The organism is Modestobacter sp. VKM Ac-2985 (assembly GCF_026967925.1).
Taxonomy (GTDB): Bacteria; Actinomycetota; Actinomycetes; order Mycobacteriales; family Geodermatophilaceae; genus Modestobacter.
In genome coordinates, this window is sequence record NZ_JAPVBI010000003.1 from 584,897 (window position 1) to 811,946 (window position 227,050).

Here is a 227,050-nt window from a genome sequence, read left to right on the forward strand (position 1 = left end):
CGTCCGGATCTCCGCCCGGGTCTCCTCGGGGTCGCCGTCCTCGGCCAGGGTCAACGAGAACGTCGCCGTGGGCGTGCCACCGCCCCCGCTGAACGCGGCGAACCCGCCGGCCGAGCCCACCGTGGTCTGCACGGTCTCCACCCCGGCCAGCTCCCCGAGCGCCTCCTCCAGCACGCGGGCCCGCTCGTCCTGCGCGGCCAGGCTGGTGCCGGCCGGGTAGGCGGCGGTCACGGTGACGGTGTCCTCGCCGGCGTCACCGATGAAGTTCGTCTGCAGCAGCGGGGTGAGCGCCAGCGTGCCGACGAAGACGGCGAGCGCGCCGGCGACGGTCCAGCGGCGGTGCGCCAGCACGCCGCGCAGCGCGGGGACGTACAGCCGCTGCAGCCAGGTGCGCCGTTCCGCCGCCTCGGCCTCCTCCCGCTCCCGGGCCAGCTCGGCGGTCTCCTCGCGGTCGGTCTCCGGCGCCTTCAGGAACGCCGAGGCGATGACCGGGACGATGGTCAGCGAGACGACCAGGGAGGCGAGGAGGGCGATCGCGACGGTGAGCGCGAAGGGGCGGAACAGCTCGCCGACCAATCCTCCGACCAGCGCGATCGGCAGGAACACCGCGGCGGTGGCGATGGTGGAGGAGGTGATCGCCCCGGCCACCTCGCGGACGCCGCCGAGGATCGCCCTGGTGCGCCCCTCGCCGTAGGACAGGTGCCGCTTGATGTTCTCGATGACCACGATCGAGTCGTCGACCACCCGGCCGATCGAGACGGTCAGCGCGCCCAGGGTGAGGATGTTCAGCGAGAAGCCGGCCACCTGCAGGCCGATGAAGGTGACGCACAGCGACACCGGGATCGAGATCGCCGAGATCAGCGTGGAGCGCACGGAGCCCAGGAAGACCAGGATCACGACCAGGGCGAACAGCAGCCCCAGCCCGCCCTCGGTGGCCAGGCCCTCGATCGACTCCTCGATGAACGGCGCCTGGTCGAACACCACGGCGACCGTGCTGCCCTCGCCCAGCAGCTCGCGCACCTGCGGCACCAGGTCGGCCACGGCGTTGGAGATGTCGACGGTGTTGCCGTCCGGCGTCTGGGTGAGCCCGACGGAGAGCGCGGGCTGCCCGTCGACCCGCGAGTAGGACGTCGCCGGCGCCTCGCCCAGCTCGACCGTGGCGACCTCGCCCAGCGGGACGACGGCACCGTCGGCGCCGGTCAGCGGGACGGCGCGGAGCTCCTCGACCGAGGTCAGCCGGTCACCGGCCTGCACCGAGAGGGTCTGCTCCCCCTCGGTCACCGTGCCGGCGGGCAGCACCACCCCGTTCTCCTCCAGCACCGTGGTCACCGCGGCGGCCGGGATGCCGGCGGCCGCGAGCGCGGCCGGGTCGAGCGTGATCTGCACCCGGGGCTCGCTGGCCCCGGTGACCGTCACGTCGCGGACGCCCTCGACCTGCTCGAACAGCGGGACGACGACTGCCTCGATGCGGTCGGACAGGGCGGCGGCGTCACCCGGCGCGGCGATCGCCAGCTGCAGGACCGGGAGGTCGGCCAGTGACCCGGCGAGCACCTGCGGCTCGACGTCGGCGGGGAGCTGGGCCTGCACCCGGCTGACCGCGGTCTGCAGCGCGGCGGTGGCCCGGTCCAGGTCGGACCCGTACTCCAGCTCGACGGTGACCGTGCCCAGCCCGGTGCTGGCCGTGGAGGTGGTGGCGACCACGCCGTCCACGGTGCTGATCGCCTGCTCGATCGGCTGCACGACCTGGCGCTCCACCACGTCGGGGGATGCGCCGGGCTGGGCAGCGACGACGGCCGCTGCGGGGATCTCCAGGCTGGGGATCAGCTCCTGCTTCAGCGAGCCGGCCGAGATCAGCCCGAACACGAGCACCGCGATGGTGGCCAGCGCCACCAGGGCTCGGTTGCGCAGGGACAGGACGGCGAGACGGGACACGCGTTCCTCCACGGCCGGGGCCGGTGTCGGGAGTGGACTTCCCGGCCAGCTTGCCCCGAGTAGTTAGCTCCGAGCAAACTACTCTCCACGCCGACGACCCTCTTGGAGGAGGCGACGATGACCACCGAGCCCGCTCTGCCCGATCCCGAGGACGTGCCCGACGACTGGCCCGAGGGCTGGCGTGACCTCCCCAGCGAGGTGCTGGCGGTGCTGTGCCTCGGCGCGCAGGTCGGCGACTACAGCATGCGCCGCCGCCTCGGGCCGCTGCTGGACACCCCGCTCACCCTCCAGCAGCTGCGGGGGCTGACCTTCCTGGTGATCGAGGAGTCGATGACCCCGCAGCACCTCAGCGAGCTGCTGGAGGTGAGCCCGGCGACCATCACCGGCCTGGTCGACCGGCTGGTCCGCGCCGGCATGGTCGACCGGACACCGGACAGCCGGGACGGCCGGGGCCGGGTGCTCACCCCCACCCGGGCCGGAGCCCGGGTGGTCCGGCAGCTGATGGCCTCGGACGTGGAGACCGACGCCGCCGTGCTGCAGGCGCTGCGCCCGGCCGAGCTCGCCGCGCTCCAGGAGGGGCTCGCCGGCGTCCTGCGGGTCCTGCGCGCCCAGGACGACGAGGGCTGATCCGACCCCGCCCCTCGCGACCGGTCAGGCGGTGCGCGCCTCCAGCAGCGCGGTCATCTCCGGCAGGTCGAAGAACTGCGCCGTCGCCCGGGCACTGGGCTGGCCGTGGTCCGGGTCGGCCCCAGCGGCCAGCAGGTGGCGCACCGTCTCGGCCGACTGCTTGAAGACGGCGGCGGCCAGCGCCGTCTGCCCCCGGTCGTTCACCCGGGCGTGGTCCGCCCCGCGCTCCAGCAGGGCCGCCACCGTCGACGCCCGGCCCTGGTAGGCGGAGAGGATGAGCAGCGTGTCGCCCTTGTCGTTCGTGAGGTTGGCCGGCACCCCGGCGTCGAGGTAGTCCACCAGCTGCTCGGTGTCGCCCTCCCGCGCCAGGTCGAAGACCTTCGCGGCGAGCGCGATGACGCCCGGGTCGATGGGCTGCTGAGGAGGCTGCGGCTCGGTCACGCCACCGAGCGTAGGGGCCCGGCGGCGTGACCCGGCCGTCAGTTCAGGAGCGGCTCACCCGGTCGGCCAGGGCGAGCACGTGCCGCCAGGCGTCCTGGCAGGCCTCGGTCCACTCGGCGGAGGACCGGTCGAAGAACGAGTGCGGCGCCCCCTCGTAGACGACCTCGTCGACGTCGGCCCCGGCCGCGCGCATCCGGGCGGCCAGCTCCCGCTGCTCGGCCACCGGGGTGGCGCTGTCCGCCCCGGCGATGATCATGACGACCGGCTTCTGGGCGCCGTCCGCAGCGTCGCCCACCAGGCTCGGCCGGCCGTAGAACCCCGCACTGCCGGCCAGGTCCAGGTCGCCGGCCGACTGGCGCCAGGCGTGGCTGCCACCGAAGCAGAACCCCACGGTCACCACCGGCAGCGCCGGGTCGGTGCGGCTGCGCAGGTACTCGATCCCGGCGGTGGTGTCCGCGTCCACGCCGGCCGGCGTGGTCTGCGGGATGTGCGCCTGCCAGTCGAAGTCCTCCTCGCGGGTGCCGTTCTCGGCGATCCCCGCCGTGCGGCCGAACCAGTCGACGGCAACCGCGGCCAGCCCCGCCTCGGCGAACCGCTCGGCCAGGGCGACGTAGTAGGGGTGGAGGCCCCGGATGTCGGGGAGGAGGACCACCCCGGCGCGCGGGGCGGTGGCCGGCGCGGCGTAGGCGGCGGAGAACCGGGTGCCGTCGGCGGCGGTCAGCGTGAGGGTGCCCCGTTCCGCGACGGGCCCGACGGTGGGCGGCGCGGGCGGGCGGCTGTCGTGGTCGTGGCACATGCCGACGTGTCTACCGCCGCCCTGTGCAGCGCGCAGCGGGAGTGTCCCTGCGGCGCGCAGCGGGAGCTCAGCCCCGGTCGTCCTTGCCGCCGGTGTCGCCGCCCCCGCCGTCCCCGTTGCCGTTGTCGGCGGCGTGGTCCGGTGCGCTCGGGTCGCCACCGAAGACGCTCGCCGCGACGTCCCGGCGCACCTCGGTGGCCCAGTCGTGCTGGCGGTTGGCCTGCTGGATCAGCCGGTCGAGCAGGGCGGCGTCGATCCGGCTGTCCACGGTGGCGGCGATCCGCAACGTCTCCAGGCCGCTGCGCTTGCCCCGCACCGCGGAGGCGAGGAACTCGAACTCGACCAGGTCGCTGGACGGGGACCGGCTGAGCAGGTGCCCGTTCAGCTTCGCCCGGCTCGCCTTCTCCGCGATCCAGGTGGCCACCTGCTTGTACTGGCGCACCGGGAAGCCCAGCGCCTGCGCGACCCCGGTGATCGCGGCCTTCTCCTCACGGAGCTCGTCGAGCAGCTGGCGGAGGGGCTGCTCGCGCTCCGTCCCGCGGTGCACCCCGATCATCCGGGAGACCAGCTCGATGCCACCGGCGGCCGCAGCGAGGTGGTCGTTGACGTAGACGGCCAGCAGCTCTGGGTGGGACACGGAACTGGTCGGTGCCGGGGTCTGGGTCACGGGTTCTCCTCGCAGGCAGGGCCGGTTTCCGGCCTCCCCATCATGTCCGGTGACCATCGGTTCGACACCCGGCCCCCTCGGGCGGGGGGTCAGCGGCGGTTCCGCCGGTTCCAGCTGGTCCACGAGTTGTCCCGGATGAAGGGGTTGACGACCTCGGCGTCCCGCCGGCCCTCCCGGACCTCGCGCCAGACGTCGGAGTGGTGCAGCGAGCGGGACCCGCGCCGGCGGGCCGAGTGGTCCATCCACCAGGCAGCCCCGAGCAGGAGGGTCACCGCGACGCCGACCGTCACCCAGAAGACCATGGCCCATCCTGACCGATCGGGGGGCTCCGTACCTCGATCGTCCGGATCTCATCTGTGAGATAGCGTGGCCCGCGATGACGCTGACCGAGGAGACGACGACCCAGTCCCTGCGCCAGATCGGTGCGCTCGTCCGGGACGCCCGGCGCCACCACGGACTCACCCAGCAGCAGCTGGGCGAGCGCCTGGGCACCAGCCAGAGCGCGATCGCCCGGATCGAGCAGGGCAACCAGAACCTCACCCTGGAGCTGCTCGGCCGGCTGTCGGCCGCGCTGGACAGCGAGCTGATCACCGTCGGCCGCAGCGGCCCCACCCACCTGCGGGTCAGCGGCGGCAGACCCCTGTCGGGCAGCGTCACGGTGAAGTCGTCGAAGAACGCAGCAGTGGCGCTGCTGTGCGCCGCGCTGCTCAACCGCGGCCGGACGACGCTGCGCAACGTCTCCCGCATCGTCGAGGTCGACCGGATCCTGGACGTGCTGACCTCGATCGGTGTCTCCGCCACCTGGGACGCCGCCGGCCGGGACCTCACCCTCGTCGTCCCCGAACAGCTCGACCTCTCCGCCATCGACGCCGACGCGGCCCGTCGCACGCGCAGCATCATCATGTTCCTGGGGCCACTGCTGCACCGGGCCGAGGACTTCCGGCTCCCCTACGCCGGCGGCTGCGACCTGGGCACCCGCACCGTCGAGCCGCACATGATCGCGCTGCGCCCCTTCGGCCTGGAGGTCGAGGCGCACGCCGGGGAGTACCGGGCGACGGTGGCCCCGCCCGTGGCGCGGGACCGGACGATCGTGCTGACCGAGCGCGGGGACACGGTGACGGAGAACGCGCTGCTGGCCGCCGCCCGGCACGACGGGACGACCACGATCCGCAACGCCAGCCCGAACTACATGGTCCAGGACCTCTGCCTGTACCTGGAGCTGCTCGGCGTGCAGATCGAGGGCTTCGGGACCACGACCCTGGTGGTCACCGGCAAGCCCGTGCTCGACGCCGACGTCGACTACCCGCTCTCGGAGGACCCGGTGGAGGCGATGAGCCTGCTGACCGCCGGGATCGTCACCGGCTCGGAGCTCACCGTGCGCCGGGCGCCGATCGAGTTCCTGGAGATCGAGCTGGCGATCCTCGGCGAGATGGGGCTGCAGTTCGACCTGTCCCCGGAGTACCCGGCCGACAACGGGCGCACCCGGCTCGTCGACATCACCCTGCACCCCTCCCAGCTGCGGGCGCCCATCGACAAGGTGCACCCGATGCCCTTCCCGGGGCTCAACATCGACAACCTGCCCTTCTTCGCGGTGATCGCCGCGACGGCCACGGGCAGCACGCTGATCCACGACTGGGTCTACGACAACCGGGCGATCCACCTCTCCGACCTGACCCGGCTGGGCGCCGACGTGCGGCTGCTCGACCCGCACCGGGTGCTGGTGGAGGGGCCGACGCGCTGGTCGGCAGCGGAGATCGTCTGCCCGCCCGCGCTGCGCCCGGCGGTCTGCATCCTGCTGGCGATGCTGGCGGCCAAGGGCGACTCGGTGCTGCGCAACGTGGACATCATCGCCCGCGGCTACGAGCAGCTCTACGAGCGACTGGTCGAGATGGGCGCCCAGATCGAGGTCTTCACCGACTGAGAACGGACCACCAGAATGGCCATTCTGGTGGCCCGCTCTCAGTCGCGGAGGAGGACCGCGACGCCGACGCAGCCGAGGGCCCAGAGGCCGCTGGCCAGCGTGCCGATGATGAACCGCTCGGACGCGACCGGTGCCTTCAGCTCGTTGAACCGGCCGAGCCCCTTCACCGCGATCAGCACGGCGAGCCCCTCGGCGAACCCGGCCAGCACGGTGACCGCGATGGCGGTGCGCTCCAGCACGCCGATCCAGGCGCCACCCCGGAGCACCTCCGGGTCCGAGGCGCGCCGCCGCCCCGGCACCCGGTCGGGGTCGGCGGCCCGGAGGACGGCGGTGGCCACCGGACCCCCGCCCAGCGCGGCCGAGGCGACCGCCAGCAACTGACCGCCGATCGCCACCCCGTCCCCGACCCGGCCCGCCCGCCAGGCGAGCGCGGCTGCGGTGCCCAGCAGCAGCACCAGCAGCACCCCGCCGAAGCGGCTGTCCCGCCGGTCGCTCTGCGGGGTCAGCGCTCCTCCGGCCAGGACCAGGACACCGAGGACCACGAGGGCGGCGATGCCCATCCCACCGCCCACTTCGCTCATCCCGCCGCCCGGGCCAGCAGACGGGCCGCCGTCGGGTGCAGGTCCCGCTCGACGTCCCACAGGCCGGCGCCCAGCCGCTGACCCACCGCCTGCCGGGTCACCCCGAGCTCGGTGGCCGCCTGGGCCTGGGTGCGCCCGGCCTCGACCAGCTCGATCGCCTCCCACGCCTGGTCGCTGCGCCGCTCGACCAGGACGGCCAGCGCGCTCAGCACCGCCTGCGCGTCGGCGGCCGACTCGGGTGCCGCCCCCCGCACGGCCAGCCGGACGGGACGGCGCTTGGCCGCCTCGACAGCGGCCCGGGCTGCCACGAACGCCGGGCCCGCCCCCGCCCGGGTGCTGCCCGGCAGCGGCGTGTGCACCGGGCCGGCCCCGATCCCGACACTCCACCCCCCGTCCCGCAGCAGCCTGCGGACGACGCCGACCACCACCACCGGGTCGTCGAGCAGGCCCTGGAACTCGTCACCGGCGGTGCGCTCGAAGCGCAGCACGGTGGGCACGTCGGCGAGTGCGCTCAGCACCCCGGGCACCCGGTCCGGGTTGCTGCGGCTGTCCCGCTGGTCGACCGTGAGCACGAAGGGCATGGCGCAAGCCCATCAGCTTGCACGAGTGAAAGCAAGCTCTTGACCTTGTCGGCGTGGCGGGCTGATCCGCAGCTTCTGGTCAGGACCCGGCCGGAGCCGGCGGGAAGCCACCGGTGGCGACCGGCCCCCACCGCTCGATCGTCACCCGGAGCAGCGCCTTGCCCTGGCGCTGCATCGCCGCCCGGTACTCGTCCCAGTCGGGGTGCTCACCGCTGATCGACCGGAAGTAGTCGACCAGCGGGTCGAGCGCCGCGGGCAGGTCCAACACCTCGGCCTGGCCGTCGACCTGCACCCAGGGGCCGTCGAAGTCGTCGGATAGCACGCAGAGCGAGACCCGGGGGTCGCGCCGGGCGTTGACCGCCTTGGCCCGCTGCGGGTAGGTGGAGACCACCACCCGCCCCTGGTCGTCGACGCCACAGGTCACCGGGGACAGCTGCGGGTTCCCGTCGCTGCGGCGGGTGAGCAGCAGTGCCTTGTGCCGGGGGCGCAGGAAGGCGAGCAGTTCGTCGCGGTCGACGCGGTCAGCGGTGGCGGTCTTCGGCATGCCGGGAACCTACGACGTGCCTCCGACCGTCCGCGCTCCGACGTCGGCCCGCACTCCGCACAGGATCACGTCCAGCCGATCGGTGGGACCCGGCCGGGTGTGCTGGGATCACACCATGCCCGACGAACGCCACGCCGCCCCCGCCGCCGAGACCCCCGAGGACGAGCACGGCAGGGACACCGGCGCGAGCCGGGCCACCACCGACAGCGCACAGGAGACCGGCCCCGAGACCGACGAGAACGAGGTCGGCACCACCCGGGCGCCGATCCCCGGCCCGGAAAGGGCCCGGCGCCTGCAGGCCGCGAGCCGCCGGGTGGCGATCGTCTCGGGCGAGCTGATCCTCATCGTCATCGCCCTGCTCATCGTCGGGCGGGTCATCGGCGAGCTGTGGGTGGTCCTGCTCCCCGTCGTCCTCGCGCTGCTGTTCACCACCGTGCTGTGGCCGGTCACCCGCTTCCTGCGCGACCACGCCTGGCCTGCGGCGCTGGCCTCGCTGGTCGTCCTGCTGCTCTTCCTCGGCGCGTTCGGCGGGATCATCGCCGTCATCGCGCCCCAGGTGGTCGGCCAGGTCGAGGACGTCGCCGACGGCGTGACCGAGGGCCTGGAGCAGGTGCAGGACTACCTCGCCGGCCCGCCGTTCAACATCGACGACGAGCAGATCGGCAACGCCGTCAACTCCATCATCGACTCGGTGCAGAGCAACGCGCAGAACATCGCCGGCTACGCCGTCACGACCGCGACCACGATCGGCGGCCTGCTGATCAACCTGGTGCTGGCCCTCGTGCTGACCTTCTTCTTCCTCAAGGACGGCCCGAGGTGGGTCCCGTGGCTGGCGGCGCAGACCGGCCCGCAGGCCGCCCCGCACGTCGCGGCGCTGTCGATGAAGACCTGGCGCACGCTGTCGGAGTTCATCCGCCAGCAGGCCATCGTCGGTTTCGTGGACGCCTTCTTCATCGGCGTCGGGCTGCTCGTGCTCGGCGTGCCGTTGGTGGTGCCGCTGGCCGTGCTGACCTTCTTCGGTGCGTTCATCCCGATCATCGGTGCCTTCGTCGCCGGGGGCTTCGCCGTCCTCATCGCGCTGGTCGACAGCGGCCTGACCACGGCGCTGATCGTCCTGGGGCTGATCATCGTGGTGCAGCAGATCGAGGGGAACGTGCTGCAGCCGATCCTGCAGGGCCGCGGACTGAACCTGCACGCCGCCGTGGTGATCCTGGCGGTGACCGCCGGGGCCAGCCTGGCCGGGATCATCGGGGCGTTCCTGGCGGTGCCGGTGGCCGCGCTGATCGCGGTCGCCTACCGCTACGGCCGCGACGTGCTGGACGGCAACAACCCCGAGGTCGACGACGACGGCATGCGAGGGCAGCTGACCCGCGACTCCTCCGGGACCCACCTGGTGCGTGAGCCGGCCGACTCGGCCGCCGACAGCTGACCACGCTCCCCCGGCCGGGGGACGATGGGAATGCACCGGCCGTCCGCGGGGCTGGTGACCACGTGCAGCCCGACCAGCCGTCAGGAGGACGCCCCGTGCCGCAGCGACCGGAGGACCTCGTCGAGGTGCTCCCCGAGGCCCAGCCCTTCCTCGCCCGTGAGGCAGCGGTGTCCGCGCCCGAGCAGCGCTCGGCCCTGGTGCTCGTCCACGACCTGGCCGGTGAGTTCGACGCCGCGCACGCGGGTGCGCTCACCGGAGCCCACCTGCTCGACGCGCTGCCGAACCGGCTCATCGCCCGTTTCGACGTCGACGCGCTGGTCGACTACCGGGGCCACCGGCCGCGGATGACGTTCTCCGGTGACCGGTACGTGTCGATCTCCTCCCCCGAGATCGGGCTGTACGCGCTGGAGGACGACGGCGGGACCCCCTTCCTGCTGCTGCACGGCGCCGAGCCCGACCACGCCTGGGAGCGGTTCATCGCTGCCGTGCTGCAGCTGGTCGACCGGTTGGGCGTGACCTCCGCCGTCGCGCTGCACGCCATCCCGATGCCGGTGCCGCACACCCGCCCGGTGACCGTGACCGCGCACGCGACGCGGCGGCAGCTGATCGAGTCCTATCCGCTGTACTGGGGGGAGATGCGGATCCCCGCGAGCGTCGGTGCGTTGCTGGAGCTGCGGCTCGGCGAGGCCGGCGTCGACGCACTGGGCATCGCTGCGCACGTCCCGCACTACCTGACCCAGGCCACCTACCCGGCGGCCTCGCTCACCCTGCTGGAGCACCTGACGCGGCTCACCGGCCTGCACGTGCCGGTGGAGACGCTGCGCGAGGCGGCCGAGGCGCACCGCACCGAGGTCGACGAACAGATCGCGCGCTCGAGCGAGAACACCGCGGTGGTCAACGCCCTGGAGGAGCAGTTCGACTCCTTCGCGGCCTCCCGCGAGGAGACCGGGCTGCTCGGGTTCAGTGGCGAGATGCCCACCGGCGACGAGCTCGGCGCGCAGATCGAGCGGTTCCTCGCCGAGCAGGACAACGACCGCCCCACCGACTGACGCCCCGGGTCAGCCGGCGACCACCCGGGCCACCGCCAGCAACCCGCCCACCGTCTCCCTGACGCTCAGGCCGGGAGCTTCGCCACCGTCAGCAGGACGACGGAGTCCTCGAGGGCCTCTAGGGCGTGCCGCTCGACCGGGACGGCGAGCAGCTGGCCCTTCCCGAGCTCCTGCGGGGCGGCGGTGGAGGTCAGCCGGACCCGCCCCTCCAGCACCAGCAGGGTCGCCTCGCCGGGGTTCTCGTGCTCGGCGAGCCCCGCACCCCCGCGCAGTGCGATCACGGTCTGCCGCAGCGTCGCCTCGTGGCCGCCGTGGACCGTGTGCGCCGCCCGGCCGCTGTGCGCGCCGGCCGCCGCAGCGGCCAGGTCACGGGTCATCTCCGACACGTCCTGTGGTTCGCCGTTCATGCGCGTCCTCTCCACCGTCCGGGACCTCGGACGCCGGCAGGGCCCACGCCCGGTGCGGGGACCGGGTCCGGCACCGCACCGGACCATGCCCGCTGCCTGCCGGTCGTGGCAACCCGTTCGGTCGGCGCCGGACCTCACCGCGGGTCCCGACCGGAGCCCCCACCGCCGGTGATGACCAAAGACCTGCTGCGGAACCGCGCGGCCCCCACCAGACTCGGGGTGCCCCCGCCCACCGGGACCCGGTGGCGGGAAGAGGACGACCCCGACGCAAGGAGCTCATGTTGCTGTCCGATCGATCACGTCCGGTCATCGAGGCGACCCTGCCGGTCGTCGCCGAGAACATCGAGGAGATCGCCCGGCGCTTCTACGCGCACCTGTTCGGCGCCCACCCGGAGCTGCTCGACGGGACGTTCAACCGCGGCAACCAGGCCGAGGGCACCCAGCAGGTCGCCCTGGCCGGCTCGGTCGCCGTCTTCGCCAGCGCACTCGTCCAGGACCCGGAGCAGGTCCCCGAGCACCTGCTGGCCCGGATCGCGCACAAGCACGCATCCCTGGGCATCACCCCGGCGCAGTACGACGTCGTCCACGACAACCTGTTCTGGGCGATCGTCGACGTGCTCGGTGAGGCCGTCACCCCGGAGGTGGCCGCAGCCTGGGACGAGGTCTACTGGCTGATGGCCTACGCGCTGATCAACATGGAGCGCGGCCTCTACAGCTCCCGCGGGGTGCGGCCGGAGACGGTCTGGCGCGAGTGGGAGGTCGCGGAGAAGACCGCGGAGACCGCCGACGTCGTCACCTTCCGGGTGAAGCGGATCGACGACCGGCTGGTGAAGACCTCCCTGCCCGGCCAGTACGTGTCGGTGAAGATGCTGATGCCCGACGGCGTCCACCAGCCCCGGCAGTACAGCCTGACCCGGGCCGACGACGGCGAGCACCGCCAGTTCTCGGTCAAGCGGGTGCGCGGCGGCGACAAGCCCGACGGCGAGGTCTCGAACCTGCTGTGCGACCAGGTCCAGGTCGGCGACGTGCTGACGATGTCGCTGCCGTTCGGGGACGTCGTCCTCGACGACTCCGGCCGCCCGGTGGTCTTCGCCAGCGCCGGCATCGGGATCACCCCGATGGCCGGGATGATCTCGCACCTGACCACCGCCGGGTCACGGCTGCCGATCACCCTGCTGCACGCCGATCTCGACGAGAGCTCCTTCGCCCTCCGCGAGCAGGTCAGCGCCGATGTCCAGCAGCTGCCCAACGCGTCCATGCACGTCTGGTACGAGCAGGGTGCGGACAGCTCGCTGCCCGTCACCGGCGTGCACGCCGGGATGATGGACCTCGACGCCCTCGACCTGCCGGAGGGCGCCGCGTACTACCTGTGCGGTGCGCTGCCGTTCATGCGGGCCGTGCGCAGCGCGCTCATCGACCGCGGCGTGCCGGGCCGGGACATCCAGTACGAGGTGTTCGGCCCCGACCTGTGGCAGGCCGACCTGGCCGCCGAGCCGACGCCGGACGCCACCGCCCACCCGGTCGCCGCGCAGGCCTGACCAGCCCCGGCACAGCACTGCGGGCCGCGTCCGGGAACTCCCGGACGCGGCCCGCAGGTGGTGCGGTGGGGCGGTCAGCCCCGGTGGGTCATCGAGCCCAGGTCACGTCGCCAGGACGACGTGCTCGTTGGGCACGCAGTGCGTCATCGTCAGATCCGAGACGTCGCGCGGGCCGTTCTTGCCCAGGTTGGCCGCACGCTGCAGCTCCGCCTCGGTGAGCGTCTGGGTCTGCAGCGGCGGCATCCCCCGGACGTCGTCCGCGCTGATGCCCAGGCCCTCGCCGACCCGCTGGCCCAGCTCGTCCTCGACCATGAACAGGTGCCACATCATCCGCTCCTGGATCGGCCGGTCGCACTGCGACAGGTTGGCGATCAGGTTGGCGACGAGGTCGTCCTGCTCCCACTGCTCGGACAGCAGGTAGCGCTGGCCGGCCTGGGTGTAGTCGTCGGTGCGCTCGATCCGCTTGCGGGTCAGCCGGCCGGTGATCTCCGGGCCCTGCTCGTCGTGCGCGGGGGCCTGGCCCTCACGCAGGCCGCCCAGGATCGACGGCTCGTAGTTGACGTGCGGGTTCTGCCCCGGACCCAGGTCCACGCCGTAGGCCATCGCCCCGTCGCGCTGGTTGGTGGCGACCTTCGCGCCCTTGGGCTGGTTCACCGGCAGCTGCAGGTAGTTCGGGCCCACCCGGTAGCGCTGGGTGTCGGAGTAGGAGAACGTCCGGCCGACCAGCATCTTGTCGTCGGAGAAGTCCAGCCCGTCGACGAGCACCCCGGTGCCGAAGGCGATCTGCTCGCTCTCGGTGAAGAAGTCCTGCGGCGTGCGGTTCAGCGTCAGGGTGCCGACCTTGCGCAGCGGGAACTCGTTCTCCGGCCACACCTTGGTGTCGTCCAGCGGGTCGAAGTCCAGCTCCGGGTGGTCGTGGTCGTCCATCAGCTGGACGTGCAGGTCCCAGGACGGGAACTCGCCGCGCTCGATGGCCTCGTAGAGGTCCTTCGTGTGCACGCCGAGCTCACGACCCTGCGCGACCGCGGCGTCGGCCTCGGTCCAGGACTTGACGCCCTGCTTGGGCAGCCAGTGGTACTTGACCAGCGTGGTCTCACCGGCGGCGTTGACCCACTTGTAGGTGTTCACGCCGAAGCCCTGCATGGTGCGGTAGCTCGCCGGCAGGCCGCGGGGGCTCAGGACCAGCGTCATCATGTGCAGCGCCTCGGGCGACTGCGACCAGAAGTCGAAGACCCGGTTGGCGACCTGGCGCTCGAAGGTGACCGGGTCGGGCTTCTGCGAGTGGATGAAGTCGGGGAACTTGATGGCGTCCCGGATGAAGAAGACACCCAGGTTGTTGCCGACGAGGTCCCAGTTGCCGTCCTCGGTGTAGAACTTCACCGCGAAGCCGCGCGGGTCGCGGGCCGCCTCCGAGGAGTCCCGGCCACCGGCGACGGTGGAGAAGCGCAGCGCGACCTCGGTCTCCTTGCCCTTCTCCTGGAAGAGCTTGGCCCGGGTGTACCTGCTGATCGGCTCGTCGCCGACGGTGCCGTCGGCCACGAAGACGCCGAAGGCGGTGGCACCACGGGCGTGCACGACGCGCTCCGGGATGCGCTCCCGGTCGAAGTGGCTGATCTTCTCCAGGAACTGGTAGTTCTCCAGCGTGGCCGGGCCACGCGAGCCCACCGTGCGCTGGTTCTGGTTGTCGTAGACCGGGTGTCCCTGACGGTTGGTCAGGACGGCCCGGTCTGCCTCAGTGGCCGCAGGGCCCTGCGATGCGACGTCGGTCATGCGCTCACTCCTTCTTCGATGGCACTGCTCGTTCCGTACCCGTTCGTTCCGCGTGACACCTGGCAGTCCGCGCAGAGTCCCCAGAAGACGACCTCGGCCTCGTCCACGGCGAAGCCCGCCGCGTCCGAGGGCGCCAGGCAGGGCGCCTGGCCCACGACGCAGTCGACGTCGGCGATCAGGCCACACCCCCGGCAGACCAGGTGGTGGTGGTTGTCGCCGACCCGCAGCTCGTACAGCGCCGGCCCACCGGCCGGCTCGATGCGGCGGGCGAGCCCGCTCCCCACCAGGGCCTTGAGCACCCCGTAGACCGCCTGGGGCGAGATCGAGGGGTGGACCGTGCGCGCGGCGGTGGCGATGGTCTCGGCGTCGACGTGCGGGTGCTCGGCGAGTACCCCGAGCACGGACAGTCGCGGCCGCGTGACACGCAGCCCCGCCGTCCGCAGCTGCTCTGCCCAGGTCGTCTCCATCAGCAACCAGTCAACCCCGCTTCCTTGACCAGGTCAAGAAAACAGACCCGTGCCCCCGCTCACGGGCAGGCTCGCGGCGGGGCCGCCCGGTGCTACGCGAAGACGATCGTGCGGTCGCCCTCGACGACGACGCGGTCCTCCACGTGCCAGGTGACCGCCTGGGCCAGCACCTGGCGCTCCACGTAGCGACCGATCCGGCGCATGTCCTCGACCGTGGCGCGGTGGTCGACCCGGGCCACCTCCTGCTCGATGATCGGGCCGGCGTCCAGCTCCGCGGTCACGTAGTGCGCGGTCGCCCCGATCAGCTTCACGCCGCGGTCGTGGGCGGCCCGGTACGGGTTCGCGCCGACGAAGGCCGGCAGGAAGCTGTGGTGGATGTTGATCAGCCGCTCCGGGAAGCGGCTGCAGAAGTCGGCCGAGACGATCTGCATGTACCGGGCCAGCACGACCAGGTCGACGTCCCCGATCAGCTCCAGGGCGCGGGCCTCGGCGGCGTCCTTGGTGTCGGGGGTGACCGGCACGTGGTGGAACGGCACCCCGTGGGCCCGGGCCACCGGCTCCAGGTCGGGGTGGTTGGAGACGACGGCGGCGATCTCGGCCCGCAGGTCACCGGCGTCGACCCGGTAGAGCAGCTCCTGCAGCACGTGGTCGGCCTTGGAGACGAAGACCGCCAGTCGCGGGGTGTGCGCGGCCTCGGTCAGCCGCCAGGTGAACTGCCACTCCCCCGCCAGGTCGGCGAGGGCCGCCTCCAGCTCGGTGCGGCGGGTCGCCAGGTCGGCGAGGACGAACTCCAGCCGCAGGGTGAACGTGCCGCCCTGCGGGTCCGAGGAGTGCTGCTGGGACTCGGTGATGTTGGCGCCGGCCTCGGCCATCAGCCCGGAGAGCACCGCGACGATGCCCGGCCGGTCGGGGCAGCGGACGACCAGCCGCCCGAGGTCGGTGGTGTGGGGCTCCTGTGGCGCTGGCATGCGCCAGATGATCTCAACGTCCACGCGCCGCACCGCTGGGTGGGTCGGTCAGGGCAGGACGGCGCGGGTGCGGGCGGCGACGTCGAACAGGTCGCCGTGCTCGGCGACCCGGGCCAGGACGTCGTCGGTCCGGAAGCGGACCGACTCCGGGTCACCGCCCTCGCGCACCGCGTCGACCTCGGCCCAGCGCAGCGGGGTGGAGACCGTGGCCAACGGCCGGGCCCGCAGCGAGTAGGGCGCGACCGTCGTCTTCGCGGTGTTGTTCTGACTCCAGTCGACCAGCACCTTCCCGGGCCGCAGCGCCTTCTCCATCCGCCAGACGACCTCCTCGGGCGTCTGGCGGCTGAGCTCCTGGGCCAGGGCCTTGGCGTACCGGCTGGGGTGCTCCTTGTCGGCGCACTCGATCGGGGCGTAGACCTGCATGCCCTTGGAACCCGAGGTCTTGACCACCGGGTCCAGCCCGTCGGCGACGAGCCGCTCCCGCAGCCGGTGGGCCACCTGCGCGCACTCCACCACCCCGGTGCCCGGGCCGGGGTCCAGGTCGAGCACCAGCAGGTCGGGCAGCTGCGCCACGCCGGCGTCGTCGACGCGCCACTGCGGCACGTGCACCTCCAGCGCGGCCAGGTTGGCCGACCACGCCAGGTCGGGGACTGCGGAGAGCAGCACCATGTCCAGCGTCTCCCGTCCGCGGGACGAGCCGGGCGAGGGCACCGTCACCGAGCGGACCCACTCGGGGGCGTGCCGGGCGCTGTTCTTCTCGAAGAACGCCGTGCCCTCGACGCCGGACGGCCAGCGGGTGAAGGTGACCGGTCGGTGCGCCACGTGCGGGAGCAGCACCGGCGCGATCCGCACGTAGTAGTCGATGACCTGGGCCTTGGTGAACCCCACCTCCGGGAACAGCACCTTCTCCAGGTTGGAGACCTCCAGCTGGCGGCCCTCGATCTGCACCCGCTGCCGGCTCACCCGGGCTCCACCACGACGTCGGCCGGGGCCAGGTCCTCGCGCAGCCCGCGCCAGGCCGGGTGCCGCAGCTTGCCCTCACGGGTCCACTCGGTGAACACGACCTCGCCGACCAGCGCCGGCTCGACCCAGTGCGCGTCCCGGGTCACCTCGCGCGGCAACGCCCCGTCGAAGGGGGCGGACACCCGTGGGGTGAGCAGCGGCTCGAGGTCGGCCAGCGCCTTCGCGGTGAAGCCGGTGCCCACGTGCCCGGCGAAGACCAGCCGGCCCTCCTCGTCGTGCACCCCGAGCAGCAGGGAGCCGATGCCGCCGGCCCGCCGCCCTGCCCCGGGGCGCCAGCCGCCGACGACGACCGACTGGGTGCGGAGGTTCTTGGCCTTGCGCCAGTCCGGTCCGCGACCACCGGGCCGGTAGACGGAGTCCAGCCGCTTGGCGACGACGCCCTCCAGCCCGTTCTCCCGGCTGGCCGCCTGCACCTGCCGCCCCACGCCGGCGGTGTCACCGCGGAACCAGGGAGTGGTCACCCAGCGGCCACCGGTCAGGCCGAGCGCGTCCAGCCGGGCCCGCCGCTCGGTGTAGGGCAGGCCGAGCAGCGCCTCCCCGTCCCAGGCCAGCAGGTCGAAGACCAGGTAGCTGACCGGGGCGGCCGCCGCCAGCCGGGTCACCTCGGGCCCGCTGCGGTGCATCCGGCCCTGCAGCAGCCCGAAGTCCGGCCGACCCTGCGCGTCCATCGCCACGACCTCGCCGTCGAGCACGGCGTCGTGCGCCGCGAGCACCGCCGGCAGCGCCCCGAGCTCGGGGTAGGTCGCCGTCACGTCGTTGCCGCTGCGCGCCCGCAGCCGCAGCCGCCCGCCGCGCGCGTGTGCCAGCGCCCGGACGCCGTCCCACTTGAACTCGTAGCCCCAGCGCAGGTCGTCGTCGCGAGGCAGCTCGCCGATCGCGGCGAGCATCGGGGGGAGGTCCTCGGGCACCCCGTCGGCCACCGGGCCAGCGGTCACCGGGTCGGGGTCCAGCCTGCGCAGGGCCCAGCTGCCGTCGGGCAGCCGGAACAGCACGTACCGGCCGGTCAGCCGCTGCCCGTCGAACGCCACGGTGACGTGGTCGTCGGTCCAGGTCTCGGTGGCGTAGCGGCCGGCGTCCCAGATGGTCGAGATCCCGCCGCCGTACTCGCCGGCGGCGATGGTGCCGGAGAAGGACGCGTACTCCAGCGGGTGGTCCTCGGTCGGGACGGCGAGCCGGTTCACGCCCGGCTCGGTCGGCGGGCCCTTCGGCACCGCCCAGCTCTTCAGCACGCCCCCACGTTCCAGCCGCAGGTCCCAGTGCACGCGCTCGCCCGTGCGGCCGCGCGGCGTGCGGTGCTCGTGGACGACGAAGGTGTCGTCGTCGCCCACCGGCAACGGCTGCCCGGCCGGCGGGACCGGCTCGGCCGTGCGGGTCGGGTCGCGCTTGGCCCGGTAGGAGGCCAGCGGATCGGCGGCGGCCACCGCGGGTCAGGCGGTCTTGCGGGGGCGGGTCGCGCGCTTGGCCGGCTTGGCCGGCGCGTCGTCCTCTGCCGCGGCGGCCTTCTTCGGCGCCGCCTTCCGGGCCGGGGCCTTCTTCGCCGGGGCCTTCTCCCCGGCGGCCGCCTTCTTCGCCGGTGCCTTGCGCGCCGTCGTCTTCCTCGCCGGGGCCTGGTCGTCCGCGTCGTCCCCGTTGCTGTCGTCCGACCCGGCTGCGGGGGTGCTGCCGCCGGCGCGTTCGACGCTGCGCCGCAGCGCGCTCATCAGGTCGACCACCGCGCCGCCGCCGTCGTCGGCGGTCTCGGGCGCGGGCTGGACCTCACCGCCGGACTGCTTGGCCTCCAGCAGCGCGGTCATCGCCTCGCGGTAGTCGTCGGTGAACTGGGTGGCGTCGAAGTCCCCGGCCATCGTGGAGATCAGCGACTCGGCCATCGCCAGCTCCTGCGGCCGGACCGGCACCTCCTCGTCGAGGAAGGTGAAGGCGGGCCGGCGGATCTCGTCGGGCCAGCGCATGGTGTGCAGCACCAGCACGCCCTCGCGGACCCGCAGCGCGGCCAGCGACTCCCGCTGCCGGATGGCGATCTTGGTGATCGCCACCTGGCCGGCGTTCTCCAGTGCGGTGCGCAGCAGCACGTAGGGGCGGGTCGCGACGCCGTCGGGCTCCAGGTAGTACGTCTTCTCGAAGTGGATCGGGTCGATCTGCTCCTGGTCGACGAACTGGAGCACCTCGATCTCGTGCGTGGTGCCCAGCGGGAGCTGGTCGAAGTCCTCGTCGGTCAGCACGACCAGCTGGCCGTCGGGCAGCTCGTAGCCCTTGGCGATGTCGCCGTACTCCAGCTCCTCGCCGTCGACCGAGCAGACCCGCCGGTACTTGACCCGGCCGCCGTCGGCCTTGTGCACCTGGTGGAACCGGATGTCGTGGTCCTCGGTGGCCGAGTACAGCTTGACCGCGATGCTGACCAGACCGAAGGAGACCGCGCCGCGCCAGATCGACCGCATGACCGCCTCCTGTCCGCGGGGTCCGGTGACGCCCGCCGCCTCGACAAGATCACAGGATAGGTGCCCGGATGCCTGCGCGGCAGCCCGAGACGGTCACGCACCGCAGCGCCTCACCCGGTCGGGGAACCCGGCCACGACGTCACGCCGCGGATCACCGACGGACGGCGGCCACGCAGCGTGACGCCTGACCCGGGGTCAGACCTCCTGGCCGGTGATGCTCCCGGCGTCCTCGTCCTCGCCGGGACGCAGCCCGCCGTTCTGGATGGCGTCGTAGACGAACTGCAGGACGTCGGAGCCGGCCACCATCGTCATGGTCAGGGCCGCCAGCCGGGTCGCCCGCGGTGCGGTGACGTAGCTGAGCACGAAACCGGTGCCGACCCACTGGGCCATGCAGAACGGGCAGGTCAGCAGCTCCCCCACCGCGTGCTTGACGCCCCCGTGCTCGCGCACCTCCTCGGCGACCTCGGCCTCGCCCGACGTCCCCTGGTAGCTGACGAACGGCGCGCGCACCGGGGCGGTGACCGGGTCCTTGGCGATCCGCCGGGCCAGCCGGAAGGTGCCGACGGTCAACAGGACGGCGTCCCCCAGGGGGATCCGGCTGGGCAGCTCGCGCCCCGACACCCGGATCGCCGTCGCCGCCGCGCCCACCAGGCCCATGTAGACGCTCATCGCACCCAGGTCCGCGGCCAGCGGCCGGGCCTCTCCCTGCGTGTACTCCTCCTGCTGGGTGCGGGCCCAGCGGCGGACCGGTCGCCCGATCCGCTGCACCTCGTCTGTGATCGCCATGCCGCGCCGGTACCCGCACCCCCCGGTGCCATGCGGCGGGGGGATCGGGATCACGCATGCCCGGCAGGGCCTCGGGTAGGGGCCGACCACGACGCCGGTCACCCGACCGGCTCCCCCGTCCCCCGGACGGACGAGCGCGCCCGCCCCTGCGGCGCGCAGAACGGAGGCACTCCCATGACCGACCCGGACCGCGCCGCCCGCGACTCAGCACTCAACGACGCCGAGTTCCCCGACGACGAGCGTGGGCTCACCGGCACGGCGGACGGCCCCCGCGGCGATGTCGGCCCCGAGGGTCAGACCGCTCGCGACGTCTTCCCCGAGGACAACGGCATCCCCGAGGTCTCCCAGGACGACAGCCCGACCATGGCCCGCGCCGAGGACCCGGAGTTCGCACCCGAGCCCGGCGACCGCCAGCACCAGGCCGTCGACTTCGGGACGACGGCACGCGAGGAGTCCGAGGGCGAGCCGCTGAGCGGCCGGCTGGAGCGGGAGGTCCCGGACGACGCACCCGACGTGCGCCCCGCCGAGGACCCGGACCGGGCCGTCGCCCAGCTCGACCAGGACGAGGACACCGACCGGCTCAGCGACTCCGGGACCAACCGCACCGGCGACGACGTCGAGGCGTTCGCCGACGCGCCGGTCGGTGGCGAGGGCCCCGAGGAGAGCGCGGTCCACGTCGTCGAGGGCACCTGAGCCCTTCCGTCGCCCGCGACCGGCCGGGCCTGGCCGGCCCGCGAGCGGTTGAGCACTGGATTGGTGCCGCGATCATGACGCGGCTAGGTTGGGCGCCACGGTTGAGCAGCCAGCCGTGGCCTGCCCGAGAGCTCCTCGGGGGGCGTTCACGAACCTCGGTGTCCCGGGCCGCGTCTGGACCGGACGGTGTACCGCGTACATTGTCCGGGCATCCGCGTGCCCGCCAGGCATCGCCGCTGAGAGGAGCTGCAGTCCGTGACCTCATCCGACTCACCCGCCGAGGGCTCGCGCGACGTGTCAGCCCCGGCTGACTCGAACGACGCGCCCTTCGACGACGTGATCACGCTGTCGACGTCCACCGACGACGACGGCACGGTCACCGTGACGGTCGTCGGCGAGGTCGACACCTTCACCGCACCCGTCCTGCGGGCGTCCCTGGACACCCAGCTCGAGCAGCAGCCGACCGCACTGGTCATCGACCTGTGCGGTGTCCAGTTCCTCGGCTCGGCCGGTCTGGCCGTGCTCGTGGAGACCCAGAAGTCGGCGCGCTCCCGCGACGTCGGCCTGCGACTGGTGGCCAACACCCGCGCCGTGACCCGGCCGCTCGAGGTCACCGGCCTCATCGACCTGTTCACGATCGCCGAGAAGGCCTGACCTCAGGGCCTCGCCCGGTACGACGACGGCGCTCCACCTCCGGGGTGGGGCGCCGTCGTCGTGTCCGGGGTCGTTCCTCAGGCGCTGAGCAGCTGGCAGACCGCCGCCTCGATCTTCCGCTGCGCGGTCCGGTCGTCCGGGGCCTGCGCGGCGTCCGACAGTGCCTCGGCGACCGTCTCGCCGTGCTCGTAGCGGTCGACCACGCGAGGGTCGACGTAGCTGTTCTTGCAGACCGTCGGAGTGTTGCCCAACTGCTCGGAGACCTTGACGTAGGCCTCGCGTACCGCCCGCTTGCGCGCCGTCCGGCTGTTCGGCGTGGGTGTCTCGGCCAGTGTGGCGGCCATCATCACCGTCGCGGTCCAGGTGCGGAAGTCCTTGGCGGTGATCTCGGCCCCGCTGACCTCCTTGAGGAAGGCGTTCACCTCGTCGCTGGTCACGTCGTGCCAGCTCCCGTCCGCCAACCGGTAGCCCAGGAGCTCCTCGCCCTCGTCCGCCGGCCGGTCCAGCAGCTGCCGGACGACGGTCGCGGTCGGCCGGTCGAGCAGCTCGACCTCCCGGTCGATGCCGCCCTTGGCGGTGTAGTGGAAGAAGACCCGCTCCCCGCGCACCTCGACGTGCTCGCGGCGCAGCGTGGCCAGTCCGTAGGTGCCGTTGTCCTCCGCGTACTGCTCGCTGCCCACCCGGAAGGCGCCGAGGTCCAGCAGCCGGACGGCGCAGGCCAGCACCCGCTCGCGGTTGAGCCCGCGGGTGCGCAGCGCGGTCGCCACCTCGTCCCGGACGTCGGGCAGCTGGTGGGAGATCTCCAGCACCCGCTCGTGCTTGGCGGCGTCCCGCTTGACCCGCCACTCCTCGTGGTAGCGGTACTGCCGTCGCCCGGCGGCGTCGGTGCCGACGGCCTGGATGTGACCGTTGGGCCACGGACAGATCCAGACGTCCTTCCAGGCCGGGGGGATCGCCAGCGCCCGCAACCGGTCCAGCCGGTCGTCCCTGATCGGGACACCGGCCTCGTCGAGGTAGGAGAAGCCCTTCCCGGCGCGTCGCCGGGTCCAGCCCGGGGCGTGCACGTCACTGCGCCGGAGTCTCACGCCGAAGGGATGTGCACCACCGGGTGCGCTCAAACACGACCGGTCACCACCTCCCACCGCGGCCCGCCCCCGATCGGCGAACCGGGTTTGACAGCGCGCCCCAACGGGCAACGCAGCCAGGCGGTCGGTCTACCGTCAAGGGAGCCGGGTTCGGCCCGGGCACCCGTCGCGGAGCGGCCGTTCGTCGCTCGCGCTCCGTCCTGGAGCCGCGGGCGGGTGCGCGAAGATGGACAGCCGCGCTCCCGTCCGGGAGCGCGGGGACGACGAAGGAGCGAACGACGCATGGTCGACACGACGGGCGCCGCCACCGGCGAGCGGCGCACCGAGCGGCTGGAGCTGCGGGTCCCCACCTCGCCCACCCAGCTGCCCGCGGTGCGGGCGATGACCGGTGACCTGGCGATGCGGATGGACTTCGACCTCGATGCGGTGGAGGACCTCCGCCTCGCCGTCGACGAGGCCTGCGCCACGCTGTCCTCCGTCGCCCTCGGCGACGCACCGCTGACGGTCGTGTTCGAGGCGGCCCGCGACGGCCTGCGGATCGATGCCTGGGTGCCCACGGCTCCCGGCGTGGACGTGCCGCGGGACGGTTTCGGCTGGGCGGTGCTGCACACGCTGGTCGACACGGTCGAGGCCGGACCGAGCAACCAGTCGGTCGTGGTTGCCGGCAACGGCCAGGCCACGCCGGTCGCCTGCATCAGCCTGGTCAAGCAGCTGCGGCGCTACAGCGCGATCGACGCCCTGACCGAGCAGTCCGACCCCGACGTGTCGGTCGCACGGTGACCCGGTCGGCTGCTCCGGACTCCCCGGCTGCCGACGACGCCGTCCTCGGCCCGGGCGAGCCCACCGGGTCCCCGAACCCGGCCACCGAGACCCCTGCGGGCGCCGGCGCTGCCCCGGAGACCGAGATGACGACGGAACCCACGGAGACGACCCCGGCGGACTCCTCCGCCGACACCCCCGCGGTCGCCCCGGAGGCGGCCGCCGAGCCGGTGCCGATGTCGGACAACCGGAAGCGGGCTGAACGCACCGCGCCGCTGTTCGCCGAGCTCGCGACCCTGGACAAGGGCGACCCTCGCCGGGAGCGGCTGCGGGAGATCCTGGTCGAGGAGCACCTGCCGCTGGTCCGGCACTTCGCCCGCCGGTTCAGCAACCGCGGCGAGCCGTTCGACGACCTGCTCCAGGTCGGCACCCTCGGCCTCATCGCGGCGATCGACCGGTTCGACCCGGGTCGCGGGGTGGAGTTCCTCTCCTTCGCCGTGCCGACGATCACCGGGGAGATCAAGCGGCACTTCCGCGACCAGGGCTGGTCGGTGCGGGTGCCGCGGCGACTGCAGGAGCTGCACCTCTCGCTGAACGCGGCGGTCAGTGAGCTGTCCCAGAAGAACGGGCACGCACCCACGCCGTCCGAGCTCGCCGAGCACCTCGGCATCCCCCGGGCGGAGGTCCTCGAGGGCCTCGCGGTGGCCAACGCCTACCGCAGCAGCTCGTTGGACGAGCGCCTCTCCGGTGAGGAGGACTCCCCCACCCTGGCGGCGACGCTCGGCGAGGAGGACGCCGCCCTGGAGGGCGTGGAGTACCGCGAGTCGCTGCAGCCGCTGCTGGCCACCATCCCGCCGCGTGAGCGCCGCATCCTGATCCTGCGGTTCTTCGGCAACATGACCCAGTCGCAGATCGCCGCGGACATCGGCATCTCCCAGATGCACGTGTCCCGGCTGCTCAGCCAGACCCTGGCCAAGCTCCGCGAGGGCCTGCTCAAGGACTAGGGCCCTGGACGACACCGGCCGGCACCCCCACGGGGTGCCGGCCGGTGTGCTGTCCGGTGCGACTCAGCGCTGCTGGTCGCCGGGCGGTCCGTCCATCGGCGGTTCCAGCTCCGCCGGGCGGTTGCGCGGGTCGGCGGCCGGGCCGCTCTCCTGCACGTCCTGCTTGACCTGGGACAGCGGCGGTGGCTTGGGGATCTGCGGCGCCGTCTCCCCGGCCTGGTCGGCGATGCTGGACAGCGAGATCTTCGCCTCGGGCTGCTCGGCGGCCGGCGGCAGGTTCGAGTCGAACCAGTTGCTGGTGTCCAGCGAGGACGCCGGCGGCTGGGTCGCACCGGCGGCCTGTCCGCCGGAGGGTGCGTCGACGTCCAGCCAGCTGCGCTGCCCCTCGCCGTCGTCCCCGCCGCCCAGCTTGGACAGCCCCTCCAGCGCCTTGCTGAACTCGCTGGGCACGATCCACATCTTGTTGGCGTCGCCCTGGGCGATCTTCGGCAGCGTCTGCAGGTACTGGTAGGCCAGCAGCCCCTGGTCGGGCTTGCCGTCGTGGATGGCCTGGAACACCGTCTCGATGCTCTTCGCCTGACCCTGCGCCTGCAGGAAGAGCGCGGCGCGCTCACCCTCGGCGCGCAGGATCCGGCTCTGCCGCTCGGCCTCGGCGTCCAGGATCGCGGCCTGCTTCTTGCCCTCGGCGGAGAGGATCGAGGCGGCCTTCTGGCCCTCGGCGGTGGTGATCGCCGACTGCCGCTGACCCTCGGCGGTGAGGATGACCGCGCGCTTGTCGCGGTCGGCCCGCATCTGCTTCTCCATCGAGTCCTGGATGGACGGCGGCGGGTCGATCGCCTTGATCTCGACCCGGGCCACCCGCAGGCCCCACGGGCCGGTCGTGCCGTCGAGCACGGTGCGCAGCTGGGAGTTGATGCCGTCCCGGCCGGTCAGCGCGCCCTCCAGGTTCAGCCCACCGACGACGTTGCGCAGCGTCGTGGTGGTCAGCTGCTCCATGCCGGTGATGTAGTTCGCGATCCCGTAGACCGCCAGGCGCGGGTCGGTGACCTGGAAGTAGACGACGGTGTCGATGCCGACCTGCAGGTTGTCGGCGGTGATCACCGGCTGCGGCGGGAAGGAGATGACCTGCTCGCGCAGGTCGATCGTCGCGCGCACCCGGTCGACGAACGGCACGAGCAGCGCCAGACCGGGCGAGAGGGTGCGGCTGTACCGGCCCAGGCGCTCGACCACCTTCGCCTGCGCCTGGGGGACGATCGTCACGCTCTTGGCCAGGATGAAGGCCACGAGCACGGCGATCACGATCAGAGCGATCAGGGCGGGTTCCACGAGGGCGGTGCTCCGTTCCTAGGAGTGGTGCGGCGAACCGATCCTCCCCCGTCCGGCTTCCCTCTGGCACCCCTGGGGCCCCGGGTCACCCGATCGCGGGCTCAGAGGTGGCTGACGTAGGCGATCGGGCCCTCGATCTGCACGATGCGGACCTCGGCGCCGACCTCGTAGGCCTCGTCGTCGAGCAGGGTCCGGGCGGTCCACTCGTCGTCGCCGAGGCGGATGCGCCCCTCGGTGTTGTCCACACGCCGGCTGACCACGGCCTCGCGGCCGACGTAGGTCGCGACGCCGTCGATCTGCTCGGGGGTGCGGTCGACCAGATGCCGCTTGGCGACCGGCCGGACGAACACGAGCAGCCCGGCCGAGACGACGATGAACGCGACCAGCTGGAGCCACACCGCTCCGCCCAGCAGTGCGACGGCCACCCCGCCCAGTGCGCCACCGGCGAACATCAGCAGGACCAGGTCGAGGCTGGCGACCTCACCGGCCGCGAACAGGCCTGAGGCGATCAACCAGAGCAACCAGGCGGGCACACTCCGAGTCTGGCACGACGAGGCGCCATCCCGCCGCCGTCCCACGCGCGGCGGCGGCACCGGGATGACCGGTCTGTGCCGCACGGTGGCGGAACCGTCGTAGCCTCGTTCACCGTGCACGACATCGCCGCCGGCCGGTTCGCCGTCTGGGCCACCGCCTGGCTCACCGGCCGCAGTTCCTACGACGAGGCGCTCGACGTCCTGCTGGGCGAGACCGCCCACCGGGTCGTCGGGCTGCCCGGCACCGACGAGGCGGTACCGCTGGGCTGGGCGCTGAGCGCGCTGCGCGGGCTGGGTGAGCAACGGCTGCGGCTGGTGCTGCCGGTCCCCGGCGACACCCGCGGCCTGCCCGCGGTGCCGGACCTGGTCGCGCTCGGCCTGGAGTCCGGGCAGGCCGCCGTGGGCTCCCGGCTCGCCCTGGTCCCGGAGGCGCTGGGGCCCGAGGCCGTCTCCTGGACAGCGGTCCCTCTCGACGGTGCCCCGCCCCTGGCGCCGCCGGTGGAGGGCAACCTGCGGGCGGTCTCCGGCGCGCTGGACCTCACCGTCGGCGATGCGGCCCGCACGCTCGCCTCGCTGGACCTGGCGCGCTGGAACCCCGAGGTCCCCGGCCTGCTGGCCGGGCTGGCCCGCACGGTCCACGCCCCGGGTCTGCCGGCCGACCACGACCCGGTGGCGCTGTCGGTGCTGGGCCGGGCGCAGCGGTTGGCGCAGGTGCTGGACCTGGCGATGGCCGACGCACCGGGGGCCGCGGTCACCCACGCCCAGGCAGCGGCCCGCGACGAGGCGCTGCGTCCGCTGGCCACCGCCGTCCGCGAGGCGACGGTGGCGGCCTACAACTGGGTCCCGAGGAGCTGAGCTGCGGCGCTCTCGCGCCGTTCCACCCGCTCTGACGCCGCTGCAAGGGCGGCAGAGCGGGTGGGGGTGCGCGAGAGCGGGCTCAGGCCGCCGGGCGGGTGGGGCGCTGCACGAAGCAGCAGCTGGCCGGGCAGTTGGTGCCCAGCCGGGGCTCCCCGCCGGACCGTCGCTCGGCCAGCAGCTCCCGCAGCGACGCCACGAACGCCGGGTGAGTGCCCGCGGTCGCCGCCCGGGCGAAGGTCAGGCCCAGCTCGCCGGCGGTCTCCTCGGCCTCGTTGTCCAGGTCCCAGATGACCTCGAGGTGGTCGGAGATGAAGCCGACCGGGAAGAGGACGACGGCGGTCTCCCCCGACTCGGCCAGCGCCCGCAGGTGGTCGTTCACGTCCGGCTCCAGCCACGGCACCGACGGCGGCCCGCTGCGGCTCTGCCACACCAGGTCGAAGCCCCGCCCCGGTGCCGCCGCCTCGACGACCAGCTCGGCGGCCCGCTGCAGCTCGGCTTCGTAGGCCCCGCCGTCCGGCCCGGCCACCGCGGCCATCGCGTCCGGGATGCTGTGCGCGGTCGCCACCAGCCGGGCGGTACCGCGGACCTCCTCGGGCAGCGAGGCGATCGCGGCGGCCAGCGCCTCGGCGTTGGCCTGGACGAAGCCCGGCGCGTCGAAGTAGTGCGGCAGCTTCTCGGCGGTGGGGCCGGTCGGCGCGGTGGGGTCGAGCTCCAGCGCGACGCGAGCCCGGGCGACGTCCTCGTGGTACTGCCGGCAGCCGGAGAACGAGGCGTAGGCCGAGGTGGCGAGCACGTAGGCGTGCTCGATGCCGTCGGTGGCCATCTGCCGCCAGGCGTCCTCGACGTAGGGCGCCCAGTTGCGGTTGCCCCAGTACACCGGCAGGTCGATGCCCGCGCCGGCGAGCTCGGCCTCCAGCGCGGCGACCAGCGCCTTGTTCTGGTCGTTGATCGGGCTCACGCCGCCGAAGTGGTGGTAGTGCTCGGCGACGGCCTCCAGCCGCTCGGGCGGGATGCCCCGGCCGCGGGTGACGTTGAGCAGGAACGGCATCACGTCGTCGTGGCCCTCGGGGCCACCGAAGCCGAGCACCAGCAGCGCCTCGCGGCGCCCGGCCGGGGCCGGCTCGGCCGAGGGGGCCACGCCGCCGTTGTTGCGCACGGCCAGCGACGGTTCCTGGTCGGGCTCCTGGCCGGGAGGGGTGAGGGAGGCACCTGCCGGGAGGGGGTGCCGGGGGCTTGCGAGGTCGGTCACGAGACCGTCATACCCCCACGGCGTGGAACCCGCCGTCGACGTGCACGATCTCACCCGTCGTGGCCGGGAACCAGTCCGAGAGCAGCGCCGTGACGGCCTTGCCGGCCGGCTCGGTGTCGGTGACCGACCAGCCCAGCGGCGCGCGACCCTCCCAGGCCTCCTCGAACTGGGCGCTGCCCGGGATCGACTTCATCGCCATGGTGCGCAGCGGGCCGGCGGCGACCAGGTTGACCCGGACGCCCTCGGGGCCCAGCTCACGGGCCAGGTAGCGGGAGGTCGACTCCAGGGCCGCCTTGGCCGCGCCCATCCAGCCGTAGACCGGCCACGCGACGGTGGCGTCGAAGGTCAGGCCGACCACCGAGGCGGTGTCGCCGAACAGCGGGCGGCAGGCCTGGGTGAGCGAGGCCAACGACCAGGACGAGACCTGGAACGCCGTCGCCGCGTGCTCCCACGCCACCTCCGGGAAGCCGTCGCCCATCGCCTCCTGTGGCGCGAAGCCGATGGAGTGGACGACGCCGTCCAGACCGTCGACGTGCTCGCGCAGCCGGTCGGCCAGCGTGGCCAGGTGCTCGGTGTCCGTCACGTCCAGCTCGACCACCGCCGCCTCCTGCGGCAGCCGCTTGGCGATCCGCTGGCACAGCGACAGCGCCCGGCCGAAGTTGGACAGGACGACGGTGGCGCCCTGCTCCTGCGCGAGGCGCGCGACCGAGAACGCGATCGACTGCTCGGTCAGCACGCCGGCGACCAGGATCTTCTTGCCGTCCAGAATGCCCATCAGTGCCCCATCCCCAGTCCACCGTCGACCGGGACGACCGCCCCGGTGATGTACCCCGCCTGCTCGCCCGCCAGGAAGCGGACGACGCCAGCGATCTCGTCTGCCTCGGCGAGCCGCCCCAGCGGCACCTGCCCGAGGATCTCCTGCTGCCGCTTCTCGGGGAGCTCCGCGGTCATGTCGGTCGACACGAACCCCGGCGCCACCACGTTGGCGGTGATGTTGCGCCCGCCCAGTTCACGGGCGATCGAGCGGGCCAGCCCGACCAGGCCGGACTTGCTCGCCGCGTAGTTGACCTGCCCGGCCGAACCGAGCAGCCCGACGACGGAGGAGATGAAGATCATCCGTCCTGCGCGGGCGCGCACCATCTTCGGCGCCGCCCGCTTGGCGACCCGATAGGCGGCGGTCAGGTTGGCGTCGATGACGTCGGTGAAGGCGTCCTCGCCCATCCGCAGCAGCAGCCCGTCGCGGGTGATCCCGGCGTTGCTGACCAGCACCTCGACCGGGCCCTGGTGCTCCTCGACCTCGGTGAAGGCGCGGTCGACGGCGGCGGCGTCCGTGACGTCGCACTGCACCCCGAACAGGCCGTCGGGGGCGCCGCTGCCGCGGTGGGTCACCGCCACGGAGTCACCCGCCTCGGCGAACGAGCGGGCGATGGCCAGCCCGATCCCCCGGTTCCCACCGGTCACCAACACCGACCTGCCCATTGCGCCCACCTCATCGAGCCGACCGTGCGTTTCGTCCTGGTGAACCTAGTCGGTGGGCCCACGTCACACCGGACGAGCCCCGGAGCCGATCGCGTCGCAGACTGGCCGGGTGACGTCGTCCCCGACCGGCCCGCGGGGCCTCGTCCGGCTGCTGAACACCGCCGACGGGCGGGCGCTGTGCCTGGCCGGCGCGGTGGACGCCGACGTCGTCCTGGCGTTCCAGCATCGCTACGGCCGCGAGCCGGTACGGGTCGACGTGATCGACGCCGGGTCGGTGACCTCGCTGTCCGGCGCCGCGCTGGAGCTCGTCCGCGACCACCTGGACGTCGCCGCCCTGGGCGGGCGGACGGTCACGCTCCGGCGGTCCCCTGCCTTCGGCCGGCTGCTCCAGCAGACCTGACCCGGCGCGGGCGGGGGGCCGGCGCGACACAGGCCCCGCCCCGGCCGATCAGGTCAGTACGCCGCCACCGCCGTCGGCCGGGCCAGTCGGACGCCGACCGCGGCAACCACGGACAGCGCGCCGAGCACCGTGAGCGCGGACCCGAGACCGTCCAGCGCGCCGCTGAGCGCCAGCACCACCAGCGGGCAGACGAACTGGCCGAGGAACAGCGCCGACGTCCAGACCCCGGTGGCCCGGCCACGCTGCTCGAAGCCCAACGAGCCGAGCGCCCAGCTGAGCAGCGCCGGGAGCAGCAGCCCGTTGCCCAGCCCGGTGACGACCGCGCAGACCGCCACCACCGACACCGAGGACGCCATCGCCAGACCGAGCAGGCCCAGCCCCGAGAGGAGGAAGGCCACCGGGATGGTGACGACCGGCCCCAGCCGGGTGAGCCGGCCGAAGGCGAACGCGCCCGCCGCGGTGCCCAGCGAGCCGATCGCGCTGACCGCGCCGATCGTGCCGGTGGACTCGACGCCCAGGTCGTCGAGCTTGAACGACAGCTCCACGATCAGCACGTAGAAGACCAGGCCACCGAAGAGGGTCACGCCCACCGGTGCAGCCAGCTGGTGCCAGGGCAGCGCGGGGAGCTTCCCGATGCGCGCAGCTGAGCCGGCCGCCGGCTGCCAGATGTGCCGGGCAGCCAGGACGGCGAGCGGCAGGCTCACCGCGTACAGCCAGAACGGGGCCCGCCAGCTGCTCTCCCCCAGTGCGCCGCCCAGCCCGAAGAAGAGCGTCGCCGCGAGGGTGGTGCACACGACCTGGTAGCCGAAGTAGCGCTCCCGCTCCGGGCCGGAGAAGTAGTCGGCCAGCAGGGTGGTGCAGCAGGTCATGATCGCCGCCTCGGTCAGCCCGACGAGCACCCGGCTGGCCACGATGAGCTCCAGCGAGTCCAGCCAGAGCGGCGCCGTGCCCACCACGGCGTAGGCGACCAGGGCACCGACGAGCAGGCGCTTGCGGCCCACCCGGTCGACGATGCGGCCGGCGATCATCGCGGTCAGCCCGATCACCAGGGCGGGCGCGGTGAGCACGATCGGTGCCAGCGCCTGCACCCCCGGCGTACCGGCGAAGGCGTCCTCGATCGCGGGCAGCACCGGCGCCAGCAGGACCGAGCCGAGCACGGCCAGGCAGCTGGACAGCAGGAGCACCGCGACCTGCGGGCGCCCGGCGGGGCGACCGGTGACGGGGTCGACGGCCCGGCCCGCGCCGGGCGGTTCGGACAGCCGTAGGCGGCTCGGTGCGGACTCGGACACGGGCGTCTCCTCGGGTTCAGCGCCGGTCGGCGGTGACCGGCATCACTGACCGAGGAGTGTCAGGACCGCGCCGGGCGAGCGGAAATCACTTCTCCTGGGGTCGGCCATCAGCCGTGTCGATTCCCAGTGGACCGTCGACAGCCTGTCGGGCGGCCCGGGCGATGACGTCGCGCAGGTAGCGGTGCTCGGGGTCGTCGTCCAGCGCCGGGTGCCACCACATGGCCTCCACCAGCGGGCCGGCCTCGAACGGGCAGGACAGGGCGCGGATCCCGACGCCGAGCGGGAGCATGTCCACCAGCCGCCGTTGCAGCAACGCGATCCGATTGCTGCCGGCGACCAGGGTCGGCACGGTGATGAAGTCCTCGGTCACCACCTGCACCCGCGGTTCGATCCCGAGCATCCGCATCTGCCGCGCGGCCGGGGTGGAGGCGGTCTGCCCGTGGTAGGTCACCACCCACGGCAGCGTCCGCAGGTGCTCCACGGTGAGCCCCTCCTCGGCCACGGGGTTGTCCGAGGACACCACGCACACCCACTCGTCGCGGTAGAGGTCCTGGTGGGACAGGTCGCTGACGAAGCCGTGCGGCAGCAGCATCACGTCGGCGCCCAGCAGCGTCTGCTCCGCCCGCTCGACCAGGGCCGGTGAGTGCGGGGTGAGGCGCAGCCGGGTGTGCGGCGCCTCCTCACCCAGCAGCCCGGCGAGGGTGTCGCCCAGGACGATCACCACGTAGTCGCTGACCAGCACGGTGAACTCCCGCGTCGAGGACGACGGGTCGAACTCCGGCTGTGCGGTGAACACCCGCTCCGCCCCGGCCAGCGCCAACCGGGACAGCTCCCGCAGTTGGACGGCGAGCGGGGTCAGCCGGTACTCGTTCCCCGTCCGGGTCAGCAGCTCGTCGTCGAAGTGCCGGCGGAGCCGGGCCAGCGACGCCGACAGCGCCGGCTGGCTCAGGCCCATCCGCGCCGCGGCCCGGGTCACGCTCCGCTCCTGCAGGAGGGCGTCGAGGGAGACCAGCAGGTTGAGGTCCAGCCGGGCCAGGTTCATGGACAGGGAGTATCCACGCCGTCTATGCCGCCCATCAGCACTCTCGTCTTCCCTGATCGCTCGCCGTCGCCGAACGTCACGTGGGTCGCTTCAAGGAGGAAACCGACGTGACCCACGACGCACCGACCGAGCTCGACCGCTCCGACCCGGAGTCCGCCATCGCCGTGGCTGCGAAGCGCTGCTCCAACTGGGGCCGCTGGGGCGCCGACGACGTCCTCGGCACGCTGAACTTCCTCGACGAGGCCAAGCGCCTGGAGGGCGCCCGCCTGGTCCGGCGCGGGGCGAGCTTCTCCCTCGCCCAGTCCTTCGACATGAACGGCCCGCAGAAGGGCTGGCGGCGACGCACGAACCCGGTGCACACGATGCTGGACACCGGCACCGACGCCGAGCGCGGTGTGCAGGGCTTCCCGCACGGCATCGGCGGAGCCGATGACGTCATCTCGATGCCGCTGCAGGCCTCCACCCAGTGGGACGGGCTCGGCCACATCTTCGACCACGGCATGGCCTGGAACGGCCGCCGCGCGGGCGACGTGGTCACCAGCGCGGGCGACGCGGTCACCGGCATCGAGACCGCCGCCTCGCTCCTCGCCGGCCGCGGCGTCCTGCTGGACGTCGGCCGGGCGCTGGGCACCGACGGCGAGCTGCCCGACGGCTTCGCCATCACCACCGCGCACCTCGCCGCCACGATCGCGGCGCAGGGCGAGACCGCCCGGGTCGGCCGTGGCGACCTGCTGCTGGTGCGCACCGGCCGGCTGGCCCGTGCCCGGCGCGACATCGCCGAGGGCCGCGGCTGGGGCGACTACGCCGGCGGCGACGCCCCCGGCCTGTCGTTCACCACAGCCGACTGGCTTCACGGCACCGAGATCGCCGGCATCGCCACGGACACCTGGGGTCTCGAGGTGCGGCCCAACGAGTTCGACGTGGCCTTCCAACCCCTGCACCAGGTCTGCATCCCGAACATCGGGCTGTTCCTCGGCGAGATGTGGGACCTCGACGCGCTCGCCGCCGACTGCGCGGCCGACGGCGTCTGGGAGTTCTTCCTCACCGCCGCGCCCCTGCCCGTGACCGGCGCCGTCGGTGCACCGGTCAACCCCATCGCGGTCAAGTGACGAAGGAGTCCCCGTGCCCGCAGTGAACAACGTCCTGGTGGTCGGCAGCGGCCTGGCCGGGGCAGCAACCGCCGTCCACCTGGCCGGCCGCGGTGTCGCCGTCGACCTGATCGAGATCACGCCGGACGTCGCCGCCGTCGGCTCCGGCATCACCCTCCAGGGCAACGCGCTGCGGGAGCTGCGCGCCCTCGGCGTCTGGGAGCAGGTCGAGGCGGCCGGCTACGCCTTCGACGTCACCGGGATCCGGGCCCCCGACCCGCACGGTTCCGTGGTCGCGGAGATCCCGGACGCGAAGACCGGCGGCCCCGACCTGCCCGCGGCGATGGGCATGCCCCGTCCGGAGCTCGCCCGGATCCTGTGCGACCGGGCCACCGAGGTCGGGGTGGAGGTGCGCTTCGGGACGACGTTCACCGACCTCGCCCAGGACGAGGCCGGCGTCGACGTCACCTTCTCCGACCACTCGACCCACCGCTACGACCTGGTGGTCGGCGCCGACGGCCTCCGGTCCTGGACCCGCCGAGCCCTGGGGATCAACCTGGAGACCCGGTCGATCGGGATGGGCATCTGGCGGGCGTTCGGCCCGCGTCCGGCCAGCGTCACGCGTACGGACCTGTACTACGGCGGGCCGTCGTTCATCGCCGGCTACTGCCCCACCAGCGACGACTCGCTCTACGCCTACATCGTCGAGCCCGCCCAGGACCGCAGCGGCCTCACCCCGGACGAGCAGCTGGCCACCATGCGGGAGCTGTCGGAGGCCTACCACGGCCCGTGGGACGAGATCCGCGAGACGCTCACCGACCCCTCGCGGGTCAACTACACCTGGTTCGAGACCCACGTGCTCGACGAGCCGTGGAACCGCGGCCGCGTCGTGCTGATCGGCGACGCCGCGCACACCTGCCCGCCGACCATCGCGCAGGGCGGCGCGATGGCCCTGGAGGACGCCGTCGTCCTGGCCGAGCTGCTCACCGAGCGGACCGCGCTGGACCAGGACCTCTGGGACGCCTTCCACGCCCGGCGGTACGAGCGCGCGAAGACCGTCGTCGACGCCTCCAACACCCTCGCCCAGTGGCAGCTCGACCACGTGCAGGGCGACGCGCCGGCGCTCTTCCGCCGGATCGCCGTGCTCACCAGCCAGCCCGCCTGAGACAAGCGGAAGGACCCACCCATGACACAGCAGCGCCTGATCACCCACCTCCGGCACGTCGACCTGGCCGTGCCCGACTTCGACACGCAGCTCGACTTCTACTCCGGCACCTGGGGCCTGAGCACCGAGCACACCGACTCGGGTCTGGCCTTCCTCGCCGCTGAGGGCTCCCCGGAGCAGTACATCGTGCGGCTGCGGCAGTCGGCCGACAAGCGGGTCGACCTGATCTCCTTCGGCACAGCCACCGCCGCCGACGTCGACACGCTCGCCGGGCAGCTCGCGGCCGACGGGGTGCACCTGATCGGGGAGCCGGACACGCTGCAGACCCCCGGCGGTGGCTACGGCTTCCGGTTCTTCGACAACGAGGGCCGGACCGTCGAGATCAGCTCCGACGTCGCCGTGCGGCAGCACCGGACGGTCGAGGAGGGCGAGTCGATCCCGGTGCGGCTGAGCCACGTCGTCCTCAACTCCGCCGACCCGGAGGGCACCGTCGCCTTCTACGGGAAGCACCTGGCCTTCGCCCTGTCCGACACCCTGGTGCATCCACGGATGGGCAGCATGATGTGGTTCCTGCGCACCAACGCCTGGCACCACAGCATGGCGGTCGCCCGCGGTCCGCACCCCTCTCTGCACCACGCCTCCTTCGAGCTTCGCGGCATCGACGAGTACATGCGCGGCACCGGCCGGCTGCTGCGGCAGGGCGTGGAGAAGATCTGGGGCCCGGGTCGGCACCTGGCCGGCAACAACACCTTCAGCTACTTCCTCGACCCGCACGGCAACACCGTCGAGTACACGACGGAGCTCGAGGTGCTGGACGAGGACACCTGGCACCCGCACGTCTACGACTTCAGCAACCCCGAGGTGTCCGACCAGTGGGGCACCGCCAACGCGATGAACGAGTTCGTCGCCCAGCGCTCGTTCAACGACCCGGACCGGGGCCTGTTCGTGGCCCCGCCGGTCTGATGCGGTTCGCCACCTGGGCACACGCCGGGTCGGTCCAGGCGGGCGTCGTGTCCGACGCCGGCGTCCACGCCTTCCCTTCCGGGATCTCCGTGCTGGACCTGGTGCGGGCCGGGTTGCCCGCCGCGTTGGAGGCCGGCGCCGCCGCGCTGGACGGCCCGTCGGTCGCGCTGGCCGACGTCCGGCTGCTCCCCCCGCTCGAGGCACCGACGGTGCGTGACTTCGTCGCGTTCGAGGAGCACGTCGAGGGCGTGGTCGCGGGGATGGGACAGGGCGGCGGCGTGGTGCCCGAGTGGTACGAGGCGCCCACCTTCTACTTCACCAACCCGTACGCCCTCATCGGCGCGCACGACGACGTCGCCGTCCCGCCCGGTTCGCAGCGGTTCGACTTCGAGCTCGAGGTCGCCGTCGTGGTGGGACGGGACGGCGCCTCGCTGACGCCGGAGCAGGCCCGCGAGCACGTCTTCGGCTACACCGTCCTCAACGACTGGTCGGCCCGGGACCTGCAGGCCCGGGAGATGCGGGTGAACCTCGGCCCGGCCAAGGGCAAGGACTCGGCCACGACCCTCGGCCCCTGGCTGGTCACCGCCGACGAACTGGAGCCGTACCGGGACGACGACGGCTTCCTCGCCCTGGACATGCGGGTGCGCGTGAACGACGTCGAGATCGGCCAGGACCTGCTGTCCAACATGGGCTGGCCGTTCGAGGAGCTCATCGCCTACGCCGCCCGCGGCACCGTCGTCCGCGCCGGCGACGTGCTCGGCTCGGGCACCTGCGGCAACGGCGGCTGCCTGGCCGAGCTGTGGGGCCGCCGCGGTGACCAGGCCCCGCCGCCGCTGCGACCCGGCGACGTCGTGGAGATGACCGTCGAGGGCATCGGCACCATCCGAAACCGCGTCGTCCCCGGGGTGCAGCTGCCGCCGGCGGCCCCGGCCCGCCCGCGCACCCGCCAGCGCACCACCTGACCGGAAGAGAGACACCGTGTTCGAGTACTTCCCCACCGGCCCCTACACCTGGAACCTCGGCGTCGTCGCGACGCTGAACTCCGGCGGCCTGATCGACGAGGTGGACCGGGCCTGCCGGCCGATCAAGGACGCCGCGAACGCCGGCGAGGACACCGGGACCCCGGACTTCCTCCGCGCCTGGCGGGCGCTGACCGACCAGCTCGCCGGCCAGGCCGAGGAGGCGGAGAAGGCCGGGCACACCCGCACCGCCGGCCAGCTGTGGTCCCGGGCCAGCAACTACCTGGCCCAGGCCGAGCGGATGCTCTCCCACGCCGACCCGAACCGGGTGCCCACCTACCGGCGGATGCTGGAGATCGCGCAGAAGGCGTTCGAGCTGCACAGCCCGCGGGTCAGCCGGGTGGAGATCCCGTACGAGGACACCACGCTGCCGGCGTACTTCAGCGCCGCCCCCGCCACCGACGACGGGCCGGCCCCGGTCGTCGTCCTGGTCAACGGGCTGGACTCCACCAAGGAGCACATGTACGCCTCGGACCACTGGGCGGAGCTGGCCGCCCGCGGCATCTCCTGCCTGATGCTCGACCAGCCCGGCACCGGTGAGGCGCTGCGCCTGCAGGGGCTCACCGCCCGGATCGACACCGAGGTGTGGGCGGGCGCTGCCGTCGACTGGCTGGAGTCCCGCACCGACGTCGACGCGGCCCGCATCGGCATCGTCGGCTGGTCGCTGGGCGGCTACTACGCCCCGCGCGCGGCGGCCTTCGAGAAGCGCTTCGCCCTCTGTGTGGCCTGGGGCGCCAACCACGACTGGGGTGCGGTGCAGCGCCGCCGGCGGGAGCGTGAGGGCGAGCGCCCTGTCCCCCACTACTGGGAGCACGTGCTGTGGGTCTGGGGTCACGACGGCGACGAGGACCACCTCGACGCCTTCCTCGACTTCGCCGACGCGGTGAACCTCGACGGCGTGGTCGAGCAGATCACCGTGCCGTTCCTCGTCGCCCACGGCGCCGACGACCGGCAGATCCCGGTGGCCATGGCGCACCGCTCCTACGAGCAGGCGGTCAACTCCCCCAAGCGGGAGCTGCGCGTCTTCACCGCCGAGGAGGGGGCCACCGAGCACATCGGCCTGGACCACCTCTCCCACGTCAGCACCTACATCGCCGACTGGGTCGCCGACACCTTCGCCGAGCACCAGGGCGCCCGCGGCTGAGAGCGGCTGGGGGCCGTACGCCCGCGAGCGGAACGGCCCCGCACCGGCGACCGCGGGCGCACACTGGTCACACGCGCCGAGACGGGATCCTGCGCAGGACGGGTGCAGCGCCGGCGGCGCGACGATCCCGGCGGACCGCTGGAGCTGGCCGTGCACGATCAGAGCGGGAACGGGCAGGCGGGGTTGCTCGACGCCATCCGCGCGAGGCGCCAGGGCGTCCACGCCTACGTCGACGAGAAGGCCCCCGCCAGCTCGCGGCTGTCGACGATCAGCATCGTCAGCAGCGCGGTCGCGGCGGCGCTGACGGCCGGACCGGCGCTGGGCGGGACGAGCTTCGCCGAGACGGTGCAGGACGGCCTGTCCCTGGACCGGTCGCAGACGGTGTGGCGGGTGCTGTGCTTCGCCGCACTGGCGGTGTCCCTGACGGCCGCGATCTCGGCCAACCTGAACAAGGCCAACGACCTGACCGCCCGGCTGGCCGCGGCGGAGACGGCCGGCGCGTTGCTGGACGGCCTGGACGCCCGGCTGCGGTTCGGCGGGCTGGCGGTCGCCGACGCCGCCGCGGAGTACCGGGAGATCGTGGCCACGATCCCCTTCGTCCGAGAGGTGTGGCAGGACCGGGGAACGGGGTCACCCGCGGGGGGCGGTGGCGCGCGGGCCGGCCGGCGGTGGACGGACTCCGCGGCGCGCCTGGCGGTCGTCCCGATCGTGGCCGCCGTCCTGCTGCTCGCCGTGCTCGTCGGGCTCGCCCGAGGCCTGTCCGGGGCGGCGGCGGAGCCCGGTCCGGCAGCGCCTCCGGCACCGACCGCCCCGCCGGCGCCGACGGCCGGGCCGGCTCCCTCCCCCACGGCTGCCGTGGGCGAAGCCGTGTTCGGCGGGCGGACGGCGGAGGCGGGGATCAGCCTGGCCATCGTGACCGGGGACGGGGAGGCGGCCGCGTACCTGTGCGACGGCCGGGCGATCGAGGCCTGGCTGACGGGCACGGTCGTCGGTGACCGCCTGGCGCTGACCGGGCGGGACGGCGCCACCCTGACCGGCACCGTCAGCGGCGAGCTGGTCTCGGGGGAGGTCAGCACGCCGGACGTGACGACCCCGTTCGTGGCGCGGGCGGCGGAGGAGCCGGCCGGGGTCTACCGGGCGGACGTCCAGGTGGACGGGGCCGACACCCGGGTCGGCTGGGCCGTGCTCCCGGACGGCAGCCAGGTCGGGATCGTGAGCCTCGGCGGCGCGCAGGCCCCCGCACCGCCCCTCGACCTGGACGACCGCACCTTCCGGCTGGACGGAGAGCTGTACGAGGCTCAGCGCCTGCTCCCCTGAGGCCGGGGTCGCCGGCCCTGGCACCGCTGCCGGCCCGGTGCGTCCGCTCAGGGGACCGGCAGCTGGTGGGCCAGCCGGTCGGCGAGGGTCAGCCCGGTCAGCACCGGGTTGGCCGAGCCGACGGTCGGGAAGGCGGCCTGGTCGCAGCTGTAGGCGTTGGCGAGATGGTGGAACCGGCCCAGTGGGTCGGTCACCGACGTCGCGGGGTCCTCGCCCATCCACAGCGTCCCGGACTCGTGGTGGGTCGTGCCCAGCCCGCGGTGCCACTCCGGGAACGGCCGCTCCAGCGGGAAGGGCTGGCCCTGCCAGCCGCCGTCGTACCGGTACTGGATGCGACCGGGCCCGTCCGCCAGGTGCTGAGCCAGCGCGAGCGCGGCCACGTCCATCTCCCGCCAGGTCTGCTGGTCGGCGCCGGAGGCCACCAGGTGCACGAACGCGCGGGGGACGCCGAACTCGTCGTGCTCGAACGGGCTGAGGTCGATCCAGCTGCGGTCCGGGTGCGGCACGGGCGTCCCGGCGTCACCGGTCATCTCCGCCACGCCGCGCAGGGTCAGCGGCACCCACTGCGGGTCGGGGTCGGCCAGGTGCGCCTCGAGCTCCTCCACGTCGGGCACCATCGTGAAGAGCAGGTCGTCGGAGTCGCCACGGCTGGTCGAGGCGGTCAGCTGCAGGTGGAACGCCCCGGTCTGCGCCTGCCCGCGGACCAGCAGGGCAGCGGTCTGGACCCGGTCGCCCACCGGTCCGAGGGCGTCCCGGTGGACCCGCACGGCGAAGTCACTGCGCAGGTGGGCCATGAGGTTGCGCCCCATCAGCGGCGTCGGGAACGAGTGCAGAGCCAGCCGGGTGCTCTCGATCGCACCGGCGGCCAGCACCACCGAGCAGTCCGCCCCGAGGTCGAGCAGCTGCCGGTCCCCGGCCACCTCCACCTCGACGGTGTGCACCCGGCCGCCGCCGGCGTGCAGCGCGACGACGTGCGCCCGCGGGACCACGAACAGGCGGCGCGCGGCGTCGGAGCCGCCCGACGAGCGCACGTCCCGGCGCACCATGTCGATCAGCAGCGGGAGGCTGCTGAACTTGTCGAAGCCGAACAGCCCGGAGACCGGGGAGCTCCCCTGGACGGCCAGCGGCGCCGGCTCCGCCGCGGTCAGCCCGTCGACCGCGGCCACTCCGGCGGCGACCGCCGGGGAGAGCGCGTCGTGCAACTCCCCGAAGACGAAGTCCGTCCCCGGGACGACGCCGGTCTCGCTCTCCAACCGGGTGTAGCGCGAGCGCAGGTCCGCCGCTGTCGCGGCCGGCCAGCGGGCCAGGTCGCCGTCCAGCAGCCGGGGGCACCACCCACCCCAGTACAGCGACTTCCCGCCCAGGCAGTAGGCCTGCCCCGGGAAGGCCACGTTCCCCCGCCACGGCAGGCCCCACACCAGGTCGCGCGCCGTTCCGGGGTCGACCTCGACCGGTGCCGGGACGTCCAGGCCGAGGCGGCCGAGGTTCTGCACGTGCTCGGCCACCAGCAGGCTGCCCGCGTCGAGCAGCAGCACCCGCGCGGTGGGCCGAGCCCGGTACAGCGCGGCCGCGAGGTGGGCGCCGTAGGCACCCCCGCCGACGACCACGGTGGTGAACGGCGCTCCCCCGTTGCCGATCGCCTCGGCCCACGTGCTGCACACGAAGCGGCCGAGCGCGTCGGTGCTGAACGCGGTCTCCTGGACGGCGACCTGCCCGCCCGTCGGTTGCAGCTGTGGCAGCGGCATGGCCGGAGTGTCCGCGTCCGGTCGAACCGGCGCCAGACCCGTGCCCGCGCCGACCAGGGACCTGCCGGACGCCACGCCGGGCCCTCCGGCGGCCGTGACGGATCGGTGACGGCCGGGACCGAGCATGGGCAGCAGCCGGTGTGCGTGCGCGTCACGGTGCCCGACCGGCTCGGTGTGGAGCCCGGTCGACGGGAGGTGCGCGGTGCCCGGAACGCTGCCGATCGTCTACGTCCGTGGCTTCGCCGGCGACACGTCCGGCATCGACAAGGCGGTCGACGACCCGCTCTACGGTTTCAACCTCGGCTCCACCCACGTCCGGGTCGGCGGCGAGGGTGACCCGATCTTCTACCAGTTCGAGGGGCCGTTGCTGCGGCTGCTCGGCGAGCGGGGCTACCGGCTGCACGTCGACGGCGGCCAGGTGGCGTTCCTGGAGAGCCAGCCGGACGGGTCGCTGGCGCCCGCCACCCTGTGGGTCCACCGCTTCTACGACCGCTCCGCCACGACCTGGCGCGTACCCCGCCCGCAGCCCTTCTCCATCGAGGAGGCGGCCGAGGACCTGCTCGACCTGGTGCAGCAGGTCCGGGCGAAGACCGGGGCGCCGCGCGTGCACCTGGTCGCGCACTCCATGGGCGGGCTGATCTGCCGCTCGATGATCCAGCGGGTGGTACCCGACCGTCGGGACGGCGTCCGGGCCCGGGACCTGGTGGACCGGCTGTTCACCTACGGCACCCCGCACGGCGGCATCGAGTTCGAGGTGGGGTTCGGGCTGCTCGAGGCGCTGCGGGACGAGTTCGGCATCGGCGGCGGCGACATCTTCGGCCGGGAGCGGATGTACGAGTACCTCACCCCCACCGCCCGGCGGCAGGCGCGGGTGCCCGACGGCTGGGACCCGCGGACCAACCCCGACGAGGACAACTTCCCGGCCGAGCGGATCTTCTGCCTGATCGGCACCAACGCCACCGACTACGCCGCAGCCCACGGGCTGTCCGCCCGGGTCGTCGGCGTGAAGAGCGACGGCCTGGTGCAGGTGGAGAACGCGCTGGTGACCGGGGCCAACCACGCCCACGTGCACCGCAGCCACAGCGGCCGGTTCGGCCTGGTGAACTCCGAGGAGGGCTACCAGAACCTGGTGCGCTTCCTGTTCGGGGACGTGCGCGTGACCGCCGACCTGGTGGGCCTGCGGCTGCCCTGCGACGAGGAGCTGACCTGGCAGGCCGAGGCCTGGGTCTCGGTGCGTGGCCTCCCGGTCCTGCTGCACGCGCAGAAGGCGGCGCACCACTGCCCGATCCTCATCGAGCAGCCCGCACCCGAGGATCCCGCGGACCGCCCGGTGCCGCTGATCACCACCTACCTGTGGAGCGGGGCCGCCCGCCCCGTCGCGCGCATGCGCTACACGATCTCGCTGCGGCTGCTGTCCCTGCGCGAGGACCACCGGGTCTTCTCCTGGACCGACCACACCGAGGGCAGCCTGGACTTCGAGGACCACCTCGTCGTCGACGTGGAGCAGCGGCCCGGGGGCGGCCTGACCGCCTGGGCCGAGTGGGGCTCCCGGATCGAGGTCCCGTTGCGGGCCTACCAGGCGGCCGGGGCACCACTGACCGACGTCGACCCGGCCGCCGGGTCCTGGCGGGCCGAGGTGCCGCTGCCCGCGAGTGGCGCGTTCCTCGGCCCCCGGGCGGCCGTGGCGCTCACCGTGCGACCCGCGGGTTGACGGCCAGGTGACGCGGCCGACGGACCCTGGTCCCCACACAGGAGGTGCCCGATGGTGCGTCTGATCGAGGTACGGCAACCCCGGGAGCACGACGTCGTCGCCGCCCGGTTCGCCCTGGCCGGCTTCGGCTCCGGCTTCGAGGCCACCGTCACCTGGCGGCTGCTCGGCGCCGGCGGTGCGCCGCTGGGCGAGGGGCTGGTCCCCGGGGTGGGGTCGATGGGCGTGGTGGACGACTTCGGCCTCGAGGTCGCGCTGCCGGCCGGGGTGGACGCCCGGGGCGAGCACGCGCTCCTCCAGGTGTTCGGCGACGACGCGTCCGGGGAGAACCCGCCGGGCACCGACCTGAACCAGGTCCGGGTCACGCTCTTCACCGGCATGCACGGCTGGCGGCTGCACGAGGTCGTGCCCGGCGACACCCTCTCGCGGATCGCCCGGGACCAGGGACAGGGCACCAGCGTCGGCGACGTCTTCGAGGCCAACCGGGACAGCCTGATGGACCCGGACCTCATCTTCCCGGGACAGGTCCTCCGGGTCCCGCTCTTCTGACCACCGGCCGGCCGCCACGTCGGCCACCTGGAGCGATCGCCATGGGCTCCCCGGCTCCCACGGAGACCACCTGCGCCGCCTTCCGGCGGCTGCCGCCCGAGGCGCTGCGGCCCGGCGCCGTGCACCGCTTCGTCGTGGGCGAGGACGACGCCGTCCGGGTCCTGACCGGCGAGGAGGCCGCGGCCGAGCTGGCGGACCCCTTCGCCACGCTGCTGCTGCTCCGCGGCGTGTTCCCGCGGACGGCCGGCGAGGTGCTCGACGAGCTCGACCGGGGCACCCCGGCCGGTGACCCGTTGCGGCAGGGGTTCTTCTTCCTGGTCGGTGAGGGCAGCCAGATCCCGATGAGCGCGGCCACCGCGTCGGTCGACCGCCGGCTGCGCTTCCTGGCCACCCGCGGTGCCGGGCCCGACGGGGCAGAGGTCCTGATCAGCGCCTTCCACCCCGACGAGGGCGACGTCGAGCTGATGGCCTGGGACCAGCGGACCGGCGGCTTCAACTACTTCCAGACGGTGGGCGCGACGTCGGCCTGGGTGTTCGCGGGCAACTCCCGGCACGCGCTGCGCGCACCGACGCAGGGGAAGGGCCCGTTCGAGAGCCACCTCAGCGGGAACTTCGTCATGAAGGAGCTGCGCTTCCCGTGGCTGCACTGGCACTCGCAGGCGGCCAACGTCCTCCCCTCGGTGCTGCCCCGCGACCCACCGCTCGCCGACCACCCCTGGGTCACCGGCCGGGACCCGCGGGGCGCGCTCACCTGCGAGGTGGCCGTCGCCAAGCCCGGCATCCTGCGGTGGACCAGGACCCGGTTCCAGCAGCTGCTGGCCGACGGCGGCGTCGTCGAGGACCCGGCCCGGGTCATGGTGCAGGTGCTCGGGACCCCGAGCGTGAACATCATCAGCAGCCAGACGGAAGGCCGGGCCGCCGTCGCCGCGGACGTCGTCGACCTGCCGCAGACCTTCTTCGTCGACTCCGAGGGGCTGACCGAGGTGCTCGGACTGCAGGAACCGCCGCCGTTCACCGTCTCCGGCGCGGTCTACACGGCCAACCTGACCTCCACCCGGATGCGGCTGACCGACGGGCGGGGCTTCGAGCGCGCCGGCGACACGCACTTCGCCTTCGCCGTCCCGGAGCGGGCCTTCGAGGACCGCGCCGTGCTGGAGGAGGCGCTGAGCACCGGTCTGCTGACCCGCCGGCTGGCCGCCTGCCTGCTGATGACCGACTTCCCGAACCCCGTCTTCTCCGCCCGCCGGGAGGCCCTGCTGGCGCACGTGCCGGCGCGTGCGGTGGTGACCGAGGGGGCGAGCAGCTTCTCCCAGGAGATGGGCGACGCGGTGGCCGCAGCCGCGGAGGGCACGCCGGCCGGCAGCCCGGAGCGGGAGTTCGCGGCCCGGTGGGCGCTCGGTGAGGACTTCCAGGCGCCCTTCGACGCCGAGCTGCAGGACTACTACGGAGCGGTGACGGCGCGGCTGGCGACCCAGGAAGGCTACGACGACGTCGTCCGGCTGGCGGAGTCGCGACGGGCCCGGGTGCGCACGATGCCGATCTCCGAGACCCCGTTGCTGTTCGCCCGCACCGACGTCCCACCCGGGGACCGGACGATGCGGGCCGACGCCACCGTCGTGGAGGGCTGAGCGGTGCCGGTGCTGGACAGGTTCGACACCCCGGCGCGGCTGCCCGAGCCGGACGACGCGGGGCGGGACGCGTGGAGCGCACGCGTCGCGGGGCTCGTGGCCCCGCTGGCGGCCCGGTTCACGCAGTTCTTCGACCCCACGGCCACCGACGTGTCGGCCGATGCCGTGGCGCCGCCGATCGTCTGGAACGCGTTCCCCGCCACACTGCTCCAGTCCGCCACCTCGCAGGAGCAGCGCTGGCGGACCGCCGACGCCAGCCGGCAACGTCAGGACGAGTACTGCGAGTGGAGCGTCGAGCGCGACGGCGCGGGCACCGTCACCCGGGTCACCTTCACCACCGAGGTGCCGGAGTACTACGAGCACCTGGCCACCCAGGACCCCGACCGCCTGCTCGCGCTGTACCGGGAGCTCGTCGGCCCGCACGTGCAGCCGGACGAGCTGATCGTGGGCGGCCGGTACGTCCGGGAGAACGTGCACAACCGCTCCACCGACGGCCGGCTGGTCCACCTGGTCCAGCGGAACAACACCCTGGGCGCGGCGCTGGTGCTCGCGGCGGAGGCCACCGTGCTGCGGCACGACGCCGCCGGCGAGCCGGTCACCACCGCCCAGGCCCTGGTCCGGTGCGGCGGCCTCGGCGAGCCGCTGCGCAACAGCGACCCCCAGATCGCCGCGGCGACCAACGACGCCGCGGCCACCGGCGCCGAGGTGTCGCTGCTGGACCCGATGGGCCTCTACCTCGACGGCCTGCTCACCGCCGGCATGCGCACCCCCGACGGGGTGGACCCGGCCACCTTCTGGACGATCGAGCGCGGCGACGCCGAGCACGCCCTGCGGGCCGGCTACGCCGTCCCCCCCGGAACGCGGGTACGCGGTCGGGGACATCACGCTCGACGGTCGGCCGATCCGCTTCGGCGCTCAGCTGGCCGACCGGGTCGGTGTCCGCCTCACCGCGCTGGTGGACCCCGCCGGGCACCGCCCGGTGCGGCTGCCGTGCGTGGCCTGACGGCGGGCCGGACGCGGTCGGGCAACGGGTCGGGGTCCGGCCGGTGGGCCGGGACCAGTCCGGGAAGAGGGCGTAGCGCTCGTCGAGCCGGGCCACGTCGGCGCGGAACCAGTCCGCGAGCCAGCGCCGGTACCCGTCGAGCACCGCCTCCTCCGGCGCACCGGTGCGGTCCAGGTCCAGCCCGCCCGAGGAGCTCGGCCGGCGACGGTGGGCGCACGCCGACGTCCAGGCCGTGGGCGGCCAGCAGGTCCGCCCAGCCGTGCGGGGCCAGCCGGTCGCAGACGGCCCGGACGTCGTCCAGCAGAGCCACCGTGGCTCCGGCTCAGGGCTGCTGGGCGAAGCGGATCAGCTGCGGCATGTCGAACGAGCCGTCGTCCCGGGCCAGCGGCGGCTGCGGGCGCCAGGCCGGTTCGACGCTCAGGTAGGACAGCGGGTCGTGCGCCAGCAGCCCGAGGAGCACCTCGGCCACGATCCGCCCGCCCACCGGCCCGAGCGCCCGGCCGCCCTCCAGCAGCTCGGCCTCCTTGAGCACGTAGAACCACAGCGGCGGGTGCATCGCCAGCTCGCCGTCCAGGTCGTCCAGGCCCAGCTCCGTCGCGGTGAGCGGGGTGATGCCCATCGCCCGGGCGACCGTGGTGCCGGCCGGCAGCCCGAGGCGCAGGCCTCGCTGCAGGTTCCGCTCGGCCAGCGAGTGCGGCGGGTCCGCGGCGACCGATGCAGGCAGCGAGGCGAGCGGCCCGGCCAGCGACGTGTCGATCGCCAGGCTCGGCTGCGCCTCGACCTGCGATCCCGGCATGTCGAACAGCAGGTCCCACTCCACCGCCCACTGGGGCGGGAGACGGCGGAAGCCGTTGAGGTTGGACAGCTCGTCCGGTGGCAGCTCCGGCCCGAAGACCGGGATGGGTCCCTGGTCACCGCGCGCGCCCTTGACGAACTGGTTGATGTCGTACCGGCCGCGGATCATCGAGTGCCCGAACCGGTAGGCCGCGACCGAGAACTCGACCGGGACGTACGCGGTCTCCTGCGGTGCGTAGAACTGGAAGTGCGGGCGGGGCACGGTCACCTGCTCCCCCCGGGTGCCGACGACGAGGGTCTCCGGGCGCAGCACGTCGTCGACCACCACCCGGCCCACGATGCGCGTCAGGAAGTCGTGCACCACGACCCACTGGTAGTGCCAGCGCACCAGCCGCTGGGTCTCCTTGAACGCGTTGTCACCGGTCAACGGCGTCGTCGCCGCCACCAGCTCGGCCACCTGGTTGTGGAACCGCAGCATCGTGCAGTGCAGCTGGGAGACCAGCGTGTTCTCGTCGTTGCGCGGGTCGCCGATCAGCGCGCGGCCGAAGAAGACCTCCTCCTCACCCCGCCGGCGCGGCTCGTTGCGCGGCAGGTCGGGTCCGGCGCCGCTCGGCTCGTCGGGCACCACCCCGACGTCCTCCCCGAGCGTGAACCGCATCAGCCCGCCGGAGTCGTCGTACAGGTAGGGCTGGTCGGCCGGGCCCCGGCCGTAGAGCGAGTCCAGGTCGAAGCGGGGTGTCCGGAAGTTGTGCAGCGCGTCGGGGTCGTTCTGCCGCTGCAGGCTGGAGACCGGGTCGAAGGTGATGTCGTGGTCGATGAACTGGCCCAGGTAGGTGTAGCCGGACGGGATGCCCGGGTTCTCCACCGGACGCCCACCGGGGTCCATCCGGGCCGCGAGCGCGGCGAGCGCCTGCGGCTGGTGCTCGAACACCGGCAGGTGTCGGAACATCCGCCCGAACGGCCCGCTCGCGTGGGACGACGAGGGCAGCACGTCCACCCCCCGCAGGGGGCGGGCGTGGTGCTTCGGCTCCGTGGGCGTGGTGATCGACGGGAAGATCGTGTCGGGTCGTTCGACGTCGTCGGCGTCACGGGCCATGACGTGCCCCCTCCGGTTGCTGGCAGACGGGTGTCCGTGGCACAGCATCGGCCTGGACCGCCACGCTCCCGTCACCGCGGCGTGAGCACCGCGTCACGCCGCCGTCTGCACCAGGACGGCGTCCCGACGGGCGCTCAGACCGCGGGTGCCCGCACCCGCCGGAGGGCGCCGACCAGCTGGTCCATCTGCGGGGTGGGTGCGACGCCGAGCTCGGCGGCGAGCAACACCCGGAACGAGTCGTAGGCGCGCACCGCCTCCACCACGTTGCCCTCGGCCAGGTGCACCCGGACGACGGCGCGGTGCGCGCTCTCCCGCAACGGCTCGGCCTGGGCCGCGGCGTAGGCAGCCTGGGACGCCTCGCCGAAGCGGCCCGCGGTGATCAGCCGGTCGGCCAGCGCCTCCAGGGCGTGGATCCGCAGCTGGCGCAGCCGCTCGCGCTCCAGCAGGACCCAGTCGTCGTACCAGCCGGGGAGCAGCTCGCCGCGGAGCCCCACGTCCGGCACGGCGGCGACGCCGTCCACGGGAGCCTGCCGGCGGAGCACCCCCTGCGCCCACTCGGTCAGCTCCCGGACGTCGACGCGGACGCCGTCCGCCAGGCTGAGGACACCCCCGGAGGCGACCACCAGGCCGGGGGCGACCTTGTGCAGGCGCCAGAGCGCCGAGCGCAGGCTCCCCAGCGCGTGCTCCTCCGGGACGTCGGGCCACAGCTGGCCGGCGGCGGCGGTCCGCGCCAGCCGGCCGACCAGGCCGAGCCGGGCCACCACCCGCTGGACCCCGTGCGGGAGCTCACCCACGGCGGTGTCGGGTCCCGGCTTGCCCCGGTGCAGGCCGAACCCGTCGAGCAGTGCCACGTGTGTGGTCCAGGAGGCGTCCACGAGTCACTCTCCTCGGCACCCCTCGGAGCCGCTGGAGGGACGTGCGCTGGGGTGCCGCAGGACTGCGATCGTCGGCACGTCACCCATCGCTGTCAATCGGCTCGGCCCCGTGACACCGGGACTCACCGAGCCAGTCACCCACCGCAGTCGGCAACTCACCCCAGGGCGGGGCGGAGGCCCCGGCAGGCGCCGGCTACGCCAGCTGTACCGCCATCGGCAGGCTGTCCCATGCGCGCAGGGTGTTGTTGTGGTGGCGCCGCGTCGGGCCGGCCAGCTCGATGCGGGCGACCCGCCGGGCCAGCGCGGTGAGCACCGACTCCGCTTCCAGCCGGGCGACGTGCTGCCCGACGCACTGGTGCAGCCCCATCCCGAAGCCGACGTGGCCCGAGGGGTCGCGTCCGAGGTCGAAGGCGTCGGGGTCGGTCCAGCGCCGCGGGTCCCGGTTCGCCGCCGCGAGGAACATCAGGATCTTGTGGCCCTCCGGGACGACCGTGTCCCCGATCCGCACGGCGGTGGTCGTCGTCCGGAAGAAGGTCTGCACCGGCGACTCCCAGCGGATCGCCTCGTCGAAGGCGACCCGGGCCAGCGAGGGGTCGGCGCGCAGCCGGGCCCACTGGGCCGGGTTCGTGGCGAAGGCGTACAGGACGGCGGAGATGCCGTGCACCGTGGTGTCCACGCCGGCGGTCAGCAGCGACCGGACGACCAGCGGCGCCTGCTGCGGAGTGAGGTCACCGCGGTCGGCGGCGGCCCAGATCGCGGCACCGAAGCCCCCCTCGGCCAGCGACTCCCGCCGGCACTGCTCCCCCACCCAGCCCGACAGCTCCGCCACCCGCGGCGCGCCCCTGGCCACCAGGTCGTTGGACGGGCCGAAGGCGTTGAACGCGTGGTCGCCGTAAGGCAGCAGGTTCTCCCGGCCGTCCGGGCCGAGGCCCACCGCGTCGGGGAACACCCGCAGCGGGAATGCCTGGGACAGCGCCGGCACGGCGTCGAACTCGGTGCCCTCGGCGAGCACCTGGTCGACCAGCTCCTCGGCGTCGGCCGCCCAGCGCTCCCGCAGCTGCCGGAGGGCCCGCGGCCCCAGCACGGAGGTGAGGACCCGCCGCGGCGCGTCGTGCCGGGGCGGGTCGGCCTCCAGCAGCAGGCTCGGCGGTCGCCACGGCTCCTCCGTGCGGAAGTTGCTCAGGCTCACCCCGGCCGCGGACTGGAACTGCTGCCAGTCGACGAGCGCGGCGTGCACCTCCTCGTACCGGGCGAGCGCGTGGACGTCGTAGCGGCTCAGCCAGGTCACCGGCCCGGCCTCGCGCAGCTGCTCGTGCAGCGGCAGCGGGTCCTCGAGGACCTCGTGGCCGAACGGGTCGGCGTCGCTGACCGGCAGCCCTGCCGTCGGGCTCGTGGTGCGGGTCATGCGGAGCTCCTCGTCGGGGCGGGGTCGGTGCTCACAGGTCGAGGACGAGCCGGTCGCTGCACGAGCGGGAGACGCACGGGTACATGCAGTCGGCCGCGGCCCGCTCCTCGTCGTCCAGCAGTGCGTCCCGGTGGTCGGGCTGCCCGGCGAGCACGGTGGTCTCGCAGGTGCCGCAGGTGCCCTGCCGGCAGGAGGAGAGGACCTCGACCCCGGCGCCGGCGATCGCGTCCAGCACCGAGGTCCCGGGAGCGACGGTGACGGTCCGCCCGGACCGGTGGAGCTCCACCTCGAAGGGCGTGGTGCGCACGGGCGCGCCTCGTTCGGCGGCGACGAACCGCTCGGTGTGCAGCGTGCGCGGCGGCCAGCCGGCACACGCCCCTTCGAGCGCGGTGAGCAGGGGCGCGGGGCCGCAGCCGTAGACCCGGGTCCCCGGCCGGGGCTCGCCCAGGAAGCCGGTCAGGTCCAGCAGACCGTGCTCGTCCTGCGGGCGGACCTGGACCCGGTCACCGTGGGCCGCGAGCTCGTCGAGGAAGGCCATCGAGCTGCGCTGGCGGCCGCCGTAGAGCAGCCGCCAGTCCAGCCGCAGCAGCTCGGCCTGCACGACCATCGGCAGGACCGGGGTGATGCCGATGCCCCCGGCCACGAACAGGTAGGAGTCCGCGGGCACGAGCGGGAAGTCGTTCCGCGGGCCGCCCAGGCCGACCACGTGGCCGGGCTCCAACTGCTGGTGCACGTAGGCGGACCCGCCCCGGCCGGCCGGCTCGAGCAGCACGCCCACCCGGTAGGAGCGGGCGTCCCAGCGGTCCCCGCACAGCGAGTACTGGCGGGTCAGGCCGTTGTCCAGGGTCAGGTCGACGTGCGCGCCCGGCGTCCAGTCCGGGAGCCGCCCGCCGTCCGGCGCGGCCAGGGTGAGGGTGACCACGCCGTCGGCGACCGGTGTCTTCTCCGCCACCCGGACCACCGCACGGTCCACGCCCGCGCGCCCAGCTCGCCGTTGCTGCACTCCGAGCACACCGACCTCCTCGTCGTCGTGGCGACGAGCGTGCGACACAGGTCACGCGCCGACCCAGCCGCTTCTCAATGGACGAGAGACCGGTGTCACACTCGCCGGGTGGCCCGCACCCCGACCGGAGAGTCGGTGCTCGCCCGCGCGGTGCGGGTGCTCGACGCGTTCACCGCCGAGGAACCCACGCTGGCCGTCGGGGAGATCGCCCGGCGGAGCGGCCTGCACGTCGCCACGGCGTCCCGCCTGGTCGCCGAACTGGTCGCCCACGGGCTGCTGGAACGCGGCCCGGGGCGTCAGGTGCGGATCGGGGTCCGGCTCTGGGAGCTCGGCGCCCGAGCCTCCCCCACGGTGTCACTGCGGGACGCGGCGATGCCCATCCTCGAGGACGTGCACGCGGTCGTCGGCCACCACGCGCAGCTGGGCATCATCGACGCCGACGACGTGCTGTTCGTCGAGCGGCTGAGCGCCCGCGACTCGGTCATCAACTTCTCGCGGATCGCCGGCCGGCTCCCGCTGGCCACCTCGTCGTCCGGCCTGGTGCTGCTGGCCCACGCGCCGCCCCCGGTGCAGGAACGGGTCCTGGCCGGCCCACTGCGGCCGGTCACCCCGGCCGGCCTGCACACCCCCGCCCAGCTGCGGGCTCAGCTCGCCGAGGTGCGGCGGACCCAGTCCGCGGTGCTGGCCGGGCACCAGCACCCCGACGCGACGGGCGTCGCGGTCCCGGTCCGGGACGCCCGGAACGAGGTGGTGGCCGCCCTGTCGGTCGTCGTGCCCAACGACGGCCGGGGCGCCGACCTGGTCCCGCTGCTGCTGTCCGCGGCGCGCGGCATCACCCGCGCGCTGCGCACCCCGGCCCCCAGCTGACGACGAGCGCCGGACACACCAGCGGCCGGTGACCTCTCGGGTCACCGGCCGCTGCGGCGTGCTGGACCCCGTGCGGGGGCCGGTCCTGCTAGTCCAGGTAGTCGCGCAGCACCTGGGAGCGGCTGGGGTGGCGCAGCTTGGACATCGTCTTGGACTCGATCTGCCGGATCCGCTCCCGGGTGACCCCGTAGACCTGGCCGATCTCGTCCAGCGTGCGGGGCTGGCCGTCGGTGAGCCCGAACCGCAGCCGCACCACGCCGGCCTCACGCTCCGACAGCGTCTGCAGCACCGACGTCAGCTGGTCCTGCATCAGGGTGAAGCTGACCGCGTCGACGGCCACGACCGCCTCGGAGTCCTCGATGAAGTCACCGAGCTGGCTGTCGCCCTCGTCACCGATGGTCTGGTCCAGGCTGATCGGCTCCCGGGCGTACTGCTGGATCTCCACCACCTTCTCCGGGGTGATGTCCATCTCCTTGGCCAGCTCCTCCGGGGTGGGCTCGCGGCCCAGCTCCTGGAGCATCTCCCGCTGCATGCGGCCGAGCTTGTTGATGACCTCGACCATGTGCACCGGGATGCGGATGGTGCGGGCCTGATCGGCCATCGCCCGGGTGATCGCCTGCCGGATCCACCAGGTCGCGTAGGTCGAGAACTTGAAGCCCTTGGTGTAGTCGAACTTCTCCACCGCGCGGATCAGCCCGAGGTTGCCCTCCTGGATCAGGTCCAGGAACGCCATCCCGCGACCGGTGTAGCGCTTGGCCAGGGAGACCACCAGGCGCAGGTTGGCCTCCAGCAGGTGGTCCTTGGCGCGCTCACCGTCCCGGACGATCCAGGTCAGGTCACGCCGCAGCTGGGTGGCGAGCTTCCCGCCGCCCTCGACCGCCTCGTGCAGCTTGTGGCCGGCGTAGAGACCTGCCTCGATCCGGCGGGCGAGGTCGACCTCCTCCTCGGCGGTGAGGAGCTTCACGCGGCCGATGAGCTTGAGGTACGCGCGGACGGAGTCGGTGGACGCGGTCAGCTCGGCGTCCTTGCGCGCCTGGCGGAGCGCGAGGGTGTCCTCTTCGTCGTCCCACTCGGACGCGGCCGCGGCGGCACCGCCGTCGGTGTCCTCCGTCGCCTCCTCCTCGGCCGGCGCGGCCGTGGTGATCACGTCGGCAGCCGTCATGGGCGGCGGGGCGTCGGCAGCGGGGGCCTGGTCGGTGGCGGCGGTGGGGGCCTGGTCCTTGATGGCCGGGTCCTTCATGTCGGTGATGCTCATGTTCGCCTTTCCTGACGATGCCAGTCGGCATCGCACACCGGGGACGGGTGGCGGAGAGGCCGGAGGGTGAGGTGCAGGGCAGCACCGGCACCTGTCGGCGGCCCGGGCGACTGCCTGGCTCAGCAGTCGGTCGCCCGGGCCGCCAACGGATCAACGCCATGGTAGGCGCCGCCACGAGGGGAGCAACCCTCGCCCGAGGGAGGAAGGCGCTCCGCGGGTGTGCTGCGCCCGGTGCAGCCGGGGCCGCGGCGACCCCCGCCGTCCACCAGCGACGGGGGCGACACGACGGTCGGCGCCGGCCGATCCGCCCACGCGGGCCCGGTGGGAAGTGGTGCACGGAGCCCTCGCACGCCGAACACACCCGTCCTCGAGGAGTCCCGCCGTGCTGTCCCCCAGCGGCGAGCCGATCGCCCGCGCGTCCCTGCTCGGGCTCGCCACGGCCCTCCTGCTCGGCCTGTCCGGTTGCGGCGAGGAGGAGCTCGTGGTGGGCGGGACGGACGTCCCCGACGTCCGCGGCGAGGACGACCTCACCGATCCCTACACCGGTGAGTACGACGAGGAGTTCCGCGCGGACGTCGACGTGTACGCCGGCACCGAGGTGACCGTGAGCGCCCAGGTCGAGGACGTGCTCGGCCCCCACTCCTTCAGCATCGTCGGCCCCGACGACTCCTCCGTCGAACCGCTCCTGGTCGTGGTCCCCGACGAGGTGCCGGGGCTCGAGCCCGGCCTGCTGGTCACCGTGGCCGCCACCGCCGCCAACGAGTTCGACCTCGCCGAGATCGAGACCCAGCTCGGGATCGACCTGGAGGACGCGCAGTACGAGGAGTGGGAGGACCAGCCCTTCCTGCTGGCCACGATCGTCGAGGAGTCGGCCGCCGAGCAGTCCGCCCCGGATCGGCGGATCAGGACGAGGGTCAACGCCAGCAGCGCCACCAGCAGGCCAGGGCCGCCGAGCGCGGCGATGGCGGCTCCGGCCGAGCGGACGGCGGCGAGGTCCCCCGCCTGCGCAGCGGCTCGTGGACGGCGCGGCACCTGCGGCGGGACACCCCCAGGACGACCACGGCCGCGAGCACACCCAGCACGACCACCCCCAGGCAGACGGCGCCGAGCGAGGGGACGGTCCGCCGCCCGGCCACGGGGGCACCGACCGCCATGGCCGGCGCCGTCCTTCGCCTGCCGCATCACCCGTTCGGTCGGCGCCCAGCCGAGCCACGCCTGCGCGGGGGCGAACAGCCCGAGGCCACCCAGAGGTTGTGTCCCATGCCACAGGGCCTCTACGCTGAGCCGGTAAGAGAACGCATCGCTCGATATACGAGCGAGCATCCACCGTGCACGGGAGCTCTCATGGCCGCGAAGCCCTTCGCCTCATCCGCAGACCTCGGCGTCAAGGAGCAGACCCTCGAGGTGCTCGCCGACGGCGTGTACGCGCTCACCGCCGAGGGCGACCCGAACCTCGGCGCCATCGAGGGCGAGGACTTCCTCGTCTGCTTCGAGGCGCTGGCCACCCCGGTCGCCGCCCGCCGCTGGCTGGCCAAGCTGCGCGAGCACACCGACAAGCCGGTCCGCTACCTGGTGCTCAGCCACTACCACGCCGTCCGGGTGCTCGGCGCCAGCGCGTTCGACGCCGAGGTCATCGTCAGCTCCGAGCAGACCAAGGGGCTGATCGCCGAGCGCGGCCAGCAGGACTGGGAGAGCGAGTACGGCCGGATGCCGCGGCTGTTCGAGGAGCCCGAGTCCATCCCCGGGCTCACCTGGCCGACGATGACGTTCCGCGACAAGCTCACCATCGAGCTGGGTGGCGACCGCGGCGAACTGGTGCTGGAGCACCTGGGCCGCGGGCACACCGAGGGCGACATCGTGGCCTGGCTGCCGAAGACGAAGGTGCTCTTCGCCGGCGACCTCGTGGAGTCCCAGGCCGCGCTCTACACCGGCGACGCGTTCCACTTCGACTGGGCCACCGGCACCCTCGACCGGATCAAGGCCCTCGGCGCCGAGCAGCTCATCGGCGGCCGGGGGGCCATCGCCCGCGGCCGTGACGAGGTGGACGCCGCTGTCGAGCAGACCCGCGCCTTCCTCACCACCATGCACGAGACGGTCGGCACCGCGCACCGCGCCGGCGGGACGCTCAAGGAGGCGTTCGAGGCCACCCACGCGGCCCTGGCGCCCAAGTTCGGGCACTGGCCGATCTTCGAGCACTGCCTGCCCTTCGACGTGCAGCGCCTGTGGGACGAGTTCAGCGGCATCGAGCGCCCGGTCATCTGGACCGCCGAGCGCGACCGCCAGGTGTGGGACGAGCTGCAGGGCTGATCCGGAGATGACCATCCCCGAGAACCCCGGGACGGCGCCGGTCGTCGTCATCGGGTGCGGCCCGGTCGGCCAGACCACGGCCCTGCTGCTCGCCCGCTGGGGCCTGTCGGTCGTCGTGCTCGACGGCCGCCCCGAACGTGACCTGGTCGGCAGCAAGGCGATCTGCCAGCAGCGCGACGTCCTCGACGTCTGGGACTCCGTCGGCGTCGGGACGGAGCTCGCCCGCCGCGGCGTCACCTGGACCACCGCCCGGACCTTCCACCGCGACCACGAGCTGTTCAGCTTCGAGTTCGTCGACCGCGGGCGGTCCCCGTTCCCGCCGTTCGTCAACGTCTCGCAGACCCTCACCGAGGAGCTGCTCGACGCAGCGATCGCCGCCCAGCCGCTGATCGAGGTGCGCTGGGACCACGAGGTCACCGGCATCGCGCAGGACGACGCCGGGGTGTCCGTCTCCTGCGCCGACGGGTCGACCGTCACCGGCAGCCACGCGGTCGCCTGCGCCGGCCCGCGCGCCGACGTCGTCCGCTCGGCCCTGGGGCTGACCTTCGAGGGGCAGACCTTCGGCGACCAGTTCCTGATCTGCGACATCCGCACCGACCTGCCCGGCTGGGAGACCGAGCGGCGCTTCTACTTCGACCCGGAGTGGAACCCCGGCCGCCAGGTGCTCATCCACCCCTGCCCGGACTCCACCTTCCGGATCGACTGGCAGGTGCCGCCGGAGTTCGACCTGGCCACCGAGGAGGCCTCCGGCGGGCTGGACCGGCGGATCCGTCAGGTCATCGGCGACCGGCCCTACGAGATCGTCTGGAAGTCGGTCTACCGGTTCCACTCCCGGGTCGTGGACCGGATGCGGGTCGGGCGCGTGCTCGTGGCCGGGGACGCCGCCCACCTGGTCTCCCCCTTCGGCGCCCGCGGCCTGAACTCCGGGGTCCTGGACGCCGAGAACGCCGCCTGGAAGCTCGCCTTCGTGCTGCGCGGCTGGGCGCCGGAGAGCCTGCTGGACAGCTACCACGACGAGCGCCACGCCGCGGCCGTGGAGAACCTGGACGTCACCGGGGCCACCATGCGGTTCCTGGTGCCGGGCACCCCGGCGGAGGCCGAACACCGGCTCACGGTGCTCGAGCGGGCCACCACCGATCCCGCGGCCCGGGCCGAGGTCGACTCCGGCCGCCTGGCGGAGCCGTTCTGGTACGTCGACTCCCCGCTCACCACCCCCGACGACCGGCGCCCGTTCCCCGGCCGGCCGGCGCGCGGCGACGTCCCGGTGCCTGCGCCGGGGGTGCTGGCACCCGACGCCCCGGTCACCGTCCCCGGCCGGCCGGACCTCGTCCGGCTCCGGCAGCTGGCCCGGGCCGGGGTGACCGTCCTCGTCGGGGACGACGCCGCCCTGCCCGACGTGCTCCCCGGTGACCTGCCGGTCGCGGTGCACCGGGTGAGCGACCTGGACCCCGACTCCACCCTGCGCGAGGCGCTGGGCGTCCGCCCCGACGAGACCTGGGTGCTCCGGCCCGACGCCCACGTCGCCGCCGTCCTCACCCGACCCGCCGACGTCGCCCCCGCGGTGGCCCGGCTGCTCGCCCGCCCCGCCCTCTCCCCCGTCCCTGCCTGACCCGACCCCAGCCCTCCCCGAGGGCAGAAATGGCCATTTCTGCCCTCGGGGGCGCACCCAGGAGGAACCACGATGGCGTTCTACCGACAGGTGGGCAGCGTCCCGCCCAAGCGGCACACCCAGCACCGTCGGCCCGACGGCGGCCTGTACTCCGAGGAGCTCGTCGGCGAGGAGGGGTTCTCCTCGGACTCCTCGCTGCTCTACCACTCCGGCATCCCGTCGGCGCTGGTCGACGCCCGGCCGTGGGAGCTGCCCGACCAGACGCTGACCCCCAACGCCCCGCTGGTGCCCCGGCACCTGAAGCTGCACGACCTGTTCCCCGGCGAGGAGCACAAGGCGACCGACGCGGTGACCGGGCGCCGGCTGGTGCTGGGCAACGCCGACGTCCGGATCTCCTACGCCGTCAGCTCGCTGACCAGCCCGTACTACCGCAACGCCACCGGTGACGAGTGCGTCTACGTGGAGCGCGGGTCGGCGGTCCTGGAGACCTCCTTCGGCGCGCTGGAGGTCGGTCAGGGCGACTACGTGGTCATCCCGCGCACCGTCACCCACCGCTGGGTCCCCACCGGCACGTCGGCATCCGGCACAGACCCGCTGCGCACCTACGCCATCGAGGCCAACAGCCACATCGCCCCACCCAAGCGCTACCTCTCCAAGTACGGGCAGTTCCTGGAGCACGCGCCGTTCTGCGAGCGCGACCTCCGCGGCCCCACCGAGCCGCTGGTGGCCGAGGGCACCGACGTCGAGGTCTACGTCAAGCACCGCGGCAACGGCCCCGGCGGGCTGGCCGGCACGGTGCACGTGACCCCGGAGCACCCCTTCGACGTGGTGGGCTGGGACGGCTGCCTCTACCCGTACGCCTTCAACATCGCCGACTACGAGCCGATCACCGGCCGGGTGCACCAGCCGCCGCCGGTGCACCAGGTCTTCGAGGGCGCCAACTTCGTGATCTGCAACTTCGTGCCCCGCAAGGTCGACTACCACCCGCTCGCGGTGCCGGTGCCCTACTACCACTCCAACGTCGACTCCGACGAGATCATGTTCTACGTCGACGGCGACTACGAGGCCCGCAAGGGCTCCGGGATCGGCAAGGGCTCGATCTCCGTGCACCCCGGTGGGCACAGCCACGGCCCGCAGCCGGGCGCGGTCGAGCGCTCGCTGGGTGCGGAGTACTTCGACGAGACCGCCGTCATGGTCGACACCTTCCGGCCGCTGGACCTCGGCGAGGCCGGCGTCGCCTCCGACGACGGGAAGTACGCCTGGTCCTGGTCCGGCCGCGGGCCCTCGGCGTGACGGGCAGCTGGCTCGAGCTCCCCGCGGACACCGGCTACGGGCTGGGCAACCTGCCCCTCGGCGTCTTCTCCACCGCGGGCGCGGCACCCCGGACAGGTGTCGCGATCGGCGACCAGGTGCTGGACCTCGCCGCGGCCACCGGCGACGACGTGCACGCCACCGGCACGCTCAACGCCTTCCTGGCGCAGGGGCCGGCGGCCTGGGCGGCGCTGCGCGCCCAGCTCGTCGACTGGCTCACCGACCCCGCGCACCGCGGGGACGTGGAGCCGCACCTCCTGCCGCGGGCCGACGTGCGGATGCACCTGCCGATCGAGGTCGCCGACTACGTCGACTTCTACAGCTCCCAGCACCACGCGGAGAACCTCGGGGCGATGTTCCGCCCGGACTCCGCGGCGCTCACCCCGAACTGGAAGCACCTGCCCATCGGCTACCACGGCCGGGCCGGCACGGTGGCCGTCTCCGGCACCCCCGTCGTCCGGCCCTGCGGTCAGCGCAAGGCCCCGGCCGACGACGCACCGACCTTCGGGCCCTCCCAGCGGCTGGACATCGAGGCCGAGGTCGGGTTCGTGGTGGGCGCGGGCTCGGAGCTCGGCACCGCGGTGCCGGTCGGCCGGTTCGCCGACCACGTGTTCGGGGTCTGCCTGGTCAACGACTGGTCCTCCCGCGACCTGCAGGCCTGGGAGTACGTGCCGCTGGGCCCGTTCCTCGGCAAGTCCTTCCTCACCTCGATCTCCCCCTGGGTCGTGCCGCTGGCCGCCCTGGAGGCGGCCCGCGTCGACCCGCCGACCCGCGACCCGCAGCCGCTGCCCTACCTGCGGGACGACGGCGAGCGCTGGGGGCTGGACATCAGCCTGGAGGTGCGGCTCAACGGCGAGGTGCTCAGCCGGCCGCCGTTCGACCTCATGTACTGGACCCCGGCGCAGCAGCTGGCGCACATGACCGTCAACGGGGCGTCGCTGCGCACCGGCGACCTGTTCGCCTCCGGCACGGTGTCCGGCCCCCGCGCGGACCAGCGCGGCTCGTTCATCGAGCTGTCCTGGGGCGGCAAGGAGCCGCTGACCCTGGCCGACGGCTCCACCCGCACCTTCCTCGAGGACGGCGACGAGGTGGTCATCACCGCCACCGCGCCCGGCCCCGACGGCACCCGCATCGCCTTCGGCGAGGTCACCGGCCGGGTCGAACCGGCCCGCTGACCACACCGTCCCCTGCCCGCACTGCACCACCCAACCCGAGAGGCCGACGATGACCACTCCCACCGTTGCCACGCCCGTCGACACCGACGCGGACACCCCGACGTACGAGCGCCTGCTGGCCGCCGTCACCGACCCCGACGGCCGCGAGGTCCTCGACCCGGCCACCGGCGAGGTCGTCGGCCGGGTCGCCTTCGGCTCCACCGAGGACGTGGACCGCGCCGTGGCCACCGCCCGCGCCGCCCAGCCGGCCTGGGCGGCCCGCGCCGACTCCGAGCGCATCGACCTGCTGCTGCGCGCTGCCGACGCGATCGACGCCGCGGCCGAGCCGCTGGCCGAGCTGCTGTCCCGCGAGCAGGGCAAGCCGCTCAACGGCCCGAACGCCCGGTTCGAGGTCGGTGCCTGCTCGGCGTGGCTGCGGGCCACCGCCGCCACCGAGCTGCCCGTGGAGACCGTCGTCGACGACGGGGACACCCACGCCGAGCTGCACTACCGCCCGGTCGGCGTCGTCGGCGCCATCGGGCCGTGGAACTGGCCGATGATGATCACGATCTGGCAGGTCGCCCCCGCCCTCCGGATGGGCAACACCGTGGTGGTCAAGCCCTCCGAGCACACCCCGCTGAGCGTGCTGGCGCTGCTGGAGGTCCTCAACGGCGTCCTCCCCGCCGACGTCCTCACCGGCGTGGCCGGCGAGGGTGACGTCGGTGCGCGGCTGTCCGGCCACCCGGACGTGGACAAGGTGATGTTCACCGGCTCCACCGCCACCGGCCAGGCGATCATCAAGAGCTCGGCGGACACCGTGAAGCGGCTGACCCTCGAGCTGGGCGGCAACGACGCCGGGATCGTGCTGCCCGACGTCGACCCGAAGGCGATCGCGGAGGGCCTGTTCTGGGGCGCCTTCATCAACACCGGCCAGACCTGCGCGGCGCTCAAGCGGCTGTACGTGCACACCGACGTCTACGACCAGGTCTGCGCGGCCCTGGTCGAGGTGGCGAAGGCGATGCCGATGGGCCGGGGCCTGGACGAGCAGAACGTGCTCGGCCCGCTGCAGAACCGGGCCCAGTACGACATCGTGACCCGGCTGGTCGACGCCGCCCGCGACTCCGGCGCCACGATCCTGACCGGTGGTGACCCCGACGCCGACGCCCCCGGCCACTTCTACCCGACCACCCTGGTCGCCGACATCGACGATGAGAACCCGCTGGTCGCCGAGGAGCAGTTCGGGCCGGCGCTGCCGATCGTGCGCTACGACGACCTCGAGGACGCCGTCGCCATGGCCAACCGGCTCGACGTCGGCCTGGGCGCCTCGGTCTGGAGCAACGACCGGGACGCGGCCCGCGCCGTCGCCGCCCGCCTGGAGGCCGGGACCGTCTGGATCAACGCGCACGGCGGCGTGCACCCGATGATCCCCTTCGGCGGCCACAAGAGGTCCGGGTACGGACTCGAGTTCGGCGCCGAGGGTCTCAAGGCCGTGGCGGTCCCCCAGGTGATCAACGGCTGAGGCCGCGGCGGTGCCCGCGGCCTAGGGTGGACCACCACGCTCACAGCGGACGGCGACCACAGGGGGACGGCGATGCCAGCGAACGACAGCGGGGGTGCTCCGCAGTCGCAGACGCTGGACCGCGGCATCCGGGTCCTCGAGCACCTGGCCAGTGCGGGCACCCCGCAGCCGGTGACCGAGATCGGCCGCGCCCTGGACCTGCACCGGTCGATCACCTACCGGCTGCTGCGCACCCTGGAGGACCACCAGCTCGTCGAACGCGACCCGCTGGGCCACTACGGCCTGGGGCTCGGGATCGCCGCGCTGGCCCGCGGGGTGCGCACGGACCTCAACGCCGCTGCGCTCCCCCGGCTCAACCAGCTGTCCACCGAGCTGGGCATGACGGCGTTCCTGGTGGTGCGGGCCGGCGACGAGGCCGTGACGGTGACCAGCGTCGAGCCCCAGGACACCCGGGCGCACGTCACCTACCGGCCCGGCACCCGGCACCCGGTCGGCCGCGGCGCCCCGGGGCTGGCCCTGCTGATGCCGGAGCCACCGGCAGCCGGCGACCGGGCGACGCTCCAGGAGGCGCGACGCGCCGGCTGGGCCAGCTCGCACGGTGAGGTGATCCCCGGCATCCGGTCGATCGCCGCGCCGGTCCTCGGCCCCGACGGCGGGGCCCGCGCGGCGCTCGCCGTGGTCTTCGTGGACGAGAACACCGACGTCGAGCAGATCGGCCGGTCCGTGGCCGCCGCCGCCGGGAAGGTCGCCGCCGTCCTGCGCTGAGCCCCCAGCGGTCAGCCGCCGACGTAGGCCGCGAGGTGCTCCCCGGTGACGGTGGCGCGGCCGGCGACGAGGTCGGCCGGGGTGCCCTCGAAGACGATCCGGCCGCCGTCGTGCCCCGCGCCGGGGCCGAGGTCGATGATCCAGTCGGCGTGCGCCATCACCGCCTGGTGGTGCTCGATCACGATGACCGACTTGCCGGAGTCGACGAGCCGGTCGAGCAGCCCGAGGAGGTTCTCCACGTCGGCGAGGTGCAGGCCGGTGGTCGGCTCGTCGAGGACGTAGACGCCCCCCTTCTCGGCCATCCGGGTGGCCAGCTTGAGCCGCTGCCGCTCGCCGCCGGACAGCGTGGTGAGCGGCTGGCCGAGCGTGAGGTAGCCGAGCCCGACGTCGGCCAGCCGGTCCAGGATCGTGTGGGCGGTCGGGGTGCGCGCCTCGCCGTCGCCGAAGAACTGCTCGGCCTCGGTCACCGACATGGCGAGCACCTCGGCGATGTCGCGGCCGCCGAGCGTGTGCTCCAGGACCGAGGCCTGGAACCGCTTCCCCTCGCACTCCTCGCAGGGGGACTCCACGGTGGCCATGACGCCGAGCTCGGTGTAGATGACGCCGGCGCCGTTGCACGTCGGGCAGGCACCCTCGGAGTTGGAGCTGAAGAGCGCCGGCTTCACCCCGTTGGCCTTGGCGAAGGCCTTGCGGATGGGGTCGAGCAGGCCGGTGTACGTCGCGGGGTTGCTCCGCCGGGAGCCGCGGATCGCACCCTGGTCGACGACCACCACGCCGTCCCGGTCCGCGACGGAGCCGTGGACCAGCGAGCTCTTCCCCGACCCGGCCACGCCGGTGAGCACCACCAGCACGCCGAGCGGGATGTCGACGTCGACGCCCTGCAGGTTGTGGGCGTCCGCGCCGCGCACCTCGAGGGCCCCGGCGGAGGCGCGCACCGCGGGCTTGAGACCGACGCGCTCGTCGAGGTGCCGGCCGGTCAGCGTGCCGCTGGTCCGCAGCCCGTCGACGGTGCCCTCGAACACCACCTCCCCGCCGCCGGTCCCGGCACCGGGGCCCAGGTCGACGACGTGGTCGGCGATCGCGATCGTCTCGGGCTTGTGCTCGACGACGAGCACGGTGTTGCCCTTGTCGCGGAGCTGCAGGAGCAGGTCGTTCATCCGCTCGATGTCGTGCGGGTGCAGGCCGATGGTCGGCTCGTCGAAGACGTAGGTGACGTCGGTGAGCGCGGACCCCAGGTGGCGGATCATCTTCGTCCGCTGCGCCTCACCGCCGGACAGCGTCCCGGCCGGCCGGTCGAGGGAGAGGTAGCCCAGCCCGATTCCGGTGAACGAGTCGAGGAGGTGCCGCAGCCCGGTGAGCAGCGGGGCGACCGATGCGTCGTCGAGTTCGCGGACCCAGGCGGCGAGGTCGCTGATCTGCATCGCGCAGAGGTCGGCGATGTTCCTGCCCTCGATCATCGAGGACCGGGCCTCCGGGGTCAGGCGCGTCCCGTCGCACTCCGGGCAGGTCTGGAAGGTGATCACGCGCTCCACGAAGGCGCGGACGTGCGGCTGCATCGCCTCGACGTCCTTGGACAGCATGGACTTCTGGATCTTCGGGATGACGCCCTCGTAGGTGAGGTTGATGCCCTCGACCTTGATCTTCGTCGGCTCCTTGTACAGGAGGTCGTGCAGCTCCTTCTTCGTGAACCGCTTGATCGGCTTGTCCATGTCGAAGCCGGCGCCGGCGAAGATCCGCCCGTACCAGCCGTCCATGCTGTAGCCGGGGACGGTCAGCGCGCCCTCGGCCAGCGACTTGCCCGCGTCGTACAGCGCCGTGAGGTCGAAGTCGGAGACCGAGCCCATGCCCTCGCAGCGCGGGCACATGCCGCCCAGGTAGACGGCGTCCTTCACCACGGCCTTCTCGACCCGGCCGCCGGACTTCTCCGTGCTCATCACCCCGCTCGCCCTGCGGGTCGGGACGTTGAACGAGAACGCCGTGGGCGGCCCGATGTACGGCGTGCCGAGCCGGCTGAAGAGGATCCGCAGCATCGCGTTGGCGTCGGTGGCCGTACCGACGGTGGAGCGGGGGTTGGCGCCCATCCGCTCCTGGTCGACCAGGATCGCCGTCGTCAGCCCCTCCAGCAGGTCGACCTCCGGCCGGGCCAGCGACGGCATGAAGCCCTGCACGAAGGCGCTGTAGGTCTCGTTGATCAGCCGCTGGGACTCCGCGGCGATCGTGTCGAACACCAGCGAGCTCTTGCCCGAGCCGGAGACGCCGGTGAACACCGTCAGCCGGCGCTTCGGGATCTCGACGCTGACGTCCTTGAGGTTGTTCACCCGCGCGCCGAGCACCCGGATCAGGTCGTGGGTGTCGGCAGCGTGCTCCGGTGCGGTGCTCACGTGTCTCCTCGGGGCGGGTCCGGTGCTCACGGATGCGGCTTCCTGGTGCGACGGCGGGGTCAGCGTGCCGCAGATCGGCGTGCAGTGGGGAGCTCGCGCCCGGCCGGCGGTGCTCCCCGGGCCCTCACGCCAGTCACGTCCCCACCGCCTGCGCTCCTCCGTTCCTGACCGGTCGGGCCCCTTGTCCCGCGGCGACCACCGGGGCTACGGTGCGGCTGTGGCTGGGCAGCGGATTCCGTGCGGGCCCGTCGGCGACTGACCCTCGCACCGGCGGGTCCGTGGGCACGTCCATCGAGGTCGCTCCCCCGCTGACCAGGGCCACCCGGCCCGGAGGCTCCCCATGTCCCCCCGCCACAGCTCCGCCCACGACGAGGCCAAGGTGCGCGTCGTCGTCACCGACGCACTCGGCCTGCAGCGCGTCCTCACCATGCTGACCGGGCGCCACCACGCCTTCACCCGGCTGTCGGCCGAGGAGGCCGGCACCGACCGCTGGACGATCGACGTCGACCTCATCGCCACCCCCGGGGAGGTCGACCTGGTGGCCGCCCGCCTGCACCGGCTCCCCTGCGTGCTGACGGTCGACGTCAGCCTGGCCGGGCGGCTCGCGTCGACCGCCTGACCCCGCTGCCGGTCAGGCCCCGCGCCGCACCCGGGAGGCCTCGGCCAGCTCCGCCAGCAGCTCCTCGGTGGTGCTGAGGTCGACGCAGGCGTCGGTGACGCTCTTGCCGTGCTCCAGGCGCTCGGGGTGCCGCTGGTCCAGGTCCTGCCGTCCCGCCACCAGGTTGCTCTCGATCATCACCCCGCGGATCGCCTGCTCGCCGCCGGAGACCTGCCCGGCCAGGTCGTGCACGACCTCGACCTGACGGCGGTGGTCCTTCTGGCTGTTGCCGTGCGAGGCGTCGACGACCAGGACCTCCGGCAGGCCGCGGGCAGCCAGCGCCCGCTTGGTGGCGGCGATGTGCGTGGCCGAGTAGTTGGGGCCGTCCTTGGCGCCGCGCAGGATGACGTGGCCGGTGTCGTTGCCACTGGTGGACAGCTGGGCGCTCACGCCGTGGTGGTCGACGCCCAGGAACTCGTGCGGCGCCCGCGCGGTGAGCACGGCCTGGATCGCCACGTCGATGCTGCCCTCCGGGGAGTTCTTGAAGCCGACGACGGAGGAGAAGCCGGACACCCGCTCCCGGGCGGTCTGGTCGGTGACGTTGCGGGCCCCGACGCCGTTGTAGGTGACCAGCCCGTCGACGTACTGCGGGGTGAGCGCGTTCAGCGGCTCGGCGGCAACCGGGACCCCCAGCGCGGTGATCGCGCCCATCAGCATCCGGGTGGCGACGAGGCCGACGCTGATCCGGCTGGAGCCGTCCAGGAACGGGTCGTAGGCGAACCCCTTCCAGTCCACCTCGGTCCGCGGCTTCTCGGTGTAGGTCCGCATCAGGATCTCCAGGTCCGCGCCGTGCCGCGCGCGCATCCGGGCGAGGAAGGCGGCGTACTCCAGGGCGGCGGCCGGGTCGTGGATCGAGCAGGGGCCGGCGATGACGGCCAGCCGGTCGTCGGCGCCGCCGACGATGGCGGCCGTGACCCGACGCGCGTCCCGGGTCGTGGCGGCCGACTCCGCCGACAGCGGGACGACGGTCGCCACCGCGGCCGGGGTGACGACGACGCTCAGGCCGGTGATCCGGGCGTTCCCCAGGTCGCTCACGTCGACGTCCGGCGCCGGCGCGGCACCGAGTCGCTGCTGCACCCCGGGCAGCAGCTCGGTCAGCGCGGCGTCGATCTGGGCGTTCACCCGGGTCTGGACGTCCAGCAGCGCCTCGGCGATCCGCGTGGCCTCGTCCAGCAGCTGGCCAGCCGGCATGGGGGTCTCCTCCGTCGTTCCGATCAGCCAGCACCCCGGGCGGGGCCGCGCCCGCACCCGGCGGGACTGACGGGCACAGCATCCCGGAGCGGGGGACGCCGGCCTCCTCTCGGGGTGCCGGGGCCGACCAGCGGGAACCCCGGACCGGGGTTCCTGCACTCGCCCGGGAGCGCAGCCGGAACGGCACGGGCCCGGGGCCCGCGCCGACCCGTCCGGCGTGGAAGGCTCGCCCCATGACCCCACGGGCGTGCGACGGGCCCGCCGTGCGGTCGCTGTTCCAGCCGATCGTCGACCTGTCCGACGGTGCACTGGTGGCGGTGGAGGCGCTGTCCCGGGGCGGGGCCGGGTCGCCGGAGTCGCCGACCGAGCTGTTCGCGGCCGCCGCCGCAGCCGGGACGACCACCGCGCTGGACACCACCTGCCTGCACGCCGCCCTGCGCGGCGTGGCGACCGTGGCCCAGCCGACGACGCTGTTCGTGAACATCGAGCCGGCGACGCTGTCCACCCTGTCCCCCGCCGACCTGGCCGAGCTCGCCGAGCTGACCCCGGCCGGGGTGCAGGTGGTCCTGGAGGTCACCGAGCGGGACCTCCTGGAGCGCCCCGCCGATCTCGTCCGCGGCGTGCGGGGCGCCCGCGCGATCGGCTGGCGGGTGGCGCTGGACGACGTGGGTGCCGAGCCGGCCGGGCTGGCGCTGGTGTCGTTCCTGCGGCCGGACGTGATCAAGCTGGACCTGGCGTTGGTGCGCGGCCACACCAGCCTGCAGGCGGCCGCGGTGGTCAACGCCGTGCGCGCCGACGCCGAGCGCTCCGGGGCACTCGTCCTGGCCGAGGGGATCGAGACCGAGGAACACCTGGACCGGGCCCTGGCGATGGGCGCGCGCCTCGGGCAGGGCTGGATGTTCGGTCGTCCCGGGGAGCTGCCGAGGACCGGCATGCGCGCCCTGCCCCTGCGGCCGGTCCCCGCTGCGCACGGTGCCGGGGTCCCCGGTCCGGTGACCCCCTTCGCCGTCCTCGCCGCGGCCTCGGCCCCGCAGCGGGCCGGGATCCCGCTGCTGGCCTCGATGACCCGCCAGGTCGAGCGCCAGGCGTTGCTGCTGGACGAGCAGACCGTCGTCCTCGCGAACTTCCAGCACGCCGAGCTGATGAGCGCGCGCACCCGCCGTCGGTACGAGACGCTCGGCCGGCTCACCGCCCTGACCGCGGTGACCGGGGCGGGGATGCCCGACGAGCCCGCGCCGGGCGTGGTCGGCACCGCGCTGGACGCGGACGACCCGCTGACGGACGAGTGGGTCGTGACGGTGGTCAGCCCGCACTTCGCGGCCGCGCTCGCCGCGCGCGAGGTCCCGGAGGGCGGTCGCGGGGACCGGACCGCGCCGGGTGCCGCCGATCGCCGGCTGGACTACGTGCTCACCTACGACCGGCCGCGGGTGCTCGAGGCGGCCGGGCTGCTCTTGGAGAAGACCCGGCCGGCGATCACCGGGACGGCCCCGTTGCCCCGGCCCGCCCCGGCCGCCGGCGACCCCGTCCTGCGGGTCACCGAGGCCGAGCTGCCGGACCTGATGCTGCGAGCCGTCTCGGTCGCGAGCAACGGCATCGTCATCGCCGACGCCCGCCGCCCCGACCAGCCCCTGGTCTACGCGAACGCCGCGTTCCTGCGGCTGACCGGCTACCGGGAGGCGGAGGTGCTCGGCCGCAACTGCCGCTTCCTCCAGGGGCAGGACACCGACCAGAACCAGGTGCACCCGATCGGACGGCGACTGGTCGCCGGCCGGGACGTCGACGCGGTCCTGCTGAACTACCGGCGGGACGGATCGGCGTTCTGGAACGAGATGCACATCAGCGCCGTCCGGGACGGCCACGGCGAGGTCACGCACCTGATCGGCAGCCAGTTCGACGTGACCGCCCGGGTCGACCGGGAGCGCCGGACGGCGTACCTGGCCCACCACGACGAGCTCACCGGGCTCCCCAACCGGGCGCACGTCCTGGAGCACCTGGACCTGGAGCTGCGCCGGGCCCGCCGCAGCGGCGGCAGCGTGGCGGTGGTGCTGCTGGACCTCGACGACTTCAAGGCGGTCAACGACCGCTTCGGCCACGCCGTCGGCGATGCCGCACTCGTCGGGGCGGCCGGTCGCATGCGCTCGGCCGTCCGCGCCGGCGACCTGCTGGGCCGGCTGGGCGGCGACGAGTTCCTGGTCGTCCTCGCCGGGCTCCCCGGCGGGGCACAGCCGGACGACGCCGGCCGCCCCACCGCGGCGGAGCTGGTCCGGCGGGTCCAGGAGCACCTGCGGGCCGCCCTCGCCACCCCGCTCCAGCTGCCCGGGACGGTCCTGCGGATCGGCGCCAGCTCCGGCGCCGCGGTCTTCCCCGCCGACGCCGACGAAACGGCCTCGCTCCTCGCCTGCGCGGACGCCGCCATGTACCGGACCAAGCGCGGACCGGCGCACCGCCAGGACTGAGGACCGCGCCGCCGAGGTGGGTGCGGGCTCGGGACTGCGCCGCCGGGACGGGGACCAGGCCCGGCCGTCAGCCGAGCGAGCGGTAGAGCACCTGGTGCGCCGCCGCGGCCGCGTCCCAGGTGTGCCGGGCGGCCAGCACCCGTCCGGCGGCCCGCCGGGTGGCGTCGGGTCGTTCGGCGGCGCCGAGCAGGGCGACGGCGAGCTCCCCTGCGTCCCCGGCGAAGGCCGCGGCGTCGCCGAACACCTCCCGCAGCACCGGGAGGTCCCGCGTCACCACGGGGACGCCCGCGGCCAGCGCCTCCATCGCGGCCAGCCCGAACCCCTCCTTGGTGGAGGGGAAGGCGAAGACGTCGGCGGCGGCGACCAGGGCGGGCAGCTCCGGGTCGGGGACCGCGCCCAGCACGACCGGGTGCACGCCCAGCTCCGCGGCACGCTCCTCGACGCGGGCGCGGTAGTCCCGGTAGTCGAACAACGTCTCCCCGCCGGCGACCACCAGGGACAGGTCCGGTCGCCGGGCCCGGACGGCGGCCATCGCCTCGACCAGGTCCAGGGTCCCCTTGCGCGGCTCGATGCCGCCGACGGCGAGCACGTAGCGGCCCAGCCGGTCCCGCCAGCCCTGCCGGCCGGCCTCGCCCGCCGGCCCGGCCGCCGCGGCGAACCGGGCCGCGTCGACGCCGTTCGGGATCACCGTCGGCACCCTTCCCCAGCCGGTGGCAACCTCGGCGGCGACCGCGGCGGAGACGCACACCAGCGCCCGGGGCTGCACGACGGCCCGCTCGTGGCAAGCGGCCAGCGCCGGGGTGGTGAAGGTGTCCAGGTGGTGCACGGTGCGCACGCAGCCCGGGACGGCGTTGGCGCTGATGCAGTCCTGGGCGTGCACCACGTCGTAGGACTCGTCCCGGAAGGCGGTGCCCAGCACCTCGATCGACCGCAGGATGCGGGCGCCGACATCCTCCCCGGCGACGTCGGGGAACGGCACCAGCCGCAGGGTCACCGCGGGGTCGACGTGCCGGAAGAACGCGGCGTCGCCGCCGCGGCCGAGCGACCACACGGTCACCTCCTCCCCGGCCCGGGCCAGCGCCTCGGCCAGCGCCAGCGTGTGCACCACCCCGCCGCGCGGCTTCGTCGAGTAGGTGAGCAGCGCGACCCTCACCGGTAGGCCTCCGGGCGGCGCTCGGTCAGGTGGGACAGCACCGCACGGGCCCGACCGACCTCGGTGCCGACGTCCAGGTCGGCCACCGCCAGGCCCGCCTTGGCCCAGGTGCGGGCCAGCACGTCACCGCCCGGGCCGACCACCTTGGCCTGGCCGAGGAAGCGCAGCCGGCCCATCGACCCGGTCTGGTTGGCCGACACCCAGACCACCTGGTTCTCCGCGGCCCGGGCGCAGTCGTAGAGGTCGAAGAGCCGGGACTGCCGGTCCTGCACCAGCCGCGGGGCCCGGTTGGTCAGGCTGGCCGGCCATGCGGACAGGCAGGCGACCAGCTGCGCCCCGTCGCCGGCCAGGGTGCGCGCGGCCTCCGGGAAGGTCTTGTCGTAGTCGATGAGCATGCCCATCCGGCCCACCGGGGTGTCGAAGGCGGCGAAGGAGCTCCCGGCCCGGTAGGCGCGGCCCTCCCCGACCGGCTGGTGCACCTTGCGGTGCCTGCCCAGCACGCCGTCGCCGGTGAGGCAGACCGCGGAGTTGTAGTGGCCCTCGCCGTCCGCCTCCCGGTAGCCCAGGCAGACGACCATGTTCCCGGCCGTCGCCGCGAGCCGGGCCAGCTCCGGGTCGTCGGCCGGCAGCGCCGGGGGCAGCCCGGTGCGGTCGGCGTCGGCGAAGGTGCCCAGGTAGCCGCCGATGGTGGCGTCGGGGAAGACCAGGACGTCGACCTCCCGGGACCGCGCGGCCTCGATGATCGACCCGATCCTGGTCAGGCACTGCGCCAGGTCCCGGCCGAAGTGCGCGGCGACGGCGGCCACCCTCACGCCGCACCCGGGGCGGTCACGCCATCCGCGCGGCCGACGAGGCGGCGGCCAGCGCGAGCGTGCGGTCCAGCCCGGTGGCCGCCCCGCTCGCCGCCAGCTCGGTGACCCGGTCGGCGAGGAACTCGGCGTCCCGGGCGATCCCGGCGAACCGACCCGAGCCCCAGGTGTGCAGCCAGGGCAGGCCCAGCACGTACAGCCCGGGGGCGGCGGTGACGCCACGGACGTGCGTGGGGTAGCCGGCGCCGTCGAACACCGGCACCCGCACCCAGCTCCAGTCGGCGCGGAAGCCGATCGCCCAGACCACCGCGGCGATCCGGTCGGCGGCCAGGGAGGCGGGTTCGGTCTCCGGTGCCCACACCGGCGTGTAGCGGGGCTCCGTCGGGGCGTCGAGGCCGGCGCGCTCGATGTGCGCGTCGACCAGGTCCTTGGCGTTGTCGTCGACCCGGTCGGCCCGGTCGAGGTGGGCGGCCAGCTGGGGGGCGAAGGTGAGCTCGCCGTCCCGGACGCCGGTGAGCGGGCCGTAGAGCTGCATGCCCTCCCGGGCGAACTGCCGCAGGTCGATGTCGCGCCCGCCGTCCCGGCCGGTGACGTAGTGGTTGGTGCCCATCCGGGCCGCCTCGCCGTCCCGGTGCCGCTCGACGGGGAGGTCGTAGTGGCCCATGTCGTGCAGCCAGTCGACCATGTCCCGGCCCCGGTAGCGGCGGGCGATCCGCGGGGCGCTGCCCACCGCCAGGTGCACCCGCCGGCCGGCCAGGTGCAGGTCCTCGGCGATCTGGGCGCCGGACTGCCCGGTCCCCACCACCAGCACGTCGCCGTCCGGCAGCCGGCTCGGGCTGCGGTACTGCTGGGAGTGGAGCTGGACGACGTGCGGGGGCAGCGCCGCGGCGTAGGGCGGGACGACCGGGACGTGGTAGCCACCCACCGCCAGCACGACCTGGTCGGCGGTGAGCTCACCGGCGCTGGTGCCGAGCGTGTAGCCGCCCTCGGCCGCCGGCGCGAGCCGGGTGACGGCGACGCCCTCGTGCACCGGCGGGGAGAAGGAGGCGGCGTAGTCGCGGACGAAGGCGACGACCTCCTCCCTGACCATGAAGCCGTCGGGGTCGTCGCCGCGGTAGGGCCAGCCGGGCAGCTGGCACTGCCAGTTCGGGGTGACCAGGCAGAAGGTGTCCCAGCGGGCGTCCGCCCACTCGTGCGCGATCGTGTCCCGCTCGAGCACGACGTGCTCGATGCCGCGCTGGACCAGGTGCCAGGACAGGGAGAGCCCGGCCTGCCCGCCGCCGACGACGGCGACCGGCACGTGGGCGGGCAGGGCACGGCTCGGCGAGGCGACTGCATCGGTGAGGGTCACGGCTCAGACCCCCGCCGGCACGCCGTAGGCGTCGGGACGCCGGTCGCGCAGGTGCGCCATCGACCGCCGGGCTCCGTCGAGCAGGCCCCGGACGTCGACGTCGGCGACGGCCAGGCCCGGTGCCACCCCGGTCGTGGCCAGCACGTCCCCGCCCGGGCCGACGATCTTGGCGCTGCACACGAAGCGCAGCGCACCGAACGTGCCGGCCTGGTTGGCCGACACCCACACCACCTGGTTCTCCAGCGCGCGGGCCTGGTCGAACAGGTCGAACCGGCGGGTCCACCGGTCCTCGGCGAGGTCGGCGGCGGCGGCGGTGCGCGAACCGGGCCAGGCGGACATGCAGACGATCACCTCGGCGCCGTCCATCGCCAGCGTGCGGGCCGCCTCGGGGAACGCCTTGTCGTAGCAGATGAGCATGCCCAGCCGACCGATCGGTGAGTCGAAGGCGCGGAACCCGTCGCCCGCGGCGTAGGCGTTGTCCTCCCCCAGCGGCTGGTGGACCTTGCGGTGCACGCCCAGCACGCCGTCCCCGGTGACGGCGACCGCGGTGTTGTAGCGCTGGGCGCCGTCGGACTCGCAGAAGCCCGCGGTCACCACCATGTCGCCGGCCAGCCGGGCCAGCCGGGCGACCTCCGGGCCGTCGACGTCCAGCGCGGGTGGCAGGGCGTGCTGCGGCGGCACCTGCTCGACCCCGTGCTCACCGAGGTCGGCGAGGTAGCCGCCGAGCGCGGCCTCCGGGAGCGCCAGCAGCGAGGCGCCCCGGGCGCGGGCCTGCGCCACCAGGTCCCCGATCAGCGCGAAGGAGGTGTCGAGGTCGCGGCCGAACGGTGCGGCGGCCGCGGCGAAGGTGCGGGTCACGGGTGTCCTCCTGTGGACGGGCCCAGGCCGGTGACGGCACCGGGGAGGGCAGTGGTGAGGGAGCCGTCGGGCCAGCGCAGCCGGACGCCGGAGCCCGGCACGAGCTCCCCGCAACCGGCGGTGGTGGCGGGACCGGCCTCGGCGGCCGGGCGACCCGGGACGTCGGTGGTGAGGAAGGCGGTGCCGGGGAAGCAGCTGAACCAGTCCCCGACGGTCGTCCCGTCCGGGCGCGGGACGGCGGCGACGTCCAGCACGGCGCCGCAGCCGCTGGCCTCCGCGAGCATGCCCAGGGTGCCGACCAGGCCGGCCATGCTCACGTCCTTGGCGGCGGCCGGGGCGGTCCGGGCGACGAAGGAGCCCATCAGATGCAGCTCCGCCGTCGTCCGGGCGCTGGTGGAGTCCCACTGCCGGCCGGTGTGCCCCCGCCGCCAGCTCCCCGCCAGGTCGGCGGTCAGCGACACGACGTGGCCGGGGCGGCCACCGCCGGCGGGGACCGGCCGGTCGGTGCGGCCCAGCGCGGTCACGCTCAACGCCGCCGGGACACCCAGCTGGGTGTGGCCGCCGAGGACCGGCACGGCCCACGCCCGGCTGGCCTCCCGCAGCCCGGCGAGCACCCGGGCGGCGAAGGAGGCGTCCCGGGCACCGACCGCGTCGAGCAGCCCCAGTGGTGCAGCGCCCATCGCGGACAGGTCGTTGACGTTGACCAGGACGCCGCACCAGCCGGCCCACTCGGGGTCGCGCTCGACCATCGACGGCAGGATCGCGTCGCACGCGGCGATGACGTCGGTGCCGGGCACCGGGGCGCCGTCGTCCCCGACCCAGCCGGCACCCCCCAGGGAGAACCCGGCCAGCAGACCGCCGAGCGGGGACTTGGTGGCCCGGGCCAGCGCCGCGATCCGGCCGATCGGCCAGGTCATCGCGGTGTGCCCGCGCCCGGCGATCTCGGTGACCCCGGTCGGCTGCCAGCCGAGCCGGGCGAACAGCCGGGCGTAGCGGTCCTGCACGGTGGCGTCGAAGCGCAGCACGCCGGCGGCCTCCGCCCGGGCGCAGGCGGCGGTCACCAGGGCCGGGCCGAGCCCCGGCGGTGCACCCGGGACGGTCACCAGCCGGGAGCCGGTCCACCACCCGACGTCCGCGGTGCCCGGGTCGGCCGGGCCGAGCCGGACCCCACCGAGCACCTCGCCGGTCGCCGCGCGGGCGACGAGGACGACGGTGCGCGGGTCGTCGTCGACGCCGTCGACGTCACTGCCGGCGAACAGCCCCTGGTCCTCGACGAAGGCGCGACGGCGCAGGTCCCGGTGGCCGGCCACCCCGGCGGCGTCGGCCTCCTCGACCTGCCAGCCGGGGGGCGTCGGCGGCGTCCGGAAGTCGACCAGCAGCACGTTCCGGTCCAGGCTCGCCCGCTCGTCCCGGGCCGAGACGGCCGTCTCCTCCCCGATGCGTCCTGCCCTCACGCGCCGGCCGCCTGGAGGGCGCTGCACGCACCGCAGGCTGCGCAGCCGGCGCCCTGGTCGGCGCCGCGCATGTCCAGCGCGCGGAGGCCGGCGGCGACCCGCTCGGTCACGTCCTGCAGCACCGCCGGGTCCGGCGCTCCCACGCCGTCGGCCACGGCGAGGGTGCCGGCCAGCGGGCGGTAGGGGACGACGAAGGGGTAGACGCCCCGCTCGGCGAGCCGGAGCGCGCCGTCGACCAGCTCGTCCGGGTCCTCCCCCAGCCCGACCAGCAGGTAGGTGGAGACCCGGTTCCGGCCGAACACCCGCACCGCCTCGTCCCACGCGGCGTCGTACTGGCTCATCGGCACGGTGGCCTTGCCCGGCATCCAGCGGGCCCGGACGGCGTCGTCCAGCGACTCCACGTGGATGCCGATCGCGGTGGCCCCGGCCTGCCGGAGATCGCCCAGCACCCCCAGGTCCTCCGGGCTCGGCGGCTCGCACTGCACCTGGACGGGCAGCCCCGGCACGGCGGCGGTGACCGCGCGGACGCAGCGGGCGAGGTGCCGGGCGCCGCGGTCCCGGCCGTTCGTCGTCCCGGTGGTCATGACCATCTGCCGGACGCCGTCCAGCCGCACCGCCGCCTCGGCGACCTCGGCCAGCTGCGCCGGGGTCTTCACCGCCGTGGTCGCACCGGCGGTCAGCGAGGCCTCGATGGCGCAGAACCGGCACCGGTCGGCCTCGTCGTAGCGGATGCAGGTCTGCACGACGGTGGTGGCCAGCACGTCCCGGCCGTGCAGCCGGGCGAGCTGCTCGTAGGGGACGCCGTCGGCGGTGCGCAGGTCGTAGAAGCGCGGCCGCGCGATCGTCTCCGCCTCGAGGCCCAGGTCGGCGCCGTCGAGCAGCAGCCGACCGCCGCTGATCGAGTAGGGCGAGTCGGGGTTCAGCGGCAGGGCGGCCCCGTGTCCGCCGAGCAGCACGTGCCCGTCGTCGCTGGGGCCCGCCCCGGCCCGCCGGGAGACCGGGGCGTCGACCCGGACCCCGAGGATCGCGACGTCCACCCGGGTCGAGGTGCTGCGCCCGACCGTCGGAGTCCGGTTCACGGCCGGGCGGTCAGAGGTTGTAGGTGCTGTTGATGATGGCGCCCTTGCGGGCGTAGTGGATCAACGCGTCCTGCACGTCCAGCGGGTGGCACGGGATGGTGCCGGCGATCAGGTCCTCCTCGCGGAGGCCGTGCAGGCTCAGCCCGAACCGGCAGACGTAGACCGTGCCACCCTCCTCGACGAACTTCTCGATCTGGGCGTTGATGTTCTGCTCGCCCGGGAAGGCCGAGTCGCCGGTGGTCGGGAAGCCGCGGGTGGCCATCGCGTTCATCGCGCCCGGGCCGTAGAAGTAGAGGACCGACTCGTAGCCCTTGCGCAGTGCCCGGAGGGCCTGCAGGCAGGCGACGAAGGCGACCGAGGACTCGTGCGCGATGCCGTGCACCAGGGTGAAGTAGGACTCGCCCTCGCCGGCCTGGTAGTCCGGGAAGATCTTGGTGGAGCCGTACAGGTTGCTGCCCTTGGCGAGCGAGGGGTGGGCGATCTCGCTCCTGCTGGTGTCCTGGGCGGCCTTGAGGTCCGCATCGCTGATCAGCGGGGTACCGGTGGTGGCGGGCAGGGTCTGGGTCATGGTGGCGCTCCTTCTCTCGGGACGGTGGTGGTGCTCAGTCGAGGCCGTGCAGCGCCTCGAAGTTGCGGCGGAAGACCAGGTCGGTGAGCTCGGTGCCGGCGGTGGCCGCCAGCAGGCGGGCGTGCTCGCCCTCGAAGTCGCCCCAGGGCTGGTCGGAGGCGAAGAGCACGCGGTCGTGGCCGGCGCCGTGCCGCTCGATCTCGGCGGCGAGCCAGCGCGGGGCGAAGCCGATGGCCCAGCTGGTGTCGGTGTAGACGCGCTTGCCGGCGGCGATCCAGTCGAAGAAGCGGGAGCCGATGAGCTTGATGTGCCCGCTCATCCCCCCGCCCAGGTGCACCAGGTGCACGGCGACGTCGTCGGCGTACCGGTCGACCAGCTGGCCGATCTGGTCGATGTCGCTGGCGGCACCGGGGCTGGTGTGCACGTGCACGACCAGGCCGTGCTCCCGGGCGGTGGCGAAGACGGCGTCCAGCTGGGGGCGGCAGTCGGCGGCGTCGACCCGGCCGCCCAGCAGGAAGGAGAGCTTCAGCGCGGTGACGCCGTGCTCACCGGCGAGGGCGAGCGCCTTCTCCGTCGCGACGGCGTCCTGGGGTCGGGGGCTGGTCCAGAGCCCGGCCCGGATCCGGTCGTCCCGCTGGGCCGCCTCGACCACCAGCTCGTTGAGCGCGAAGGACGCGGTCACGTCGGGTACGCCGTAGTTGGGGATCACCAGCGCGCGCTCGGTGCCCTCCCGGTCGAGGTCGGCGATCAGCTCGGCGATGGTGGCGCGGGCACTGGTGTCCGGGTGGACGGCGGGCCCGCCGTAGAAGGGGTGGGCGGGCAGGACGCCGAGGTGCCGGTGCGCGTCGTGCACCCGAGCCGGTGCCCACCTCGTCATGGGAGAAGGCTGGTCGGCGGGCGTGTCCGGGTGGTGACGTCCGGAAACAGATCCTGTTGCCGACCGCGGCGTCCCGGCGACCCTGATGTCGGCGCGGTTGCCCCGCGTGGCGTGGGTCACCGGGGCGCGGCCGAGGGCGTGGTCCCGGGTGGGGACCGGGCCGCCGCGTCGGCCACACTCCCCGGGTGCCCGAGGTGCAGATGGACGTCGAGTGGCCCGACGGGACCCGCGAGTGGCTGTACTCGCCGTCCACGATCGTGGAGGAGGTGTTCTCCCCCGGCGGCGTCCACCCCCTCGGGGAGTTCGTCGAGCTGACCCGGCAGGCCATGACCGAGGCCAGTGACCGGGTGCGGGCCCGCTACGGGTTCCCGTGCACGCGGGCGGCGGCCACGCTCGCCGCCGTCGAGGCGACCGCCACCCGGCTCAGCGGCCGGGCGGGCGAGGGCGACGTGCGGGTGGCCGGCTTCCGCCGCTGAGCGCCGGCCCCGGCCGTCAGGCCGGGCGGGAGGTCCTCGCCAGGTGCAGCCAGGTGTCGACGACGGTGTCCGGGTTGAGCGACATCGACTCGATCCCCTGGGCCACCAGCCACTCGGCCAGGTCGGGGTGGTCACTGGGGCCCTGACCGCAGATGCCGACGTACTTGCCGCGCTCCAGGCAGGCCCTGATCGCCATCTCCAGCACGGCGAGGACGGCGGGGTTGCGCTCGTCGAAGCTGCCGGCCACCAGGCTGGAGTCGCGGTCCAGGCCGAGCACCAGCTGGGTCATGTCGTTGGAGCCGATGGAGAAGCCGTCGACGTGGTCGAGGAACTGGTGGGCCAGCAGCGCGTTGGACGGCAGCTCGCACATCATCACCACCGACAGGCCGTTCTCCCCGCGGCGCAGGCCGTGCTCGCCGAGCAGGCGCACCACGCCCTCGATCTCCGCCACGGTCCGGACGAACGGGATCATGATCTTGACGTTGGTCAGCCCCATCTCGTCCCGGACGTACCGCAGCGCCTCACACTCCATCGCGAAGCAGTCGGCGAAGTCGGCCGACAGGTACCGCGAGGCCCCGCGGTAGCCCAGCATCGGGTTCTCCTCGTGCGGCTCGTAGGCCTCGCCGCCGAGCAGGTTGGCGTACTCGTTGGACTTGAAGTCGCTCATCCGCACGATCACCGGCTCGGGCGCGAACGCCGCGGCGATCATCGAGATGCCCTCGGCCACCCGCTGCACGAAGAAGTCCCGCGCCGAGGGGTAGGCGACGATCCGCTCTTCGATCTGGGCCTTCAGCGGGGCGTCCAGGGTGTCCAGCTCCAGCAGTGCCCGGGGGTGGATGCCGATCTGCCGGTTGATGATGAACTCCAGCCGGGCCAGCCCGACCCCGGCGTGCGGCAGCCGGGAGAAGGCGAAGGCCTGCTCCGGCGTCCCGACGTTCATCATGATCTTGGTGGGGATCGCCGGCATGGCGTCCAGCTCGGTCTCGGCCACCTCGAAGCCCACCTCGCCGGCGTAGACCAGGCCGGTGTCGCCCTCGGCGCAGGAGACGGTGACCGGGTCGCCGTCGTGCAGTGCGCGGGTCGCGGTGCCGGTGCCGACGACGGCGGGGATGCCGAGCTCGCGGGCGATGATCGCCGCGTGGCAGGTCCGCCCGCCGCGGTTGGTCACGATCGCCGAGGCCCGCTTCATGATCGGTTCCCAGTCCGGGTCGGTCATGTCGGCGACGAGCACGTCACCGGGGGTGAAGGAGTCCATCTCGTCGATGTCGGTGAGCACCCGGACCGCGCCCGCGCCGATCTTCTGCCCGATCGCCCGCCCCTCGACCACGACGTCCCCGGTGCCGGTGAGCCGGTAGCGCGCGGAGGTGGTGCCGGCGCGCGACTGCACCGTCTCCGGCCGCGCCTGCAGGATCATCAGCTGCCCGGTCAGGCCGTCCTTGCCCCACTCGATGTCCATCGGCCGGCCGTAGTGCTCCTCGATCTTCAGCGCCTGGCGGGCCAGTTCGAGGACCTCGTCGTCGGTGAGGGACAGCTTCCGGCGGTCGGCGGGGTCGACGTCGACGAACTCCGTCGTCCGGCCGACCTCGTCGTGCGCGGTGTAGACCATCTTGGTGGCCTTCTCCCCCACCCCGCGCTTGAGGACGGCGGGGCGCCCGGCGCGCAGGGCGGGCTTGTAGACGTAGAACTCGTCCGGGTTGACCGCGCCCTGCACCACGCCCTCCCCCAGCCCGTAGGCGGACGTGATGAAGACGGCGTCGGAGAAGCCGGACTCGGTGTCCATGGTGAAGAGCACGCCCGAGGCCCCGACGTCGGAGCGGACCATCCGCTGCACGCCGGCGGACAGCGACACCGACTCGTGGTCGAAGCCGTGGTGCACCCGGTAGGCGATCGCCCGGTCGTTGTAGAGGGAGGCGTAGACCTCCCGGACCGCCTGCAGCACCGCGTCGATGCCGCGCACGTTGAGGAAGGTCTCCTGCTGGCCGGCGAAGGAGGCGTCGGGCAGGTCCTCGGCGGTGGCGCTGGAGCGCACCGCGAAGGAGGCCTCGGCGTCGTCCCCGGCGAGCTCCTCGTAGGCGGCGCGGATGTCGGCCTCCAGCGCCGGCGGGAACGGCTGCTCGACCACCTCCCGGCGGATCTCCGTGCCGGCGGCGGACAGCGCCCGGACGTCGTCGGTGTCCAGCGTGCGCAGCCGCTCGGCGATCCGGGCCGCCAGCCCGGTGTCGCCGAGGAAGCGCTGGTAGGCCGCGGCGGTGGTGGCGAAGCCGTCGGGGACGCTGACCCCGGCGTCGGCGAGGTTGGAGATCATCTCGCCCAGCGAGGCGTTCTTCCCGCCGACGACCTCCAGGTCGCCGAGGCCGAGCTGGGCGAACCAGCGGACGTTGTCGCCGTCGTCCCTGCTCGCTGCTGCGGTGCTGCCGGGCGGGGCCTCGGGTGTGGTGTCGGTGCTCATGGTCGGGGGGTCCTTCCTCGCCGGAGGTCGTGGCCGGACTGTGGGCGGTCGGAGCCGCGCCGCTGCCGGGCCAGGGTCTGGATCACCACGGCGGCGATCTCCTCGACGGAGGCCGCCGAGGTGTCGACCGTGGGCAGGGAGTGGGTCTCGTACATCGCCGTCGCCCGGCGCAGCTCGTAGCGGCACTGCTCCTCCGAGGAGTACCGGGAGTCCGGGCGCCGTTCCTGGCGGACCCGGCTGAGCCGGGAGACCGTGGTGGTCAGCCCGAAGCACCGGTCCCGGAGGTCCTTCACCGGGCGGGGCAGGTCGGTGGTCTCCAGGTCCTCGTCGACCAGCGGGTAGTTGGCGACGAACAGGCCGTGCTGCAGCGCCAGGTACATCGCGGTCGGCGTCTTCCCGCAGCGGGACGGCGCCAGCAGGACGACGTCGGCCCGGTCCAGTCCGCGCGGGCTCAGGCCGTCGTCGTGCTCGATGGCGAACTCGATCGCCGCCATCCGGCTGTTGTAGCGCCGGACGTCGCCGACCCCGTGCAGCCTCCGGGCCTCCCGCAACCCACGGGTGCCCAGCTGCTCCTCGACCCGGTCCATGTGGATGCCGAAGAAGTCGATGATCGGGGCCTTGGTCCTCAGCAGCTCCTCGCGCACCTCGTCGACCGCGGCGGTGGTGAACACCAGCGGGGTGACCGGCCCCTCCATCGCCTCGTCGAGCTGGGCGACCACCTCGCGGGCCTCCTCGACCGAGGAGATGAACGGGATGAGAGTGCGCTCGAAGTGCACGTCGGGGAACTGGATGAGCAGCGCGTTGCCCATCGTCTCGGCGCTGATCCCGGTGCTGTCGGACAGGAAGAACACCGGGACGACGGCGTCCGGGTCGTGCTCCGGCAGGTCAGCCGTCATGCAGCACCTCTGGTCTTCCGCGTCGTTGCAGAGAGAAGCGAGCTCTTCGGTGAGCATCCTCCGTCGGCGGCCTCCCGCGCACCTGCGCGGCTGCGCCGACCGGGACGGCGCCGGTCGCCGCCCGGTCAGATCCTGTCGCCGCGCCAGCGCAGCACCTCCAGCGCCGCGGCGACGGCGATCGTGTTCTCGGCCAGCGGCCGCGGCAGGAGCTCCTCGGCCCGGGCCAGCCGGCGGAGCACCGTGTTGCGGTGGGTGAACGACAGCGCCGCCGTCCGGGTGGCGTTGCCCAGCTCGCGGACGTAGACCAGGACCGTGTCCCGGGTGACCGCATCCGCGGCGAGCAGGCCGCCGAGGGTGTCGGTGAGGAACTCCTCGACCCGGTCCGGAGCGCTGGTGAGCAGCGCCACCAGCTGCACGTCCTCGTAGCGGGCGACCTGCTGGGGTGAGGTGAGCCGGTCGAGCATCTGCTGGGTGGTCACCGCGTCCAGGTGGCTGCGCCGGAAGCCCTCGACGTCGGCCCCCGGTCGGCCCACGGCCACCCGGACGTCGGGGGCCGCGGCCAGCCCGGCGGCCACCGCGTCCGCCTCGGGCGCACGGCCGATCGGCAGCCACACCCAGAGTGCGGCCGCGCCGGCGACCACGGTCAACCGCCGGGCCGCACCGCCGGCCCGCATCGCCGCCTCGGCTGCGGCCTCCAGCTGGTCGGAACCAGCGCCGGCAGCGTCGCTCCAGACGACGACGGCGGTGTGCGGTCCGGTGAGGCCGTAGCCCAGCTGCGCCTCGGCCCGGGCCCGGGACAGCGGCGCACCCTCCAGCAGCAGCGACACCGTGGCGCGGCGCTCGGCGTGCGCACCACGGGTCAGCTCGGCGCGCTCGGCGGCCATCCGGGCGGAGACCGAGGCCACGGTGTCGTCGATGAACGTGCTGATCGACCGCGCCGACACGTCCAGCAGCTCACGCAGCTCGGCGGTGTCCGCGGTGAGCTGGAAGCAGATGTCCATCCACCGACGCCAGGCGACCGCCTGGGCGGTGCGGTAGGCGTCCAAACCCCGGTGGTCCAGCCCGCGTCGGACCAGGTCCCGGGCCCCCTCCAGCACCTCGGGCCCCAGGTCGACCGTCACCCGCTCCCCGGGGCGCTGCACGTTGGCCGCCGCCCAGCGCAGCAGGTTGGCACGGTTGGCCCGACGGGCCCCCTCGGCGAGCACCGGGTCCTCGGCGACCGGGCGCATCCCGGACCCGCTCAACGCCGCGGTGTGCAGCTCCGCGACCCACTCGGCCCGGGGGTCCAGGGCGAGCTCCGCGCCGCGCCGGAACAGCTCCCGGACGGCCGGCGAGGGGGTGGGCCACTCGGCGGTCACCGGTTCATCGTGCACCCTCACGGGCCGAGGACGGTGCGGATCGTGCTGGCAGAACGCCGTCCCGGCACGGAGAGTCGAGACAGCGCCGTCCCTGCTGACCTGGAGCGAACATGAGCACCCCGACCCCCGTCGAGCACCTCGACGTCCTGATCGTGGGCGCCGGCCTCTCCGGCATCGGCGCCGCGTACTACCTGCAGCGCGACCACCCGCAGCGCTCCTTCGCGCTGCTGGAGGCCCGCGGCGCCACCGGCGGCACCTGGGACCTGTTCCGGTACCCGGGCATCCGTTCGGACTCCGACCTGCACACCTTCGGCTACGAGTTCGCGCCGTGGCGCGACCCGCAGTCCATCGCCGGCGCCGACCGGATCCTCGACTACCTGCGCGGCACCGCCGCCGAGCACGGGATCGATCGCCACGTGCGCTTCCACTCCCGGGTCGTCGCCGCCGCGTGGTCGTCGGAGCAGGCGCGGTGGACCGTCGAGGTGGAGCGCACCGACACCGGCGAGCGGACGGCGCTGACCTGCGGCTGGCTGTTCGTCGCCGGCGGCTACTACCGCTACGACGAGGGGTTCACCCCGCACTTCGAGGGGCGCGAGCGGTTCGGCGGCCAGATCGTGCACCCGCAGCACTGGCCCGAGGAGCTGGACACCGCGGGCAAGCGGGTCGTCGTCATCGGCAGCGGGGCCACCGCGGTCACCCTCGTCCCGGCGCTGGCCGAGACGGCGGCGTCCGTCACCATGCTGCAGCGCACGCCCAGCTACGTCATGCCGGTGCCGGCCGAGGACAAGCTGGCCAACCGGCTGCGTCGGGTGCTGGGCGAGGAGCGTGCCCACCCGCTGATCCGCCGCAAGAACATCGCCACGGGCCGGCTGGTCTGGCAGTTCTGCCAGCGGCACCCGGAGCGGGCCCGGAAGCTCATCCGCTGGGTCAACGCCAAGCAGCTCCCCGCGGGCTATCCGGTCGACGAGCACTTCAACCCGCCGTACGGCCCGTGGGACCAGCGGCTGTGCGCCGTGCCGGACGGCGACCTGTTCCGCGCGATCCGTGAGGACCGGGCCGAGGTCGTCACCGACCGGATCGTCACCTTCACCGAGACCGGGGTGCTGCTGGCGTCCGGTCGAGAGCTGCCGGCCGACGTGATCGTCACCGCCACCGGGCTGAACCTGCAGGCGTTCGGCGGGATCCGGTTCACCGTCGAGGGCCGGCAGGTGCGGCTGCCGGAGACCATCGCCTACAAGGGGATGATGTTGTCCGGCGTGCCCAACCTCGCCTTCGCGGTCGGCTACACCAACAGCTCCTGGACGCTGAAGATCGGGCTGCTCTGCGAGCACTTCACCCGGCTGCTCAGCCACCTGGACGCGCACGGGTACGACAGCGTCCGCCCCGAGCCCCGGGACCCGGACATGCCCACCCGACCGTTCCTCGACTTCGCCGCCGGCTACGTCCAGCGGGCCGTCCACCAGCTGCCGCGACAAGGCGACCGGATGCCCTGGCTGACGTCGATGGACTACCGGTCGGACGTCAAGCTGCTCCGGGCCGACAGCGTCGTCGACCCGGAGCTCGTCTTCACCCGCAGCGGCGCGGCCGAGCAGGTGGCCGCGTGAGCGCCGCGGACCTGGACCGGTTCGTCGACCTGCCCGCCGGCCCGCGGCTCTGCTACCGGACCGACGGCCCGGACGACGGCGTCCCACTGCTGCTCATCGCCGGCCTCGGCCTGGACCTCACCTCCTGGCCGCAGCGGATGGTCGACGGGTTCACCGGCTCCGGCTTCCGCGTCGTCCGCCTCGACAACCGCGACATCGGCCGCTCCAGCGTGATCGGCACCCGGTCCCCGGGGCGGCTGCGCCAGCTGCTGGCCCGGCCACGGCCGGACGCCTACGACCTCGCGGACATGGCGGCGGACACCCACGGGCTGCTCGAGCACCTGGACGTCGACCGCGCCCACCTGGTCGGCATGTCGATGGGCGGCATGATCGCCCAGACGCTCGCCGCGCGACACCCGGACCGGGTCGCCAGCCTGACGTCGATCTTCTCCACCACCGGGAACCGGCGGATCGGGCAGCCGGCCCGCTCCACGCTGGCGCGGCTGGCCCAGGCGCCGGCGCGCACGGTCGAGGAGTCGGTCGAGCGCCACCTCGCCCTGCTGCGGCACATCGGCTCCCCGACCGCCCTGCCCGACGACGACCTGGAGCGGACCTGGGCGCTGGGGCTGTGGGAGCGGGGCGGCGGGGCGCGGGCCCGGGCCGGTGTGCCACGGCAGATCAGCGCGATCCAGGCCTCCGGCGACCGGACGGCGGAGCTGCGGCGGATCACCGCACCCACCCTCGTGGTGCACGGGTCGGCCGACCGGATGGTCCACCCGAGCGGCGGCCGGGCGACCGCGGCCGCCGTCCCCGGCGCCCGGTTCGTCGAGCTCCCCGACCTGGGGCACCACCTGGCCCCCGGCGTCGTCGACCAGCTCGTCGACCTCACCACCGACCTCGCCCGCAGCACCGGCGCCCCGCTCGCGCCGCTGGCACCGACAGGAGACCCCCGATGAGCAGCGTGCAGGGCAAGGTCGCCGTCATCACCGGCGCCGGGTCGGGCATCGGCCGGCAGCTGGCCCTCGAACTGGTGCGGCGCGGTGCCCGCGTTGCGGTGTCCGACGTGGACGCGGACCGGTCGGCCGCGACCGCCGCCCGCGCCCGGGCACTCGGTGCCGAGGTGCACAGCGCCGTCCTCGACGTCGCCGACCGCGCCGCCGTCCTGGCGTACGCCACCACGGTGGCCGACCACTTCGGCGTGGTGCACCAGGTCTACAACAACGCCGGGGTCGCGGGCGGCGGCACGGTGCTGGACAGCGAGTGGGCGGACTACGACCGGATCCTGGGCATCAACCTCTTCGGCGTCCTGCACGGCACCAAGGCGTTCCTCCCCCACCTGATCGCCTCCGGGGACGGGCACGTCGTCAACGTGTCCAGCCTCAACGGGGTCATGGGCCAGGCGTCGCTGAACGCCTACAGCGCGAGCAAGTTCGCCGTCCGCGGGTTCACCGAGGCGCTCCGCAGCGAGATGCTGGTGGCCGGGCACCCGGTGCAGGTGACCGTGGTCCACCCCGGTGGCGTCCGCACCGACATCTCGGCCGCGGCGCTGGCGCACTCCCGGCAGCACGGCACGGTCACGGCCGACGACGAGGCCCGGGCGCGGATGTACGAGGAGAAGCTGCTGCGGATGCCCGCCGAGCAGGCGGCCCGGGTCATCGTGGACGGCGTGGAGGCCGGCCGCTCCCGGGTGCTGGTCGGCACCGACGCGAAGGTCGTCGACCTGCTGGTGCGGCTGCTCCCCGCCACCTACCCGCGGCTGGCGGCCCTGGTCCAGCGGCGGGCGCTCCGCGACTGATCCGGGTCGGCTGCCCCAGCGGCGGGACGGTCACGGCACCCTGGCGGGAACTCGACGGCCGGACACCGGCGCGACGTGCTCCTCCCCCACCGCCGGCGCGGACACGCGCGCGACCGCGGCCAGCGCGGCCAGGCCGGCGACGACCCACCACGGGTGCGCGACCAGTGCCTCCTCCACCCCGGCCAGCGGGTCGGCCAGCCAGCCGAGCCGGTCCAGCGCCCAGGTGGCGGCGGCCACCAGGGCGATCAGCGCGCCGGTGGTGCGGACGGCGGGGTACCAACGGGTGCGCGAGAGCAGGTACAGCGAGGGGAAGACCAGCGCGACGGTGAGCAGCTGGGCGAGTTCGACGCCGACGTTGAACGCCAGCAGCGCGGGCACCGAGGTCGCCCCGCCCAGTCCCAGGTCGGTGAGGATGCCGGCGAACGCCAGCCCGTGCACCAGACCGAACCCCCCGGCCACCAGCACCTCGCCGCGGCGGGCGAGCGGGCGCAGCGCGTGCACGGCGGCGACGCCCACCGACACCGCGATCAGCACCTCGACCGGCGCGCTGGGCGCGGTCACCCAGCCCAGCGCGGAGGCGAGCAGGGTCAGCGAGTGCCCGACGGTGAAGGCGGTGACCACCGCCAGCACCGAGCGCAGCGTGGGCCGCACGCCGTCCCCGCGCCGCCACCGGCCGGCGACGGCGACCACCGGTGCGACCAGCAGCAGGGTGAGCAGGAACAGCAGGTGGTCCGCGCCCTCCAGCACGTGGTGCAGGCCGTACCCGACCATGTCGGTCAGCCCGGTGCCCAGGCTCCCGGCGTCGCCGATGGTGAGGCTGTCGTCGGTGGCGGTGAGCACGCCGGCGGTGGAGACGTCCCCGGCGGCGTCGGTCAGCACGACCACCGCCTCGTGCGAGGCATCGACCTCCAGGACGCCGTCGTAGGCGAGGGTGAACACCGACGGGTCGCCGCCGCCGGGGTCCAGCACGACGTCGACGCGGTAGGAGTCGATGCCCTCCACCGTCTCGCGCACCACCGGCGACCAGGTCTCGGTCCAGGTGCTGTCGTCGGTGCCGGTGACGGTCAGGTGCTCGGCGAGGTAGCTGCTCACCAGGGCGTCGGTCGGCGAGCCGCCGAGCACCGCGTCCAGGGTGTCGGCGGCGACGGAGACGGTCGCCTCGACCTGCTCCTCGCCGACCCGGACGGCGAGCGTGCTGCTGGTGAGGCTGTGCGCCTGGGCGGCGCCGGCGGTGAGCAGTGTCAGGCCCCCGGCCAGCACGCCGGTCAGGGCGGTCACGGCCAGGGCACGGGTGGGACGCGTCGTCATGCCGTCGACCGTGTCCGGCTCGGCTGTGCCCGGGCTGAGGACGGCGTGTGGGTCGTCCAGGAAGGACTCAGCGAGCACACAGGCGGCACAGGTCGAGCGCAGAGCCGGCCCGTCCAGCGTGGTCGGCACACCACCCGGTCGTCCCACGACGACCCCGACCGACAGGACTCCCCCGTGAAGATCCGCACCACCGTGGCCGCCCTGGCTCTCTCCCTCGCCCTCCCCCTGGCCGCCTGCGGGACCACCGACGACGCGGCCACCGCCAGCACGTCGACCACCTCCACCGAGTCGACCAGCTCCACCGACTCGACGCCCGAGGAGGCCGGCTTCGGCGGCGGGATGCCCGGCGGCGGCCAGGGCGGCCCCGGCGGGTCGGTCGACGTCTCCTCGGTCACCACCGAGGAGGAGCTGGTCGAGCTGGTCCAGGACGCCTACGGCGACCCCAGCCTGGACCTGCACCGCGGCCACCAGCCGGTGGAGGACGTCCTCGACGAGGTCCTCGGCATCACCCACGAGGAGCTGCACGTCCGGATGGACGCCGGGCAGGGCTTGGACGAGGTCGCCGAGGACCTGGGCATCGACCCGCAGGAGCTCATCGACGGCATGGTCGACAAGTACGCCGTGGCGATCGACACGCTGCTGGCCGACGGCACGATCACCGAGGCGGAGGCCGACCAGTACCGTGCCGACCTGGAGACGGCCTTCGAGTTCCGGGTCACCTGGGACGGCGAGGAGGCGACGCCGACCTACACCGGCCTGTCCGCCTGACCCCGGACCGGGGCCCCTGCACCCGGCCGGCGTGCAGGGGCCGGTGGAGGGCGGAACGTGCCACGATGCCGTTCGTGGAGCCCAGCGGAGTCGAGCAGGTACGCCAGCGGATCGCCGCGACCTCGGCCGAGGCGGTGGTCGCGGAGAGCAGGCAGCGCGCCGAGGAGATCGCCGAGCTCGGCGCCTTCCTCGCCCTCGCCGACCGCCCGGAGTGGCGTGAGGGGCTGCTGGCCGGTGTCCCGCTCGCGGTCAAGGACAACCTGGACACCCGGGACCTCCCGACCACCGGGGGGACGCCGGCCCTCCGGGACTCCCGGCCGGGTCGCGACCACCCCGCCGTGGCACGGCTGCGCGCGGCCGGCGCCGCCGTGATCGGCAAGACGAACCTGCACGAACTGGCCCTCGGGATCACCAGCAACAACGCCGCCTTCGGACCGGTGCGCAACCCGCACGACCCGACCCGCTCGCCCGGGGGCTCCTCGGGCGGGTCGGCCGTGGCGGTCGCGACCGGGGTCGTGCCGATCGCGCTCGGCACCGACACCGGGGGGTCGCTGCGGGTGCCGGCCGCGCACTGCGGCGTCGTCGGGTGGCGCCCCACGACCGGCCGCTGGGGCACCGGCCGGCTCGTGCCCATCTCGCGCACCCGGGACACCGCCGGGGTGCTCGCCACCTCCGTCGCCGACGTCGCGCTCGTCGACGAGATCGTCACCGGGGAGTCCGCCGCGGCGCCGTCCGGCCGCCCGCTGCGGCTGGGCGTCCCCCGCGCGGGCTTCTACGACGACCTGCACCCCGAGGTCGCCCGCTGCACCGAGCAGGCGCTCGAGCGCCTGGCCGCCGCCGGTGTCGAGCTCGTCGAGGTGGAGGTCGTCGGCGGTCACACGCTGGACGAGGAGTGCGGCTTCCCCATCGTGTTCTTCGAGATCGCGCAGGACCTGCCGGCCTACCTGGCGACGCTGCCCGGACCCGAGAGCGGGCTCACCCTGGCCGACGTGCTGGCGCAGGTGGCGTCGCCGGACGTCCGGGGTGCGCTCGAGGCCGCCACGAGCGGGGCCTTCACCGAGGAGGTCTACCGCCAGGCGATGACCACCCGCGACCGCCTGCGCGCCGCCTACGCCGCGGCCCTGCAGCCCGCCGGCACCCAGCGGCTCGATGCCCTCGTCTACCCGACGGTGCCCCTGCCCCCGCCGCCGCTCGGGGACGACGAGACGACCGAGCTCAACGGGCGCGAGGTGCCCGTCTTCCTGACCACGATCCGCAACACCGGTCCCGGCTCGACGGCGGGCATGCCCGCCGTCTCCCTGCCGGCGGGGACGACGCAGGCCGGGCTGCCGATCGGCATCTCGCTGGAGGCCCTGCCGGGCGAGGACGCCGCCCTGCTGGCGAGCGCCCGACGGGTCGAGGCCGCGCTGGCAGGCGATTGAGCACTGCTCGGCGGGTCGGCCGCACGCCACCGGTCAGTTGCGCGATGGGATGGTGCGACCCGGCCGCCGGTCGACCCAGGAGATCATCGCGGCGACCACCAGGAGGAGCGCGGGCACCAGGAGCCCGAAGCCGACGCCGAGGGCCGTGACCAGCGACCACACCAGGGACGCCACTGCGAGGACCGAGACCACCGCCGGGGCCAGCATCGTCCGACTGGCGCACTCGAACCACAGCGCCACGGCCGCGAACGCCGTCGGCACCCCGAACAGGAGGAGTGCGACCGAGCCACCGTCCGCCCACACGGCCGGGCCCTGCCAGGCCGCGTAGCCGAGGACGCCCACGAGCGAGACAGCGGTCAGCCCGCACGCTCCCGGTGAAGAGGGGGCCATGGCCAGTCCTCCCTCGACGTCTGTGCGAACCGTCCTCGTGCACACGCTCGGGACCACTCTCCTCCCATCTGCAGACGAGGCCAACGCGCAAGGCCATGCGCAGTGGAGGGCGGCGGTGCGGTCGGGGACAGCGTCCGGATGGACCGTTCCCATGCCGTGCTCAGCGCGCGCCACCGGCTCCCCCGGCGCCACTTCCTGCGTACCGCCCGGCTGAACGCCGTCGGGTTCAGCGCGCTCGGTGGCGTCTGCCTGGTCGCGGCGACCACCGGTGCGCTGGCGCTGCGGTGGACGGGCCGGCCACCGGTGATCGGGGCCGCACTCGGGCCGGCCGTCGTCCTGACCGGCCTGGTCGCCCTCGACCGACGGAAGTGGGCCGGCACGACCACGGGCTTCTCGTTCACCGACGACGCCGCGGCGACCCGGGCGGTGGCCGACCAGCTGGCCGCCCGCGGCCTGCCGGTGGACGTCGAGGAGCACCCGCCGGGGAGCCCCGCCCTGCGCTACGCCCACCGGCATGCCCGGCAGATGCAGGCCGCCCTCGAGGACCTCGGCATCCCCGCGCCCTTCACCTGATCCGGTCGGCGGGTCGTCCGGCCGGCTCGCCCGGTGGCGACGGCCTCCCGGGTCCGGCCGCGACCGCCCACGACGAGGACCTCCGGGGGATGTCGTGGGCGTGTGCGCAGGCGGAGACGCCGGGACGACTCCCGCTCCCGTGCACTGGCATCGGTCCAGCAGTCCCCGATGCCGCCTCGGCCCCGCCGAGCGGGAGGAGTCCCACGATGACGCCCACCCACCACCCGTCCGCCGTCCGGGCGAGCGGGACACCCGCTGCCCCCGCCCCGGGCTCGCCGCGGTCCCGGCGAGCAGGGCTGCTCCTGGTGTCCGCGGTCGCCGTGCTGTGCGCGGTCGGCTGGATCACGCTCGGTCCGGCCGGGTTCGTCGCCGATGCCCGTCGCACGGTGATGGCCGGGGTCGAGGCGCTCGCCGCGCCCTGGCCGGGCAGCGTGCACCGGGCCGAGGTCGAGGCGGTGGCGAACGGGCTGCTCTTCGTGCCGGTGGGCGCGCTGGCCGCCCTTGCCCTGCGGCGCCGCGGTCCGGTGCGGCCCGTGGCCCTCGGCGCGGCGACGTCGGTGGTGGTCGAGCTGGCGCAGACCGCCCTGCCCGGGCGGGTGCCCGACCTCGCCGACGTGGCCGCCAACACCACCGGCACGGTCGTGGGCGTCGCGGTCACCACCGTGCTCCTGACCGCCGCGCGTCGTTCCCGGCGGGCTGTCGCCCGCCGCCCCGCGCGGGGGCTGGTCGCCGCACTGCTCGCCGCGCCCCTGCTCCTCGCCGCGACGGCCGGGTGCTCGTCCGCAGCTGCGCCGGCCGGTGCCGCCGGACCACCGGTGCAGGGTGTGTCGCGGGGGGACGTCATGACCGCCGAGAACGGCCACGTCGTCGACGGGGAGGAGCTCTCGGCGTTCGCCGACGTCCCGGCCCTCACCCACCTCGACAGCGCACTGCGCGCGGCGGTCCAGGACGCGGCCCGGGACGCGACGGCCGACGGGATCCGCTTCCACGTGTCCAGCGGGTGGCGCAGCGCCGCCTACCAGCAGGCGCTGTTCGACGCCGCGGTGCAGCGGTACGGCAGCCCCGAGGCAGCGCGGGAGTGGGTGCTCCGCCCCGACGAGTCCTCCCACGTCACCGGCGACGCGGTCGACGTCGGACCGACGGACGCGATGAGCTGGCTCTCCCAGCACGGGTCGGACCACGGCCTGTGCCAGACCTACGCCAACGAGATGTGGCACTTCGAGCTGGCCGTCGACCGCGGTGGGCAGTGCCCGGCGCCGGCCACCGACCCCACCGCCGGTTGAGCGCGTGGTCCCCGCCCGCGAACCGGCCAGCGTCGTCGCGGCCCGGCAGCTGGCCACCGAGGCACACGAGCGCCGTCGTCCTGTCCCGCCCCGGCGCACCGCGCGGCGATACGCCGGCCACATCCCCGCCTTCCTACCCTCGCCCCATGCGCGTGTTGATCGCTGAGGACGAGCCCTACCTGGCCGACGCCATCCGGGACGGTCTCCGGCTGGAGGCGATCGCCGCCGACGTGGTGCACGACGGGGACAGCGCCCTGGAGAACCTCGCCGTGAACAGCTACGACGTCCTCGTGCTCGACCGGGACCTGCCCGGCACCTCCGGGGACGACGTCGCCCGGCGGGTCGTCGCCCAGGGCCTGCCCTGCCGGATCCTGATGCTGACCGCGGCCGACCGGCTGGAGGAGAAGGTGCGCGGTTTCGAGCTCGGCGCCGACGACTACCTGACGAAGCCCTTCCAGATGCGCGAGCTGGTGGTGCGGCTGCGGGCCCTGGGCCGCCGGCCGGTCGACGGCACCCCGCCCGTGGTGGAGTTCGCCGGGCTCACCCTGGACCCGTTCCGGCGCGAGGTGTACCGGGACGGCCGGTACGTCGGGCTCACCCGCAAGCAGTTCGCGGTGCTGGAGGTGCTGCTGGGCGCCCGGGGCGGGGTGGTCAGCGCCGAGTCGCTGCTGGAGCGGGCCTGGGACGAGAACGCGGACCCGTTCACCAACGCGGTCCGGATCACCATCTCCTCGCTGCGCAAGCGCCTGGGCGACCCCTGGCTCATCCACACCCTCCCCGGTGCCGGCTACCGGGTGGGGCCGCCGGCGCCGGACCCGGTGCCGGACCCGCGGTGAGCGCCCGGCTGCGGCTGACCCTCAGCTACGCCGGCTTCCTGGTCATCGCCTCCGCCGCCCTGGTGGCCCTGCTGGTGTACGTCCTCCGGTTCGTGCCGGAAGGCAACCTGAGCGCGCCCGGCGCCCCGTTCCTGCCCGACCGCGGCGACCTGCTGGCCGCTCTCTGGCCGCGGGTCTGGCAGGTGCTGGCCGTGCTGCTGGTGGTCGGGACGGGCGGGGGCTGGCTGCTGGCCGGCTGGATGCTCCGCCCGCTGCACCAGGTCCACGCCGTCGCCCGGCACGTCGCCGCCGGGTCGCTGGACCGCCGGGTCCGGCTGACCGGCCGGGACGACGAGTTCCGCGAGCTCGCGGACACCTTCGACACGATGCTCGACCGGTTGCAGACCACGTTCGACGAGCAACGCCGGTTCGCCGCCAACGCGTCGCACGAACTGCGCACCCCCTACGCCGTGGAGCGCGCGATGCTCGACGTCGCGCTGGCCGACCCGGCCGCCGTGGACGTCCCCCGGCTGCTCGCCCGCCTGGACGAGACCAACCGCCGGGGCACCGAGACCGTCGAGGCGCTGCTCGCCCTGGCCGCGCTGGACCAGGGCCGCACGCCCCCGCGCACCCCGGTCGACCTCGCTGAGGTCACCGGGGACGTCGTCCGGGACCTGGCCCCGCTGGCCGACCGGGCGGGCGTCAGCGTGCGCACCGAGCTGGGCGAGGGCGACCTGGACGGCGTCGAGCCGCTGGTCCGGCACCTCGTGGCGAACCTGGTGCTCAACGGGGTGCGGCACAACACCGGCCCGGGCGGGACGGTGTCCGTCACGACGGGCAGCACCGAGGACGGCCGGGCGGAGCTGACGGTGTCCAACACCGGGCCGCACGTGCCCCCGGTGCTGCTCGGCACCCTCACCGAGCCCTTCGTCCGCGGCACCGGCCGGGTCTCGACCCGGGACACCACCGCTCCCGGCAGCGGCCTGGGCCTGGCCATCGTCGCCCGGGTGGCCGAGGTGCACGGCGCCGACCTGCAGCTGTCCGCTCCCCCGGCCGGCGGGCTGCTCGTCACCGTGCTGTTCCCCGCACCGGGACCGTGACGGCGGCTGCGGAGGACGGCCGCTCCAGGGCGCGGAAGAGCTCGCCGTCGCCGGACTGCCCCTCCAGCGCACCTCATCCCCTGACGGGTCCGGGGGGTGTGGTGCGCCGGGACGGGAGTCGGGGCAGAGCGGTACGGACGGCGGTGGTGAGGAGGACGCGCCGGGCCGGCGGTGGGAGGGCCCGGGCGACCCGCAGCATCGTGGCCGCGATGGACGTCGGGGCGGACCCGGTGTCGAGGTAGGCGACCCACGCCGACTCCGGCAGGCTGAAGAAGGACTGGAAGAAGGCGTCGGTCTGTGCCTCGTCCAGTCCGAGCAGGACCTCACGCCCCAGACCGAGCAGGCCGAGGGTCGCGCGCTGCCGGGCACTGCGGACCAGCGACCGCACCGCAGCCGCATCGGCCCCGGCCGACACGGCATCGGCGATCGTGCTGCCCGCCCGCAGTGACGCGGCGACGCTGTACCCGGTCGCCGGGTGGACCAGCCCGGCCGCGGCCCCGACGGGAACGCCGACGGATCGTCGGACGGCGGCGTCCAGGGGGATGGCCACCCGTTCCGGGCGGTCGGCGATGCGCAGACCGGCGTGGGCGATGACGCGGTGCAGGCGGTCGCGCAGGTGGGGCAGCGCCACCGGCGGGCGGGCAGCCAGGGAGGTGGCCTCCAGCAGGGTCGCGCCGTCGTCCAGCCCCATCCCGTACAGGAAGGCGGGCGGCTGCGCGACGCCGTCCTCGCGCAGCACCGCCCAGTCCATGAGCAGTGCAGCCCCGTCCGGGACCAGGTCACCGAGGTCCCCGGTGACCCGTTCCCCCCAGGCCCGCTGGTGGGCGCTTCCGGGACCGCCGCCGCGGGCGTCGACGACGATGCCGCCGGTGACGGTGGTGCCGTCGGTGAGCGTCACGACCTGACCGAACGGGTCCTGGTGGACGGCGGCGACCGACCCGGTACGGGTCGCACCGCCACCGGCGCGCAGCCGACCGAGCAGGAGACCGTGCACGACGTCGTTGTGCAGCCGGGCGTAGGCGCGACCGACGTCCTGGGTCCTGGCGGTGGTGCGCACCACGGTCACCGGGTACCGCCGACCCAGCGGCGGAGTTCCCTCCGTCCGGGCCGTGTCGCCGAGCAGCGCCGTGGACACGGCATCGAGCTCGTCGGCCCACATGCCGTAGGTCTGGTGCCAGGGCCGCAGGTGCGGGGCGACCACCACCACGCTCAGGCCCCGCGCGGCGCACGCGGCAGCGACCGACAGCCCGGCCGGTCCGGCGCCGGCGACGACCACGTCCCAGCGCTGTTCCGGTGCGTCGGAGTTCACGAGCGCGCGACGTGCACGGGCGAGGAGGTGCGCAGGTGGGGCAGCGCATGCGTGTCCCGTCGAGAACGACGGTGGGCGGCGCGGCGGGGCAGCCAGCAGTTCACGGGTGCTCTGGTCTCCTCGGTCGGAGGACACGCTAGCCGCACCGCACGGGTCCGGTGGACAGGACCATCCGACCCCGGGATGCCCCCGCCCCGTCGTCGCACCCCGACGTCGGCTCATCGTCTTCCGACCGCGATGCAGCCCCCGCGGCCGCTCCCTACGCTGACGTGATGTTCTTCCTGTTCGGTCTCGGCACCAAGCGTCAGCACCTCGGCCCCGGCGAGACCCGCACCTGCCCGAACTGCAACAACACCTCGCAGTGGGCTCGGGTGGAGCAGTACAAGCAGTTCTCGCTGTTCTTCGTGCCGGTCGCCCGGTGGAAGCGCCGACAGGTCGAGGTCTGTGGCATCTGCGGCACCACCATCGCGGGCTGAGCCACTCCCCGGGCGCTCGTGACCGGCCGCGCCGGGTCCGCCGCGACGACCACCCGTCCACCGGAGTCCTGCTCCGGCCGCGTCCGCATCCGGTCGAGACAGCTCGGGTCGGGTGACCCGATGCCGGGTGGCGGAGCGGCCCGCCCGCCGGCCGCGCCGGGCATCCTGGTCCCGCGCCCGACCGCCACACGGACCCGGAGGCCCTGTGACCCCGACCCACTGGACCGAGGACCTGCGCAGCAGCCTCGACGAGCGGCTCGACGCCCACCGCTCCGCGCTGCACGACAGCCTGGACGGGCTGACCGAGCAGGAGGCCCGGGCCCGGCTGGTGCCCTCCAAGACCACGCTGCTGGGTCTGCTGCAGCACGTCACCTACGTGGAGGCGATCTGGTTCGGCCAGGCGGTCACCGGGGCCTCGACCCGGGAGCTCGGCGTGGCCAGCAGTCCCGACCGTTCGTTCGTGCTCCGGAGGGACGCCACGATCGACTCGGTACGGGCGGCTCATGCGCAGCGGTGCACCGAGTCCCGGCAGACCATGGCCGGTCTCGCCCTCGACGACGAGGTGAGCGGTCGGGGCGCCCGCCCGGTCTGGGCGCTGTACCTGCAGGTGCTCGGTGAACTCGCCCAGCACGCCGGGCATGCGGACGTGCTCCGCGAGCAGCTGCTGGCCGCCCGGGAGCGCCTGCCGGCCTGACCGGAGACGGCGGGTCGATCGGCCGGTCAGGTGCGCCGGATGTCCGTCCAGCCGGTGTAGCCCCGCTGTTCCAGGAGCCGCAGCAGTCGCGGCGCCCACGGGAAGGACTGCACGAACGCCGCGTCCAGCAGCGCGACCAGGTCCGCGCTGATCGGCTGCTCCTCCGCCCCGGCGGACGCGGCGGCCGCCCCCTCGAGGAAGGCCTCCACGCGGTCGGCGAGCTCGGGCAGCCGCGGGTCGTCGGCCGTGCAGTCGGCGAGCTCCCCGAGGTCGAGGTAGAGCCGGCGCAGCGTCGGGTGCTCGAGCTGCGCGTGCTTGACCGCCATCATGGCCGGCACCTGCTCCGGCGCCTGGGCCGCGATCAGGATCCAGCTGTCCCGCTCGATCTCGACCAGGTGCTCCGGGAAGCCGAGCTCGCGCATCCGCTCCAGGTAGGCGACCGCCACCGGCGGCAGCACGAGGCTCTCCCCCGCCGTGAGCTGCGCGATCCGGGTCCGGTGCCGCTGGCGGTCGCGGATCTCGGCGCGGAGGCGACGGTCGACCTCCTCGACCGCCGCCGCGAACTCCTCCTCGCCGGCCGCCAGCAGCTCCCGCACCCGGGACAGCGGCACGCCGGCCTCGGCCAGGGTGCGGATCCGGATGAGCTCCACGACGGCCACCGCGTCGTAGCGCCGGTACCCGGAGGAGTCCCGTTCCGGCTCGGGCAGCAGCTCCTTGGCGTGGTAGTGCCGGACGGCACGCACCGTCACGCCCGCGTAGGACGCGAGCTGGCTGATGGTCAGCACGGGCGTGTCCTCTCCTCGGTGGCGTGCTCAGCCGATCTTCCGCCGGTAGGTGGCCATCGCGAACAGGTACGCCACCAGCAGGAGGCCGACGCACCAGGCGAGGGCCGTCCAGCCGTCGTCGCCGACCGGCTGCTCGGCGTAGAGGCTGCGCAGGGTGTTCACGATCGGCGTGACGGGCTGGTGCTCGGCGAACCAGCGCACCGGGCCCGGCATCCCCGAGGTGGGCACGAACGCCGAGCTGATGAACGGCAGGAAGACCAGCGGGTAGGAGAACCCGCTCACCCCGTCCAGGGAGGTCGCCGTCAGCCCGGGGACGACGGCCAGCCAGGTCAGCGCCAGGGTGAAGAGCACCAGGATCCCCGTGACCGCCAGCCAGGCGAGCACCCCGGCGCCGGAGCGGAAGCCCATCGCCACGGCGACGAGCACGACCAGCACCAACGAGACGAGGTTCGCCACCAGCGAGGTCAGCACGTGGGCCCACAGCACGGACTGCCGGGCGATCGGCATCGACTGGAACCGCTCGAAGATCCCGCTGGAGACGTCGGTGAACAGCCGGAAGGCGGTGTAGGCGATCCCGGAGGCGATGGTGATGAGCAGGATCCCGGGCAGCAGGTAGTCGACGTACGCCCCGCCCCCGACCTCGATCGCGCTGCCGAAGACGTACACGAACAGCAGCAGCATGGCGATCGGCGTGATCGCGGTGGTGATGATCGTGTCCGGGCTGCGCAGCACGTGCCGCAGCGACCGCTTCAGCAGGGTCGTGGTGTCGCGGAGGACGTGCGTGGTGGTCATCGGTCCGTCTCCTGCTGGCCGGAGCCGACGATCGCGAGGAAGACGTCCTCGAGGGACGGCCGCTTCTCGACGTGCTCGACCGTGGCCGGGGGGAGCAGTTGCCGGAGCTCGGCGAGGCTGCCCTCGGCGATCACCCGGCCCTGGTGCAGGACGGCGATCCGGTCGGCGAGCTGTTCGGCCTCGTCGAGGTACTGGGTCGTGAGCAGCACCGTCGTGCCCCGGCCGGCGAGCTCCCGGACCGTCGCCCACACCTCGAGCCGCGACTGCGGGTCCAGGCCCGTCGTCGGCTCGTCCAGGAAGAGCACCGGCGGATCACCGATGAGGCTCATCGCGATGTCGAGGCGACGGCGCATCCCGCCCGACCAGGTCGACACCCGGCGGCCGGCGGCGTCGGTCAGCTTGAAGCGGGCGAGCAGGTCGTCGGCGATCCGGCCGGCCCCGTCGAGGTGCCGCAGCTGGGCGACGAGCACGAGGTTCTCCCGCCCGGTGAGGAGCTCGTCGACCGCGGCGAACTGCCCGGTGAGGCTGATCGCCCCGCGCACCTCGGCGGGCTGGGTCGCGACGTCGAACCCGTGGACGGACGCCGTCCCGCTGTCGGCTCGCAGGAGGGTGCACAGGATGCGCACCGTCGTGGTCTTGCCGGCGCCGTTGCTGCCCAGGAGGGCGAAGACGGTCCCCGCGGGGACGCTCAGGTCGACGCCCGCGAGCACCGCATGGTCGCCGTAGGACTTGGCCAGCCCGGTGGTCTCGATGGCTGCTGTCGTGGTCATGGCAGGAGCGTCCAGCCCTGACCCTGCGTCAAGGTCAAGTCCGGGTCCACCGTCCCGTGCGACCGGGAGGGGCCCGGGTGGTCAGGCCCCGTGCCGCCCAGCGCTCAGCAGTTGACCGACCACCGGTGGCCGCAGCTCAGGCAGACCAGGACCGCCACCCAGTCCTGCGGGTCGAACTCGCCGGGGTGGTCACCGACGTCCTGCCCGCCGCACGCGACGCAGCAGGACATCCGGGCCAGTGCGCTGGCCGGCACGACGACCGAGTGGTCCAGGAGCTCGGACACGGGAACACCTCCACGATGAACGGCAGCTGCGCTGCTGCCTCGACGGGTGGAGATTGGCCCAGCGACCGTCGTCGCCGACGGGTGACACGAGGCCGGTCGCGGGATCGCAAGGAGCTCGTCGCGCGACCGCAATGGAGCAGTGCGGTGCTCAGCTGCCACCGGTGGCGCGGAGCACCAGCACGGCGAGGTCGTCGGCGCGGCGCCCCCGCTGGAACTCCATGACCGAGGTCTCCACCGCAGCGGCGACGTCCACCGCACTGCCACCGCGAGCCCCGGCGAGCACCGACCGCAGGTGCTCCTCACCGAACTGGTGGACGACTCCCGCGCCGTCCCGGTAGCGCGCCTCGGTGACCCCGTCGGTGTAGAGGACGAGCACGTCGCCGCTCTGCAGCGTCGTGGTCGCCACCCGGAGGTCGATCTCGGGGAGGATCCCCAGCAGGCTCCCCGGCGCGCCCAGCTCCGCCACCGCACCGATGTCGTGCCGCAGGACCAGCGGCAGGGGGTGGCCGGCGGACACCGCCCGCAGTTCGACCCGGTCGTCGATGCGCTCGGCCAGCACGCAGGCGATGGTGCACGTGCCCGTGGGGGCGCCCTGCCGCAGCAGCACCTCGTTGACCGTGCGCAGCACGTCCACCAGGTCGGTGGTGCGCACCACGGCTGCCCGGATCGCGTAGCGGGCGGCGGCGGTACGCGCTGCGGCGACCGGTCCGGTGCCCTCCACGTCGCCGATCACCATCAGCCACGAGGAGCCGTCGAGCTCGACCAGGTCGTAGAAGTCGCCGCCGACGGTGGCCCGGGCCGAACTGGGTTGGTAGACCGCGGCCACGTCGGCCCCCGCCAGGTACGGCAGGTGCGGCGGGAGCAGGCTGCTCTGCAGGTCCTCGGCGAGACGGCGGTACCGCTCCTCGGAGGCGGCGAGCGCCTGGGCGAGTTCGCGCTCGGCGGTCACGTCGGCCACCAGGACGCACAGGCCGATCACCTCGTCCGCGTGCCGGACGGGGAAGAAGCTCGCGTTCCAGTGGCGGAGCTCGTCGGGCCGGCTCCCCACCGCGCCGGTCAGCGGGACGTCCCGCCGCGGCCGGCCGGAGCCCAGCACTTCCCGGTAGAGCGCTTCGGCCTCGCCGCCCACCGCCGGGTGCAGCTCGGCGGGCGTGCGACCCAGCAGCTGCTCCACCGGCAACCCGTTCATCTCCGCGAGCACCGGGTTGACCCGGACGTGGCGCAACTGCAGGTCGAACAGACCGATGCCCAGGGGGGCGCTCTCGATGACGGCGTCGAACTGCGCCGCGATCACCTCGAGCCGGCCCGGTCCCGTTCCAGCAGACCCAGGCACACGAGGACACTAGGTCGTCCCGGCGTCACGTGCTCGTCGACCTCGCGGCCGTGACCGTGGGTCAGGACCCCTGCGGACCTGCCTGCACACACACCGCTGCGGCCCGCACCCAGGAGGGTGCGGGCCGCACGGACTGACCGGGCCCGGCCCGGCCTATGCCGCAGGCGTCCTCGCGAACCGGGCCCGGTGGGTGAACTCGATCTCTGCCACGGAGCCGCGGGCGCCGGTGGCGACCTCGATGGTCCCGGTGGACCCGTCCGGCGCGATCCGCGGGACGTCGCCGGTCGTGAGGCTGATGCGCACCCGGTGCCCCTCGGCGAAGCGCCAGTGCGCTGGCTGCGTCGCGATGACGAACGTGGTCTCCTCCCCCCGCGTCACGGGGATGCTCTGTCCGTGCCCGAACCGGTGGCTGGCCCGCAGCCAGCCGGCGGCGACCTCGGTGACCCGGCCGTCGGGGGCGACGTCCATCACCTTGGCCACGAGGTTGCCGTCGCTGTTGGGCAGCGTCGCCTCCAGGGTGACCTCGGCCTGCCCGGCCATGACGGCGTCGTGCGCCAGCGGGTCCGACGTGAACGTCAGTCGCCCCTCGTCCGCCACGGCGTTGTCCGCTGCCGGGTCCGTCGGCCGCGGACAGCCGACCAGGCAGGTGGTGGCCGGACCGTCGTCCGGGTCGATCGCGAGGTCCAGGGTGCCCGGCTTGCCGGGCCGTCGGTCCAGCTCACGATCGGTGCCGAGGGCCAGGACCTGGCTGTTCCCGTCCGCCGGCCAGTCGGCCAGCTCCACCCAGCGGCCGCCGGCGCCCTCGACCTCGTAGCTGGTCACCGGCGCCGCCGGCAGTGGCGCGTCGGGCTCGGCGCGCAGCCAGTGGTCGAACCAGGCGAGGGTCGCGCCGATCGGCAGCGGCTCGGTCTCCTGCTCCCACGGGTCCGCGTGGGTCCAGGGCCCCATGACCAGCCGGACGTCGTCGTTCCCCGCGTCTCGCAGACCCTCGTAGTTGCCGATCGCCCCGGCGCGGAAGACGTCGAACCACCCGCCGGTGAGCAACACCGGCACCTCGATGTCCTCGTGCTCGTTCGCCACGTTCTGGACGTCCCAGTACTCGTCGTACGTGGGATGGGCCGCGAAGGCGTCGAGCTGCCGCTGGTCGAAGGCGGGGTCTGCCACGTCCGGGGCGCCCACCCAGAGCCAGTCCGCGTCCGCACGCGCTCCGCCCGGGTAGAAGATCTCGGAGTAGTTCTCCATCGGCGAGACGTTGGGCGCGATCGCCGCCAGGTGCGGCGGTTGCTCTGCCGCGATCTCGAGGGTCGTCTGGCCGCCGTAACTCGTGCCGGAGGCACCCACCTTGCCCGAGGACCACGGCTGCTCGGCCAGCCACTCGACGGCGTCATGGCCGTCCTTGCTCTGGATCGGCCACCGCGCCTCGAAGCCCGGAGCCGGGGAGATCCCGGTGCCACGGATGTCGCACGACATCACGTTGTAGCCGCGCTGGCTGAAGTACGTGGCGAACTCGCCCGCTGCCTCCTCCACGGCCCTGCCGTACGGCGTGTAGCTCCGCAGCAGCCCGGGGAACTCCCCGGCCGCCGGCTCGCCTCCGAGCGCCGGTCGGGCGATGGCGCACCCGAGCTCGAAGCCGTCCCGCATCGGCACCTGGAGCCGTTCCACGTACGTGCCGTAGTCGGCCGACCGGTCGTAGTCGAACCAGTCGGGCTCTGCGGACGGGGCGGGGCGGGGCGGCTGGGCGGCTGCCGGCGGGGCCAGCACCCCCGCCACGACCGCGCCGGTGATGGTGCCGATCACGCCGAGCCGGCGGGTTCGGATGCTGAGCACGCTTCCTCCTGGGGAAGTGGACGGGGAAGGGGACGACGTCGGGCGACGCCGGCGGGGCCGGCACGGGACCGGGGACCTGCGGCCCCGGCCCCGTGCCGCACTGCGGTCGGGGTCAGGAGCGCGGCCCGCCCAGCGCCCCGCCGCGGTCGCCCAGCCACTCGGCCGGTCGGTAGGTGCGCAGGATGTCCGACCCACCCAGGCCGAGTCCCTCGGCCGCGGCGTCCAGCGTGCGGGGGTGGGCGACGGAGCCCCAGTGACCCGTGGTCACCCGCTCGTCCAGGGCCTCGACGGAGGCGACCAGCTCAGCCGGGGTGAACCGGCAGTGGCTCAGCCGGTGCACGAAGGCCTGGCGCAGCAGTCCGTTCGCACCGGCCTGGCGCACGGTCTCCGCGTACTCCTCCTCGACCTGGACCGGGGCGAGGACGTCGTGCGTGGTGTGCAGGCTCAGGACCGGGACCTGCAGCTCCCCGGTGAGCTCGGAGGTGGCGTGGGCGGTCTGCAGCGCATCGTCGTCGGCGGTCACCGACGCCGTCTCGGTCAGCCGGTCGAGGTCCGCGTCCAGGTCGAGCCCGGCCTCCCGGTACAGCGCCGTCACCTGCGCCCGCTCGTCGGCGCGCTGCAGCAACGCCCGGTAGTCGACGCCGGCGTTCCAGGACGGGTTGCCGCCGACCGTGGTCTCGATGTCGACCCGGGCCGGGTAGGTGAAGCCGAGTGCGGAGGTGAACTGGGCGACCTGGGCATCGACCTGTGCCTGGTGGTCCCGCGGACCGGGCTCGGGCTGGCCCTCGGCCCAGCGGGGCAGGTGGTACAGCGCAGCGGCGAGTGCGATCCGCGCCCGGCCCTCGGGGTCGTCCTGCGCGGCCACGACGGCCTCCGTGAGGGTCCTCGCCGCGGCGTTGACGGCGGCCAGGTCGCCCTCGTAGTCGGCCAGCTGCACCTCGGTGCCCGGTGGGACGAGCAGCTGGGCGATCGCATGGGCACCGTCGAGCTGGTAGTTGAGCAGGTCGACGCCGCCGTGCATGAGCCCGCAGGTCGGCAGCGCGCCGTCGACGGGGGCACCGGGGAGCTCGGCCAGCTGGCCGGTGACCAGGCCGCCCATGGAGGTCCCGACGGCGAGCACCCGCGACGGCTCACCGACGGCGGCCCGGAAGGCATCCAGGGTCTGCAGCTGGTCCTCGGCAGCGGTGTCCAGCGTCCAGCCGCTGCGCTCGTAGGAGGATCCGACCAGGGCGTAGCCCCGGTCCAGCAGGGCCTGCCGGGTCACGTCGTCCGGCGCGTTCTCGGCGGTGTGCGGGATGGGGAAGAAGCTGGGCCGGTAGCCGTGGCTGTACAGCAGCACGGTGCCGTTCCAGTCGGCGGGGACGTCGGCGACCCAGGCGGTGGCCCCGTCGTCGACCGTCCCCTCGACGTGCCTGGGGCCCGCGGGTTCTCCGGCTGCGGCGGGTGTGGCGGCGGCGAGCGAGATGGCCAGCGCGCAGGCCAGGCCGGGGACGAGCGATCGAGGGGACATCAGCATCCTCACGGAGGGGTTCGGGATGCCGGAGACGCTAGGCCTGAGCGAAACGAGCGTCAACGAAATGCCGAGCTTTTCTGTGAGCCAGCCCACTCAGAGGGAACTACCGTCTGGCGCGCGCGTCGCGCACGAGGTCGGCGAAGGCCGCCTGGGCGCGCACCTCCAGTGCTGCGAAGACGGTGCGGTACACGGCCGTCGACCGGCGGGCGGGCCAGTCCGCACCCAGGTGGCGATCGGGCAGCACCGGGTCGAGCCGCAGCAGGCGGATCCAGTGGGCGCCGAGGAGGGTGAACAGGGCCAGCGGGTCCTCGTCCCGAGGGAGGGGCCGGTCCCACCGGCGGAGGAAGTCCTCGTGCTCCCGGCGTAGCGCATCGAGGTCCCAGGCCCGGCGGACGAACCGGGCGACGTCCGTGCCGGCGGCGGGAGAGGCGACGAACCCGTCGATCTGCAGGCCCCCCGCCTCGGCGCCCACGGTGGTGATCGAGTCGAGGTCGACGCGGCCCGGCGCGATCCACAGCCCGTCGCGCAGGCAGCCGAAGCCGGCCCAGGTCAGCCGGGACCGCAGCCGGTTCCGGACGTCCCGCTGCGTCTCCGGCAGGGAGAAGCTCAGCAGCGTCCACTCGCTGCTCACCTGGTGGAAGGGTTCGGCCGCCAGCACCCGCTCCCGCCCCTCCCGCAGGACCCTCCGAGAGGTCTCGGTCAGGCCGTAGCGGGCCACTCTCCCGTCCTGGTGACGGGTCAGCAGGCTTCGCTCGGTGAGCCGGGTCAACACCGACCTGGTGGCGTCGTCACTCACGCCCAGGGACCCCAGCACGTCGAGGAAGACCTTCGTCGGGAGGGGCTCCTCGTGGCTGTCGAGGATCAGTGCGCCCCCCAGCGCCAGCAGGAGGTCCTGCGGCTTGGAGCGCACCTCGGCTGCGCGGTCTGTCATGTGCCCCTCCCTGAGCCCACTCGGCGCCCACGCCGCGGGCCGGCGGGCGGGACCACCCTGCCAGGTCGGCCCGGGGGATTCGTTCGGTCCACCACCGCCCGTCGGGGGGATCCGGGGGGTCAGCTCAGGTGTCGAGCCGGCTCACCGAGCTCGGCGAGGTGGTCGCGGGCGAGCGTGACCACGACCGGTCGTACGTGCTCGGCGAGCCACTCGGCGGTCTCGTCCCCGCGCCGTTCGGCCGCCCAGCCCAGGTAGGTGAGCCCGCGGGCCAGCAGCATCCCGGTCCAGTGGCGCAGCTGCTCCTCCCCGAGGGTCCGGCGGGTCCGGTACCCCGCGATGACGGCGTCGGTGTACTCGGCGAAGCGCGGGTGCGGGCGGTAGAAGAAGAGGATCGTGGCGAGCTCGAACAGGTGCCAGCCCTCCCCGAAGTCGTCGAAGTCGATGAGCACGAGCTCGTCGTCGGCCAGGAGGATGTTCTCCGGCGTGAAGTCGGCGTGGATGACGCCGTAGACGTCCGGTCCCGTGCCCAGGGCGGCCAGTGACGACGTCAGGCGGGCGACGGCCGCACCCAGCACGTCCCGCTCCTCGGCGGACAGGACGTCGAGCCCGAGCGGGTCGCCCCACAGCGCCTTCGCCCCCACCAGGCCGTCCAGGTCCCACGCCGCGCGACTGAACCCGGGGAGCCGGCCGACGTCCTGCAGGTGGTCGTGCAGCTCCCCCGCCAGCTGGCCGAGCCGGTGGAAGACGCCGGGCTCCAGCGGGCTGCTCCCGTCGAACGCCTCGCCGCAGTCCCCGAGGGGGGCGGCTCCCTCGATCCACCGCTGCACGTCGACCTGGTACTGCTCACCCGTGCCGTCGCCGACGAGGTGCACCAGCTCGCCGGAGGTGGTGCGGATCGGCTCGGGCACCGGGAAGCCCCGCTGACGGAGAGCCAGCAGGTAGTCCAGCTCGCAGGTCACCGCGGAGGTGGCGTGCAGCCCGGGACGGTGCAGGCGGACGGCGAAGGACTCCCCCGCCCGCTCGGCCCGGAACACGTGGTTCTCCCGGTACTTGACGAAGTGCAGGGTCGCACCGGCCAGCCCGTAGGAGTCGAGGGCTTCGGCGATGACCCGCCGCGCCGCGGTCTCGTCGATGAGCCCCACGTGACTGCTCCTCTGCCTGCCGGCGGACCGGCGGGTCGTCGATGCGCCGGGCTCGGCTGCACCACCCGACTGCGCTGTTGCAGCGGAAGACTGACAGCTACATGAACGCTCGGTCAAGACCCTTTACGTCGCGTTCACGCACTTCGGCGCCCCTGAGTCGCCCTCACCTCAGGAGCGGTCCGGGCGGACCAGACCCGTCGCGAGCGCGACGATGCCGGCCAGGAGCTCCTCGGACCTGCCGGGGTCCTCGGCCACCTCCACCAGCGCGGCCCGCGATGCGCCCACGAGGAGGGCGGCCAGCGTCGCCGGCTCCACTCCGGCAGCCATGACCCCGGCGGCGCGCGCCTCGGCGACGTCCTCGGCGATGAGCTTGGCGACGACCCGCGAGGCGTGTCCCCGCACCGGCGCCAGCGCCGGTTCCACGCTCGGGTCGCTGTTGGAGTAGAACCGCCCGACGAGCGGCCGGGCGCCGATCTCCAGGAGGGGGCGGGCGAGGGCGGCCACCTTGTCCACGAAGCCGGACGCCTGGCCGTGCGAGGCGGCCACCCGGTCGAGCAGCTCCTCGTTGACCTCCTCGTACAGCGTGCGGAAGAGGTCGTCCCGGCCGGCCGGGAAGTACGCGTAGAGCGTCACCTTGGAGGCCCCCGCCTCGGCCGCGATCGCCTCCACCGTGGCCCCGCCGAACCCCCGCTCGGCGAAGACCTCGAGGGCCGCGTCGAGCAGCACGCGCCGGGTGCGGAGCCGGTTCTGCTCGCGGAGCGAGAGCCGCCCGCTGCCCGCCCGGGGCGCATCCTGCGACGACGTCATCCGGCCCCCCTCCCGTCAGCTGTGACCGACACCCTACGGAGGGGTGACCGGCCATCGCCGACCGGAGACCCGACCGGTGGGCGTCACCGGACGGCGGCCTCCACCTCGTCGAGGCTGGCGGCGAGCCGGTCGACCAGGAGCTCCAGGTGCTCGTGCTCGAACACCATGGGCGGCCGGATCTTCAGCACGTTGTCCCGCGGCCCGATCCGGCTGATCAGCACACCTCGCCGGACCATGTCCTCCACGACGCGCTTCGCCCGGCCTGCGCTCGCCCGGCCGTCGTCGTCGACCAGCTCGAGACCGAAGAACAGGCCGGTCCCGCGGACGGCACTGACACTCGGCCGGTCGGCGGCCAGCTCCTCCAGCGTCTTGCGGGCGTGCCGGCCGAGCTCGGCGGCGCTGGCCTGCAGCTCCCGGTCCGCCGTCTCCTGGAGCACGGCCGCACCGGCCGCGGCGGACACCGGGTTCCCGGCGAAGGTGTTGAAGTACATGTTGGCGCTGCCGAACTCGTCCAGCAGCCGGGTCGTGGTGACCACACCGCCGAGGGGGTGTCCGTTGCCCAGCGGCTTGCCCATCGTGACCAGGTCGGGCCGGACGCCGTGCAGCTCGTGCCCCCAGAACGCCGAGCCGGACCGGCCCAGCCCCGACTGCACCTCGTCGGCGATGACCAGCCCCCCGGCACCGTGCACCAGGTCGGCCAGGCCCTCGACGTACCCGGCCGGCGGGTGCAGCAGGCCCTCGGTGGTGAAGAGCGGGTCGAACAGCAGCGCGGCGAGGCCGTGGCCGGCGGCCTGCAGCGAGGCGACGGCGGCGGCCGCCTCCTCGAGCGCCTCCGCGAGGACGACGTCGGGGCTCCGGGGGTCGGAGAGGACGTCCGGGATCCGCAGTGCGCGGACGTGGGCACCCAGCGGCTCCGCGGTCGTCAGCCCGGTGGTCATCTCCGCCAGCGACGTGGTGTTGCCGTGGTAGCTGAAGTCGGTGACCAGGACGCCGGTCGACCGGGTGTGCTGGCGGGCGATGCGGAGGGCGAGCTCGTTGGCCTCGGAGCCGCTGTTGGTGAAGAAGACCTTGTCCAGGTGCGGCGCGAAGGTCGCGAGCAGCGTCTCGCCGTAGTCGACGACGGGCTCGTGCAGGTACCGGGTGTGCACGTTCAGCCGCGCTGCCTGCTCGGCGATGGCGCGGACGACCACGGGGTTGCAGTGTCCCACGTGCGGGACGTTGTTGTAGGCGTCGAGGTAGTCGACGCCGTCGGCCGCCGTCAACCAGACGCCGTGCCCGGCGACGACGTGCAGCGGCTGGTCGTAGAACAGGGGCGAGTGCGGGCCGATGACCTTCGACCGTCGCGCACGGAGCGCCTCGGCCACGGACGAGCTGTCGGTCGACATGACGCCTTCTTCCTCAGCGAGCGGGTTCCACGCCATGCGCCGACGGTCCCCGGAATCTGAACGCAGCGTACAGAAATCTGGGGGACCACGGCCAGCGTCGTCCGTCACGAGTCACCACGGCGGCGCGCGTCCCGACAGGTCAGTGGCCGGAGACCCGGCGCTGCACGCTGGCGACGTGCGCCGCGGCAGCCGCGACGGCGCCCGCCTCGTCGCCCGCCCGGATGGCGGCCGCGATCCGTTCGTGCTCGCGGCGGGAGGAGCGCATCCGGTCGGCGGTGAGCAGGTGCTCACGGCGACTGGGCTCGGTGAGCTCCTGCACCCGGTCGTGCAGGCGCACCAGCAGCGGGTTGTTGCTGTACTGGGCGATCGCCCGGTGAAAGGTCCGGTCCAGCCGGGCGAAGTGCGCCGGCCTGCTCTCCGCCTCCATCTCCACGAGCAGCGCCTCCAGCTGGGCGATCCCCTGGGCGGTGGCGTGCCGCGCGGCGCGGCCCGCGACCGACGGTTCGATGCAGGCGCGCACGTCCATCACCTGCGCCAGCTCGATCTGGTTCGCGTCGAGCCCACCGGCCAGCGCGAGCCCGGTCAGCGTCCCGCCCGGCCGCAGCACGGTCGTGCCACGCCCCCGGGTGCGGTCGACGAGCCCGCGGACCTCCAGGTCGCGCAACGCCTCCCGGACCGAGCCGCGGGAGACGCCCAGCGACCCGGCGAGCTCCCGCTCCGGGGGCAGCCGGTCCCCCGGGCCGAGCGTCCCGTCCAGGATCAGCCGCTCCAGCCGGGAGGACACGACGTCCGCCCGCGAGGTCTGCCCGGACGACGCGGTGCCACTCTCCACACGATCTCCTTGGTAGGACCAAGACGACTTCGTCGTCGACCCCGGACAGAACACGCCCTGGCGGTCAGCGCGGAGGTTACGCCCGCGTCTCAATTGCGAATCTTGCGTCAGAAGTCTTTACAGCCCGTTCAGTGTGACCCCAGACTCACCGGCACCATCCCTCAACCGGGTGACTTGGTCCTACCAAGACGCCCGACCACTGGAGGCCGACTGTGCGTCCGCTCCGTGCTCTGTCCATGACCATCGCGCTGGGGACGACCGTGACCCTGGCGGCCTGCGGCGGGTCGTCCGAGGAGGAGGCCGACGCTGCGGCCCCGTCGGTCGAGCAGGACGACGAGATCGCCGCCCTCGTGCCCGACGAGCTCCGGGAGTCCGGCGTGCTCACCATCGGCGTGGACCCCGGGGTGGCGCCGATGGTCATCTCCTCCGACGACGGGACGCTCACCGGGTTCGAGGTCGAGCTCGCCCGGGAGGCGGCCGGGCTCATGGGCCTGGAGGTCGAGTTCCGGCCCGGCGACTTCACCGGCCTGATCGCCGGGCTCCAGGCCGAGCGCTACGACACCGTCATGTCCTTCGTCGTCGACACCGCGGAGCGGCAGCAGTCGGCGGACTTCGTGGACTACATGGAGGTCGGCGCCGGGATCCTCGTCCCCCAGGGCAACCCCGAGGGCATCGAGGAGCCGATGGACCTCTGCGGGGTCACCACCGTCGTCGGCGCCGCCAGCCAGGGCGAGCGGACGGCCGACGCCCTGAGCGAGGAGTGCGTGGCTGCCGGGCAGGAGCCGGTCGACAAGCTCGTCGTCCAGGACCCCACCGACGTGCAGACCGCGATCAGCGCGGGCCGGGCGCCCGCCGCGCTCAACGTGAGCCCCGTGATCGGCTACGCCGTGAGCACCTCGGGGGGCCAGTTCGAGCAGGCCGGCGACTTCTTCAACGAGGTGCCCGGCGGCGCCCTGTTCCGCAAGGACGACACCGAGCTGCGGGACGCCTTCGTCGCCGCGCTGCTGCAGCTCCAGGAGGACGGGACGTTCGCCGAGCTCGGCGAGGAGTTCGGCGTCACGGAGAGCCTCCTGGAAGGTGCCCCCATCAACGCGGCGACCCAGGAGTGAGCGCCGTGGCGAGCCGGACGGGAGCCCCGGCGCACACCGGTCCGACCCCGTCCGGCCTGGAGCCGGTCGCGCCGCGGGTCCGGTGGCAGGAGTTCCTGTACGTCGCGGTCGTCCTCGTCCTGCTGGCGATGCTGGCGAACTTCGTCCTGACGAACGAGCGGCTCAACCTCCCCGTCTTCTGGGAGTACCTGTTCCACCCGCTCGTCCTCGACGGCCTGCGGATCACCGTGATCCTGACGGTCGCGGGCATGGTGGGGGGAACCGTGCTCGGCCTGGCGCTCACGGCCATGCGGCTGTCGTCCAGCCCGACGCTGCGGGCGGTCTCCTTCACCGCCATCTACGTCTCGCGCACCATCCCGCTGCTGGTCCAGCTGCTCTTCTGGTTCTTCCTCGCCTCCGTGCTCCCCCGGATCAGCTTCGGCATCCCGTTCGGTCCGGAGTTCGTGTCCTTCGAGACCAACGCGGTGATCAACCAGCTGGGTGCGGCGATCATCGCGCTGAGCCTGTTCGTGGCCGGCTACATGGCGGAGATCATGCGTTCCGGCGTGATGTCGGTGGACCGGGGCCAGGTGGAGGCGGCGACGGCGATGGGCATGACCCCGTTGTCGGTCTTCCGCCGGGTGGTCTTCCCGCAGGCGGCCCGGATCTCCATCCCGCCGACGATGAACCAGGTCATCTCGGTCCTGAAGTACTCCTCCGTCGTGATCCTCATCGGCCTGGCCGACCTCATGTACTCGGTGCAGGCCATCTACTCGCGCAACTTCCAGCAGATCCCGCTGCTGCTGGTCGCGACGTTCTGGTACGGCCTCGTGGTGGTCGTGCTGACCGTCGTGCAGAGCCAGCTCGAGAAGCGGTTGTCCACGGGCCTGCCGAAGGCGGCCCGCCAGCGGATGAAGGAGCTGGAGGAGAAGACCGATGCCTGAGACCCCCGTCGCCACGGCGACCGATCAGCACCCGGCACCCGGCACGGTCCGGCCCATGGTGGAGATCGCCGGGCTCTGCAAGACCTTCGGTGAGCACCGGGTCCTCCGGGGCATCGACCTCACGGTCGCCCCCGGGCAGGTCGCCTGCATCCTGGGACCGTCCGGCTCGGGCAAGTCGACGCTGCTGCGGTGCGTCAACCAGCTGGAGGCGGCCACCGACGGCGCCATCCACATCGACGGCGAACTGGTCGGCTACCGCGTGCAGGGTGGCCGCCGGCACGCCCTGTCGCCGCGGCAGATCGCCCGCCAGCGCCGCTCCACCGCGATGGTCTTCCAGCGGTTCAACCTGCTGGCCCACCAGACCGCGCTCGCCAACGTGATGGAAGCACCGGTGCACGTCCACGGCGTCCCCCGGGACCGGGCCCGCGAGGAGGGCCTGGCGCTCCTCGACCGGGTGGGGCTGAGCCCGTACGCCGACCACTACCCCGCCCAGCTGTCCGGTGGGCAGCAGCAACGCGTCGCCATCGCCCGGGCGCTCGCCGTCCGGCCGCGGGTGCTGCTGTTCGACGAGCCCACCTCGGCGCTGGACCCGGAGCTGGTGGACGAGGTGCTCGCGGTCATGACGGACCTCGCCCGGGAGGGCCTCACGATGCTCGTGGTCACCCACGAGATCGCCTTCGCCCGCGACGTCGCCGACACCGTCTTCTTCATGGACGGCGGTGTCGTCGTGGAGTCCGGCGACCCCGCGCAGGTCCTCAACGCCCCGAGTCACGAACGCACCCGCGCCTTCCTGCGCCGCGTGCTCTGACCGTCCCTCTTCCCGCACAGGAGCCCCACCATGACCTCTGCCGACCCTGCGCCGGCCCGCCACTGCGCCGTCGCGACACCCCACGCGCAGGCCACCACGGCCGGCAGCGACGTGGCGGCCCGCGGCGGCACCGCGGTCGACGCCGCGCTGGCCGCCGCCGCCGCCCTCACCGTGCTGTACCCCCATCAGACGGGCGTCGGGGGTGACCTCATCGGCCTGGTCCGGACGCCGGACGGGCAGATCTCCTGCATCAACGCCAGCGGGCCGGCGGCGGCCGCCACCTCCGTGGAGGACGTGGCCCGCCGGCACGGGGGCGCCATGCCCACCGTCGGCATCGACACCGTCACCGTGCCGGGCGTCGTCGGCGGGCTGGCCGCCGCGCACGCCCTCGGCGGCCGGCTGCCGTGGGCGGAGGTCTGGGCCGCCGCCGTCGACCTCGCCGACAGCGGGGCCGAGGTGTCCGCCAGCCTCGGCCGGGCCCTGGTCACCTACCGGGACGAGGTGCTGGCCGACCCGGGACTGCGCGGGGTCTTCGCACCCGAGGGCGAACCGTTGACGCCCGGCGCGCTCCTGCGGCAGCCGGCCCTCGCCCGGACCCTCGCCCAGGTGGCGGCGGGCGGCGCGGCCGCCTTCTACGCCGGCCCCGTCGCGGCGGAGCTGCTCGCGGGGTTGACCCGGCTGGGCAGCCGGCTCAGCGCCGCCGACCTCGGCGACTTCGCGCCCGAGACGGTGCCGCCGCTGCACCGGGACCACGGCGACCACACCATCTGGACCAGCCCGCTCAACACCCAGGGCTACCAGCTCCTCCAGGTCCTCGGCGCGCTGGCGCACCTGCCCGAGGACGTCGACGTGGACGGCGCCGGTGCCGGTGCACTGGCCGCACTGTGGTCACGGGCCAACCGCGACCGCGCGCGGCTGCTGGCCGACCCCCGGTACGCGGACGTGGACGTGGACGAGCTCCTCGCCGGGGACGCGCTCGCCGGGGCCGCGAAGGAGGCCGTGACCGCCGGTGCCACCGACGGCCCGACCGACTTCGTCCAGCCGCGCGGGGACACGGTCGCGGTGGTGGCCACCGACAGCGACGGCTACGCGGCGTGCCTGATCCTCAGCGTGTTCCACCCCTTCGGCTCCGGGCTGCTGGAGCCGACCACGGGCGTCGTCCTGCACAACCGCGGGGCCTACTTCTCCCTGGACCCGACCAGCGCCAACTGCCTCGCCCCGGGCAAGCGACCCGGTCACACGCTGATGCCGGTGATGGTCACCCGGGGCGACCAGCTCGCCTGGGTCGTCGGCACGATGGGCGGCAAGGCCCAGCCGCAGATCCAGGCGCAGGTGCTCCGCGCCCTCTTCGCCGGCGCGTCCCCCGCGCAGGCCGTGGGCACCCCGCGCTGGGTGGTCGGTGGCCTGGGCGCCGGCGAGCCGGAGGACCTGGTGCTGGTCGAGTCCGACGTGCCGGGCGTCGTCCAGGGCGCCATCGCCGAGCGCGGCTACACCCTGCAGGAGTACGCACCGCACAGCGAGATGCTCGGCCACGCCCAGGTCGTCCGGGTCGACGTCGACGGGTTCACCGCAGCCAGCGACCCCCGGTCCGACGGGCAGGCGATGGTCGTCCCGGTCCCCGCACGGTGAGCCGCCGGGTGCGCCAGGGACGCCGGGCCCCCCGGCACCCCCTGCAGACCGCGGCCTTCCTGCTGACCTTCGGCACCGGCATGTTCGACGCGATCAGCTACCTGGGCCTGGACCGCGTGTTCACCGCCAACATGACCGGCAACATCGTCCTGCTGGGCATGGGGCTGACCACCGACCAGGACATCCCCGTGCGCCTGGCCGCGATCGCGCTCGCCGGGTTCGCCGTCGGGGCGCTGGCCGCCGCACGCTTCCTGCGCCGCCAGCCGACCGGCCTCCAGGTACCGCTCCGCTCGCTGGTGCTAATCGGGGTGCTCGCCGTGCTGACCGCCGGCTCGGCGGTCGCCTTCCTCGTCGTGCCGGAGGTGCCGCGCGCGCTGCTGGTCGGCATCACCGCGGCGTTGAGCGCGGGCATGGGCATGCAGGCGGTCGTGGCCAAGCGCTTCGGCGTGCCCGACGTGTCCACCGTCGTGCTGACCATGACCCTGACCAGCTGGATGAGCGAGTCCCGGCTCGGCGGCGGCACCGGGGTGCACTCGTTCCGCCGGGGCGGCGCCGTCGTGCTCATGGCGGCCGGGGCGGCCGCCGGGGGTGCGCTCCTGCTCCTGGGGGACGCGGTGGCGCTCGCCGCCGCCGCCGCGGTGGTGCTCGTCGCCCTCGCGCTGATGGCCCGGAGCCACCTGGTCGCGCGTCGGGCAGCGGTCGCCGGTCCGGACGCGACGCCGGTCCCGGACCGGCAGGCGACCGACGGCCGGAGCCCGGCCCCGGCCCCCTGACCGGCCGGTCCGCGGACGGCACGTGTCGGGCGACGCCGGGGCGGGAAGGCAGGATCGACCGCGACGGACGACGACCGCGCGCCCCCCGACCCGAAGGACCCTCGTGCCCCCCTCCCGTCCCCGCCTCCGCTCCGCAGCCCGGATCGCCCTCGGCGGCATGCTCGTCTTCGCCGGCACCAGCCACCTGACCTTCGCGCGGAGGGACTTCCGCGCCCAGGTGCCCCCGTGGGTCCCGATCGACACCGACGACGTGGTGCTCGCGTCCGGCGTCGTGGAGATCGGGCTGGGCGCGGCCCTCGCCGCCCTCCCCCGCGAGCAGCGCCGCGTGGGGGCGATCGCGGCGCTCTTCTTCACCGCGATCTTCCCGGGCAACGTCGCGCAGTACACCGGCCGGCGCGACGCCTTCGGCCTGGACACCGACCGGAAGCGGGCCCTGCGCCTGCTCGGTCAGCCGGTGCTCGTCGCCTGGGCCTGGTGGTCGACCCGCACCCGTACTCCCTGACCCGAGGCGCGGGTCCCCCTCCGGCGCTCTCCTCAGGGCAGCGCGAGCCGGTGGGCGACGACCGACCACACGTCCGGGTCGGCGACCAGGCCGAGATGGGTCGACCGGACGCGGACGTGCTCGGCCTGCGGTGAGGCGAGGTCGATGCAGGCGGCCGGGGAGACGATGGCGTCCCGCCGGGTGTAGACCGCGGTGAGGGGCACCTGGATCGGCTGCTCCTGGTCCAGCTGAGCGATCAGCGCGGCGATGCGCGCCGTCTCCTCCGGGCTCCACGCCGAGGCACCGGCCGTCCACGAGGGTCCGCCCACGACGGGCGTGCCGTAGGTGACGACCCGGCGGACCACCTCCGGGTGCCGCCGGGCGACCTCCCGGACGATCAGTCCCCCCAGTGACCAGCCCAGGAGCGAGACCGGTCGGCCGCTGGTCTCCGCCAGCCGCAGCACCTCCCCGCTCAGCAGCTCGGCGTCCCGCTCGGGCCTGCCCGTGTTCACCCCCAGGCCCCAACCGCGGGCGTCGTAGCCGAGGAGACGCAGGTACCGGCGCTGCGGCAGGCCGACGACCTCCGGCGCGCGCCAGCCGGGGACGTCGACGACCACGTGCCCGTCACCCCGGGGTGCTCCGGCCAGGCGGGGCAGCGCCCCGGGGAGGCGGAGACCGGCGACGACCCCACCCAGCTCGCGGTACGGGCTGGGGCGCGGCGGCCTCCGCAGTTCGTCGACGTCCGGTCGCCAGGTGTCCGGCAGGGCGCGGGAGGTGACCCCGGCCCAGCCGAGCAACCGGCTCGGACGTCTCTCGCTCGATCCTGCGACGGCACTCGACCGCACGTCTCCGACCACCTGAGTCTTGTTCACGGACTCAACCTGGCCGATGAAGCTGGGTCTGTCAACGAGATGCAGGTGGGCATATCCTCCGACCGTGGACCCGACTCCCGACGCAGCGACTCCCGATGCACCGGCGGCCATGGCGTGGTCCATGGAGAACTGCCAGGTGGAGCGGGCGATGGGGGTCCTCGGGGAGCGCTCCTCGGTGGTCGTGCTCCGAGAGGTCTTCGTCGGCGTCCGGCGCTTCGACGACATCCACCGGCACAGCGGGGTGTCCCGGCAGGTGCTCTCCAACCGGCTGGCCATGCTCGTGGACGAGGGCCTGCTCACCAAGGTCGCCTACCAGGCGGCCGGCTCCCGACCGCGGCACGAGTACCGGCTGACCCCGAAGGGCCTCGACCTCTATCCCGTGCTGACCGCGCTCGCGCAGTGGGGAGCCCGCTGGTACAGCGACCCCGACGGCCCGGCCGTGCAGATGGTGCACCGCGACTGCGAGGCACCGGTCGAGGCGTCCCTCCAGTGCGCAGCCGGTCACCGGGACCTGCCGGTCCGCGAGGTCGTCCCCCGCCCCGGCCCGGGCGCCCTCCCGCTGAGCTGACCGGCCCTCAGCCGTGGACGAGGCGCCGGGTCAGGACCTGGTCCCCGGGTGCGCGGTGAGGGCGCGCAGGGCCTCGCCCAGCGTGGCGACGTCGGCCAGCGGCGTGGCCGAGCTGCAGCTCACCCGGACCGCGCCCGGCAGCCGGTCGGTCCGGTCCGCCCGCGCGTCGTCGTGGAACTGCTGCACCTCGCCCGGGGTGAGCCCGAACAGCCGGCTGAGGTAGGGGTGAGCGCAGAAGCACCCGCTGCGGACCCCGATGCCGTGCTCCTGGGCCAGCCGCTCCGCGACCTCTGCATGGGGCATCCCGTCGATGACGAAGGCGGCCACGGGAAGACGGTCGCCGGTCGTGGGCCCCAGGCGGTGCAGCCCGGGGACGGTGGCGAGCTCGTCGTCCAGCGCCTGGACGAGCAGGTCCTCGTGGACGCGGTTCCGCCCCGCCGCGGCCAGCAGTTCCTCCGCGGCGGCGGCGAGGGCCACGACGCCGACGACGTTGGGCGTGCCCGCGTCGTCCCGGTCGGGGGTGTCGGCCCAGACGACGTCGGTGTGCGAGACCGCCTTCACCGCCCCACCCCCGACGAGGAAGGGCTCGCCGTCGGCGAGCAGCCGGCGGTCCACGACCAGGCCGCCCGCGCCGAAGGGCGCGAACATCTTGTGGCCGGACCACGCGAGCACGTCGATGCCGAGGGCGGCCATGTCCACCGAGCGGTGCGGCACCAGCTGCGCGCCGTCGACCACCACCAGCACACCCCGGTCCCGGGCCGCCGCGGCGATGCCGGCGAGGTCGGGCAGCCAGCCGGTGACGTTCGACGCCCCGGACACCGCCAGCACGCGCGGGGTGGGGCGCTCGTCGAGGGCGGCGACCACGGCGTCGACGTCGAAGGTCCCGGCCCGGTCGACGTCGACGACCCGCACCTGCGCGTGGCGCTGCCAGGGGAGCAGGTTGGCGTGGTGCTCGACCGCGGTGGTGACGACGACGTCGTCGCGGGTCAGGCCCAGCCGGAAGGCGGTCAGGTTGAGGGCCTCCGTGGTGTTCCGGGGGAACAGGGCCACGTGCGTGCCCGGATCGGCGCCCACGAACCGGAGGAGGGTCTCGCGCGCCTGCTCGTACCGAGCGCTGGTGAACTGCGACTTGGCGCCGGCCCCTCGGTGGACGCTGGAGTACCACGGCAGGAACTCCTGCACGGCGCGGACGACGCCCGCCGAGGCCGACGTGGTGGCCGCGGCGTCGAGGTCGACGTACCGACGCTGCTCGCCGCCGACGGAGATGCGCAGGTCGGCACCGATGAGGGGGTCCATCTGGGCCAGGGCTCCCGTTCCGGAGGACGACGTCATCGCCATGGAGCTCCCGTCATGGCGGGTCGCCGTGCGGGCGACCCCCGGGAGCCTCTCACCGCTGACCGCCGACGACGGGTGACGACACCCCCACCGGCTGTCGTGACTCAGCGTGGGGACGGTCGTCGGCTCAGCTCGCGACCAGCACGAAGAAGACGAAGCTCAGGAACGACGTGCGGCCGGTGAACTGGGGCGGCAGGAGCTCCGCCGGGGTGTCCGGTGACCACGGCGGTTCACTGATGCGGGCGAGCTGGAAGCCCGCGTCGGCGAAGGCGTCCGTCATGGCGTGCAGTGGCCGGTGCCAGTACGTCAGCTCGGCCTGCTGGTCCCCGAAGGTGTACTCGTCCGTCCACTGGGTGAGGGCGAAGTAGTCGGTCTCGGGGTGCAGCATCTTGTAGAGGCTCGGGTGGTTGACCGACAGCACGAGCCGGCCACCCGGCCGGAGCACGCGACGCAGCTCGGCCAGCGGTGCCGACCAGTCGCGCAGGTAGTGCAGGACGAGCGAGGCGGTCACGTCGTCGAAGCCGCCGTCGGCGAAGGGGAGCGGGGCCGACAGGTCGGCGACCCGGACGTCGGCGTCCTCGCCGAGCCGCTCCCGCGCCAGCTCGACCATGACCGCGCTGGAGTCGAAGCCCGTCACGACGGCGCCCCGGGTGCGCAGCGCCGCAGCGAGCGGTCCGGAGCCACAGCCGGCGTCGAGGACACGGCGACCGCGGACGTCACCGACGAGCTCCAGCATCGCGGGTCGCTCGTAGTGGGCGTTGATGAGGTTGACGTCGTTCTCCGCCGAGTACGCCGCGCCGAAGCTGTCGTAGTCGTTGACCTGCACGCGCGGCCTCGCCTCCGGTGACTGATCGAGCCGTCAACGTATCCGGGCTCAGGCAGGTTCGACGACGACCTTGCCCTCGATCCGACCGGCGGCGGCCTCGGCGTGCAGCGCGGGGAGCTCGGTCAGCGGGATGCGGCGGGTGACCTCGATCTGCAGGTCCCCGCTGTCGACCAGGGACACCAGCTCGGTGAGGCGGTCCCGGTGGGGCAGCACGAAGACGGTCGTGGCGGTGACGCCGCGGGTCTCGTCGCCGGGGGTGGCCATGAACGCGGTGGTGCTGACGACCTTGCCGCCGTCGCGGACCAGGGCCACGAGCGCGGTGAACCGGTCGGGGTCGATGGGGGCCAGGTTGACCAGCACGTCGACCTGCTCGTCGACCGCCACCAGCACGTCGGTGGTGGTGTGGTCGATGACCTGGTCGGCGCCGGCCGCGCGGACGGCGGCGCTGCTGCGCGGGCTGGCGGTCGCCACGACGTGCACGCCGGCTCGGGCGGCCAGCGCGACGGCGTACGTGCCGACCACGCCTCCGGCGCCGTTGATGAGGACCCGCTGCCCGGCGGTCAGCTCGCCGAGGTCGAACAGCGCCTGCCAGGCCGTCAGCGCCACCGACGGCAGACCTGCCGCGTCGGCCAGCGGGACCTTCGTGGGGGCTGGGACCAGGGCGTCGGCCGGGGCGATGACGTACTCCGCCGCACCGCCGTCCCGCTCCATCGGCAGGAACCCGATCACCGCGTCCCCCACCTGCAGGCCGCCCTCGCCGATGGCTCCGCCGACGCCGTCCCCGAGCGCGTCGACCGTGCCGGAGACGTCGTAGCCGGGCACGTGCGGCAGCACGACCGGGATCGGCAGGAACCCGCCGCGCATGCCGGCGTCGGCGGCGTTGAACGCCGAGGCGGCCACCCGCACGCGGACCTGGCCCGGGCCGGGGGTGGGCTGGTCGACGTCCTCGTACTGCAGCACCTCGGGACCGCCGACCTCGTGGAAACGCACTGCCTTCATCGCTGGACCTGCTCTCGTCTGGGTGTGCCGTTTGCGGACGTCACCCAACGTCGCAGGTCCCGGCGCGGTCAGCCTGGGCCGGACTGGCCCACCTTGATGACCGCCCGCCCGTCGGTGGCGCCGACCACCTCGGCCAGCCGGTCCGCATCGCGCGATCCCGGCGCCGCGGTCAGCAGGACGGCCGACAGGTCGTCACCGGGGAGCGCGATCAGGTTCCCGACGAGGGTGAGGGAGTCCCCGTCCGACTGGGTGAACGTCGCGCTGCTCTCGTAGGCCGCCACCGGTCGCGGCGCCCGCCACAGCGTGTCGAACCGCCGGCTCCGGGTCCGCATCTCGTCCACCATGGCGGCGAGAGACGCATCACCGGGGTACCGCAACAGCGCGGCTCTCAGCTGAGCCACCTGGATCGTCTCGTGCGCGGCCGCGTCGGCGTCGGACTGTTGGAAGGCGGCGAACGGGTGGCAGAAGATGCGCCAGGCCACGTTCCACTCCCAGCGCTCGCCGGTGAGGTCCCAGTGCTCCAGGGCCAGGAACCCGCTGTTGACCGCGACGACGTTCATCGCCGCATCGGTCACGATCATCGGGGTGTCGGAGAACCGCTCCAGCAGTCGCGTCGCGCCCGGGCCGAGGTCGGTCGGCACCTGCCCGTCCGCGGCGGCGTACCCGGCCAGCGCAGAGAGCCGCTCGTAGTCCGACCGTCCGACCCGCAGGGCCCGGGCGATGGCCTTCACCACCCCGGCCGAGGGATGACTCCGTCCCTGCTCCAGCCGGCGGACGTAGTCCGCGGACATGCCGGCGAGCTCACCGAGCTCCTCCCGCCGCACCCCGGGCACCCGCCGCCTGCCCACGGGCAGCCCGAGCGTCGCGGGGTCCGCGCTCTCCCTCAGGCGACGCACTGCCGCACCGAACTCGTGACGCTCCACAGCGCGAGTGTGCCCTGCCGACCTGCACAGATGACGTTCGTGGGCCCCGCTCCGGCGGAGGCCCAGGGCGCCGCCGACGAACACCACCTCGACCAGCGGACTGCCGGCCAGCCGGGTCGGCCGCTGGATCCGGTCGGGGTCGTGCGGCTGGTCCGCCTGCACCTCCGTGCTCGAGATGGACACGGGGGCCGGCTGGGCCGCGAGGTCCGCGCACCAGCTCCGCCGACCCGGAAGGGCGCCGAGGTAGGCGGTCCCCACGTGCCGGCAGCGCCACATCTCGATCCGCCGGGGGCGACCGGTGGGCGCCCCCGGTCGTGGTGACACGGCTGAACACGGCCGCGTACGGCGGGCACAGGACCGGGCGGCCGCACCATCACGAGGTCAGCGGTCGGAGAGGTCGCTCGTCCTGGCGCTGCCGGTCGACCTTCGGAGGATCAGCTCCGAGGGGACGACGAGCTGGGGCGCCTGCTCCCGGTACTGGTCCATCGAGGTCAACAGGAGCTCGACGGCGGCTCGTCCGACGTCGGCGTGCGCACCACCCAGGGTCGTCAGGGTGGGTGTGCAGAGATCGGCGGCGAAGATGTCGTCGAAGCCGACCACGCTCACATCGGCGGGTACTCGGACCCCGCGATCGGCCAGGCGCCGCAGGACCCCGATGGCGAGCAGGTCGTTGTGCGCGATGGCCGCGGTCGCATCGGTCGTCAGCGCCGCATCGGCAGCGGCGCCGCCACTGGCCACCGTGGGGGTGAAGGGACCCATGCGCCGGGCGTGCACGCCCAGCTCGGCCGCGGCTGCCCGGATGGCGGCCCAGCGGCTCGCCGCCATCCAGGAGTTCTGCGGGCCCGCGAGGTAGACGACCGACTCGTGCCCGAGCGAGGCCAGGTGGGACACCATCTGCCGGCACCCCTCGGCGTGCTCGAGCACGACGCTGGCGAGGCCGGGCACACGACGGTTGACCACGACCACCTTCTGGGTGGCAGCGAGTTGCAGCAGGTTCTCCGCCGGCTGCCGACTGGCCGCGAGGAGGAAGCCATCGACGGACCGGGTCAACCGCTGGATCTGTTCGAGTTCGATCCGGGGTGACTCCTCGGCGTTGACCAGCACGAGGGTGTAACCGGAGGCCTTGGCTCGCAGTTCGGCACCGCGGATCAGCTCGAAGAAGTGCGGGTTGGTGATGTCGGAGACGACCATCGCCACCGTCTGGGTCCGGCGGGACACCAGCGCACGCGCATGCGGGTTCGGCTGGTAGCCGAGGCGTCTGGCCGTCTCCAGCACGTGCTCCCGGGTGGCCGCACGGACCCGGTCTGGGGCGCTGAACGCCCGCGACACGGTCGACGTCGAGACGTCGGCGGCCTGGGCGACGTCATAGATGGTCGAGCTCCTCATGCGGACATCACAGTCCGGTCACGAGATTTATGCAACATTCTGCAACCCTTTGCCACGCCCCCTCAGCCCTTCGTACGGTCCCCCGGTGTTGTGACGGGCAGCACAAGGGCTGCGGAGAAGGGCTGGCGATGACAGCAACTGACGGCCGACCACCTGCACGGTGGAAGTCGTGGATCGTGGTCGTCACGCGCGTGGAACTGGCGCTGGCCGCCACTGCGCTGGCGGTGCTGTTCGTGCTGGTCCTCGTGCAGGCCGCCCAGCGCTACCTGCCGGTGAGCGGCTGGTCGTGGACCGGTGAACTGGCGCGGTTCTGCCTGGTGTGGGTCACCTTCACCGTGGCCGGGGTCCTGGTCACCACGGACTCCCACATCGCGCTGCAGCTGGTCGACAACATCAAGAACCCGAAGGTCGTCCGGTTCGTCCGCGTCCTGGCCAGTGCCGTCGTCGCAGTCATCGGGGCGGGGTTCGCTGCGGAGGCGTGGGAGCTGATGTCCTCCCAGGGGCAGCTCAAGTCGCCGTCCCTGCGGATGCCGTTGACCTTCCTGTACCTCTTCCCGTTCCTCGGTTTCCTCAGCACCGCCGTCCGCGGAGCCGTGGCAGCGGTGGTGTTCGCCGTCCGCGGTGTGCCGGCTCCGGTCGGGACGAACGAGGTGCGGCCGGCATGAGCCTCCTGCTGCTGACGATCGCGATCGTCGCCCTCCTCTTCATCCGCGTCCCGGTGGCGTTCGCCTTCCTGGGCCCCTCGCTGGCCTACATGCTCCTGACCGGGCAGTCCCTCGGCCTCAGCCTGCGGCTGATCGTCAACGCGACGGCGAGCTTCCCGCTGCTGGCCGTGCCCCTGTTCATCCTGCTCGGCGTCATCGCCAACCGGGGTGGCATCGCCGACCGGCTCTTCGACTTCGCGCTGGCGCTGTTGGGCCGGGTGCGCGGCGGCCTGGGGTACGTGAGCGTCGGCGTCAGCCTCGGGTTCTCCTGGATGAGCGGCTCGGCCGTGGCCGACGCCGCCGCCCTGGGGAAGATCCAGATCCCGGCCATGGTGCGCAACGGCTACCCGCTCCGCTTCGGGCTGGGTGTCACCGGCGCCGCCTCGCTGATCGCCCCGGTGATGCCGCCGAGCATCCCCGCGGTCATCTTCGCCGGACTGGCGGCGGTCTCGACCGGTGGGCTCTTCGCCGCATCCGTCGTCCCGGCGCTGCTGATGGCCTTCGGCCTGTGCGTCGTCGTGTTCTTCCTCGTGCGGAAGCAGCCGGACATCATCCGGACCGACTTCTCGATGCGCCAGCTGGTCGTCACCGGACGGCGGGTGATCGGCCCGATCCTCGCCCCGGTGATCATCCTGGGCGGCATCCTGGGCGGCTTCTTCACGCCCACCGAGGCCGCCGCCGTCGGCGTCGCCTACATGCTGCTGCTCTGCCTGGCCTACCGGAGCCTGAAGGTCCGGGAACTGCCCAAGGTGCTCACCGAGACGGTGACGACGACCGGCGCGATCATGCTGATCGTCTCCTCGGCGTCCCTGCTCGGCTACATCCTGGCCCGCGAACGGGTCCCTCAGCTGCTGGCCGAGAACGTCTTCGGGTTCACCGAGAACGCCACGGTCTTCCTGCTGATGACCGCGATCCTGATGCTGGTCCTGGGCACGGTGGTGGACCCGACCGCCGTCCTGGTGCTGGTGGTGCCGATCCTGCTGCCGATCAGCGCGACCTTCGGCGTCGACCCGATCGTGCTCGGCGTGCTGATGATCGTCGCGCTGATGATCGGGCTGCTCACCCCACCGGTCGGCACCGTGCTCTACGTCCTCAGCTCGGTGGCCGAGACGAAGGTCAGCGAGGTCTTCCGCGGCTGCCTGCCGTTCATCGTCCCGCTCGTGGTGATCCTCGGTCTGATCATCGCCTTCCCCGACGCCGTCCTCTGGCTGCCGGGGGTGCTGGGCCTGTGACCGGCAACCTCTCCCCCACGGGCGCACCCGCCGTGCGCCGGTCCTTCCTCGCCGGGCTGCTCGGCCAGGGCATCGGTCCGTCACTCTCCCCCGAGCTGCACGAGCGGGAGGGCGCCCGGCAGGGACTCCGCTACACGTACAAGACCGTCGAGCTCCCGGACGCCGCGCTGCAGCCCGACCACCTGCGCGGTCTCCTGCGCGCCGCGGTCGAGCTGGGCTTCGACGGGCTCAACGTCACCCACCCGGTGAAGCAGGTGATGGCCCCGCTCGTCGACGACCTGGCGCCGGAGGCAGCCGCCATCGGCGCGATCAACACGATCGTGATCGAGGACGGTCGCACCCGGGGTCACAACACCGACGTGACCGGTTTCGCCGCGGCCCTGCGCGCCGGGCTGCCCGACGTCCCGCTGGAGCGCATCGTGCTGATCGGTGCCGGCGGCGCCGGGGGCGCCGTCGCCCACGCCCTCGCCGGCCAGGGCGTCGAACAGCTGTCGGTGGTCGACCGCGACGCGGCGCGTGCCGAACAGCTGATCGGCGCGCTGGCGGCAGCCGGCAACCAGGTGTCGACGGCGGTCTGCGCGCCGGAGGAGCTGCCCGACCTGCTGGCCGGCGCATCGGGTCTGGTGAACGCCACCCCGATGGGGATGGCCGCCCACCCGGGCACCCCGGTGCCCGCCGGCCTGCTGCGCCCGGACCTCTGGGTCGCCGACATCGTCTACCGACCGCTGCTGACCGAGCTCGTGCGGGAGGCGACCGCCCTGGGGTGCCGGGTGATGACCGGCGCCGGGATGGCCGTGAACCAGGCCGCCGACTCCTTCGAGCTCTTCATCGGCCGGGCTGCGGCTCGGCCGGCCATGTTCGCCGACTTCGACGAGCTCGTCGCCGCCGAGGTCAACGGCGACGAGCCGTCGCCCGGCGATCCAGCACCAGACACCCCGACCGCCCGACCGACCGAGCACTGAGAATCCCAACGAAGGGAAAGACCATGCCCAACCGTCCCCTCCCCAGGCGCCCGCTCCTCGCGGCCTCCGCCCTGCTCCCCCTCCTGCTCGCCACCGCCTGTGGCGGCGACGACGCCGGCGGCGGGGACGCCGGTGGAGGCGGTGAGGTGGAGCTGACGCTCGCGCACAGCTACACCGAGCAGCAGCCACAGCACCGGTGCGGTGCCCAGGTCATCGCGGACGAGGTCGAGGCCGCCGACGTCGGCGTGACCGTGGAGCTCTTCCCGAGCAGCCAGCTCGGCGGCGACGCCGACCGCATCCAGTCGGTGATCTCCGGCGACATCGACCTGGACATCCAGGGCGCCTCGGCGCTCGGGGCGGTCCACGAGCCGATGAGCGTCGTCGACGCGGCGTACGCCTTCGACGACGGCGAGCACCTCGCCCGGTTCTTCGGCAGCGAGGCGTCCGACGAACTGACCCAGGGGTTCGCCGACTCCACCGGCGCCAGCGTGCTCGGGGCCTGGTCCGCCGGCGCCCGGCACTTCACCGCCGGCCAGCCGATCCGCGAGCCCGCCGACCTCGAGGGCCTGCGGATGCGGTTCCCCAACTCGCCGCAGTACCTGATGAACGCCCGCGCCCTGGGCGCGGACCCGACCGAGGTGGCCTACGAGGAGCTGTACCTGGCACTGCAGCAGGGCATCGTCGACGGCCAGGAGAACCCGATCGTCAACATCGACGCCCAGAACCTGGGCGAGGTGCAGGACTTCCTGAGCCTGTCCGCCCACCAGGAGAACTCCAACCTGGTGATCGCCGGCCCGGGCGTCGAGGAGCTCTCCGACGAGCAGCGGGAGGCGCTCGACGCCGCGGTCGCCGCGGCCGTCGAGCAGGTGCCCGAGTGCGTCGCCGAGGACGAGCAGCAGGTCCTCGATGAGTGGACCTCCGGCGGCGAGTTCGAGGTCGTGGAGGACGTGGACGTCGACGCCTTCCGCACCCAGGCCGAGGAGTACCTCCGGGCGAACCTGAGCGAGGAGCAGCTCAGCGTCTACGAGGCCATCCGCGACTCGGCCGAGTGACCGAGCCGCTCCGCACCGACCCCCGGGGCGCCTCCGCGCAGGAGCGCCCCGGGGCGGTCGTGCAGACCTTCCGGGGGCCGGTGCACCCCGACCAGCTCGGGTCGACGCTGGTGCACGAGCACGTCTTCGTCGGCAGCCCGGAACTCGACCTCAACCACCCGCACCCGGAGTGGGAGCCGGCCACCGCCGTCGACCGGGCCGTCACCGCCCTGACCCGGTTGCGTGACCTCGGCGTCCGCACGGTCGTCGACCTGACCGTCCTGGGCCTCGGCCGGGACGTCGCCCGACTGCTGCCGGTGGCCGAGCGGGCCCCGGTGCACCTGATCGCCTCGACCGGCTACTACACCGCGAACGTGCTGCCGCCGTTCTTCGGCACCCACGGACCGGGCCGGCTGGTCGACGGCCCCGACCCGCTGATCGAGTTCTTCCTCGGCGACATCGAGGAGGGCATCGCCGGCACCGGCGTGCGGGCCGGGATGCTCAAGGTGGTCACCGACGAGGAGGGCATCACCACCGACGTGGCCCGGGTGATGACGGCCGCCGCGGTCGCCCACCAGCAGACCGGCGTCCCGATCACCACGCACAGCCGGCCCGCGCTGCGCAACGGGCTGGACCAGCAGGCGTTCCTGCGGCAGCGGGGCGTCCCCCTCGACCGCGTCGTGATCGGCCACTCCGGGGACACCGAGGACCTCACGTACCTCCGGGTGCTGATGGACGCCGGCTCCACCATCGGCATGGACCGGTTCGGGATGGAGCACGTCCTGCCCGACGAGCGCCGGGTCGCCACCGTGCTGGCGCTGCTGCGGCTGGGCTACGCCGACCGGATGGTGCTCTCCCACGACGCAGCCTGCTTCAGCCGCGTCACGCCGCCCTCGTGGCGCGCGGTCCACGCACCGCACTGGCGCTTCGAGAACATCCCCACGCGCGTGGTCCCGATGCTGCTCGCCGGCGGCGCCACCGAGGACGACGTCCACCAGATGACCGTGGTCAACCCGGCTCGGCTGCTCACGCCGGCACGGAGGAGCACGCCATGACCTCGGTGCTCGTGCTCAACGGCCCGAACCTCGACCTGCTCGGGACCCGCAAGCCGGAGGTGTACGGATCGGCGACGCTGGCCGACGTCGAGCGGCTGTGCCGGGACAAGGCGGCCGAGCTCGGACTCGACGTCGAGTGCCGGCAGTCCAACCACGAAGGCCAGCTCATCGACTGGGTGCACGAGTGGGGCCGGCGCGTCCGGGACGGCACGGCCATCGGTGCGGTCTACAACCCGGGTGCCCACGCCCACACGTCGGTGGCGCTGCGGGACGCGATCGAGGGGGCGGAGCTGCCGGTGATCGAGGTGCACATCTCGAACGTGCACGCCCGTGAGCAGTTCCGGCACCACTCCCACATCTCCCCGGTCGCCCGGGGCGTCGTCGTCGGCCTCGGCGTGCTCGGCTATCCCTTGGCGCTGACCGGCCTGGCCGAGCTCGCCCGCCAGGAGCGCTGACCGCGGGTCAGCCGGCAGCCAGCCGGCGGGCTCGGGCCCGGGGGTGCTCGAGCATCTGGTCGACCAGGCCGTGCAGGCGGTGCAGCCGGGCGACCGGGTCGTCGGTGAGCACGCCGACGGAGTCGTCGCCCCCGAGCGCGACCGGGACGTGCGGCGGGAGCGTGGCCAGCAGCCCGGCCACGGTCTCACCGGCCTGCTCGACCTGGCGCGCGCTGACCCGGACGTAGCCCAGTGCCTCACCGAGCACGTCCACGGCCGCCTCGACCTCACCGGGCGCGCAGCTGCCCACCGGCACGTCCAGGACGACCCCACCGCCACTCGGCCCGACGACGGCTGCCGCGTCGGCGAGCAGGTCCGGACGGTCCACCGGCAGCGGGGCGAGCAGCGGCAGCAGCCGGTACGGGCGGGCCTGCTCGACCAGCCGGCCGAAGACCTCGGCCCGCTCGGCGACACGTGGTCCGGCCGCATCGTCGGAGCCGAACCGGGCGGTCACGTACCGGGCCCCGAACCGGGCGCCCAGGTCCAGCACCCGGCCGTGCGCAGCGTGCACGTGGTCGTCGGGCAGGGTGCCGCCGAGCTGGACCCGGCCGACGTCGAGCACCGTCACCCGGGTCTCGAGGAGCTCGTCGACGAGCCGGAGCAGGTTCCGCTCCCCCGCACCCCCGGACCACCAGGGCTCGACCTCGGCCACCGCCCCGACGTGCAGACCGATGGAGTCCCAGCCGGTGCCGGCCAGCAGCTCGGCGAGTTCGGCGGGGTCGCGGGGATGCACCACCGACTGGTGCACGGCCAAGCGGTTCACGGCGCGTTCGTCCTCTCTGCTCCGGCGCGCCGGACCGGCGTCACCGTGGGCGGCCGCCGCTGGCGGCGGTGGGCTGCCATCCTGACCGGCGCATCGGCGTTCCCGTACCCGTCATAGCCGCCCAGCCGCTGCACCACCACGACGAAGAGCCGGTCACCGAGCACCTCGGTCGCCAGGTGCAGGCAGGCGCCGTGCGCGTCCTCCTCGTACATGAGGCCGTGCTGCCGGACGGCCGCCAGCAGGTCGGCGGGGAGGTCGAAGCGGGCGTCGAGGTCCTCGGCGTAGTTCTCCGGCAGCCGGAGCAACGGTGCGCCGGCGGCCCGCAGTCGCCGCGCCGTCTCCACGACGTCGTCGGTGGCGAAGGCGATGTACTGCGGCTCGGGGACCCGGGGCGCCCAGCCACCGCGGCGCAGCGACGAGGCCGAGAGCGTCAGCCGCACCGCCCGGTCGGGCCCGGTCACCGCGCGGGTGCGCACCAGGCCGAAGGGGGCGGCCAGCTCGGTCACCTGCTGCGGCTCCAGGCCCAGCACAGCCCGGTAGAACAGCCCGGCCTCGTCGAAGGAGTCGAACGGCTGGGTCAGGGCCACGTGGTCGATGCCGGTCAGGCCGGCGCCCGGGGCGGGTGCGACACCGGTGGGCAGGAAGTCCGCCGGCCACCCATCGGGCACCGTGCGGGTGAAGAAGACCTCCGTGCCGTCCGGAGCAGCGACCGCGGACAGCTCTGCCTCCGCCGCGCCACGGGTGCGGGGCAGCACCGGGGCGCTCATCGCCTCGGCACGGACGGCCGAGCGCGGCGGGTCACCGCTCTCCAGGCCCAGGGCGGAGACCACCGCCTCCCCGAGTGCACCGGGCCGGACGACGGAGGCGTTGAGCAGCACCCGCGCCGCCCCCTGTTCCCACAGCTGCACCGGCTTGGAGCGGTGCTGACCGGTGTGGGTGAACCCGAGGGTCGTCAGCACCTCCCCGACCTGCGGCCCGGAGACCCCGTCGACGGCCAGCTCGGTGAACGACCACCCGGACAGCGTCGGCGGGGCCGGCGGCGGGCAGAGACCCGAGGCCGGATCCGCCAGCGCGAGCGCCTCCTCGAGCCACTGCAGCGAGCGCATGGCGTCGACCGCGGTGCGACCCGGGTCGGACTGCCGGTACACGTCGTTGAAGACCTCCAGCGACCACGGCCCGCGGTACCCGGTGGCGAGGACGGCGCCGAGGAAGCCGGGCAGGTCGAAGGCGCCCTGCCCGGGGAAGAGGCGGTGGTGCCGGCTCCACTGCAGCACGTCCATGGTCAGCTGCGGGGCGTCGGCCAGCTGCAGGAAGAACACCTTCTCCCCCGGGACGGCCGCGAAGCCGCGGGGGTCACCGCCGCGGGAGAGGACGTGGAAGCTGTCCAGGCACAACCCCAGCGCCGCGGAGTCGGCCCGGCGGACGGCGTCCCAGGACGCCTCCCAGGTGGAGACGTGCCGGCCCCAGGCGAGCGCCTCGTAGGCGATCCGCAGTCCCCGCCGCTCGGCCAGGCCCGCGGCGGTCGACAGCTGCTCGGCGAGCTGGTCGGCGTCGGCGACGGCGTCCGGTGCGACCGAGGAACACACCAGCACGGTGCTCACGCCCAGCGCGCTCATCACGTCGAACTTCCGTTCCGCGCGCCGCAGGTTGGCGGCGAACCGCGTGGGGTCGGTCGAGTCCAGGTCGCGGAACGGCTGGTAGAGGTCGATCGACAGACCGAGGTCGGCACAGCGCACGGCCAGCTCGGCCGGCGACCAGGGCGAGGCGACCAGGTCGGGCTCGAACACCTCGACGCCGTCGAAGCCCGCGGCCGCCACCGCGGTGAGCTTGTCCTCCAGCGTCCCCGACAGGCAGACGGTGGCGATCCCCCGGCGGGGCCGCACGGCGCCGGCGGCGTGAGGTGGACGAGCTGGTGGCATGGACCCTGCCCTCTTATGTACCAAGCGGTGAGTTGCGGACCAGCCGACCACATCCGGCGGCGGTGCGCCAGTCCCCCCGCCGCACCGGAGGCCCGGTCGCCGGGGTCCTCTCCGAGCCGGCGTTGCATAGGCTCCGCCGCACGTCCGCCCAGGCAGGAGGAGACCGTGACCGCGCGCCGACCGGAGAGCCAGCCGCGCACCGACGCCGCCGCGGTGCGCCCGGTGGAGCGCACCCGCGACGCCGACCGGACCCGGGCGGAGATCCTCGCCGTCGCCACCGCCGAGTTCGCCGACCGCGGGTACGCCGGAGCCCGGGTCAACGAGATCGCCGAGAAGCTGAGCACGACCAAACGGATGATCTACTACTACTTCGGCGGCAAGGAGCAGCTCTACGTCGCGGTGCTCGAGCAGGCCTACGGCCGGATCCGGGCGCTGGAGCAGCAGGTGGACGTCGAGCACCTGGAGCCGGTGGCGGCGATCCGCGAGCTGGCCGGGCTCACCTTCGACCACCACGAGGCGCACCCCGAGTTCATCCGGCTGGTGAGCATCGAGAACATCCACCGGGCCGAGCACCTGGCCGGTTCCCCGGCGCTGGCCGGTCTGGCCGCCCCCGCCGTCGACGTGCTGGCCGCCATCCTGCAGCGCGGCCGGGCCGAGGGGGTGTTCCGGGACGACGTGGACGCGCTCGACGTGCACCAGGTGATCAGCGCGTTCTGCGTCTTCCGGACCGCCAACCGGCACACGTTCCGGGTCATCTTCGACCGCGACATGCTCGACCCGGCGACCCGTGACCACCAGCGGAGGCTGCTCGGCGACCTGGTCGTCGCCCACCTCACCGCACGGTGAGTCCCGCGAGGTGCCACGCTTCCCAGCACACGGCTGCTACGACCCGGCGGCCACTCGCCGGGTGAGTGAGCGCCGTGCACCACCGACAGGAGACATCCACACGATGACCGCACCATCCCCAGCGCGACAGGCCCTCGTCGTCGGCGCCACCGGCATCGTCGGCCAGAACCTGGCCGAGCGACTGACCGCACAGGGCTGGGACGTCCACGGGCTCTCCCGCAGCGGGCGGGCCCCCGGTCCGGGCGTGCACCCCGTCCAGGCGGACCTGGCCGACCCCGCAGGACTGGCCGCCGCACTGGAGGGCCTGTCCCCCGAGCTCGTCGCGATCACCGCCTGGACCCGGCAGGCCACGGAGGCGGAGAACATCGCGGTCAACGGCGCCGCCGTCCGCAACGTGCTGCAGGCCCTGGAGGCGGCCGGGTCGGTGCGGCACGCCGCGCTGATGACCGGGCTGAAGCACTACCTCGGCCCGTTCGAGGCCTACGCGCAGGGCGAGATGCCCGACACACCCTTCCACGAGGACGAGCCCCGCCTGGACGCGCCGAACTTCTACTACGCGCAGGAGGACGAGCTCTTCGCCGCTGCCGCCCGCGCCGGGTTCACCTGGAGCGTCCACCGCTCGCACACGGTGTTCGGCTTCGCCGTGGGCAACGCGATGAACATGGTGCTGACGCTGTCGGCCTACGCCGCGATCTGCAAGCAGCTCGGGCGGCCGTTCGTCTTCCCCGGGTCGAGCACCCAGTGGAACAGCGTGACCGACGTGACCGACGCCGACCTGCTGGCCGACCAGATCATCTGGGCCGCCGCCACCGAGGCCGGCCACGACCAGGCCTTCAACACCGCCAACGGCGACGTCTTCCGCTGGCGCTGGCTGTGGCCGCAGCTCGCCGCCCACTTCGGCGTGGAGTGGGAAGGCTACGAGGGGCGGGTCCGCCCGCTCACCGAGAGCATGGCCGGCACCGAGGACGTGTGGACCGGGATCGCCGCGGAGCACGGGCTGGTCGAGTCCGACCTCGGCCGGATCGCCTCCTGGTGGCACACCGACAGCGACCTGGGCCGGGAGATCGAGGTGCTGACCGACATGAACAAGAGCCGCAAGGCCGGCTTCACCCAGAGCCGGGACAGCCGCGACAGCTTCTTCCGCTATGTCGAGCGGTACCGCGCGGCCCGCATCATCCCCTGACGCCGGCCGTGCGGGATCGCATCACGGAACCCGCCGCCCGGGCCAGGCGGCCGGCCTCGGCGTGCGGTCGGGAAGCAGCGACACCGGTCGTGGTGTTGTCCTGCCGTACTCGACTGAGAGGCAGGAACTCATGACCACGGAGACCGCGATCCTCGCCGGCGGCTGCTTCTGGGGCGCCCAGGAACTGCTGCGCAAGCGCCCGGGGGTGCTCTCCACCCGCGTCGGCTACTCGGGAGGCGACACCCCGAACGCCACGTACCGCGACCACGGTGACCACGCCGAGGCGGTCGAGATCCTCTTCGACCCGGCTGTCATCTCGTTCCGGGAGGTGCTGGAGTTCTTCTTCCAGATCCACGACCCCTCGACGAAGGACCGGCAGGGCAACGACGTCGGTCGCAGCTACCGCTCGGCGATCTACTACACCAGCGACGAGCAGCAGCGCGTCGCGCTCGACACCATCGCCGACGTGGACGCCTCGGGCATCTGGCCCGGCAAGGTCGTCACCGAGGTCGAGGCGGCCGGCCCGTTCTGGGAGGCCGAGGACGAGCACCAGGACTACCTGCAGAGGATCCCCTTCGGGTACACCTGCCACTACGTGCGGCCCGACTGGGTGCTCCCGCGCCGCGAGGCCGAGGCCACCCGCTGACCTGAGGTCCCCGACCGGCGCGGCCAGGGGGTGGGTGGACGACGGGACTCCTCCCGCTGCTCACCCCCTGGCCCCGGCCGAGCGCCGGTCGCCGTCGAGTCCGCGATCTCGTCGGGGACTCAGTTCGTGCCGTGGAGCTCGCTGGCGGAGGCGCGAGCGGCTGCGGTGCGCAGCAGCGCGAGTGCGTCGGCGGAGGCCGAGTCGGGAGCTGCGCTGAGCATGAGCAGCCGATGCCCGTTGTCCGCCGTCGTGGTCATGGTGAAGGCCAGTTCGAGCGGGCCGACCGTGGGGTGCCGGTAGCGCTTGGTGCCGTCGGTACAGCTCTGCACGGGGTGCCGCGCCCAGAGCGCCGCGAACTCGCTGCTGCGGACGGCCAGGTCCCCGATGAGTGCGGTCAGTGCGGGGTCGCCGGGGTGTTGCCCGGCGGTGAGGCGCAGAGAGGCCACGGCCCGTCGGGCTTCACCGGCCCACTCGGTGTGCAGCTCACGGGTGTGCGGGTCCAGGAAGAGCATGGCGAGCGTGTTCGGCCGGGCGGCCGGGTCCGCGGGCGAGTGGCGATCCAGGTGGCCGGCGAGCAGGGCATGACCCAGGGCGTTCCAGGCCAGGACGTCGTTGCGCCGGTCGAGAGCGAGCACCGGGACGTCGCTGATCGCCTCGATCAACTGGCGGATCTGCGGGCGGACACGCTCCGGTCGCGCCGACGTCCGTGGCGTTGGCCGGACCGGCCGGGCGAGCCGGTGCAGGTGCATGCGCTCTTCCGGGTCCAGCTGCAGCGCCCGGGCCAACGCATCCAGGACGCCGTCCGAGGCGCGGGTGCTCTGCCCCTGCTCCAACCGGGTGTAGTAGGCGTGGCTGACCCCAGCGAGCTGGGCGAGTTCCTCACGGCGCAGCCCGGGAACTCGGCGTGCGCCGTAGGACACCACACCGACCTGCTCCGGGCTCAGCTCAGCCCGCCGCGTCCGCAGGAAGGCGCCCAGCTCGGTTGACGTGCTCACGCCGGCCAGTGTGGTCGAGGCACGTCTCCCGGACCTGTCCCTGCCGTTGGCAGGCAGCCGGTGCCGACCACCGCCACGGCCTGGTTCCCCCACCAGGTCCGCACCAGCCTGGTGGAACGGCCCGCCCTCCTGGCGGGCCCTCTCTCGGAGGAGCCCCGTGACCTCACCCCGCAACACCGCCCTGGTCGTCGGCGCGCACGGCGTCATCGGCTCCACCCTGCTCACCCACCTGACCGGCCTGCCCGACTGGGACGTGATCGGGGTGTCGCGTCGCGGCGGCGTCGACACCCCGGACGTGCGGCACGTGGCCGTCGACCTGCTCGACGCCGACGCCACCGAACGCACCCTGGGCGCACTCCCGGAGGTGACGCACGTGTTCTACGCGGCGTTCCAGGACCGGCCGACCTGGGCCGAGCTCGTCGAGCCCAACCTGGCGATGCTGGTCAACACCGTCGCCGCGGTCGCCCCGGCCGGCAGGTTGCAGCACGTCAGCCTCATGCAGGGCTACAAGGTCTACGGCGCACACCTCGGGCCCTTCGCCACCCCCGCGCGGGAGGACGACCCCGGACACCTGCCGCCGGAGTTCAACGTCAGCCAGCAGCAGCACCTGGAGCAGGCGTCGGCCGGAGCACCGTGGACCTGGTCGGCGCTGCGCCCCTCGGTCGTCTGCGGGACCGCGCTGGGCAACCCGATGAACCTGGTCAGCGTCCTGGCGGTGTACGCATCGATGAGCAAGGAACTGGGTCTGCCGCTGCGCTTCCCCGGGAAGCCCGGCGCCTACGACACCCTGCTGGAGATGACCGACGCCGGCCTGCTCGCCCGCGCCACCGTCTGGGCCGCCACCACCCCGGCCTGCGCCGACCAGGCGTTCAACATCACCAACGGTGACCTGTTCCGGTGGAACCAGATGTGGCCGGTCATCGCCGACCTGTTCGACCTCGCCGTCGCACCTCCCCTGCCCATGTCGCTGACCGACGTGATGGCCGACAAGCAGCCACTGTGGGAGCAGATGATCGACACCCACCAGCTGCGGCCCACGCCGTGGGCGGACGTGTCGTCATGGCAGTTCGGGGACGGCGTCTTCTCCTGGGACTACGACTTCCTCGCCGACGGCTCCAAGGCCCGCCGCTTCGGCTTCCACGAGCACGTCGACACCCGGCAGATGTTCACCGACCTCGTCGCCGAACTGCGCCACCGCCGCATCATCCCGTAGACCGACGCGGGCGGAGGGCCGTTGCCGGGAGCTCGACCTTCCTCGCCGACATGCAGCACCACGTGCCCCGCGGTAGCTTCGACATTGGTTGAGCACTCAACGAGCGTGTCATCGAGTGCTCGACGACCGGCCGACCTCATCGGCCACGACCAGTCCGAGCCCTCAGGGAGACAGCCCATGGCCAAGATCGCAGTCGTCTACTACTCCTCCACCGGGAACGTCCACCAGCTCGCTGCCGCACTCGCCGAGGGCGCGACGGAGGCCGGAGCCGACGTGCGTCTGCGCCGCGTGCCCGAACTGGCCCCTGCCGAGGCCATCGCCTCCAACCCGCTCTGGCAGGCACACGTCGACGCCACCGCCGGCGAGGTGCAGGAAGCCACCCCGGCCGACATGGAGTGGGCCGACGGCTACGCCCTCGGGTCCCCGACCCGGTTCGGCACCCCCGCCGCCCAGATGAAGCAGTTCATCGACACCCTGGGCGGGCTGTGGTTCGCGGGCAAGCTCGCGAACAAGGGAGCCACCGCCTTCACCAGCGCCCAGAACGTGCACGGTGGCAACGAGTCCACGATCTTGACGTTCTTCAACATCTTCAGCCACTTCGGCGCCGTCATCGTGCCGCCGGGGTACACCGATCCGCTGCTGTTCGCTGCCGGCGGCAACCCCTACGGCGTCTCGACCGCCTCGGGCGGCCAGTCGGCCACCGCGACCGACGCGGAGCTCGAGGCTGCTCGCTACCAGGGCCGCCGCCTCGCCGAGGTGACCGCCAAGCTGGTCGCCTGAGCCGATCGTGCTCCCGGGGGCGGAGTCCTGCTGCAGGTGGGACCCGCCCCCGATGCACGACTAGAGGCGCGGTTCGAGGAGTTCCTCCTGGGCCGGACCGTGTGGCGGAACCTGCCTCCCGCGCTCGTGCACTACGCGCGAACGGCGGGGCGCACCACCGCTCCGCCGGATCCAGCCACGTCAGAACGCGGCGCCGTGCTCCCGCTCGCGAGCTGGTGGACGGCGCACCTGAGCCACGTCTCGCGCCCTCTCCTTGATCCGCTCGGCGCTCTCTCGGGCCTCGACCAGCATCAGTCGACAGTCCGTGCAGAGCCCCGAGTCCCTGTTCCACGTCTGCCGGTCGCACATGCGGCATCGACAGGTCTCAGCGTCCATCACGGGGCCAGCGCCGCCGACGGGCACGACGGCGCGCCCGTCGCCCGACCACCGGCCGGTGAGGATCGCCCGAGGAGCCATGGGCCGAACGTAGGAACCTCATGGGTTGCGGCGCGAGCGTCAGATGACGGTGCCGTCACTGCTCATGACCGTTCGGCGCCGCTTCGAGCTGGCCGGAAGAGGCCTCGAAATGGGTGTTCCTACGGATGGCTCGGGCGCAGGATCGCCATAACTTCGGCGCGTGGAGTTCTCGTCCACGACCACGCGACGAAAAGAGATCTCATGTCCAGGCCCCGCCCTTCCACCGTCCTGCACGGACTCGACGTCGAGCAGGCAGCAGAGGTCTTCGACTACGTCGTCGTAGGAGCCGGGACAGCCGGCAGCGTCATCGCGGCACGGCTCACCGAAGACGTGCACACCCGGGTGCTGCTGATCGAGGCCGGCTCGGCCACCGCCCTCCCCGAGATGGAGACGCCGGGCATCTGGCCGCTGCTGCTCGGCACCTCTGCCGACTGGGGTGACTCGACGGTCGAGCAGGCGTTCCTCGGGGCGCCGCTGTACGCGCCGCGAGGAAAGGCGCTTGGTGGGTCCTCGAGCATCAACGGACTGAACTTCCTCCGCGGACACCGATCCAGCTACGACGCCTGGGCAGCCCAGGGCGCCACCGGCTGGGGTTTCGACGACCTGCTCCCCGACTTCCGACGCAGCGAGACCACGGTGGGACGCGACGAGACGCTGCGGGGCACCGAGGGCCCGCTGCTCATCGGCGTGACCCCTGAGCCGAGCCCGGTCGTCGTCGCGGCCCTGGAGGCGGCGACCGAGGTCGGCTGGTCGCTCGCCGACGACATCTCCTCCGGCGCGGAGACCGGCTTCGGGTTGTCCGACGCCAACGTGCACGAGGGCCGGCGGATGAGCGCAGCCGACGCGTACCTGCGCCCGATCGCGGGCCGCGCCAACCTCACGATCGTCACCGACGTGACGGTGCGACAGCTGACCATCGACGACGGCACCTGCACCGGGGTGGAGTACGGCACACCCACGTCCTCGACAGCCGCCACCGCGCTCCGGGAGGTCATCCTGACCGCCGGCGCCATCGGTTCGGCGCAGCTGCTCATGCTCTCCGGTGTCGGGCCCGCCGAGCACCTGACCGAGCTGGGCATCGAGGTGGAGCTCGACCTGCCCGGCGTCGGCGCCAACCTGCACGACCACCCGATGTCGACCGTCGTCTTCGAGCACGCCGCCCCCCTGCCGGGGGACCCGCAGAACATCTACGGCCAGGGCGTCGGGCTGGTACGCACCCGCGAGGAGCTGGCGGACCCGGACCTGCAGGTCCTCCTGATCAGCCAGCCCTACCGCTCGCAGAGCCTCCCCGGTCCCGGCCCCGACGGCGGGTACGCCATCGGCTTCTCCGCGATGCTCCCGCACAGCCGCGGCACGGTCCGCCTGGCCAGTCGCGACCACAGGGTCGCCCCGTTGATCGACCCGAACTACCTCGGCGAGGCCGAGGACCAGCAGGTGATGCTGGCCGGCCTGCGGATCGCCCGCGAGATCGGTGCCGCCGACGCCCTCGCGCCCTGGCGTGGGCCCGAGGTGCAGCCCGGCCGACCGCTGGACAGCGAGGAGGCGATGCTCGACTACCTGCGCGAGAGCCTCGTCGTGTACTTCCACTACGCCGGCACCTGTCGCATGGGCTCCGACGACCTCGCCGTCGTGGACCCGGAGCTGCGCGTCCGCGGCATCTCGCGCCTGCGCGTCGCGGACGCGTCCGTCATGCCCTCCCCGGTCTCGGGGAACACCAACGCAACGGTGTTCGCCATCGCCGAGCGAGCGGCACGGATCATCAGGTCCTAGTCGTGCACACCACACTGGAAGGCGTCGACTGCCTCGTCATCGGCGCCGGACCGGCCGGCCTCGCCGCGGCCCACGAGCTCATGCGCGTGGGCCGGCGGGTGCTGGTGCTCGAACAGGGCGAGGACGTCGCGATGAGCTGGCGGGCCCACCGGGTCGGCCTGCGGCTGCACACGGTGCGGCGGCTCTCCGCGCTGCCCGGGCTGCCCATCCCCCGCAGCTACGGCCGCTACGTCACCAGCGCGGACCTCGTGCGCTACCTCGAGCACTACGCGGCCAGCGCCGACATCGACATCCGGTTCGGGACCACCGTCACGCACATCGAGCCCGCAGGCGGCATCGACGGCAACCGGCGCTGGGTGGTCAGCACCGCCTCGGGCACGTCGTACGAGGCCACCACCGTCGTCATGGCGACCGGCTACAACCGGCGCCCGTTCATCCCCGACCTCCCGGGGCTGGACGGCTACGCCCGTCCGCACGTGCACGCGGCGGACTACCGCGGCGGCGACCAGTTCGCGGGCCTCGACGTGCTCGTGGTGGGTGCGGGCAACGCAGCGGCCGAGGCGGCGACCGAACTGGTGGCCGCCGGCGCCAGCCGGGTCAGCCTGGCGGTGCGCACGACGCCGCACATCGTGCGGCGGCGCGTGGGTGGCATCCCCATGCAGGCCATCGCCATCCTCATGAGCCTCCTCCCCGTGAGCGTGGCCGACCGGCTGGCGTCCGTGCTGTCGCGGCTCACCATCCCGGACCTGTCAGCGAGGAAGGTGGCTCGACCACGTCCTGACCTCTACACCCGGGTACGACGGGACCGGTCGGTCCCCGTCCACGACACGGGCATCGTGCGGCTCCTCGCACAGGGCGCCGTCACACCGGTGGCCGCGGTGACCGGGTTCGGGTCCGACTCGGTGCACCTGGCCGACGGGTCGGTGACGCATCCCGACGCGGTCGTGTTCGCCACCGGCTACCGACGCGACCTGGAGACGGTGCTGGCCGGACTGGGCCTCCTCGACGAGGAGGGCAGCCCGATCAGCTCAGGGACCGAGGCGGCGCCCGGCTTCTACTTCGTGGGCTTCACGGTGTCGGCCACCGGTGCTCTGCGGGAACTCGCCGGGGATGCTCAGCGCGTCGCCGAGCACGCGCGCCGGCGACCACACCGGGTGCTCGCAGCGGTCGGTCAGTGACGGGAGATCAGCTTGGCCCGGCTCGTCGCCCCGGTCTTCCGCAGGATCGCTGCGACGTGTGACTCCACGGTCCGCACGCTGACGAAGAGCTCCGCCGCGATCTCCCTGTTGCTCTGACCGGCGCGCAGGCACGCCAGGACCCTGGACTCGGCCGTGGTCAGTTCGGTCGCCGAGCGCGTCATGCTGCTCGGCGACCGGGCGGCGTCGACCTCCGCGCGCACGGGCACGACCCCGGCCTCGAGCGCGGCCTCACCGGCGGCCTGGAGGTCTGACCGGGCGAGCGCGACCTTGCGCAGCCGGTGCTGCACCCGAGCGCGTTGGAGCAACGCCCGTGCGACGTCTGCCGGTCGATGGTGTGCGGTGGACAGCTCGACTGCTGTGGTCGCCTGCGCCAGCGCACCGCCGAGATCTCCCCCGGCGGCCAGCTGGAGGGAGGTCAGCCGGTGGAGGTCGATCTGCGAGATCGGCCGGTCCCGGTCCTCGAGGAAGGCGCGCACCCGGTCCAGTCGTCGGGCTGCCTCGTCGTTCTCGCCGGCTCGCACCAGCGCCTCGGCGAGCGGCAGGTCCACGCGGAGACGGCTGCCCAGCTCGACGAGCTCGAGGGAGTCCGCGAGTTCGGCTGCCGCCCGCAGGTGCTCGACGGCGTGCTGCCACCGGCCCTGCGCCAGAGCCGAGGCCCCGGCGACCGCGGAGAGGGTCAGCTCGTCGGCCTCTCCCCCGCCGCGGTGTCTCCACTCGTCCACCGTCCGCGCGAGGACCTCGTGCCGGCCGTCGGCGATGAGCAGGAGGCCGGCGGTCAACTGCACGGCGGGGGGCAGCACCGGGGACGTGGGGTCGTGGTCGGCCAGCTCCATGAACGCCCGCGCTGCGGGCACGTCACCACCGACGACCTCCACCAGGGCGGCGTGGGCGAGGAAGGTCCGTGCCACGCCCTCCTTGCCCTCGCGCTGAGCCCACTCGACGAGGCCGACCAGTGCCCGACGGGACGCGTCGACGTCGTCCACCAGGTGCGCGAGGTGCGCGGTGGTGGCGAGTCCGGTGTCGTCCAGGCTCACCACGATCTGGACCGCCTGGAGTCGGTCCATCTCGGCGACGACGGTGAGGTCGAGGCCGGAGCCCGCCTCCAGGCGGGTGCGAGCACGTGCCCGCAGGGCGCGGTGGACGGCGTTGGGCGCGTCCACCGCAGCGAGCTCGGTCATGGCGGCAGCGGCCGACCGAGCGCGACCGGACACGGTCATGGTGGCGACGGCGAGGGTGTTCGCTCCCAAGATGGCTCGTCGTGCGGGGTCGGCGGCGGCCTCTGCGGGGCGCGCTGCGAGCCATGTCCGAGCAGCACCGGGCGTGCTGCCGGCATCGAGAGAACCGGTCGACAGCGCCACGTGGGCGTCGTACTGGCGCGCATCGAGACGGTCCTCCGCGACGCGGCTCAGGACCGCGAGGCACGCCTCCTCGTCACCGGCCGAGAAGAGCTGTTGCGCCTGGTTGAGCAGCCTCTCCTGACGGTTGGGTGCTCGAGGATCGGTGCGCTCGACAGCCTGCGCGTCGAAGTGTGCGGAGCGGAGGCGGGCGCCTCTCTGGCGCATGAGCACGGCTGCCAGCGTGAGCGCCTCGGCGATCGACTCGTCGGGCCCGGGCGGCGCCGACTGCTGCAGGTGTTGGGCTCGCAGGACCGGATCGTCGACAGCCCGGGCGATGAAGGCGTGCAGTTCCCGCCGACGTGCGGGAGCCAGCCGGGCCGCGGCAGCGGACGCGTGCAGGGGGTGGCGGGTGTGCACGCCCTGGGTGCTGACGACCAGGAAGCCGGCTGCCTCGGCCTGGTCGATCGCGGCGCGCGGGACGGCGCCGAAGCGCAGCACCTCGCCCAGCAGCGAGAGGTCCGGCCGACCGAGCAGGGCGACGATCGACACGACGTCGGCAGCCGGACCCAGCGCCCGTAGCCGCTCGGCCACGGCGACCGTGAGCGGCAGCGGGGCGGGGAGGGTCCCCACGGAGATCGCCCCGAGGTCGTCGAGCACTCCCCGGCCGATGAGCTCGCGGGCCCACATCGGGTTGCCGCCGGTGTGCTCGTGCAACGCCACGACCTGGGCCCTGGTCAGGGTGGAGGGCCACAGGGGGCGGATGAGCCGCTCGAGCTCCTCCACCGTCAGGCCCTCGAGGACGTGCACGTCCGAGGGCTGGAAGGTGAGGTCCGGGGCGTCGCGCGAACGGGTGCCGTACTCACGACTCGTCGCGACCAGACCCACCCGGGGGGAGGCGACCCGCCGGAACGCGCGCTCGATGCCCGCCGACGACTCCGGGTCCGACCACTGCAGGTCGTCGATCAGGAGGACCACCGGCGCCCGGGCCGAGAGCGCGCCGAGGATGCCCTCCAGCGCGATCGCGGTGCCGAGCGGTGGGACGTCCGCGACGGGCTGGTGACCTCCGATCGCGGTGCGCAGGATCGCGCGGTCCTCAGCGGAGAGCTCCATGAGCGAGTCCCAGTCCACGTCGCTCAACAGGTCCCGCAGCACGCTGTGCGCGGTGTGCCGCTCGGCGAACGACGGACTCGCCCAGAGGACCGTCGTCCCTGCGGCCCGGAACCAGGTCCTGGCTGCGTCGAGGGCCGTGGACTTGCCGATGCCGGGTTCACCGGTCAGCAGGATGCGCCGGCTGTCCCGCTCCAGGACGTGCCGGACGAGGCTGCTCGCCCGTGGCGGCTCGACGTCCGCGAGCCGGTCCCGCATCTGGCTCGTCATGGGTGCCTCCGATGACATGCACGGCACGACTGCTCGCGCTGGTCGTGGGTCGGGGATCGGCCCGGTGGAGCGCCGCGCGAGCGTCGCTCGCACGCCGGCGGGGCCGGCTGGTCAGCCGGCCCCGCCTCAGCGCGTCGACCCTCAGTTCTTCGCGGCGGCCTCCGCGATGACCTGGGCCACGACCTCGGGCTCCGCGGTCATCGACAGGTGTCCGGTCGCCACCCGGGTGAGGACGGACCCGGCGCGCTGGGCCATCCACAGCTGCGTCTCGAAGGCGATGCTGTGGTCATCGCTCCCGGCGACGTACCACGAGGGCAGCGTCTGCCAGGCCTGGTCCGCGCGCGCCGGCTCGGTCAGCGCCGCGTAGGCGATCGGGCGCTGCTTGGCGAAGAACGTCGCCGCGAGCTCGGCGGGCAACCCGTTGACGAACCCGCCCGCGAAGGCGTCGGGCCGCAGGTACAGGTCGACGTTGTGGTCCCCGGGGAACGGTGCCATGTCGAACAGGGCCTCGGCGTCGACCGGGCCGGCGTGGCCGGCCAGGTCGAGGATCGTCTCCCCTTCGGCCGGCACGAAGGCGTTGAGGTAGACGAGCGCTCCCACCTCGGGATGGGACAGCGCGGCGCCGCCGATGACCGCCCCACCGTAGGAGTGGCCGACGAGCACGACCGGGCCGGTCGTCCGTGCCTTCAGGAAGGCGACGAGGTGGTCGGTGTCATCGCCCAGTGCGCGGAGCGGGTTGGCGAAGTGGGTGACGGTGTAGCCGTCTGCGGCCAACAGCCTGTCGACGGCGTCGAAGGGGCTCGCGTCGCTCCAGGCGCCGTGGACGATGACGATGGTCGGCTTCGCGGTGGTGGTCGTGGGCGTGGTCATGGGTGCGTCCTTCTCTGGTCGGTACAGCGTGGGAGTGGGGTGCTCGCCGCCGGGTTCGCCGCTGACGGCAGCGGCGGCCACGGCGGGTGGTCGATGGCGAGCCGGACCCGTGTCCGGCGTCCTCAGCCGCGGATGGCCGCGAGGATCAGCTGCGTCACCTCACCGGAGTGACCGACCATCGCCAGGTGCGAGCTCCGGATCTCCACCGTGGTGGAGCCGGCGCGTGCGGCCATCGCCCGCTCGGCCGAGGGCGGGATCGCCCGGTCACGGCTGGCGACGAGGTACCAGGACGGGATGGTCGCCCACGCAGGCACACCGGAGGGCTCACCAAAGGCGGCGAGGGAGACCGGACGCTGTCCGGCCGCCAGCACCGCGGCGGTCCGGGCCGTCACGTCCGCCGCCATCACCTCGCGGAAGTGCGCCGGGTCGACGTAGGCGTCGGTGCCGCCCGGGAAGTCACGGTTCACCAGGTTGGCCAGGAGCAGGGACTCCTCCGGATGCCCGCCCAGGTCGTTCAAGGCACCCACGACCTCGCCTTCGGCCGGGGCGTAGCCGGCGACGTAGACCAGGCCACGGACGTCCGGGTTGCCGGTGGCCGCGTTCGTGATGACCGCTCCGCCGTAGGAGTGTCCGACCAGCACGATCGGCCCGCTGAGGGTGGCGAGGAAGGACCGGAGGTGGTCGGAGTCGGCGGTCAGGCCGCGCAGCGGGACCGCCGGTGCGTACACGGTGAGGCCGCGGTTCTGCAGCTTCCGCGTGACCTCCTCCCAGCTCGAGGCGTCCGCGAACGCCCCGTGCACGAGGACGATCGTGGGGCGGTCTGCGCCGTGGGCCGGCGTGGCCCCGGCGCTGGCGCCCGGGAGCGATGCAGCGACGACAGCGAGCAACGCGATGAGCAGGAACGTGCGCAGCCGACGTGGCGGCCGGTTCGATCGGGGGGTCATGTCGTCTCCTGGGATGGGTCGGGGCTGAGCCCTGCCGGATGGCAGGTGCGAGTGCCCCCTGCGCCGCCGGGGGCAGGGGCGGATGGAGGCGGACGTCGGCTCAGGGGTGAGCGGCAGGCTGTGCGGCCCGCGGGGTCAGGGCCGCCGCACGGATGACCGCGGCGACGGCGGCCGGCTGCGACAGCGCGACCGCGTGCGAGGCGTCCAGCTCGGTGACCTCGGCGCCGGCGCGCGAGGCCATGAACCGCTGCGCCTCCGGCTGGATCGCCCGGTCGGCCGTCGACAGCACGAACCAGGTCGGCAGCGTGCGCCAGGCGACCACCGGGGACGACTCCTCGAAGGCCGCCGCGGCAACGGGACGCTGCGAGGCGGCCATCACCGTGGTCAGGCCGGTGGGCAGGTCGGCGGCGAACACCTCGGCGAAGCGGTCGGGCTGGAGGCGGAGCTCCACGCCCGGCCCACCGTCAGCGGTGGCGAAGGGGGCAGGCCACAGGGCCGGGCCGAGCAGGCTGTCGGGGAAGCGGTCCGTCACGTCGGAGACGCGCTCCCCCTCCGCGAGGACGAAGGCGGCCACGTACACGAGGCCGACGACGTTGGGGGCGAGCACCGCGGCCCGGTCCACGACCATGCCGCCGTAGGAGTGCCCCACCAGGAGCACCGGGCCGTCGATCGCCGCAGCGATGACGGCGACGTGCGCCGCGTCCGCCGCGGTACCCCGGAGCGGGTTGGCCACCGCCTGCACGTCCATGCCGTCTGCCTGCAGTGCGGCAACGACTCCTGACCAGCTGGAGCCGTCGGCGAAGGCGCCGTGCACCAGCAGCACGGTCGGTGTGCTGCCGTTCTGGAACGATCCCCGGGGAGCCATGGGCTCAACGTAGGAAGCCCACAGGTGGCGTCGCGAGCGTCAGATGACGGTGCCTCACCTGCTGGGCGAGGGTGCCCGGCCCGCCGCGCGGCTCAGTCGCGGTGGAGGGCGGCGCGGAGCGCGCCCCGCGAGGTGATCCCCAGCTTCGGGAAGATCCGGTGCAGGTGCGAGCTGACCGTCCGGTGCGACAGGTTGAGCTGCCCGCCTATCTCGCGGTTGCTCAGCCCTCCGGCTGCCAACCCGGCGATCTGCAGCTCCTGGGGGGTCAGCAGTTCGTGGCCGCCGGGGGTCGTGCGCCGGTTCCGTTCACCGGAGGCCCGGAGCTCCTGGCGCGCGCGACCGGCCCATGGCGTGACGCCGAGGGCGTCGAACGTCGCTGCGGCCGCGCGCAGTGGACTGCGGGAGTCCGCAGCGCGCCGTTGCCGGCGGAGCCACGCCCCGTGGGCCAGCTGCACCCGCGCCTGGACGTAGGGCCACCGGGTCAGGTCACCGTCCAGCGCATCGAGGAAGAGGCGGTCGGCGTCCTCGTCGGAGGCGAGCACCGCACGCGCGTGCCCGAGGCCGAGGTGGAGCACCGGGGACGGTGTCTGCTGGGCCAGCCGCTCCATCCCGGTCACGATCGCCCGGGCCTCGACCTGGTGCCCGCTGTGGACGGCGGCCTCGGCCAGGTCGCCGAGAGCGAACGTGCGCAGCACCTGGTGGTACGCCGGGTCGTCGGCGTCCTGGACCCGCCGCAGGTGCTCCCAGGCAGCGGCATGGTCGCCGTCGACGAGCGCGGCCGCTCCCCGGGCGTTCTGGACGAACGCGAGCATGAGGTGTGCCCGCACTGGCCTCGCCACTCGTTCCGCTGCCAGCGCCCAGCTCTCGGCGTCCTCGCCCTGCAGTGCCGAGACGAGCGCCTGGCTGGCGCACGCCGTCGCGTAGGCGAGTGGCTGCGCGGTCTCACGTGCGAGACGGATCGCCTCCTCTGCCACCGGTGCAGCCAGCGAGAGGTCGGCCCGCTGCGCGGCGACCATCGACTGCACGGTCAGCGCTCTGGCCAGGAGTCCGAGCCGGCCCTGGGCGCGGAGGTCCGCCAGCGAGGCGCCGAGGAAGTCGGCAGCGAGGTCGAGGGCCCCGATCGATGATGCTGCATTGCCGAGCCTCCGCGCGTCCATCGCACTCGGCAGGCTGGTCCCCGCCAGGGCCGTCAAGCGGCCGTGCACGAGAGCACCTCTGGTCAGTGGCGCGGCCAAGGCGAGCACGCCGAGCAGACCGGGGTCGTCCGCGTCCACGCCCAGGCTCTCGGCGACGCTGACGACGCGGTCCCGGACGCCCGACGTGGGGCTGCCCCAGAAGCACCGGAGTGCGGCGCTCTCCAGCAGCTTGAGCGCGAGGGGGGTGTCCCCGTCCGCCGCCACCCGGGCGGCGGAGTCCGCCAGGTCCCCGATCCCCCCGGTGGCGCTGCGGAGGCCGTCGTCGAGACCGTCCCGGACCCACGTCATCGTCGTGCGTTCTTGCGCTGTCGCTCCGGTGGCGGCTTCGTCGAGCAACCAGGCCACGTCCTCGTGGCGCCCGAGCTGGACGGCGAGCTCAGCAGCGCGCAGGAAGCGTCTGCTGCGTTGAGCGGCCTCTCGACTCAGGCTCGCCGCGCGCTCCCAGGCGGTCACCGCGGTCCCCACCGCACCCCGTCGCTGGGCGTCGACCGCCACCGCCTCCAACTCGGCCGCGACGTCGTCGTCGGGCCCTGGGCAGGCGGCGGCACGGTGCCAGACGCGCCGGGCCGGGTCGTCGGCCAGGGCGTGCCCGATCGCGGCGTGCGCCGCCTGGCGCTGGGCCAGGCTCGATCGCTGGCGGATCGCCGTGCGCATCAGCGGGTGCCGGAAGGACACCGCCCGCAGATCGCCCTCCAGCAGGCCGGCCGTCATCGCCGGCGTCAGGTCCTCCAGGGTGACCGGTCCGCCGGTGAGGGCCGTGGTGGCTGCGAGCGCGCTGGCCAGCTCCTCCTCGTCGTTGAGGGCCGCCACGAGCAGCAGGGTCCGGGTGACGCTGGGGAGTGCCGCGACCCGCGCGGCGAAGGCGTGTTCCAGGCGCGTGGTGAGCGGCAGCCAGACCGGTGGCCGGGCGACGGCGCCGTCCTCCACCGTGTGCGGCAGCTCGACGAGGGCGAGTGGGTTGCCGGCGGCCTCGTCCAGCAACCGGCGTCTGGTCTCCGGCGTCGCCTGCGGGGCATGGCGGTCCAGCATCGAGACCGATGCCGCGTCATCGAGTCGGCGGAGCCGGAGTGCCGCAGCGCCCACGTCGTCGAGGACGCTGGCGAAACCGTCCCGCAGCGCCGTCACCAGCACGACGGGCTCGGCGTCCAGCCGGCGTCCGATGAAGGCGAGGATCTCCGCACTCGGGGCGTCGATCCACTGCGCGTCGTCGACGAGCACGAGGACCGGGACCTCCCGCGCTGACTCGCTGACCAGGTCGAGCGCCGCCAGCCCGATGAAGAAGGGATCGGGAGACGTGCCGGCCGTCATCCCGAACGCGATCAGCAGGGCGTCCTGGCGGGGCCCGGGCAAGCGGTCGATCAGGCCGAGCACCGGCTGGAGCAACCGCTGGAGACCGGCGAACGGCAGGTGGGCCTCGGACTCGACGCCCGTCGTGCTGAGCACTCGCATGCCTCGCGCGGAGGCGGAGCTGCGTGCTCCCCGCAGCAGCGCCGACTTCCCGATCCCGGCCTCGCCCGTGACGACGACGGCGGTACCGCGGTCGGGGAGGCGGTCGAGCAGTTCGCCGAGTCGCCGGGACTCGTGCTCGCGGCCGATCAGCGGCAGGTCAGGTGAGCCACCGGGCATCACGACGGGCACCGTCCGTTCCGCCCGGACGACGGGCCTCGTGCAGGCCCGACACGCTGCTCGAGCAGGGCCAGGACGTCGCAGGTCGTGCGAACACTATGAGACCGAGCGGCCGCATGGGCGTCGTCGCCACCTCAGCAGGATCAACAGTGGGAGAACTGGACGTCGAGCACCCGGTGGCCAGCGCTACCGGGGAGCAGCTGGACAGGCCCCTGGAGCGAGTGCCGTAGGCAGTGCCCACCCGACCCCGGCACCTCGCCGCATTCAGTGCGCGGACGAGTAGGACGCCAGACCGTCAGCCATCCTCTGCATCACCCCGCGCATGATGCGCCGCATCAGCCACCGGGTGCCCCAGCGAGCGGTGTAGCTGCCTGTCCACCGGATGACCGTTCCCCCGGAGGACGTCTCGTCGAGTTCGATCACCGCGGCGTAGTCGGAGACGAACGCACTGCGCACCCCCTCGTAGGCGAGCTGCCGGAGGGGATCGAGAGCGGTGATGCGCTCGACTGTGACCACCTTGCCGGTGCGGAAGGCCCGGGTGGCGCCGACGTCGTCACGGCCATCGAGTCCCAGCGCTTCGGACTGGTCGAGGACCAGCTCGTCGACGGTCGACCACGTGGGCCAGCTGGCCGAGTCGAGCAACAGTGACCACACCTCACCACGCGGGGCGGTCGACACCGCTCGCGCGTCGTAGGACAGAGCCATTGGCGCTCCTCACTGGGCCACAGAGACGACAGCACGGCCCTGGTCGGCTGTCTCGTGCACACGGGAGACGCCATCATCACCCGACCTCGGGTGACCGAGCGTGCGGAGCTCGCGCCGAGTTCGACGAGATCCCGTCCACGCAGCCGCGGCATCAGCCGCGCGGCAGGGCCCCCAGGAGCATGGTGGTGATGGCCAGCTGCAGGGAGTCGTGCAGTTCGAGGTGCAGGACGGCGAGCGCCGGTTCGGCCTCGTAGGCGGCGCGCACACCGGGCGGTGGCGAGCTGTAGGGGGCCAGTGCGCCGGCCAGGACCATCGCCTGGAAGCAGAACGTCTCGGCCGCGGCACCGAGCTCCGGCAGGTACCGGCGCAGGAGGTCAGCCGTGGCGGTGAGCCGGGTCAGGGCCACGCGCTTGTGGCGCAGGACGGCCTCGACGGTCACGTTGCGCTCCAGGACGCCACCCTGCGCCCCCACCAGGTCGCACAGCACCCGGTTCCCCGCCAGCGACCGGGCCAGCACCGCGGACAGCTGTTCGGCACGGACCTCCAGCGGCAGACCCGCGTCGACCTCGCTCGCGAGGTCGACGGTCAACTCGGCGAGCCAGTCCTGCACGACGGAGTTCATCAGCTCGAGGAGCACGCCCTCGCGGGAGTCGAAGTAGCGCAGCACGTTCGACTTCGCCAGGCCCACGCGGCGGCTGAGCTCGTTGAGGCTGACGTCGGCCACCGGCATCTCGTCGAGCATGGCGGCCGCCGTGTCGAGGATCGCCCGGCGCCTGATCTCGCGCTGCTCCTCACTGCGGGCCCGATGGAAGGTCACTGCGCAACCCTAACACCTTGCAGACCGTCGGTCTCTTGACAGCGGACCGACGGTCTCTTAACGTCCCGATCACAACAGACCGATGGTCTCTTCAGGAGGACGACATGAGCATCAACTGGACAGCGCGCGACATCCCCGACCAGCACGGTCGGGTGGCGGTCGTGACCGGCGCCAACACCGGCCTGGGCTTCGAGACCGCCAAGGCCCTGGCCGAACGCGGCGCCACGGTGGTGCTCGCCGTGCGGGACGTCGACAAGGGCGAGCAGGCCGCGGCCCGGATGATCGGCGACGTCACGGTGCAGCGGCTCGACCTGACGTCGCTGGAATCGGTGCACACGGCCGCGACCGCACTGCGCGACGCGCATCCGCGCATCGACCTGCTGATCAACAACGCCGGGGTGATGTACACCCCCAGGCAGACGACCCAGGACGGCTTCGAACGGCAGTTCGGCACCAACCACCTGGGCCACTTCGCGTTCACGGGGCTGCTGCTCGACCGGCTGCTGCCCGTGCCCGGATCACGCGTGATCACGGTCAGCAGCACCGGGCACCGGATTCGCGCAGCCATCCACTTCGACGACCTGCAGTGGGAGCGCACGTACTCCCGGGCCGGTGCGTACGGGCAGTCCAAGCTCGCCAACCTCATGTTCACCTACGAGCTGCAGCGCCGGCTCGCGGTTCACGGCACGACCACCGTCGCAGCCGCCGCGCACCCAGGGGTGTCGAACACCGAACTCGTGCGCAACTCCCCGACCCTGGTCCGGGCACCGATGGGCCGGCTGGCTCCGCTCCTCACCCAGCCGGCCGCGATGGGCGCCCTGCCGACGCTGCGGGCCGCGACCGACCCCGCCGTCCTCGGCGGGCAGTACTACGGCCCCAGCGGCCGCGGCGAGGTCCGCGGACACCCCCGGCTCGTCACGTCCAGCCCGGAGTCCTACGACCTCGCGGTCCAGCAACGGCTGTGGGCGGTCTCCGAGGACCTCACGGTCGTGACGTTCGGTGTCTGAGCACCCCTCGTCGACCCGGTGTCCTGACATGTCGCTCCTCGGCGAGTTCATCCGGACGCCCACGACGATCGGCGCTGTCGCCGCCAGTGGTCGAGCGTTGTCACAGGCCGCGACGGCACCGGTGCCGGTGGGGACAGACGTCGTCGTCGTCGAGCTGGGCCCCGGCACCGGGGCGATGACCGGAGCCATCGAGCGGCGACTCGCTGGACGCGGCCGCCAGCTGGCGATCGAGGTCAACGCACGGCTGGCCCTGCCGCTGTCCACCCGACACCCAGCAGTCGAGGTCGTCCAAGCAGACGCTGCCGACCTCCAGACCGTGCTCACCGACCGGGGCATCACGCACGCCGACGTCGTCGTCAGCGGTCTGCCCTGGGCCGCATTCCGACCACGGCAGCAGGAGCTGCTGCTCGACGCGGTGGTCAGCGGCCTGGCGTCCGATGGCGTGTTCACCACGTTCGCGTACCTCCACGGCCTCTGGACGCCCGCCGCCCGCCGATTCCGCCGGCAACTGGAGGCGCGGTTCGAGGAGGTCCTCCTGAGCCGGACCGTGTGGCGGAACCTGCCTCCCGCACTCGTGTACTACGCGCGTCGCCCCACCGAGGTCGGCCAGGCTCGGTTCGCGAGGGGCGTCACGCAGGTCGTCGCTGCCGCTGCCCGCGGCCGGTGGGTCACTGCAGGTGCCGCCCTCCGTCACCACGGCACGACGTCGTCCCGGCTCACGTAGGTGCCCGTGGGACCGTCGTCGTCGAGCATGGCCAGGCGCACGATCGCATCGCTCCCCTCGGTGACCGTCTGGGTGCCCTGGTGGTCGTTCAGGTCCGTCTTCGTGTAGCCGGGGTCAGCGGCGTTCACCAGGATGCCGGGCAGTTCCCGGGAGTACCGGAGGGTGAGCATCGTGAGCGCCGTCTTCGAGATGGCGTACACGGGCGGGACGACCCGCCAGTCGAACATGTCGTGCTCGAGGGTCGCCGCGAACGAACCCACGAGGGAGGACACGTTGACGATCCGGGCGTGCCGGGACTCCCGGAGGAGCGGGATGAAGGCGTTGGTGACCCGCAGCGCCCCCAGCAGGTTGGTGTCCAGCAGCGCGGCGGCGTCGGCGGCGTCGGTGCTCTCCAGTGGTGCCACCGCGCTGTTGACCGCGGCGTTGTTGACCAGGACGTCCAGGCGACCGTGGTCCTGCCGCACCCGTTCGGCCGCCCCGTCGACGCTGGCCTGGTCGGTCACGTCCAGGTGGATCAGCCCGACGCCGAGGTCGGCGGCGGCTGCGCGGCCGCGCCCGGCATCTCGTGCGCCGATCACGACCGTGTGCCCGGCATCGCGGAGCCGTCGGGCCGTCTCGTACCCGATGCCCTTGTTGCCCCCGGTGACGAGGGTGATGGTGTCCATGGGCGCCAGCCTGCGACGCCGCGGAGCCGGGTGGAAGGCGACGTGGGTCGGTAGGACTGCTGGTACCACCCTCCGCTGGCAGCGGTCAGGGGGAGGCAGGATGGTCGCGTGGCAGCCCCTCTGAGCGATCCCGGAGCAGCGCCAGGTCTCGGGGCCCTGTTGCGCCGGTTCCGGGACCGCTGCACGTTCGCTCCCGACGACGCGGTCGCCGCTCGCCGCGCCCCGGGTCTCCGCCGCGAGGAGCTGGCCCTGCTGGCAGGCGTCTCCGTGGACTACCTGGTGCAGCTGGAACAGGGACGAGCGTCCCGACCGTCGGCGTCCGTGGTCGCGGCACTGTCCCGTGCGCTGCGCCTCGACGCGGACGAGTCCGCGCTCTTGCACCGCGCCGCTGGCCTGGCCCCCATCGTGGGGCCCGTGGTCCGAGTCGTCCCCGCAGGCGTCGAGCGCATGGTCGCTCGGCTCCAGCAGTGGCCGGTCGCCGTGTACTCGGCCGACTGGTGGCTGCTCCGGTGGAACACCGCGTGGTCGGCGTTGCTCGGTGATCCCGCGCCCGTCGGGGCCCGTGAGCGCAACGTCGTCTGGTTCGAGATGACCCAGCCGAACCCGGGCGTGTGGATCGATCCCAGCGAGGACGAGAACTACCGGGACGCCATCGTGGGCGACCTGCGGGTGGCCCTGGTCGAGCATCCCCATGACCCGGAGCTGGTGGACCTCGTCGCCACTCTGCGCCAGACCAGTCCCGAGTTCGTCGAGCGCTGGGATGCCGCACGTCCCGCCCGCTTCCGGGGCATGCGGAAGCACGTGCAGCACCCCGACGTCGGACTGCTCGTCCTGGACGGCGACGTCCTCCAGGCGCCTGGCTCCGACGTGCGACTGGTGGTCTACTCACCGGCCCCCGGGACGCGGGACGCGCACCGCCTCACGCAGCTCTCGCTCCGCGGCACCGGTACCCCCTCACCAGGCTCCCCGCTGACCGTCCCCTAGCGACCGGTCGGTCCGGGCAGCCCCGCACCCGTCGTCGCGCGCCAAGCGCACCCTCGGCACCGCTGCGCCGTCGCTGTCACCCAGCGTCCCCTGCATGCGTGCCGTGCAGATCACCCGCTTCGGCCGCCCTGAGGTCATGGACGTGGTCGACCTGCCCGACACCCCCCTGGAGACGGCGAGCAGCTGTTCGACGTCTCCTCGGCCGGCGTGAACTCCGACGACACCCACCACCGGGAGTCGTGAGAGGTACGTCAGCGTCCAGCGACGGCGACCCCGGTCCGCGACAGCCGGACGGTCATCCGTTGGTCTGAGGCGGCATCCGTGGTTCCCAGACCCGCTCGCGGATGACCGACTGCCTCGTCGAGCGAGCAGGGAGCGTCAGGCCGGATCGTTCTCCGTTCGCGGCAGCAGCTCGAACGTCGCCGGCCCCGTCAGGACCCCGTTCACCTGCAACGCGATCGCATGGGCGCCCGGGTGGTAGCGGCGGGTGGTGATCTCCCGGAAGGAGTGCTCCCGGTGGATCTCCAGCTCCTCCCCCGCAGCCAGGGTCCGGCTGGTGAGCTTGAAGGTCTTCGCGCTCGTCCCACCGCCGGCCTTCCGGTGGTGGACGACGTAGTCGATGGCGAGCCGGGCACTCTCGGCACCGACGTTGCAGAGCACGGCGCGGAAACGGACGCTGCCGCCCCACGGGACCTCGTCCTCGAGGACGTGCGGGCCGTCGACGTCCACCGACGCCGGCGTGAAGCCGAGGAGGCCGAGCGCCCCGGGGTGCCCCCGTTTCACCAGGGTCCGCAGGCCGTGTCGCACGAGGGCAGGTGTCGTGGGCGCCGCGTCGCCGAGCCAGCGGCCCGCGGTGTCGATGACCAGGTCCGGTTCGTCGCGGCTGAGGTCGTTCAGGTGGTTGGCGACTGAACGGCGCACGTAGTCGCTCTCGTCCCGGTACAGCGCATCGAGGATCGGCACGGTGATCCCGGGGCGGTGGAGCAGCTCCGGGACACGCGTGGACCAGGGCAGGTAGGGCCGGGTGCCCTCGCTGGCCAGCCGCCGCACGTGGTCGTCGGGAGAGCTCGTCCACCTCCGGACGCTCTCGAGTGCCAGGTCGAGGTCCTGGCGGAGGAGCGGACGCACCGCGAACTCCGAGGTCAGTCTCCCGGTGAGCTCGGCGAGGATCGCCATGGCGTCCAGGAATGCCTCCTCGGTGCCCTGCTGGACGGCCCGACTGGCGACCGCGGTCGTGACCGGCCAGATCAGCCACCCGCCGAACGCGGGATCAGCATCCGCAGCCGCCCGGACGACGTCCGCCAGGGCGCGATGGTCACCGGGGACGTCGGCGAGGAGGGCGTCGCGCAGCAGGTCGGCCCGCTCCCGCACGGTCAGCCCGTCGAGCGCGCCGGCGACGTGCGGGAGCGCGCGCAGTGTCCGCCCGGGAGCCGCGGCCTGGATCGAGTGGAAGAGCGTGGTGGCGACCTGCGGGCCGATGAGCTCCTCAGCGAAGGGCATGCCTCCATGATCAGCGCCCCTGACGGCCTCGTGGCCGGGCGCGCTGCCCTAGGAGCACTGCACCCTGGGCCGGACGCGGAGCAACGCCCACAGTCGGCCGTGCCATCCGGCACACCGAGCCTGCTCATCCGCTCCGGGCCAGCAGGCCACCACGAGGAGACCGACATGTCGGGCACCGAGCACACCGTCGAAGAACAGTCCCCAGACGCCATGCGCAACGCAGCCGGCCCCCCGCGGCGACGCCCCCGCCTCGATCGCCGTCATCGTCGCCCGACGGTGACGGACCTCCTGCACGCCGTCCCCCGTGGCCGTCGTCGGAGCGCCACCGGGGCGGCGGGAGTCATCGCCGCGCTCGTCGCCATCCTCGGGCTCGCTGCCCCCGCCAGTGCGGGTGGCGGCCATGACGGCCGCGACAAGCCGACGGTCGTCATCGTCCACGGCGCCTGGACGGACGCAGGGTCCTTCAGCGACGTCCAGCAGCAGCTGCAGCAGCGCGGCTACACCGTGCTCGACTTCGCCAACCCGCTCCGGTCGCTCAGCGGCGACAGCGCAGGGCTGGCCTCGTTCCTGCAGAACCGGACGAGCGGCCCGGTGGTCCTCGTCGGCCACTCCTACGGCGGCGCAGTGATCACCGAGGCCGCCACCAGTGACCCCGACGTCCGCGCCCTCGTCTACGTCGACGCCTTCGTGCCGGAGAAGGGCGAGAGCCTGCTGGCGCTGCTCTCCAGTGCCGGCCCCGTCGACCCGTCGGCCCTGTTCGACATGGTGCCCTACCCCGGAGCGCCGGAGGGTGACGTGGACCTGTACCTGAAGGAGGCTGCCTTCCACGCCACGTTCGCCAACGGCCTCCCGCGCAAGGAGCGGGCCGACCTCTACGCCCGGCAGCGCCCCATCACGTTCGGTGCCGTGAACGAGGCCACGGCGAACGAGCCCGCGTGGACGTCGCTGCCCTCCTGGTACGTCGCGGGGACCGAGGACGGCTCCATCCCGCTGGCGCTGCAGGAGCGCATGGCCTCCCGCGCCGGCGCGGAGCTCACCACGGTGAAGGCCGGGCACCTCGCGATGACCCGCTCCCCTGCCGCGGTCGCGAAGGTGATCGAGCAGGCCGCCACCGCCGCGGCCCACTCCTGAGTCGACGTCGCCGCAGGACGGGGAGCCGGTAGTGCATCGGCTCCCTGCCCTGCGGCGGCGCTCGCCCCATCACCGATCCCACCCAGCACCCGAGGAACAGCACCCGAGGAACGAGGAAGCCATGCCAGCCAACCGCCGCACACATCATCTCCACGCCGCCGACGAGCCCGAGTTCGCGCGCACCCCGGCCGTCCACCACGTCTCCATCGGCGGCTCCGGCTCCCCGGGGACCGACGAGTTCTACCGCAAGAAGGCCGCCGTCGCCGAGATCGCCCGAGCCCTCGACGCGGGCGGCTCCGACCCGGTGGTGGAGATCCAGTACTGGTACCCGGCAGGGTCGACGCCTGTGGAGATCGCCGACTTCTACAGCGTCAACCCCGTCCCCTCACTGCGGTACCGGGTGCTGGCGCTCGTCCCTGTCAGCACGACAGCGGACGACCTGGCCACCGCGCGTGCTCACGCGGCGACCACTGCTGAGACGGACGAGGTGGAGCTGTTCTCGCTGCCGGAGCAGGACGTCGTGCAGGTGATGCACCACGGGCCCTTCGCCGATGAGTTCGGGACGCTCGCCCGGCTCGGCGAGTTCGCCCGGGGTCTCGGCCTGCACCGCAACGGGCCGCACCACGAGCTGCACCTGGACGGCTTCACCCGGGAGACCTCCCAGCACGCCCTCCGCACGATCCTCCGGGACCCCGTGGCGTAGGTCCAGGCGGCCGGAGGTCAGGTCTGAGCGGTGGGTCCGCCGGCCGAGGGAGCGAGGCCCTGCTCGATCTCGTCCATCGTGTCCGCGAAGGCAGTGGAGATGTCGATGCCGAGGCGCTCGGCGATGACGATCACCCACCACAGCGACTCGGACAGCTTGTGGGCCAGCTGCGCGTCGACGTCACCGTCGGTCTCCCAGGTCCCGTCGTGGGCGAGGATGAGCCGACCGACGGTGCCGACGTCGTTGCTGAAGCCCAGCATGAGCTCCTGCAGCGTCCACACCTGGCCGTTCAGCCGACGCTCGATGGCCTCGTACAGGGCTCGGACCTCCATCGCCCGCCGACGTGCTGACTCCAGGTCGACCTGCTCTGGGTGGGTCACGAGAACTCCTGTGTCGGAGAGGTGCGGGGAGCACCGGGCTGGTGGAGACCTGGTGAGCCCTCCCGCTGAGTCGCCTCGATCGTGCCGAGGAGGGCCAGGGCGTCCTCGCTGGGACTGCCTGGTGCTGCGCTGGCCACGGTCAACTGCAGCCCCGGGGACTCGCGTACGTCGAAGGTCTGATAAGCGAGCTCGAGCTCGCCGACGGCGGGATGACGGATGTGCATGTGCACCGTCGTGAGTCCGGCGACCTCGTGGTCGTCCCACATGGCAGCGAAGTCCGGGCTGCGGACGTAGAGGCGGCGCACGAGGGCGGCGACCTCGGGATGGGGCGGTGAGAAGCCCGCGGCGAGGCGGATGCCGCTGACCGCGGCGTGCGCGGCGTCGTCCCAGTGCACGAAGTACGTCCGCGCGGTCGGGTCGAGGAACATGTACTGCAGCACGTGGCCGTCCTGGTTGGCGGGAGCGATCAGCCCGGTCGCGATGTCGTTGGCTGCGAGCACCCTGAAGGCGGGGTTCACCACGTAGGCCGCGGCCTTCGGGAACGAGTTCATCAGCTGCCGCAGGTGCGGGCTCGGCTGCTCGTCGGTGACCCGGGTCGTCGGGGCGAGCCTCGCCAGGCGGAAGGCGTGGTCCCGGGCGTCCGCGCCGAGCTGCAACGCGCGTGCAACCGCCTCCAGGAGCTGTGGGGACGGGGTGCGCTCGCGACCTTGCTCAAGACGGGCGTAGTAGTCGGAGCTCACGCCGGCCAGCACGGCGACCTCTTCACGTCGCAGGCCCAAGACGCGTCGGCTGCCGATGCTGCGCAGCCCGGCGGACTCAGGGGTGAGCCGCGCCCGGTGGGCTCGGAGGAAGTCCCCGAGCTCGTTGCCTCTCCCGCAGGGCTGCGTACCGGGCACGGTCAGCTCCGTTCGGTGTTCACCATCACGAACCGGCTGCAGCGGCCCGTTTCGTCGAAGGTCACGGTCCACAGGTTGTCGAAGTCGCCGAGCTCCGCGTACCGCCCGATCCCGGTGATGACGACGTCCCACCCGTCGATCGCGGTGACGGACCACTCGAACTCCCAGCCGCCACTCTGCCAGTCCCACCGGCTGCGCCAGCCCTCGACGATCCCGGTCCTGCCGATCCACCGGGTGTCGAACGGCGACTCGTGGTACTCGGCGTCATCGGTGAAGAGAGCCTCGATGTCACCGGGGGCGTTGCTCGTCCAGGCCGCCACGTAGCCCTCGACCCACCGGGTGATCGAAGCGGCCGTCGGGCTCCCGGGGAGTGCATCCGCGGTGGCTGGCGTCATGGGTGCGAGCCTGCCCGCAGGAGGAGATCGCAGGCAGGGTGCAACGCTCCCAGGTTGTCGCGGCCTTCACCGGCGAGCGCGACGCGAGCAGTCACGAGAGTGATCGACGGGTCCTGCCCCATCGCTCACCCTGGACGGCGCACCCGCCCATGACCGATCCAGCGACGTCTCCTCGGCCGGCGTGAACTTCGCCGACACCCACCACCGGCTGTCTCGCAACTGACCTGAACCACCCCGCCTGCGCGGTGCAGCCCGCGCGCATCCGCCATCCAAGGGCGCGGCCCCTGGCGCTTCCCGAGGCATGACCCGGCGCCACGGAGGCATCGGGCGGCGACCGCGCGGCCCGCTGTTCCGAGCACCCAGGGCCGGCACGGGGCAGGTGCGCATCCGCGTCGTCACGACGACGTGCAGGTCAGCCATTCGTCCACCCGGAGAACGGGCCGGCCGGTGGAACGGCGCTCATCCGAGCGACCTCGGGCGGACCGACACGCACGCGCCATGCAGATCCCGCGGGAGGAGCCCCGACGAGGTGTGGGGCAGGGCAAGCTGACCCCGTGCAGCACATCGGGATCGACCTCGCCTGGGGGCTCAAGCAGCCCACCGGCCTCGCCGTGCTGGATGATGCCGGCCGGCTGGTGCACGTCTGCGCGGTGCGCACCGACGAGCAGATCGAGACCGCGCTGGCCCCGTTCACCGCCGGCCCGTGCATCGTGGCGATCGACGCCCCGCTGGTGGTCACCAACGCCACCGGGAACCGGGCCGCCGAGCGGGCGCTGAACGCCGACTTCGCGAGGTTCCAGGCCGGGACGCACCCGACGAACACCGGGAAACCCGAGTTCACCGATGGTGACACCCGGGCCGGGCGGATCGGCCGGCGCCTGCGGCTGGACCTCGATCCCCGCTCGGGCCGCGACCGCCGTGGGATCGAGGTCTACCCGCACGCGGCGACGGTGGCGCTGTTCCGGCTGGGCCGCACGCTGAAGTACAAGAACAAGCCGGGCCGGGTGCTCGAGCAGATGCGCGCGGAGCTGCTGCTGCTCATCGACCTGCTGGGCGCGGTGGTCGAGCTCGACCTCGGCGCACCGTTCGCCGGGCTGCGCCAGCAGGTGCAGGCCGCCACCCGCAAGAGCGAGCTGCGGGTGGCGGAGGACCAGGTCGACGCCGTGGTGTGCGCCTACGTGGGATGGATCGCCGTCCGGCGCCCGGACGAGGTGACCACCTACGGCGACGCGGCCGGCGGCGCCATCGTGACCCCGACCCTGCCGCCGGACCTACAGCCCGGCCCCCGGGTCGCCGCACCCGCGGCCGACCCGGTGCAGGAGGCCATCCAGGCGTACGCCGACGGCCGGCCCGAGACCCTGGTCGCCGGAGCGCAGGCGCTCGCACTCGTCACCGGGGTGCTCGACGACGCGGGGATCAACTACCTGTCGGTGACCGGGCGGACCAAGACCATCGCCTCGTTCGCGGAGAAGGCGGCCCGCACGGTCGACGGCGTGCTCGCCTACCCGAATCCGGCGCGGGAGATCACCGACCAGATCGGCGTGCGGGTGATCACCTACGTGCAGAGCGACGTGGAGGCGGTCGCCGAGCTGCTGGCCGCGCAGGTGCGGGTGATCGACGACCGCGACATGGGGCGGCGGACCGCGCAGCAGGGCCGGTTCGGTTACTCCAGCCGGCACCTGCTGATCGGCGTGGACCCGGGCCGGGCGCCCGAGCTGCCGGAGCTGGTCGGGCGCGTGGTGCAGGTGCAGGTGCGCACGGTGCTGCAGCACGCGTGGGCTGAGTTCGAGCACGACATCCGCTACAAGGGCACGGTGCCGGCCGAGCACGCCTCCGAGTTCGACCGCCGGTTCACCCTGGCCGCCGGGCTGCTGGAGCTGGCCGACCAGGAGTTCACCGCGATCCGCGAGCGCCTCCGGGCACCGGTTCCCGCCGACGAGGCCGACGACACCGACCCCGACGACCCCCGGATCGCGCCCCGCGAGCTGGCTGCGTTCCTGGCCGGGCAGTACGCCGACGCCGGCTGGTCGCGTCCGGACCACTACACCTGGATCTCCGGCCTGCTGCTGGAGCTGGGCGTGACCAGCCTGGTGGAGCTGGGTGAGGTGCTGCGCGGCGCCGACGACAGCGGCATCCCCGCCCGGATGGACTACCGCTATCCCCCGGGTGCCGTGCGCCGGCTGGACGACACGCTGTTGGCCGGCTTCGGGCAGCGGTACGTGGAGCTGCACGGCAATGCCGACCGGCGGGCCGCGCTGACCACCCGGCTGCAGCGGCTCACCGGCGGCTGACCGACGGCCGGCTGTACCCGGAGGGCCGGGGTCAGCCGATCGGGAAGCGGTCGGTGCCGAGGACGGCGAGCAAGGCCAGCTTCTCGGCGTCCTCGGTGCCCGGGGTCGCGGTGAAGACGAGCAGAGACTGCCCTTGGTCGGGGTCCAGCAAGGTCTGGCAGTGCAGGTCGAGTCGGCCCAGTTGCGGGTGCACGAACCGTTTGGCGTCTCTCCACCGCAGCCCGACCTCGTGCCGGTCCCAGAGCTCGGCGAACTCGGCGCTGTCCCGCCGCAACGTGGCGACCACCTGCGCCGCCCGCGAGTCCGCGCCGTCCCGGGCCGCTGCCGCCCGGAGCTGGGAGACCTGCACCCGGCCGTTGAGCTCGTGGTCGTCGAGCAGGTACCGCGCGCGCTCACCGTGGTCGGTGAACCACCGGTAGGTCGCACTGCGCGCCAGGCCGGCGTGCTGCGTCTGCTCACCGAGCAGGGCGACGGCGGCCGGGGTCTGCAGCAGCGTCTCGCCGGCCGGCCCGATCACCTGGGCAGGGGTGTCGGCGAGGCGGTCGAGCACCCGCAGCAGAGCCGGGCCCACGTGCTCGCCGCGCAGCTCCCGGGACGCCGGCCGGTGCCCGCAGAGCAGGAACAGGTGGTCGCGCTCGGCCAGGGTCAGCCGCAGGCCACGGGCCAGCGCGGCGGCCATCTGCGCCGAGGGCTGCGGGCCGTCGCCGCGCTCGAGGCGGGCAACGTAGTCCACCGACATCGCGCACAGCTCGGCGACGTCCTCGCGCCGGAGCCCCGGGGTGCGCCGGCGCACCCGCGGGACCAGCCCGACGTCCTCCGGGCTCAGTGCTTCCCTGCGCGCGCGCAGGAAGTCACCGAGCGCTGCCCGGTCCACCGACCGCCCCATGGTCCTCCTGCCGTCGCCCCATCGTCGCGGCCGGCAGCGTCCTCAGCCACTGACTGCCGGTCAGTGGCTGCGCGTGTCCTTTCTGCTGCGCCCGCGCTGCCGTGCACTGATGCCGTCGGCACGATCGAGGAGGAGTTCAGATGAGCGAGTGGACGGCGGCAGACCTGCCGGACTCGACCGGGCGCACGGTGCTGGTCACCGGCGCGGGCCGGGGCATCGGCTGGGTGACCGCGCGGGAGCTGGGCCGGACCGGCGCCCGGGTGGTGCTGGGGGTCCGCGACCCGGACAGGGTCCGGGCCGCGGTCGCCGGGCTGGCCGGCGAGTTCGACGTCCGCCGGTTGGACGTGTCGGACCTGTCGTCGGTCCGGGAGTTCGCCGCGGCGTGGACCGGGCCGCTGGACGTGCTGGTGAACAACGCCGGGGTCATGGACACCCCTGCCGCGCGGACGGCGGACGGCCTCGAGCGGCAGACCGCGACCAACTACACCGGCCCCTTCGTGCTGACGAACCTGCTGCTGCCGCACGTCACCGGTCGGGTGGTCAGCGTGACCAGCCAGTTGCACCGTCTGGGGAAGGTGGACGTCGCCGACCTGGACTGGAGGACGCGGACCTACCGACCGATGCAGGCCTACCGGGACTCCAAGCTCGCCCAGGTCCTCTTCTCCCTGGAGCTGCAGCGCCGGTTCACCGCGATCAGCAGCCCGGTCCGCTCGGTGCTGGCCCACCCGGGCATCGCCCACACCGGCCTGGTCGACCACTCCAGCCAGAAGGTCGTCCTGCGCCTGGGAGGCCCGCTGCTCAACGACGTCGAGCACGGCGCCCTGCCGACGCTGTTCGCCGCGACCCAGGACGTGCCGGGCAACGCCTACGTCGGGCCCGACGGCATCGCCAGCGTCAAGGGCCACCCGACGGTGCGCCGCCAGGCGCGGAAGGGGCTGGACGAGGAGACCGCCCGCGCCCTGTGGGCGGCCACCGAGGCCCTGACCGGTGTCCGTGCCGAGTTCTAGGTGTGTTGACCGGGCAGGTTGGTCGCAAGCACTGCGGACCTCGGCACTGCGGACCTCTGGGCCGCGCCTAGCCTCACGTGCATGCGATCAGTGCAGATCACCCGCTTCGGCGGACCCGAGGTCATGGACGTCGTCGACCTGCCCGACCCGGTGCCCGGGGACGGCGAGACGTTGTTCGACATCTCCTCCGCCGGGGTCAACTTCGCCGACACCCACCACGCCCTGTCGGCCAACTGAGGTCAGCCGTCCGCCGACGGCGCCCGGGGGTCGAAGGCGCGCTGGCCGCGGTGCCCCGGGCGGAGATCGCCGCGTCCTGGTCGTCGGTGAGGGTGAACCGAAGACGTCGAGGCGCCTGGTGCGCACCCACGTGCTCGTGGCGTCAACGCGCGAACTTCGACATCGCCTCTGGCGTGACGGGGGCGAAGTAGTTGACGAGGTTGCCGTCGGGATCCCGGAACAGCAGCGAGCGGTTGCCCCAGGGCATCGTCGTCGGTTCGTTCACGAACGTCCCCCCGGCATCAGTGACGGCGGAGCGGAGCCGGGTGTACTCGACGTCGACGTCCTCCACGAGGAACTCGATGATCGCCGTGTGATTGTCGGCGGCGCGGGCCGAGCCCGGTCCGAACAGCGCGACGGTGCGGGTGCTGCCGATGGCCAAGGTGCCGGTCGTGGTCCCCAACTCGGCGAAGTCCGGGGTGGCCCAGTCGGCCGGAGATCCGGTCACCTCCTCATAGAAGGCAACGAGGCGGGCGACGTCGTTGGTGATCAGGCGGATCGAGACCAGAGCGGGCGTGCGATCCGGCGTGGTGTGCGTCATGCCTGGACGATAAAGTCGATACCGGACAGAAGCCGCCCGGTATGGAGGATGATGCGACCGTGACGCGTCCCACCGCCCGGGTGCTCGCCCTGCTGGAGATCCTGCAGGCAGGCGGACTGCGGTCCGTGCGGGAGTTGGCGAGTGCGCTCGACGTGGACGAGCGGACCGTCCGCCGGTACGTGGCGCACCTCGACGACCTCGGCGTGCCGGTCGAGTCGGTCCGGGGCCGCCACGGGGGCATCCGTCTCGTTCCCGGCTTCCGCATGCCCCCGCTCATGCTGACCGACGAGGAAGCGCTCGCCGTGCTGCTCGGTCTCATCGCCGGCCGCCGCGCCGGTCTGGTGACCACGAGCGCCCTGGCCGTCGAGAGCGCCGTCGCCAAGCTGAGCCGCGTCCTGCCCAAGGCGCTGGTCCCCCGGTTGGACGCACTGGTGCGGGGCACGCGGTTCACCTCGAGCTCCCGGGTCGTGGTCCCCGCGGAGACGGAGAGCCTGCTCGTGCTCGCCGAGGCAGCGCGCGACCGACGTCCGGTGGCGATCGAGTACACCGGCTCGGACAGCCACCGCAGCCGGCGGATCGTGCATCCGTACGGGCTCGTCGCGCACTCCGGACGTTGGTACGTCACCGGCGCGGACTCGGCCAGCGGCGAGATGCGGACCTTTCGCGTGGACCGCATCTCGGACCCTCGGCCGTCGAGCGGCTCGTTCGACGTCCCTCCGGGCTTCGATCCCGCCGACGCGCTGCTGTCGGCCTTCGCCGCAGCACCGCACCGGTACACCATCGCGCTCCGAGTGGAGGGCACGGTCGAGGACGTAGGCCGGCTGTTCCCCGCGGGACTCGCCACCGTCCATGAGTGCACCGACCGCCCGGGCCACGTCCGCGTCCGGGTGCAGGCCCAGCGCCTGGAGTGGGTGCCTGCCGTGCTGGCCGGCATCGACCGCCCCTTCGTCATCGAAGGACCTCCCGCGTTGCGCCCGCTCGTCAGGGCACTGGCCGACCGGCTCGCCGCCGCCACCCAGGAGATGCCGGTCGTCGAGGACACACGAATACTCGCCGACGAGGTTCACTAGCCTCACCTCCATGCGTGCTGTGCAGATCACCCGCTTCGGCGGACCCGAGGTCATGGACGTCGTCGACCTGCCCGACCCGGTCCCGGGGGACGGCGAGCAGCTCTTCGACATCAGCTCGTCCGGCGTCAACTTCGCTGATACTCACCAGACCGAGGACAGCTACCTCGCCAAGCAGCAGCTGCCGCTGATCCCGGGCGCCGAGTTCGTCGGCACCCCGACCGGTGGCGGCCAGCGCGTGGTGGGCCTGCTGCCCGGCGGCGGCTACGCGGAGAAGGTCGCCGCGCACCCGCGGCTGACCTGGCCGGTGCCCGACGGTGTCACCGACGAGCAGGCGCTGGCCGTCGTCCTGCAGGGCGCCACCGCCTGGCACCTGCTGCGCACCTCCGCCCACCTGGCCGAGGGCGAGTCCGTCGTCGTCATCGCCGGTGCCGGCGGGGTCGGCAGCCTGGCGATCCAGCTGGCCAAGCGCTGGGGCGCCGGCCGGGTCATCGCCACCGCCTCCAGCCCGGAGAAGCGGGAGCTCGCCGCGTCCCTCGGCGCCGACGCCACGGTCGACCCGGCGCTGGCGACCGACGACCCGAAGGCCTTCACCGCCGCCCTCCGCGAAGCCAACGGCGGCAAGAAGGTCGACATCGTGCTGGAGATGACCGGCGGCAACGTGTTCGACGGGTCGCTGTCGGCGCTGGCGCCCTTCGGCCGGCTGGTCGCCTACGGCATGGCCGGACGCGAGGCGCCCGCCACGGTCGCCGTCCCCGCGCTGATGGGCACCAGCCGGGCGGTCATCGGCTTCTGGCTGGCGCACTGCATGACCCGGCCGGAGCTGATGGACGCCGCGATGACCGACCTGCTGTCGATGGTCGCCGACGGCAGCCTCAAGCCCGTCTCCGGTGGCCGCTACCCGCTGACCGCCGTCCGCGAGGCCCACCAGGACCTGCTCGCCCGCCGCACCACCGGCAAGCTCGTCCTCGACCCCACCCGCTGAGGCGCCCGGCATAGGAAGCTCTCCACCCACTTCTCGAGTCCGAAGTGGGTGAACAGCTTCCTATGCCTGGGCGGGGAGCCGGCTACAGCAGGCGGTTGGTCCAGAGGAGGGACGCGACGACGCCGAGGAAGGCGAACAGCACGCCGCCCCGGACGAACCACGGGCTGATGTCCTGCGGCTCCGTGGTGTAGCCGATCTGGCTGCCCAGGTCCTCGAAGACCTCCGACAGCTCTGCGGCACTGGCCGCCTCGCTGTAGCTGCCGTCGGTCTCCTCGGCGATCTGCTCCAGCGTGGCCCGGTCGACCGGCACCGGCACCCGCTCGCCGTTGATGTCCAGCGTCCCGTAGTCGGTGCCGAAGGCGATCGTGGAGACCGGCACCGACGCGTCGATCGCGGCGTCGATCGCCTGGGTCGCCTCCCGGCCCACGGTGCTGTACCCGTCCGACAACAGCACGATCCGGGCCGGCGGTGCCTCCATCCCCTCCGAGGCCAGCGTCGCCTGGTAGTTGGTGACGGCGGTGAGCGAGGTGAAGATCGCGTCCCCGATCGCCGTCGCCTCGGCCAGCTCCAGGTTCTCGATCGCGGTGCGCACCTCCTCCCGGTCCGTCGTCGGGGTGACCAGGGTGGCCGCCGTCCCGGCGAAGGCGACCAGCCCCAGGTTGATCCGCTCCGGCAGCACCTCCACGAACTCCTCGGCCGCCAGCTGCATGGCCTGGAAGCGGTCGGGTTCGACGTCGGTCGCGCGCATCGACAGCGAGACGTCGACGGCCATGATCACCGTCGCGCGTTCCCGCGGCACCCGGATCTCGGTGCTCGGCTGCGCCAGCGAGGCGACCAGCACCGCGAGCCCCAGGGCGACGAGCCCGAACGCGACGTGCCGGCGCCACCCGGCCCGCTTGGGCACCAGCGAGCCGAGCAGGGCCACGTTGGTGAAGCGCGCGGCGTACTTCGCGCGGCGCCGCTGCAGCAGCACGTAGAGGCCGACGAGGGCCACCACCGCCAGCAGCCCGGCCAGCCACCACGGGGACTGGAAGGTCATCGGGAAGCCCCTCCACTGCCGGCGCGCCGGCGGTCGGCGACGTAGCGGACGACGTCGGTCAGCCAGTCGCGGTCGGTCTGCAGTCTCAGTTGCCCGGCACCGGCCCGGCGCAGGGCCGCGGCGATCTCATGCCGCTGGGCGGCAGCGCCCTCGGCGAACCGGCGGCGCACCTCTGCGTTGCCGGTGGGCACCTCGAGCGTCTGCCCGGTCTCGGGGTCGACGACGGTCAGCAGGCCCACGTCGGCCAGCTCCAGTTCCCGCGGGTCGACGACCTCGATGGCCAGCAGGTCGTGCCGGGCCGACAGCCCCCGCAGCGGGCGCTCCCAGTCGGCGGTGCCCTGCACGTCGGAGCCCTCGAAGCCAGAACCCAGGAAGTCCGAGATGACGACGACCAGCCCGCGCCGCCGCGGCGGGCGGCGGAGCGACTCCAGTGCGGCGGCGAGGTCGCCGCGCCGGCCCGCCCCGGCCCGCGGGGTGGCGACGACGGACCGCAGCAGCCGGTCCGCGGCCAGCCGCCCGGGGGTGGCCGGGTACCGGTCGACCCGCTCCCCGGTGGTGACGACCGCGCCCAGCCGGTTGCCGCCGCGCACGGTCAGGTGGCTGACCGCCGCCAGGCCGGCGATCGCCAGGTCCCGCTTCTCGCACTCGGCGGTGCCGAAGTCGAGGCTGGCGGAGAGATCCAGGACCACCCAGGTCTCCAGCTCCCGGTCGGCGATGGTCTCCCGGACGTGCGGCACCTGGGTGCGCGCGGTCACCGGCCAGTCCATCCGCCGGACGTCGTCCCCGGGGTGGTAGGTGCGGGAGTCACCGGCCTCGCTGCCCGAGCCGGGCACCAGCCCCAGGTGATCGCCCTGCAGCAGCCCGTCCAGCCGACGGCGGACGGTGAGCTCGAGGCGGCGCAGCAGCACCGCCGAGTTGCTGCCGGGGCCGAAGTGCGGCGGGGCGCCGTCGCCCGGCGCCCGGTCGGTGGGGTCCGGGCCGGTCACACCGACTGCGGGCCGAAGCCGCCGTCGGGACGACCGCCGCCCTGCGGAGCGCCGTTCGGGCTGCCCTGGGACGGGCCGAAGGACGAGCCGCCGAAGCCGGGCACCGACGGCCCGCCGGGGGAACCGGGCCCGTAGCCGGCGGCGCGCTGCCGCGGGGTGACCTGCGGCAGCGGCACGCTCTGCACCACCCGCTTGACGATGTGGTCGGCCGGCACGCCGTCGGCGAGCGCGTCGTAGGAGAGGACCAGCCGGTGGCGCAGCACGTCACCGGTCACGTCCAGCACGTCCTGCGGCAGCACGTAGTCGCGGCCGCGGATCAGCGCCAGCGCCCGGCTGGAGGCGATCAGGCCCAGCGAGGCGCGCGGGCTCGCGCCGTAGGAGACCCAGTTGGCGACGTCGGGCATCCCGTGCTCGTTCGGCGCCCGGGTCGCCACCACCAGCCGGACGACGTAGTCGACCAGCGCGTGGTGCACGAACACCTCCGACGTGGTGCGCTGCAGCCGGCGCACGTCCTCGGGCCCCAGCACCGGCTGCGCCTCCGGCGGGGTCGCCCCCATCCGGTAGATGATCTCGCGCTCCTCCTCCGGGCTCGGGTAGTCGACGAGCACCTTGAGCAGGAAGCGGTCGCGCTGGGCCTCCGGGAGCGGGTAGACGCCCTCGTTCTCGATCGGGTTCTGGGTGGCCAGCACCAGGAACGGGTCGGGGAGCTTGTGCGTCACGCCGCCGATGGAGACCTGCCGCTCGGCCATGACCTCCAGCAGCGCCGACTGCACCTTGGCCGGCGCGCGGTTGATCTCGTCGGCGAGCAGGAAGTTGGCGAAGACCGGCCCGAGCTCGGTGGCGAAGGTGTCCTGCCCCGACTTGTAGATGCGGGTGCCGATGATGTCGGCCGGCACCAGGTCGGGGGTGAACTGCAGCCGGGAGAACTTCCCGCCGACGACGGTGGCCAGGGTCTCCACGGCGAGGGTCTTCGCGACGCCGGGAACGCCCTCCAGGAGCACGTGCCCCCGGGCCAGCAGGCCCACGAGCATCCGCTCGACCAACCGGTCCTGGCCGACGATGACCCGCTTGATCTCGAAGAGCGCACGCTCCAGTCGCGCGGCGTCGACCGAGGGCGGGGTGGGCTGTTCGGGGGCGGGCGAGCTGCCTGCGGCGGTCACGCGTCGAGTGTCCTACACCTGGCTGTGCGACCACCGCCGGCTGCACGGTCCGGCAGCCGACGACACCCGGTCCACAGGCGTCGTCGACCCTGCCCGCAGACCGGCCGGGCTGCTAACCTGACGCTCGCGTCGGGCAGCTCCCCCCGTGGCTGCCCGACGCCTTTCCGCGTCGGCCGGCCTCGCCCCGACAGTGCGGCCTCAGCCGGTGGGGCGCACCGCGCCGAAGTAGTCGCTGCCGAACCACATGGTGCTGATCCGCACCACGTCACCGCTCTGCGGCGCCTGGATGACCTTGTTGCCACCCAGGTACAGGGCCACGTGGTAGATCGAGTTGTAGTTGCTGCCGCTCCCCCAGAACACCAGGTCGCCGGCCTGCAGGTCGTCGCGGCCCACCGTCCGGTCACTGAAGCGGGCCCACTGCGCCCGGCTGGTGCCGCCGATCGCGATCCCGGCCTGCGCGTAGGCGTACTCGGTCAGCCCCGAGCAGTCGAAGCCCCAGATGTGCGTGTCCGGCGGGATGCCCCAGCTGGGACCGCGGCTGCCGCCACCACCCCAGGAGTAGGGCAGGCCCTGCTGGGTCTTCGCCGCCGCGATGGCGGTCTGCACGGCCGACCCGGACGGCGCGCCGGCGTTGTTCGGCACCGGGGCCGGTGCCGGTGCGGGCTTGGGCGCCGCCACCGGGGCGGGCGCGGGCCTCGGAGCCGGAGCCGGAGCCGGGGCCGGAGCCGGAGCCGGAGCGGGGGCCGGAGAAGGGGCAGGGGCGGGTGCCGAGCTGCCGCCGCCCGAGGAGGACGACGAGGGCGCCGGGGCCGGAGCCGGGACGGGGGCCGGGGTCGCGGCCCGCTGGGCGGCCGCCCGCTCCTCGGCGGCCTGGCGCGCACCCTCCAGGCCGTACAGCGTCTGCTGCGCCTGCTCGAGCTCGGCCTCCACGGCGTCCTGCTGGGCGACCAGCGCGACGGCCTGCTCGCGGGCGGCCACCTCCTGCTCCTGCGCGGACGCCAGCAGCTGCGCCGCCTCGGTCTTCAACGTCTCGGCCGCGCCGACCGCCTGCTGGGCGGTCTGCTCGGCGACGGTCGCCTGCTCCTGCAGCACGGTGAGCTCGGTGACGACGTCGACCCGGTGCTCCCCCACAGCGCCGAGCAACGCAGCGCGCTCGATCAGCTCTGCCGGTCCACCGGCGGTCATCAGCGCCCGCGCACCGGGGTTGGTGCTGCCCTGCTTGTAGCTGTCCCGGGCGAAGGCGGCGACCTCGCCCTTGCCCACGGCCACCTCGGCAGCGGCCTGGCCCGCGGCTGCCTGGGCGGCGTCGGCGGCGGTGAGCGCCTCGTCGTAGGCGTCCTGTCGCTGCTCGTAGTCCTGCAGCGCCAGCAGCGACCCGATCCGGGCCTCGTCGACCGCGGCCTGGGCCCCGGCGAGCTGACCGGTGATCGCCCCGACCTGGGCGGCGGCCTCCTCACGGGCACGCTGAGCCGCGGAGATCTCGCTGTCGCTCGGGGCGGCGAGGGCCGGCCCCGGAGCGCCCACGAGGCACGCGGCGACGACGGTGCCGGCGGCGAGCGCACGCTGCACCCAGCGGGCGCCTGTGCGTCGTCGTCCTGTGCTGACCTGCGTACCGACCTGTGCGTGCACGAACCCGACTCCTCCGTTGCCCGGCGTCAGGGTGTGCAGCGACGCCGGTCTCGACCAGTCCCGGCACACCCCTCGGGGTGTGCTCTCGCGGGGTCATCGACCGGATCGGGTGAACGGCTGAGGGTCGTCGGAGGGACCTCCCCCGTCGGGGTGAGGTTGATCAGCACGCACGGTGAGCAGCAGCGCGGCCGGCGACGGGCCGCACCCCCGCCCACGATCAGGTCACCTGGTCGTGCGGGTACCTACCGCGCGGTCTGCCACCAGGTAGGTGCCCCGACGACCAGGTGACCTGATCCCAGGGTGGAGCGGGTCGGGTGGAGCGCAGCCGGCTCAGTTGACCTGTCGTTCGGCGTCGGCCCAGAAGGACTCGCGCAGCTTGAACTTCTGGATCTTGCCGGTGGCGGTGCGTGGGATGCCGTCCCGGAACTCCACCCGCTTGGGGGCCTTGTAGCCGGCCAGCGTCGTCCGGCAGTGCGCGATGATGTCCGCCTCGGAGGCGGTGGCGCCCTCGGCCAGCACCACCAGCGCGGTGACCATCTCCCCCCACCGGTCGTCGGGCACGCCGATCACCGCGACCTCGGCGACGGCGGGGTGGCTGAAGACGGCGTCCTCCACCTCGATGGAGGACACGTTCTCCCCGCCGGAGATGATCACGTCCTTCTTCCGGTCGGAGATGGTGAGGAAGCCGGCGTCGTCGACGGTCCCGCCGTCACCGGTGTGGAACCAGCCACCGTCGAGGGCGTCGGCGGAGGCCTGGGGGTTCTCCCAGTAGCCGGCGAGCACGGTGTTGCCCTGCGCCAGCACCTCACCGGACTCGCTCGTGCTGATCCGGGTGCCCAGCGCCGGCACCCCGGCCCGGGACAGCGCCTTCGCCCGGGTCTGCACGTCCATCTCGTCGTACTCGGCCCGCGGCCGGTTGATCGTCAGCAGCGGCGCGGTCTCGGTGAGCCCGTAGATCTGGTTGAACTCCCAGCCCAGCTCCTCCTCCACCCGGGCGATCGTGCGCGAGGGCGGCGGCGCCCCGGCGACCACGATCCGCACCCGGTCCCGCCCGGGCACCTCGCCGTCCCAGTCGGCGGCCGCCTCGAGCACGGCGTTCCAGACGGCGGGCGCCCCGGCCATCAGCGTCACGCCGTGCCGCTCGACCCGGCGGAGGATCTCGGCGCCGTCGACCTTGCGCAGCGCGACCTGCGTGGCCCCCATCCCGGCCGCCGTGTACGGCAGCCCCCAGCCGTTGCAGTGGAACATCGGCAGCGTGTGCAGGTAGACGTCCCGGTCGCTGACCTGCATGTGCAGGCCGAACGTGGTGGCGTTGACCCAGAGGTTGCGGTGGGTCATCTGCACGCCCTTGGGCCGTGCCGTCGTCCCGCTGGTGTAGTTGATCGTCGCCGTGGCGTCCTCGTCCGGTGTGGACCACGGTCGCGGCTCCGCGTCGTGCCGGAGCAGCCCGGACTCGTACTCCTCACCCAGCAGGAACCGGTGCGGGACGTCGATGCCGGACAACTGCGACTCCACCTCCGGGTCGGCCAGCAGCACGCGGGCGCCGCAGTGCTCGACGATGTAGGCAAAGTCCGCGGGCGCCAGCCGGAAGTTGACCGGCACGAGCACCCTGCCGAACGAGGGGACGGCGTAGAGCAGCTCCAGCAGCCGGGCCGAGTTGTGGCTGACCACCGCCACCCGCTCCCCCTCGCCGATGCCCAGCGCGTCCAGCCCGGCGGCGACCGCCCGAGCCCGTCGGGCCACGTCGCGGTAGGTCAGCTCCCCCAGCGAGGCCGCCGGCTGGTTCGGCTCGTCGACGACACCGAGCCGGTCGCCGTAGACCAGCTCCGCCCGGTCGAGGAAGTCACGGGTGGTCAAGGGCACGCGCATGCCGGGCTCCCCGGTGCCGGGGCCGGCTGCGATGCCGGCCGCTGTCCGAACGTGGTGGGCGTCACGCTAACGGGCCGGGGGCGCTCCGACGAGCCGCTCAGTCCGCGGCGGCCAGCAACCGGGGCAGCGCGGTGCCGATCGACTCCCGCACGACCAGGTCCGCGAGGCCGTCGTAGGGGGTCGGCTCGGCGTTGACGACGACCACCCGGGCGCCGTGCGCGGCGGCCACCTCGACCAGCCCGGCCGCCGGGTGCACCCCGAGAGAGGTGCCGACGGCCAGGAACACGTCGCAGTCGGCGGCGGCCTGCGCGGCAGCGTCGAGCACGTCGGCGTCCAGCGCCTGACCGAAGCTGATCGTCGCCGACTTGAGGACGCCGCCGCAGTCGGCGCAGGCCGGGTCGGGCTCGCCGGCGTCCACCCGGGCCAGCGCCGCCGTCATCGGCGTGCGCGCACCGCAGGCCAGGCACTCGACCTCGCGGACGGTGCCGTGGAGTTCCAGCACTCCGCTGCTGCCGGCGTCGGTGTGCAGCCCGTCGACGTTCTGGGTGAGCAGCGCCCGCAGCCGGCCCTGCCGCTCCAGCTCGACCAGCGCGGCGTGGCCGGCGTTGGGTCGCGCGTCGGGGGCGGTGTCCCGGCGCATCAGCCAGGCGCGGCGGCGGATCTCCGGGTCGGCCACGTAGTAGGAGAAGGTGACCAGCTTCTCGGCGTCCGGGTCGCGGGTCCACACGCCGTTGGGGCCCCGGTAGTCGGGGATGCCGCTGTCGGTGGAGATGCCGGCGCCGGTGAGCACGCAGATCCGGCGCGCCGTACGGAGCCAGTCGGGAGCGGTCACCTCCCCAGGCTAGGCAGCCAGGGCCTCGGCCCGCGGCGTCACCAGCTCCGGCGGCACCGCCTGGCGCCGGACCGCGCGGGAGGCCGCCGCGACCAGCCGCGGCACCAGCAGCCACACCGCCCCGGCGTAGACCGCCCCGAGCAGCGTGTCGACCACGTAGTGCTCCCCGGACCACACCAGCACGACCGGCATCGCCACCGCGTAGGCCGCCAGCGCCACCCGCTGCCACGACCGGGTGGCCACCGGCAGCAGCACCAGCGCGGTCAGGACGGCGAAGGCGGTGTGCAGCGAGGGCACCGCCGCCACCTGGTTGACCTGCCCCTGCCCGGAGGAGAGCAGCGCGCCGGCCTTGTCCAGCCCCAGCACGGCCCAGCCGGAGTTGCTCAGCCGGTCGACGTGCTCGATGACGCCGCCCTTCGCGGCCAGCCAGGGCGGCGCCGCCGGGTACAGCACGTAGGTGACCAGCCCGGCCGCCGACAGCCCCACCACCAACCGGGCGTAGCCGGCCCAGCGGGACCGGTCGCGCAGCCAGAGGACGCCGAGCACCACCGGAGTCACCACGAAGTGGCTGCCGTAGACCAGCGACGCGACCACCGTCCACCAGGCGGCGCCCCAGTGCTCCTGCAGCCAGACCGTGGGCAGCACGCCGCCGGCGAGCCACCGGTCGGCCGCCGCGAGCTCGCCGACGGCCACCGGCATGCCCAGCCCGTCGGCGAACCCGCGGCTGAGGTCGTACAGCAGCAGGACCCCGGCCAGCGGGAGCCAGTCGGCGAGCAGCCGGAGGAGCGCGGGCCACCCCCGGCCCAGGGACTGCACGGCCAGCACCGCGACCACCCAGCCCAGCAGCACCAGGCGGTCGGTCGGCAGGCCGGTGACGACGCAGGTGGCGAGGAAGGTGGCCAGCAGCCCACCGGTCCCCAGCAGACGGGCGCCGCGGTACCGGTCCGTCGGGACCGGCAGCTCGACTGCGGACGTCGTCGTCCCAGTGGTGTCCGCGAGGGTCATGGCGCGGCACGCTAGGTGACCCAGCGCACGCGTGGGGGCCGCCGGCGCACGGCACGCCGCGGGCCCGGGTCCCCCGGGACTGCGGGGACTGGCCGGACACCTGAGGTCGCCGGTGGTCCCCGCGCCGACCGCCGTCCGTCATGAGAGTGCTCACCGAGGGTGAGGGAAGGGTGGCCTTGCTCCACATTCCCGGCCGGGTGCTGGGATGATCGGGGGTGGCACATCGAGGCGCAGGACGCGCGCAGGACCAGCGAGGGTGAGGCGCAAGCAGTGGCAGCCAGCAAGGACAGCTTCGGAGCCCGGGCGACGCTCGACGTCGACGGCACCGAGTACGACATCTTCCGGCTCGACGCGGTGGAGGGCGCCGACAAGCTGCCCTTCAGCTTGAAGGTCCTGCTGGAGAACCTCCTCCGCACCGAGGACGGCGCGGACATCACCGCCGACCACATCCGCGCCCTGGCGAACTGGGACCCGTCCGCGGAGCCGGACCAGGAGATCCAGTTCACCCCGGCCCGCGTGGTGATGCAGGACTTCACCGGCGTCCCGTGCATCGTCGACCTGGCCACCATGCGCGAGGCGATGGCCGACCTCGGCGGCGACCCGCAGAAGATCAACCCGCTGGCGCCGGCCGAGCTGGTCATCGACCACTCGGTCATCGCCGACGTCTTCGGCACGCCGGAGTCCTTCGAGCGCAACGTCGAGATCGAGTACCAGCGCAACGGCGAGCGCTACCAGTTCCTGCGCTGGGGTCAGGGCGCCTTCGACGACTTCAAGGTCGTCCCCCCGGGCACCGGCATCGTGCACCAGGTCAACATCGAGCACCTGGCCCGCGTCGTCTTCCCGCGGGCCGAAGGTGACCGCACGCTGGCCTACCCGGACACCTGCGTGGGCACCGACAGCCACACCACCATGGTCAACGGCCTGGGCGTGCTGGGCTGGGGCGTCGGCGGCATCGAGGCCGAGGCCGCGATGCTCGGCCAGCCGGTCTCCATGCTGATCCCCCGGGTCGTCGGCTTCAAGCTGTCCGGGCAGCTGCCCGACGGCGCGACCGCGACCGACCTGGTCCTCACGATCACCGAGATGCTGCGCCAGCACGGCGTGGTCGGGAAGTTCGTCGAGTTCTACGGCGCCGGCGTCTCGGCGGTCCCGCTGGCCAACCGCGCCACCATCGGCAACATGAGCCCGGAGTTCGGCTCCACCGCGGCGATGTTCCCGATCGACGAGGAGACCATCACCTACCTGGAGCTGACCGGCCGCAGCGCCGAGCAGGTCAAGCTGGTCGAGACCTACGCCAAGGAGCAGGGTCTCTGGCACGACGCGTCCCGCGAGCCGGTCTTCTCCGAGTACCTCGAGCTGGACCTGGCCAGCGTCGTCCCCTCCATCGCCGGCCCGAAGCGCCCGCAGGACCGGGTGGCGATCACCGACGCCAAGGAGGCCTGGCGCGAGGCGCTGCCGGCCTACGTCTCCGACGGCGAGACCGGCGGGGAGGACCGGAAGCCCGGCGTCCCGTCCAACGAGCAGCCGTACGGCGTCGAGTCCGCCGCCGACGAGGCGTCCGCGGAGTCCTTCCCGGCCTCTGACCCGGTGAGCCCGTTCGGGCACGGCAACGGCGAGGCCGGCAAGCCGCACCCGTTCGTCTCCGACCACGTCCTCCCCGACCGGCCGACCAAGCCGACCAAGGTCGTGATGGAGGACGGCACCGAGACCTACGTCGACCACGGGCACGTGGTGATCGCCGCCATCACCTCCTGCACCAACACCTCCAACCCGCAGGTGATGATCGGCGCCGCGCTGCTGGCGAAGAACGCCGTCGAGCGGGGCCTCACCAGCAAGCCGTGGGTGAAGACGACGCTGGCGCCGGGGTCCAAGGTCGTCATGGACTACTACGAGAAGGCCGAGCTCACCCCCTACCTGGAGAAGCTCGGCTTCTACCTGGTCGGCTACGGCTGCACGACCTGCATCGGCAACTCCGGCCCGCTGCCCGAGCCCGTCTCGGCCGCCGTCAACGAGGCCGACCTCGCCGTCGTCTCGGTCCTGTCGGGCAACCGGAACTTCGAGGGCCGGATCAACCCCGACGTCAAGATGAACTACCTGGCCAGCCCCCCGCTGGTCATCGCCTACGCGCTGGCCGGGTCGATGGACGTCGACCTGAACAACGACTCGCTGGGCAAGGACACCGACGGCAACGACGTGTACCTGCGCGACATCTGGCCCTCGCCGCAGGAGGTCCAGCGGGTCATCGACCACGCCGTCTCCGCGGAGCAGTTCGGCCGCAGCTACGAGGACGTGTTCGCCGGCACCGAGCAGTGGCAGGCGCTGCCCACCCCGGAGGGCGACACCTTCGAGTGGGACGCGCAGAGCACCTACGTCCGGAAGCCCCCGTACTTCGACGGGATGCCGGCCGAGCCGTCCCCCGTCGAGGACATCGCCGGGGCGCGCACCCTGGCGGTGCTGGGTGACTCGGTGACCACCGACCACATCTCACCGGCCGGCTCCATCAAGGCCGACAGCCCCGCCGGGAAGTACCTGCAGGAGCACGGCATCGAGCGCCGCGACTTCAACTCCTACGGCTCCCGGCGCGGGAACCACGAGGTGATGATCCGCGGCACCTTCGCCAACATCCGGCTGCGCAACCTGCTGGTGCCCGGCACCGAGGGTGGGGTCACCAAGAACCACCTGACCGGCGAGACCACGTCGATCTACGACGCCTCGCGGGCCTACGCCGAGGCCGGCGTGCCGCTGGTGGTGCTGGCCGGCAAGGAGTACGGCTCCGGGTCCTCCCGTGACTGGGCGGCCAAGGGGACGGCGCTGCTCGGCGTCAAGGCGGTCGTCGCGCAGAGCTACGAGCGCATCCACCGGTCGAACCTGATCGGCATGGGCGTCCTGCCGCTGCAGTTCCCCGAGGGCGAGTCGGCCGAGTCGCTCGGCCTGACCGGGGACGAGGAGTTCACCATCACCGGGGTCACCGCGCTGAACGACGGCACGATCCCCCGCACGGTGAAGGTCCGCGCTGAGGGTTCGGACGGTCAGACGACCGAGTTCGACGCCCGCGTCCGGATCGACACCCCCGGTGAGGCGAACTACTACCGCAACGGCGGGATCATGCAGTACGTGCTCCGCTCGCTGCGCGGCACCGTCTCCGCCTGATGGACCTGGGCCTGGGTGGTCGCGGGCTCCTGCTCACCGGCGCGAGCCGGGGGCTGGGGTTCGCGACCGCCCGGGCGCTGGTCGACGACGGGGCCCGGGTGCTGATCAGCTCCCGGTCCCCCGAGTCGGTCGACGCGGCCGTCGCCTCGCTCGGCGGGGCACCGGCGGCGTCCGGGCTGGCCGCCGACCTGGCCGACCCCTCGGCCGCCGAGGAGCTGGTCGGCGCGGCGGTCGACCGGCTGGGCCGGGTCGACGGCGCACTGATCTCCGTCGGCGGGCCGGCACCGGGGAGCGTGCTCGAGGTCCAGGGGGACGCCTGGCGGGCCGGGGTCGAGAGCGTGCTGCTCGGGCCGATCCGGCTGATCCGGGCGCTGGTGCCGCACCTGTCCCCAGACGCGGCCATCGGGCTGGTGCTCTCCACCTCGGCGCGCCAGCCGATCGGGCAGCTCGCGATCTCCAACGGCCTACGGCCCGGGCTGGCGATGACCGCCAAGGCGCTGGCCGACGAGCTCGGGCCGCGCGGCATCCGGGTGTTCGGGCTGCTGCCCGGCACGATCGCCACCGACCGGGTCACCGAGATCGAGGCGGCCTCCGGCGACCCGGCCGCCGCCCGCACCCGCACCGAGGCGGCCATCCCGCTGCGCCGGGTCGGCCGCCCGGAGGAGTTCGGCGCGGTCGCCGCCTTCGCCCTCTCCCCCGCTGCCTCCTACGTCACCGGCACCATGCTGGCCGTCGACGGCGGCATCACCCGCGCACTGTGACGCTCCCCCACTGGTCGCTGACGGTGGTCTCGATGCCCAGGAGGCAGCCATGAACGACCACTCGCAGCCGGTGCTGGTCGCCTGTGCCCACGGCACCCGGAACCCCACCGGTCGGCGGTTGATCGGTCAGCTCGCGCTCGCCGCCCGCGCGCTGCGACCCGGGCTCACCACCACCGCCGCCTTCGTCGACGTGCAGCCGCCCACCGTCGTCGACGTCGTCCGCGGGCTGGGCGAGTCGGCCACCCCGGCCGTCGTCGTCCCGCTGCTGCTGTCCGGCGGCTACCACGTGCACGTCGACATCGCCGGTGCCGTCGCTGACCACCCGTCGGCGGTGGCCGCCCGGCCGCTGGGGCCCGACGCCCGGCTGGTGGGCGTGCTCACCGACCGGCTGGTCGCCGCCGGCGCGGACCGCGACGACCCAGCCACCGCGATCGTGCTCGCCGCCGCCGGGTCCAGCGACAAGCGCTCGGTGCAGGACGTCGAGGACACCGCCGCCCTGCTCCAGCGCGACTGGGCCGGCCCGGTCACCACCGGCTACGGATCGGCCGCCCAGCCCCCCGTGCCCGACGCGGTCGCCGCCGCACGCGAGGCGGGCGCCCAGCGGGTCGTGGTCGCCGCCTACCTGCTCGCGCCCGGGCACTTCCACGACAAGCTCCAGGGAGCCGGCGCCGATTGCGTCACGGCGCCATTGCTGCCCGACGAGCGCATCGCCGCCGTCCTGCTCGACCGGTACGACGCGGCGCTCACCCTCGCCTGACCCGGCGTCACCGCAGGGCGAGCACCAGGCAGACGACGGCCAGCGCCAGCGCCACCGGCGTCATGACGAGGCGCTCCGGCCGGCTGCGCGAGACGGCGTTCATCAGCACCCCGACGGCGAAGTACGCCGTCAGCACCCAGATCGCCACGTCGGCCACGCTGCGCGGCAGGACGTCCAGCGCCCCGGCCACCTGCAGCAGCAGCACGGCGACCAACCCGTAGACCACGATCGACACCGCGCTGCCGATCCGGAGACCCGTCGGCAGGACCTCGTGCTGGCCGCCCCAGGCGAACCGGCCCAGCGGCGCGCCGGCGATCAGCGACACCTGGAAGACGGCGAGGCCGCCGAGCAACGCGACGCCCACGACGGCAGCGACCATGATCACCCGGCACACGCTACCGACCCGAGATGATCTCCCGCGGCTCTGTCCACCCCGCAGGGGCCGACGTCGCGATGGTGGCCCCTCAGGGCCCGGTGGCGACCGGGCGCTCGGGGTCGTTCGACCACTGCGACCACGAGCCAGGCCACAGGGCGGCCTCGATGCCGACCTCGGCGAGCGCGGCCACCTGGTGGGCCGCGGTGACGCCTGAGCCGCAGTAGACGCCCACCGTCGCCCCCGGCCGGACGCCGAGCGCGGCGAACCGGTCAGCCAGTACAGCCGCTGTAGCGAAGGTGCCGTCGGGGTCGAGGTTCTCCGTGGTGGGTGCGCTGACCGCCCCGGGCACGTGGCCGGCCCGCGGGTCGACCGGCTCGACCTCACCGCGGTAACGCTCGCCGGCCCGCGCGTCGAGCAGCACCCCATCGGCCGCGGGGAGGGCGGCCGCCTCGTCCGCGGTCAGCACGGGCATCCCGCCGCCGGTCAGCACCACGTCGCCGGGATCGCGGACGACGTCGCCGCGCTCCAGCTCGCCCCCGATCGCCGTCCAGGCGGTGAGCCCACCGTCGAGGATCGTGACCTCGGCCAGCCCACCCCAGCGGAGCAGCCACCAGGCCCGGGCCGCCGCCAGGCCACCGGTCGCGTCGTAGACGACGACCTGCGAGCCGGTGGAGATCCCCCACCGCCGGGCGGCTGCTTGCAGTGCCTGTACCGACGGGAGCGGGTGGCGTCCGGCCGCCGGTGAGGCACCCTCGGCGAGCTCCGTCGGCAGGTCGACGAAGACGGCGCCCGGCAGGTGGCCGGCCAGGTACCGGTCCCGGCCGTCGGACCTCCCGAGCGCCCAGCGGACGTCGAGCAGGACGACGTCCGCGGCGCGGCCGAGCAGCTGCGCCGCCGGGGTCAGCACCGTCACCGCGCGACCTCGTGCCGCGCTGCCTCCAGTTCCGCGGTGAGCGCGGTGAGCGCGTCGGCCCGGCCGCCGTAGCGGGCCGGGGTGCTCTGCAGCAGGGCGATCTTCCACCGCCCCGCCTCCTCGACCGCGGTGAGCGCGTGGACCATGTGCAGCGCCGGGTCGACGGCGTCCTTCCCGGGCGGCACCATCCCGGCCACCGCGTGCAGCACCACGACGCGGTCGGTCAGCTTGCGCACCGACCGCACGACGCCGACGAAGGTGGGGGTGGCGTGCTCGGTGAACATCCGCCGCATGTCGGCGGCGATGCTGAGCCGGCCGCTGCGCAGGGTGCCGTCGAGGTCGATGACCTCGCCGTCGTCGGCGAAGACCGAGGACACCGTGACGCCGCTGCGCTGGTTCCATCCCGCCAGGTACCGCGCGTACAGCGCCCGGATCTGGGTGTCCTGCGGATGACCTGCGCTCAAGGGAGTGCTCCTGCGGGTGGTACGAGTGGGTCAGGAGTGACCGTAGTGTGCCTGCCCCGCCGGGGCCGACCCCGTGCCCTCGACCCGCGGTCCGGCCTGGGTCCGGAAGTGCCGCTCAGAAGGAGGCGAGGGGCTCGGCGACGAACCCGCCGTCCCGCTGCGACACGTGCCAGACCCGGACGTCCTTGCCGCCGATCTCGTCCTTCTCGTGGAACCGGACCCGCTCGTCGAGCGGCACGCCGTGGCCCCGGACCAGCAGCGGCCCGCCGCTGTCGACGGTGAACTCGGCGTCCCCGAGGAAGAGCTCCAGGGACGAGACGTCGCCGGCCGGCGGCACGGTCACCGGACACGGCCGGCCGGAGGCGACGGAGGGCGGCGGCTGGATGGTCATGGTGTGCCTCCCACGGTTTGGGTGACGGGCGCCGTCGGGGGCAACGTGCCACGGGCACGACCTGCACGCAGTCCGCACCGTCGCGCACCGGCACGGCGACCACGGTGGGTGTCCTGCACCGGACGCACCGCTCACCCCACCTGGACGGTCCGGTCCTCTCCGGCCGGCGCGAACTGGGTGCGGTAGAGGTCCGCGTAGTGGCCACCGGCGGCGAGCAGCTCGTCGTGGGTGCCGCGCTCGACGATCCGGCCGTCGTCGACCACCAGGATCTGGTCGGCGCCGCGGATGGTGGACAGCCGGTGCGCGATCACCAGGGAGGTGCGCCCGGCCAGCGCCGCGTCCAGCGCGTGCTGCACCGCCACCTCCGACTCGCTGTCCAGGTGCGCGGTCGCCTCGTCGAGGATCACGATGCCCGGGGCCTTCAGCAGCACCCGCGCGATCGCCAGCCGCTGCTTCTCCCCGCCGGACATCCGGTGGCCGCGGTCGCCGACCACGGTGTCCAGCCCGTCGGGCAGGGAGTGCACCAGGGCCGCGATCCGGGCGCCGGTGAGCGCCGACCACAGCTCGTCCTCGGTGGCGTCGGGCTTCGCATAGCGGAGGTTGGCCCGGATGGTGTCGTGGAACAGGTGGGCGTCCTGGCTCACCACGCCGATCGCATCGCGCAGCGAGGCGGTGGTGGCCTGCCGGACGTCGACCCCGCCGACCCGCACGGAACCCTCGGTGACGTCGTAGAGGCGGGACACCAGGGCCGCCATCGTCGACTTGCCCGCACCGGACGTGCCGACCAGGGCGACCAGCTGGCCCGGTTCGGCCCGGAAGGAGACGTCGTGCAGCACCTCGGCCGGCTGTCCGTGCTCGGGGACGGCGACGTCCTCCAGGGACGCCAGCGACACCTCCGCCGCCGACGGGTAGCGGAAGGAGACCGCTTCGAACTCCAGGGACCGGTCGTCGTCCGGGATCGGCACCGCGTCGGGGGCCTCGGCGATCATCGGGGCCAGGTCGAGCACCTCGAACACCCGGTCGAAGCTGACCAGCGCGCTCATCACGTCGACGCGGACGTTGGCCAGCGCCGTCAGCGGCCCGTAGAGCCGGGCCAGCAGCAGCGCCAGGGCGACGACGTCACCGGCGGACAGCTGCCCGGTGAACGCCAGCCAGCCGCCGAGCCCGTAGACCAGGGCGGTGGCCAGCGCGGCGACCAGGGTCAGTGCGGTGAAGAAGGTGCGGCCGTACATCGCCGAGAGCACGCCGATGTCGCGCACCCGGGACGCCCGGCCGCGGAAGGAGTCCGCCTCGGCCTCGGGCCGGCCGAACAGCTTGACCAGCAGCGCCCCGGCGACGTTGAACCGTTCGGTCATCGTCGCGTTCATCGAGGCGTTGAGCCCGTAGGACTCCCGGGTGATCGTCTGCAGCTTCTTGCCGATCCGCTGGGCCGGCACCACGAACAGCGGCACCATCACGATCGACAGCAGGGTGATCCGCCAGGAGAGGGTCAGCATGACCCCGGCGGTCAGCACCAGCGCGATCACGTTGGAGACCACCCCGGACAGCGTGGAGGTGAAGGCCCGCTGCGCGCCGATGACGTCGTTGTTCAGCCGGCTGACCAGCGCACCGGTCTGGGTGCGGGTGAAGAAGGCGACCGGCATCCGCTGCACGTGCTCGAAGACCCGGGTGCGCAGGTCGTAGATGACGCCCTCGCCGATCCGGGCGGAGTACCAGCGTTGGACCAGCGAGCTGGCAGCGTCGAGCACGGCCAGCCCGGCGATGAACAGCGCGATCCGGACGATGTCGCCGGCGGTGCCGGTCAGGTTGGCGATCCGGTTGACGATGTCGCCGGCCAGCAGCGGGGTGACCACCCCGATCACCGCGGAGAAGACGACCAGCGCCAGGAAGCCGATCAGCTCCCGCCGGTAGGGCCCGGCGATGCCCAGGATCCGGCGCACCGTGCCCTTGGGGACGCCGCGGGACGTGACCGACCGGTCGGTGCTGAACGACCGCATCGCGGCCATGGACGTCATCGGTGAGCTCACGACACGCCCCCTGCTGCTGGATCTGGCTGACCACCGGGCCGAACAGCGGCGGCGGTCGTCCTGTTCCGCCCGGTCAGTCCCGTCCGGCCAGCGTGCGCAACCGGCGCACCTGGGCGGCCCGCTCGGCGGCGTCCTGCTCCTCGGGGCCGTTGCGGACGGCCGAGCGGACCAGCGCCAGCGTCTCGCGAGCAGCGCCCACGTCCGGCCCGAGCAGGGCAGCGGTCAGGTCGGCGACCGCGGCGTCGAGCTCGGCGGTCGGGACGGCGACGTTGGCCAGCCCGGAGGTCACGGCCTCGGCGGCACCGACCGCCCGGCCGGTCAGGCAGATCTCCAGGGCGCGGCTGTAGCCGACCAGCTCGACCAGCGTGCTGGTGCCGGTGAGGTCGGGCACCAGCCCGAGGCCCGCCTCGGGCAGCCGCAGCTGGGCGTCCTCGGCGAACACCCGCAGGTCACAGGCGAGCGCCAGCTGCGCGCCGGCGCCGATCGCGTGCCCCTGCACCGCCGCCACCGAGACGACGCCGGGCGAACGCAGCCAGCGGAACGCCGCCTGGTAGCCCCGGATCCGCTCCTGGGCCGCCTCGGTGGGCAGGGAGCCCAGCTCGGCCAGCCCGCCGGGCACGCCGGGGTCGCTGCTGAAGAGCGTGCGGTCCAGGCCGGCGGAGAACGCCCGGCCGGCGCCGCGGACGACGACCACGCGCACGTCGTCGTCCAGGGACTCCCCGACCGCCCGCAGCGCCGCCCAGGTCGCCGGGGTCTGCGCGTTGAGCTGGTCGGCCCGATCGAGGATCACGGTGAGGACGGCTCCCTCGCGCGCCGTCCTCACCCAGCCGCCGGGTTCACCGCTCACGCAGACTTCTTGGCGTTCCGGTTCGCCCCACCCCGACCCCGGAGGGTGGCGCCCGACTCCGACAGCAGACGGTGCACGAAGCCGTACGAGCGGTTGGTGGACGTCGCCAGCGAGCGGATGCTCTCGCCGCTGTCGTACCGCTCCCGGAGCTCACCGGCCAGCGACGTCCGATCGTCTCCGGTGATCCTCTTGCCCTTGCTCAGGTCCGCAGTGCTCGAGTCGGCCATGACTCCCCTCCGTGTCAGGGGCGCTGCCGGCTCACGCCGGCACCACCCGCTGATCCCCCGGCGCCGCTGTCCCGGTGACCTCGGCGTCCCAGAGGCCATGATCACCCAGGCGCGGAGGGTCGGCCACCGCAACAAGAACGCACACCGCCGAACCCGGAGGTCAGCGCAGAGCGACCCGGTGCAGCCGTTACGCGAGTGAGACCAGCTCGGCGAAGTCGGGGCTCCAGGTGTCCTCGGTGCCGTCGGGCAGGACGATCACCTTGTCCGGGTCGAGCGCGACGACCGCACCCTCGTCGTGGGTGACCAGCACGATCGCGCCCTGGTAGGTGCGCAGCGCGTCGAGCACCTGCTCACGGCTGGCCGGGTCGAGGTTGTTGGTCGGCTCGTCGAGCAGCAGCACGTTGGCGCCGGAGATGACCAGCGTGGCCATGGCCAGCCGGGTGCGCTCACCGCCGGAGAGCGTCCCGGTGCGCTGGTCGACCGTCTCGCCGGAGAAGAGGAACGCGCCCAGGATCCGGCGCAGCTCGGTGTCTGTGGAGTCCGGCGCCGAGGACCGCATGTTCTCCAGCAGCGTGCGGTCCATGTCCAGCGTCTCGTGTTCCTGGGCGTAGTAGCCCACCCGCAGCCCGTGGCCGGCCTTCACCTCGCCGGTGTCCGGGGTCTCGGTGCCGGCCAGCATCCGCAGCAGCGTCGTCTTCCCCGCGCCGTTGAAGCCCAGGACGACGACCCGCGCGCCCTTGTCGATCGCCAGGTCGACGCCGGTGAAGATCTCCAGCGAGCCGTAGCTCTTGGACAGGCCCTCCGCGGTGAGCGGCGTCCGGCCGCACGGTGCGGGTGTGGGGAAGCGCAGCTTGGCCACCTTGTCCTGCACCCGCACGTCGGCCAGCCCGGCAGCCAGCCGCTGGGCGCGCTTGTCCATGCTCTGCGCGGCCTTGGCCTTCGTCGCCTTGGCCCGCATCTTGTCGGCCTGGGTGGTCAGCGCGTCGATCTTCTTCTCGGCGTTGGCCCGCTCGGAGCGGCGGCGGCGCTCGTCGGTCTCCCGGGCGTTCAGGTAGCGCTTCCAGCCGAGGTTGTAGATGTCGACGGTGGCCCGGTTGGCGTCCAGGTGCCAGACCTTGTTGACCACGGCCTCCAGCAGCTCGACGTCGTGGCTGATCACGATCAGCCCGGCGCGGTGGCTGGAGAGGAACCCCCGGAGCCAGGTGATCGAGTCGGCGTCCAGGTGGTTGGTCGGCTCGTCGAGCAGCAGCGTGTCGGCGTCGGAGAAGAGGATCCGGGCCAGCTCGACGCGGCGGCGCTGGCCACCGGAGAGGGTGTGCAGCGACTGGGCGAGGACGCGGTCCGGCAGGCCGAGGTTGGTGCAGATCCGGGCCGCGTCGCTCTCCGCGGCGTACCCGCCGAGCGCGGCGAACTGGTCCTCCAGCCGCCCGTACTGCCGGACGGCGCGGTCCATCTCGGCGTCGTCGGCCGGCTCGGCCATGGCGACCTGGGCCTTCGTCAGCTTGGCCTTGAGGACGTCGAGCCCCCGGCCGGACAGCACCCGGTCGCTGGCGGTGATGTCGAGGTCGCCACTGCGGGGGTCCTGCGGGAGGTAGCCGAGCTCACCGGTCACCTCGACCTTGCCGGCGTGCGGCACGCGTTCCCCGGCGAGGGTGGTGAGGGTGGTGGTCTTGCCGGCACCGTTGCGTCCGACCAGCCCGATGCGGTCACCGGGCTGCACCCGGAGATCGGCGTCGCTGATGAGGATCCGGGAGCCGGCGCGCAGTTCGAGGCCGGTCGTCGTGATCACTGATCCCATGGTAGGCGCTCAGCCGCCGTGCGCCGACCCCTTTCCCGGGTGACCTCCACGTCACCTGCGTGCTCACCCCGCAGGTGGTCGGCGCCGCCCGTAGCGTGACCGGCGGCAGCCGCACGCAGCCCGTCACCGGGGAGGAGGCCCACCGTGCCCACGTCGGAGGTCGAGTACCCGCCCCCGCTGGGGCAGCGCGTCCCGCCGCCCGCAGCACCGGCGCACCCCGCCCCCGGCCACCCCGGTCCCGACGACGCGGGCCGGGACGACGCGGGCCGGGACGACACCGGCCTGACCGACGCCGAGCCCAGCGACATCGCCCCCCAGCAGGTGCTGCTCGGCGCCGGCGTGGTGGCGGTGGTCGCCGCCGGTGCCGCCTCGCTCACCGACGCCGGTTCGGTCCCCGGCCTGCTCGTGGTCGGCCTGCTGACCGTCGCCGCGACCCTGGGGTCACTGCGGGCGGGGCAGCGCCGGCTGAGCAGCAGCGAGGAGGCGCTCGCCTCCGCCGCCGTGGTGCTCGCCGCGGTGGCCGCGTGGTCGGCCGGGGACGGCCCCGGGGGCCCGACCGCGATCCTGCTCTCCCTGCTCGCCGCGGTCTTCGCCGTCCTGGGGCTGATCGCCAGGACGGCGGTGACCTGGCCGATCGCCGCATGGGGTGCGGTCCAGGCCGCTGTGCTGAGCGCACTGACCGGCTCCGGCCTGTCGCTGGCCCCGCACGCCACCGCCGTGCTGGCCACCGCCGTCGCCGGGCTGGTGGTCACGCTGGCCACCCGCCGATCCGTCGCGGCGGTCACCCTGGTCACTGCCGCCGCCTGGTGGGTGACCGGGGTGGTGGAGGGCGCCGCCCAGGTGTGGACGACCGAGTCGGTCGTCGCCGCCCTGGCGCCGTCGACGCTGATGCTGCTGGCGGCCGGCGCGCTGCTGGCGCTGTGCGGCCGATCGGAGCTGCGGCCCCTGCTCGGCCCCCCGGCGGCGGTGCCCGTGCTCGCCGGGCTGGCGGCCGGGGCCGCCCTCGCCGGGCTGCTGCAGGCGGCCGGGCTGGCCGGGGTGCTGGGCAGCGGGTACCTGGGCGTGGCGCTCGCGACCGTGGTGGGTGCGCTGGCCTCCTCGGGACGGTCCGACCCGCTCCGCCCGACCGGCCTCGCCGCGTCCACGGTGCTCACCGGCCTGGCCGCCGTCCAGCTGCTCGGGTCGGGGCACTGGTCGGCGCTGGCCGTCCTCGTCGCGGTCGCCGCCGTCCCTGCGGTGGTGGTCGCCGCCCGGCGGCCCGGGGAGCGCCCCTGGGCGCTGCCGGTGGTGGTGGGCTGCCTGGCCGCCGCCGTGCTGCTGACCGAGGCCGACGGCAGCATCGGGTCCGCGCCGGCCGGCCAGCTGCTCGTGCTGCTGAGCCTGCTCACCCTCGGGAGCGCGACGACGCTGCGCGGGAAGCGGTCGGAGCTGCCGTTGACCTGGGCGGCCGCGGTGGTCGCGACCTCCGGGCTGGGGCACCTGGCCAGCACCGGGCACCTGTCCGGCCTGGCCCTCGGACTGGCCGTGGTCGGCGCGGGCTTCATCGCCTCCGGCACGGTCACCGACCGGGCGCGGGTCCGGGCCGGCGGGTGCACCGTGCTCGTCGTGGCGGCCTGGCTGGCGGCCGGCAGCGCCGACATCGGCGTGCCGGAGGCCTACACGCTCCCGGCGGCGACGGTGCTGTGGCTGTACTCCGGACGACGGCTGGCCACCGGCTCGTCCTGGCGGGCCTGGGGTCCGGGGCTGCTGGTCGCCTTCGTCCCGTCCGTCTGGCTGGCGGCCGCCGAGCCGGACCTGCTGCGCCTGGTGCTGGTCGTCCTGGCCGCCACGCTCACCGCGATGGCGGGCAGCCGCTGGCAGGTGCAGGCCCCGCTCGTGGTGGGGGCCACGTCGCTGGCCGCGGTGGCCCTCGGGCGGCTGGTCGTCCACCTGCCCCTGACCGGCCTGCTCGCCGTCGGGGCGGCCGGCGCGGTCATGCTCGCCGCGGGGGCGGCCTACGAGGAGCGGCGGACGCGGGCCCGCGCAGCCCTCGCCCGCGTCGCCGACCTGCGCTGACACCCGCCGTTACAGCGACTGCACGCAGCTGTCTCCCCGCCCGTTGGTCACTGAGTGCGGCCTGCTCGGCAAGGAGGCAGCACTCAGCGACCGATGGGCGGTGGGCGCCCACGACGACGAGGGCCCGCACCCCGGATGGGATGTGGGCCCTCGTCGGGACGCGGTGGAACTAGACCCGGAAGCCCAGTGCGCGCAGCTGCTCGCGGCCGTCGTCGGTGATCTTGTCCGGGCCCCACGGCGGCATCCAGACCCAGTTGATCCGGATGTCGCCGACCAGGCCGGGGCCGGGGCCACCGGTGAGGGCCTGGCGGGCCTGGTCCTCGATCACGTCGGTAAGCGGGCAGGCCGCCGAGGTCAGCGTCATGTCGATGATCGCGACGTTCGCCTCGGTGTCGACGTCCAGCCCGTAGACGAGCCCGAGGTCGACGACGTTGACGCCCAGCTCGGGGTCGACGACGTCGCGCATGGCCTCTTCGAGGTCCTCGATCAGCGCGGACTTGCCGCCGTAGAGGCCGGCGTCCGGCGCCACGGTGGCGGTCGTGGTGTCGGTCGTGGTGTCAGGGGTGTTCTCGGTCATGCGTCGGCTCCTCCGGTGGGGGACGAGAGCGCGCGGGCGCTCGCGTCCTTCAGCGCCATCCAGCTCATCAGTGCGCACTTGACCCGCGCCGGGTACTTCGAGACGCCGGCGAACGCGACGGCGTCCTCCAGGTCGTCCTCGAGCTCCTCGGCCACGGTCGCATTGCCCTTGCTCTGCATCAGCGTCATGAACTGCTCGCCGGTGTGCATCGCCTCGGTCACGCTCTTGCCGATCACCAGGTCGTACATCGCCGAGACGGAGGCCTGGCTGATCGAACAGCCCATGCCCTCGTAGGAGACGTCGGCGATGGTCTCGCCGTCCAGGTTCACCCTGAGGGTGACCTCGTCGCCACACGTCGGGTTGACGTGGTGCACCTCGGCCTGGAACGGGTCGCGGAGGCCGCGCCCGTGGGGGTTCCGGTAGTGGTCCAGGATGATGTCCTGGTACATCGACTGCAGCTGCATCAGGTGGTCGCTCCCTCGTCGTCAGAGGGTGCAACACCGAAGAAGCGCTGGGCTTCCCGCACGCCCTCGACGAGCGCGTCGACGTCGTCGTAGCCGGTGTGCACGTAGAAGGTCGCCCGGGTGGTGGCCGGCACGCCGTAGCGGCGCACGACCGGCCAGGCGCAGTGGTGCCCGACCCGGACGGCGATGCCCAGGTCGTCGAGGACCTGGCCGACGTCGTGCGGGTGGATCCCCTCGACGGTGAAGCTGATCGCCCCGCCGCGGGCCACGGTGTCCGGCGGACCGATCACGGTGACGCCGGGGATCGCCTGCAGCTGGGCCAGCGCGTACTCGGTGAGCGCCTCCTCGTGGGCCAGCACGTTCTCCATGCCCAGTCGCTGCAGGTACTCCACGGCGGCGGCGAGCCCGATGACCTGCGCGGTCATCGGCACGCCGGCCTCGAAGCGCTGCGGCGGGGGCATGAAGGTGCTGCGCTCCATCCGGACGACCTCGATCATCGAGCCGCCGGTGAGGAAGGGCGGCAGCGCGTCGAGGACGTCGTAGCGACCCCACAGCACGCCCACGCCGGTCGGGCCGAGCATCTTGTGCCCGGAGAACACCAGGAAGTCCGCGCCGAGCTCGGTGACGTCGACCGGCTGGTGCGGCACCGACTGGGCGCCGTCGACCAGCACCAGGGCGCCGACCTCGCGCGCCCGGGCGATGATGCCGCCCAGCGGGTTGATCGTGCCCAGGATGTTCGACTGCTGGGTCACCGCGACGAGCTTGGTCCGCTCGTTCACCACGGTGGCCAGGTCCGACAGGTCCAGCCGGCCGTCGTCGGTGAGCCCCAACCAGCGCAGGGTCGCCCCCGTGCGCTCGCACAGCTGCTGCCAGGGCAGCAGGTTGGCGTGGTGCTCCATCTCGGTGACGACGATCTCGTCACCCTGGCCGACGGCGTACCGGCGGAACTCCGGCTCCTTCGCCGTCACCGCGTTGGACAGCGCGTAGGCGACCAGGTTGATCGCCTCGGTGCTGTTCCGGGTGAAGACGACCTCGTTCTCCGGCGCACCGATGAAGGCCCCGATGGTGGTGCGCGCCGCCTCGTAGGCCGCGGTGGCCTCCTCGGCGAGCTGGTGCGCACCTCGGTGCGGAGCGGCGTTCACGTTCTCGTAGAACCACCGTTCGGCGTCCAGCACGCTGGTCGGCTTCTGCGAGGTGGCGCCGGAGTCGAGGTAGACCAGCCGCTTCCCGTCCCGGACGGTGCGGGACAGGATCGGGAAGTCCGCCCTGATCGCCTCGACGTCCAGCGGGAGCGGCACCTGGTGCGCCCCGGCGGGACGCGAGACGGTCCGGGTCATGCCGACGCAGCCTCGCTGGCGGCCTGCTCGTTGGAGTCCTTGACGTAGGCGGCGTAGCCCTCGTCCTCGAGCTTCTGCGCGAGCTCCGGGCCACCCTCGTCGACGACCCGGCCGGCGACGAAGACGTGCACGAAGTCGGGCTTGATGTACTTGAGGATCCGCGTGTAGTGCGTGATCAGCAGGACGCCGACGGGGCTGTCGGCCTTGGCCCGGTTCACGCCCTCGGAGACGACCCGCAGCGCGTCGACGTCCAGGCCGGAGTCGGTCTCGTCGAGGATCGCCATCTTCGGCTTGAGGAGGCGCATCTGGAGGATCTCGTGGCGCTTCTTCTCACCACCGGAGAAGCCCTCGTTGACGTTGCGCTCGGCGAACGCGCTGTCCATCTCGAGCGCGGACATCTCGGTGCGCACGTCCTTGACCCAGGTGCGCAGCTTCGGCGCCTCGCCGGTGATCGCGGTGGCCGCGGTGCGCAGGAAGTTCGACACCGAGACGCCGGGGACCTCGACCGGGTACTGCATGGCCAGGAACAGGCCGGCTCGGGCGCGCTCGTCGACGGTCATCGCGAGGACGTCCTCGCCGTCGAGGGTCACGGTGCCGCCGGTGATCGTGTACTTGGGATGCCCGGCGATCGAGTAGGCCAGGGTCGACTTGCCCGACCCGTTCGGGCCCATGATCGCGTGGGTCTCGCCGGCGCGGACGGTCAGGTCGACGCCGCGGAGGATCTCCTTGGCCTCGTCGCCGTCACCGACGGTGACGTGCAGGCCGCGGATCTCGAGCACGCTCCCGGCCGACAGGCCGGTGGCGGTGGGGGTGGCGGTGGGGCTGGTCACGGGGTTCTCGCTCCTCAGTGGCTGGCCGCGGCGAGGGGGGCGTCGACGTCCACCAGGACGTCGTCACCCTCCACCCGGACCGGGTAGACGGGGACCGGCTCGGTGGCCGGGAGGTTCGTGGGCTGGCCGGTGCGCAGGTCGAAGCACGAGCCGTGCAGGGCGCACTCGATGGTGGGCGCCCCGTCGACGTCGTCGACGTCGCCGTCGGTCAGCGGGACGTCGGCGTGCGAGCAGACGTCCTGGATCGCGTACACCTCGCCGTCGAGCTGGACGACGGCGACGTCGATGTCGGCGAGCTCGATCCGCAGGGACCCGTCCTCGGGCACCTCGGACAGTGCGCACACGCGCTCGTACGTCACGCGTCGACCTCGACCGGCTGCTCCTCGAGGTCCGGCAGCGCGCCGAGGCGGGCCTCGATGGTGCCCATCAGCCGGTCCTGCAGCTCGGGGACGCCGATGTGCTGCACGACGTCGGCGAAGAAGCCGCGCACCACGAGGCGCCGCGCGGTCTCGGCGTCGATCCCGCGGGAGCAGAGGTAGAACAGCTGCTCGTCGTCGAACCGGCCGGTGGCGCTGGCGTGGCCGGCGCCGACGATCTCGCCGGTCTCGATCTCCAGGTTCGGCACCGAGTCGGCGCGGGCGCCGTCGGTGAGCACCAGGTTGCGGTTGAGCTCGTAGGTGTCGGTGCCGGTCGCGGCCGGGCGGATCCGGACGTCGCCGACCCAGACCGTGTGCGCCTTCTCGCCCTGCAGCGCGCCCTTGTAGACGACGTTGCTGCGGCAGTTCGGCGTGCCGTGGTCGACCCACAGCCGGTGCTCCTGGTGCTGGGTCTCGTCGGCGAAGTAGACGCCGTAGAGGTCCACCGAGCCACCGGGACCGGCGTACTGCACGTTGCTGACCAGCCGGACCAGGTCACCGCCGAGGGTGACCACGACCTGCTTGAGGGTGGCGTCCCGGCCGATGACGGCGTCGAGCTGGCCGCCGTGCACCGTGCCCGGCGCCCAGTCCTGCACCGAGACGACGGTCAGCTGCGCTCCGTCGCCGAGCAGGAAGGCGACCCCGCCGGAGTAGCGGGCCAGCCCGGAGTGGTCCAGGACGACGGTCGCCTGCGCGAACGCACCGACCTCGATGACCAGCTGGCCCCAGACGACGTCCTCGCTGCCGGTGCCGGCGAGGCCCAGGGTGACCGGGCGGTCGAGCACGGCCTCCTTGGCGATCCGGAGCACGGCCGCGCCGCCGCTGCGCTGACGGGTCAGCGCGGCGAGCCGGTCGACCGGCTCGGGCAGGCCCTTGAGCAGCGGGTCACCGGCCTCGACCGAGGTCAGCTCGGCCCCCTCGGGCAGATCGCTCTGCCACGTCAGGGAGGCGTCGGAGGGAGTGCCGTCCAGCAGCGCGCGGACCCGGCGCATCGGGGTGAAGCGCCACTCCTCCTCGCGGCCGGTCGGGGCGCCGAACGCCTCCGGGTCGGTGGAGGTGAACCGCTCGGCCGGCGAACCGGTCGGCGTCGGCCCGCCGTGCGAGTGCGACCCGGGGGGCGTGTCGCCGGCGGTGCCGGTGCCGGCCGCCGGGGTGGTCGGCGGGCCGGCCTGGGCCCCCACGCCGGGAGCGAAGAGCTCCCCGGCGAGGGTGGCCGAGTCGGTGGTCAGGGTGGTCTGGTCGTCAGTTGCCGACATCAGCCGACGGCACCTTCCATCTGGAGCTCGATCAGGCGGTTGAGCTCGAGGGCGTACTCCATGGGCAGCTCCCGGGCGATGGGCTCGACGAAGCCGCGCACGACCATCGCCATCGCCTCGTCCTCGGAGAGCCCTCGGCTCATCAGGTAGAACAGCTGGTCGTCGCTGACCCGCGAGACGGTCGCCTCGTGGCCCATCGACACGTCGTCCTCGCGGACGTCGACGTAGGGGTAGGTGTCCGAGCGGCTGATCGTGTCGACCAGCAGCGCGTCGCACTTCACCGTCGACTTGGAGCCGTACGCACCCTCGTCGACCTGGACCAGCCCGCGGTAGGAGGTGCGGCCACCACCGCGCGCCACCGACTTCGACACGATCGTCGAGGAGGTGTGCGGGGCGGCGTGCACCATCTTGGCGCCGGCGTCCTGGTGCTGACCCTCGCCGGCGAAGGCGATGGACATGACCTCGCCCTTGGCGTGCTCACCGGTCATCCACACGGCCGGGTACTTCATCGTCACCTTGGAGCCGATGTTGCCGTCGACCCACTCCATGGTCGCGCCCTCGTGGGCCACGGCCCGCTTGGTGACCAGGTTGTAGACGTTGTTCGACCAGTTCTGGATGGTCGTGTACCGGCAGCGCGCGTTCTTCTTCACGATGATCTCGACGACCGCGGAGTGCAGCGAGTCCGTCTTGTAGATCGGCGCGGTGCAGCCCTCGACGTAGTGCACGTAGGCGCCCTCGTCGATGATCATCAGGGTGCGCTCGAACTGGCCCATGTTCTCGGTGTTGATCCGGAAGTAGGCCTGCAGCGGGATCTCCACGTGGACGCCCTTGGGCACGTAGATGAACGAGCCCCCCGACCACACGGCGGTGTTCAGCGCGGAGAACTTGTTGTCCCCGGCCGGGATGACCGAGCCGAAGTACTCGCGGAACAGCTCGGGCTGCTCGCGCAGCGCCGTGTCGGTGTCCAGGAACAGGACGCCCTGCTCCTCGAGGTCCTCACGGATCTTGTGGTAGACGACCTCGGACTCGTACTGGGCCGCGACACCGGAGACCAGCCGCTGCTTCTCCGCCTCCGGGATGCCCAGCTTGTCGTAGGTGTTCTTGATGTCGTCGGGCAGGTCCTCCCACGAGGTGGCCTGCGCCTCGGTCGACCGCACGAAGTACTTGATGTTCTGGAAGTCGATGCCGGAGAGGTCGGAACCCCAGTCGGGCATGGGCTTCTTCCCGAAGATCTTCAGCGCCTTCAGCCGGCGCTCGAGCATCCACTCGGGCTCGTTCTTGCGGCGCGAGATGTCGCGGACGACGTCCTCGTTGATGCCGCGGGTGGCCGAGGCACCGGCGGCGTCGGTGTCGGACCAGCCGTACTTGTAACGGCCGAGCGCATCGATCGTCTCGTCCTGCGTCATCGGCGCGCTGGGCACCGGCTGCGTGGTGGTCATGCGGGGGTCCTCTCCCGGTCGATCGAGGGGGTGGTGCGAGTGCTGGCGCCGGCGCCGGAGGGCGCAGCGCGACCAGCAGGTACAGGGCGTGCGGGGGTGGCTTTGTTCCCGGCGTGGGAGCCGGCGCGGAGTCCGGCCCGGAGGGCCAGCTGCGCGGGGATGTGGGTCGTGCAGATCCCGTCGCCGTGGGCGATCGTGGCCAGCCGCTGGACGTGCGTGCCGACCAGCCGGCTGATCACCGCCGTCTCAGCCTCGCACAGCTGCGGGAACTCGGCAGCGACGTGGGCGACCGGGCAGTGGTGCTGGCACAGCTGCCCGCCGCTGGAGATCGCCGAGGCGGTCGCGGCGTAGCCCTCGGCGGTCAGCGCGACGGCGAGCACCTGCGCCCGGTCGACCTCACCGGCGCCCGGTGCGGCCTCCTCGAGCGCGGACTCGACGGCGGTGGAGCACCGCTGCGCCAGCCCGGAGAGCTGCTGCTCGGCGACGGCGCGGACGGCGTCCGGACCACCGTGCTCGGCGACGAACCGCAGGGCCGTGAGCGCCAGGTCGTCGTAGGCGTGCGGGAAGGACTCGCGGCCGGCGTCGGTGAGGGCGAACCGGCGGGCCGGGCGTCCCCTCCCCCGCTGGCCGCCGGGCGCCTCGCGCTCGGTGACCCGCCCCGCGGCGACCAGGCCGTCGAGGTGCCGGCGCACCGCGGCCGGGGAGATCCCCAGCCGGGCCGCGAGCTCGGTGGCGGTCTGGGGGCCATGCTCGAGGAGGAGGCTGCTCACCCGGTCACGGGTGCGCCCGTCCTCGGCCGGCGCACCGGCAGAGGGGACGGCGGCTCGGGCCGCAACGGTTTCCACAACACGATTGTGTGCTTAATCGGAGAACCTGCAAGGAAGGCGGTCCTTACCTACGGGCTCCCCGAGAGGCGCATCACACCGTGGCCGGGGTCTCCACCTCGGCGACCGGGTTCGCCTCCGCCACCCGGAGGTCCAGCTCACCGTCGGTGACGGCGACGGTCACCCGCTGCCCGGCGCCCAGCTCCCCGCCCAGCACCAGCCGGGAGAGCCGGTTGTCGACCTCCCGCTGGATCGCCCGGCGCAGCGGCCGCGCCCCGAACTGCGGCTCGTGCCCGCGCTCGGCCAGCCAGACCACCGCCTCCGGGGTGAACTCGATCGCGACGTCCTGGGCGGACAGCCGCCGCCGGGTCTCGTCCAGCAGCAGGTCGGTGATCCGCGCCAGCTGCTCGGCCTCCAGCTGCCGGAACACCACGATCTCGTCGATCCGGTTGAGGAACTCCGGACGGAAGGCCTCCCGCAGCCGCCGCATCACCTGTCGACCCGCTGCATGCCCCGCCGGGCACCGGGACCGCCGAGGAAGGCGGAGAAGAAGTCGTCGAACGGGCTGCCCCCGTAGGGACCGCCGGGGAAACCGCTGGTCATCGAAGATGGCCGCCGCTCGTGTCGGGTGTGGCGGTGCACACCAACCCGCGGCGGTCACTGCCCACCGGTCGCCGGCTTCTCGGCGAGGGGCTGCCCGCGTGCGGGGTGGGGCGCCGGGCGGCTGGTCGAGCCGGGCGGCGCAGGGCACCGAGGTAAGTAGCATCGGTGGCGTGTCAGTTCTTCCCTCGCGGGTGCGCAACTCGACGGTCTCCCGGCTGGCGCTGGCCAGCGTGATCGCCAACGGCCTGATCGTCCTCACCGGCGGGTTCGTCCGGCTCACCGGCTCCGGGCTGGGCTGCCCCACCTGGCCCCGCTGCACCGAGGACAGCTTCACCTCCACGCCGGAGCTCGCCGCCCACGGCGTCATCGAGTTCGGCAACCGGCTGCTGACGTTCGTCCTGGTGGCGATCGCCGCCGCCACCCTGATCGCGGTCTTCCGCAGCGCCCGCCGCGACCTGCGCCGGCTCGCCGTGGTGGCCTTCCTGGGCATTCCCGCGCAGGGCCTGGTGGGCGGCGTCACGGTGCTCACCGGGCTGAACCCGTACACGGTTGCCGCGCACTTCCTGGTCTCGACCGCGCTCGTGGCGCTGACCACCGTGATGTGGCTCCGGTCCCGGGAGCCGGGGGTGGGCCAGCTCGTCGTGCGCCGGCCGCTCGCCCTGCTGGTGTACGGCATCGCCGCCACCACAGCGGTGGTCCTGGTGCTCGGCACCGTGGTCACCGGCAGCGGCCCGCACAGCGGCGACCCCGAGGCGGGCCGCACCGGCTTCGACCCGGCCTTGATGAGCCAGCTGCACGCCGACGCCGTCTTCCTGCTGCTCGGGCTGACGATCGCGTTGCTGGCGGCGCTGTACGCCACCGACTCCCCCGGCCGGGTCCGCCGGGCCGCCCGCGACCTGCTCATCGTCGAGCTGGCCCAGGGGGTGGTCGGCTACGTGCAGTACTTCACCCAGCTGCCCATCCTGCTGGTGCTGCTGCACATGGCCGGCGCGGTGCTGACCACCGCCTACGCCGCCCGGTTGGTGTGGTCGGTGCGCGGCCCGGCGTCCGAGCTGCCGGTCACCTCGGCCCCGCTCACCACCACCGCCGCCCGCTGAGCACGCCGCTCCGGGCACACCCGGTCGGGCAGCCACACCCGTGGGGCCGCCCGTGCCAGGGTGACCGGCGTGCCGCCTGACGACCTGATCCGGACGCGCCGGTGATCACCGACGTGCTGCTCGACCACGCGGCGCTCGTGCCGGTCGCGCTGCTGGGGGTCGCGCTGGGCTGCGTGCTCCTCGGCGCCGCGGTGCTGCGCAGCCGACGCCCCGTCCCACGGGTGCTCGGCACGCTGCTCGGGCTGTCCCTGCTGCCGGCGGTGGCGCTGACACTCGTCCCCACGGGCAACTCGCGGATCGACGCCGCTCGCTGCACGGTGCAGTTCTCCCTCCCGACCCTGGGCAGCGTGGAGCTGCTGGCGAACCTCGCGCTGTTCGTCCCGCCGGCCTTCCTCGGCACGCTGCTCAGCCGCCGTCCGCTGGTCGTGGTCGCCGTCGCGGCGGCCGCATCCGCGCTGATCGAGGCGCTCCAGGCCGTGGTGCCGGCCCTCGGGCGGGCCTGCGACACCACCGACTGGACGATGAACACCGCAGGCGCCGTCGTGGGGGGCCTGCTCGCCGTCGGTACCCGCGCCCTGGCGGGCCGTCGCCACGACGACCGCGACCCGGTCGCGCATGGCTGAGCTGCCAGGGCCGCGCTCCGGCCCGCACCGCTAGAGGAGGACGTCGGCCACCAGGGCGATCGACAGCAGCGTCATGTAGGTGATCGACACCGAGAACAGCCGCATCGGACGGTCCGGGACGCTGCCCTTGATCCGCCGCAGCCAGGCGTGCGACTCCGCGACGTACCAGGCGCCGAGGCCCAGGGTGGCGATGCCGGTGACCCAGCCGAGCTGCGGCGTCACGGGGACCATCAGCAGCGAGGTGCCCAACGTGCCCCACGCCCAGGCGACGGACTGGCGGCCGACGGTGACCGGCCCGGCCACCACCGAGAGCATCGGCACCCCGGCGCGGAAGTAGTCGAAGCGGAACCGGCTGGCCAGCGCCCAGAAGTGCGGCATCTGCCAGCAGAAGACGATGCCGAAGAAGACGACGGCCGGCCAGTCCAGCGAGCCGGTGACCGCGGCCCAGCCGATCAGCACCGGGGCGGCGCCCGGGAGCCCGCCGAACACCGTGTTGTGCCGGGTCCGGCGCTTGAGCACCATCGTGTAGAGCACCGAGTAGGCCAGCACCGCGGCCGCCGCCAGCACCGTGGCCAGCGGCGTGGTGAACAGGCCCAGCACGACCAGCGAGACCCACGCCAGCAGGACGCCGAAGACCAGTGCGTTGCGCGGCGCGATGACCCCGCTGGGGATCGGCCGGTCGCGGGTCCGGGACATCAGCCGGTCGATGTCCCGGTCGTACCAGCAGTTGATCGTGTTGGCGGCGCCGGCGGCGAGCATGCCGCCGACCAGGGTGGCCACGACGAGACCGGTGCCCGGCCAGCCCCCGGCCGCGAGCATCATCGCCGGCAGCGTGGTGACCAGCAGCAGCTCGACCAGCTTCGGCTTGGTCAGCGACACGTAGGCGGCGACCGTGCCACCGGCCGAACGCATCGGCCGGACCCGGCCGACGGAGCGGTCCGCGATCGCCGTCACCGGGGGCCCATGGGCGCAGCGTCGCGCGGGCAGCAGGGCACCACGAGGTCCTTCTCCGCCGGGGATGGGGTTGCCGACTCACTGTAGCCCGGCCCTCCCTACAGGGAATGGCCGGACACCACTAGGGTTTGATCACGTTGACTCTGCGCGTGATGCGGGTAGGGCGGACGTCGAGGACGACGGCGCGCCCACGCTCACGACCTCCGACCGCGCCGACCGGGGCGGCCGTGGTGCGCATCGTCGTCCGTCCCGGGGTGAACTGCCCCCGTGCCCCCGGGCGGGTCCGACACCGACCGATCCCCGAGGGAGCTCCGAGCGCCACATGACCAGCGACAACGGAACCAAGAGCACCGCTGCCGAGGCCCCCGCCGAGGCCGCCACCGACTCCTCGACCGGCTCGCCCCCCCAGCCTGATCCGACCCTCCCCCAGGGCTTCGGCGACCTGGACCGCGCGGCCATCGACACGGCGCGCGTCCTGGCGATGGACGCGGTGCAGAAGGTCGGCAACGGCCACCCCGGCACCGCGATGAGCATGGCGCCGGTCGCCTACCTGCTCTTCCAGAAGTGGCTGAAGCACGACCCCAGCGACCCCAACTGGGCCGCCCGCGACCGCTTCGTGCTCTCCATGGGGCACTCGAGCCTCACCCTCTACGTGCAGCTCTACCTGGCCGGCTACGGCCTGGAGCTGTCCGACCTGCAGGCGCTGCGCACCTGGGGCTCCAAGACCCCGGGCCACCCCGAGGTCGGGCACACCGCCGGGGTCGAGACAACGACGGGCCCGCTGGGCCAGGGCGTCGGCAACGCGGTGGGCATGGCGATGGCCGCCCGGCGCGAGCGCGGCATGCTCGACCCGGACGCCCCCGAGGGCGAGAGCCTCTTCGACCACACCATCTGGGCCTTCGCCTCCGACGGCGACCTGGAGGAGGGCGTCAGCGGCGAGGCCTCCTCGCTCGCCGGCACCCAGGAGCTGGGCAACCTCGTCCTCGTCTACGACGACAACCGGATCTCGATCGAGGACGACACCACGATCGCCTTCACCGAGGACGTCGGCGCCCGCTACGCCGCCTACGGCTGGCACGTCCAGCACGTGGACGACGGCGAGGACCTGGCCGCCGTGGACGCCGCGTTCGCCGCCGCCAAGGCCGAGACCACCCGCCCCTCGATCATCGTGCTCCGCACGGTCATCGGCTGGCCCGCGCCGAACAAGCAGAACACCGGCGCCGTGCACGGCTCGGCCCTCGGCGACGACGAGGTGAAGGCGACCAAGGAGATCCTCGGCTTCGACCCGGAGAAGACCTTCGACGTCACCCCCGAGGTCATCGAGCACACCCGCAAGGCCGTCACCCGCGGCCAGCAGGCGCACGCGGAGTGGCAGAAGCGCTTCGACGCCTGGACCGCCGCCAACCCCGAGGGTGCCGCGCTGCTGGAGCGGATGAGCACCCGCACCCTCCCCGAGGGCTGGGCTGCCGGACTGCCGTCCTGGGACGCCGACCCCAAGGGCGTCGCCACCCGCAAGGCCTCCGGGGAGGTCCTCGCCGCCCTCTACCCCGAGCTCCCCGAGCTGTGGGGCGGCTCGGCCGACCTCGCCGAGAGCAACAACACCGCGGTCAAGGGCGAGCCGTCGTTCCTGCCGGCCAGCCGCCAGACCAAGATGTGGTCCGGTGGCCCCTACGGCCGCACGCTGCACTTCGGCGTCCGCGAGCACGCCATGGGCGCGATCATGAACGGCATCGCGCTGCACGGCGGCACCCGCGTCTACGGCGGCACCTTCCTCACGTTCTCCGACTACATGCGCGGTGCGGTGCGACTGGCCGCCCTCATGCAGCTGCCGGTGACCTACGTGTGGACCCACGACTCGATCGGCCTGGGCGAGGACGGCCCGACCCACCAGCCGATCGAGCACTACGCCGCGCTGCGCGCCATCCCGGGGCTGGACTTCGTCCGCCCGGCCGACGCCAACGAGACCGCGGTGGCCTGGCGCACGATCCTCGAGCACAACGACCGGCCCGCGGGGCTGGCGCTGTCGCGGCAGAACCTGCCGGTGTTCGACCGCACCGAGTTCGCCTCGGCCGAGGGCACCGCCAAGGGCGGGTACGTGCTGGCCGAGGCGTCCAACGGCGCCCCCGAGGTGGTCCTCATGGGCACCGGCTCGGAGGTCCAGATCGCGGTGGCCGCCCGCGAGCAGCTCGAGGCCCAGGGCGTGCCGACCCGCGTCGTGTCCCTGCCCTGCTGGGAGTGGTTCGCCGAGCAGGACGAGGCCTACCGCCTCCAGGTGCTGCCGCCCTCGGTCCGGGCACGGGTCAGCGTCGAGGCCGGGGTGCCGATGGGCTGGCGGGAGTTCGTCGGTGACGCCGGCCGGATCGTCGGGCTGAACCACTACGGCGCCAGCGCGTCCTACTCCACGCTCTACGAGGAGTTCGGGCTGACCGCGGAGGCCGTCGTGGCCGCCGCACAGGAGAGCATCCAGGCCGCTGCCTCCGGTGCCACCCCGCCCAGCGGTGCCGGCGTCTCCCGCGGCGGGGTCTTCGGCTCCGACGCCACCGCCGACCACTGAGCACGTGACCCCGGCCGGGTCCCGCCGCACACTCGAGGCGGGACCCGGGCCGGGGCCACCACCAGTCGACAACTCGCACACGGGGCTCCCACCGCGGGGCCTGACCACACCGACAGGAGGGCATGAGATGGCCCAGAACGAGAACCTGGCACAGCTGTCGAAGGCGGGGGTCGCCGTCTGGCTCGACGACCTCTCCCGCGACCGCATCCGCAGCGGCAACCTGCAGTCGCTGGTCGACGAGCAGAGCGTCGTCGGCGTCACCACCAACCCGAGCATCTTCGCCGCGGCGATCAGCGGCTCGAAGTCCTACGACGACCAGCTGCACGCGCTGGCCGTCCGCAAGGTCAGCGTCGAGGAGGCGCTGCGCACCATCACCGCAGCCGACGTCCGCGACGCCTGCGACCTGCTCGCGCCCGTCGCGGCCCGGACCGGCCGCGACGGCCGGGTCTCCCTCGAGGTGGCGCCGGGCCTGGCGCACGACGAGGACGCCACCGCCGCCGAGGCCGCCCACCTGTGGTGGCTCGTCGACCGGCCGAACCTGTTCATCAAGATCCCGGCCACGCAGGCGAGCCTGCCGGCGATCACCACCTCGATCGCCCGGGGCATCAGCGTCAACGTGACGCTGATCTTCAGCCTCGAGCGCTACAAGGCCGTCATGGACGCCTACCTCACCGGCCTCGAGCAGCGGCTGGCCGAGGACCCGAACGCCTCGTTCGAGGGCATCGAGTCGGTGGCGTCGTTCTTCGTGTCCCGGGTGGACACCGAGATCGACAAGCGCCTGGACGACAGCGGTGCGGACGCCTCGCTCAAGGGCAAGGCGGGCGTCGCGAACGCCCAGCTGGCCTACCAGGCGTACGAGGAGGTCTTCTCCTCCGACCGCTGGAAGGCGCTGGAGGCCAAGGGTGCGAGCAAGCAGCGCCCGCTGTGGGCCTCCACCGGGGTCAAGAACCCCGACTACTCCGACACCCTCTACCTGTCCGAGCTCATCGCCCCGGACACGGTGAACACGATGCCGGAGAAGACGATGCAGGCCTACGCCGACCACGGCCAGGCCGGCACCCCGGTGCAGTCGGCCTACGCGGACGCCGAGAAGGTCATGCAGGCGGTCGCCGACGCCGGTGTCGACCTCGACGACGTGTTCCGCGTCCTGGAGGACGAGGCCGTGCAGAAGTTCGTCGACGCCTGGGACGAGCTGACCGGCTCGGTGCAGGAGCAGCTGCAGGACAAGGCGTGACCGCCGGGGCCCGGGCGGCGGCGCACCTGCCGCCCCCGGGCCCCGCGCTGCCCCGCCTGTGCACCACCCTCTGGACACCGTCCGTCGTCCGTTCCGGCGCCGCACCGGACGACGGGCACCCTGCGAGCTGATCGAGGACGGACACGATGCCCACCAACCCGTTGCGCGATCCACGGGACCGGCGGCTGCCCCGGGTCCCCGAGCCCTGCGCCCTCGTCGTCTTCGGGATCACCGGGGACCTCTCGCGCAAGAAGCTCCTCCCCGCCGTCTACGACCTGGCGAACCGCGGCCTGCTGCCCACCAACTTCGCGCTGCTGGGCTTCGCCCGCCGCGACTGGGGCGACGTGGAGTTCTCCGAGCTGGCCCGCTCCGCCGCCCGCGAGCACGCCCGCACGCCGTGGCGCGAGGAGGTCTGGGAGCGGCTGGCCAACAGCGTCCGGTTCGTCCAGGGCTCCTTCGACGACGACAACGCCTTCGACGAGCTGGCCAGCAACCTGGCCGAGCTGGAGGGCAGTCACGGCATCGGCGGCAACGCGGCCTTCTACCTGTCGATCCCGCCGGCCATGTTCCCCACCGTCCTGAAGCAGATGCAGCGCACGGGGATGGCCGAGAGCAGCCCGGACCGCTGGCGCCGCGTCGTCGTGGAGAAGCCCTTCGGCACCGACCTGGCCTCCAGCCGTGAGCTCAACGAACTGGTCGACTCGGTGTTCACCGCCGACGACGTCTTCCGGATCGACCACTACCTCGGCAAGGAGACGGTCCAGAACCTGCTGGCCCTCCGCTTCGCCAACACGATGTTCGAGCCGATCTGGAACGGCCACCACGTCGACTCGGTGCAGATCACCATGGCCGAGGACGTCGGCATCGGCGGCCGGGCCGGGTTCTACGAGAAGACCGGCGCCGCCCGCGACGTCCTGCAGAACCACCTTCTCCAGCTCCTGGCGCTGACCGCCATGGAGGAGCCGGTCGAGTTCTCCGCGGAGGAGATCCGCACCGAGAAGCTCAAGGTGCTCCGGGCGGTCTCCGTCCCCGCCGAGGACGACATGGTCCAGTTCGCGATCCGCGGCCAGTACCAGCAGGGCTGGCTGGCCGGTCAGCGGGCGAACGGCTACCGCCAGGAGGACGGCGTCGCGAGCGACTCCAGCACCGAGACCTACGCCGCCGTCCGGCTGGGCGTGGAGACCCGGCGCTGGGCGGGCGTGCCGTTCTACCTGCGCACCGGCAAGCGGCTGCCCCGCCGGGTCACCGAGATCGCCCTGGTCTTCAAGCGGGCGCCGCACCTGCCCTTCGCCCCCACCGACACCGAGGAGCTGGGCCACAACCAGCTCGTCATCCGGGTGCAGCCCGACGAGGGCATGACACTGAAGTTCGGCTCGAAGGTGCCCGGCAGCGTGATGGAGGTCCGCGACGTCGCGATGGACTTCCTCTACGGCGAGCAGTTCACCGAGGCGAGCCCGGAGGCCTACGAGCGGCTGCTGCTCGACGTGCTGCTCGGCGACGCCACGCTCTTCCCCCGCAACGCCGAGGTGGAGGCCTCCTGGGCGGTCATCGACCCGCTCGAGGCGTTCTGGGCCGACACCGAGCCGCACCCGTACCGCGCCGGCGAGTGGGGTCCGCGGGCCGCCGACGCCATGCTCGAGGCCGACGGCCGGCTCTGGCGCCGACCGTGATCCGCCTCCCCCGAACCGCCCGAGCGACTCCCCAGGAGGGGATCTCATGACCACGCTGTGGGACACCACCGGATCCGCGGTCGTCAAGGAACTGGCCGCCCAGCGCCGCACCGGCGGCGCCGTGATGAGCGGCGTCGCGCTGACCCTGGTGGTCGTCGCCGACGAGGGCCGGGTCGCCGAGGCCGAGCAGGCCGCCTCCGCCGCGGCCGAGGTGCACCCGTGCCGGCTGCTGGTCGTCGTCCGGCGCCAGGTCGAGGCCCCGGTGCCCCGGCTGGACGCCGAGGTGCTCATCGGTGGCCGGCTGGGCCCCGGCGAGGCCGTCGTCATGCGGATGTACGGCCGGCTCGGCCTGCACGCGGAGTCCGTCGTGCTGCCGCTGCTCGCCGCTGACGCGCCGGTCGTCACCTGGTGGCACGAGACCCCGCCGGAGCTCATCGCGCGGGACGCCCTGGGCGTGATCGCCAACCGCCGGATCACCGACTCCGCCATGGCGGCCGACCCGGTCGCCGCGCTGCGGAACCGGGCACACGACTACGCCCCCGGCGACACCGACCTGGCGTGGACCCGCAGCACCCCCTGGCGGGCCACGCTCGCCTCCACCCTGGACTCCGTCTCCGGGCGCCGCGGCGACCTGGTCCGGGTGCACGGCGGGCAGGTCGAGGGCGACCCGGAGAGCGCGACCGCCCAGTTGGTCGCCGGGTGGCTGTCCGCCCGGTGCGGCTGCACCATCCAGGTGGTCCCCACCGCGCGGGTGCCCGGATCGGCCGGCATCGACAGCGTCGAGCTGCGCCTGGACCAGGACGAGGTCGTCCGGCTGCAGGACGACCGGAAGGGCGGAGCGGTCATCAACCAGCCGTTCCGGCCGGAGGCCATCGTCGCGCTGCCCGACCGCAGCCTCGGCGAGCTGATCGGTGAGGAGCTGCGCCGGCTGGACTCCGACGAGCCCTACAGCGAGGCGCTGGAGGCGGTGACCGGTGCGACCGGTCTCTCGGCCCGGCCCAACTGCCGGGACCACGTCTGGTACGACCCCATGCGGCCGCAGCAGACCTCCGAGCCGACGAACGGGAACGGCAACGGCAACGGCTCACCGCCCAGCGCCTCCCCCGCGGCGTCGGCGGCCACCCCGGCCCCGACCGTGCCCGACGACTCGACCGACGCCGACGAGGTGGCCGAGAGCGGCGAGCACGACTCCCCCGCCGACGACTCCGACGAGCAGCCGGTCGTGCAGTCCCCCGACGCGCCGTCGGCGGCGGCCGGCGGCGCACCGACCAGGAAGGCGCGCACCCGATGAGCCACACCTCCCCCGGCGACCGGGTCGACCAGGCCCTGACCGAGTCCGGCCGGCCCGCCCCCGACGTGGTCGTCCAGCCCGACGCCGACCAGCTGGCCCGCTCCGTCGCCTCCGCGCTGGTCGCCCGGCTGGCCGCAGCCCAGGCCGTGCACGGGACGGCGTCGGTGGTCCTCACCGGTGGCGGCATCGGGACCGCGGTGCTCGAGCGGGTCGCCGCACTGGCTGCCGAGCCCGAGCACGCCGTCGTCGACTGGGCAGCGGTGGACGTGTGGTGGGGTGACGAGCGCTTCGTGCCGGTCGACCACCCGGACCGCAACGAGCTCGGCGCCCGGGAGTCGTTGCTGAGCAAGGTCGCGCTGGACCCCGAGCGCGTGCACCCGATCCCCTCCTCCGACGCCGGCTTCGACGAGCCGGAGGAGGCCGCGACCTGGTACGCCGAGCAACTGGCCGCCGTCGCCGCCGACGGCGAGTCGATGCCCCGGATCGACGTGCTGCTGCTGGGCATGGGACCCGAGGGTCACGTCGCCTCGATCTTCCCGGAGTCCCCGGCCGTCACCGACGACCGTCCGGTGGTCGCGGTCCGTGACTGCCCGAAGCCCCCGCCGACCCGGGTGAGCCTGGGCTTCGCGGCGATCACCGCGGCGGAGGAGGTCTGGCTGCTGGTCAGCGGCGAGGGCAAGGCCGAGGCCGTCGCCCGGGCGCTGTCCGGCGCCGACCCGGTGCAGCTCCCGGCAGCCGGGGCGCGCGGAAGGCGGGCCACCCGCTGGCTCCTGGACGAGGCCGCGGCCAGCCAGCTCCCCCTGGCCTGAACCCCGGACAGCCGACAGCCCGGTCACCCCAGCTGCTCATGGGGTGACCGGGCTGTCGGCTGGAACGGCCTCGCCGCAGGTCTCCTGCGTGGCCGGTTGTCGTCCTCAGGCCCCCCGGCGGGCGCGCAAGCGGCTCAGGGCCTCTTCCAGGAGTGCATCGCCGTCGGCATCCGACCGGCGCTCCCGGACGTAGGCCAGGTGCGTCTTGTACGGCTCCGTCCGCGGTGCCGGCGGCGGGTTCTGCTGGTCGGTCCCCGCCGGGAGCCCGCAGCGCGGGCAGTCCCAGGTCTCCGGGACGTCGATGTCCGTCGCGAAGGCGATCCGCGACTCGTGGTTGTTCGCGCACCAGAAGCCGATCCGGTGCCGTGGCGCTGCCTCGCCGCGCTCTGCCTCACCCATCGGTCCCGCACCGACCCGGCTCCCCCGGATCGCGTTCCCACCAGACACGAGCGGCCCCCTGATCGTCGCCACGTCGCGGTGACTGAGTTGATCACCGCTGGGGCAGTCTAGGACCTGGCCAGCCGGTCTGAGGTCACGATGTGAACACCCTGTGTGCCGCCGCGCGCGCCGGCGACGATGGGAACGATCGCACGCGCGGCCCCCTTCACGGACCCGCCACGAGCGGAGCGAGAGGTGGGGGGGAAGGGTGGCCTTCTTCAGACCTTCAGCAGCAGGCCGAGCGCGACGATGCAGACGGCCCACAGCAGGCCGGCGAAGACGGTCAGCCGGTTGAGGTTCTTCTCCACCACCGAGCTGCCGGACAGCTGGGAGGAGACGGCGCCGCCGAACATCGAGGACAGACCGCCGCCCTTGCCGCGGTGCAGCAGGATGAGCACGATCAGCAGCACGCTGGTGAGCACCAGCAGCACGTTGAGGAACAGCTCCATCAGTCGTTCGTCTCCTGTCCCGTACACCACGGGGTGGGTGGGCTCGCACCCGTCGGGTCGGGGGCTCTCGACGGTCCAGCCTAACCGACGACGCCGGAGTGACCGTTCAGCCGGCGTCGGTCAGCGGACTCCGGCCGTCGCGACGTCATAGCCCCCGTAGGGCTGCATGACCACGCCGTTCCGCAGCCGCTGGCCGGCCAGCAGCTGCACCCGGTTCTCCACCAGGGGGACGTAGGCCGACGTCTCCTGCACCGCGTAGCCGACCTGGCGCCACGCGTCGGCGGCCGCCGCCGGCTCGTTCGCCGCCCGCGCGGCGTCCACCAGCCCGTTGACCGTCGGGTCGTCCAAGTGCGCGTAGTTGGTGTTGCCGACGCGGCGGATCGAGCGCCCGTCGACCAGCGGCAGCAGGAAGGAGGCAGAGGTCGGGAAGTCCGCCGTCCAGGTGGCCAGCACCATCCCGTACCCCGCCGCGGTCACGGCCTCGGGGTTGCCGACGTCGGTGGCGTAGTAGGTGGCCGGGTCCAGCGGGCGCACCTCGACGTCGATCTGGACCTCCGCCAAGTCCGCTGCGATCGTCTCGGCCACCTCCACGCTGGAGGGCACGTCGGGCACCGCCAGCACCGTGCTGAAGCCGTCGGGCTGCCCGCAGGCGGCCAGCGCCGCCCGGGCAGCGGCCGGATCGGCGTGCGGATCGGACTCCTCGGGGGCGCCGCCGACCGCGCGCGGCCAGAGCACCGACGTCCGCACGGCGTTGCCCGCCCCCGACAGCGCCTGCTGCACAGCCGACCGGTCCACGGCGGCGACCACCGCAGCGCGGCAGGAGGCGTTGTCCATCGGGGCCACCGTGGTCGGCAGGGCCAGCAGCCGGACCGTGCCGGTGGTGACGTCGTCGATCCGGGCGGCCAGCTCCTCGTCCTCCAGCCGGCTGGTGGTGGCCTGCTGCACGCCGGTGCCGGAGAGGTCCAGATCGGCCGAGCCGGCCAGCAGGGCCTGGTCGCGGGCGACGCTGGAGAGCCCGGTCCGCACCACCACCTGGTCCGGGAGGGCCGTGCGGACGTCGTCGGTGGCCGGGTCCCACTCCGGGTTGCGGGAGAGCACGATCCCGGCCACCGGGTCCGCGGAGGTGATCAGGTAGGGGCCGGAGCTGACCGGGCGGGCACCGTAGTCGCCGCCGGTGTCGCTCTCCACCGGCACCGGGCTGCTCGAGGGCAGCGCCATGACGAAGGGGAAGTCCGGTGCCGGGGTGGTCAGCCGGAAGACGATCGTCCGGTCGTCCGGTGTCTCGATCGAGGCCAGCCCCGGCCGGTCGGCGCTCTCGTCCTGGTAGGGCCCGGCGTAGGGGTCCGCCGGGTCGTCGAGGAGGTCGACGACGTACGTCGGACCGCCGACGACCACGTCGGAGGCGAAGGACCGCTCGATCCCGTACTCCACGTCGCGCGAGGTGATCGGCCGGCCGCTCTCGAAGCGCACGCCCTCGCGCAGGGTGTACGTCCAGGTGCGACCGCCGTCGGTGCTCGTGCCGAGGTCGGTGGCGAGGTCGGGGACGAGTTCGTCGGTGCTGCCCGGCTCGGCGGAGTAGGTGACCAGCGTGCGGGTGTACAGCCGCATCAGGTTCCACACCGACGGCATGTAGGAGCGCTGCGGGTCCAGGCTGTCGATCTCCCCGGTGACCAGCCGCAGGGTCCCGCCGGCCTCCTCGGAGGGGGCGCGAACGCCGTCGACCCCGCTGTCGGGTTCCGACTCCAGCGTCGGCACCCCGGCCACCCCGCTGTTGTCGCTGCCGCAGCCGGCCAGCAGGGCGACCAGGACCACGAGGGCGACCGACCGCCCTGCTCCCCGGAGGGTGCGCTGGGCGGTCGGTCGTCGTTCGGTGCTGTGCCTCAACTGCTGTGCCTCACCGTGGGTGCTGCTCCGCCCGGTCAGTGCCGGCGGCGGTCAGCTCCCACCGGCAGCGGTACGACAGATCTGTACGAACTCGTCGGCGTCCAGGCTGGCCCCGCCGACGAGAGCACCGTCGACGTCGGCCCCGGCGAGGATGCCGGCGGTGTTGCCGGCCTTGACCGATCCTCCGTAGAGGATACGGACCGCAGCCGCCGTGTCCGGGCCGTGACGTTCGGCGAGCCGCGCCCGCAGCGCCGCACAGACCTCTTGCGCATCATCCGGCGTGGCCACCTCGCCGGTGCCGATCGCCCACACCGGCTCGTAGGCGATCACCAGGTCCTGGAGCTGCTCGGTGGGGACGCCCTCCAGTGCCCGGTCCAGCTGGTCGGTGCAGTGCGCGACGTGGGTGCCCGCCCGGCGGACGTCCAGCCCCTCCCCCACGCACAGCAGCGGGACCAGGCCGTGCCGCAGCGCGGCCTGCACCTTGGCCGCGACCAGCGCGTCGTCCTCGCCGTGCAGCGTGCGCCGCTCGGAGTGGCCGACCAGGACGTAGCGGCAGGCCAGCGCGGCGAGCATCGCCCCGCTGACCTCTCCGGTGTACGCACCGGAGTCCTGCGCCGAGACGTCCTGCGCGCCGTACCCGATCTCCAGCTTGTCGCCGGCCACCAGCGTCTGCACGCTGCGCAGCGCGGTGAACGGCGGGACGACGACGACCTCGGCGTCCTCCAGCTGCGGCTCGGTCAGCGAGAAGGCCAGCTTCTGCACCAGCCCGATGGCCTCGAGGTGGGTCAGGTGCATCTTCCAGTTGCCCGCGATGAGCGGACGGCGGCCCTCACGGGGCGGCCTGGGCTTCGTGCGTGCCATCGTCGCCCCTCAGTCCGCGAGCACCGCGAGCCCGGGGAGCTCCCGGCCCTCGAGGTACTCCAGCGACGCGCCGCCGCCGGTGCTGATGTGACCGTAGGCCGCCTCGTCCAGCCCGAGCTGGCGCACGGAGGCCGCGGAGTCGCCGCCGCCGACGACGGAGAGCCCGTCGATCGCGCCGACGGCCTGCGCCACGCCCCGGGTGCCGCCCTGGAAGGGGGCGAGCTCGAACACGCCCATCGGCCCGTTCCAGAACACGGTGCGCGCGCCGGCCAGCGCCTCGGCGAAGAGCTCCACGCTCTTCGGGCCGATGTCCAGGCTCATCTGGTCGGCCGGGATCTCGGTGGCCGGCAGCACGGTGGTCGGCGCATCGGCGCTGAACTCCGGCGTGCAGACCACGTCGACCGGCAGCACGATCCGGTCGCCGGCCTCGGCCAGCAGGCGGCGGCAGCTGTCGACCTGGTCGGCCTCCAGCAGCGACGTCCCGACCTCGTGACCCTGGGCGGCCAGGAACGTGTACGTCATCCCGCCGCCGACCAGCAGCCGGTCGACCTTGGGCAGCAGCGCCTCGATCACGCCGAGCTTGTCGCTGACCTTGGAGCCGCCGAGCACGACCACGTAGGGCCGCGCCGGCTCCTCGGTGAGCCGGGTGAGCACCTCGAGCTCGCGGGCGACCAGCCGGCCGGCCGCGTGCGGGAGCCGCTCGGCCACGTCGACGACCGAGGCGTGCGCGCGGTGTACGGCCCCGAACGCGTCGTCGACGTACAGCTCGGCCAGCCCGGCCAGCCGGTCGGCCAGCTCGCCACGGACGGCGTCGTCCTTGCTGGTCTCGGCGGCCTCGAAGCGGACGTTCTCCAGCATCAGCACCTGGCCGTCGGCCAGGGCTGCGGCCTTGGCCGTGGCGTCGGGGCCGGCGACGTCGGCGGCCAGCGGCACCTCGGTGCCGAGCAGCTCACCGAGCCGCGCGGCGACCGGGGCCAGCGAGTACCGCGGGTCGGGCTCGCCCTTGGGCCGGCCCAGGTGCGCGGCGACGATGACCCGGGCGCCGGCCTCGCGGAGCGCGCTGATCGTCGGGAGACTGGCCCGGATCCGGCCGTCGTCGGTGATGGCGCCGCTGTCGGAGTCCAACGGGACGTTCAGGTCGGCGCGCAGCAGCACGCGCCGACCGGACACCCCGTCGGCGATGAGCTCGTCGACGGACCGCATCAGAGCTTGCTGCCCACCAGGACGACGGAGTCGACGAGGCGGTTGGAGTAGCCCCACTCGTTGTCGTACCAGCCGACGACCTTGACCTGGTTGCCGAACACCTTGGTCAGGCCGGCGTCGTAGATGCAGGAGGCCGGGTCGGTGACGATGTCGGAGGAGACGATCGGCGCGTCGGTGTAGACCAGGTACGGCGCCAGCGGGCCGGCGGCGGCCGCCTTGTACGCCGCGTCGACCTCCTCGAGGGTGACGTCCCGGGACAGGGTGACGGTGAGGTCGGTGGCCGAGCCGGTGGGCACGGGGACGCGGAGCGCGTAGCCGTCGAGCTTGCCCTTCAGCTCCGGCAGCACGAGGCCGATCGCCTTCGCCGCACCGGTGGAGGTGGGGACGATGTTCAGCGCGGCCGCGCGGGCGCGCCGCATGTCCTTGTGCGGGCCGTCCTGCAGGTTCTGGTCGGCGGTGTAGGCGTGGATCGTGGTCATCAGGCCACGCTCGATGCCGAAGGCGTCGTTGAGGACCTTGGCCAGCGGGGCCAGGCAGTTGGTGGTGCAGGACGCGTTGCTGATGATCGTCTGCGAGCCGTCGTACTGCTCGTGGTTGACGCCCATGACGATCGTGAGGTCGTCGCCGGTGGCCGGCGCGGAGATGATGACCTTCTTGGCCCCACCGGCGTCGACGTGCTTGCGCGCGTCGTCGGCCTTGGTGAAGAAGCCGGTGGACTCGACGACGACGTCGACGCCCAGCTCGCCCCACGGCAGGTTCGCCGGGTCGCGCTCGGCCAGCACCTTGATGGTGGCGCCGCCGACCTTGATGCCGTCGCCGACGACCGAGACGTCCTCGGCGAGCTTGCCCAGGATGCTGTCGTACTTGAGCAGGTGCGCGAGCGTCTCGGGCGTGGTCAGGTCGTTGACCGCCACGACCTCGACGTCGGCCCCGCTGGCGGCGACCGCCCGATAGAAGTTGCGGCCGATCCGACCGAACCCGTTGATGCCGACCCGTACCGTCACTGTGGACCTCCCAGACCGTGTTGCCCAGCCGGGCCGGTCGGCCCAGCGGCGCCCGTGGGCCGTGCGTGCGCACGACCACATTCCGGCGACAGCCTATCGGCCTGGGGAGCGGCGCCCGACCGCGCGTCCGGGTCGTTCACTGCTGTTCAGGAAGACGTCGCGGACGTCTGGAGGTCAGTTCGGCGTGCTCGCGTCGAGCAGCTCGACCGGCGCATCGGCGCCCGCCCGCCCCCCCGTCGCCGAGGACGACGCGGTCCCGCCCCTCGGCCTTGGCCGCGTACAGCGCCGCGTCCGCGGCGGCGAGCAGCTCCGCGGGCCCCGCGTCGCCGGCCCAGACGGCGACGCCCACGCTCACCGTGACCTGGACCGACCCGCCGTCGATCCGGTGGACGGCGGCAGCACAGCCCTGCCGCACCGATTCCGCCCGGGCCGCGGCCTGAGCCGGGTCGGCGCCGGGCAGCACCAGCACGAACTCCTCCCCGCCCAGCCGGGCGACCGTGTCGCCGGGGCGGGTCACCCGGCCCAGCGCGCCGGCGATCCCGCGGAGCACCTGGTCCCCGGCGGCGTGGCCGAACCGGTCGTTCACCGCCTTGAAGTGGTCGACGTCCAGGGCCAGCAGGGCGACCGGCGGCCCGGCGCCGTCCGGCAGCAGCGTGGTCGCCAGCACCCGGTCGAGGTGCCGCCCACCGGCGTCGTCCGCACGTCGCACCAGAGACCGGGCAGGAGCTCCGTCGGTCGGCCCCCGGAGCGCCCGGTCACCGACTGCACCAGGGCGGCGACGTCCGGGCCGGTCGACCCGGCTGGTCGCCCTCCTCGCGGTCTTCGGTACGAGAGCCCGATGACCGTGCCCCCGCGCCGCCGCCGTCCCCCTCGCGGGTGAGGAGGGCCGGCGGCGCTACTGGGCCAGCATGTCGTCGGTCACCACGGACTCGGTGTCCGGGATGCCGAGGTCCTTGGCCCGCTTGTCGGCCATCGCCAGCAGACGCCGTATCCGCCCCGCGACGGCGTCCTTGGTCATCGGGGGGTCGGCGCGCTGGCCGAGCTCCTCCAGCGACGCCTGACCGAACTCCAGCCGCAGCCGCCCGGCGACCAGCAGGTGCTCGGGTGCGTCGTCGGCGAGGATCTCCAGGGCGCGCTCCACCCGGGCGCTCGCGGCCACCGCCGCCCGCGCCGAACGACGCAGGTTCGCGTCGTCGAAGTTGGCCAGCCGGTTCGCGGTGGCCCGGACCTCGCGGCGCATCCGCCGCTCCTCCCAGGCCAGGACGGCGTCGTGGGCGCCCATCCGGGTCAGCAGCGCGCCGATGGCGTCGCCGTCCCGCACGACCACCCGGTCGGTGCCGCGGACCTCCCGGGCCTTGGCAGCGATGCCCAGCCGCCGTGCCGCGCCGACCAGCGCCATGGCCGCCTCGGGCCCGGGACAGGTGACCTCCAGCGACGAGGAGCGTCCCGGCTCGGTCAGCGAGCCGTGCGCCAGGAAGGCACCTCGCCACGCGGCCTCGGCGTCCCCGATCCCGCCGGAGACCACCGACGGCGGCAGGCCCCGGACGGGGCGGCCGCGCTGGTCGACCAGCCCGGTCTGCCGGGCCAGGCCCTCGCCGTGCTTGGCGATCCGGACCAGGTAGCGCACCCCCCGGCGGATGTTGCCGCCGGCCAGCACGCTCACGCCGCTGGTGTAGCCGTACACCTCGCTGATGTCCCGGCGGAGTCGCCGGGCCACCGAACCGGTGTCCAGCTCGGCCTCGATGACCACCCGACCACCCACGATGTGCAGGCCACCGGAGAAGCGCAGCAGCGCGGTCACCTCGGCCTTGCGCTCCGAGGTCTTCGTGCACTCCACGCGGGAGAGCTCGTCCTTCACCATCGCCGTCATCGCCACGAGCTTTGTTCCCTTCCCCCTGTGTGCCGGCCGGTGCCACGGTCGTCCCCGTGTCCGGCCACTGCCCTGCCGGTCACCGCGCGCCGACCACGGAGGCCAGCGCGGCAGCGAGCCGGGAGGGGTCGTGCTGTGGTGCACCGTCCGGTGCAGCCACCGGTGCGAGCACCAGTTCTGCACCACATGCCTGCACAGCAGACAGCAGACCACGCCGGTCAACAACCGCAGCGGTGTCCGCGATCACCGTGTGCAGCGACACGCCCCCCAGATGTGCCAGCAGGACCCGCAGGTGCTCCTCCGGCGAGAAGCCGTCGGTCTCCCCCACCTGGGGCTCCAGGTTGAGCACCACGACCACCCGTGCCGTCGTCTCCGCCAGGGCCGTCCGCAGCCGCGGGACCAGCAGGTGGGGCAGCACAGAGGTGTACCAGGAGCCCGGTCCGAGGCTCACCACGTCGGCCGCCGCGATCGCCGCCAGCACCTCCGGGGGGACCGCAGGATCTGCCGGGGACACCCGGATGTCCTCGACGTGCCCGGGCGTGGAGGCGATCGCCACCTGGCCACGGATCCGCCGGGTCTCCTGCGGGTCGTCGGGATCGACGCTGGCGACCGTGGCCACCAGGTCCAGGGGCACCTCGGCCATCGGCAGCACCCGGCCGCGCGCCCCCAGCAGCTCTTCCAGGACGCCGAGGGCCCGGACCGCGTCACCACCGTGCATCTCGGTCAGCCCGGTCAGCATGAGGTTGCCGACGGGGTGGCCCGCGAGCACACCGCTGCCACCGAAGCGGTGCTGGAGCAGGGCGGCCATCTCCTGGTTGCGTGGGTCGTCGCCGGCGAGCGCGGTCAGCGCCATCCGCAGGTCACCGGGTGGCAGGACCGGCATCTCGCGCCGGATCCGCCCCGAGGACCCGCCGTCGTCGGCGACGGTGACCACCGCGGTCAGCTCCGTGGTGAGCCGACGCCAGGCGGCCAGGGCAGCCGCCAGACCGTGCCCGCCACCGAGCGCGACGACCCGCAGGCCGGGGGTCCCCACTACTCGCGCCCCAGGTCACGGTGGCGCGCGGTGGCCGGGACGCCCTCGGCGTTGAGCCGACGGGCGAACTCCTCGGCGATGGCGACGCTGCGGTGCTTCCCGCCGGTGCACCCCACCGCGAGGGTCAGGTACCGCTTGCCCTCGCGCCGGTACCCCGGCAGCAGCAGCCGCAGCACCTCGCTGTAGCTGTTCAGGAACGCCTCCGCGTCGTCCTGGGCGAGCACGTAGTCGCGCACCTCGGCGTCGCGGCCGGTCATCGGGGCCAGCTCCGGGACCCAGTGCGGGTTGGGCAGGAACCGGGCGTCGACGACGAGGTCGGCGTCCAGCGGCAAGCCGTACTTGAAGCCGAAGCTGAGCACGGTCGCCACCACCTCCGGCAGCTCGCCGTGCTGCACGAACGACGCCTCCAGGGTGGCCCGGAGCTGGTGCACGTTGAGGTCGCTGGTGTCGATCCACAGGTCGGCGTCCCCGGCGATGCCGGTCAGCAGCTCCCGCTCGGTGTCGATGCCGTCGATCAGCCGGCCGTTGCCCTGCAGCGGGTGTTCGCGCCGGACCGACTCGTAGCGCCGGATCAACACCTCGTTGCGGGCGTGCACGTACACCACCCGCGGCCGGTGGCCGGCGTCGGCGAGCTGCCGGATCGACTCCTGCAGGTCGCTGGAGAAGGCCCGGCTGCGCACGTCGACGACGGCGGCGAAGCGGCGCAGGTCACCGCGGGCGCCCAGCTCGACCATCGGCTGGAGCAGGGCCGGCGGCAGGTTGTCGACCACGAAGAACCCGAGGTCCTCCAGCACCCGGCCGGCACTGTTCTTGCCCGCGCCGGAGAGCCCGGTCACGACGACGACGTCCAGCGGGGCGAGCTCCGTGCTCGTCCCGTCGGCCGCCGGCGGGACGTCGCTCTGCGGGCCGGCCGGCGCCGGGTGGGCGGCGGCGCTCATGCCCGCTGCCCGGCGGCGGGGTGGACGGGACCGGTCTCGGCGGTCGCGCCGACGTCCGCCCCGTGCACCGGTGACGACGGTGGACCCACGGCCACGGCCGGCTCCACCTCGACGGCGTCCTCGGCGACCACGTCGGGTGAGGCCCCGGCGGCCACCGGCTCGGCGACGGCGGCCAGCACCGCCTCGGCCGTGCGCCGGCCGATGCCGGGCACCGCCGTCAGCTCCTCGACCGAGGCCGCACGCAGCCGCTTGAGGGATCCGAACTGCTTCATCAGGGCCTTCCGCCGAGTGTCGCCGAGCCCCGGGACGTCGTCCAGGAGCGAGACCAACATGGTGCTGGATCGCTTCTGCCGGTGGTAGGTGATCGCGAACCGGTGTGCCTCGTCGCGCACCCGCTGCAACAGGTAGAGGGCCTCGGAGGTGCGCGGCAGGATGACCGGGTCGGGGTCGTCGGGCAGCCACACCTCCTCCATCCGCTTGGCCAGACCGCAGACGGCGACGTCGACGACCCCCAGCTCGGCCAGCGAACGGCTGGCGGCGGCCACCTGCGGGGCGCCGCCGTCGACCACCAGCAGGTTGGGCGGGTAGGCGAACCGGCGGGGCCGGCCCTCCTCGGCGGCGACGCCCTGCTCGTCCCGGCGGTCCTGCTCCTCCTTGAGGTGCCGGGCGAAGCGGCGTCGCACGACCTCGGCCATCGCCGCGGTGTCGTCGGTGCCCTGGGCGACGGAGAACCGCCGGTAGTCGGCCTTCTTCGCCATGCCGTCCTCGAAGACGACCATGCTGGCCACGACGTTCGTGCCCTGCACGTGCGAGATGTCGATGCACTCGATCCGCAGCGGCGCCTCGGGCAGGTCCAGCGCCTCCTGGATCTCCGACAGCGCCAGCGAGCGGGCGGTGAGGTCGCTGGCCCGCTTCACCCGGTGCCGGGCGAAGGACTCCTTGGCGTTGCGCTCGACGGTCTCCATCAGGCTGCGCTTGTCCCCCCGCTGCGGGACGCGCAGCGACACCCGGGAGCCGCGCAGCTCGCTGAGCAGCTCGGCGTAGACCTCGGCGTCGTCGGGCAGCTCGGGCACGAGCACCTCGCGGGGGACGGCCTCCCCCACCTCGCCCGAGCCGGTCTCCTCGTCCACCCCGCCGTAGACCTGCAGCAGGAACTGCTCGACGAGCTGGCCGGTGGTGACGTCCTCGACCTTGTCGATGATCCAGCCGCGCTGCCCGCGCACCCGGCCACCGCGGACGTGGAACACCTGGACGGCGGCCTCCAGCTCGTCCTGGGCGAAGGCGACGACGTCGGCGTCGGTGCCGTCACCGAGGACGACCGCCTGCTTCTCGAGCGCCCGGCGCAGCGCGCCGAGGTCGTCGCGCAGCCGGGCTGCCCGCTCGTAGTTCATCTCCTCGGCGGCCTCGGTCATCTGCCGCTCGAGCCGGCGGATCATCTGCTCGGTGCGGCCGCCCATGAAGTCGCAGAAGTCGTCGACGATCTCCCGGTGCTCCTCGGCGGTGACCCGGCCGACGCAGGGGGCCGCGCACTTGCCGATGTAGCCGAGCAGGCAGGGCCGGCCGATCTGCGCCGCCCGCTTGAAGACGCCGTTGGAGCAGGTGCGGGCCGGGAAGACCCGGGTGAGCGTGTCGACCGTCTCGCGGATCGCCCAGGCGTGCGCGTAGGGGCCGAAGTAGCGCACGCCCTTGCGCTTGGGCCCGCGCATGACCTGCAGCCGCGGGTACTCCTCGTTGAGCGTCACGGCGAGGCTGGGATAGCTCTTGTCGTCCCGGTACCGGACGTTGAACCGCGGGTCGAACTCCTTGATCCAGTTGTACTCGAGCTGGAGGGCCTCGACCTCGGTGCCGACGACGGTCCACTCCACGCTGGCGGCGGTGGTGACCATCTGGCGGGTGCGCGGGTGCAGGCCCCAGACGTCGGCGAAGTAGCTGTTCAGCCGCTGGCGGAGGCTCTTGGCCTTGCCGACGTAGACGACCCGGCCGGCCGGGTCGCGGAACTTGTAGACCCCAGGGCTCTCCGGGATGCTGCCGACCGCTGGGCGGTACGTGGACGGGTCGGGCATGCACCCAGATTAGGTCGGGGCACCGACAGCCCGTCGCCCGCTCCCGGCAGGCCCCCGGCGCGCGAGGCAACCGGGTGGTGGAGGGCAGGGGATGCGGCGCCCTGAGCAGCGGACACCCCCCAGCGTCAGCCTGTTCCAGCTGCCCGCACTGCCACGGAGCGGGTTCGCCGTGCACGACGTCCAGCCTGTGGACGACGCCGGCAGCACACCGGCCCCGGCTGCCAGGGTGGCCCTCTCAGCGACGGGCGACGGGCGGGACGGGCATGCGCGGGACGGCGAGAAGCGAACGGGACGGCGTGGTGGTCACCGACCGCTGGGGCGGGAGCTGGCGGGTCAGCTGCCATCGCGCAGGTGTGCTGCCGGCCCCCGCGACCCGGCCGGATGCCGCGGCGGTCGGGCGGCTGATGCTGCCCTGGGGCTCCCCCGCGAGCCCACCGCCACCTCCGCCCCAGGCCAGCTGGGTGCTGGGGCGGTCGGCCCGCTGGCAGGGCTGGACCGCTCCCGGGGCCGCTGCGGACCCGTGGCGTGACGAGGTGTCCGCCCTCCGCACCATCGCGTCGACAGCCGGGCTCGTCTCGTTCTCCGCCTTCGTCCTGCTGCTGCGTGGCCGCAGCATCGCGCGACTGGCGGCAGCGGAACGGACGCACCCCTGGCTGGTGGAGCTCACGGCCTGTGCCGGGCCCACGCGGTCGGCGGTCTGGGTGGTCGAGGGGCCCGCTGCGGCGCAGGCCGCCGTGGCCGAGGTCACCGTCGAGGTGCAGGCCGGGCGACCACCCGCGCCGAGCGGCGGTCGGCTGCTCGACGTGCAGGACCGTCGCCGCTGAACCGTGGCCGGCGTGGGGCCCCGCGCACCGATCACCGTCGGTGCGGCCCCGCCGGCCGGGCGGCAGCGAGCCGCACTGTCAGTCGTCGAGGCGAGTCCCGAGCCAGCCGAGCAGGTCGGCGACGACCTCGTCGCGGTTGGTCTCGTTGAAGACCTCGTGCCGGGCCTCGGGGTAGACCCGCTGCTCGACGGGCAGCCCCCGCTCCCGGAGCAGCCCGGCGAGCGCGGTGACCTGGCCGGCGTCCCGGCCGCCGACCGGGTCGTGCTGCCCGGACAGCAGCAGCACCGGCAGCGCCTCCGGCAGCGCGGCGACCCCCTCGGGGCTGGCCGCGCGGACCGACATGCCGAAGACCCCGGCCGCGTAGCCGTGGGTCAGCGGCACCTGGTCGCCGGCGAGCGGGTCGGCCAGGTAGGCGTCGACCTCGGCCGGGTCACGGGACAGCCAGTCGTAGGGGGTGCGGGCGGGCTCGAACGGCTCGTTGAAGGCGCCGAGCGCGTCCAGCGGCCGGTCGCCCAGTCCGGCGGCCACGGCGCCGTCCAGGGCGGAGACCGTGTCGGCCAACTCCGGCGACACCCCGATCGGACCGGACAGCACCAGACCGCTCAGCTGGGCGCCGTCCCGCTGTGCGCTGGCCAGCGCGATGATCGAGCCCATCGAGTGGCCCAGCAGCACCCGGGGCGCGCCCGGGTGTTCCTCGGCGGCGACCCGGTGCAGGGCCTCGACGTCGTCGAGTGCCCCGTCCGCACCGGGCGCGCCGAACCGGCCGGGGCCGGTCGCCTCGGCCGTACGGCCGTGCCCGCGCAGGTCCATCGCGTAGACGGCCAGACCCCGCTCGGTCAGCGCACCCGCCAGCCGCTCGTACCGGCCGGAGTGCTCGGAGGCGCCGTGGACGATCTGCACGGTGCCGCGCACCTGGCCGGCGGGGAGCCACCGCCGGTAGGTGACGGCCACCCCGTCGGGGCGGAGGAGCTCGGACAGGTCGCCGGACGTCGTCGTCACGGTGGTCCCTCTCGTTCGGCAGTGCACGGAGCGGCTGCCGCCGCCCCGTGCACCGGTCAGCTGGCCTTCTTCCGGGTCTTCTTCTTGACACCGGAGGCCGCCGCGGCGACGGCCTCCGGGTCGAGGATCTTCGCCAGGAACCGGCCGGTGTGGCTCTCCGGGACCGACGCGACGAGCTCCGGCGGTCCCTCGGCGACGACCTCGCCACCCCGGAACCCGCCCTCCGGGCCCATGTCGATCAGCCAGTCGGCGCTCTTGATCACGTCGAGGTTGTGCTCGATGACGATGACCGAGTTGCCCTTGTCGACCAGGCCCTGGATGACCTGGAGCAGCTTGTTGATGTCCTCGAAGTGCAGCCCGGTCGTGGGCTCGTCGAGGACGTAGATCGTGCGGCCGTTGGAGCGCTTCTGCAGCTCGCTGGCGAGCTTGACCCGCTGCGCCTCACCGCCGGACAGCGTGGTGGCCGGCTGACCGAGCCGGACGTAGCCCAGGCCGACGTCGGTGAGGGTGCGCATGTACCGGGCGATCGCGGGGATCGCGGCGAAGAAGTCCGCGGCCTCCTCGATCGGCATGTCCAGCACCTCGGCGACCGTCTTGCCCTTGTAGTGCACCTCGAGGGTCTCCCGGTTGAACCGGGCCCCCTTGCACACCTCGCAGGGCACGTAGACGTCGGGCAGGAAGTTCATCTCGATCTTCAGCGTGCCGTCGCCGGAGCACGCCTCGCACCGGCCGCCCTTGACGTTGAAGGAGAACCGACCGGGCTGGTAGCCGCGGACCTTGGCCTCCGACGTGCTGGCGAACAGCTTGCGGACGTGGTCCCAGACCCCGGTGTACGTGGCCGGGTTGGACCGCGGGGTGCGGCCGATCGGCGACTGGTCGACGCCGACGACCTTGTCCAGCTGGTCCAGGCCGGTGATGGTGCGGTGCCGGCCGGGCACCATCCGGGCGCGGTTCAGCTCGTTGGCCAGTGTCGTGTACAGGATGTCGTTGACCAGGCTGGACTTGCCCGAGCCGGAGACGCCGGTGACGGCGACCAGCATGCCCAGCGGGAACGCCACGTCGATGCCCCGCAGGGTGTTCTCCCGGGCGCCCTTGACGACCAGCTCCCGGCCCGGCGTCCGCTCCCGCCGGATCGTCGGGATGGTGATCTCCCGGCGGCCGGACAGGTACTGGCCGGTGATCGACCGCTCGCTGGCGAGGAGGTCCTCGTAGGTGCCGCTGACCACGACCTCACCACCGTGCTCGCCGGCGCCGGGACCGATGTCGACGATCCAGTCGGCCTGCTTGATGGTGTCCTCGTCGTGCTCGACGACGATCAGCGTGTTGCCCATGTCGCGCAGCCGGACCAGCGTCTCGATCAGCCGGACGTTGTCGCGCTGGTGCAGGCCGATCGAGGGCTCGTCGAGCACGTAGAGGACACCGACCAGCCCGGAGCCGATCTGGGTGGCCAGCCGGATGCGCTGGGCCTCCCCACCGGCCAGCGTGGCGGCCGGACGGTCGAGGGACAGGTAGTCCAGCCCGACGGAGACGAGGAAGGAGAGCCGGGCCTGGATCTCCCGGAGCACCTGGACGGCGATCGCCCGCTCCCGCTCGCCGAGCTCCAGGGCGTTGAGCCACTCCGAGGCCTCGCCGATCGACAGCCCGGTGACCTCGGCGATCGAGCGGCCGTTCATCTTGACGGCGAGGATCTCCGGCTTGAGCCGGGTGCCGTGGCAGACGGGGCACGGGACGTCCCGCATGTAGCCCTCGTACTTGTCCTTCATGAACTCGCTGTCGGTGTCCTCGTGGCGGCGCTCGAGGAAGGGCAGCACGCCCTCGAAGGCGGCGTAGTAGCTGCGCTCGCGGCCGTAGCGGTTCTTGTAGCGGACGTGCACCTGGTCCGGGGAGCCGTGCAGCACCGCCTTCTGCACCTTGGCCGGCAGCTCCTCCCAGGGCGTGCTCATGGAGAAGCCGATCATGTCGGCGAGCCCGCCGAGCAGCCGCTGGAAGTACTCGTTGCTCATCGAGCCCGCCCACGGGGCGATGGCGCCCTCACCCAGGCTCTTGCCCGGGTCGGGGACCACGAGGTCGGGGTCGACCTCCTTGCGGGTCCCGATGCCGGTGCACTCGGGGCAGGCGCCGAAGGGCGAGTTGAAGGAGAACGACCGCGGCTCCAGCGCCTCGAAGGACAGCCCGTCGTCGATGCAGGCCAGGTGCTCGGAGAAGGTGCGCTCACGGTGTGCGTCGTCCTCGGGGAGGTCGACGAAGTCGAGCACCACGAGGCCACCGGCGAGGCCGAGCGCGGTCTCGACCGAGTCGGTCAGCCGCCGCTTGGCGTTCTCCTTGACCGTCAGCCGGTCCACGATCACCTCGATCGTGTGCTTCTCCTGCTTCTTGAGCTTCGGCGGCTCGGTCAGCGGGTGGATGGTGCCGTCGACCCGGACCCGGGAGAAGCCCTGGGTCTGCAGCGAGCTGAACAGGTCGACGTACTCGCCCTTGCGCGCCCGGACGACGGGGGCCAGCACCTGGAACCGGGTGCCCTCCTCCATGGCGAGCACCTGGTCGACGATCTGCTGGGGCGTCTGCCGGGAGATCGGCTTGCCGCAGTTGGGGCAGTGCGGCTGACCGGCCCGGGCGTAGAGCAGCCGGAGGTAGTCGTAGACCTCGGTGATCGTGCCGACCGTGGACCGCGGGTTGCGGTTCGTGGACTTCTGGTCGATCGACACCGCCGGGGAGAGGCCCTCGATGAAGTCGACGTCGGGCTTGTCCATCTGGCCCAGGAACTGGCGGGCGTAGGCGGACAGCGACTCCACGTACCGGCGCTGGCCCTCGGCGAAGATCGTGTCGAAGGCCAGGCTCGACTTGCCCGAGCCGGAGAGCCCCGTGAACACGATCATCGCGTCGCGGGGCAGGTCGAGGTGGACGTCCTTGAGGTTGTGCTCTCGGGCGCCGCGGACGACGAGCCGGTCCATGTGATCCCTGTCGGTCGCAGTGGTTCGGTGCTGGTCCGGTCGCGGGGCGGCGGAGACCAGTGGTGCAGTGCGGAGCTCGAGGCCGGTGAGGTGCATCGCCTCAGTGGAACGGTGCCCCGACGGGCGGGCTTCCCGGCGCGGGTGTCGGCTGGGTCTCCCCCGCCCGCGCTGGGCGACGCTGCCCGGTCAGCCGGCGGGGCCGCCGACCCGTCCTGCCGGGTCGAAGACCGGCGCGTGCCGGCGCCAGGGCAGCCGTCCTTCGAGCTCCCCGGCCAGCCAGAGTAGCCGCGTCTCGGCCCCGGCCGGGCCGACGAACTGGACGGAGCTGGGCAGCCCGTCCCGGCCCGGGCCGGCCGGCAGGACGAGTGCGGGCAGACCCGCCACGTTCCAGGCCGACGTCCACGGCGCCCAGCGGGCGTTGGCCGTGATGTTCGCCAGGAAGCCCCGCTCGTGCCACGGCCGGGCGGGCAGCGGCGGACCGGAGACCACCGGGCTGAGCAGGACGTCGACGTCGGCGAAGAAGTCGGCCATCCGGGCCCGGAACGCCGCCGCCGTCCGCGGGCGGACCAGGCCGGCCCGGCGCACCCAGCGGCCCAGCCGGGCGTGGGTGCGGCTGCGCGGTTCCAGCGCCCCCCGGTCCAGCCCGAGCGCCTCGGCGTCGGCGTCGGCGCCGGCCAACCACCGGGTGACGGTGCCGAACGCCGCAGCCGGCGTGATCAGCGGCTCCTTCTCGACCACGACATGACCGGCGGCGCGCAGCTCGGCGACCACGACGTCCACCGCCGTGCGGCCGGCGGCGTCCAGCCGGACGCCGGGCACGGGCGAGCGGGTCGAGACCGCGATCCGCAGCGGCCCGACCGGAGCCGCCGGCGGGACGGGCTCGGTGCCGGCCAGCACGGCGAAGCCGACGGCCAGGTCGGCGACGGTGGTGGCGAGGACACCGTTCTCGGCCATCCCCGACCAGCTGTCGGCGCCGATCTGGGCCGGGACCACACCGGAGCCCGGCTTGAGCGTGACGAGTCCGCAGGCGGCGGCGGGCAGCCGGAGGGAGCCCATGCCGTCGTTCCCCTGGGCCAGCGGGACCACGCCGGCCGCCACGGCGGCGGCGCTGCCGCCGGAGGAGCCGGCGGCCGAGCGAGCGGTGTCCCAGGGGTTGCGGGTCACCGTGCCGGCACCGTCGGTGGCGCAGTACAGGCACAGCTCCGGCACCCGGGTGATGCCGACGACGACCGCGCCCGCCGCCCGCAGCCGGGCCACGACCGGGTGGTCGGCGGTCGCCGGGACCGGCCGGTGGGCCGACGACCCGTCGGTGACCACCTCACCGGCGACCGCGACGTTGTCCTTCACCGCGATCGGGACGCCCGCCAGCGGCAGCCGGGCCCGGTCGGGGTGCGCGTCGACCGCCGCGGCCTCGGTGAGGGCGGCCTCGGTGCGGACCACCCGGAAGGCCCCGAGCCGCGCCTCGACGGCGGCCAGGTGCCGGAGGTGGGCGCGGACCACGTCGACCGCGGACAGCTCCCCCGCGCGGACCCGCGCGGCGAGCTCGGTCGCCGGCAGACCGACGACCCCGTCGAGCACCACCCCGCCGGGCCCAGCCCCGGTGGGCGCGGCAGCGGGCCCGGAACCTGCACTAGCGTCCATGCCGACGAACCTAGACGGCGGCACCGACAGTCCCGGACGGGAGCAGCATGAGCGGGCAGACGTACACCGGTGACGTGCAGGTCGGCGGTCCCGCCGACGTCCGGGAGCTCCCCGGGCTGACCATCCGGAAGCTGGCCGTCAGCGAGATGGCGAACAACGTCTACCTGCTCACCAGCACGGCCACCGGGGAGTCCCTGCTGGTCGACGCCGCGGCCGAGCCGGCGGCACTGCTGGAGCTGATCGGGGACGCCGACGTCCGCACGGTGGTGACCACGCACGGGCACTGGGACCACCACCGCGCACTCCCGGAGGTGGTGCGGGCGACCGGCGCGGAGACCGTGGCACACCCGGCCGACGCGGCCGACCTGCCGGTGCCGGTCACCCGGCCGGTGCAGCACGGTGACACCGTCGCCGTCGGTGACCAGACCCTGGAGGTGGTGCACCTGCGCGGGCACACGCCGGGCAGCATCGCGCTGGTCTGGCGCGGTCCCGGGGGCGCCGGCACGCACGTCTTCACCGGCGACAGCCTGTTCCCCGGCGGCGTGGGCAACACCCGGTCCGACGCCGCCCGGTTCACCAACCTGGTCGACGACGTGGAGAGCCGGCTGTTCGGCGAACTGCCCGACGACACCTGGGTCTACCCGGGACACGGGAGCGACACCACGATCGGCGCCGAGCGGCCGAACCTGCCGGAGTGGCGCGCCCGCGGCTGGTGACCGGACGGCGGTCGGCGCCATCGCCTACCGTGCCGCACATGGCCGACGGTCCTCCTGTCTCGCTGGGCGCAGTGAACGTCGCCGCCCGCGATCCCCGGGCACTGGCCTCCTTCTGGGCCGGCCTGCTCGGCGGTGAGATCGCCGGCGAGCACGGCGACTTCGTGTTCGTCTCCGCCCGGGAGCCCGACGGCTTCGCGATGTCCTTCTGGCCGCACCCCGGCGATCGTCCGGACCAGCCGGCCCAGCACCTCGACCTCACCGTGCCGTGGGGGACGCGGACCGCCGCGGTCGACCGCGCGGTCGCGCTCGGCGCGGTCCACCGGTGGGACGTGCTCGACGAGGTCCCCTGGGTGCAGTGGTCGACCCTCGCCGACCCGGAGGGCAACCTGTTCTGCCTCGCGGAGCACCCGCCTGCCGGGTGACGCCCGACCTCGTCGGTACGCCGGCGCCGAGCGGCCGGACCTGCCGGGGTGGTGCGCCTGCGGCGGGTGACCGACGCAGCGCTGAGCCCCGGCCCTCGACGAGGTCCTAGTCCTCGAAGAGGTCCACGAGCTCGTCCGCCGTCCCGGCCACGTGCAGCGGCACCACCGAGATCGACCACTCGGGCCGACGCTCGTCGAGGTCGACCGCCAGGTCCCAGGCCGCCTTCGCGGTGAGCGGGCCGAAGCACGCGTCGTCCCCGTCCTCCCCCACGGCGATCTCGACCAGCCAGTTGTCGGAGAGATCGGCCGCGAGCTCGGCGAAGTCGGCGTCGCTGTCCTCGTCGGGCTCCGGGAGGTCGGCCTGGACCGGGTAGATGAGCGCCATGCGGACACGCTAGACCGGCTCGCTGCCCGGTCCCCCCTCCTCGGTCGTCTCCTCCGGATGTCGGTTGGTCGACGCCATACCGGGTAGTGCGCAACCCAAGCCGTGGACGAACGCGCCCGCGGCACGTCAGGAAGCGCCGTGTGCCTGCGGCCACCGCCCGAGCGAGGAGAGCTCCATGACCACGTCGACCAGCGACACTGCGACCGGCAAGCGCGACATCAAGTCCCACGAGACGACCAGCTTCGCCGACCTCGGCAAGGAGATGTGGGCCTACCTGACGGGCAAGGGCGCGGCGATCAACTACGAGTTCGTGGACATGACCGTCGAGGTCCCGCGGGAGACCGGCCCCGCCGCCCCCCGCGCCACCTGGAAGCTGAACGGGACGCTGCGCATCACCACCGCCGAGAACGCCAGCAAGGGATGAACCCGGAGGTGGCCCGCCTCGACGTGACGGGAGACCTGTCCCTCGAGGTCGACGGTTCGCCGGTGCGGGTCACCGCTGCCGGCGGTGACGTCCACGTGGTCGCCGACGACGTCCGCGGGTTCGTGCTCGGCCTGCGGGCAGCCGCCACCGCCCGCTCCGGGACCCGGCCGGGCCGCGCCGATCTCGCCGAGCTGGCCGGCGCACTGGCCGGGGCCGGGCTCACCGCCCGGCTCGACTCACCGTCCCAGCACATCGTGACCGTCGGTGCGGGCGTCGACTCGTCGCTCGGTGGGGCCCTGCTGGGCACCCGGCAGGCGCGCCCGGACGCCGTCGGGATCATCCGCGCCAGTGTCCGCGCCCGGGCTGTCGAGACCGCCCTGGTCGGGACGCTGCTCGGCCTCGGCTACGCGGTGGTCCGCCGCCGCAGGTGAGCGAGGGCGCGGACCAGCGCTCGTCAGTCGACCCGGGTCGCCTGCACGGTCAGCGGCTCGGCCGGGTCCGGCCCGGCCGAGCCGCCGTCGGAGCCTGCCGGCAGCGCGCCCGTCGCCGAGCTGTTCTGCGGGGTCGGCAGCCAGCGACCCCACCAGCGCAGCACGTGCTCGAGCCGTGCCTGGCGGTGCTTCGGCCGGCCGGACCGCGACAGCTCGTGCCCCTCCCCCGGGAACAACAGCAGCTCGGTGGGGACGCCGCGGCGCTTGAGCTCCACGTAGAGCCGGGTGCCCTGTTCCAGCGGGCAGCGCCAGTCCTCCTCCGAGTGGATCACCATCGTCGGCGTGGTGATCCGGTGCGCCGAGGCCATGGGCGACTGTGCGGCGACGCGCTCGGGATCGGTGCCCACGTACTCGTCGGGGAAGAAGAACCCGATGTCGGAGGAGCCGACGAAGCTCACCGGGTCGTTGAACCCCCGCTCGCTGATGCCGGCGACGAACCGGTCGGTGCGGCCGAGCAGCAGCGTGGTCATGAACCCGCCGTACGAACCGCCCATCAGCCCGACGCGGGTGGCGTCCAGCCCCGGGTCGGCCAGCGCCGCGTCCAGGAAGGCGAGCACGTCGTCGGCGTCCAGCTCGCCCATGTGCTCCTTGATCACCCGCCCGTGCGCCTGGCCGTAGCCCGACGACCCGCGGGGGTTGCACATCAGCACGGCGTAGCCGGCCTCGACGTAGGCCTGGGTCTCGTCGAAGAGCGTCCAGCCGTACTGGCTGAACGGCCCGCCGTGCACGGTCAGCAGCACCGGGTGCGGCCCGGGACCCGGCGGCGTGGTGACCCAGCCGTGCACCGGGTAGCCGTCCGGCGCGGTGGCCGTCGTCTCGCGCATCCGGCGCAGCCGGCCGGTGGCCTGCAGCGGCGCACCGAGACCGGTGATCAGCCGGCGCCGTCCGGGGGTGAGCGCGATGAGCTCGCCCGCCGAGCGGTCGTGCGCGACGGTGGCGACGACGACGCCGCCCCCGGCACCGATCCCGCGGACGGTGTACTGCCCCTCGACCAGCGCCTCCGGCTCGCCACCGTCCAGCGGGACCCGCAGCAGCTCGACCGCCCCGCGCCGCTGGATCCCGATGAGGGCGGCACCCCCGGCCACCACGGTGGCCGGCGTCTCGTCGCCCCGGTCGTGCTCCTCCGGGTCGAGCAGCGGCACCACCGGCCCGCCGGCGGCATCGACCTTCGCCAGCGTGGTGTTGCGGCCGACGAAGTCCCGGCCCAGCGGGCCCAGGTCGGGGATCGCGGAGAGGTAGATCGTGCTGCCGGCCGGGTCGTCCGGGTCGTAGGCCGGGTGGGCGCAGGCGGACCGGGAGTCGGTGACCCGGCGCAGCCCACCGCCGTCGGGCCGGACGACGTACACGTCCGTGACCCGGTCGGTGTCCGCACCCTCGTGCCGCCCGGACACGAAGGCGAGCTCCGCGCCGTCCGGACGCCAGGCCACGTCGGTGTCGTCCACGTCTCCACCGGTGACCTGGAACGGCGTGGGCTGCTCGTCGGCGGTCTCGGCGGTGTCGGCCGGCAGGTCGACGACGAAGACGTGACTGCGGCGGTCGTTGGTGAACCCGACGCCGTCGGCCCGGTACGTCAGCGTGGTGATCAGCCGCGGGGGCTCCGCGCCCGGCGACACGTCCTCGTCGGTGCCGTACCGCCCCTGCTCGGGCACCCGCGCGGTGTAGGCCAGCCGGCAGGAGTCCGGCGACCACACCGGGGTGCCGGCGCCCAGGTGGTGGTCGGTCAGCCGCCGGGCCGTGCCACCGCCCACGGGCAGCACGTGCAGCTGCGGCCGCCCCTTCGGCTCGGCCGACAGGTAGGCCAGCCAGTGGCCGTCCGGGGAGAACACGGGCGCCGAGTCGTGGTGGCCGTGGGTGAGCGGTCGGGCCGGCGCCGAACCGTCGGTCGGGACGGTCCACAGCTGGCTGCGGTACTCGTCGGCCTCCAGGTCCAGCCGGCTGACGGCGACGACGGCGGTCGCCCCGTCCGGGGACACCGTCGGCACACCGGGCACGCGCAGCAGGGAGAGGTCGGTCGGCCGCATGCCGGGCACGCTAGCCCAGCGCACGGCGGCGCAGATGATGAGCCCTGCTAAGGGGTGAGTGCTCCCGGGTCGCGCCGTTCGGCCCGGATGCTGCGGACCAGGCCCAGCGCACCGAACATCGGCAGCACGGCGAGCAGCAGCAGACTGCGGTCCAGCCCGAGCACCTCGCCCGCACCGCCGACCACCGCCGAGCCCACCCCGCCGCCGACCAGGAAGACCAGGGTGGCGATGCCGAGCGCGACGCCACGCACCTCGTCGGGAACAGCGCCGCCGACCGCGGCCATCAGCGCCGGCTGGCCGAGCCCGAAGGCGACCGTCACCAGGACGACGGCCGTCACCAGGCCGGGGGCGGAACCAGCCGTGGCGCCGAGAGCAGCGACCAGCAGCGCGACGGTCGCGATGACCCCGGAGATGGCCAGCGACCGGGCGGGGCCGAGCCGGGCCAGCAGCGGGCCGGCCAGCCGCGGGGCGAGGAAGCCGGTGACCGCGCTGGGCACCAGCGCCAGGCCGATGTGCAGCGGCGTCCACCCCTCGCCCGCCAGCACGGCGGGGACGGCGATGAGCAGCGCGAACCAGGCGGCCGGGACGGCGGAGGCGGCGAGCGCGCTGCGGACCACCACCGGCTCCCGGAGGACGGCCGTGGGCAGGAAGCCCTCCGGCCGGCGGCGCACCTGCGCGGCGACCGCCGGGATGCCCAGCCCCAGCAGTGCGGCACCGACAGCCGCGATCACCACCCCGGAGGCAGGGGACTGCACGAGCAGGACCAGGCCGGCGGCGGTGCCGGCGACCAGGACCGCGCCCAGCACGTCCAGCCGGGCACCGGTGCCCACGGAGGGGACCGAGCGCCACAGCACCGGCACCACCAGCAGCCCGAGCGCCGGCAGCACCACGACCGCCCGCCAGCCGGCGACGTCGGCGACCAGCCCACCGACCAACGGCCCCAGGGCGCTGACCGCTGCCGCGGTGCCGGCGACCTTGCCCAGCGCGGCGGTGCGCACGGCTCCCTCGTACCGCGCGCTGACGATCGCCATGCCGAGCACCGGGACGGCAGCCGCACCCAGGCCCTGGAGGATGCGGGCCCCCAGCAACACCGGGTAGCTGGGGGCCAGGCCGCCGAGCACCGCACCGGCGGTCATCAGGGCCACGCCGACGACCAGCGGCAGCCGGATGCCGGCCAGGTCGGCGACCCGGCCGTACACGGCGGTCGCCACGGCCAGCATCAGCGCGTAGAGGCTGATCACCCAGGAGACGCCGCCGGTGGTCAGGTCGAGGTCGGCGGCGATGGCCGGCAGCGTGACCGCGACCGCAGCACTGCCCATGCCGGCGAGGCCGAAGAGGATCCCGACCAGGCCGGCGATGCGACCGGCGTCCGTCGGGGGGCTCATGACCGGCAGCCAACCACGCGCTGGCCCGCCCCTCCCCGATCGCACGGCGTGCAGCCCACGGACGGATCGCCAGTGCGAGTGGGGTGACACGGCGGGTGTCCTCCGGTGGTCAGGTGTTCGACGGCACGGGCAGCCCCGCGGCCACCGCCGACGTCCTCGTGGCGGACGGCCGCGTCCTC

General features: G+C 73.6%; 211 protein-coding genes and 1 pseudogene (1 of these 212 only partly in view). 89 read left to right on the forward strand and 123 right to left on the reverse strand.

Features of this window, described 5'->3' with window-relative positions; genetic code table 11:
* A protein-coding gene (locus O2V61_RS18795) for an efflux RND transporter permease subunit (protein WP_269184792.1) crosses the window boundary here: on the reverse strand, positions 1-1,932 show its 5' portion. It extends 1,194 nt beyond the left edge of the window; only the first 1,932 of its 3,126 coding nucleotides appear in the window; the start codon lies at positions 1,930-1,932; its stop codon lies off the left edge, out of view.
* A gap of 117 nt (positions 1,933-2,049) precedes the next feature.
* Between O2V61_RS18795 and O2V61_RS18800 the strand changes: the two genes are divergently transcribed.
* Positions 2,050-2,559 (forward strand): MarR family winged helix-turn-helix transcriptional regulator, encoded by a 510-nt coding sequence (locus tag O2V61_RS18800; RefSeq protein WP_269184793.1) that lies wholly within the window; start codon positions 2,050-2,052, stop codon positions 2,557-2,559.
* Between the two features lie 24 nt (positions 2,560-2,583).
* Here the strand turns inward: O2V61_RS18800 and O2V61_RS18805 are convergent, their stop codons facing one another.
* The 4 genes from O2V61_RS18805 to O2V61_RS18820 form a co-directional block, all read right to left on the reverse strand.
* The gene (locus O2V61_RS18805; RefSeq protein WP_269184794.1) at positions 2,584-3,000 is read right to left on the reverse strand and encodes an ankyrin repeat domain-containing protein; all 417 of its coding nucleotides are present in this window, start codon (positions 2,998-3,000) and stop codon (positions 2,584-2,586) included.
* Positions 3,001-3,043: 43 nt separating this feature from the next.
* On the reverse strand, positions 3,044-3,796 hold the full coding sequence (locus O2V61_RS18810; RefSeq protein WP_269184795.1) for a dienelactone hydrolase family protein: 753 nt from the start codon (positions 3,794-3,796) through the stop codon (positions 3,044-3,046).
* A 67-nt stretch (positions 3,797-3,863) separates the two neighbouring features.
* A complete protein-coding gene (locus O2V61_RS18815) occupies positions 3,864-4,463 on the reverse strand; it encodes a hypothetical protein (RefSeq protein WP_269184796.1) in 600 nt (199 codons plus the stop codon).
* Positions 4,464-4,552: 89 nt separating this feature from the next.
* Positions 4,553-4,765, reverse strand: a complete 213-nt coding sequence (locus O2V61_RS18820) for a hypothetical protein (RefSeq protein ID WP_269184797.1) — start codon at positions 4,763-4,765, stop codon at positions 4,553-4,555.
* A gap of 74 nt (positions 4,766-4,839) precedes the next feature.
* Here O2V61_RS18820 and O2V61_RS18825 point away from each other — a divergent pair, with 74 nt between their 5' ends.
* On the forward strand, positions 4,840-6,384 hold the full coding sequence (locus O2V61_RS18825) for a helix-turn-helix domain-containing protein (RefSeq protein ID WP_269184798.1): 1,545 nt from the start codon (positions 4,840-4,842) through the stop codon (positions 6,382-6,384).
* A gap of 38 nt (positions 6,385-6,422) precedes the next feature.
* Here O2V61_RS18825 and O2V61_RS18830 read toward each other — a convergent pair whose 3' ends face one another.
* The 3 genes from O2V61_RS18830 to O2V61_RS18840 all read right to left on the reverse strand — a co-directional run bounded on the left by O2V61_RS18830 (position 6,423) and on the right by O2V61_RS18840 (position 8,090).
* Positions 6,423-6,965 carry a hypothetical protein gene (locus O2V61_RS18830; protein WP_269184799.1) on the reverse strand — a complete coding sequence of 181 codons (543 nt, stop codon included), beginning with the start codon at positions 6,963-6,965 and terminating at the stop codon, positions 6,423-6,425.
* Entirely contained in the window at positions 6,962-7,546 is a 585-nt protein-coding gene (locus O2V61_RS18835; RefSeq protein ID WP_269184800.1) for a hypothetical protein, read from the reverse strand. Before O2V61_RS18835 ends, O2V61_RS18830 begins: the two co-directional genes overlap by 4 nt.
* A 79-nt stretch (positions 7,547-7,625) precedes the next feature.
* Positions 7,626-8,090: a PPOX class F420-dependent oxidoreductase gene (locus O2V61_RS18840; protein WP_269184801.1), complete on the reverse strand. Its 465-nt coding sequence runs from the start codon at positions 8,088-8,090 to the stop codon at positions 7,626-7,628.
* A 115-nt stretch (positions 8,091-8,205) separates the two neighbouring features.
* Between O2V61_RS18840 and O2V61_RS18845 the strand changes: the two genes are divergently transcribed.
* Complete coding sequence (locus tag O2V61_RS18845; protein ID WP_269184802.1) at positions 8,206-9,519, forward strand: AI-2E family transporter; 1,314 nt, start codon at positions 8,206-8,208, stop codon at positions 9,517-9,519.
* A 95-nt stretch (positions 9,520-9,614) separates the two neighbouring features.
* Positions 9,615-10,568 (forward strand): proteasome assembly chaperone family protein, encoded by a 954-nt coding sequence (locus O2V61_RS18850; protein ID WP_269184803.1) that lies wholly within the window; start codon positions 9,615-9,617, stop codon positions 10,566-10,568.
* A 65-nt stretch (positions 10,569-10,633) separates the two neighbouring features.
* Here O2V61_RS18850 and O2V61_RS18855 read toward each other — a convergent pair whose 3' ends face one another.
* A complete protein-coding gene (locus O2V61_RS18855; RefSeq protein ID WP_269184804.1) occupies positions 10,634-10,975 on the reverse strand; it encodes a cupin domain-containing protein in 342 nt (113 codons plus the stop codon).
* A gap of 278 nt (positions 10,976-11,253) precedes the next feature.
* Here O2V61_RS18855 and O2V61_RS18860 point away from each other — a divergent pair, with 278 nt between their 5' ends.
* The gene (locus tag O2V61_RS18860; protein WP_269184805.1) at positions 11,254-12,513 is read left to right on the forward strand and encodes a globin domain-containing protein; all 1,260 of its coding nucleotides are present in this window, start codon (positions 11,254-11,256) and stop codon (positions 12,511-12,513) included.
* 102 nt (positions 12,514-12,615) lie between these two features.
* Here O2V61_RS18860 and O2V61_RS18865 read toward each other — a convergent pair whose 3' ends face one another.
* The 7 genes from O2V61_RS18865 to O2V61_RS18895 all read right to left on the reverse strand — a co-directional run bounded on the left by O2V61_RS18865 (position 12,616) and on the right by O2V61_RS18895 (position 19,962).
* Positions 12,616-14,283, reverse strand: coding sequence for a catalase (locus O2V61_RS18865; RefSeq protein WP_269184806.1), 1,668 nt, complete (start codon positions 14,281-14,283; stop codon positions 12,616-12,618).
* The gene (locus tag O2V61_RS18870; protein ID WP_269184807.1) at positions 14,280-14,750 is read right to left on the reverse strand and encodes a Fur family transcriptional regulator; all 471 of its coding nucleotides are present in this window, start codon (positions 14,748-14,750) and stop codon (positions 14,280-14,282) included. Before O2V61_RS18870 ends, O2V61_RS18865 begins: the two co-directional genes overlap by 4 nt.
* A 92-nt stretch (positions 14,751-14,842) precedes the next feature.
* On the reverse strand, positions 14,843-15,718 hold the full coding sequence (gene purU / locus O2V61_RS18875; RefSeq protein ID WP_269184808.1) for a formyltetrahydrofolate deformylase: 876 nt from the start codon (positions 15,716-15,718) through the stop codon (positions 14,843-14,845).
* Between the two features lie 48 nt (positions 15,719-15,766).
* Positions 15,767-16,681 (reverse strand): non-homologous end-joining DNA ligase, encoded by a 915-nt coding sequence (gene ligD / locus O2V61_RS18880; RefSeq protein WP_269184809.1) that lies wholly within the window; start codon positions 16,679-16,681, stop codon positions 15,767-15,769.
* A complete protein-coding gene (ligD, locus tag O2V61_RS18885) occupies positions 16,678-18,162 on the reverse strand; it encodes a non-homologous end-joining DNA ligase (protein ID WP_269184810.1) in 1,485 nt (494 codons plus the stop codon). Before ligD (O2V61_RS18885) ends, ligD (O2V61_RS18880) begins: the two co-directional genes overlap by 4 nt.
* A 6-nt stretch (positions 18,163-18,168) precedes the next feature.
* A complete protein-coding gene (gene ku, locus O2V61_RS18890) occupies positions 18,169-19,176 on the reverse strand; it encodes a non-homologous end joining protein Ku (RefSeq protein WP_269184811.1) in 1,008 nt (335 codons plus the stop codon).
* Positions 19,177-19,371: 195 nt separating this feature from the next.
* The gene (locus O2V61_RS18895; protein WP_269184812.1) at positions 19,372-19,962 is read right to left on the reverse strand and encodes a DUF1360 domain-containing protein; all 591 of its coding nucleotides are present in this window, start codon (positions 19,960-19,962) and stop codon (positions 19,372-19,374) included.
* Between the two features lie 174 nt (positions 19,963-20,136).
* On the opposite strand from O2V61_RS18895, the gene O2V61_RS18900 reads away from it, so the two are divergent.
* On the forward strand, positions 20,137-20,655 hold the full coding sequence (locus O2V61_RS18900) for a hypothetical protein (RefSeq protein ID WP_269184813.1): 519 nt from the start codon (positions 20,137-20,139) through the stop codon (positions 20,653-20,655).
* Positions 20,656-20,910: 255 nt separating this feature from the next.
* A complete protein-coding gene (locus O2V61_RS18905; RefSeq protein ID WP_269160889.1) occupies positions 20,911-21,309 on the forward strand; it encodes an STAS domain-containing protein in 399 nt (132 codons plus the stop codon).
* Between the two features lie 77 nt (positions 21,310-21,386).
* On the opposite strand, the gene O2V61_RS18910 is transcribed toward O2V61_RS18905, so the two are convergent.
* Entirely contained in the window at positions 21,387-22,394 is a 1,008-nt protein-coding gene (locus tag O2V61_RS18910; protein WP_269184814.1) for a DNA topoisomerase IB, read from the reverse strand.
* 282 nt (positions 22,395-22,676) lie between these two features.
* Here O2V61_RS18910 and O2V61_RS18915 point away from each other — a divergent pair, with 282 nt between their 5' ends.
* Both O2V61_RS18915 and O2V61_RS18920 read left to right on the forward strand, forming a co-directional pair.
* A complete protein-coding gene (locus O2V61_RS18915; protein ID WP_269184815.1) occupies positions 22,677-23,174 on the forward strand; it encodes an ATP-binding protein in 498 nt (165 codons plus the stop codon).
* Positions 23,171-24,157, forward strand: coding sequence for an RNA polymerase sigma factor SigF (locus O2V61_RS18920; protein ID WP_269184816.1), 987 nt, complete (start codon positions 23,171-23,173; stop codon positions 24,155-24,157). Before O2V61_RS18915 ends, O2V61_RS18920 begins: the two co-directional genes overlap by 4 nt.
* 63 nt (positions 24,158-24,220) lie before the next feature.
* On the opposite strand, the gene O2V61_RS18925 is transcribed toward O2V61_RS18920, so the two are convergent.
* Positions 24,221-25,483 carry an SPFH domain-containing protein gene (locus O2V61_RS18925; protein WP_269184817.1) on the reverse strand — a complete coding sequence of 421 codons (1,263 nt, stop codon included), beginning with the start codon at positions 25,481-25,483 and terminating at the stop codon, positions 24,221-24,223.
* Between the two features lie 101 nt (positions 25,484-25,584).
* On the reverse strand, positions 25,585-26,016 hold the full coding sequence (locus tag O2V61_RS18930; RefSeq protein WP_269184818.1) for an NfeD family protein: 432 nt from the start codon (positions 26,014-26,016) through the stop codon (positions 25,585-25,587).
* 114 nt (positions 26,017-26,130) lie between these two features.
* Between O2V61_RS18930 and O2V61_RS18935 the strand changes: the two genes are divergently transcribed.
* A complete protein-coding gene (locus O2V61_RS18935; RefSeq protein ID WP_269184819.1) occupies positions 26,131-26,871 on the forward strand; it encodes a hypothetical protein in 741 nt (246 codons plus the stop codon).
* Positions 26,872-26,953: 82 nt separating this feature from the next.
* Here O2V61_RS18935 and O2V61_RS18940 read toward each other — a convergent pair whose 3' ends face one another.
* The 3 genes from O2V61_RS18940 to fabG are packed head-to-tail and all read right to left on the reverse strand — an operon-like array spanning position 26,954 to position 29,602.
* Positions 26,954-28,123 (reverse strand): ferrochelatase, encoded by a 1,170-nt coding sequence (locus O2V61_RS18940; RefSeq protein WP_269184820.1) that lies wholly within the window; start codon positions 28,121-28,123, stop codon positions 26,954-26,956.
* 7 nt (positions 28,124-28,130) lie between these two features.
* Complete coding sequence (fabI, locus tag O2V61_RS18945; RefSeq protein WP_269184821.1) at positions 28,131-28,898, reverse strand: enoyl-ACP reductase FabI; 768 nt, start codon at positions 28,896-28,898, stop codon at positions 28,131-28,133.
* Complete coding sequence (gene fabG, locus O2V61_RS18950; RefSeq protein ID WP_269184822.1) at positions 28,898-29,602, reverse strand: 3-oxoacyl-ACP reductase FabG; 705 nt, start codon at positions 29,600-29,602, stop codon at positions 28,898-28,900. The genes fabI and fabG overlap by 1 nt, the downstream gene beginning before the upstream one ends.
* A gap of 109 nt (positions 29,603-29,711) precedes the next feature.
* Here fabG and O2V61_RS18955 point away from each other — a divergent pair, with 109 nt between their 5' ends.
* A complete protein-coding gene (locus O2V61_RS18955; RefSeq protein ID WP_269184823.1) occupies positions 29,712-30,002 on the forward strand; it encodes a hypothetical protein in 291 nt (96 codons plus the stop codon).
* Positions 30,003-30,055: 53 nt separating this feature from the next.
* Here O2V61_RS18955 and O2V61_RS18960 read toward each other — a convergent pair whose 3' ends face one another.
* Together O2V61_RS18960 and O2V61_RS18965 are read right to left on the reverse strand one after the other, a co-directional pair.
* Positions 30,056-31,291, reverse strand: a complete 1,236-nt coding sequence (locus O2V61_RS18960) for an MFS transporter (RefSeq protein ID WP_269184824.1) — start codon at positions 31,289-31,291, stop codon at positions 30,056-30,058.
* An 85-nt stretch (positions 31,292-31,376) separates the two neighbouring features.
* On the reverse strand, positions 31,377-32,333 hold the full coding sequence (locus O2V61_RS18965) for a LysR family transcriptional regulator (RefSeq protein ID WP_269184825.1): 957 nt from the start codon (positions 32,331-32,333) through the stop codon (positions 31,377-31,379).
* Positions 32,334-32,440: 107 nt separating this feature from the next.
* Between O2V61_RS18965 and O2V61_RS18970 the strand changes: the two genes are divergently transcribed.
* From O2V61_RS18970 to O2V61_RS18995, 6 genes are all read left to right on the forward strand, one after another.
* Positions 32,441-33,442, forward strand: coding sequence for a cyclase family protein (locus O2V61_RS18970; protein WP_269184826.1), 1,002 nt, complete (start codon positions 32,441-32,443; stop codon positions 33,440-33,442).
* A 13-nt stretch (positions 33,443-33,455) separates the two neighbouring features.
* Positions 33,456-34,586: an FAD-dependent oxidoreductase gene (locus tag O2V61_RS18975; protein ID WP_269184827.1), complete on the forward strand. Its 1,131-nt coding sequence runs from the start codon at positions 33,456-33,458 to the stop codon at positions 34,584-34,586.
* Between the two features lie 21 nt (positions 34,587-34,607).
* Complete coding sequence (locus O2V61_RS18980) at positions 34,608-35,549, forward strand: VOC family protein (RefSeq protein WP_269184828.1); 942 nt, start codon at positions 34,608-34,610, stop codon at positions 35,547-35,549.
* Positions 35,549-36,511 (forward strand): fumarylacetoacetate hydrolase family protein, encoded by a 963-nt coding sequence (locus O2V61_RS18985; RefSeq protein WP_269184829.1) that lies wholly within the window; start codon positions 35,549-35,551, stop codon positions 36,509-36,511. The genes O2V61_RS18980 and O2V61_RS18985 overlap by 1 nt, the downstream gene beginning before the upstream one ends.
* Positions 36,512-36,527: 16 nt before the next feature.
* Complete coding sequence (locus O2V61_RS18990; RefSeq protein ID WP_269184830.1) at positions 36,528-37,712, forward strand: alpha/beta hydrolase family protein; 1,185 nt, start codon at positions 36,528-36,530, stop codon at positions 37,710-37,712.
* A 150-nt stretch (positions 37,713-37,862) separates the two neighbouring features.
* Positions 37,863-39,029: a hypothetical protein gene (locus O2V61_RS18995; protein WP_269184831.1), complete on the forward strand. Its 1,167-nt coding sequence runs from the start codon at positions 37,863-37,865 to the stop codon at positions 39,027-39,029.
* A 47-nt stretch (positions 39,030-39,076) separates the two neighbouring features.
* On the opposite strand, the gene O2V61_RS19000 is transcribed toward O2V61_RS18995, so the two are convergent.
* On the reverse strand, positions 39,077-40,774 hold the full coding sequence (locus O2V61_RS19000; protein WP_269184832.1) for a GMC oxidoreductase: 1,698 nt from the start codon (positions 40,772-40,774) through the stop codon (positions 39,077-39,079).
* A 202-nt stretch (positions 40,775-40,976) separates the two neighbouring features.
* On the opposite strand from O2V61_RS19000, the gene O2V61_RS19005 reads away from it, so the two are divergent.
* Genes O2V61_RS19005 through O2V61_RS19020 form a run of 4 tightly spaced genes read left to right on the forward strand, consistent with a single transcriptional unit; the run spans position 40,977 to position 46,087 of the window.
* On the forward strand, positions 40,977-42,485 hold the full coding sequence (locus tag O2V61_RS19005; RefSeq protein WP_269184833.1) for an alpha/beta fold hydrolase: 1,509 nt from the start codon (positions 40,977-40,979) through the stop codon (positions 42,483-42,485).
* A 51-nt stretch (positions 42,486-42,536) separates the two neighbouring features.
* Positions 42,537-43,031, forward strand: a complete 495-nt coding sequence (locus tag O2V61_RS19010) for a LysM peptidoglycan-binding domain-containing protein (protein WP_269184834.1) — start codon at positions 42,537-42,539, stop codon at positions 43,029-43,031.
* A gap of 41 nt (positions 43,032-43,072) precedes the next feature.
* A complete protein-coding gene (locus tag O2V61_RS19015) occupies positions 43,073-44,659 on the forward strand; it encodes a hypothetical protein (protein WP_269184835.1) in 1,587 nt (528 codons plus the stop codon).
* 3 nt (positions 44,660-44,662) lie between these two features.
* Positions 44,663-46,087, forward strand: coding sequence for a hypothetical protein (locus O2V61_RS19020; protein WP_269184836.1), 1,425 nt, complete (start codon positions 44,663-44,665; stop codon positions 46,085-46,087).
* Here O2V61_RS19020 and O2V61_RS19025 read toward each other — a convergent pair.
* The 4 genes and pseudogenes from O2V61_RS19025 to O2V61_RS19040 form a co-directional block, all read right to left on the reverse strand.
* A complete protein-coding gene (locus tag O2V61_RS19025) occupies positions 45,985-47,553 on the reverse strand; it encodes a peroxidase family protein (protein ID WP_269184837.1) in 1,569 nt (522 codons plus the stop codon). The genes O2V61_RS19020 and O2V61_RS19025 overlap by 103 nt on opposite strands.
* Before the next feature lie 134 nt (positions 47,554-47,687).
* Positions 47,688-48,428: an AfsR/SARP family transcriptional regulator gene (locus tag O2V61_RS19030; RefSeq protein ID WP_269184838.1), complete on the reverse strand. Its 741-nt coding sequence runs from the start codon at positions 48,426-48,428 to the stop codon at positions 47,688-47,690.
* Between the two features lie 193 nt (positions 48,429-48,621).
* Positions 48,622-49,833, reverse strand: a complete 1,212-nt coding sequence (locus O2V61_RS19035; protein WP_269184839.1) for a cytochrome P450 — start codon at positions 49,831-49,833, stop codon at positions 48,622-48,624.
* Between the two features lie 31 nt (positions 49,834-49,864).
* Positions 49,865-50,797 (reverse strand): annotated as a pseudogene (locus O2V61_RS19040) (PDR/VanB family oxidoreductase); the annotation flags it as partial.
* 147 nt (positions 50,798-50,944) lie between these two features.
* Between O2V61_RS19040 and O2V61_RS19045 the strand changes: the two are divergent.
* The gene (locus tag O2V61_RS19045; RefSeq protein WP_269184841.1) at positions 50,945-51,703 is read left to right on the forward strand and encodes an IclR family transcriptional regulator; all 759 of its coding nucleotides are present in this window, start codon (positions 50,945-50,947) and stop codon (positions 51,701-51,703) included.
* An 88-nt stretch (positions 51,704-51,791) separates the two neighbouring features.
* Here the strand turns inward: O2V61_RS19045 and O2V61_RS19050 are convergent, their stop codons facing one another.
* A complete protein-coding gene (locus O2V61_RS19050) occupies positions 51,792-52,958 on the reverse strand; it encodes an RNA polymerase sigma factor (RefSeq protein ID WP_331254236.1) in 1,167 nt (388 codons plus the stop codon).
* A gap of 382 nt (positions 52,959-53,340) precedes the next feature.
* Between O2V61_RS19050 and O2V61_RS19055 the strand changes: the two genes are divergently transcribed.
* From O2V61_RS19055 to O2V61_RS19085, 7 genes are all read left to right on the forward strand, one after another.
* On the forward strand, positions 53,341-54,249 hold the full coding sequence (locus tag O2V61_RS19055; protein ID WP_269184842.1) for a hypothetical protein: 909 nt from the start codon (positions 53,341-53,343) through the stop codon (positions 54,247-54,249).
* A 53-nt stretch (positions 54,250-54,302) separates the two neighbouring features.
* Positions 54,303-55,265 carry an MBL fold metallo-hydrolase gene (locus O2V61_RS19060; RefSeq protein WP_269184843.1) on the forward strand — a complete coding sequence of 321 codons (963 nt, stop codon included), beginning with the start codon at positions 54,303-54,305 and terminating at the stop codon, positions 55,263-55,265.
* A 7-nt stretch (positions 55,266-55,272) separates the two neighbouring features.
* Positions 55,273-56,874, forward strand: a complete 1,602-nt coding sequence (locus O2V61_RS19065) for an FAD-dependent monooxygenase (protein WP_269184844.1) — start codon at positions 55,273-55,275, stop codon at positions 56,872-56,874.
* 72 nt (positions 56,875-56,946) lie between these two features.
* Positions 56,947-58,167 carry a homogentisate 1,2-dioxygenase gene (locus O2V61_RS19070; RefSeq protein ID WP_269184845.1) on the forward strand — a complete coding sequence of 407 codons (1,221 nt, stop codon included), beginning with the start codon at positions 56,947-56,949 and terminating at the stop codon, positions 58,165-58,167.
* Positions 58,164-59,360: a fumarylacetoacetase gene (gene fahA, locus O2V61_RS19075; RefSeq protein ID WP_269184846.1), complete on the forward strand. Its 1,197-nt coding sequence runs from the start codon at positions 58,164-58,166 to the stop codon at positions 59,358-59,360. The genes O2V61_RS19070 and fahA overlap by 4 nt, the downstream gene beginning before the upstream one ends.
* A 49-nt stretch (positions 59,361-59,409) precedes the next feature.
* Complete coding sequence (locus O2V61_RS19080; RefSeq protein WP_269184847.1) at positions 59,410-60,858, forward strand: aldehyde dehydrogenase family protein; 1,449 nt, start codon at positions 59,410-59,412, stop codon at positions 60,856-60,858.
* Between the two features lie 72 nt (positions 60,859-60,930).
* Positions 60,931-61,623 carry an IclR family transcriptional regulator gene (locus O2V61_RS19085; RefSeq protein WP_269184848.1) on the forward strand — a complete coding sequence of 231 codons (693 nt, stop codon included), beginning with the start codon at positions 60,931-60,933 and terminating at the stop codon, positions 61,621-61,623.
* An 11-nt stretch (positions 61,624-61,634) separates the two neighbouring features.
* Here O2V61_RS19085 and O2V61_RS19090 read toward each other — a convergent pair whose 3' ends face one another.
* Entirely contained in the window at positions 61,635-64,004 is a 2,370-nt protein-coding gene (locus O2V61_RS19090; RefSeq protein ID WP_269184849.1) for an excinuclease ABC subunit UvrA, read from the reverse strand.
* A 340-nt stretch (positions 64,005-64,344) separates the two neighbouring features.
* On the opposite strand from O2V61_RS19090, the gene O2V61_RS19095 reads away from it, so the two are divergent.
* The gene (locus O2V61_RS19095) at positions 64,345-64,623 is read left to right on the forward strand and encodes a hypothetical protein (RefSeq protein WP_269184850.1); all 279 of its coding nucleotides are present in this window, start codon (positions 64,345-64,347) and stop codon (positions 64,621-64,623) included.
* Between the two features lie 12 nt (positions 64,624-64,635).
* Here O2V61_RS19095 and O2V61_RS19100 read toward each other — a convergent pair whose 3' ends face one another.
* The gene (locus O2V61_RS19100; protein WP_269184851.1) at positions 64,636-65,853 is read right to left on the reverse strand and encodes a 3-deoxy-7-phosphoheptulonate synthase; all 1,218 of its coding nucleotides are present in this window, start codon (positions 65,851-65,853) and stop codon (positions 64,636-64,638) included.
* A 233-nt stretch (positions 65,854-66,086) separates the two neighbouring features.
* Here O2V61_RS19100 and O2V61_RS19105 point away from each other — a divergent pair, with 233 nt between their 5' ends.
* Complete coding sequence (locus O2V61_RS19105) at positions 66,087-68,309, forward strand: diguanylate cyclase domain-containing protein (protein ID WP_269184852.1); 2,223 nt, start codon at positions 66,087-66,089, stop codon at positions 68,307-68,309.
* 67 nt (positions 68,310-68,376) lie between these two features.
* On the opposite strand, the gene O2V61_RS19110 is transcribed toward O2V61_RS19105, so the two are convergent.
* The 8 genes from O2V61_RS19110 to O2V61_RS19145 are packed head-to-tail and all read right to left on the reverse strand — an operon-like array spanning position 68,377 to position 76,458.
* A complete protein-coding gene (locus tag O2V61_RS19110) occupies positions 68,377-69,462 on the reverse strand; it encodes an MSMEG_0565 family glycosyltransferase (RefSeq protein WP_269184853.1) in 1,086 nt (361 codons plus the stop codon).
* The gene (locus O2V61_RS19115; RefSeq protein WP_269184854.1) at positions 69,459-70,274 is read right to left on the reverse strand and encodes a carbon-nitrogen hydrolase family protein; all 816 of its coding nucleotides are present in this window, start codon (positions 70,272-70,274) and stop codon (positions 69,459-69,461) included. Before O2V61_RS19115 ends, O2V61_RS19110 begins: the two co-directional genes overlap by 4 nt.
* Before the next feature lie 16 nt (positions 70,275-70,290).
* The gene (locus tag O2V61_RS19120; RefSeq protein WP_269184855.1) at positions 70,291-71,622 is read right to left on the reverse strand and encodes an MSMEG_0569 family flavin-dependent oxidoreductase; all 1,332 of its coding nucleotides are present in this window, start codon (positions 71,620-71,622) and stop codon (positions 70,291-70,293) included.
* A gap of 3 nt (positions 71,623-71,625) precedes the next feature.
* On the reverse strand, positions 71,626-72,480 hold the full coding sequence (locus O2V61_RS19125; protein WP_269184856.1) for a carbon-nitrogen hydrolase family protein: 855 nt from the start codon (positions 72,478-72,480) through the stop codon (positions 71,626-71,628).
* On the reverse strand, positions 72,477-73,934 hold the full coding sequence (locus O2V61_RS19130; protein WP_269184857.1) for an MSMEG_0567/sll0787 family protein: 1,458 nt from the start codon (positions 73,932-73,934) through the stop codon (positions 72,477-72,479). The genes O2V61_RS19125 and O2V61_RS19130 overlap by 4 nt, the downstream gene beginning before the upstream one ends.
* Positions 73,931-75,013: an MSMEG_0568 family radical SAM protein gene (locus O2V61_RS19135; RefSeq protein WP_269184858.1), complete on the reverse strand. Its 1,083-nt coding sequence runs from the start codon at positions 75,011-75,013 to the stop codon at positions 73,931-73,933. Before O2V61_RS19135 ends, O2V61_RS19130 begins: the two co-directional genes overlap by 4 nt.
* A 10-nt stretch (positions 75,014-75,023) precedes the next feature.
* A complete protein-coding gene (locus O2V61_RS19140; RefSeq protein ID WP_269184859.1) occupies positions 75,024-75,581 on the reverse strand; it encodes an MSMEG_0572/Sll0783 family nitrogen starvation response protein in 558 nt (185 codons plus the stop codon).
* 34 nt (positions 75,582-75,615) lie between these two features.
* A complete protein-coding gene (locus tag O2V61_RS19145; protein ID WP_269184860.1) occupies positions 75,616-76,458 on the reverse strand; it encodes an amidohydrolase family protein in 843 nt (280 codons plus the stop codon).
* A 185-nt stretch (positions 76,459-76,643) separates the two neighbouring features.
* Here O2V61_RS19145 and O2V61_RS19150 point away from each other — a divergent pair, with 185 nt between their 5' ends.
* Complete coding sequence (locus O2V61_RS19150) at positions 76,644-76,934, forward strand: MSMEG_0570 family nitrogen starvation response protein (protein WP_269184861.1); 291 nt, start codon at positions 76,644-76,646, stop codon at positions 76,932-76,934.
* Positions 76,935-76,950: 16 nt separating this feature from the next.
* Here O2V61_RS19150 and ppsA read toward each other — a convergent pair whose 3' ends face one another.
* The 3 genes from ppsA to O2V61_RS19165 all read right to left on the reverse strand — a co-directional run bounded on the left by ppsA (position 76,951) and on the right by O2V61_RS19165 (position 81,637).
* Positions 76,951-79,383, reverse strand: coding sequence for a phosphoenolpyruvate synthase (gene ppsA, locus O2V61_RS19155; RefSeq protein WP_269184862.1), 2,433 nt, complete (start codon positions 79,381-79,383; stop codon positions 76,951-76,953).
* Entirely contained in the window at positions 79,380-80,279 is a 900-nt protein-coding gene (locus tag O2V61_RS19160; protein WP_269184863.1) for a pyruvate, water dikinase regulatory protein, read from the reverse strand. Before O2V61_RS19160 ends, ppsA begins: the two co-directional genes overlap by 4 nt.
* A 125-nt stretch (positions 80,280-80,404) precedes the next feature.
* Positions 80,405-81,637, reverse strand: a complete 1,233-nt coding sequence (locus tag O2V61_RS19165; RefSeq protein WP_269184864.1) for a PucR family transcriptional regulator — start codon at positions 81,635-81,637, stop codon at positions 80,405-80,407.
* 110 nt (positions 81,638-81,747) lie between these two features.
* On the opposite strand from O2V61_RS19165, the gene O2V61_RS19170 reads away from it, so the two are divergent.
* The 3 genes from O2V61_RS19170 to O2V61_RS19180 are packed head-to-tail and all read left to right on the forward strand — an operon-like array spanning position 81,748 to position 85,015.
* Complete coding sequence (locus tag O2V61_RS19170; RefSeq protein WP_269184865.1) at positions 81,748-83,241, forward strand: flavin-containing monooxygenase; 1,494 nt, start codon at positions 81,748-81,750, stop codon at positions 83,239-83,241.
* Positions 83,238-84,176 carry an alpha/beta fold hydrolase gene (locus O2V61_RS19175; RefSeq protein WP_269184866.1) on the forward strand — a complete coding sequence of 313 codons (939 nt, stop codon included), beginning with the start codon at positions 83,238-83,240 and terminating at the stop codon, positions 84,174-84,176. The genes O2V61_RS19170 and O2V61_RS19175 overlap by 4 nt, the downstream gene beginning before the upstream one ends.
* A complete protein-coding gene (locus tag O2V61_RS19180; RefSeq protein ID WP_269184867.1) occupies positions 84,173-85,015 on the forward strand; it encodes an SDR family NAD(P)-dependent oxidoreductase in 843 nt (280 codons plus the stop codon). Before O2V61_RS19175 ends, O2V61_RS19180 begins: the two co-directional genes overlap by 4 nt.
* 30 nt (positions 85,016-85,045) lie before the next feature.
* Here the strand turns inward: O2V61_RS19180 and O2V61_RS19185 are convergent, their stop codons facing one another.
* Positions 85,046-86,323 (reverse strand): HupE/UreJ family protein, encoded by a 1,278-nt coding sequence (locus O2V61_RS19185; protein WP_269184868.1) that lies wholly within the window; start codon positions 86,321-86,323, stop codon positions 85,046-85,048.
* Positions 86,324-86,497: 174 nt separating this feature from the next.
* Between O2V61_RS19185 and O2V61_RS19190 the strand changes: the two genes are divergently transcribed.
* Positions 86,498-87,091 carry a hypothetical protein gene (locus O2V61_RS19190; protein ID WP_269184869.1) on the forward strand — a complete coding sequence of 198 codons (594 nt, stop codon included), beginning with the start codon at positions 86,498-86,500 and terminating at the stop codon, positions 87,089-87,091.
* A gap of 74 nt (positions 87,092-87,165) precedes the next feature.
* Positions 87,166-88,512: an amidase family protein gene (locus O2V61_RS19195; protein WP_269184870.1), complete on the forward strand. Its 1,347-nt coding sequence runs from the start codon at positions 87,166-87,168 to the stop codon at positions 88,510-88,512.
* Positions 88,513-88,545: 33 nt separating this feature from the next.
* Here O2V61_RS19195 and O2V61_RS19200 read toward each other — a convergent pair whose 3' ends face one another.
* A complete protein-coding gene (locus tag O2V61_RS19200; protein WP_269184871.1) occupies positions 88,546-88,902 on the reverse strand; it encodes a hypothetical protein in 357 nt (118 codons plus the stop codon).
* Between the two features lie 138 nt (positions 88,903-89,040).
* Here O2V61_RS19200 and O2V61_RS19205 point away from each other — a divergent pair, with 138 nt between their 5' ends.
* From O2V61_RS19205 to O2V61_RS19220, 4 genes are all read left to right on the forward strand, one after another.
* Complete coding sequence (locus O2V61_RS19205; RefSeq protein ID WP_269184872.1) at positions 89,041-89,475, forward strand: hypothetical protein; 435 nt, start codon at positions 89,041-89,043, stop codon at positions 89,473-89,475.
* A gap of 206 nt (positions 89,476-89,681) precedes the next feature.
* Positions 89,682-90,758, forward strand: a complete 1,077-nt coding sequence (locus O2V61_RS19210) for a VanZ family protein (RefSeq protein WP_269184873.1) — start codon at positions 89,682-89,684, stop codon at positions 90,756-90,758.
* Between the two features lie 146 nt (positions 90,759-90,904).
* Positions 90,905-91,594, forward strand: a complete 690-nt coding sequence (locus tag O2V61_RS19215; protein ID WP_269184874.1) for a response regulator transcription factor — start codon at positions 90,905-90,907, stop codon at positions 91,592-91,594.
* Positions 91,591-92,673 carry a sensor histidine kinase gene (locus tag O2V61_RS19220; RefSeq protein ID WP_269184875.1) on the forward strand — a complete coding sequence of 361 codons (1,083 nt, stop codon included), beginning with the start codon at positions 91,591-91,593 and terminating at the stop codon, positions 92,671-92,673. The genes O2V61_RS19215 and O2V61_RS19220 overlap by 4 nt, the downstream gene beginning before the upstream one ends.
* A 73-nt stretch (positions 92,674-92,746) precedes the next feature.
* Here O2V61_RS19220 and O2V61_RS19225 read toward each other — a convergent pair whose 3' ends face one another.
* Positions 92,747-93,982 carry a lycopene cyclase family protein gene (locus O2V61_RS19225; RefSeq protein ID WP_269184876.1) on the reverse strand — a complete coding sequence of 412 codons (1,236 nt, stop codon included), beginning with the start codon at positions 93,980-93,982 and terminating at the stop codon, positions 92,747-92,749.
* 272 nt (positions 93,983-94,254) lie between these two features.
* Here O2V61_RS19225 and O2V61_RS19230 point away from each other — a divergent pair, with 272 nt between their 5' ends.
* On the forward strand, positions 94,255-94,458 hold the full coding sequence (locus O2V61_RS19230) for a zinc-ribbon domain-containing protein (RefSeq protein WP_269184877.1): 204 nt from the start codon (positions 94,255-94,257) through the stop codon (positions 94,456-94,458).
* A 205-nt stretch (positions 94,459-94,663) separates the two neighbouring features.
* On the forward strand, positions 94,664-95,152 hold the full coding sequence (locus O2V61_RS19235) for a DinB family protein (protein ID WP_269184878.1): 489 nt from the start codon (positions 94,664-94,666) through the stop codon (positions 95,150-95,152).
* A 26-nt stretch (positions 95,153-95,178) separates the two neighbouring features.
* Here O2V61_RS19235 and O2V61_RS19240 read toward each other — a convergent pair whose 3' ends face one another.
* The 12 genes from O2V61_RS19240 to O2V61_RS19295 form a co-directional block, all read right to left on the reverse strand.
* Positions 95,179-95,937: a MerR family transcriptional regulator gene (locus tag O2V61_RS19240; RefSeq protein ID WP_269184879.1), complete on the reverse strand. Its 759-nt coding sequence runs from the start codon at positions 95,935-95,937 to the stop codon at positions 95,179-95,181.
* Between the two features lie 27 nt (positions 95,938-95,964).
* Positions 95,965-96,729 carry an ABC transporter permease gene (locus O2V61_RS19245; protein WP_269184880.1) on the reverse strand — a complete coding sequence of 255 codons (765 nt, stop codon included), beginning with the start codon at positions 96,727-96,729 and terminating at the stop codon, positions 95,965-95,967.
* A complete protein-coding gene (locus O2V61_RS19250) occupies positions 96,726-97,499 on the reverse strand; it encodes an ABC transporter ATP-binding protein (RefSeq protein WP_269184881.1) in 774 nt (257 codons plus the stop codon). The genes O2V61_RS19245 and O2V61_RS19250 overlap by 4 nt, the downstream gene beginning before the upstream one ends.
* A 104-nt stretch (positions 97,500-97,603) precedes the next feature.
* Complete coding sequence (locus tag O2V61_RS19255) at positions 97,604-97,783, reverse strand: hypothetical protein (RefSeq protein WP_269184882.1); 180 nt, start codon at positions 97,781-97,783, stop codon at positions 97,604-97,606.
* Between the two features lie 148 nt (positions 97,784-97,931).
* The gene (locus O2V61_RS19260) at positions 97,932-99,116 is read right to left on the reverse strand and encodes a PP2C family protein-serine/threonine phosphatase (protein WP_269184883.1); all 1,185 of its coding nucleotides are present in this window, start codon (positions 99,114-99,116) and stop codon (positions 97,932-97,934) included.
* Between the two features lie 153 nt (positions 99,117-99,269).
* A complete protein-coding gene (locus O2V61_RS19265; protein WP_269184884.1) occupies positions 99,270-100,943 on the reverse strand; it encodes a CocE/NonD family hydrolase in 1,674 nt (557 codons plus the stop codon).
* 112 nt (positions 100,944-101,055) lie between these two features.
* Positions 101,056-102,453 (reverse strand): hypothetical protein, encoded by a 1,398-nt coding sequence (locus tag O2V61_RS19270; protein WP_269184885.1) that lies wholly within the window; start codon positions 102,451-102,453, stop codon positions 101,056-101,058.
* Between the two features lie 106 nt (positions 102,454-102,559).
* Complete coding sequence (locus O2V61_RS19275; RefSeq protein WP_269184886.1) at positions 102,560-103,387, reverse strand: PaaX family transcriptional regulator; 828 nt, start codon at positions 103,385-103,387, stop codon at positions 102,560-102,562.
* A gap of 119 nt (positions 103,388-103,506) precedes the next feature.
* Positions 103,507-104,529, reverse strand: coding sequence for a phosphotransferase enzyme family protein (locus tag O2V61_RS19280; RefSeq protein ID WP_269184887.1), 1,023 nt, complete (start codon positions 104,527-104,529; stop codon positions 103,507-103,509).
* Positions 104,530-104,697: 168 nt separating this feature from the next.
* Positions 104,698-105,336: a TetR/AcrR family transcriptional regulator gene (locus tag O2V61_RS19285; protein WP_269184888.1), complete on the reverse strand. Its 639-nt coding sequence runs from the start codon at positions 105,334-105,336 to the stop codon at positions 104,698-104,700.
* An 83-nt stretch (positions 105,337-105,419) separates the two neighbouring features.
* Positions 105,420-106,721 carry an aspartate aminotransferase family protein gene (locus O2V61_RS19290; protein ID WP_269184889.1) on the reverse strand — a complete coding sequence of 434 codons (1,302 nt, stop codon included), beginning with the start codon at positions 106,719-106,721 and terminating at the stop codon, positions 105,420-105,422.
* A gap of 139 nt (positions 106,722-106,860) precedes the next feature.
* Entirely contained in the window at positions 106,861-107,553 is a 693-nt protein-coding gene (locus O2V61_RS19295; protein ID WP_269184890.1) for a FadR/GntR family transcriptional regulator, read from the reverse strand.
* Between the two features lie 236 nt (positions 107,554-107,789).
* Here O2V61_RS19295 and O2V61_RS19300 point away from each other — a divergent pair, with 236 nt between their 5' ends.
* The 6 genes from O2V61_RS19300 to O2V61_RS19325 all read left to right on the forward strand — a co-directional run bounded on the left by O2V61_RS19300 (position 107,790) and on the right by O2V61_RS19325 (position 113,297).
* Positions 107,790-108,662, forward strand: a complete 873-nt coding sequence (locus O2V61_RS19300) for an ABC transporter substrate-binding protein (RefSeq protein WP_269184891.1) — start codon at positions 107,790-107,792, stop codon at positions 108,660-108,662.
* A 5-nt stretch (positions 108,663-108,667) separates the two neighbouring features.
* Entirely contained in the window at positions 108,668-109,585 is a 918-nt protein-coding gene (locus tag O2V61_RS19305; RefSeq protein ID WP_269184892.1) for an amino acid ABC transporter permease, read from the forward strand.
* Positions 109,578-110,393, forward strand: a complete 816-nt coding sequence (locus O2V61_RS19310) for an amino acid ABC transporter ATP-binding protein (protein ID WP_269184893.1) — start codon at positions 109,578-109,580, stop codon at positions 110,391-110,393. The genes O2V61_RS19305 and O2V61_RS19310 overlap by 8 nt, the downstream gene beginning before the upstream one ends.
* A 30-nt stretch (positions 110,394-110,423) precedes the next feature.
* Positions 110,424-112,022 carry a gamma-glutamyltransferase family protein gene (locus O2V61_RS19315; RefSeq protein ID WP_269184894.1) on the forward strand — a complete coding sequence of 533 codons (1,599 nt, stop codon included), beginning with the start codon at positions 110,424-110,426 and terminating at the stop codon, positions 112,020-112,022.
* Between the two features lie 8 nt (positions 112,023-112,030).
* Complete coding sequence (locus tag O2V61_RS19320; RefSeq protein WP_269184895.1) at positions 112,031-112,795, forward strand: YoaK family protein; 765 nt, start codon at positions 112,031-112,033, stop codon at positions 112,793-112,795.
* A gap of 103 nt (positions 112,796-112,898) precedes the next feature.
* Positions 112,899-113,297, forward strand: a complete 399-nt coding sequence (locus O2V61_RS19325) for a DoxX family protein (protein ID WP_269184896.1) — start codon at positions 112,899-112,901, stop codon at positions 113,295-113,297.
* Between the two features lie 32 nt (positions 113,298-113,329).
* On the opposite strand, the gene O2V61_RS19330 is transcribed toward O2V61_RS19325, so the two are convergent.
* Entirely contained in the window at positions 113,330-114,148 is an 819-nt protein-coding gene (locus O2V61_RS19330) for an esterase/lipase family protein (RefSeq protein WP_269184897.1), read from the reverse strand.
* 64 nt (positions 114,149-114,212) lie between these two features.
* On the opposite strand from O2V61_RS19330, the gene O2V61_RS19335 reads away from it, so the two are divergent.
* Positions 114,213-114,716, forward strand: coding sequence for a winged helix-turn-helix transcriptional regulator (locus O2V61_RS19335; RefSeq protein ID WP_269184898.1), 504 nt, complete (start codon positions 114,213-114,215; stop codon positions 114,714-114,716).
* A gap of 30 nt (positions 114,717-114,746) precedes the next feature.
* Here O2V61_RS19335 and O2V61_RS19340 read toward each other — a convergent pair whose 3' ends face one another.
* From O2V61_RS19340 to O2V61_RS19360, 5 genes are all read right to left on the reverse strand, one after another.
* The gene (locus tag O2V61_RS19340) at positions 114,747-116,048 is read right to left on the reverse strand and encodes an aminotransferase class V-fold PLP-dependent enzyme (RefSeq protein ID WP_269184899.1); all 1,302 of its coding nucleotides are present in this window, start codon (positions 116,046-116,048) and stop codon (positions 114,747-114,749) included.
* A 130-nt stretch (positions 116,049-116,178) separates the two neighbouring features.
* Positions 116,179-116,877 carry a class I SAM-dependent methyltransferase gene (locus O2V61_RS19345; RefSeq protein WP_269184900.1) on the reverse strand — a complete coding sequence of 233 codons (699 nt, stop codon included), beginning with the start codon at positions 116,875-116,877 and terminating at the stop codon, positions 116,179-116,181.
* Positions 116,878-116,925: 48 nt separating this feature from the next.
* Positions 116,926-117,876 carry an NADP-dependent oxidoreductase gene (locus tag O2V61_RS19350; RefSeq protein ID WP_269184901.1) on the reverse strand — a complete coding sequence of 317 codons (951 nt, stop codon included), beginning with the start codon at positions 117,874-117,876 and terminating at the stop codon, positions 116,926-116,928.
* A gap of 68 nt (positions 117,877-117,944) precedes the next feature.
* On the reverse strand, positions 117,945-118,799 hold the full coding sequence (locus O2V61_RS19355; protein ID WP_269184902.1) for a helix-turn-helix domain-containing protein: 855 nt from the start codon (positions 118,797-118,799) through the stop codon (positions 117,945-117,947).
* 381 nt (positions 118,800-119,180) lie between these two features.
* The gene (locus O2V61_RS19360) at positions 119,181-120,185 is read right to left on the reverse strand and encodes a LacI family DNA-binding transcriptional regulator (protein WP_269160341.1); all 1,005 of its coding nucleotides are present in this window, start codon (positions 120,183-120,185) and stop codon (positions 119,181-119,183) included.
* Positions 120,186-120,361: 176 nt separating this feature from the next.
* Between O2V61_RS19360 and O2V61_RS19365 the strand changes: the two genes are divergently transcribed.
* From O2V61_RS19365 to aroQ, 6 genes are read left to right on the forward strand one after another with little or no spacing between them, the layout of a single operon-like run.
* Complete coding sequence (locus O2V61_RS19365; protein WP_269184903.1) at positions 120,362-120,850, forward strand: TRAP transporter small permease; 489 nt, start codon at positions 120,362-120,364, stop codon at positions 120,848-120,850.
* Positions 120,847-122,121: a TRAP transporter large permease gene (locus tag O2V61_RS19370; protein ID WP_269184904.1), complete on the forward strand. Its 1,275-nt coding sequence runs from the start codon at positions 120,847-120,849 to the stop codon at positions 122,119-122,121. The genes O2V61_RS19365 and O2V61_RS19370 overlap by 4 nt, the downstream gene beginning before the upstream one ends.
* Positions 122,118-123,083, forward strand: a complete 966-nt coding sequence (locus tag O2V61_RS19375; RefSeq protein ID WP_269184905.1) for a shikimate dehydrogenase — start codon at positions 122,118-122,120, stop codon at positions 123,081-123,083. Before O2V61_RS19370 ends, O2V61_RS19375 begins: the two co-directional genes overlap by 4 nt.
* Before the next feature lie 23 nt (positions 123,084-123,106).
* Entirely contained in the window at positions 123,107-124,135 is a 1,029-nt protein-coding gene (locus tag O2V61_RS19380; RefSeq protein ID WP_269184906.1) for a DctP family TRAP transporter solute-binding subunit, read from the forward strand.
* Complete coding sequence (locus tag O2V61_RS19385; protein WP_269184907.1) at positions 124,132-125,169, forward strand: phosphotriesterase family protein; 1,038 nt, start codon at positions 124,132-124,134, stop codon at positions 125,167-125,169. The genes O2V61_RS19380 and O2V61_RS19385 overlap by 4 nt, the downstream gene beginning before the upstream one ends.
* Positions 125,166-125,624, forward strand: a complete 459-nt coding sequence (gene aroQ / locus O2V61_RS19390) for a type II 3-dehydroquinate dehydratase (protein WP_269184908.1) — start codon at positions 125,166-125,168, stop codon at positions 125,622-125,624. The genes O2V61_RS19385 and aroQ overlap by 4 nt, the downstream gene beginning before the upstream one ends.
* Positions 125,625-125,631: 7 nt before the next feature.
* Here aroQ and O2V61_RS19395 read toward each other — a convergent pair whose 3' ends face one another.
* On the reverse strand, positions 125,632-126,426 hold the full coding sequence (locus O2V61_RS19395) for a hypothetical protein (protein ID WP_269184909.1): 795 nt from the start codon (positions 126,424-126,426) through the stop codon (positions 125,632-125,634).
* The gene (locus O2V61_RS19400; RefSeq protein WP_269184910.1) at positions 126,423-128,345 is read right to left on the reverse strand and encodes a bifunctional sugar phosphate isomerase/epimerase/4-hydroxyphenylpyruvate dioxygenase family protein; all 1,923 of its coding nucleotides are present in this window, start codon (positions 128,343-128,345) and stop codon (positions 126,423-126,425) included. The genes O2V61_RS19395 and O2V61_RS19400 overlap by 4 nt, the downstream gene beginning before the upstream one ends.
* A 165-nt stretch (positions 128,346-128,510) precedes the next feature.
* Between O2V61_RS19400 and O2V61_RS19405 the strand changes: the two genes are divergently transcribed.
* From O2V61_RS19405 to msrA, 3 genes are all read left to right on the forward strand, one after another.
* On the forward strand, positions 128,511-129,191 hold the full coding sequence (locus tag O2V61_RS19405; protein WP_269184911.1) for a TetR family transcriptional regulator: 681 nt from the start codon (positions 128,511-128,513) through the stop codon (positions 129,189-129,191).
* 103 nt (positions 129,192-129,294) lie between these two features.
* Entirely contained in the window at positions 129,295-130,374 is a 1,080-nt protein-coding gene (locus tag O2V61_RS19410; protein WP_269184912.1) for an SDR family oxidoreductase, read from the forward strand.
* Between the two features lie 130 nt (positions 130,375-130,504).
* Positions 130,505-131,020, forward strand: a complete 516-nt coding sequence (gene msrA, locus O2V61_RS19415; RefSeq protein ID WP_269184913.1) for a peptide-methionine (S)-S-oxide reductase MsrA — start codon at positions 130,505-130,507, stop codon at positions 131,018-131,020.
* 119 nt (positions 131,021-131,139) lie between these two features.
* On the opposite strand, the gene O2V61_RS19420 is transcribed toward msrA, so the two are convergent.
* On the reverse strand, positions 131,140-132,015 hold the full coding sequence (locus O2V61_RS19420) for a helix-turn-helix transcriptional regulator (protein ID WP_269184914.1): 876 nt from the start codon (positions 132,013-132,015) through the stop codon (positions 131,140-131,142).
* Between the two features lie 157 nt (positions 132,016-132,172).
* Here O2V61_RS19420 and O2V61_RS19425 point away from each other — a divergent pair, with 157 nt between their 5' ends.
* The 4 genes from O2V61_RS19425 (at position 132,173) to O2V61_RS19440 (ending at position 137,412) form a co-directional block, all read left to right on the forward strand.
* The gene (locus tag O2V61_RS19425) at positions 132,173-133,228 is read left to right on the forward strand and encodes an SDR family oxidoreductase (RefSeq protein ID WP_269184915.1); all 1,056 of its coding nucleotides are present in this window, start codon (positions 132,173-132,175) and stop codon (positions 133,226-133,228) included.
* A 177-nt stretch (positions 133,229-133,405) separates the two neighbouring features.
* Complete coding sequence (gene wrbA, locus O2V61_RS19430) at positions 133,406-134,008, forward strand: NAD(P)H:quinone oxidoreductase (protein ID WP_269184916.1); 603 nt, start codon at positions 133,406-133,408, stop codon at positions 134,006-134,008.
* 657 nt (positions 134,009-134,665) lie between these two features.
* On the forward strand, positions 134,666-136,234 hold the full coding sequence (locus O2V61_RS19435; RefSeq protein WP_269184917.1) for a GMC family oxidoreductase: 1,569 nt from the start codon (positions 134,666-134,668) through the stop codon (positions 136,232-136,234).
* Positions 136,235-136,236: 2 nt separating this feature from the next.
* A complete protein-coding gene (locus O2V61_RS19440) occupies positions 136,237-137,412 on the forward strand; it encodes a flavin-containing monooxygenase (protein WP_269184918.1) in 1,176 nt (391 codons plus the stop codon).
* Here O2V61_RS19440 and O2V61_RS19445 read toward each other — a convergent pair.
* The 7 genes from O2V61_RS19445 to O2V61_RS19475 form a co-directional block, all read right to left on the reverse strand.
* A complete protein-coding gene (locus tag O2V61_RS19445; protein WP_269184919.1) occupies positions 137,406-140,147 on the reverse strand; it encodes a helix-turn-helix transcriptional regulator in 2,742 nt (913 codons plus the stop codon). The genes O2V61_RS19440 and O2V61_RS19445 overlap by 7 nt on opposite strands.
* 141 nt (positions 140,148-140,288) lie before the next feature.
* A complete protein-coding gene (locus O2V61_RS19450) occupies positions 140,289-141,017 on the reverse strand; it encodes an alpha/beta fold hydrolase (protein WP_269184920.1) in 729 nt (242 codons plus the stop codon).
* Positions 141,018-141,139: 122 nt separating this feature from the next.
* The gene (locus O2V61_RS19455) at positions 141,140-141,961 is read right to left on the reverse strand and encodes an alpha/beta fold hydrolase (protein ID WP_269184921.1); all 822 of its coding nucleotides are present in this window, start codon (positions 141,959-141,961) and stop codon (positions 141,140-141,142) included.
* Positions 141,962-142,061: 100 nt separating this feature from the next.
* A complete protein-coding gene (locus tag O2V61_RS19460; RefSeq protein ID WP_269184922.1) occupies positions 142,062-142,826 on the reverse strand; it encodes an alpha/beta fold hydrolase in 765 nt (254 codons plus the stop codon).
* A 92-nt stretch (positions 142,827-142,918) separates the two neighbouring features.
* Positions 142,919-145,660: an ATP-binding protein gene (locus tag O2V61_RS19465; RefSeq protein ID WP_269184923.1), complete on the reverse strand. Its 2,742-nt coding sequence runs from the start codon at positions 145,658-145,660 to the stop codon at positions 142,919-142,921.
* Between the two features lie 252 nt (positions 145,661-145,912).
* The gene (locus O2V61_RS19470) at positions 145,913-146,353 is read right to left on the reverse strand and encodes an SRPBCC family protein (protein ID WP_269184924.1); all 441 of its coding nucleotides are present in this window, start codon (positions 146,351-146,353) and stop codon (positions 145,913-145,915) included.
* Positions 146,354-146,504: 151 nt separating this feature from the next.
* On the reverse strand, positions 146,505-147,170 hold the full coding sequence (locus O2V61_RS19475) for a TetR/AcrR family transcriptional regulator (RefSeq protein WP_269184925.1): 666 nt from the start codon (positions 147,168-147,170) through the stop codon (positions 146,505-146,507).
* 104 nt (positions 147,171-147,274) lie between these two features.
* Here O2V61_RS19475 and O2V61_RS19480 point away from each other — a divergent pair, with 104 nt between their 5' ends.
* Complete coding sequence (locus tag O2V61_RS19480) at positions 147,275-148,177, forward strand: SDR family NAD(P)-dependent oxidoreductase (protein ID WP_269184926.1); 903 nt, start codon at positions 147,275-147,277, stop codon at positions 148,175-148,177.
* Between the two features lie 28 nt (positions 148,178-148,205).
* Positions 148,206-148,901 (forward strand): class I SAM-dependent methyltransferase, encoded by a 696-nt coding sequence (locus tag O2V61_RS19485; protein ID WP_269184927.1) that lies wholly within the window; start codon positions 148,206-148,208, stop codon positions 148,899-148,901.
* Here the strand turns inward: O2V61_RS19485 and O2V61_RS19490 are convergent.
* Positions 148,868-149,566, reverse strand: coding sequence for an SDR family NAD(P)-dependent oxidoreductase (locus O2V61_RS19490; RefSeq protein WP_269184928.1), 699 nt, complete (start codon positions 149,564-149,566; stop codon positions 148,868-148,870). The genes O2V61_RS19485 and O2V61_RS19490 overlap by 34 nt on opposite strands.
* Before the next feature lie 108 nt (positions 149,567-149,674).
* Between O2V61_RS19490 and O2V61_RS19495 the strand changes: the two genes are divergently transcribed.
* Positions 149,675-150,550, forward strand: coding sequence for a helix-turn-helix domain-containing protein (locus O2V61_RS19495; protein WP_269184929.1), 876 nt, complete (start codon positions 149,675-149,677; stop codon positions 150,548-150,550).
* 378 nt (positions 150,551-150,928) lie between these two features.
* Here the strand turns inward: O2V61_RS19495 and O2V61_RS19500 are convergent, their stop codons facing one another.
* The gene (locus O2V61_RS19500) at positions 150,929-152,050 is read right to left on the reverse strand and encodes a DNA alkylation repair protein (protein ID WP_269184930.1); all 1,122 of its coding nucleotides are present in this window, start codon (positions 152,048-152,050) and stop codon (positions 150,929-150,931) included.
* Between the two features lie 276 nt (positions 152,051-152,326).
* Between O2V61_RS19500 and O2V61_RS19505 the strand changes: the two genes are divergently transcribed.
* Both O2V61_RS19505 and O2V61_RS19510 read left to right on the forward strand, forming a co-directional pair.
* Positions 152,327-153,181 carry an alpha/beta fold hydrolase gene (locus O2V61_RS19505; RefSeq protein ID WP_269184931.1) on the forward strand — a complete coding sequence of 285 codons (855 nt, stop codon included), beginning with the start codon at positions 152,327-152,329 and terminating at the stop codon, positions 153,179-153,181.
* A gap of 121 nt (positions 153,182-153,302) precedes the next feature.
* The gene (locus tag O2V61_RS19510) at positions 153,303-153,884 is read left to right on the forward strand and encodes a GyrI-like domain-containing protein (RefSeq protein ID WP_269184932.1); all 582 of its coding nucleotides are present in this window, start codon (positions 153,303-153,305) and stop codon (positions 153,882-153,884) included.
* A gap of 17 nt (positions 153,885-153,901) precedes the next feature.
* On the opposite strand, the gene O2V61_RS19515 is transcribed toward O2V61_RS19510, so the two are convergent.
* Genes O2V61_RS19515 through O2V61_RS19525 form a run of 3 tightly spaced genes read right to left on the reverse strand, consistent with a single transcriptional unit; the run spans position 153,902 to position 155,555 of the window.
* Positions 153,902-154,264 carry a hypothetical protein gene (locus O2V61_RS19515; RefSeq protein ID WP_269184933.1) on the reverse strand — a complete coding sequence of 121 codons (363 nt, stop codon included), beginning with the start codon at positions 154,262-154,264 and terminating at the stop codon, positions 153,902-153,904.
* A complete protein-coding gene (locus tag O2V61_RS19520) occupies positions 154,261-155,160 on the reverse strand; it encodes a helix-turn-helix transcriptional regulator (protein WP_269184934.1) in 900 nt (299 codons plus the stop codon). Before O2V61_RS19520 ends, O2V61_RS19515 begins: the two co-directional genes overlap by 4 nt.
* Positions 155,161-155,162: 2 nt before the next feature.
* Entirely contained in the window at positions 155,163-155,555 is a 393-nt protein-coding gene (locus O2V61_RS19525) for a nuclear transport factor 2 family protein (protein ID WP_269184935.1), read from the reverse strand.
* A gap of 554 nt (positions 155,556-156,109) precedes the next feature.
* On the opposite strand from O2V61_RS19525, the gene O2V61_RS19530 reads away from it, so the two are divergent.
* Positions 156,110-157,846: a DUF429 domain-containing protein gene (locus O2V61_RS19530; protein ID WP_269184936.1), complete on the forward strand. Its 1,737-nt coding sequence runs from the start codon at positions 156,110-156,112 to the stop codon at positions 157,844-157,846.
* 31 nt (positions 157,847-157,877) lie between these two features.
* Here the strand turns inward: O2V61_RS19530 and O2V61_RS19535 are convergent, their stop codons facing one another.
* Entirely contained in the window at positions 157,878-158,732 is an 855-nt protein-coding gene (locus tag O2V61_RS19535) for a helix-turn-helix transcriptional regulator (RefSeq protein WP_269184937.1), read from the reverse strand.
* 140 nt (positions 158,733-158,872) lie between these two features.
* Between O2V61_RS19535 and O2V61_RS19540 the strand changes: the two genes are divergently transcribed.
* Entirely contained in the window at positions 158,873-159,739 is an 867-nt protein-coding gene (locus tag O2V61_RS19540; RefSeq protein WP_269184938.1) for an SDR family NAD(P)-dependent oxidoreductase, read from the forward strand.
* A gap of 81 nt (positions 159,740-159,820) precedes the next feature.
* Positions 159,821-159,976: a Zn-dependent oxidoreductase gene (locus O2V61_RS19545; RefSeq protein WP_269184939.1), complete on the forward strand. Its 156-nt coding sequence runs from the start codon at positions 159,821-159,823 to the stop codon at positions 159,974-159,976.
* A 142-nt stretch (positions 159,977-160,118) separates the two neighbouring features.
* Here the strand turns inward: O2V61_RS19545 and O2V61_RS19550 are convergent, their stop codons facing one another.
* The gene (locus O2V61_RS19550) at positions 160,119-160,556 is read right to left on the reverse strand and encodes a VOC family protein (protein ID WP_269184940.1); all 438 of its coding nucleotides are present in this window, start codon (positions 160,554-160,556) and stop codon (positions 160,119-160,121) included.
* Between the two features lie 59 nt (positions 160,557-160,615).
* Here O2V61_RS19550 and O2V61_RS19555 point away from each other — a divergent pair, with 59 nt between their 5' ends.
* Positions 160,616-161,626 (forward strand): helix-turn-helix transcriptional regulator, encoded by a 1,011-nt coding sequence (locus O2V61_RS19555; protein ID WP_269184941.1) that lies wholly within the window; start codon positions 160,616-160,618, stop codon positions 161,624-161,626.
* A gap of 10 nt (positions 161,627-161,636) precedes the next feature.
* Positions 161,637-162,608, forward strand: coding sequence for a quinone oxidoreductase family protein (locus O2V61_RS19560; RefSeq protein ID WP_269184942.1), 972 nt, complete (start codon positions 161,637-161,639; stop codon positions 162,606-162,608).
* Between the two features lie 82 nt (positions 162,609-162,690).
* Here O2V61_RS19560 and O2V61_RS19565 read toward each other — a convergent pair whose 3' ends face one another.
* The 7 genes from O2V61_RS19565 to O2V61_RS19595 form a co-directional block, all read right to left on the reverse strand.
* Complete coding sequence (locus O2V61_RS19565; protein WP_269184943.1) at positions 162,691-163,647, reverse strand: VWA domain-containing protein; 957 nt, start codon at positions 163,645-163,647, stop codon at positions 162,691-162,693.
* Complete coding sequence (locus tag O2V61_RS19570; protein ID WP_269184944.1) at positions 163,644-164,633, reverse strand: DUF58 domain-containing protein; 990 nt, start codon at positions 164,631-164,633, stop codon at positions 163,644-163,646. The genes O2V61_RS19565 and O2V61_RS19570 overlap by 4 nt, the downstream gene beginning before the upstream one ends.
* A complete protein-coding gene (locus tag O2V61_RS19575; protein WP_269184945.1) occupies positions 164,630-165,793 on the reverse strand; it encodes an AAA family ATPase in 1,164 nt (387 codons plus the stop codon). The genes O2V61_RS19570 and O2V61_RS19575 overlap by 4 nt, the downstream gene beginning before the upstream one ends.
* 198 nt (positions 165,794-165,991) lie before the next feature.
* Complete coding sequence (locus O2V61_RS19580) at positions 165,992-167,422, reverse strand: C40 family peptidase (protein ID WP_269184946.1); 1,431 nt, start codon at positions 167,420-167,422, stop codon at positions 165,992-165,994.
* A gap of 330 nt (positions 167,423-167,752) precedes the next feature.
* Entirely contained in the window at positions 167,753-169,291 is a 1,539-nt protein-coding gene (locus O2V61_RS19585; protein WP_269184947.1) for an AMP-binding protein, read from the reverse strand.
* Positions 169,292-169,388: 97 nt separating this feature from the next.
* Complete coding sequence (locus O2V61_RS19590; protein WP_269184948.1) at positions 169,389-170,123, reverse strand: SIR2 family NAD-dependent protein deacylase; 735 nt, start codon at positions 170,121-170,123, stop codon at positions 169,389-169,391.
* A gap of 9 nt (positions 170,124-170,132) precedes the next feature.
* Complete coding sequence (locus O2V61_RS19595) at positions 170,133-171,128, reverse strand: phosphatase PAP2 family protein (RefSeq protein ID WP_269184949.1); 996 nt, start codon at positions 171,126-171,128, stop codon at positions 170,133-170,135.
* Between the two features lie 270 nt (positions 171,129-171,398).
* Between O2V61_RS19595 and O2V61_RS19600 the strand changes: the two genes are divergently transcribed.
* From O2V61_RS19600 to O2V61_RS19610, 3 genes are read left to right on the forward strand one after another with little or no spacing between them, the layout of a single operon-like run.
* Entirely contained in the window at positions 171,399-174,275 is a 2,877-nt protein-coding gene (locus O2V61_RS19600; protein ID WP_269184950.1) for an aconitate hydratase, read from the forward strand.
* Positions 174,275-175,036, forward strand: coding sequence for an SDR family oxidoreductase (locus tag O2V61_RS19605; RefSeq protein ID WP_269184951.1), 762 nt, complete (start codon positions 174,275-174,277; stop codon positions 175,034-175,036). Before O2V61_RS19600 ends, O2V61_RS19605 begins: the two co-directional genes overlap by 1 nt.
* A 49-nt stretch (positions 175,037-175,085) precedes the next feature.
* Entirely contained in the window at positions 175,086-175,793 is a 708-nt protein-coding gene (locus O2V61_RS19610; protein WP_269184952.1) for a sirohydrochlorin chelatase, read from the forward strand.
* Positions 175,794-175,800: 7 nt separating this feature from the next.
* Here the strand turns inward: O2V61_RS19610 and O2V61_RS19615 are convergent, their stop codons facing one another.
* The 8 genes from O2V61_RS19615 to O2V61_RS19650 all read right to left on the reverse strand — a co-directional run bounded on the left by O2V61_RS19615 (position 175,801) and on the right by O2V61_RS19650 (position 182,827).
* Complete coding sequence (locus O2V61_RS19615; protein ID WP_269185383.1) at positions 175,801-176,172, reverse strand: hypothetical protein; 372 nt, start codon at positions 176,170-176,172, stop codon at positions 175,801-175,803.
* 85 nt (positions 176,173-176,257) lie between these two features.
* Entirely contained in the window at positions 176,258-177,082 is an 825-nt protein-coding gene (locus O2V61_RS19620; protein WP_269184953.1) for a sulfurtransferase, read from the reverse strand.
* Positions 177,079-177,546, reverse strand: a complete 468-nt coding sequence (locus O2V61_RS19625; RefSeq protein WP_269160380.1) for an SgcJ/EcaC family oxidoreductase — start codon at positions 177,544-177,546, stop codon at positions 177,079-177,081. Before O2V61_RS19625 ends, O2V61_RS19620 begins: the two co-directional genes overlap by 4 nt.
* Positions 177,547-177,661: 115 nt before the next feature.
* Positions 177,662-177,937: a hypothetical protein gene (locus tag O2V61_RS19630; protein WP_269184954.1), complete on the reverse strand. Its 276-nt coding sequence runs from the start codon at positions 177,935-177,937 to the stop codon at positions 177,662-177,664.
* Between the two features lie 131 nt (positions 177,938-178,068).
* The gene (locus tag O2V61_RS19635; RefSeq protein WP_269184955.1) at positions 178,069-179,964 is read right to left on the reverse strand and encodes an ABC transporter ATP-binding protein; all 1,896 of its coding nucleotides are present in this window, start codon (positions 179,962-179,964) and stop codon (positions 178,069-178,071) included.
* A 73-nt stretch (positions 179,965-180,037) separates the two neighbouring features.
* On the reverse strand, positions 180,038-180,811 hold the full coding sequence (locus O2V61_RS19640; protein ID WP_269184956.1) for an enoyl-CoA hydratase/isomerase family protein: 774 nt from the start codon (positions 180,809-180,811) through the stop codon (positions 180,038-180,040).
* On the reverse strand, positions 180,808-181,038 hold the full coding sequence (locus O2V61_RS19645; RefSeq protein WP_036338653.1) for a helix-turn-helix domain-containing protein: 231 nt from the start codon (positions 181,036-181,038) through the stop codon (positions 180,808-180,810). Before O2V61_RS19645 ends, O2V61_RS19640 begins: the two co-directional genes overlap by 4 nt.
* A gap of 187 nt (positions 181,039-181,225) precedes the next feature.
* Positions 181,226-182,827 carry an ABC-F family ATP-binding cassette domain-containing protein gene (locus tag O2V61_RS19650; protein WP_269184957.1) on the reverse strand — a complete coding sequence of 534 codons (1,602 nt, stop codon included), beginning with the start codon at positions 182,825-182,827 and terminating at the stop codon, positions 181,226-181,228.
* Positions 182,828-182,980: 153 nt separating this feature from the next.
* Between O2V61_RS19650 and O2V61_RS19655 the strand changes: the two genes are divergently transcribed.
* A complete protein-coding gene (locus O2V61_RS19655; RefSeq protein ID WP_269184958.1) occupies positions 182,981-184,891 on the forward strand; it encodes an SCO7613 C-terminal domain-containing membrane protein in 1,911 nt (636 codons plus the stop codon).
* A gap of 169 nt (positions 184,892-185,060) precedes the next feature.
* On the opposite strand, the gene O2V61_RS19660 is transcribed toward O2V61_RS19655, so the two are convergent.
* The 9 genes from O2V61_RS19660 to O2V61_RS19700 form a co-directional block, all read right to left on the reverse strand.
* Positions 185,061-185,468, reverse strand: coding sequence for a metal-sulfur cluster assembly factor (locus O2V61_RS19660; RefSeq protein ID WP_269184959.1), 408 nt, complete (start codon positions 185,466-185,468; stop codon positions 185,061-185,063).
* The gene (sufU, locus tag O2V61_RS19665; RefSeq protein WP_269184960.1) at positions 185,465-185,932 is read right to left on the reverse strand and encodes a Fe-S cluster assembly sulfur transfer protein SufU; all 468 of its coding nucleotides are present in this window, start codon (positions 185,930-185,932) and stop codon (positions 185,465-185,467) included. The genes O2V61_RS19660 and sufU overlap by 4 nt, the downstream gene beginning before the upstream one ends.
* Positions 185,932-187,269 (reverse strand): cysteine desulfurase, encoded by a 1,338-nt coding sequence (locus O2V61_RS19670; RefSeq protein WP_269184961.1) that lies wholly within the window; start codon positions 187,267-187,269, stop codon positions 185,932-185,934. Before O2V61_RS19670 ends, sufU begins: the two co-directional genes overlap by 1 nt.
* Positions 187,266-188,099 (reverse strand): Fe-S cluster assembly ATPase SufC, encoded by an 834-nt coding sequence (sufC, locus tag O2V61_RS19675; RefSeq protein ID WP_331254237.1) that lies wholly within the window; start codon positions 188,097-188,099, stop codon positions 187,266-187,268. Before sufC ends, O2V61_RS19670 begins: the two co-directional genes overlap by 4 nt.
* A 14-nt stretch (positions 188,100-188,113) precedes the next feature.
* A complete protein-coding gene (locus O2V61_RS19680; protein ID WP_269184962.1) occupies positions 188,114-188,458 on the reverse strand; it encodes a Rieske (2Fe-2S) protein in 345 nt (114 codons plus the stop codon).
* The gene (gene sufD, locus O2V61_RS19685) at positions 188,455-189,771 is read right to left on the reverse strand and encodes a Fe-S cluster assembly protein SufD (protein WP_269184963.1); all 1,317 of its coding nucleotides are present in this window, start codon (positions 189,769-189,771) and stop codon (positions 188,455-188,457) included. The genes O2V61_RS19680 and sufD overlap by 4 nt, the downstream gene beginning before the upstream one ends.
* The gene (sufB, locus tag O2V61_RS19690; RefSeq protein ID WP_036338674.1) at positions 189,771-191,210 is read right to left on the reverse strand and encodes a Fe-S cluster assembly protein SufB; all 1,440 of its coding nucleotides are present in this window, start codon (positions 191,208-191,210) and stop codon (positions 189,771-189,773) included. The genes sufD and sufB overlap by 1 nt, the downstream gene beginning before the upstream one ends.
* On the reverse strand, positions 191,207-192,055 hold the full coding sequence (locus tag O2V61_RS19695; RefSeq protein WP_269184964.1) for a helix-turn-helix transcriptional regulator: 849 nt from the start codon (positions 192,053-192,055) through the stop codon (positions 191,207-191,209). Before O2V61_RS19695 ends, sufB begins: the two co-directional genes overlap by 4 nt.
* Before the next feature lie 73 nt (positions 192,056-192,128).
* Complete coding sequence (locus O2V61_RS19700; RefSeq protein WP_269184965.1) at positions 192,129-192,524, reverse strand: hypothetical protein; 396 nt, start codon at positions 192,522-192,524, stop codon at positions 192,129-192,131.
* Between the two features lie 283 nt (positions 192,525-192,807).
* Here O2V61_RS19700 and O2V61_RS19705 point away from each other — a divergent pair, with 283 nt between their 5' ends.
* Entirely contained in the window at positions 192,808-193,734 is a 927-nt protein-coding gene (locus O2V61_RS19705) for a COX15/CtaA family protein (protein WP_269184966.1), read from the forward strand.
* A 101-nt stretch (positions 193,735-193,835) separates the two neighbouring features.
* Positions 193,836-194,357, forward strand: coding sequence for a VanZ family protein (locus tag O2V61_RS19710; RefSeq protein ID WP_269184967.1), 522 nt, complete (start codon positions 193,836-193,838; stop codon positions 194,355-194,357).
* 30 nt (positions 194,358-194,387) lie between these two features.
* On the opposite strand, the gene O2V61_RS19715 is transcribed toward O2V61_RS19710, so the two are convergent.
* A complete protein-coding gene (locus O2V61_RS19715) occupies positions 194,388-195,311 on the reverse strand; it encodes a heme o synthase (protein ID WP_269184968.1) in 924 nt (307 codons plus the stop codon).
* A gap of 322 nt (positions 195,312-195,633) precedes the next feature.
* Between O2V61_RS19715 and tkt the strand changes: the two genes are divergently transcribed.
* From tkt to pgl, 5 genes are all read left to right on the forward strand, one after another.
* Positions 195,634-197,865 carry a transketolase gene (gene tkt / locus O2V61_RS19720; RefSeq protein ID WP_269184969.1) on the forward strand — a complete coding sequence of 744 codons (2,232 nt, stop codon included), beginning with the start codon at positions 195,634-195,636 and terminating at the stop codon, positions 197,863-197,865.
* Positions 197,866-197,992: 127 nt separating this feature from the next.
* Positions 197,993-199,099: a transaldolase gene (gene tal, locus O2V61_RS19725; RefSeq protein ID WP_269184970.1), complete on the forward strand. Its 1,107-nt coding sequence runs from the start codon at positions 197,993-197,995 to the stop codon at positions 199,097-199,099.
* A gap of 146 nt (positions 199,100-199,245) precedes the next feature.
* On the forward strand, positions 199,246-200,769 hold the full coding sequence (gene zwf, locus O2V61_RS19730; RefSeq protein WP_269184971.1) for a glucose-6-phosphate dehydrogenase: 1,524 nt from the start codon (positions 199,246-199,248) through the stop codon (positions 200,767-200,769).
* Between the two features lie 46 nt (positions 200,770-200,815).
* Positions 200,816-202,060, forward strand: a complete 1,245-nt coding sequence (locus O2V61_RS19735; protein ID WP_269184972.1) for a glucose-6-phosphate dehydrogenase assembly protein OpcA — start codon at positions 200,816-200,818, stop codon at positions 202,058-202,060.
* On the forward strand, positions 202,057-202,869 hold the full coding sequence (gene pgl, locus O2V61_RS19740) for a 6-phosphogluconolactonase (RefSeq protein ID WP_269184973.1): 813 nt from the start codon (positions 202,057-202,059) through the stop codon (positions 202,867-202,869). Before O2V61_RS19735 ends, pgl begins: the two co-directional genes overlap by 4 nt.
* Before the next feature lie 105 nt (positions 202,870-202,974).
* Here the strand turns inward: pgl and O2V61_RS19745 are convergent, their stop codons facing one another.
* The 11 genes from O2V61_RS19745 to uvrC form a co-directional block, all read right to left on the reverse strand.
* Positions 202,975-203,340 (reverse strand): RNA polymerase-binding protein RbpA, encoded by a 366-nt coding sequence (locus tag O2V61_RS19745; protein ID WP_442929184.1) that lies wholly within the window; start codon positions 203,338-203,340, stop codon positions 202,975-202,977.
* Between the two features lie 185 nt (positions 203,341-203,525).
* Entirely contained in the window at positions 203,526-203,756 is a 231-nt protein-coding gene (secG, locus tag O2V61_RS19750) for a preprotein translocase subunit SecG (protein ID WP_269184975.1), read from the reverse strand.
* Between the two features lie 120 nt (positions 203,757-203,876).
* The gene (locus O2V61_RS19755; RefSeq protein WP_269184976.1) at positions 203,877-205,640 is read right to left on the reverse strand and encodes an ABC transporter substrate-binding protein; all 1,764 of its coding nucleotides are present in this window, start codon (positions 205,638-205,640) and stop codon (positions 203,877-203,879) included.
* A gap of 51 nt (positions 205,641-205,691) precedes the next feature.
* Positions 205,692-206,501, reverse strand: coding sequence for a triose-phosphate isomerase (gene tpiA, locus O2V61_RS19760; protein ID WP_269184977.1), 810 nt, complete (start codon positions 206,499-206,501; stop codon positions 205,692-205,694).
* A 9-nt stretch (positions 206,502-206,510) separates the two neighbouring features.
* Positions 206,511-207,704, reverse strand: a complete 1,194-nt coding sequence (locus O2V61_RS19765; protein ID WP_269184978.1) for a phosphoglycerate kinase — start codon at positions 207,702-207,704, stop codon at positions 206,511-206,513.
* The gene (gene gap / locus O2V61_RS19770; protein ID WP_269184979.1) at positions 207,704-208,708 is read right to left on the reverse strand and encodes a type I glyceraldehyde-3-phosphate dehydrogenase; all 1,005 of its coding nucleotides are present in this window, start codon (positions 208,706-208,708) and stop codon (positions 207,704-207,706) included. Before gap ends, O2V61_RS19765 begins: the two co-directional genes overlap by 1 nt.
* A gap of 136 nt (positions 208,709-208,844) precedes the next feature.
* Positions 208,845-209,417 carry a GGDEF domain-containing protein gene (locus O2V61_RS19775; RefSeq protein ID WP_269184980.1) on the reverse strand — a complete coding sequence of 191 codons (573 nt, stop codon included), beginning with the start codon at positions 209,415-209,417 and terminating at the stop codon, positions 208,845-208,847.
* A 186-nt stretch (positions 209,418-209,603) separates the two neighbouring features.
* Positions 209,604-210,578: a DNA-binding protein WhiA gene (whiA, locus tag O2V61_RS19780; protein ID WP_442928921.1), complete on the reverse strand. Its 975-nt coding sequence runs from the start codon at positions 210,576-210,578 to the stop codon at positions 209,604-209,606.
* Positions 210,579-210,657: 79 nt separating this feature from the next.
* Complete coding sequence (locus O2V61_RS19785) at positions 210,658-211,611, reverse strand: gluconeogenesis factor YvcK family protein (protein WP_269184981.1); 954 nt, start codon at positions 211,609-211,611, stop codon at positions 210,658-210,660.
* Complete coding sequence (gene rapZ / locus O2V61_RS19790) at positions 211,611-212,549, reverse strand: RNase adapter RapZ (protein ID WP_269184982.1); 939 nt, start codon at positions 212,547-212,549, stop codon at positions 211,611-211,613. The genes O2V61_RS19785 and rapZ overlap by 1 nt, the downstream gene beginning before the upstream one ends.
* Positions 212,546-214,612, reverse strand: a complete 2,067-nt coding sequence (gene uvrC, locus O2V61_RS19795) for an excinuclease ABC subunit UvrC (RefSeq protein ID WP_269184983.1) — start codon at positions 214,610-214,612, stop codon at positions 212,546-212,548. Before uvrC ends, rapZ begins: the two co-directional genes overlap by 4 nt.
* 296 nt (positions 214,613-214,908) lie before the next feature.
* Here uvrC and O2V61_RS19800 point away from each other — a divergent pair, with 296 nt between their 5' ends.
* Positions 214,909-215,436, forward strand: a complete 528-nt coding sequence (locus tag O2V61_RS19800; protein WP_269184984.1) for a hypothetical protein — start codon at positions 214,909-214,911, stop codon at positions 215,434-215,436.
* A 78-nt stretch (positions 215,437-215,514) separates the two neighbouring features.
* On the opposite strand, the gene O2V61_RS19805 is transcribed toward O2V61_RS19800, so the two are convergent.
* The 3 genes from O2V61_RS19805 to O2V61_RS19815 all read right to left on the reverse strand — a co-directional run bounded on the left by O2V61_RS19805 (position 215,515) and on the right by O2V61_RS19815 (position 221,027).
* Positions 215,515-216,435: an alpha/beta fold hydrolase gene (locus O2V61_RS19805; RefSeq protein ID WP_269184985.1), complete on the reverse strand. Its 921-nt coding sequence runs from the start codon at positions 216,433-216,435 to the stop codon at positions 215,515-215,517.
* A gap of 56 nt (positions 216,436-216,491) precedes the next feature.
* The gene (uvrA, locus tag O2V61_RS19810; protein WP_269184986.1) at positions 216,492-219,386 is read right to left on the reverse strand and encodes an excinuclease ABC subunit UvrA; all 2,895 of its coding nucleotides are present in this window, start codon (positions 219,384-219,386) and stop codon (positions 216,492-216,494) included.
* 186 nt (positions 219,387-219,572) lie between these two features.
* Entirely contained in the window at positions 219,573-221,027 is a 1,455-nt protein-coding gene (locus tag O2V61_RS19815; RefSeq protein ID WP_269184987.1) for an amidase, read from the reverse strand.
* A 47-nt stretch (positions 221,028-221,074) separates the two neighbouring features.
* On the opposite strand from O2V61_RS19815, the gene O2V61_RS19820 reads away from it, so the two are divergent.
* Both O2V61_RS19820 and O2V61_RS19825 read left to right on the forward strand, forming a co-directional pair.
* The gene (locus O2V61_RS19820) at positions 221,075-221,743 is read left to right on the forward strand and encodes an MBL fold metallo-hydrolase (protein ID WP_269184988.1); all 669 of its coding nucleotides are present in this window, start codon (positions 221,075-221,077) and stop codon (positions 221,741-221,743) included.
* A 38-nt stretch (positions 221,744-221,781) separates the two neighbouring features.
* Positions 221,782-222,165, forward strand: coding sequence for a VOC family protein (locus tag O2V61_RS19825; RefSeq protein ID WP_269184989.1), 384 nt, complete (start codon positions 221,782-221,784; stop codon positions 222,163-222,165).
* Positions 222,166-222,271: 106 nt separating this feature from the next.
* On the opposite strand, the gene O2V61_RS19830 is transcribed toward O2V61_RS19825, so the two are convergent.
* Entirely contained in the window at positions 222,272-222,550 is a 279-nt protein-coding gene (locus tag O2V61_RS19830) for a hypothetical protein (protein WP_269173822.1), read from the reverse strand.
* Positions 222,551-222,725: 175 nt separating this feature from the next.
* Between O2V61_RS19830 and O2V61_RS19835 the strand changes: the two genes are divergently transcribed.
* Complete coding sequence (locus tag O2V61_RS19835) at positions 222,726-222,974, forward strand: hypothetical protein (protein ID WP_153356069.1); 249 nt, start codon at positions 222,726-222,728, stop codon at positions 222,972-222,974.
* Entirely contained in the window at positions 222,971-223,405 is a 435-nt protein-coding gene (locus tag O2V61_RS19840) for a hypothetical protein (protein WP_269184990.1), read from the forward strand. Before O2V61_RS19835 ends, O2V61_RS19840 begins: the two co-directional genes overlap by 4 nt.
* A gap of 23 nt (positions 223,406-223,428) precedes the next feature.
* Here O2V61_RS19840 and O2V61_RS19845 read toward each other — a convergent pair whose 3' ends face one another.
* Both O2V61_RS19845 and O2V61_RS19850 read right to left on the reverse strand, forming a co-directional pair.
* Positions 223,429-225,486, reverse strand: a complete 2,058-nt coding sequence (locus tag O2V61_RS19845) for a S9 family peptidase (RefSeq protein WP_269184991.1) — start codon at positions 225,484-225,486, stop codon at positions 223,429-223,431.
* Between the two features lie 47 nt (positions 225,487-225,533).
* Positions 225,534-226,871, reverse strand: a complete 1,338-nt coding sequence (locus O2V61_RS19850) for an MFS transporter (RefSeq protein ID WP_269184992.1) — start codon at positions 226,869-226,871, stop codon at positions 225,534-225,536.
* Positions 226,872-227,050: the final 179 nt, after the last annotated feature.

Bases quoted from the DNA above. Each gene is read 5' to 3' on its own strand.
- O2V61_RS19270 (WP_269184885.1), bottom strand. From the start codon at position 102,453: ATGTCCCCTCGATCGCTCGTCCCCGGCCTGGCCTGCGCGCTGGCCATC.
- O2V61_RS19765 (WP_269184978.1), bottom strand. From the start codon at position 207,704: ATGCGGTCCGTCGACGAGCTCATCGCCGACGGGGTGTCCGGTCGGCGC.
- O2V61_RS19230 (WP_269184877.1), top strand. From the start codon at position 94,255: ATGTTCTTCCTGTTCGGTCTCGGCACCAAGCGTCAGCACCTCGGCCCC.
- O2V61_RS19060 (WP_269184843.1), top strand. From the start codon at position 54,303: ATGGCCGCGAAGCCCTTCGCCTCATCCGCAGACCTCGGCGTCAAGGAG.
- O2V61_RS19850 (WP_269184992.1), bottom strand. From the start codon at position 226,871: ATGAGCCCCCCGACGGACGCCGGTCGCATCGCCGGCCTGGTCGGGATC.
- rapZ (WP_269184982.1), bottom strand. From the start codon at position 212,549: ATGAGCGCCGCCGCCCACCCGGCGCCGGCCGGCCCGCAGAGCGACGTC.
- O2V61_RS19605 (WP_269184951.1), top strand. From the start codon at position 174,275: ATGGACCTGGGCCTGGGTGGTCGCGGGCTCCTGCTCACCGGCGCGAGC.
- O2V61_RS19140 (WP_269184859.1), bottom strand. From the start codon at position 75,581: ATGACCCAGACCCTGCCCGCCACCACCGGTACCCCGCTGATCAGCGAT.
- O2V61_RS18830 (WP_269184799.1), bottom strand. From the start codon at position 6,965: ATGAGCGAAGTGGGCGGTGGGATGGGCATCGCCGCCCTCGTGGTCCTC.
- O2V61_RS18820 (WP_269184797.1), bottom strand. From the start codon at position 4,765: ATGGTCTTCTGGGTGACGGTCGGCGTCGCGGTGACCCTCCTGCTCGGG.
- O2V61_RS19105 (WP_269184852.1), top strand. From the start codon at position 66,087: ATGACCCCACGGGCGTGCGACGGGCCCGCCGTGCGGTCGCTGTTCCAG.
- O2V61_RS19825 (WP_269184989.1), top strand. From the start codon at position 221,782: ATGGCCGACGGTCCTCCTGTCTCGCTGGGCGCAGTGAACGTCGCCGCC.
- O2V61_RS19275 (WP_269184886.1), bottom strand. From the start codon at position 103,387: ATGACAGACCGCGCAGCCGAGGTGCGCTCCAAGCCGCAGGACCTCCTG.
- O2V61_RS19290 (WP_269184889.1), bottom strand. From the start codon at position 106,721: ATGTCGACCGACAGCTCGTCCGTGGCCGAGGCGCTCCGTGCGCGACGG.
- fabI (WP_269184821.1), bottom strand. From the start codon at position 28,898: ATGGGCATTCTGGACGGCAAGAAGATCCTGGTCGCCGGCGTGCTGACC.
- O2V61_RS18895 (WP_269184812.1), bottom strand. From the start codon at position 19,962: ATGGCGATCACAGACGAGGTGCAGCGGATCGGGCGACCGGTCCGCCGC.
- O2V61_RS19410 (WP_269184912.1), top strand. From the start codon at position 129,295: ATGACCGCACCATCCCCAGCGCGACAGGCCCTCGTCGTCGGCGCCACC.
- O2V61_RS19820 (WP_269184988.1), top strand. From the start codon at position 221,075: ATGAGCGGGCAGACGTACACCGGTGACGTGCAGGTCGGCGGTCCCGCC.
- O2V61_RS19470 (WP_269184924.1), bottom strand. From the start codon at position 146,353: ATGGCTCTGTCCTACGACGCGCGAGCGGTGTCGACCGCCCCGCGTGGT.
- O2V61_RS19000 (WP_269184832.1), bottom strand. From the start codon at position 40,774: ATGCCGCTGCCACAGCTGCAACCGACGGGCGGGCAGGTCGCCGTCCAG.
- O2V61_RS19550 (WP_269184940.1), bottom strand. From the start codon at position 160,556: ATGACGCACACCACGCCGGATCGCACGCCCGCTCTGGTCTCGATCCGC.
- O2V61_RS19350 (WP_269184901.1), bottom strand. From the start codon at position 117,876: ATGAAGGCAGTGCGTTTCCACGAGGTCGGCGGTCCCGAGGTGCTGCAG.
- secG (WP_269184975.1), bottom strand. From the start codon at position 203,756: ATGGAGCTGTTCCTCAACGTGCTGCTGGTGCTCACCAGCGTGCTGCTG.
- uvrC (WP_269184983.1), bottom strand. From the start codon at position 214,612: ATGCCCGACCCGTCCACGTACCGCCCAGCGGTCGGCAGCATCCCGGAG.
- O2V61_RS18900 (WP_269184813.1), top strand. From the start codon at position 20,137: ATGACCGACCCGGACCGCGCCGCCCGCGACTCAGCACTCAACGACGCC.
- O2V61_RS19585 (WP_269184947.1), bottom strand. From the start codon at position 169,291: ATGCGCGTGCCCTTGACCACCCGTGACTTCCTCGACCGGGCGGAGCTG.
- O2V61_RS19205 (WP_269184872.1), top strand. From the start codon at position 89,041: ATGGACCGTTCCCATGCCGTGCTCAGCGCGCGCCACCGGCTCCCCCGG.
- O2V61_RS18810 (WP_269184795.1), bottom strand. From the start codon at position 3,796: ATGTGCCACGACCACGACAGCCGCCCGCCCGCGCCGCCCACCGTCGGG.
- O2V61_RS19340 (WP_269184899.1), bottom strand. From the start codon at position 116,048: ATGACGTCGTCCTCCGGAACGGGAGCCCTGGCCCAGATGGACCCCCTC.
- whiA (WP_442928921.1), bottom strand. From the start codon at position 210,578: ATGACGGCGATGGTGAAGGACGAGCTCTCCCGCGTGGAGTGCACGAAG.
- O2V61_RS19485 (WP_269184927.1), top strand. From the start codon at position 148,206: ATGTCGCTCCTCGGCGAGTTCATCCGGACGCCCACGACGATCGGCGCT.
- O2V61_RS19085 (WP_269184848.1), top strand. From the start codon at position 60,931: ATGCCAGCGAACGACAGCGGGGGTGCTCCGCAGTCGCAGACGCTGGAC.
- tpiA (WP_269184977.1), bottom strand. From the start codon at position 206,501: ATGGCACGCACGAAGCCCAGGCCGCCCCGTGAGGGCCGCCGTCCGCTC.
- O2V61_RS18985 (WP_269184829.1), top strand. From the start codon at position 35,549: ATGCGGTTCGCCACCTGGGCACACGCCGGGTCGGTCCAGGCGGGCGTC.
- O2V61_RS19065 (WP_269184844.1), top strand. From the start codon at position 55,273: ATGACCATCCCCGAGAACCCCGGGACGGCGCCGGTCGTCGTCATCGGG.
- O2V61_RS19185 (WP_269184868.1), bottom strand. From the start codon at position 86,323: ATGACGACGCGTCCCACCCGTGCCCTGGCCGTGACCGCCCTGACCGGC.
- O2V61_RS19630 (WP_269184954.1), bottom strand. From the start codon at position 177,937: ATGACCATCCAGCCGCCGCCCTCCGTCGCCTCCGGCCGGCCGTGTCCG.
- O2V61_RS19525 (WP_269184935.1), bottom strand. From the start codon at position 155,555: ATGACGCCAGCCACCGCGGATGCACTCCCCGGGAGCCCGACGGCCGCT.
- fabG (WP_269184822.1), bottom strand. From the start codon at position 29,602: ATGGGCAGGTCGGTGTTGGTGACCGGTGGGAACCGGGGGATCGGGCTG.
- O2V61_RS19830 (WP_269173822.1), bottom strand. From the start codon at position 222,550: ATGGCGCTCATCTACCCGGTCCAGGCCGACCTCCCGGAGCCCGACGAG.
- O2V61_RS18860 (WP_269184805.1), top strand. From the start codon at position 11,254: ATGTTGCTGTCCGATCGATCACGTCCGGTCATCGAGGCGACCCTGCCG.
- sufB (WP_036338674.1), bottom strand. From the start codon at position 191,210: ATGACCACCACGCAGCCGGTGCCCAGCGCGCCGATGACGCAGGACGAG.
- O2V61_RS19025 (WP_269184837.1), bottom strand. From the start codon at position 47,553: ATGGCCCGTGACGCCGACGACGTCGAACGACCCGACACGATCTTCCCG.
- O2V61_RS19300 (WP_269184891.1), top strand. From the start codon at position 107,790: ATGACCATCGCGCTGGGGACGACCGTGACCCTGGCGGCCTGCGGCGGG.
- sufU (WP_269184960.1), bottom strand. From the start codon at position 185,932: ATGCAGCTGCAGTCGATGTACCAGGACATCATCCTGGACCACTACCGG.
- O2V61_RS19840 (WP_269184990.1), top strand. From the start codon at position 222,971: ATGAACCCGGAGGTGGCCCGCCTCGACGTGACGGGAGACCTGTCCCTC.
- O2V61_RS19315 (WP_269184894.1), top strand. From the start codon at position 110,424: ATGACCTCTGCCGACCCTGCGCCGGCCCGCCACTGCGCCGTCGCGACA.
- O2V61_RS19245 (WP_269184880.1), bottom strand. From the start codon at position 96,729: ATGACCACCACGCACGTCCTCCGCGACACCACGACCCTGCTGAAGCGG.
- pgl (WP_269184973.1), top strand. From the start codon at position 202,057: ATGAGCCACACCTCCCCCGGCGACCGGGTCGACCAGGCCCTGACCGAG.
- O2V61_RS19400 (WP_269184910.1), bottom strand. From the start codon at position 128,345: ATGCCACCAGCTCGTCCACCTCACGCCGCCGGCGCCGTGCGGCCCCGC.
- O2V61_RS19215 (WP_269184874.1), top strand. From the start codon at position 90,905: ATGCGCGTGTTGATCGCTGAGGACGAGCCCTACCTGGCCGACGCCATC.
- O2V61_RS19310 (WP_269184893.1), top strand. From the start codon at position 109,578: ATGCCTGAGACCCCCGTCGCCACGGCGACCGATCAGCACCCGGCACCC.
- O2V61_RS19610 (WP_269184952.1), top strand. From the start codon at position 175,086: ATGAACGACCACTCGCAGCCGGTGCTGGTCGCCTGTGCCCACGGCACC.
- O2V61_RS19250 (WP_269184881.1), bottom strand. From the start codon at position 97,499: ATGACCACGACAGCAGCCATCGAGACCACCGGGCTGGCCAAGTCCTAC.
- O2V61_RS19660 (WP_269184959.1), bottom strand. From the start codon at position 185,468: ATGACCGAGAACACCCCTGACACCACGACCGACACCACGACCGCCACC.
- O2V61_RS19210 (WP_269184873.1), top strand. From the start codon at position 89,682: ATGACGCCCACCCACCACCCGTCCGCCGTCCGGGCGAGCGGGACACCC.
- O2V61_RS19545 (WP_269184939.1), top strand. From the start codon at position 159,821: ATGCGATCAGTGCAGATCACCCGCTTCGGCGGACCCGAGGTCATGGAC.
- uvrA (WP_269184986.1), bottom strand. From the start codon at position 219,386: ATGGACCGGCTCGTCGTCCGCGGCGCCCGAGAGCACAACCTCAAGGAC.
- O2V61_RS18840 (WP_269184801.1), bottom strand. From the start codon at position 8,090: ATGCCGAAGACCGCCACCGCTGACCGCGTCGACCGCGACGAACTGCTC.
- sufD (WP_269184963.1), bottom strand. From the start codon at position 189,771: ATGTCGGCAACTGACGACCAGACCACCCTGACCACCGACTCGGCCACC.
- O2V61_RS19145 (WP_269184860.1), bottom strand. From the start codon at position 76,458: ATGACGAGGTGGGCACCGGCTCGGGTGCACGACGCGCACCGGCACCTC.
- O2V61_RS19645 (WP_036338653.1), bottom strand. From the start codon at position 181,038: ATGGCCGACTCGAGCACTGCGGACCTGAGCAAGGGCAAGAGGATCACC.
- O2V61_RS19565 (WP_269184943.1), bottom strand. From the start codon at position 163,647: ATGACCTTCCAGTCCCCGTGGTGGCTGGCCGGGCTGCTGGCGGTGGTG.
- O2V61_RS19035 (WP_269184839.1), bottom strand. From the start codon at position 49,833: ATGACCCGCACCACGAGCCCGACGGCAGGGCTGCCGGTCAGCGACGCC.
- O2V61_RS19835 (WP_153356069.1), top strand. From the start codon at position 222,726: ATGACCACGTCGACCAGCGACACTGCGACCGGCAAGCGCGACATCAAG.
- purU (WP_269184808.1), bottom strand. From the start codon at position 15,718: ATGCCAGCGCCACAGGAGCCCCACACCACCGACCTCGGGCGGCTGGTC.
- O2V61_RS19595 (WP_269184949.1), bottom strand. From the start codon at position 171,128: ATGACCCTCGCGGACACCACTGGGACGACGACGTCCGCAGTCGAGCTG.
- O2V61_RS19450 (WP_269184920.1), bottom strand. From the start codon at position 141,017: ATGACCACGCCCACGACCACCACCGCGAAGCCGACCATCGTCATCGTC.
- O2V61_RS19670 (WP_269184961.1), bottom strand. From the start codon at position 187,269: ATGACCCGGACCGTCTCGCGTCCCGCCGGGGCGCACCAGGTGCCGCTC.
- O2V61_RS18835 (WP_269184800.1), bottom strand. From the start codon at position 7,546: ATGCCCTTCGTGCTCACGGTCGACCAGCGGGACAGCCGCAGCAACCCG.
- O2V61_RS19010 (WP_269184834.1), top strand. From the start codon at position 42,537: ATGGTGCGTCTGATCGAGGTACGGCAACCCCGGGAGCACGACGTCGTC.
- O2V61_RS19050 (WP_331254236.1), bottom strand. From the start codon at position 52,958: ATGAGCATCACCGACATGAAGGACCCGGCCATCAAGGACCAGGCCCCC.
- O2V61_RS19460 (WP_269184922.1), bottom strand. From the start codon at position 142,826: ATGGCTCCCCGGGGATCGTTCCAGAACGGCAGCACACCGACCGTGCTG.
- O2V61_RS19070 (WP_269184845.1), top strand. From the start codon at position 56,947: ATGGCGTTCTACCGACAGGTGGGCAGCGTCCCGCCCAAGCGGCACACC.
- O2V61_RS19200 (WP_269184871.1), bottom strand. From the start codon at position 88,902: ATGGCCCCCTCTTCACCGGGAGCGTGCGGGCTGACCGCTGTCTCGCTC.
- O2V61_RS19615 (WP_269185383.1), bottom strand. From the start codon at position 176,172: ATGGTCGCTGCCGTCGTGGGCGTCGCGTTGCTCGGCGGCCTCGCCGTC.
- ppsA (WP_269184862.1), bottom strand. From the start codon at position 79,383: ATGAGCACCGACACCACACCCGAGGCCCCGCCCGGCAGCACCGCAGCA.
- O2V61_RS18865 (WP_269184806.1), bottom strand. From the start codon at position 14,283: ATGACCGACGTCGCATCGCAGGGCCCTGCGGCCACTGAGGCAGACCGG.
- O2V61_RS19180 (WP_269184867.1), top strand. From the start codon at position 84,173: ATGAGCAGCGTGCAGGGCAAGGTCGCCGTCATCACCGGCGCCGGGTCG.
- O2V61_RS18870 (WP_269184807.1), bottom strand. From the start codon at position 14,750: ATGGAGACGACCTGGGCAGAGCAGCTGCGGACGGCGGGGCTGCGTGTC.
- O2V61_RS19445 (WP_269184919.1), bottom strand. From the start codon at position 140,147: ATGACGAGCCAGATGCGGGACCGGCTCGCGGACGTCGAGCCGCCACGG.
- msrA (WP_269184913.1), top strand. From the start codon at position 130,505: ATGACCACGGAGACCGCGATCCTCGCCGGCGGCTGCTTCTGGGGCGCC.
- O2V61_RS18800 (WP_269184793.1), top strand. From the start codon at position 2,050: ATGACCACCGAGCCCGCTCTGCCCGATCCCGAGGACGTGCCCGACGAC.
- O2V61_RS19160 (WP_269184863.1), bottom strand. From the start codon at position 80,279: ATGACGGCTGACCTGCCGGAGCACGACCCGGACGCCGTCGTCCCGGTG.
- aroQ (WP_269184908.1), top strand. From the start codon at position 125,166: ATGACCTCGGTGCTCGTGCTCAACGGCCCGAACCTCGACCTGCTCGGG.
- O2V61_RS19700 (WP_269184965.1), bottom strand. From the start codon at position 192,524: ATGCGGCGGCTGCGGGAGGCCTTCCGTCCGGAGTTCCTCAACCGGATC.
- O2V61_RS19510 (WP_269184932.1), top strand. From the start codon at position 153,303: ATGCCAGCCAACCGCCGCACACATCATCTCCACGCCGCCGACGAGCCC.
- O2V61_RS19080 (WP_269184847.1), top strand. From the start codon at position 59,410: ATGACCACTCCCACCGTTGCCACGCCCGTCGACACCGACGCGGACACC.
- O2V61_RS19535 (WP_269184937.1), bottom strand. From the start codon at position 158,732: ATGGGGCGGTCGGTGGACCGGGCAGCGCTCGGTGACTTCCTGCGCGCG.
- O2V61_RS19095 (WP_269184850.1), top strand. From the start codon at position 64,345: ATGTCCCCCCGCCACAGCTCCGCCCACGACGAGGCCAAGGTGCGCGTC.
- O2V61_RS19380 (WP_269184906.1), top strand. From the start codon at position 123,107: ATGCCCAACCGTCCCCTCCCCAGGCGCCCGCTCCTCGCGGCCTCCGCC.
- wrbA (WP_269184916.1), top strand. From the start codon at position 133,406: ATGGCCAAGATCGCAGTCGTCTACTACTCCTCCACCGGGAACGTCCAC.
- O2V61_RS19480 (WP_269184926.1), top strand. From the start codon at position 147,275: ATGAGCATCAACTGGACAGCGCGCGACATCCCCGACCAGCACGGTCGG.
- ku (WP_269184811.1), bottom strand. From the start codon at position 19,176: ATGCGGTCGATCTGGCGCGGCGCGGTCTCCTTCGGTCTGGTCAGCATC.
- O2V61_RS19170 (WP_269184865.1), top strand. From the start codon at position 81,748: ATGAGCACCCCGACCCCCGTCGAGCACCTCGACGTCCTGATCGTGGGC.
- O2V61_RS19435 (WP_269184917.1), top strand. From the start codon at position 134,666: ATGTCCAGGCCCCGCCCTTCCACCGTCCTGCACGGACTCGACGTCGAG.
- O2V61_RS19370 (WP_269184904.1), top strand. From the start codon at position 120,847: ATGAGCCTCCTGCTGCTGACGATCGCGATCGTCGCCCTCCTCTTCATC.
- O2V61_RS19540 (WP_269184938.1), top strand. From the start codon at position 158,873: ATGAGCGAGTGGACGGCGGCAGACCTGCCGGACTCGACCGGGCGCACG.
- O2V61_RS19845 (WP_269184991.1), bottom strand. From the start codon at position 225,486: ATGCGGCCGACCGACCTCTCCCTGCTGCGCGTGCCCGGTGTGCCGACG.
- O2V61_RS19490 (WP_269184928.1), bottom strand. From the start codon at position 149,566: ATGGACACCATCACCCTCGTCACCGGGGGCAACAAGGGCATCGGGTAC.
- O2V61_RS18980 (WP_269184828.1), top strand. From the start codon at position 34,608: ATGACACAGCAGCGCCTGATCACCCACCTCCGGCACGTCGACCTGGCC.
- tkt (WP_269184969.1), top strand. From the start codon at position 195,634: ATGACCAGCGACAACGGAACCAAGAGCACCGCTGCCGAGGCCCCCGCC.
- O2V61_RS19455 (WP_269184921.1), bottom strand. From the start codon at position 141,961: ATGACCCCCCGATCGAACCGGCCGCCACGTCGGCTGCGCACGTTCCTG.
- zwf (WP_269184971.1), top strand. From the start codon at position 199,246: ATGCCCACCAACCCGTTGCGCGATCCACGGGACCGGCGGCTGCCCCGG.
- O2V61_RS19500 (WP_269184930.1), bottom strand. From the start codon at position 152,050: ATGCCCTTCGCTGAGGAGCTCATCGGCCCGCAGGTCGCCACCACGCTC.
- tal (WP_269184970.1), top strand. From the start codon at position 197,993: ATGGCCCAGAACGAGAACCTGGCACAGCTGTCGAAGGCGGGGGTCGCC.
- O2V61_RS19285 (WP_269184888.1), bottom strand. From the start codon at position 105,336: ATGACGTCGTCGCAGGATGCGCCCCGGGCGGGCAGCGGGCGGCTCTCG.
- O2V61_RS18965 (WP_269184825.1), bottom strand. From the start codon at position 32,333: ATGAACCTGGCCCGGCTGGACCTCAACCTGCTGGTCTCCCTCGACGCC.
- O2V61_RS18915 (WP_269184815.1), top strand. From the start codon at position 22,677: ATGGTCGACACGACGGGCGCCGCCACCGGCGAGCGGCGCACCGAGCGG.
- O2V61_RS19360 (WP_269160341.1), bottom strand. From the start codon at position 120,185: ATGAGGAGCTCGACCATCTATGACGTCGCCCAGGCCGCCGACGTCTCG.
- O2V61_RS19015 (WP_269184835.1), top strand. From the start codon at position 43,073: ATGGGCTCCCCGGCTCCCACGGAGACCACCTGCGCCGCCTTCCGGCGG.
- O2V61_RS19735 (WP_269184972.1), top strand. From the start codon at position 200,816: ATGACCACGCTGTGGGACACCACCGGATCCGCGGTCGTCAAGGAACTG.
- O2V61_RS18845 (WP_269184802.1), top strand. From the start codon at position 8,206: ATGCCCGACGAACGCCACGCCGCCCCCGCCGCCGAGACCCCCGAGGAC.
- O2V61_RS19815 (WP_269184987.1), bottom strand. From the start codon at position 221,027: ATGGACGCTAGTGCAGGTTCCGGGCCCGCTGCCGCGCCCACCGGGGCT.
- O2V61_RS19560 (WP_269184942.1), top strand. From the start codon at position 161,637: ATGCGTGCTGTGCAGATCACCCGCTTCGGCGGACCCGAGGTCATGGAC.
- O2V61_RS18855 (WP_269184804.1), bottom strand. From the start codon at position 10,975: ATGAACGGCGAACCACAGGACGTGTCGGAGATGACCCGTGACCTGGCC.
- O2V61_RS18825 (WP_269184798.1), top strand. From the start codon at position 4,840: ATGACGCTGACCGAGGAGACGACGACCCAGTCCCTGCGCCAGATCGGT.
- O2V61_RS19100 (WP_269184851.1), bottom strand. From the start codon at position 65,853: ATGCCGGCTGGCCAGCTGCTGGACGAGGCCACGCGGATCGCCGAGGCG.